The organism is Rufibacter soli (genome assembly GCF_054781795.1).
On record NZ_BAAGTS010000002.1, the window covers coordinates 1,611,945 to 1,775,200 of the forward strand.

Annotated in this window: 136 protein-coding genes and 1 riboswitch (1 of these 137 only partly in view); of the genes, 68 read left to right on the forward strand and 68 right to left on the reverse strand. The window is 50.2% G+C overall.

The window, feature by feature from the left end:
• The 5 genes from smc to pckA form a co-directional block, all read right to left on the reverse strand.
• Positions 1 to 1,350, reverse strand: the start of a protein-coding gene (gene smc, locus ACYVJQ_RS08630) for a chromosome segregation protein SMC (RefSeq protein WP_460892670.1). 2,211 nt of this gene lie to the left of the window's left edge; the window shows 1,350 of its 3,561 coding nt (coding positions 1–1,350); its start codon is at positions 1,348 to 1,350; the stop codon falls past the left edge of the window.
• 191 nt (positions 1,351 to 1,541) lie between these two features.
• Entirely contained in the window at positions 1,542 to 2,216 is a 675-nt protein-coding gene (locus tag ACYVJQ_RS08635; RefSeq protein ID WP_460892671.1) for a hypothetical protein, read from the reverse strand.
• A 20-nt stretch (positions 2,217 to 2,236) separates the two neighbouring features.
• Entirely contained in the window at positions 2,237 to 2,842 is a 606-nt protein-coding gene (locus ACYVJQ_RS08640) for a DUF4159 domain-containing protein (RefSeq protein WP_460893590.1), read from the reverse strand.
• Positions 2,843 to 2,929: 87 nt separating this feature from the next.
• The gene (locus ACYVJQ_RS08645; RefSeq protein ID WP_460892672.1) at positions 2,930 to 3,643 is read right to left on the reverse strand and encodes a 16S rRNA (uracil(1498)-N(3))-methyltransferase; all 714 of its coding nucleotides are present in this window, start codon (positions 3,641 to 3,643) and stop codon (positions 2,930 to 2,932) included.
• A gap of 125 nt (positions 3,644 to 3,768) precedes the next feature.
• Complete coding sequence (pckA, locus tag ACYVJQ_RS08650; RefSeq protein ID WP_460892673.1) at positions 3,769 to 5,382, reverse strand: phosphoenolpyruvate carboxykinase (ATP); 1,614 nt, start codon at positions 5,380 to 5,382, stop codon at positions 3,769 to 3,771.
• A gap of 254 nt (positions 5,383 to 5,636) precedes the next feature.
• Between pckA and ACYVJQ_RS08655 the strand changes: the two genes are divergently transcribed.
• The 3 genes from ACYVJQ_RS08655 to ACYVJQ_RS08665 all read left to right on the forward strand — a co-directional run bounded on the left by ACYVJQ_RS08655 (position 5,637) and on the right by ACYVJQ_RS08665 (position 8,781).
• On the forward strand, positions 5,637 to 7,046 hold the full coding sequence (locus tag ACYVJQ_RS08655; protein ID WP_460892674.1) for a peptide MFS transporter: 1,410 nt from the start codon (positions 5,637 to 5,639) through the stop codon (positions 7,044 to 7,046).
• Between the two features lie 179 nt (positions 7,047 to 7,225).
• Positions 7,226 to 8,062 carry a glycoside hydrolase family 25 protein gene (locus tag ACYVJQ_RS08660; protein ID WP_460892675.1) on the forward strand — a complete coding sequence of 279 codons (837 nt, stop codon included), beginning with the start codon at positions 7,226 to 7,228 and terminating at the stop codon, positions 8,060 to 8,062.
• Between the two features lie 119 nt (positions 8,063 to 8,181).
• On the forward strand, positions 8,182 to 8,781 hold the full coding sequence (locus tag ACYVJQ_RS08665) for a hypothetical protein (protein WP_460892676.1): 600 nt from the start codon (positions 8,182 to 8,184) through the stop codon (positions 8,779 to 8,781).
• 115 nt (positions 8,782 to 8,896) lie between these two features.
• On the opposite strand, the gene groL is transcribed toward ACYVJQ_RS08665, so the two are convergent.
• The 10 genes from groL to ACYVJQ_RS08715 all read right to left on the reverse strand — a co-directional run bounded on the left by groL (position 8,897) and on the right by ACYVJQ_RS08715 (position 20,558).
• Positions 8,897 to 10,540, reverse strand: coding sequence for a chaperonin GroEL (gene groL / locus ACYVJQ_RS08670; protein ID WP_460892677.1), 1,644 nt, complete (start codon positions 10,538 to 10,540; stop codon positions 8,897 to 8,899).
• Positions 10,541 to 10,581: 41 nt separating this feature from the next.
• Positions 10,582 to 10,872 carry a co-chaperone GroES gene (groES, locus tag ACYVJQ_RS08675; RefSeq protein WP_460892678.1) on the reverse strand — a complete coding sequence of 97 codons (291 nt, stop codon included), beginning with the start codon at positions 10,870 to 10,872 and terminating at the stop codon, positions 10,582 to 10,584.
• Between the two features lie 324 nt (positions 10,873 to 11,196).
• A complete protein-coding gene (gene secG / locus ACYVJQ_RS08680; RefSeq protein ID WP_460892679.1) occupies positions 11,197 to 11,574 on the reverse strand; it encodes a preprotein translocase subunit SecG in 378 nt (125 codons plus the stop codon).
• Between the two features lies 1 nt (position 11,575).
• Positions 11,576 to 13,216, reverse strand: coding sequence for a hypothetical protein (locus ACYVJQ_RS08685; protein WP_460892680.1), 1,641 nt, complete (start codon positions 13,214 to 13,216; stop codon positions 11,576 to 11,578).
• Positions 13,217 to 13,331: 115 nt separating this feature from the next.
• Positions 13,332 to 13,871: an LptE family protein gene (locus ACYVJQ_RS08690; protein WP_460892681.1), complete on the reverse strand. Its 540-nt coding sequence runs from the start codon at positions 13,869 to 13,871 to the stop codon at positions 13,332 to 13,334.
• The gene (locus tag ACYVJQ_RS08695; RefSeq protein ID WP_460892682.1) at positions 13,858 to 15,132 is read right to left on the reverse strand and encodes a sigma-54 interaction domain-containing protein; all 1,275 of its coding nucleotides are present in this window, start codon (positions 15,130 to 15,132) and stop codon (positions 13,858 to 13,860) included. Before ACYVJQ_RS08695 ends, ACYVJQ_RS08690 begins: the two co-directional genes overlap by 14 nt.
• Positions 15,133 to 15,212: 80 nt before the next feature.
• Positions 15,213 to 16,646, reverse strand: a complete 1,434-nt coding sequence (miaB, locus tag ACYVJQ_RS08700) for a tRNA (N6-isopentenyl adenosine(37)-C2)-methylthiotransferase MiaB (protein ID WP_460892683.1) — start codon at positions 16,644 to 16,646, stop codon at positions 15,213 to 15,215.
• 388 nt (positions 16,647 to 17,034) lie between these two features.
• Complete coding sequence (gene pabB, locus ACYVJQ_RS08705; protein WP_460892684.1) at positions 17,035 to 18,351, reverse strand: aminodeoxychorismate synthase component I; 1,317 nt, start codon at positions 18,349 to 18,351, stop codon at positions 17,035 to 17,037.
• Positions 18,352 to 18,719: 368 nt separating this feature from the next.
• The gene (locus tag ACYVJQ_RS08710; RefSeq protein ID WP_460892685.1) at positions 18,720 to 19,454 is read right to left on the reverse strand and encodes a zinc ribbon domain-containing protein; all 735 of its coding nucleotides are present in this window, start codon (positions 19,452 to 19,454) and stop codon (positions 18,720 to 18,722) included.
• A gap of 6 nt (positions 19,455 to 19,460) precedes the next feature.
• Positions 19,461 to 20,558 (reverse strand): Nif3-like dinuclear metal center hexameric protein, encoded by a 1,098-nt coding sequence (locus ACYVJQ_RS08715; RefSeq protein WP_460892686.1) that lies wholly within the window; start codon positions 20,556 to 20,558, stop codon positions 19,461 to 19,463.
• A gap of 60 nt (positions 20,559 to 20,618) precedes the next feature.
• Between ACYVJQ_RS08715 and lpxK the strand changes: the two genes are divergently transcribed.
• The 3 genes from lpxK to ACYVJQ_RS08730 all read left to right on the forward strand — a co-directional run bounded on the left by lpxK (position 20,619) and on the right by ACYVJQ_RS08730 (position 24,544).
• Entirely contained in the window at positions 20,619 to 21,689 is a 1,071-nt protein-coding gene (gene lpxK / locus ACYVJQ_RS08720; RefSeq protein WP_460892687.1) for a tetraacyldisaccharide 4'-kinase, read from the forward strand.
• A gap of 8 nt (positions 21,690 to 21,697) precedes the next feature.
• On the forward strand, positions 21,698 to 23,647 hold the full coding sequence (locus tag ACYVJQ_RS08725; protein ID WP_460892688.1) for a putative porin: 1,950 nt from the start codon (positions 21,698 to 21,700) through the stop codon (positions 23,645 to 23,647).
• A 303-nt stretch (positions 23,648 to 23,950) separates the two neighbouring features.
• Entirely contained in the window at positions 23,951 to 24,544 is a 594-nt protein-coding gene (locus tag ACYVJQ_RS08730) for a MiaE family protein (RefSeq protein WP_460892689.1), read from the forward strand.
• A 186-nt stretch (positions 24,545 to 24,730) separates the two neighbouring features.
• Here ACYVJQ_RS08730 and ACYVJQ_RS08735 read toward each other — a convergent pair whose 3' ends face one another.
• Positions 24,731 to 25,999, reverse strand: coding sequence for an asparagine synthetase B (locus ACYVJQ_RS08735; protein ID WP_460892690.1), 1,269 nt, complete (start codon positions 25,997 to 25,999; stop codon positions 24,731 to 24,733).
• 133 nt (positions 26,000 to 26,132) lie between these two features.
• Between ACYVJQ_RS08735 and ACYVJQ_RS08740 the strand changes: the two genes are divergently transcribed.
• Together ACYVJQ_RS08740 and ACYVJQ_RS08745 are read left to right on the forward strand one after the other, a co-directional pair.
• The gene (locus ACYVJQ_RS08740; RefSeq protein WP_460892691.1) at positions 26,133 to 27,368 is read left to right on the forward strand and encodes an ABC transporter permease; all 1,236 of its coding nucleotides are present in this window, start codon (positions 26,133 to 26,135) and stop codon (positions 27,366 to 27,368) included.
• 93 nt (positions 27,369 to 27,461) lie between these two features.
• Positions 27,462 to 27,532, forward strand: a riboswitch (Fluoride riboswitch).
• A 47-nt stretch (positions 27,533 to 27,579) separates the two neighbouring features.
• On the forward strand, positions 27,580 to 28,896 hold the full coding sequence (locus ACYVJQ_RS08745) for a voltage-gated chloride channel family protein (RefSeq protein ID WP_460892692.1): 1,317 nt from the start codon (positions 27,580 to 27,582) through the stop codon (positions 28,894 to 28,896).
• A 72-nt stretch (positions 28,897 to 28,968) separates the two neighbouring features.
• Here the strand turns inward: ACYVJQ_RS08745 and ACYVJQ_RS08750 are convergent, their stop codons facing one another.
• The 3 genes from ACYVJQ_RS08750 to ACYVJQ_RS08760 form a co-directional block, all read right to left on the reverse strand.
• Positions 28,969 to 29,607, reverse strand: coding sequence for an OmpH/Skp family outer membrane protein (locus tag ACYVJQ_RS08750; protein ID WP_460892693.1), 639 nt, complete (start codon positions 29,605 to 29,607; stop codon positions 28,969 to 28,971).
• Positions 29,608 to 29,738: 131 nt separating this feature from the next.
• On the reverse strand, positions 29,739 to 32,183 hold the full coding sequence (locus ACYVJQ_RS08755) for an outer membrane beta-barrel protein (protein WP_460892694.1): 2,445 nt from the start codon (positions 32,181 to 32,183) through the stop codon (positions 29,739 to 29,741).
• A gap of 474 nt (positions 32,184 to 32,657) precedes the next feature.
• The gene (locus ACYVJQ_RS08760) at positions 32,658 to 35,096 is read right to left on the reverse strand and encodes a TonB-dependent receptor domain-containing protein (protein ID WP_460892695.1); all 2,439 of its coding nucleotides are present in this window, start codon (positions 35,094 to 35,096) and stop codon (positions 32,658 to 32,660) included.
• Positions 35,097 to 35,688: 592 nt separating this feature from the next.
• Between ACYVJQ_RS08760 and ACYVJQ_RS08765 the strand changes: the two genes are divergently transcribed.
• Positions 35,689 to 36,753 carry a bile acid:sodium symporter family protein gene (locus tag ACYVJQ_RS08765; RefSeq protein WP_460892696.1) on the forward strand — a complete coding sequence of 355 codons (1,065 nt, stop codon included), beginning with the start codon at positions 35,689 to 35,691 and terminating at the stop codon, positions 36,751 to 36,753.
• A gap of 126 nt (positions 36,754 to 36,879) precedes the next feature.
• On the opposite strand, the gene mtaB is transcribed toward ACYVJQ_RS08765, so the two are convergent.
• Positions 36,880 to 38,199, reverse strand: coding sequence for a tRNA (N(6)-L-threonylcarbamoyladenosine(37)-C(2))-methylthiotransferase MtaB (gene mtaB, locus ACYVJQ_RS08770; RefSeq protein WP_460892697.1), 1,320 nt, complete (start codon positions 38,197 to 38,199; stop codon positions 36,880 to 36,882).
• Between the two features lie 273 nt (positions 38,200 to 38,472).
• Positions 38,473 to 40,167 carry an LTA synthase family protein gene (locus ACYVJQ_RS08775; protein ID WP_460892698.1) on the reverse strand — a complete coding sequence of 565 codons (1,695 nt, stop codon included), beginning with the start codon at positions 40,165 to 40,167 and terminating at the stop codon, positions 38,473 to 38,475.
• 399 nt (positions 40,168 to 40,566) lie between these two features.
• On the opposite strand from ACYVJQ_RS08775, the gene ACYVJQ_RS08780 reads away from it, so the two are divergent.
• Complete coding sequence (locus ACYVJQ_RS08780; RefSeq protein WP_460892699.1) at positions 40,567 to 42,759, forward strand: glutamine synthetase III family protein; 2,193 nt, start codon at positions 40,567 to 40,569, stop codon at positions 42,757 to 42,759.
• Positions 42,760 to 42,894: 135 nt separating this feature from the next.
• Here ACYVJQ_RS08780 and ACYVJQ_RS08785 read toward each other — a convergent pair whose 3' ends face one another.
• Positions 42,895 to 43,386 (reverse strand): hypothetical protein, encoded by a 492-nt coding sequence (locus ACYVJQ_RS08785; protein WP_460892700.1) that lies wholly within the window; start codon positions 43,384 to 43,386, stop codon positions 42,895 to 42,897.
• 124 nt (positions 43,387 to 43,510) lie between these two features.
• Here ACYVJQ_RS08785 and ACYVJQ_RS08790 point away from each other — a divergent pair, with 124 nt between their 5' ends.
• Positions 43,511 to 43,882, forward strand: a complete 372-nt coding sequence (locus ACYVJQ_RS08790) for a hypothetical protein (RefSeq protein ID WP_460892701.1) — start codon at positions 43,511 to 43,513, stop codon at positions 43,880 to 43,882.
• Positions 43,883 to 43,968: 86 nt separating this feature from the next.
• Here the strand turns inward: ACYVJQ_RS08790 and ACYVJQ_RS08795 are convergent, their stop codons facing one another.
• A complete protein-coding gene (locus tag ACYVJQ_RS08795; protein ID WP_460892702.1) occupies positions 43,969 to 44,448 on the reverse strand; it encodes a hypothetical protein in 480 nt (159 codons plus the stop codon).
• Positions 44,449 to 44,750: 302 nt separating this feature from the next.
• On the opposite strand from ACYVJQ_RS08795, the gene ispG reads away from it, so the two are divergent.
• The 4 genes from ispG (at position 44,751) to ACYVJQ_RS08815 (ending at position 48,270) form a co-directional block, all read left to right on the forward strand.
• On the forward strand, positions 44,751 to 46,742 hold the full coding sequence (ispG, locus tag ACYVJQ_RS08800) for a (E)-4-hydroxy-3-methylbut-2-enyl-diphosphate synthase (protein ID WP_460892703.1): 1,992 nt from the start codon (positions 44,751 to 44,753) through the stop codon (positions 46,740 to 46,742).
• Positions 46,743 to 46,829: 87 nt separating this feature from the next.
• On the forward strand, positions 46,830 to 47,000 hold the full coding sequence (locus ACYVJQ_RS08805; protein WP_460892704.1) for a DUF6728 family protein: 171 nt from the start codon (positions 46,830 to 46,832) through the stop codon (positions 46,998 to 47,000).
• 75 nt (positions 47,001 to 47,075) lie between these two features.
• Positions 47,076 to 47,429: an MmcQ/YjbR family DNA-binding protein gene (locus ACYVJQ_RS08810; RefSeq protein ID WP_460892705.1), complete on the forward strand. Its 354-nt coding sequence runs from the start codon at positions 47,076 to 47,078 to the stop codon at positions 47,427 to 47,429.
• Between the two features lie 166 nt (positions 47,430 to 47,595).
• Complete coding sequence (locus ACYVJQ_RS08815) at positions 47,596 to 48,270, forward strand: energy transducer TonB (RefSeq protein ID WP_460892706.1); 675 nt, start codon at positions 47,596 to 47,598, stop codon at positions 48,268 to 48,270.
• Between the two features lie 198 nt (positions 48,271 to 48,468).
• Here ACYVJQ_RS08815 and ACYVJQ_RS08820 read toward each other — a convergent pair whose 3' ends face one another.
• From ACYVJQ_RS08820 to ACYVJQ_RS08835, 4 genes are all read right to left on the reverse strand, one after another.
• Positions 48,469 to 48,759, reverse strand: a complete 291-nt coding sequence (locus ACYVJQ_RS08820; RefSeq protein WP_460892707.1) for a hypothetical protein — start codon at positions 48,757 to 48,759, stop codon at positions 48,469 to 48,471.
• Positions 48,760 to 48,899: 140 nt separating this feature from the next.
• Complete coding sequence (leuS, locus tag ACYVJQ_RS08825) at positions 48,900 to 51,671, reverse strand: leucine--tRNA ligase (RefSeq protein WP_460892708.1); 2,772 nt, start codon at positions 51,669 to 51,671, stop codon at positions 48,900 to 48,902.
• A gap of 689 nt (positions 51,672 to 52,360) precedes the next feature.
• Positions 52,361 to 52,975 carry a spheroidene monooxygenase gene (locus tag ACYVJQ_RS08830; RefSeq protein WP_460892709.1) on the reverse strand — a complete coding sequence of 205 codons (615 nt, stop codon included), beginning with the start codon at positions 52,973 to 52,975 and terminating at the stop codon, positions 52,361 to 52,363.
• A gap of 222 nt (positions 52,976 to 53,197) precedes the next feature.
• Positions 53,198 to 53,701 carry a pyridoxamine 5'-phosphate oxidase family protein gene (locus ACYVJQ_RS08835; protein ID WP_460892710.1) on the reverse strand — a complete coding sequence of 168 codons (504 nt, stop codon included), beginning with the start codon at positions 53,699 to 53,701 and terminating at the stop codon, positions 53,198 to 53,200.
• Between the two features lie 120 nt (positions 53,702 to 53,821).
• Between ACYVJQ_RS08835 and ACYVJQ_RS08840 the strand changes: the two genes are divergently transcribed.
• Positions 53,822 to 54,412, forward strand: a complete 591-nt coding sequence (locus ACYVJQ_RS08840) for an acyl carrier protein phosphodiesterase (protein ID WP_460892711.1) — start codon at positions 53,822 to 53,824, stop codon at positions 54,410 to 54,412.
• Positions 54,413 to 54,678: 266 nt separating this feature from the next.
• On the opposite strand, the gene ACYVJQ_RS08845 is transcribed toward ACYVJQ_RS08840, so the two are convergent.
• From ACYVJQ_RS08845 to ACYVJQ_RS08865, 5 genes are all read right to left on the reverse strand, one after another.
• On the reverse strand, positions 54,679 to 55,191 hold the full coding sequence (locus ACYVJQ_RS08845; protein ID WP_460892712.1) for an FKBP-type peptidyl-prolyl cis-trans isomerase: 513 nt from the start codon (positions 55,189 to 55,191) through the stop codon (positions 54,679 to 54,681).
• 146 nt (positions 55,192 to 55,337) lie between these two features.
• Complete coding sequence (locus ACYVJQ_RS08850; protein ID WP_460892713.1) at positions 55,338 to 57,302, reverse strand: AAA domain-containing protein; 1,965 nt, start codon at positions 57,300 to 57,302, stop codon at positions 55,338 to 55,340.
• A 155-nt stretch (positions 57,303 to 57,457) separates the two neighbouring features.
• Positions 57,458 to 57,823, reverse strand: a complete 366-nt coding sequence (locus ACYVJQ_RS08855) for a hypothetical protein (protein ID WP_460892714.1) — start codon at positions 57,821 to 57,823, stop codon at positions 57,458 to 57,460.
• Positions 57,820 to 58,629 (reverse strand): hypothetical protein, encoded by an 810-nt coding sequence (locus tag ACYVJQ_RS08860; RefSeq protein WP_460892715.1) that lies wholly within the window; start codon positions 58,627 to 58,629, stop codon positions 57,820 to 57,822. Before ACYVJQ_RS08860 ends, ACYVJQ_RS08855 begins: the two co-directional genes overlap by 4 nt.
• Positions 58,630 to 58,921: 292 nt before the next feature.
• Complete coding sequence (locus ACYVJQ_RS08865) at positions 58,922 to 59,812, reverse strand: 3-hydroxyacyl-CoA dehydrogenase family protein (protein ID WP_460892716.1); 891 nt, start codon at positions 59,810 to 59,812, stop codon at positions 58,922 to 58,924.
• Between the two features lie 241 nt (positions 59,813 to 60,053).
• On the opposite strand from ACYVJQ_RS08865, the gene ACYVJQ_RS08870 reads away from it, so the two are divergent.
• Together ACYVJQ_RS08870 and ACYVJQ_RS08875 are read left to right on the forward strand one after the other, a co-directional pair.
• Positions 60,054 to 60,206 carry a lmo0937 family membrane protein gene (locus tag ACYVJQ_RS08870; RefSeq protein WP_156180455.1) on the forward strand — a complete coding sequence of 51 codons (153 nt, stop codon included), beginning with the start codon at positions 60,054 to 60,056 and terminating at the stop codon, positions 60,204 to 60,206.
• 50 nt (positions 60,207 to 60,256) lie between these two features.
• Positions 60,257 to 60,406, forward strand: a complete 150-nt coding sequence (locus tag ACYVJQ_RS08875) for a lmo0937 family membrane protein (protein WP_460892717.1) — start codon at positions 60,257 to 60,259, stop codon at positions 60,404 to 60,406.
• Between the two features lie 101 nt (positions 60,407 to 60,507).
• Here the strand turns inward: ACYVJQ_RS08875 and ACYVJQ_RS08880 are convergent, their stop codons facing one another.
• A complete protein-coding gene (locus tag ACYVJQ_RS08880) occupies positions 60,508 to 62,136 on the reverse strand; it encodes an ABC-F family ATP-binding cassette domain-containing protein (RefSeq protein ID WP_460892718.1) in 1,629 nt (542 codons plus the stop codon).
• Positions 62,137 to 62,451: 315 nt separating this feature from the next.
• On the opposite strand from ACYVJQ_RS08880, the gene ACYVJQ_RS08885 reads away from it, so the two are divergent.
• Positions 62,452 to 62,916 carry a DUF4199 domain-containing protein gene (locus tag ACYVJQ_RS08885; protein ID WP_460892719.1) on the forward strand — a complete coding sequence of 155 codons (465 nt, stop codon included), beginning with the start codon at positions 62,452 to 62,454 and terminating at the stop codon, positions 62,914 to 62,916.
• Between the two features lie 492 nt (positions 62,917 to 63,408).
• Entirely contained in the window at positions 63,409 to 64,128 is a 720-nt protein-coding gene (locus tag ACYVJQ_RS08890; protein ID WP_460892720.1) for a hypothetical protein, read from the forward strand.
• A gap of 64 nt (positions 64,129 to 64,192) precedes the next feature.
• Here ACYVJQ_RS08890 and ACYVJQ_RS08895 read toward each other — a convergent pair whose 3' ends face one another.
• Positions 64,193 to 64,597 carry a hypothetical protein gene (locus tag ACYVJQ_RS08895; protein ID WP_460892721.1) on the reverse strand — a complete coding sequence of 135 codons (405 nt, stop codon included), beginning with the start codon at positions 64,595 to 64,597 and terminating at the stop codon, positions 64,193 to 64,195.
• A gap of 150 nt (positions 64,598 to 64,747) precedes the next feature.
• Between ACYVJQ_RS08895 and ACYVJQ_RS08900 the strand changes: the two genes are divergently transcribed.
• Positions 64,748 to 65,551 (forward strand): murein L,D-transpeptidase catalytic domain family protein, encoded by an 804-nt coding sequence (locus ACYVJQ_RS08900; RefSeq protein ID WP_460892722.1) that lies wholly within the window; start codon positions 64,748 to 64,750, stop codon positions 65,549 to 65,551.
• Between the two features lie 76 nt (positions 65,552 to 65,627).
• Here the strand turns inward: ACYVJQ_RS08900 and ACYVJQ_RS08905 are convergent, their stop codons facing one another.
• Complete coding sequence (locus tag ACYVJQ_RS08905; protein ID WP_048920319.1) at positions 65,628 to 65,834, reverse strand: hypothetical protein; 207 nt, start codon at positions 65,832 to 65,834, stop codon at positions 65,628 to 65,630.
• Between the two features lie 227 nt (positions 65,835 to 66,061).
• Here ACYVJQ_RS08905 and ACYVJQ_RS08910 point away from each other — a divergent pair, with 227 nt between their 5' ends.
• Both ACYVJQ_RS08910 and ACYVJQ_RS08915 read left to right on the forward strand, forming a co-directional pair.
• On the forward strand, positions 66,062 to 66,871 hold the full coding sequence (locus ACYVJQ_RS08910; protein ID WP_460892723.1) for a M48 family metalloprotease: 810 nt from the start codon (positions 66,062 to 66,064) through the stop codon (positions 66,869 to 66,871).
• A 68-nt stretch (positions 66,872 to 66,939) separates the two neighbouring features.
• Positions 66,940 to 67,827: a diacylglycerol/lipid kinase family protein gene (locus tag ACYVJQ_RS08915; protein ID WP_460892724.1), complete on the forward strand. Its 888-nt coding sequence runs from the start codon at positions 66,940 to 66,942 to the stop codon at positions 67,825 to 67,827.
• Here ACYVJQ_RS08915 and ACYVJQ_RS08920 read toward each other — a convergent pair.
• A complete protein-coding gene (locus ACYVJQ_RS08920; protein ID WP_460892725.1) occupies positions 67,787 to 69,028 on the reverse strand; it encodes a metallophosphoesterase in 1,242 nt (413 codons plus the stop codon). The genes ACYVJQ_RS08915 and ACYVJQ_RS08920 overlap by 41 nt on opposite strands.
• 50 nt (positions 69,029 to 69,078) lie before the next feature.
• A complete protein-coding gene (locus tag ACYVJQ_RS08925) occupies positions 69,079 to 69,714 on the reverse strand; it encodes an LON peptidase substrate-binding domain-containing protein (protein ID WP_460892726.1) in 636 nt (211 codons plus the stop codon).
• 117 nt (positions 69,715 to 69,831) lie between these two features.
• Here ACYVJQ_RS08925 and mtgA point away from each other — a divergent pair, with 117 nt between their 5' ends.
• The 3 genes from mtgA to ACYVJQ_RS08940 all read left to right on the forward strand — a co-directional run bounded on the left by mtgA (position 69,832) and on the right by ACYVJQ_RS08940 (position 71,608).
• Positions 69,832 to 70,563, forward strand: coding sequence for a monofunctional biosynthetic peptidoglycan transglycosylase (gene mtgA, locus ACYVJQ_RS08930; RefSeq protein WP_460892727.1), 732 nt, complete (start codon positions 69,832 to 69,834; stop codon positions 70,561 to 70,563).
• Between the two features lie 5 nt (positions 70,564 to 70,568).
• Positions 70,569 to 71,018 (forward strand): YybH family protein, encoded by a 450-nt coding sequence (locus tag ACYVJQ_RS08935; protein WP_460892728.1) that lies wholly within the window; start codon positions 70,569 to 70,571, stop codon positions 71,016 to 71,018.
• A gap of 98 nt (positions 71,019 to 71,116) precedes the next feature.
• Positions 71,117 to 71,608 carry an SRPBCC family protein gene (locus tag ACYVJQ_RS08940; RefSeq protein WP_460892729.1) on the forward strand — a complete coding sequence of 164 codons (492 nt, stop codon included), beginning with the start codon at positions 71,117 to 71,119 and terminating at the stop codon, positions 71,606 to 71,608.
• Positions 71,609 to 71,833: 225 nt separating this feature from the next.
• Here ACYVJQ_RS08940 and ACYVJQ_RS08945 read toward each other — a convergent pair whose 3' ends face one another.
• Both ACYVJQ_RS08945 and ACYVJQ_RS08950 read right to left on the reverse strand, forming a co-directional pair.
• Positions 71,834 to 73,030: an App1 family protein gene (locus tag ACYVJQ_RS08945; protein ID WP_460892730.1), complete on the reverse strand. Its 1,197-nt coding sequence runs from the start codon at positions 73,028 to 73,030 to the stop codon at positions 71,834 to 71,836.
• A gap of 57 nt (positions 73,031 to 73,087) precedes the next feature.
• Positions 73,088 to 73,951, reverse strand: coding sequence for a M48 family metalloprotease (locus ACYVJQ_RS08950; protein WP_460892731.1), 864 nt, complete (start codon positions 73,949 to 73,951; stop codon positions 73,088 to 73,090).
• Between the two features lie 191 nt (positions 73,952 to 74,142).
• Between ACYVJQ_RS08950 and ACYVJQ_RS08955 the strand changes: the two genes are divergently transcribed.
• Positions 74,143 to 75,210 carry a DNA topoisomerase IB gene (locus ACYVJQ_RS08955; protein WP_460892732.1) on the forward strand — a complete coding sequence of 356 codons (1,068 nt, stop codon included), beginning with the start codon at positions 74,143 to 74,145 and terminating at the stop codon, positions 75,208 to 75,210.
• Positions 75,211 to 75,267: 57 nt separating this feature from the next.
• Positions 75,268 to 75,783, forward strand: coding sequence for a GNAT family N-acetyltransferase (locus ACYVJQ_RS08960; RefSeq protein ID WP_460892733.1), 516 nt, complete (start codon positions 75,268 to 75,270; stop codon positions 75,781 to 75,783).
• Positions 75,784 to 76,141: 358 nt separating this feature from the next.
• Here ACYVJQ_RS08960 and ACYVJQ_RS08965 read toward each other — a convergent pair whose 3' ends face one another.
• Positions 76,142 to 77,734: a hypothetical protein gene (locus tag ACYVJQ_RS08965; protein WP_460892734.1), complete on the reverse strand. Its 1,593-nt coding sequence runs from the start codon at positions 77,732 to 77,734 to the stop codon at positions 76,142 to 76,144.
• A gap of 148 nt (positions 77,735 to 77,882) precedes the next feature.
• Here ACYVJQ_RS08965 and ACYVJQ_RS08970 point away from each other — a divergent pair, with 148 nt between their 5' ends.
• On the forward strand, positions 77,883 to 79,472 hold the full coding sequence (locus ACYVJQ_RS08970) for a hypothetical protein (RefSeq protein ID WP_460892735.1): 1,590 nt from the start codon (positions 77,883 to 77,885) through the stop codon (positions 79,470 to 79,472).
• Between the two features lie 54 nt (positions 79,473 to 79,526).
• On the opposite strand, the gene ACYVJQ_RS08975 is transcribed toward ACYVJQ_RS08970, so the two are convergent.
• The 3 genes from ACYVJQ_RS08975 to ACYVJQ_RS08985 form a co-directional block, all read right to left on the reverse strand.
• On the reverse strand, positions 79,527 to 80,933 hold the full coding sequence (locus tag ACYVJQ_RS08975; RefSeq protein WP_460892736.1) for an exonuclease domain-containing protein: 1,407 nt from the start codon (positions 80,931 to 80,933) through the stop codon (positions 79,527 to 79,529).
• Positions 80,934 to 81,282: 349 nt separating this feature from the next.
• The gene (locus tag ACYVJQ_RS08980) at positions 81,283 to 81,750 is read right to left on the reverse strand and encodes a ferritin-like domain-containing protein (RefSeq protein WP_460892737.1); all 468 of its coding nucleotides are present in this window, start codon (positions 81,748 to 81,750) and stop codon (positions 81,283 to 81,285) included.
• 168 nt (positions 81,751 to 81,918) lie between these two features.
• Entirely contained in the window at positions 81,919 to 83,013 is a 1,095-nt protein-coding gene (locus tag ACYVJQ_RS08985; RefSeq protein WP_460892738.1) for an AI-2E family transporter, read from the reverse strand.
• Positions 83,014 to 83,325: 312 nt separating this feature from the next.
• Here ACYVJQ_RS08985 and ACYVJQ_RS08990 point away from each other — a divergent pair, with 312 nt between their 5' ends.
• The 16 genes from ACYVJQ_RS08990 to ACYVJQ_RS09065 all read left to right on the forward strand — a co-directional run bounded on the left by ACYVJQ_RS08990 (position 83,326) and on the right by ACYVJQ_RS09065 (position 107,480).
• The gene (locus tag ACYVJQ_RS08990; RefSeq protein WP_460892739.1) at positions 83,326 to 85,197 is read left to right on the forward strand and encodes a DNA topoisomerase IV subunit B; all 1,872 of its coding nucleotides are present in this window, start codon (positions 83,326 to 83,328) and stop codon (positions 85,195 to 85,197) included.
• Positions 85,190 to 87,937 (forward strand): DNA gyrase/topoisomerase IV subunit A, encoded by a 2,748-nt coding sequence (locus ACYVJQ_RS08995; RefSeq protein ID WP_460892740.1) that lies wholly within the window; start codon positions 85,190 to 85,192, stop codon positions 87,935 to 87,937. Before ACYVJQ_RS08990 ends, ACYVJQ_RS08995 begins: the two co-directional genes overlap by 8 nt.
• Before the next feature lie 65 nt (positions 87,938 to 88,002).
• Positions 88,003 to 88,791: a hypothetical protein gene (locus ACYVJQ_RS09000; RefSeq protein WP_460892741.1), complete on the forward strand. Its 789-nt coding sequence runs from the start codon at positions 88,003 to 88,005 to the stop codon at positions 88,789 to 88,791.
• A gap of 406 nt (positions 88,792 to 89,197) precedes the next feature.
• The gene (locus ACYVJQ_RS09005; protein ID WP_460892742.1) at positions 89,198 to 91,666 is read left to right on the forward strand and encodes a DUF5686 family protein; all 2,469 of its coding nucleotides are present in this window, start codon (positions 89,198 to 89,200) and stop codon (positions 91,664 to 91,666) included.
• A gap of 180 nt (positions 91,667 to 91,846) precedes the next feature.
• Positions 91,847 to 92,839, forward strand: coding sequence for a tetratricopeptide repeat protein (locus ACYVJQ_RS09010; protein ID WP_460892743.1), 993 nt, complete (start codon positions 91,847 to 91,849; stop codon positions 92,837 to 92,839).
• A gap of 49 nt (positions 92,840 to 92,888) precedes the next feature.
• The gene (thrS, locus tag ACYVJQ_RS09015) at positions 92,889 to 94,826 is read left to right on the forward strand and encodes a threonine--tRNA ligase (RefSeq protein WP_460892744.1); all 1,938 of its coding nucleotides are present in this window, start codon (positions 92,889 to 92,891) and stop codon (positions 94,824 to 94,826) included.
• 112 nt (positions 94,827 to 94,938) lie between these two features.
• The gene (gene infC, locus ACYVJQ_RS09020; RefSeq protein ID WP_225840869.1) at positions 94,939 to 95,469 is read left to right on the forward strand and encodes a translation initiation factor IF-3; all 531 of its coding nucleotides are present in this window, start codon (positions 94,939 to 94,941) and stop codon (positions 95,467 to 95,469) included.
• A gap of 23 nt (positions 95,470 to 95,492) precedes the next feature.
• Complete coding sequence (rpmI, locus tag ACYVJQ_RS09025; protein WP_048920338.1) at positions 95,493 to 95,687, forward strand: 50S ribosomal protein L35; 195 nt, start codon at positions 95,493 to 95,495, stop codon at positions 95,685 to 95,687.
• A gap of 82 nt (positions 95,688 to 95,769) precedes the next feature.
• Entirely contained in the window at positions 95,770 to 96,114 is a 345-nt protein-coding gene (gene rplT / locus ACYVJQ_RS09030; RefSeq protein WP_460892745.1) for a 50S ribosomal protein L20, read from the forward strand.
• 235 nt (positions 96,115 to 96,349) lie between these two features.
• Complete coding sequence (locus ACYVJQ_RS09035) at positions 96,350 to 97,177, forward strand: DUF5602 domain-containing protein (RefSeq protein WP_460892746.1); 828 nt, start codon at positions 96,350 to 96,352, stop codon at positions 97,175 to 97,177.
• Between the two features lie 229 nt (positions 97,178 to 97,406).
• The gene (locus ACYVJQ_RS09040) at positions 97,407 to 97,790 is read left to right on the forward strand and encodes a rhodanese-like domain-containing protein (protein WP_460892747.1); all 384 of its coding nucleotides are present in this window, start codon (positions 97,407 to 97,409) and stop codon (positions 97,788 to 97,790) included.
• A gap of 187 nt (positions 97,791 to 97,977) precedes the next feature.
• Positions 97,978 to 98,745 carry an SOS response-associated peptidase gene (locus ACYVJQ_RS09045; protein ID WP_460892748.1) on the forward strand — a complete coding sequence of 256 codons (768 nt, stop codon included), beginning with the start codon at positions 97,978 to 97,980 and terminating at the stop codon, positions 98,743 to 98,745.
• 332 nt (positions 98,746 to 99,077) lie between these two features.
• On the forward strand, positions 99,078 to 100,229 hold the full coding sequence (dinB, locus tag ACYVJQ_RS09050; protein WP_460892749.1) for a DNA polymerase IV: 1,152 nt from the start codon (positions 99,078 to 99,080) through the stop codon (positions 100,227 to 100,229).
• Positions 100,230 to 101,150: 921 nt separating this feature from the next.
• The gene (locus ACYVJQ_RS09055; RefSeq protein WP_460892750.1) at positions 101,151 to 104,096 is read left to right on the forward strand and encodes a DNA polymerase III subunit alpha; all 2,946 of its coding nucleotides are present in this window, start codon (positions 101,151 to 101,153) and stop codon (positions 104,094 to 104,096) included.
• 652 nt (positions 104,097 to 104,748) lie between these two features.
• Positions 104,749 to 106,155 (forward strand): S8 family peptidase, encoded by a 1,407-nt coding sequence (locus ACYVJQ_RS09060; protein ID WP_460892751.1) that lies wholly within the window; start codon positions 104,749 to 104,751, stop codon positions 106,153 to 106,155.
• A gap of 224 nt (positions 106,156 to 106,379) precedes the next feature.
• Entirely contained in the window at positions 106,380 to 107,480 is a 1,101-nt protein-coding gene (locus tag ACYVJQ_RS09065; protein ID WP_460892752.1) for a PAS domain-containing sensor histidine kinase, read from the forward strand.
• A gap of 14 nt (positions 107,481 to 107,494) precedes the next feature.
• On the opposite strand, the gene ACYVJQ_RS09070 is transcribed toward ACYVJQ_RS09065, so the two are convergent.
• Positions 107,495 to 107,782, reverse strand: coding sequence for a hypothetical protein (locus tag ACYVJQ_RS09070; RefSeq protein WP_460892753.1), 288 nt, complete (start codon positions 107,780 to 107,782; stop codon positions 107,495 to 107,497).
• Between the two features lie 414 nt (positions 107,783 to 108,196).
• On the opposite strand from ACYVJQ_RS09070, the gene ACYVJQ_RS09075 reads away from it, so the two are divergent.
• Positions 108,197 to 108,352 (forward strand): hypothetical protein, encoded by a 156-nt coding sequence (locus tag ACYVJQ_RS09075; protein WP_460892754.1) that lies wholly within the window; start codon positions 108,197 to 108,199, stop codon positions 108,350 to 108,352.
• A 135-nt stretch (positions 108,353 to 108,487) separates the two neighbouring features.
• Here the strand turns inward: ACYVJQ_RS09075 and mnmE are convergent, their stop codons facing one another.
• The 9 genes from mnmE to ACYVJQ_RS09120 form a co-directional block, all read right to left on the reverse strand.
• Complete coding sequence (mnmE, locus tag ACYVJQ_RS09080; RefSeq protein ID WP_460892755.1) at positions 108,488 to 109,867, reverse strand: tRNA uridine-5-carboxymethylaminomethyl(34) synthesis GTPase MnmE; 1,380 nt, start codon at positions 109,865 to 109,867, stop codon at positions 108,488 to 108,490.
• 37 nt (positions 109,868 to 109,904) lie between these two features.
• On the reverse strand, positions 109,905 to 110,402 hold the full coding sequence (locus ACYVJQ_RS09085; protein ID WP_460892756.1) for a thioredoxin family protein: 498 nt from the start codon (positions 110,400 to 110,402) through the stop codon (positions 109,905 to 109,907).
• A gap of 721 nt (positions 110,403 to 111,123) precedes the next feature.
• The gene (locus tag ACYVJQ_RS09090) at positions 111,124 to 112,011 is read right to left on the reverse strand and encodes a metal ABC transporter permease (RefSeq protein ID WP_460892757.1); all 888 of its coding nucleotides are present in this window, start codon (positions 112,009 to 112,011) and stop codon (positions 111,124 to 111,126) included.
• A complete protein-coding gene (locus tag ACYVJQ_RS09095) occupies positions 112,008 to 113,300 on the reverse strand; it encodes a metal ABC transporter permease (RefSeq protein WP_460892758.1) in 1,293 nt (430 codons plus the stop codon). Before ACYVJQ_RS09095 ends, ACYVJQ_RS09090 begins: the two co-directional genes overlap by 4 nt.
• Entirely contained in the window at positions 113,297 to 114,100 is an 804-nt protein-coding gene (locus ACYVJQ_RS09100; RefSeq protein WP_460892759.1) for a metal ABC transporter ATP-binding protein, read from the reverse strand. Before ACYVJQ_RS09100 ends, ACYVJQ_RS09095 begins: the two co-directional genes overlap by 4 nt.
• A gap of 285 nt (positions 114,101 to 114,385) precedes the next feature.
• Complete coding sequence (locus tag ACYVJQ_RS09105) at positions 114,386 to 115,330, reverse strand: metal ABC transporter solute-binding protein, Zn/Mn family (protein ID WP_460892760.1); 945 nt, start codon at positions 115,328 to 115,330, stop codon at positions 114,386 to 114,388.
• Between the two features lie 22 nt (positions 115,331 to 115,352).
• Positions 115,353 to 116,012, reverse strand: a complete 660-nt coding sequence (locus ACYVJQ_RS09110) for a metal-dependent transcriptional regulator (RefSeq protein ID WP_460892761.1) — start codon at positions 116,010 to 116,012, stop codon at positions 115,353 to 115,355.
• A gap of 4 nt (positions 116,013 to 116,016) precedes the next feature.
• On the reverse strand, positions 116,017 to 117,027 hold the full coding sequence (locus tag ACYVJQ_RS09115) for a 3-oxoacyl-ACP synthase III family protein (protein WP_460892762.1): 1,011 nt from the start codon (positions 117,025 to 117,027) through the stop codon (positions 116,017 to 116,019).
• A gap of 66 nt (positions 117,028 to 117,093) precedes the next feature.
• Positions 117,094 to 118,239: a glycosyltransferase family protein gene (locus ACYVJQ_RS09120; protein WP_460892763.1), complete on the reverse strand. Its 1,146-nt coding sequence runs from the start codon at positions 118,237 to 118,239 to the stop codon at positions 117,094 to 117,096.
• Positions 118,240 to 118,285: 46 nt separating this feature from the next.
• On the opposite strand from ACYVJQ_RS09120, the gene ACYVJQ_RS09125 reads away from it, so the two are divergent.
• Positions 118,286 to 119,104 carry a 2,3,4,5-tetrahydropyridine-2,6-dicarboxylate N-succinyltransferase gene (locus tag ACYVJQ_RS09125; RefSeq protein ID WP_460892764.1) on the forward strand — a complete coding sequence of 273 codons (819 nt, stop codon included), beginning with the start codon at positions 118,286 to 118,288 and terminating at the stop codon, positions 119,102 to 119,104.
• An 87-nt stretch (positions 119,105 to 119,191) separates the two neighbouring features.
• Here ACYVJQ_RS09125 and ACYVJQ_RS09130 read toward each other — a convergent pair whose 3' ends face one another.
• Positions 119,192 to 120,982, reverse strand: coding sequence for a DUF885 domain-containing protein (locus ACYVJQ_RS09130; protein WP_460892765.1), 1,791 nt, complete (start codon positions 120,980 to 120,982; stop codon positions 119,192 to 119,194).
• Between the two features lie 1,211 nt (positions 120,983 to 122,193).
• Here ACYVJQ_RS09130 and ACYVJQ_RS09135 point away from each other — a divergent pair.
• The 4 genes from ACYVJQ_RS09135 (at position 122,194) to ACYVJQ_RS09150 (ending at position 126,574) form a co-directional block, all read left to right on the forward strand.
• Entirely contained in the window at positions 122,194 to 122,988 is a 795-nt protein-coding gene (locus ACYVJQ_RS09135) for a thymidylate synthase (protein ID WP_460892766.1), read from the forward strand.
• Between the two features lie 26 nt (positions 122,989 to 123,014).
• The gene (locus ACYVJQ_RS09140; protein WP_460892767.1) at positions 123,015 to 124,274 is read left to right on the forward strand and encodes an AAA family ATPase; all 1,260 of its coding nucleotides are present in this window, start codon (positions 123,015 to 123,017) and stop codon (positions 124,272 to 124,274) included.
• A 293-nt stretch (positions 124,275 to 124,567) separates the two neighbouring features.
• Positions 124,568 to 125,350: a Type 1 glutamine amidotransferase-like domain-containing protein gene (locus ACYVJQ_RS09145; protein ID WP_460892768.1), complete on the forward strand. Its 783-nt coding sequence runs from the start codon at positions 124,568 to 124,570 to the stop codon at positions 125,348 to 125,350.
• 87 nt (positions 125,351 to 125,437) lie between these two features.
• Positions 125,438 to 126,574, forward strand: a complete 1,137-nt coding sequence (locus ACYVJQ_RS09150; protein ID WP_460892769.1) for an MFS transporter — start codon at positions 125,438 to 125,440, stop codon at positions 126,572 to 126,574.
• Positions 126,575 to 126,858: 284 nt separating this feature from the next.
• Here the strand turns inward: ACYVJQ_RS09150 and ACYVJQ_RS09155 are convergent, their stop codons facing one another.
• Positions 126,859 to 128,598, reverse strand: a complete 1,740-nt coding sequence (locus ACYVJQ_RS09155) for an ABC transporter ATP-binding protein (protein WP_460892770.1) — start codon at positions 128,596 to 128,598, stop codon at positions 126,859 to 126,861.
• A gap of 187 nt (positions 128,599 to 128,785) precedes the next feature.
• Here ACYVJQ_RS09155 and proB point away from each other — a divergent pair, with 187 nt between their 5' ends.
• From proB to pncA, 4 genes are all read left to right on the forward strand, one after another.
• Positions 128,786 to 129,877: a glutamate 5-kinase gene (gene proB, locus ACYVJQ_RS09160; RefSeq protein ID WP_460892771.1), complete on the forward strand. Its 1,092-nt coding sequence runs from the start codon at positions 128,786 to 128,788 to the stop codon at positions 129,875 to 129,877.
• 93 nt (positions 129,878 to 129,970) lie between these two features.
• Positions 129,971 to 131,218 (forward strand): glutamate-5-semialdehyde dehydrogenase, encoded by a 1,248-nt coding sequence (locus ACYVJQ_RS09165; RefSeq protein WP_460892772.1) that lies wholly within the window; start codon positions 129,971 to 129,973, stop codon positions 131,216 to 131,218.
• 109 nt (positions 131,219 to 131,327) lie between these two features.
• Positions 131,328 to 131,942: a peptidoglycan recognition protein family protein gene (locus tag ACYVJQ_RS09170; protein WP_460892773.1), complete on the forward strand. Its 615-nt coding sequence runs from the start codon at positions 131,328 to 131,330 to the stop codon at positions 131,940 to 131,942.
• A gap of 67 nt (positions 131,943 to 132,009) precedes the next feature.
• A complete protein-coding gene (pncA, locus tag ACYVJQ_RS09175; RefSeq protein ID WP_460892774.1) occupies positions 132,010 to 132,618 on the forward strand; it encodes a bifunctional nicotinamidase/pyrazinamidase in 609 nt (202 codons plus the stop codon).
• Between the two features lie 285 nt (positions 132,619 to 132,903).
• Here pncA and ACYVJQ_RS09180 read toward each other — a convergent pair whose 3' ends face one another.
• Positions 132,904 to 134,379 carry a nicotinate phosphoribosyltransferase gene (locus tag ACYVJQ_RS09180; protein WP_460892775.1) on the reverse strand — a complete coding sequence of 492 codons (1,476 nt, stop codon included), beginning with the start codon at positions 134,377 to 134,379 and terminating at the stop codon, positions 132,904 to 132,906.
• A 429-nt stretch (positions 134,380 to 134,808) separates the two neighbouring features.
• Between ACYVJQ_RS09180 and ACYVJQ_RS09185 the strand changes: the two genes are divergently transcribed.
• From ACYVJQ_RS09185 to ACYVJQ_RS09205, 5 genes are all read left to right on the forward strand, one after another.
• Positions 134,809 to 135,144 carry a hypothetical protein gene (locus ACYVJQ_RS09185; protein WP_460892776.1) on the forward strand — a complete coding sequence of 112 codons (336 nt, stop codon included), beginning with the start codon at positions 134,809 to 134,811 and terminating at the stop codon, positions 135,142 to 135,144.
• A 199-nt stretch (positions 135,145 to 135,343) separates the two neighbouring features.
• Positions 135,344 to 135,706, forward strand: a complete 363-nt coding sequence (locus tag ACYVJQ_RS09190; RefSeq protein ID WP_460892777.1) for a cupin domain-containing protein — start codon at positions 135,344 to 135,346, stop codon at positions 135,704 to 135,706.
• A 26-nt stretch (positions 135,707 to 135,732) separates the two neighbouring features.
• Positions 135,733 to 136,638 carry a LysR family transcriptional regulator gene (locus tag ACYVJQ_RS09195; RefSeq protein WP_460892778.1) on the forward strand — a complete coding sequence of 302 codons (906 nt, stop codon included), beginning with the start codon at positions 135,733 to 135,735 and terminating at the stop codon, positions 136,636 to 136,638.
• Between the two features lie 68 nt (positions 136,639 to 136,706).
• Positions 136,707 to 137,906 (forward strand): threonine synthase, encoded by a 1,200-nt coding sequence (locus tag ACYVJQ_RS09200; protein WP_460892779.1) that lies wholly within the window; start codon positions 136,707 to 136,709, stop codon positions 137,904 to 137,906.
• Between the two features lie 217 nt (positions 137,907 to 138,123).
• Complete coding sequence (locus ACYVJQ_RS09205; protein ID WP_460892780.1) at positions 138,124 to 139,335, forward strand: dipeptidase; 1,212 nt, start codon at positions 138,124 to 138,126, stop codon at positions 139,333 to 139,335.
• Positions 139,336 to 139,408: 73 nt separating this feature from the next.
• Here ACYVJQ_RS09205 and ACYVJQ_RS09210 read toward each other — a convergent pair whose 3' ends face one another.
• The 3 genes from ACYVJQ_RS09210 to ACYVJQ_RS09220 form a co-directional block, all read right to left on the reverse strand.
• Positions 139,409 to 140,227, reverse strand: coding sequence for an aminotransferase class IV (locus ACYVJQ_RS09210; protein WP_460892781.1), 819 nt, complete (start codon positions 140,225 to 140,227; stop codon positions 139,409 to 139,411).
• Positions 140,228 to 140,281: 54 nt separating this feature from the next.
• Complete coding sequence (dprA, locus tag ACYVJQ_RS09215) at positions 140,282 to 141,427, reverse strand: DNA-processing protein DprA (protein ID WP_460892782.1); 1,146 nt, start codon at positions 141,425 to 141,427, stop codon at positions 140,282 to 140,284.
• Between the two features lie 249 nt (positions 141,428 to 141,676).
• Entirely contained in the window at positions 141,677 to 142,015 is a 339-nt protein-coding gene (locus ACYVJQ_RS09220; RefSeq protein WP_048920378.1) for a MerR family transcriptional regulator, read from the reverse strand.
• A gap of 274 nt (positions 142,016 to 142,289) precedes the next feature.
• On the opposite strand from ACYVJQ_RS09220, the gene alaS reads away from it, so the two are divergent.
• From alaS to ACYVJQ_RS09235, 3 genes are all read left to right on the forward strand, one after another.
• Positions 142,290 to 144,968, forward strand: coding sequence for an alanine--tRNA ligase (gene alaS, locus ACYVJQ_RS09225; protein ID WP_460892783.1), 2,679 nt, complete (start codon positions 142,290 to 142,292; stop codon positions 144,966 to 144,968).
• Positions 144,969 to 145,231: 263 nt separating this feature from the next.
• Complete coding sequence (gene gatB, locus ACYVJQ_RS09230; RefSeq protein ID WP_460892784.1) at positions 145,232 to 146,686, forward strand: Asp-tRNA(Asn)/Glu-tRNA(Gln) amidotransferase subunit GatB; 1,455 nt, start codon at positions 145,232 to 145,234, stop codon at positions 146,684 to 146,686.
• Positions 146,687 to 146,704: 18 nt separating this feature from the next.
• A complete protein-coding gene (locus ACYVJQ_RS09235) occupies positions 146,705 to 147,829 on the forward strand; it encodes a redoxin domain-containing protein (RefSeq protein ID WP_460892785.1) in 1,125 nt (374 codons plus the stop codon).
• 353 nt (positions 147,830 to 148,182) lie between these two features.
• Here the strand turns inward: ACYVJQ_RS09235 and ACYVJQ_RS09240 are convergent, their stop codons facing one another.
• The 3 genes from ACYVJQ_RS09240 to ACYVJQ_RS09250 form a co-directional block, all read right to left on the reverse strand.
• The gene (locus tag ACYVJQ_RS09240) at positions 148,183 to 148,800 is read right to left on the reverse strand and encodes a hypothetical protein (RefSeq protein WP_460892786.1); all 618 of its coding nucleotides are present in this window, start codon (positions 148,798 to 148,800) and stop codon (positions 148,183 to 148,185) included.
• A 37-nt stretch (positions 148,801 to 148,837) separates the two neighbouring features.
• Positions 148,838 to 149,359 (reverse strand): acyl-CoA thioesterase, encoded by a 522-nt coding sequence (locus ACYVJQ_RS09245; protein ID WP_460892787.1) that lies wholly within the window; start codon positions 149,357 to 149,359, stop codon positions 148,838 to 148,840.
• Between the two features lie 87 nt (positions 149,360 to 149,446).
• Complete coding sequence (locus ACYVJQ_RS09250; RefSeq protein ID WP_460892788.1) at positions 149,447 to 150,097, reverse strand: protein-L-isoaspartate(D-aspartate) O-methyltransferase; 651 nt, start codon at positions 150,095 to 150,097, stop codon at positions 149,447 to 149,449.
• A gap of 174 nt (positions 150,098 to 150,271) precedes the next feature.
• Here ACYVJQ_RS09250 and ACYVJQ_RS09255 point away from each other — a divergent pair, with 174 nt between their 5' ends.
• Positions 150,272 to 151,678: a sugar transferase gene (locus tag ACYVJQ_RS09255; protein WP_460892789.1), complete on the forward strand. Its 1,407-nt coding sequence runs from the start codon at positions 150,272 to 150,274 to the stop codon at positions 151,676 to 151,678.
• Positions 151,679 to 151,771: 93 nt separating this feature from the next.
• The gene (locus tag ACYVJQ_RS09260; RefSeq protein WP_460892790.1) at positions 151,772 to 152,359 is read left to right on the forward strand and encodes a riboflavin synthase; all 588 of its coding nucleotides are present in this window, start codon (positions 151,772 to 151,774) and stop codon (positions 152,357 to 152,359) included.
• Positions 152,360 to 152,428: 69 nt separating this feature from the next.
• Here the strand turns inward: ACYVJQ_RS09260 and ACYVJQ_RS09265 are convergent, their stop codons facing one another.
• Positions 152,429 to 153,001 carry a phosphatase PAP2 family protein gene (locus tag ACYVJQ_RS09265; protein WP_460892791.1) on the reverse strand — a complete coding sequence of 191 codons (573 nt, stop codon included), beginning with the start codon at positions 152,999 to 153,001 and terminating at the stop codon, positions 152,429 to 152,431.
• 6 nt (positions 153,002 to 153,007) lie between these two features.
• Positions 153,008 to 153,901 carry an oxygen-dependent coproporphyrinogen oxidase gene (gene hemF / locus ACYVJQ_RS09270; protein WP_460892792.1) on the reverse strand — a complete coding sequence of 298 codons (894 nt, stop codon included), beginning with the start codon at positions 153,899 to 153,901 and terminating at the stop codon, positions 153,008 to 153,010.
• Between the two features lie 128 nt (positions 153,902 to 154,029).
• On the opposite strand from hemF, the gene ACYVJQ_RS09275 reads away from it, so the two are divergent.
• On the forward strand, positions 154,030 to 156,111 hold the full coding sequence (locus tag ACYVJQ_RS09275) for an alpha-ketoacid dehydrogenase subunit alpha/beta (RefSeq protein WP_460892793.1): 2,082 nt from the start codon (positions 154,030 to 154,032) through the stop codon (positions 156,109 to 156,111).
• 423 nt (positions 156,112 to 156,534) lie between these two features.
• Here ACYVJQ_RS09275 and tamL read toward each other — a convergent pair whose 3' ends face one another.
• Positions 156,535 to 158,949, reverse strand: coding sequence for a translocation and assembly module lipoprotein TamL (gene tamL, locus ACYVJQ_RS09280; protein WP_460892794.1), 2,415 nt, complete (start codon positions 158,947 to 158,949; stop codon positions 156,535 to 156,537).
• Positions 158,950 to 159,001: 52 nt separating this feature from the next.
• Here tamL and ACYVJQ_RS09285 point away from each other — a divergent pair, with 52 nt between their 5' ends.
• Positions 159,002 to 159,748, forward strand: coding sequence for a TrmH family RNA methyltransferase (locus tag ACYVJQ_RS09285; protein WP_460892795.1), 747 nt, complete (start codon positions 159,002 to 159,004; stop codon positions 159,746 to 159,748).
• A gap of 193 nt (positions 159,749 to 159,941) precedes the next feature.
• Here the strand turns inward: ACYVJQ_RS09285 and ACYVJQ_RS09290 are convergent, their stop codons facing one another.
• Genes ACYVJQ_RS09290 through ACYVJQ_RS09300 form a run of 3 tightly spaced genes read right to left on the reverse strand, consistent with a single transcriptional unit; the run spans position 159,942 to position 162,519 of the window.
• The gene (locus ACYVJQ_RS09290; protein WP_460892796.1) at positions 159,942 to 161,084 is read right to left on the reverse strand and encodes an outer membrane beta-barrel protein; all 1,143 of its coding nucleotides are present in this window, start codon (positions 161,082 to 161,084) and stop codon (positions 159,942 to 159,944) included.
• A 13-nt stretch (positions 161,085 to 161,097) separates the two neighbouring features.
• Positions 161,098 to 161,967 (reverse strand): hypothetical protein, encoded by an 870-nt coding sequence (locus tag ACYVJQ_RS09295; protein ID WP_460892797.1) that lies wholly within the window; start codon positions 161,965 to 161,967, stop codon positions 161,098 to 161,100.
• Positions 161,968 to 161,979: 12 nt separating this feature from the next.
• Positions 161,980 to 162,519: an RNA polymerase sigma factor gene (locus ACYVJQ_RS09300; protein WP_460892798.1), complete on the reverse strand. Its 540-nt coding sequence runs from the start codon at positions 162,517 to 162,519 to the stop codon at positions 161,980 to 161,982.
• 324 nt (positions 162,520 to 162,843) lie between these two features.
• Between ACYVJQ_RS09300 and ACYVJQ_RS09305 the strand changes: the two genes are divergently transcribed.
• Entirely contained in the window at positions 162,844 to 163,230 is a 387-nt protein-coding gene (locus ACYVJQ_RS09305; RefSeq protein WP_460892799.1) for a rhodanese-like domain-containing protein, read from the forward strand.
• Positions 163,231 to 163,256: the final 26 nt, after the last annotated feature.

The following is a 163,256-nucleotide window of genomic DNA, read 5'->3' on the forward strand; positions in this document are numbered from 1 at the left end:
GTTGGCCTGAGCATCTTCCAGCAAGCTCTGGGTCTCGGCTAGCGCCGATTCATACTGCTGGGCGATCTCGTTCTCGTGGCCTTCCATCTGCTGCAAACGCTCCAGTTCCTGGCGGTGGCCCTGGATCTGCATCTGGGTGATCTCAATGCTTTTGTTGAGCGTGAAAGCCTCGTTCTGGATCTGGCGCTGGGCCAATGATTTTTCCTGGAGCTCGCGCTGCAAATCAGCCTTCTGGCTGCTTACGTGCTCCATCTCCTTTTTGGTCATGCCCAGCTGCTCCTCAGAGATAAGCAGCTCTTCCTGCACCTGTTCCAGGTCGTTCTGCAGCTGGCCCAGGCTGTTCTCTGTTTGGGTGATGTTGCTGGTGTCCTGGTTGATCTGCATGCCCAGGGTTTTCACCCGTTCCTGCAAGTAGAGGTTGCGCTCGTTCTTGATCTTGATTTCGTTTTCCAGCTGGCGCAGTTGGCTGGTGTGCTCGTGCACCTCGTTTTGGGTGTTTTGCAGCTGCAGTTGGGTACGGTCTAAGAGGGTTTTTTGCTCCTGCAGAGTGTCTTCTAGAATGGTGAGTTCCTCTGAGTAGCCGCCTTTGCGCTGGGTTTCTTTCTGCAGCTCGTTCTCCAGGCGCTCCAGGGCCTCCTGGTGGTGGCCTATGTTGCGGCGGGCGTATTCCAGGCTCAGCTTCTTGTAATCGTCCTTGAGGGAAATATACCTCTCGGCGGTGCGTGCCTGGCGCTCCAGGCTTTTCAGGTTCTTTCCAATCTCAAACAGCACGTCCTCCACGCGCTCCAGGTCGGCATCGGTCTCTTCCAGTTTCTTGAGCGTCTGCTTCTTGCGGACTTTGAATTTGGAGATACCGGCGGCTTCCTCAAACAGGTTCCGGCGGGAGTTGTCTTTGTCCGTGAGGATATCATCCACCATCTTGAGCTCAATGATGGCGTAAGAGTCTGACCCGATTCCGGTGTCCAGAAAGAGGTCATTGATGTCTTTGAGGCGGCAGGTGACGTTATTGAGCAGGTACTCGCTCTCGCCGCTGCGGTAGTAGCGGCGGGTGATGGTCACCTGCGAATACTCGGTGGGCAGGATGCCTTTGTTGTTGTTGAAGGTAAGCGAGACTTCGGCCAGCTGCTGGGGCTTGCGGTTCTTGGTGCCGTTGAAAATCACGCTCTCCATCTTGTCTGAGCGCAGGTTCCTGGTCTTTTGCTCGCCCAGTACCCACCTGATGGCGTCTACGATGTTGGACTTGCCGCAGCCGTTAGGCCCCACAATGCCGGTGATGCCACTGTCAAAGTTAATGGTGACCTTATCGCCGAAGCTCTTAAAGCCTTTGATCTCTAATCTTGCTAATTCCATGCGCTGTTGCCAAAACCCTATGGGTCCTAACCTCAAAAATACAAAAAAAGTGCGGGGAGTTTAGAAAACAGGACCTTACATTTTATGCGTGAGGCACATAAAGAATCCCGTTTTGGGCCTGTTTTATGAAAAACAGGCCCAAAACGGGAAATAGCCTTTCAGAAAGGTTAAGATTTTTGAAAGTACAGAAGTTAGATAAAAACGCCAGGCAACACTTCCAAGGTATTAGGCATGAGCAACTCCTGCAAGCTTTTAAGTTGTGGACCGGCTACGGTTTTCCATTCCTGTTTTAAATTTTTGTCTGATATGCTGCCCCATTCATGCAAGGCTTTTTTGGTGGAGAAGTTGATGTCCCAGCAGTTCACCTGGTCCCGAGAGATACTGTTAATAGTAGCGCCAATTAATTTGAACTCGTTTTGCTGGTACCTGAATTTATATGCCGCATTGCTTCTGAGGTAGTCAAAGGACACCTCTAGCACCCGGTTCTTGATGCTGATCTGGCCAAAGGGCTCGGGGTCCATCCCGCCTTCGCCGTACCGCAGAATAAAGGTATTGTGTTGGGCGGCTTTCTCATAAAGGCCCGTTTGCGGGTTTTTGAACAGGATTAGGAGTACACGCGGGCTGCCCAGGTTCTCGCTGCCATCCGGCCTGCTTTCCTGAATGGTGTCTTGCAGTTCCACTACCAAGGCCAGGTCGGGTACCTTGTCGCCGTTCAGGTCTCCCTGGGCACTGGTTTTCAGCCGCCAGTTGGGAAGGAGGAAGCTCTGGGTGCTTTTGCCGGAGGAAGGGAAAACGGGAGGGGTGAAGGTTTGCGCCCAACCAAGGGTCCCGGGAAGCAGAAGCACGAGCAAGAGGGGGAGTTTCATGGGAAGCAGGGAAGAGTAGTTTAGAAGTTTGTCAAGGCGTAAGCTACCAAATTAGCGCCCATCCGCAAGGCGGCCTGGTGTTTCTCCGGCGGGTCATTGTGCACCGATTGGTCTTCCCACCCGTTGCCCAGGTCACATTCATAGGAATAGAAACATACCAGCCGGCCTTGATAGATGATCCCGAAGCCCTGGGCCGGTTTGTTGTCGTGCTCATGGATCTTGGGCAGGCCGCGGGGGAAGTTGAATTTCTGGTGGTATACCGGGTGGTTGAACGGCAACTCAATGAAGTCCAGCTCGGGGAAGACCTTTTTCATCTCGCGCCGCGCGAACTTGTCTAGCCCGTAGTTATCATCTATGTGCAGGAAACCGCCGCCAGAGAGGTATTTGCGCAGGTTCTGGGCCTCGGCGGGGGTGAAGATCACGTTGCCGTGGCCCGTCATGTGCACAAAGGGGTAGTCAAAGATCTCGGGGCTACCCGGTTCCACGCTTTCTTCTTGGGGCGCGATGTTGGCCTTCAGTTCTCGGTTGCAGAAAGAGATGAGGTTGGGCAAGGAGGTCTTGTTGGCGTACCAGTCACCGCCGCCACCGTATTTGAGGCGCGCAATCCTGAAGCTGGGCCGTTGCATCCAGGCCGTGGCCGTAGCTAGTAAAAAAAGTAATCCCCAAAGGAAAAGCCGTTTATGCATTGTTTTTCAGAAAAGAGGCCTAAAACGTTAAACTTCTAAAACCACATGAATGGTATGGCAAGCAGCAAGTGCGGCGGTTTCGGTGCGTAGCCGGCTCTGGCCCAGGGTAACAGGTTTATACCCTGCCTGCAATGCCTGCGCCACTTCCTCCGGACTGAAGTCGCCTTCAGGGCCAATCAGGATAGTGTACGTATCATTACCGGAAATACTCTTGGCCAACGAATGCCGTTCCTGCCCCTCCACTAGGTGGGCAATGAACTTCTGACCTTCTTGTGGCTGGGCCAGGAAATCCGCGTAGCGGGTCAAAGGACGCAAGGTGGGCAACTGGGCTTTCATGGACTGCTTCATGGCGCTCACGGCAATCTTTTCTATGCGGTCCATATTCACGGCTTTGCGCTCTGAGCGGGCGCATTGCAGAAAGGTGACCTCGTCAATGCCCATCTCCACGGCTTTCTCCAAAAACCACTCTATGCGGTCCATGTTCTTGGTGGGGGCCACCGCCACGTGGATTTTGTAGGGCCGCTGGAAAGGGTCTTGGGTATGCTTTAAAATGCTGAGCCTGGTCTTTTTAGGGTTGGCGTCTGCAATCTGTGCTTCATACCAGCCGCCCCGCCCGTCAATAAGCGTCACGGCATCACCGGCGCCTAACCTAAGCACCCGGGCGCAGTGCTTTGATTCTTCCTCAGACAAGGTGTAGGAGGTGCTGGCGGGGGCAAGGTCTGAGGTGAAGAAAAGGTGCATGCGGTTTCTGTTTTGAGCCTGTTTTCCCAAAAATAAGCTAAAAACGCTCAGCGCCATGTACTCCATAAAAAAAGCCTTCCATAAAATAGAAGGCTTTAATAAGGTTGAAGGAAATAATTAAAGTCTTACACTGCTACAACTGCCTCAGGCGCACCGGCCAGGATCTCTTGGTTGGCGTAGTCTGAGTACTTGCTGAAGTTTCTGATGAAGGCAACAGCCAATTCATTGGCTTTATGGTCATAGGCGTCTTTGTTGGACCAGGTGTTACGCGGGTTCAGGATTTCTGAAGGTACGTTAGGGCAGGAATCTGGCATCTCAACGCCAAATACCGGGTGCTTGTGGAATGGCATGTCTTGCAGCTCTCCGTTAAGGGCGGCGGTGATCATAGCCCGGGTGTAGCTCAATTTCATGCGGGAGCCCACGCCGTACACGCCTCCGGTCCAGCCGGTGTTCACTAGCCACACATTCACGTTGTTCTCGGTCATTTTCTTGCCCAGCATCTCAGCGTACGTAGTTGGGTGCAACGGAAGGAAGGCTGCCCCAAAACAGGCCGAGAAGGTGGTCTGCGGTTCTACAATCCCTACCTCCGTGCCCGCCACCTTGGCGGTATAGCCGGAGATGAAGTGGTACATGGCCTGGCTTTTGTTCAGGCGGGAGATAGGAGGCAGTACCCCAAAGGCATCGGCGGTCAGGAAGAAAATATTCTGTGGATTTCCGGCCCTGGACGGCTCAATGGCGTTGTCTATGTGGTTGATAGGGTAGGCCGTGCGGGTGTTCTCCGTTACGGTTTTGTTTGTAAAGTCTACGGTGCGGGAGCCCGGAATGAAACGCGAGTTCTCTACAATGGCCCCAAAACGGATGGCGTCATAGATTTGCGGTTCTTTCTCACGGGTAAGGTCAATGATCTTAGCGTAACAGCCTCCTTCAAAGTTGAAGATGCCGTCTTTATCCCAGCCATGCTCATCGTCACCAATAAGGCCGCGGTGCGGATCTGCTGACAAGGTGGTTTTACCTGTACCTGAAAGCCCGAAGAAAATAGCGGTATCACCGTCCTTGCCCACGTTAGCGGAGCAGTGCATAGACAAGACGTTGCGCTTGTGCGGCAACAGGTAATTCAGCACAGAGAAAATGCCTTTCTTCATCTCGCCGGCATACCCGGTGCCACCCAATAAGATGAGTTTACGGGAGAAGTTGATGATAGCAAAGTTGGCCTGACGGGTACCGTCTACGGCGGGGTCTGCCTGAAACTCTGGGATGTTGAGGATGGTGAAATCAGGCACGTGCTGCTCAAGTTCCTCTTCAGAAAGCCGCAGGAACATATTATGGCAGAACAGGTTATGCCAGGCCTGGGTGTTGATGATACGTAGGTTCAGGCGATATTCTGGGTGCGCGCCAGCGTAGGCGTCACGTACGTACAGCTTGCTGCCAGCCAGGTGGGCGACCATTTTCTGGTATAGCGCTTCAAATTTGGCAGGATCAAAGGCAATGTTTACATCCCCCCACCACACTGAGTTCTCGGTCTCGGCATCTTTTACCACAAAACGGTCTTTGGGAGAGCGGCCGGTAAAAGTACCGGTGTCACACATAAGCGCCCCGGTGTCGGTAAGAAAGCCTTCTCCATTCTTCAAGGCTTCTTCCACCAATTCAGCCGGAGTAAGGTTCCAGAGAATTTCCCGGGCTTGTGAAATACCTAAGCTACTTAAATTCATGGTGCTAGAATGCTTGCCAAATTCTTTCATAAAGGAAGCTTTAATTTTTAAAATTTCAAAATGGACTACCGTTTCATAATCCCGATTTTCAAAATTATAAAAAAGGCCAAATAATTACTATAGCTAACGGTTGTTTGTTTTACAAAGGGCCAGAAAACACGCCAAGCTTTATTTAAAAGGCACCATATTTGAATAAATGCATATAAGATGATACATTTACTTTCATGTATTCTTTGTAAAACAGAGCCAAACAAACAATTTTTACGAAAAACCTTTAAGTACACATGCAAGACGCAACAATCAAGAAAGGGCATCCTCCGGGGTTATACCTTTTGTTTTTCACCGAGATGTGGGAGCGGTTCAGCTACTACGGAATGCGTGGACTTCTTATTCTTTATTTGACCAAAGCGGCAGTAGCGGGCGGACTAGGCATTGCCGAGTCTACCGGTAACCTAATCTACGGCTACTTTACCGGCTTTGTTTATTTCACCCCCATCATTGGGGGCTGGTTGGCAGAAAGATATATAGGCCAACGGCGCTCTATCTTAATAGGCGGGGTGTTAATGGCCTTGGGCCAGTTCTCCCTTTTCTCTACCCCAGACATGACTAATATGGGCGCCATCATGGGTATTCCTATGATGACCGCCGTAGGCCTTCTTTTGATCATCATCGGGAATGGTTTCTTCAAGCCCAATATTTCTGCCATAGTAGGCAAGTTGTATGAGCAGGGAGACCACCGTCGTGACGCCGCCTTCACCATCTTCTATATGGGTATTAACCTGGGTGCCTTTGCGGCCCCATTGGTGTGCGGTATTCTGGCCGAAGACATTTTCGCTACCAAAACGGTGGTAGACGGTATTACCGTGGTAAGTGAATACGGTTTCCGTTATGGCTTCCTGGCGGCTGGTATTGGTATGGTGATCGGGCAGATTGCCTTTAACCTGCTGGCCCCTAAATACCTGGGTTCTGTGGGTGTGGAGCCAGACGGAAAGGTTGACAAGAACAATCCTGTGGTGAAAGCACCTTTGACCAAAGAGGAAACCGATAGAATGGCGGTGATCTTTATTATTACGCTGTTTGTGGTGTTCTTCTGGGCTGGCTTTGAGCAAGCAGGTTCTTCGCTTTCCTTGTACACCGACAAGTACATTGACCGCGAGGTTTTCGGGTTCCTGATTCCAACGGCTTGGTTCCAGTCTGTGAACCCACTCTTTATTGTGGCCTTTGCCCCAATCACCGCCAATTTGTGGTTAACCCTTAGCAAAAGAGGTAAAGATTTGAGTATTCCCGTGAAAATGGGCTTGGGTATGATTCTGTTGGGTCTGGGCTTCCTTTTCATGGTGGGCGCGGTATTGCAAAGAGGTGGTAACATTGAAGATGAAACCATCAAGGCTAGCATTTTCTGGTTAATTGCCACCTACTTCTTCCATACCATTGGCGAACTCTGCCTGTCACCCATAGGCTTGTCTATGGTGTCACGCTTGTCTCCATTGGCCTATACTTCCATGCTGATGGGCGTATGGTTCCTGGCACCTTTCGTGGCGCAGATCGCTGGTGGCTACATTGCCGCATACGTTGAAATCTTAGGGCCTCTGCAGGTGTTTGGACTCATTGCCGGATTTGTGATTGCTGCTGGTTTGTTGCTGGTGGCCATTGCCAAGAAACTGTTGCACATGATGCACGGACGGGGCGCATAATCCTTTGTTCTTTTGAATCTTAAAACCCCACCGGCCAATGCCGGTGGGGTTTTCTTTTTTAGGGCTGGCTAGCGGGTGCTCCGTTTGCCAAAAAGATTTGGTATTTTTGGAGAGAGGAAAGGGGGAGCAGTTGAATTGCAGGTCCTTTTCCTGCGTTATAATTTCTCTCTTGATCAGCAGTGGCAACCAGCACCCCAAAGCGACCCCGCAAACCCAGTACCCGTAAGAAGCCTGCCCCGCAGGCCGGCACCTGGTGGAAACCCCTTTCGCTGGGAATTCTGGGTTTTATTCTGCTGTGTCTGGCCATTGAATACTACAAAGAGGGTGGCCGGCTGGCATTCTTCCGGCACAAGGTAGAGGAAGTTACCCATTCAAATTCCCTCACGGCGTTCCGGCCAGACGGGTATGAAGTAATAGGTCTTGACATCTCGCATCATAACCGGCAAATAGACTGGAAACAGGTAAAAGCCCAGAAAATAGCCTTCTCCTTTATTAAGGCCACCGAAGGCATCACCCACCAGGACCGGTATTTTGCCCGCCACTGGAAACAAGCCAAAAAGCATGAGGTGCTGAGAGGGGCTTACCATTTCTTCCTTCCGGCCAGAGACGCTGAAAAGCAGGCCCGTAACTTCCTGGACCGGGTAAAGCTGGAGGCCGGCGATCTGCCCCCGGTACTGGACGTAGAGGTCACCAACCACCAGCCGGATGAGGAGATGAGGGCGGGGGTACAATTGTGGCTGGATATGGTAGAAGAGGAGTATGACATTAAACCCATCATCTACACCAACTACGCTTTCTATGAAAAGCACCTGGCCGGCCATTTTGATGATTACCCCCTCTGGATAGCCCACTACACCCCAGAAAACAACCATGTGCTGGCCAACCATAACTGGGTCTTCTGGCAGCACACAGAGAACGGCAAACTGAAAGGTGTAAAGGGCAACCTGGACCTGAACGTGTTCAAAGGCACCATGGAAGATTTATACAATATGTGCTATGAACCTGATTCTTTGTAGCCTATCTTTGTGCCTCATTCTAAGCTAGATAAGTGAAAAGCCTCCTGCCGTCCCTTGGTAGGCATCTAAAATAATTCTATTCTTTAAAATATATTCTATACTAAAACTCTACTAAACCCATGAATTTTTTTGCGCGAAAGCAATCTCTGTTGCTTTCATTGGCCTTGTTGGCTCTATCCTGTACGGGGGTAGAGGAAGAGGAAGTTGTTGCCCCAAAAGAAGCTGCCGTAGAAGAAGGCACTACCTATTCCATCAACGCTGGAGGCCATGAAACCTCCAATCCTATCAAATTCCTAAACACGAACACCCTAAAATTTGAAGTCAGGTTTGACTCTACCGCGGTGTATGCCACCAAAGACCCGGGCAACCAGGCAGACATCAACAAACTGTACGGCATGGCCGACTGCGGCACCCTGCACCATGAGAATAGTGCCCGCTTTGGGTGGCGCTGGTTCAACAACCAACTGGAACTGCACGCCTACTCCTATAAAGGCGGGAAGAACACCTCTACCTTTATCACGGTCCTTGACCTAAAGAAAACCTATACCTGTGAACTTACCCTGGCAGATGGAAAATACCTGTACAAGGTGGGAGACAAAACGGTAGAGCATGAGCGCGGGTGTACCGGCGAAGGAAAAGGCTACCAGTTGTATCCCTACTTCGGGGGAGATGAGACCGCGCCGCATGATATCAAAATAAACATCAAGGCCCTGAAGTAAAACCTGTTTTAAGGCCGTTTTTCTAAAAACAACCCTAAAACAGAAAAGGCTATTAAAACAGAAAGCCCCGGCCAATTGGCCGGGGCTTTCTTATGTGTTAGGTATAGGAGGCAGATTACATCATGCCACCCATGCCGCCCATTCCGCCTGGCATTCCGCCACCGGCTGCAGCTCCACCTTCTTCCGGCTCATCAGCGATCACACACTCTGTAGTCAGCAACAAGGCTGCTACTGAAGCGGCGTTCTCAAGCGCAAGACGCGTTACTTTGGTTGGGTCAATGATACCAGCGGCAAACATGTTCTCAAACTTGTCGTCGCGGGCGTTGTAACCGTAGTCAGCTTTACCAGCACGTACTTCGTTCACAATCACAGATCCTTCGCCTCCGGCGTTGGCTACAATGGTTCTTAGTGGAGACTCCAACGCGGTGCGGATAATCTGCACGCCGGTTTTCTCGTCTTCATTACGGGTATCTACATCGTTAAGGGCATCAATAGCACGGATAAGGGCTACACCGCCACCAGCTACAATACCTTCTTCAACCGCCGCGCGAGTAGCGTGCAAGGCATCATCTACGCGGTCTTTCTTCTCTTTCATTTCCACTTCAGTAGAAGCACCAATGTAAAGAATGGCAACCCCGCCAGACAATTTAGCCAGACGCTCTTGCAGTTTCTCCTTGTCATAGTCAGAGGTAGTTTTCTCAACCTGTGCTTTGATCTCGTTCACACGGGCAGTGATACCTTCTTTGGTACCGCGTCCGTTCACAATAGTGGTATTGTCTTTGTCAATGATCACGCGCTCTGCCTGGCCTAAGTAGTCCAGAGTGGCGTTGTCTAACTTGTAGCCACGCTCTTCAGAGATAACGGTACCACCGGTCAGGATAGCAATGTCTTCCAACATGGCTTTTCTGCGGTCTCCAAAGCCTGGGGCTTTCACGGCAGCAATTTTCAAAGAACCACGCAATTTGTTAACTACCAGGGTAGCAAGGGCTTCGCCGTCTACGTCTTCAGAGATAATTACCAATGGCTTACCAGACTGAACCACTTGCTCCAATACCGGAAGCAGTTCCTTCATGGTAGACACTTTCTTGTCGTAGATCAGGATGTAAGGGTTGTCAAACTCGGCTTCCATCTTCTCTGGGTTGGTCACGAAGTAAGGAGACAGGTAACCGCGGTCAAACTGCATACCTTCTACGGTTTTCACCTCGGTCTCAGTTCCTTTGGCTTCCTCTACCGTGATCACACCGTCTTTCCCAACTTTGTCCATGGCATCGGCGATCATTTGGCCAATTTCCACGTCATTGTTGGCAGAGATAGTACCCACCTGGGCAATTTCAGAAGAGTTTTCAATCTTCTTGGATTGGGCCTTCAGGTTTTCTACTACTTTGTGAACAGCTTTGTCAATACCGCGCTTCAGGTCCATTGGGTTGGCACCGGCGGCTACGTTTTTAGAACCGGCAGTGTAGATAGCCTGGGCCAGAACAGTGGCAGTTGTAGTACCGTCACCAGCCATATCGGCGGTTTTGGAGGCTACTTCTTTCACCAACTGGGCGCCCATGTTTTCTACGGCGTCTTTCAGTTCAATTTCTTTGGCTACCGTTACACCGTCTTTGGTGATGCTTGGCGCGCCGAATTTCTTGTCAATGATTACGTTGCGGCCTTTAGGGCCCAAGGTTACTTTCACGGCGTTGGCCAGGGTATCTACGCCTTTTTTAATCTTATTGCGGGCTTCGATGTCGAAAGTGATGTTTTTTGATGCCATAGTTTCTTATGATAGATTATGGTTGATGATTAGATTTAAGATTAAAGAGTAGCCAGGATGTCAGACTCGCGCATGATCAGGTAATCCTCGCCCTCCAGGGAGATCTCAGTACCGGCGTATTTGCCGTACAATACCTGGTCGCCCACTTTCAATTGTGATTTAACTAAAACACCTTGGTCGGAGATTTTGCCTTCTCCTACAGCTACTACTTCGCCGCGCTGTGGTTTTTCTTTGGCAGTGTCAGGGATGATGATACCAGATTTGGTTTTTTCTTCAGCCGCAGCAGGTAACACAATTACTCTGTCTGCCAATGGTTTTAGATCTAAGGCCATAGGGTTGTTATAAGATTAGATTAAGTTAACGATAATTGTCTTTGGCCATTACGGCCTTTAAGACGGTTAGGCAACTAGCGATTCTTATGCCAATTGCAGAAGTCTGCCATCTTGCCGCATTTTGGCCGCTTTCACGCTGACATTCCTGCCCGCCGAACTGACAGACAGGGGAGTGCAAGGTAAAATTTGTCAGCCTTTGGCGGGCTTTCTTTAATTTTAGGCCTGTTTTTCCAAAAAGAGGCCCGAAACGGAAAGGCAAAAAAAAGTCCGAACCGGTGAAGGTTCGGACTGCTATAAAGGGTATGCTTAGAACTGCTTTTCTTATTAGTTAGCGGAGTCTGCCGGAGCCGGGGCTGGCGTGGTGGCTGCGCCTTCCTGCTGCGGAATGGCGGCTGGGGCTGCTGTAGGAGCAGGGGCGATAGGCGCTCCCTGGCCGGCACGTTGCTCGTTTACGCTGCGGTTGTCATCACCGGCACCTAAGTTCAAAGTATGCGAGGCTAAAGAAAGTACAATGATCCCGATGGCGAAACCCCAGGTGAGTTTCTCTAAAAGGTCGCCGGTGCGTTTCACACCCATCAGCTGGCTGGTACCGCCGCCGCCAAACTGGCTTGACAACCCGCCGCCTTTGGAGTTCTGGGAAAGAACCACCAATATCAACAGCACGCAAAGGAAAAGGATAACGCTGATCAGAGCAATGTACATACTAAAGTTCGTTTCTTAATTTTTCTATCTGTTCGGCAAAGTAACTCTTTTTTTCTGGAAACTTTACTATTAATTGTTCATAAATTTTGACGGCCTTTTTGGCTTTTCCTTGCTTTATGAAGATGAGAGCCAGATTTTCTGACACCAGGTTCTTCTTGGGTTTGGAGCTTCTGGCCGACAGGTCTTCCTGCGGTTCATGGGGCAGCTGGGCATTGGCCATGTTCTTGCGCTTTGGCGCCGACTTCAGGAATTGGTTGATGATCTGCAGTTGCTTGTCCAGCTTGGCGGCCGGGGTTTCCTCTGGCTCAGGGGCCGGCACATGGTGGCTCTTCACATGCTCCAGAATAAGCTCTGGCTGGAAATAGAAGGGCGTGAGGGACGTAAGCTCATCTTTGAGCTGAATGCTTTCACCTAAGCGGCTGGAGCCCATCCAATAGGCCAGGTTGTTCTGGGTGAAAATAGACAGATAGGGGTCCTGCTCCGTTTCGGGCTCTTGTGCCGCGGGCTCTACAGCGTTCACTTTAAGGGTAGGAAACTCATACCCAGAAGTGTCATACACCGTGTAAAGCTCCGCTATCTCCAGGTACGCCGACAGGTTATCATCTGGCGCAGCGGCGGCGGCAGGGAGCTGGTTGGCTTGGGGCGTAAGTTCAGGTAACTCCTGTAAAGAGGCTATCTCAGAGGTAGATGTGATCTCAGAGATGATCTCCTCATGCGTAAGGTTCACGCTAGGAATAGGAGCCGATAGGCTGGCAAGCCCATTGATTTGAATCAGCTCAAACAACTCATCCAGGTTGAAGTCATCTTCTTCCTCAAAAGTTGGAACGTCTTCTGAAATGGCTGCTTTGTCTTCGTCTTGCTCAAATTGGAAGTCTTCGTCCTCAAAGGCCTGATTACTGTTTTCAGCCTCTTTTTCAAAAAACGGCTCTAGAACGGCACCTTCCAGTTCTTGCGGTTCCTGGGAATCTTCCGAAGTTTCCGCCAAGGCACCAGGAAGTATTTCTGCCTCCGGCTCAAACTCAGAAGCAATCACTTCTTCCTCCTCCAACTCATTGTCAGTGGGGAGTAAAGCAGGGGTTAGGTCTTCTGATTCTGGGACGATGGCCTCAAAGGCATCAACGGATTCCTCCTCCAGGAAAGTAGTAGGTTCTTCAAGGACGTTGGTGGTTTCTTCCTCTGTTTCTGGTTCTGCCGGGGAAGAAATCTCCTCCTGCGTTTCAAGTTCAGCTAGGTCATTGTCTGGGATCACCGCTAGTTCCGGCTCGTGCAGGGCCGGCTCTTCGATAATCACACCCTCTTCTGTGTAAACGTAGTTTTCGGGCTCGTTTTCGAAAAACGGCTCTGAAACGGCAGCAGGTTCCTGAATTTCCTCTTCGGCTGGTTCTGGATAGTAGGCTTCCTGAACCGGCGGGGCGGCGTAAATCAGTTGCTTTAAAAGCTGGCGGTTAGAGGCGTGGGCGGCGGCCCGACGCAGTTTTTGGGTAGAGAGCATGCTGCCCCGGTCATGGGCGGCCTTCGCCAACAGAACATGTGCGGTCTGGCAATACGGAAACGATACCACCAGTTTCTCCAGGTCGTCTACTTCCTGGTCCTGGATAGGTGCCACTTGCCGTACAATATTTAAAAATGCCGCTTTGTTCATGAAATTAGGACTTGCCTGGCCACAGAATGGCCAGGTCAAATTACTGGATTATGTTGAAATACCGGATAGTACTTCCGCAATTAAAATTTGGGTGGTTTTGCTGGTGCAAAGATAGCTACCAATTTGCTACCGTTTTGGTAAAAACGCTGTAGATAATGCGTTCTGTGATCTGCTGAATCTGGGACCGGCTTATGAGGTTGATATCCAGCGTGGGCGGAAAGTCATAAAACCCAGAGAAGCTTTGGTCAAAGTTGTTGGCTGGGTTCTTGGTGTCTGTGTAATTGATCTGCACCACAATGGTTAACCGGTTTGCGCCCGCCTGGTCCAGACCTACGTTGCCACCGGTTGGCAAATCGCTGCGCTGAATAGCTGCCGGACTGAAAGAATAGCTTAGAATCTGGCCTTCAATCTGCAGATCCCCGGCTTGCGGCAAGATGCGCAGGTTAGTGTTCCGTTGGAAGTAATCCTTGAAGTCTTCGGTGACAAACTGCTGTAAGTTAGAAGGTCCCTGGCCAGAGGCGTTGCTGAAATTGGTAATGGAAATGGTTTTCACGTCTGGCGAAAGGTTCACCCCTGAAAAAGAGTAACACCCGCTCAACAGAAACGTGAGGAGCACCAGCGGCAAGAGGCAGGAGAAGGATTTATAAGTCTTCAAGGTCGTACTGTTTTAATTTGCGGTAAAGCGTGCGTTCTGAGATGCCCAGGTCTTTGGCGGCGTATTTGCGTTTATTCCCGTGCTTCTTCAACGCTTTCAGAATCATTTCCTTTTCCTTGTGCTCCAGAGAAAGGCTTTCTTCTTCGGTTTCATGCGAGATATCCTCTACTTTCTCCTCATAAGGCTCATCGTCCTCGTCTACAGACAGCATGTAGCCGTCGCGGCGCTCTGGGGTGGGGCGGTACACGGGTGGCTCATAGGGGCGTACCTCCTCAAACAAGTGGCTGTTGGCCTTCAAAAGTTCCGCGTCTCCCTGCTGGTGCGACAATAAATCAAAGACCACCTGCTTAAGGTCGTTCATGTCTTTGCGCATGTCAAACAACACCTTGTACAGTAGGTCGCGCTCAGAAATGCCATTGGCCCCGTCTGTGCCGGCCTGCGGATGGAAGATGGCCGGTAATTGGTTTATCTGCTCCTGCGGGAGGTATTTGCGTAATGTAGGGCCATTAATCTCGCGCTCATACTCCAGCACCGAAATCTGCTCCACAATGTTCTTCAATTGCCGGATGTTGCCCGGGAACCGGTATCTAAGCAGTTCCTGCACCGCATCTGGCAGCAGCGTGACCGGCTTCACGTGGTACCGCTCAGCAAAATCACTTGCAAATTTTCGGAACAGCAGGTGCGTGTCCTCGCCGCGCTCCCGCAAAGGAGGCACGCTGATAGGCACCGTGTTGAGGCGGTAATACAAATCCTCTCTAAACTGGCCGCGCTCCACGGCCTGAAGTAGGTTCACATTGGTAGCGGCTACTACGCGTACATCGGTTTTGAGTACTTTGGAAGAGCCAACTTTGATAAACTCACCGTTTTCCAGCACGCGCAACAGGCGAGCCTGGGTACCCAAAGGCATTTCCCCAATCTCATCCAGGAAAATAGTACCGCCGTTGGTGACCTCAAAATATCCTTTGCGGGCCTCCTGGGCACCGGTAAAGGAGCCCTTCTCATGCCCGAACAATTCTGAGTCAATGGTGCCTTCAGGAATGGCGCCGCAGTTGATGGCTATGAACTGGCCATGCTTGCGGGGGCTCAACTGGTGAATGATCTTGGAAAAAGATTCTTTCCCGCTTCCGCTTTCGCCGGAAATGAGCACGGTCATATCAGTAGGAGCCACCTGCACCGCCACCTGAATGGCGTAATTGAGCAAAGGCGAATTCCCGATGATGCCAAACCGCTGCTTCACCGACTGTATCTCTATTTCACGCATTTTTTAATGTGCTAATGATGGAATGTGCTCATGTGCTAATTGTAGAAGAATAGCACATTAATTAATTAGTAATTAGCACATTAAAGAATCGGTTCGCCAAACAAGGTGCCTACAGAGCAGTTGGTGATCAGGACGTTCACGTAATCGCCTTTCTGGTAGTCCATTTTAGGGATGATAACCATTCTGTTTTTATCATCGCGGCCGCTGAGCATATCTTTGGAGCGCTTAGAGAAGCCTTCCAGCAATACCCGCTGAACGGTGCCCACCACTTTTTCATTCCGGATAAGGGAATAATGGCGTTGCTTGTCAATTACCTCCTGCAGACGGCGCTTCTTCACTTCCAGGGGAATATCATCTTCCAGCTTGCGGGCTGCCAGGGTGCCGGGGCGCTCTGAATAGAAGAACATATACGCGTAGTCATACTGCACGTAGTCAATAAGCGTGAGGGTGTCCTGGTGCTCTTCCTCGGTTTCGGTGCAGAACCCTGAAATCATATCAGTAGAAATGGCACATTCCTCACCTAGGATTCTTCTGATGGCATCTACGCGGTCTATGTACCAGGTGCGGTCATAGGTGCGGTTCATCAAATCCAGAATACGGGAGTTACCGCTCTGGGCGGGCAGGTGAATGTATTTGCAGATGTTGTCGTACTTTTTCATGGTAAGCAGTACTTCATCTGTGATGTCTTTGGGGTGCGAGGTGGAGAACCGCACCCGCAGGTCTGGGGAGATAAGGGCTACCTGCTCCAGCAATTGCGCGAAGTTCACTTTCTCAGAGCCGTCTTCTGAGGCCCATTTATAGGAGTCTACGTTCTGGCCCAGTAGGGTCACTTCTTTATAACCTTGTTTCACCAGTTCCTGCGCCTCATGCACAATGGAATGGGCATCACGGCTGCGCTCCCGGCCCCGGGTGAACGGTACCACGCAGAAAGAGCACATATTGTCACAGCCTCGCATGATAGAAACAAAGGCGCTCACGCCGTTGCTGTTCAGTCTGATCGGGTTAATGTCAGCGTAGGTTTCCTCGCGGGACAGCAGTACGTTTACCGCCTTTTGGCCTCCTTCCACTTCGCTAATAAGGGAGGGAAGATCGCGGTATGCGTCTGGGCCTACCACCAGGTCCACCATTTTCTCTTCTTCCAGCAGGTTCTTTTTGAGGCGCTCAGCCATGCAGCCCAATACGCCCACAATCAGGCCTGGGCGCTTTTTCTTCATGTGCTGCAGCTGGAGCAAGCGATGGCGAACGGTAGTTTCCGCTTTTTCCCGGATAGAGCAGGTATTCAGCAATACCAGGTCAGCGTTTTTGACGTCTGAGGTAGTATCAAAACCGGCTTCAAATAAGATAGAGGAGACTATTTCACTGTCTGAAAAGTTCATCTGACAGCCGTAGCTTTCAATATATAGCTTGCGCTGACGACCGGTATTTGTGTCTACGGTTACTTTGGTATCACACGCGGCGGCTTCTTCGGGCGTGCGGTTATCTATGAAATCTAAATCCAGAATGGGTGCGTGCATATCATCTCATCAAAGAGGCAAAGATACGGCATTTTAAGAGATTATGACAGAATGGCAGATGATTTTTAACGAAGAAGCGCCTGTCTCTTGAGGGACAGGCGCTTGGGGTGTAGTAACAATTTGGTTAAGGCTTTTAGGTGCTGCAAATGTACAGTAGTACCATAGATCTTGCGTGATTTTCCATTTCTGGAAGATTTGCTTACTACCGTTCTCCTTTTGCTTAGCTGAAAAAAAAGAAGTTCATTAGCAAGAAGCCAATTTCTCGTGCTTTTGCTGCATTTTATTTCCACCTAAGGTTCCTGAATCTGGATGGTCGAGGAGAATACCAGCCATAGCGGCTCGGTTATTTATTATTAGGCTTCCCTAAACAGGTTCAAACGGAAGGGAGTTAAAGCTTAAATGAAGATTTTTCTAAGACCTGCGTGATGGCGGCGGCTTTTAAAAGGCATTCCTGGTATTCTTGTTCCGGGTCTGAGTCATAGGTGATGGCGCTGCCTACCTCAAAGGAGAGATACCCGGTTTGGGCATTGTATTGCAGGCTTCGGATCACCACGTTAAAGTCAAAGTCGCCGTTGGGCAGGAAATAGCCTAATGAACCGGAGTAAAGGCCCCTTTTGGTTTTTTCATACTGCTCAATCAGTTCAAGGGCGCTTATTTTAGGAGCGCCCGTCATACTACCCATCGGGAAGGCCGCTTTGATGGCTTCCACGCTACTTACTCCTTCTGGCAATTCCCCAGTTACCGTAGAGATCATCTGCCAGACAAACTTAAACGGGTACAGCCCGAAAAACTCTTCCACCTGCACCGTTCCGGTAGCGGCCACTCGGTTGAGGTCATTGCGCACCAAGTCTACGATCATCATGTTTTCGGCGCGTTCTTTTTCGCTGGCAGCCAGTGTAGCCTTTTGCTGTTGGTCCTGGGCAGGGGTGGTGGCACGCTTGATGGTGCCTTTTATGGGTTGGGAAATCAGCTTTTGGTTCTCCTTTTTCAGAAAACGTTCAGGGCTGGCACACATCAGGTACCGGTCATTTAATTTAAGAAAACCTGCAAAGGGAGTTGGAGAGGCCTGGTTTAGTTGCCAAAACAGGGGAACCGGGGAAAGGGTAGCATGCTCAGAAAAGAATTCCTGACAATAATTGACCTCGTACACGTCGCCCTCCAGAATGTGCTGGCGTAGGTTCTCCACGGTTTTGAGGTACTCTTCCTTAGGAACCCTGGCTTCCGTTTTGACGCTGTTTTCAGAAAAACAAGCTGTAAACGGTGTAGCCGAAATCTCACTAGCAATGGTGGCAGGATCTGCGAGGAAGGAAAATATGGTGACGGAATCTTCTTCCCAAACTAACCAAGTCTCTGGCCTGAAAAAATAGAGATCAGGAAAGCCTACGTGGTCAGGGTGCAGGCTGTGCAAATTTTCCAGGCCGTTCTTTAGGTCATAGGTAAAAAAGCCCAGGAGGGGAGCAGGCGATTTAACTGCTAAAAGCGCTTCCAGTTCCTGCCAGGTGGTGGCCACCTCCTGGCCTAATTCTGCCTGGCTTTTCCTCCGGAGGCCCAGCATGTTCAGGAAAGGCCCGTGCCGGTAGGGAATGTTGTTAGGTTCATAAAACGCCACAGCCTCATGATCGGCCGCAGCCCATGCTAACGCCTGCCGTTTCCATTGTTGCCAAGAAACCGGTAGCTCAGAATAAGGCAAGGTAAGCTGCTGCATAGAGTGGTTGTATTCTGGAGGCAAAGATAGTCAGTAAACTGAACGGACGCGGTTTTCAAGTGGGTTTCCGTTTTGAGCCCGTTTTTTGAAAAACAGCCCTAAAACAAAAAGGGAAGCACTCTATAATGCAGGTGGTCTTTTTACCAGGGCCTTTCTGAAAATAAGAGGTGTATATTTTCTCCATTGGGTTGGTGGCTTGTTTTTCGTTTTAAGCCTGTTTTTGTAAAAACAAGCTTAGAACGAGGAATAACAAACTAGCACCTGAGTGGTCCCTAGTTTTAATTGAAAGGTCCCTGCCTAAGGAAAAGGGTATAAAAAAAGGATGGCAATTGCCATCCTTTCCCAAATATAAAAACTGTCAGTCTGTTTTACGCGATTACCTTCAGCTCCACATCAGCCAGGATACGGCCGCAGTGTTCGCAAACGGTGATTTTCTTTTTAGAGGCGATGTCTGATTGGCGCTGTGGGGGAACGGTATTGAAACATCCGCCGCAGGCGTCACGCTTCACGGTTACCACGGCCAGTCCGTTGCGCACATTTTTACGGATACGGTTGTAAGCAAACAAAAGTCGCTCTTCAATATGAGATATGGCTTCCTGCTTCTGCTCATTAAGCTTGCGCTCATCCTCTTCGCTTTCGCTCACCATTACCTGCAATTCGCTGTTTTTGGTGTTAAGGTCTTTCTGGCGCTCTTCCAGGCGGTTTTTAGTGTCCTGAATGTCAGCAATCTTCTGCTCAATCTGGAAATTAGCCTCCCGGATTTTTTTCTCGTTGATCTGGATTTCCAGTTTCTGGAGCTCTACCTCTTTGGTGATGGCGTCAAACTCGCGGTTGTTGCGAACGTTCTCCTGCTGCTCCTCATATTTCTTGATCAGCTTCTCAGCGTCTTTGATGCCTTGCTTGCGGTTGGCAATAGACTGCTGCAGTTCAGCGATCTCCTCATCAAATTTGCTTACGCGTACTTGGTAGCCGGCAATCTCATCTTCCAGGTCACGAACCTCTTCGGGTAGGTCGCCTCTAACTTGTAGAATTTGGTCTAATTGAGAATCTAAGCTCTGAAGTCTTAGAAGTGCGTCTAACTTACTTGCTACAGTACTTTCCATGGATATTTAGCTGTGTCTAACGGGATTTGTATTGGTGTATGACAAATCGACTGCAAAATTAGAAAAAGTTTTTGTAAGTATATCATAAAAAAGCTCCTTCGTGTAAACTTCGCTTTCATAATGTCCAACATCTACCAGCGCCATTTGGGCATTGGCTTCAAAAAACTCGTGGTATTTCAGATCGGCGGTGAGGAAGACATCGGCGCCGGCCGCTTTGGCCTGCCTGATCAGGAAACTCCCCGCGCCGCCGCACACGGCCACCCGCTTAATTTGCTTCTGGGGCCAGGCGGTATGCCTGAAAGTATTGATCTTCAGGCGCTCCTTTAAATGGTGCACGAAGGCATCTGTATGCAGCGGCTCCTCCAGATCGCCTACCATGCCGGCACCCACCTCCTGGTTTTCGTTTTTCAAGGACACCAGGTAATGGGCCACTTCCTCATAGGGGTGCGCCTGCAGCAGGGCCCGCATGATCTGGGTTTGTTTAAAGGCCGGAAATACCACCTCAATTCTGTTTTCTATGGTTTCCTCGGTCTTGCCGGGTTCGCCAATGTGCGGGTTAGCCTGCTGGGAAGGGGTAAACCGCCCGGTACCTGTAATCCGGAAGCTGCAATCTGAATAATCGCCTATCTGTCCGGCGCCGGCTTTGTGCAGCGCTGCCAGCACTTTTTCAGTGTCTTCCAGGGGCACATAGGTCTCCAGCTTGGTGAGGGTCTCGGTTTTTGGCGCTAGAATGCTGGTGTTGGTGATACCCAGTTTCTCGCAGAGTTTGGCGTTGACCCCGTTGTGCACGTGGTCAAGGTTGGTATGGCAGGCGAAGATGGCTATTCTGTGTTCCAGGGCCTTGAGCAGAATGCGCTCCACGGGCGTTTTGCCGGTAAGGCTTTTCAAAGGCTTGAAGATGACCGGGTGGTGGGCCACAATCAGGTTACAGCCGCGGTCTATGGCTTCCAGTACCACTTCCAGGGTGCAGTCCAGGGTCACAAGCACGCGGGTGATAGTGGCTTCGGGGTCCCCAATCTGGAGGAGAGCATTGTCATAGGATTCCTGGTAGGCAGGGGGGGCATACCGCTCCAGCGCCTGTACTACCTCTTTTATCTTTGTCATTTGGTAGGTTTGAAGCCTTAACGCGCAAAGAAAGTTAAAATTCGGTTACTTTTGCAGCCCATGGCCTCCGTCTTGTCCTTTATTTCGTATCTGTTGCTGCCCTTTGCCATGCTGTACGGGGCGGTGGTACGTCTGCGCAATCTTTTATACGACGGAGAATTCTTCAAGGTCTACCGGGCCCCAATTCCTGTGGTTTGCGTAGGCAATCTTAGCGTGGGCGGAACCGGTAAAACGCCCCAGGTGGAATACCTGGCCCGTCTGTTGCAACCCCGGCGCATTGCCATCTTATCACGCGGCTACAAGCGGGCTACTAAAGGTTTTGTATTGGCAGATGCACGGGCAACGGCCGCCTCCATAGGCGATGAACCTTTCCAGTATACCCAAAACTTGCCCGGTGTAACTGTGGCGGTCTGCGAGAAAAGGGCAGAGGGCATTCAACGGCTGCTTCAATTGTACCCAGATCTGGACGTGATCCTGCTGGATGACGCCTTTCAGCACCGGGCCGTGAAAGCTTCTTTCTATTTACTGCTCACTGATTATAACCTACTCTTCACCCAGGACCATTTGCTGCCTATGGGACGGTTGCGCGAGCCTCGCCAAGGCGCCCGCCGGGCCCATGCGGTGGTGGTCACTAAATGCCCGGAGGTAATCCCTCCAGAAGAGGCTGTTTCTATCCGAAGCCAAATCCAAGGATACACCTTGCCTGGTACCCCGGTATTCTTCTCTAAAATAGTGTATGCCCCAGCCGTACCGTTAAGCTCTAAACTTACGTTAGGGAAAGCATTACTTCTGGTAACCGGAATTGCCAACGCACGGCCTTTAGTGAAGCACCTGCAGGAAAGTGGCCATACTATTTTACACCATTTTGAGTGGGCAGACCATGCCGAAGTTACCCCGGCCCGCGTAGGAGAGGTTATTACCTTTTGGCAGCAACTGCAAGACCGGGAAGTGAGTATTCTTATGACGCAGAAAGACGCCGTGAAATGGCAACAGCCAAGCCTGGAACCGCTCTGGCGGCAAGCGCCTGTTTTCTATATGCCGGTAGGAAATGCCTTTGCCCCGCAGGAGCCTTCATTTGATGACGTCATCAGGCAGGGGTTGGCCCAATGGGGATCAGATATTAATTCTTAATTTTGGACGTGAATTACAAAAAGCTCCTTTCTGCGGTTGTTGTTTTCTTGCTGGGTACCTCGCTGCTTACCCAGGCCCAGGTGTTGAACGACTCCACCAAATCCATTTATGGGTCTGCCACTACCATGGTGTTGTATGAGCGAGATATCTTTAAAGGCAACCTCACGCCCAGCCGTATTGACACCTCCCTCACCAATCTGCACAGTCTTCGGCATTGGTACTATGATTCTACCCTGCAGCAGAACCTGGGGAACGTAGGTACCGCCTCCCAGCCGCTCTTCTGGCAAATGCCCACCATCCTGGGGAATCGCCTGGGCCGAAATGCGTTTGATGTCTACGCCGTTAATCCCAAGACCATTGAATACTATGATACCAAATCACCCCACACGTTTTTGAACTACTTGCAAGGGTCGTTGGGCGAGTCTATCTTCCGGACCAAACACACGCGTAACGTCAAACCAAATTGGAACGTGGGGGTGGGCTATGAGCGGGTAGGCAGTGAACGGCAGATTGGCTCCATTGGCAACCGTTTGGACGGATTGGTGAGCCATTACGGCTTGCAGGCGTTTACCCATTATTTCAGTAAGAATGAGCGGTACCGGTTAATGGCCAATTACAGCCAGACCAGCCATGAGCAGATAGAACTGGGGGGCGTTAGCCCAGAGGCCGGCGATACCCGCGACAGCCTTTTTAGCTACAAGTCTGAGGCCGTGAGGCTAAATAAGGCGGCCTCTGAGGAAAAGCGATACAATTTCCATGCTACCCAATGGTATAAGCTGCTGGGCCCCGGCCTGCAACTGTACCATACCCTGGACGTGAACACGCAGCATAATGAATTCTCAGATGAGGCCTTGCCCTATACTACCTCTAAAGATTCTAAGCCAATTCTAATATTCTATCCCAGAACTCTGCTTGACACGGCACAAACCAAGGACGAGTCCTACTTCCGGCAGATAGAAAACACGTTTGGGGTGATGGGCAGCGGAAAGCTTTTCGTGTACCGGGCCTATGCCAAGCGCCGCGATGGAATTTATGAGCTATCGGCCAGAGGGGCCCGTCAAGAAGAAGTGGCCGGAGGAGGCACCAACCGGGTTAATTACCAGAACCATGTAAACCGCACCATTGCCGACAACTTTATTGGCGGTGAGGCCCAGTTCAGGCTGAAGAATGACATCTACGTTACCACAGATGCTGAATTCCAATTAGGCGGCGGGGATTACCGGCTAAATGCCCAGGCCCGCCTCAAGTACCTGACCGTACGCCAAACCAGAACCTCTTATTCGCCCACCTTGCTGCAGCGCGTGTACATCAGTAACCATTTTGAGTGGTTCAACTCTTTTGAGAACACTCAAGCTACTCAGTCTGCCGCTACCCTGGAGGCTGGGATAGGGAACCATTATTTTGTGGGCCAACTGCAATACACCAACCTGCAGAATTACGTGTATTACCAAGACTCGGTAGGCTCGAAGGAAAACTTCGCCACGCCTGCTCAAACCAATGATGGCATTAACCTAATACAGGCCAGTGCCCGCTACAAATTCAATATCAAGGCTTTTGTGCTTGACAACACCGTCTATTATAACAGGGTGAGCGGTCCAGACGTGATCAGGATGCCAGAGTGGTACGTGAACAGCAAGGCGTATTTGCAGGGACCTATGTTCAAGAAGGCCATTAACGTGCAGGCGGGGGTAGAAATGAACTGGCATTCTACTTATCTAGCCGATGGCTATATGCCGGTAACGCAACAGTTCCATCTTCAGAACGCCTTCCCGGTAAGCCAATATCCTACCTTAGATGTGTTCCTGAACACTGATATTAAAACCATCAACATTTTCCTGAAAGCCAGCCACCTGAACACGGTTACTAAAAGTTGGGAGCCGGGATATTTTGCAACTCCTTATTATCCGGCTAACCCCTTCAGCTTTATCTTCGGGCTGCGCTGGAACTTCTATGATTAGAAGGGCATTAGGAGATTTGAAAATGTGAAGATGTGGAAATGGTAATTCTGTGCCTTTGTTGGTGTTCTCACCAACAAGAAGAAAGCACTTTCAACTGCCACAAAAGGCATTTGGTTAACAGGTAACCTGGTTTGGACCTGATTTCATAAAAATGGCTCTAAAACGCTGAATTTAGAAAATACCGGCTTTTTCAGTTTGTTGGTGAGAACACTAACAAAGGCGACGTTCTTACAAACTCATTACTATTTTCAAATCTCCAAATGTCCATATCTCCTCATTTCCCAATCTTCAAATTCTTTACCCGTGGCTAAATCAATTCTTAAACTGCAACTGCCCACAGACCCGCGGTGGGTGAACATAGTGGAAATGAATATTGAGGATATTCTGGTGGACCACGCTTATTGTGAGCAGAAGGCGGCCACCTCCGGCATCTCCCTGATTGTGAAGTACCCAGACAAAACTAAGCTGGTAGAGGAAATGACCGCCCTGGTAGCCGAGGAATGGGGCCACTTTGAGCGCGTCATGGACGAGCTCAAGAAGCTGGGCTTCGGGTTAGGGCGTAACCGGCCCGATGAGTACGTGGTGAAGCTTAGTCAGCACATCAGAAAGGGGAACCTTCGGGAGCGGCAACTCATGGACCACCTGCTAGTGAACGCCCTCATTGAAGCCCGTAGCTGCGAGCGTTTCAAACTGCTTTGGCAAAACCTGGAGGACGAAGGTCTCAAGAAGTTCTACTATGAACTGATGGTCTCAGAGGCTGCTCATTATGTGAGCTTCGTGAAGTTGGCCAAGGAGTACATGCCCAAAGAAGTGGTTGATGCCCGCTTAAATGAACTCTTAGAGATTGAAGCCGATATCATTGCCAACCTGGAACACCGGCCGGACAGGGTGCATTAAAAGAATTGTTGATTGTTAATTGCTGATTGTAAAAAATATCAGATATAAAAGTGCAGAAATAGGTTTGGGTCTGTTTTGAGCCTGTTTTCTTGAAAACAGGCTCAAAACGGTTTTTGGTATTAGATATCCCTAAACTTCCTCGGAAAAAAAACAATTAGCAATTAACAATTAACAATTAACAAGCAATTAGGTCTTCTGCTTTTTCTTCTTAGCCGCCGGGAAGAGAATGTTGTTGAGGATTAACCGGTAGCCGGGGGAGTTAGGGTACAGCGATAAATCCGTAGGCTCCTCTTCCACAAAGTGTTGGTAGTCCTCGGGGTCATGGCCCCCATAGAAGGTCCAGGTGCCTTTGCCGTAGGTGCCGTGTATGTACCGGGCTTCGTCAATGGCTTTGTTCTCGCCCATAATCACCACGTCAGACTTAATTAGCCTCTTCTTGAACCCGGTGGTCAGACCCATAAAGCCCTTGATGGTTTTCTCGTGGTTTTGGGTGAGCATAGTAGGGATGGGGTCCCATTTAGCCGAGTAGGTGAAGAGCTGGAAATAGTCATTGTTCTCCCGCAGGCCCCGCTCCATTTGGGAGTTGTCAATGTTAGAAAACTCGGGGTGGTAGGGGTCTCTAATTAGCGTAAAGTCTTTGAAGGCGAAGGTGTTGTCAAAGTTGAGTTTAGATTGCGCTTGAGGGTCTGAAGGGTCGCCGTCAAACATGCTTTCGGTGATGTCCAGGCCAATGGCGGCCAGGGCAATGTCATAGGTGTCAGTGGCAGAGCACATGGCAAACATGAACCCGCCGCCCGCGCAGAAGTCCCGAATGCGCTGTACTACGGCGCTCTTTAGCTGCGGAACTTTTGAGAACCCGAATCGCTTGGCAATGGCCTCTGACTCGCGTTTCTGTTCTAGGTACCAGGGCGCGTTCCGGAAGGCGCTGTAGAACTTGCCCTGCTGGCCGGTAAAGTCTTCATGGTGCAGGTGCAGCCAATCAAATTTAGGCAGTTTGTCCTCCAGAATATCATCGTCATAAATGAGATCATAGGGAATCTCGGCGTAGGTTAAGACTAGCGTCACAGCATCATCCCAGGGTTGTTTGGACTTGGGGGAGTAGACCGCAATTTTGGGGGCCTTTTCCAGTTTCATCACATCCATGTTAGACTCAGGCGCAGCAATCTGGGTCAGGATCTGGTTATACTGCGCATCAGAAATGGCCTGGAAACTGATACCCCGCACCACCAACTCTTTCTCCAGTTCGGGAGCTTGTTTAAAGGCGAAGGCACCGCCCTGGTAATTGAGGAGCCAATCAACCTCCACCTGGCGCTGCAAGGCCCAATAGGCAATGCCGTAGGCTTTGAGGTGGTTTTTCTGGCTTTGGTCCATGGGCAGCAGCAGGTAAGATGCCCAGCCGGGGGTAGTCACCAACAAGCCCAACAGCACTAAAAAAATCCGGCACAAAGACTTCATCTATAAGTGGTTTTAATCAAATTTAGGAAAATCGGGCAATATTCAGGAAAACAAGTACTTTTATAAGAGTAAGAAATCCCTTGTATTTACGACAGATAAAGAGTTCCGGTGCGGTCCAGGATTCTGATAAGCCATGAATTACTTAGAAAACATAAAAGAAGGTTTTCGCTCCATCAAGAGCAATCTATTGAGAACCGTGCTCACGGCCTTAATTATCTCCATAGGCATTATGTCTCTGGTAGGTATTCTAACGGCTATTGAAGGAATCAAGTATTCGGTGTCCAATACCTTCTCTACCCTGGGGGCCAATTCCTTTGATATTGAGAAAAAATGGGACGGCCGGGGCAGCCGCGGTGGCCGCCAGAATAAAATGTACCCCGATATTACCGAATTCCAAGCCAAGCAATACAAAGAACTGATGCAGGATAAGGCCCGGGTAAGCATTTCTGCGCAGGTGAGCGGCAGTGTGGCCGTAAAAGCAGGCAATATCAAAACCAACCCCACCAACTCTGTGGTAGGCGGCGATGAGAATTTCCTGGTCAATGAAAACTATGACTTAGACCTGGGTCGGCCCTTTTCCAGCCTGGAATACGAGACAGGGGCCCCGGTGGCCATTATTGGTGATGAGATAGCCGAAAAACTGTTCCCCAAGCAAAGCCCCGAAGGGAAAAGTATTATCATGCTGGGCCGAAGGTTTAAAGTAGTAGGTAAGATAAAAAGCCAGGGCGGCGGCATGGGCGGCGGCGGAAGTAACCGTCTTATCATTATCCCACTGGAAGCCGCTACTCAGATTCCTACCCCCACACCGCTTACCTTTAACATCAAGTCTGCTATTCTAGGCGAAACCAGTTTAGCCTACGCCATGGAAGAGGCCACCGGCATTATGCGCAAAGTGCGCCAGGACCGCCTGGGGCAGGAGGCTTCCTTTGAGATTACCCGCAGCGACTCTGTGGAGCAAACCCTAAACAAGATTACCGGCTACCTGAAAACCGGCGGCTTTCTGGTAGGATTCATCACCTTGCTGGGCGCGTCTATTGGCCTCATGAACATTATGATGGTGAGCGTGACGGAGCGTACCCGTGAGATTGGAATTAGAAAAGCCTTGGGCGCCACCATCAAACAAATCAGGCAGCAGTTTTTGATTGAGGCTATTGTGATCTGTGTGCTGGGCGGCATAGTGGGTATTTTGCTGGGTGTTCTTATGGGCAACGGCATTGCTATCTTAATTGGGCAGGGCGAATTCTTTGTGCCTTGGCTTTGGATGGCGGTAGGGATGGCTATCTGTGTTACCGTGGGGTTGTTCTCTGGTTATTACCCGGCCTACAAAGCCTCTAAGCTAGACCCTATTGAATCTTTGCGCTACGAATAGATTTTCGTGCTTTTCTGTTTTAAGGCCGTTTTTCTGAAAACAGGCCCAAAACGATCCTCCATTCACTTGTGAAAATGCAGGTGACCCGCTACTTTTGGATCTGGTGATGGGGTGCCACCAATTCAACCGCCTCTTTTGCAAAGGCTGATGACTCCTACATGGGTGCCGGAGGTTCCGGTGCCTAGGTTGATCATGGAATCAAATCAGGGGTATGCCTAATTTTAAGTCTTTCTTTCGCGGGTCTCTTCTTCGGGCCAAAGCCTATCCGCACCTCTTCCTAAATTTTACTTTTTTAGCCGGATGGGTCTTTCTAGCCTCTTTGGTAGGAGTGCTGGCCGGTAGCGCGTCTGCCTTGTTTCTGGTGTTGCTGGACCTAGCTACTACGTACCGGGAGGAAAACCTGTGGGTGATGGCTTTACTGCCCGTGGGTGGCTTGATCATTGGCTGGGCTTATCACCAATGGGGCCGAGAAGTAGAAGGAGGCAATAACCTGTTGTTAGAGGCAATCCATACCCCGGCCAGAAAAAGAATCCCCTTCCTGATGGCGCCCTTGGTGTTGCTTGCTACAGTCCTCACGCATTTAGTGGGCGGTTCAGCGGGGCGTGAGGGAACCGCCGTACAGATGGGCGGCGCCTTAGCCGACCAATTAACACCTCTCTTCCGGTTAAAGCCCCGCGACCGTAAACTTCTCCTGATCTGCGGCGTGAGTGCCGGCTTTGCCTCAGTGTTTGGCACGCCGCTGGCTGGGGCCGTTTTCGGTCTGGAGGTGTTTTTGCTGGGGCAGTTACGGTACAATGCCTTGCTGCCCAGTTTCCTGGCGGCCGTGGTGGCAGATGCCGTGACCACCGCCTGGGGCGTAGGCCATACTGCTTACCCGGTGGTGGAAGTCCCAGCGCTATCCATTACTACGTTTGCCGCTGCCCTGGCCGCCGGAATCGCTTTTGCCTTGGCTGCCCGCCTATTCTCCCATGCTTCTCACCTGGTAGGTTCTTTTTTCAAGAAATATGTTGGGTACTCGCCTTTGCGGCCGGTGGTGGGTGGCGCCTTACTGGCAGTGATCATTTACCTTTTAGGTACCACCAAATACATAGGCTTAGGCATTCCAACCATTGTAGAGTCTTTCCAGAACCCGTTGCCCCGGTATGATTTCCTGCTCAAGCTAGCCCTCACCGCTCTTACATTAGGCTGCGGGTTTAAGGGGGGCGAGGTAACGCCCTTGTTTTTCATTGGGGCCACGCTGGGCAATGCTTTGTTTCCCTGGGTGCCGCTGCCCTTAGAAGTATTGGCGGCCATGGGGTTTGTGGCGGTCTTTGCGGGGGCGGCCAACACGCCCTTGGCTTGCACCCTAATGGCTATGGAACTATTTGGCGCCGAAGTAGGAATTTATGCTGGCCTGGCCTGCGTGGTAGCCTACTTGTTTTCCGGGCATACCGGTATTTATGGTGGGCAGGTGGTTGGCAGCAGCAAGCACCCGTTTTATGCCCGTGAAACGGGCGTGTCTCTGGCAGATATCCGGAAAAAGCTGTAGTAAATAGGCTTATAACAGAAGAAGCCCGGCAACTTGCCGGGCTTCTTCTGTTATAAGATAAAAAAGGAAAGCCTATTTCTTCTTAGTGGCTTTGTATTCCTCGTTCAAACCTTTCAAGGCCTCAGTGGTGATGTCCAGGGAGGCATCTCCGTAAAGGATGGCGCTGTTGCCACGGCTATAAGTCAAGACCATTTTATAACCTTTCTCCTTGCTGATTTTCTTCAGGTAGTCCGCTACTTTGTCGTAGATTTTCTTCATCTCATCGTTCTCGTCTTTAGCCAGTTGAGAACCTGAGGACTGTTGCTGGGCGGCAATCTGCTGCTCTTTCTGGGCCAGGCGTTGCTCTGTAGAAGCGCGTTGCTCCTGGGTCATGCCGGCACCGGTTTGTCTGTATTGCTCCACTTCCTTCTGGAAGCTGCTGGCTTTGGTCCGTAGATCGGTTTCCATTCTTTTGCCTTTGGCTTCTAATCTGGCGCGCACGTCTTTGAAATACTGGTAGTTACTCAAAAGCGTGTCTGAGTTGATATACACAATTTCAGGGGCGGCGGCCACAGCTACCGGAGCTTCGTCTGCCTCTTCAGCGGTGCTGTCTGCGGCCGAAGTGGTGGCGGTAGTAGCCGTTTTAGTGGTAGTAGAAGCCTGGTCGTTTTTACAGGCGGCAAAAGAAGCGGACACCAGGGCCAGCAAAAGGAGATTTTTAGATAGGTTCACAGTCAATCGTTAAATAAATAATGAAGAATCTGAGGCAGGGAAGGTGGTCTTCTCTGCCTCAGATGTACCAATAGGGCTTCAATTTAAGAAAATAATTTGGAAGCCATGGACCAGTAAGGGCTCAGGCGAAATTAATTCCCGCCGGCCCGGTTTAGTTCGTCCAGGCTGTTGCTGCGTTTCTTCACTTCAAATTTCTCTCCTTTGTTAAAGCGGTACCGCAGGTTCACCCGCACGCCGCGGCCAAAGTTATACATGTCAATCACGTTCTGGTTACCGTTCACCGCCGAGGTGCCCTGCATTTTGTTGGACCGGAAGAGGTCGGTCACGGCCAGGTTGGCTTCCAGTTTGTCTTTCAGGAAAGAGCGTTTTACCGCCACATCCACCCAACCGGCGGCCTTGGTGGTATAGACGTTGAAGACGCCTTTGCTCCGGTAGGTACCGTTTACTTCCAATTTAAAGTTTTTGGGCAGCATGATGTTGTTATTGATCTGGGCAGACAACATAGTCTGGGCGTTCTGGATTCTGCTTCCATCTAACACTAGAGTGGTATAGCTTTGGCGGGCCACCGTCACGTTATTGTTCATGTTCCATTTAGAGGTGATGGTTACTGGTACCACGGCAGTGGCGTTGATTACTTCGCTCTCCACGTTGCTCTGTTTAAAGATCATCTTGTTTTCCTCCGGGAAGAAGCTAGGTACCTCAGAGATATCATCTTTGGTGTAGGCATAGCCTAAAATCAGGTTGTAGTTCTTCTTGAAAGTCTGGGTTACCTGGAAGGATTGGGTGTATTCCGGTTTCAGGTAAGGGTTGCCTTCCGCATAAGTATTGGCGTCAATGTAAAACCGGAAAGGGTTGAGGTTGCTGTAGCGCGGACGGTAGATGCGGCGGCTGTAGTTGTAGCCCACGGTGTAGTTATCATAGATTTTCTGCTGCACAAACACGCTGGGGAACCAATCTAAGTAGGAGCGGGGCGTCACTTTCTGGTTGGGGATGGAGTTTCCTTTGGAGTCTGTGTACTCGGCTCTCAGGCCGGCCTGCAAGGTGAATTTTGGGCTAAGGCTAGCGCTGAAATTGGAATAGGCGGCATAAATATTCTCCTCATAAATGAAATGGTCCGCGGCGCGTTTGGTATCCCGTACTTTCAGGCCGTTCTCAAAGCTGTAAAAGTCTATCTGGTTGTCAGACTCCACGTAGCTGGCTTTGGCGCCCAATTCCAATTTTCCTTTAATGGACGGGAAGGGCCGCATGTAATCTACTTTGGCGGCATAGATCTGGTAAGAGGTAGGGTTTTCGTTCTCAAAATACTCTTGCTCAGGGGCTTTTCCAGTAGAAAACGTCCTGTCGTTCAGGAAGTCGCTATAATTGTCTTCGGTGATTCTGGCTACATCCACGTCTCCGGAAAGGGTGGTGCCCAAGGTGTCTAGTTTGCCGGCATAATGCGCGTTAAACGTCACGTTGCTGAATTTACCTTTGTTATGGGTACCGGTTTGGTTGTGGATGGCGCCGGTTTCTCTGGGGTCAAGTAAGGTAGATTTGGTATTCACGCCGGAGTTGTTGCGGGATTGATTCAGGCTGACGGTGGCGCCCACACTGTGGTTTTTTTTCAGATCATAATCGGTCCCGAAGCGGGCGGAAGGAGAGAAGGACTCGCCTTCTTCTTTGCCGGACTGGGTCAAGGTAGCGTTCTGGCCTTCGCGGGTGAAGGTACGGTCCATGCTGAAGGTTCTTTTTCTGGGACGCTGGGCCATATCAATGCTTCCAAAGGAGTTCCACTTGCCTTGTTTCAGGTTCAGGTTCACGCCGGCGTTGGCCCCGCTTTTAGAGTTGTAGGAATAACCGCCGTAAACGCTACCGTTCAGGCCGGTCAAGGTGTTTTTCTTTAGGTTGATGTTGATGATACCGGCGGTGCCTTCGGCGTCAAACTTAGCCGATGGGTTGGCGATGATCTCCAAATTCTTGAGGTTGTCGGCGGGCATACCTTGCAGCATGGTTTGTAGTTGTTTGCCGTCCAGGTAGGTGAGTTTTCCGTCTACCATCACTTTCACGCCTTGTTTGCCGTTGAGCTGGATATTTCCGTCCTGGTCTACCCACACGCCCGGCGATTTAGCCAGCACGTCATAGGCGGTATTTCCGGCGGCCATGGCCGTGCCTTCCACGCTTACCACCATTTTATCAGCTTGCACGTCTACGCAGGGGCGCAGGTTATGCACGGTTACTTCCTTTAAAACCTTGGAATCCTGTTTCAGGGCTACTTTTCCAAAATCACGCGAAAACGAGGCGGCGGGCACCTCAAAGGCGGGCAGGTCCTGGTTGGCATAGCTCATAGCGGAGATACGCAGGAAATATTTGCCGGAGGAAGGGGCTTTCAAGGAGAACTTGCCCTCCAGGTCAATGGCGGTGCCGGTAAGCAGGGTGGCATCTGAGGCTTTCATAAGCGCCACGGTGCCGTAGCTCATCGGCTGGCCTTTTTCATCTACTACCAAGCCAGTAAGGGAACCGGGAGTTTGGGCTAAGGCGGCCTGGGTCAGGAATGCCAGGGCGGCCAGCAATAACAGGAAGTTGTACAGATTTTTCATTGTAGTAAGTTGTATGGTTGTGTAATGGTTATAGTACTATGTAATGCAAGGTACACCCTCAAAAAAAAAGCCTTAGCTTCTAAAGAGAGGAGGGGCTAGCGGATAAAATGCTTTTCCTGGGCCAACAGCCTTCTTTTTGGTAGTCAGGGCCACATAGGCAAACACCACTACCATGAAGGAGCCTACCAAGCATAAAACTTGGATAATTAGTTGAAGGAGGGTTGTGTTTTCCATATCGGTACTGGTTTGGTGAGTGATTAACCTCTAATGATGGAACAAATATATTAGAAGGTACTATGTAAAGCAAGGTACTGTTGCATTTTAACTAAAATATTTTTTCAGAGCGGGTAGGAGGTGGACAAGCAAGGCATTTTAAGTTGGTTTAATGGTTTCAGACTTTAATAATAAAGAACCTTCTGATTCCTGATTTGGGCCTGTTTTCCGTAAACTAGGCCCAAAACAGGAATCAGAAAATTAATTACCGCCGGCCCGGTTCATTTCTTCCAGGCTGGTGTTGCGGCGTTTCATTTCAAAGGATTCGCCTTTGTTGAACCGGTACCTGAAATTGATCTTCACGCTCTGGGCCCCGAAATACTGGTCAAAGGCATTGATGTTTTCCCCCAGGTTCGCCGAGCCCACCACTTTTCTGGTCCTGAAGATATCGGTCACCGAAAGCGAGGTTTCCAGTTGATCTTTCAGGAAGGAGCGCTTTATACCGGCATCCAACCACCAGTTCTTCTCTATTATATATAAGCCATAGGCCTGCGGACCCTGGAACCCAGCGTTCAGCTCCAGCTTGATTTTCTTAGGCAGTTGAAGGTTGTGGTTGGAGTTTAGGCTGTAGGAAAACTGTTTGTTCACTTGCCGTTCACCATTCAGGAAAATGGAGAACTTCTGGTAGCCGACGTTAACGGTATTGTTGATATCCCATTTGTTGGAAATTTTCACCGGGGCCACCAAGGTGCTGAAGTAGCTGTAAAAGTCATCGACGTTTCTGGGCCCGAAGACGGTGGTGTTGTCCTCATTTTTCTGCACTGGTATCTCGCCAATAAAATCGGTGGTTTTGGAATATCCCAGCGTTAAGATGTAGGCGCTCTTCCAGGTTTGGGTTACCTGGAAGGAGTTGGCGTACATAGGCCGCAGGTAAGGGTTTCCCTGGGCCCAGGTAAGGGGATCAAGGTAGAAGATGAACGGGTTAAGCGAGCCGTAATTAGGGCGGTTGACCCGGCGGCTGTAGTTATAGGTCAACTGGTAATTGTCGCTTACCTTCTGTTGCACAAAAACGCTTGGGAAGAAATCAAGGTAATCTCTGGGCGTAGTTTTATCTAAGGTCACCGAATAGCCTTTGGAGTGGGTCTGCTCAGCCCGAAGCCCCGCCTGCACGCTCCAATTGGTGCCCAGGTTCAGGCTGTAATTAAGGTACCCGGCGTAAATGTTTTCTTTATAGATAAAGTGGTTACTGCGGGCGGGGTCATTGATTTGGCGGTTGCCTTCCAGGGAAAAGAACTGCAGCTCATTGTCTGATTTCACATAACTGGCCTTGAGTCCGGTTTCCAGTTTGCTTTTGTTCAGGAACTTCTTGGTGAAATCGGCCTTGGCCGCATAAATAAAGTATTGGGTGGGGTTATTGCTACCCAGGAATTCATCTCTGGTGGCTTGGTTGCTGTTGGGATAGGCGTAGGAGTTAGTGAACCTGGCCTGGTCCTCGTCTTTTATGCGGACATAATCCAGGTCGGTGGAGAAGGTGCTGCCCAGCGTGTCTAGCTTATAGGTATAATGGCCGTTAAGCGTAGCATTGAGGTATTTGCCGTCTATGGTGTTTTGGGCCCTGATGTTTTGATCTTCCGCCGGAACCGGCGTGTACAGGCGCGTATTGGTGCTGAAAATGTTATCCCAGTCTTGCGCGTTGATCTTCACCGTGGCCCCCAGGCTGTGTTTTTCATTGAGGTCATAGTCGGTGCCCAGGCGCAGGGAAGGGGTGGCCCTGATGCCTACCTCGCGGCCCGATTGGGCGAAGCGGGTGCTGCCTTCCTGAGTATTGAAAAGCCGGTCCATGGTGTTGGTGCGCAGATTGATCCAACGGCCCATGTCCAGGTTGGCGGAGGAGTTCCACTGGCCGGATTTGTAATTGAGGTTGGCACCTCCAGAATACCCGTGCTCCCCGTTGTATTGGTACCCCGAATACACGCTGCCGTTCATGCCTGCCTGGGTGTTTTTCTTAAGGTTGATATTGATGATACCGGCGTTGCCTTCGGCGTCATATTTGGCCGAGGGGTTGTTGATGATCTCCAGGTCTTTCAGGTTTTCGGCGGGCATGCTCTGCAGCATGGTTTGCAGTTGCTTGCCAGAGAGGTAGGAAAGCTTGCCGTCTATCATCACCTTCACGCCGGCCTTGCCGTTGAGCTGGATGTTGCCGTCCTGGTCTACCCACACCCCCGGCGATTTAGCCAACACTTCCATTGCCGTACTCCCGGCCGCCATGGCCGTTCCTTCCACGCTCACCACCATTTTGTCTGGGTGATTTACAATGGTGGGGCGCATAGATTCTACCGTAACTTCCTGTAACTGCGTGGCGTCTGTTTTTAAGGTGATGGTGCCGAAATCTTTGGAGAACCCAGCCCCTGAAACGGTGAAATTGGGCGTTGTGAACTCCGCGTAGCCCATGGCACTGATCTTCAGGCGATAACTACCAGGAGCAGGAGCAGGCATTTTAAAGCTACCGTTCACTTCTACGCCTGCGCCGTTGGCAATGGCGCCATCTGCAGCTTTTAACAAGGTGACGGTGCCATAGCTAAGAGGTTCTCCTTTTTCATCTTTGATAATACCGGTAAGCGCGTTGGTTGACTGGGCTTGGGAAAGAAGCGTAGAGAGGCAGAGGAGCGTACTTAAAAGAAAAGGAAGAAGTTTTTTCATAGGTAGGGGTAAGCTGTAAGGGTGATAAGGATTGGGTTCAGGTACTCTCAAACTTCGCGACGTTCTTACCCCATAGATGACGGCCGGATTAAGATGGTTGCTTGGGGGTTTGTTAAATTTTTAAGTTTTGGTTGGCTTCCTGCTTTGCGATGCGGAAAAAGGAGCCTTGGTGCAGGGGAAGTCAATTAGTTTGCCAAAGACATGAACGTATTGTAAGGTATTGATAAACAATTTGTTAGTAAAGGTAATAGCAAAGCAAATTGTTCTGAAACCGGACATTCATTGTTCGGTTTCAGAACAATTTTAAAATCATGCGATTACTACAGGGAGGAAATGGGAGTGGTCTATAAATTCAGGTAGAGACCTTGGAGTTCCCATCTACTTTCAAGGTGGCATAGTCGTTTTGGGCCTGTTTTTCAGAAAACAGGCCCAAAATAGAAAAGGAAGAAATTTAGGCGCTTAGTTTTCGGGGAGTCTTCTTTTCGGAGAGGCTTAATTCCGGATTTTCCAGGAGGAAATTTTGGTGGCGGGTAACAAAGCTTCCATCTTTGTCCGTAGGCAGGGATTGCGAAATTAGAACCCTGTCTCCTTTATGCCCATAGACCAACCGCTTACTAATCCACCTAAAAGCCCCCGCCAAAGCCTGCCAGGTTTCCTAAAGAAATTAGGTCTGGACGGTTTCTTATTGGCCTTATTGGCTATCATTTTGCTGGCCTATCTGTACCCAGCGTTCGGGGAGGAAGATGGACCATTGCCGTTGGCGGACATTGCCAGCTATGGGGTAGGGCTTATCTTCTTTTTCTATGGTCTGCGCTTGAGCCCGGAAAAACTAAAGGCGGGACTGAGCAGTTGGCGGCTGCACCTGGTGGTGCAACTCAGCACCTTTCTCTTGTTCCCGCTTCTGGTATGGGCCGCGAAGGCCATTTTAGGAACCCCCGACCAAGAATTACTTTGGCTGGGGGCATTGTACCTGGCAGCTTTGCCTTCTACAGTTTCTTCCTCGGTGGTCATGGTCTCTATTGCGGGAGGTAATATTCCGGCAGCTATCTTCAATGCCAGTATCTCCAGCCTTGTGGGCGTTTTCATGACACCCCTCTGGATGACCGTTTTCATGGAAACCAGCGCCGCCCATGACATGGACCTGGGAACGGTCATTGGCAAATTGATGGTGCAGGTACTATTACCGGTCACCATGGGTATTCTTCTGCACAAGCGGTTTGGTGCCTTCGCTGAAAAGCACAAAGCCCGGCTGCGGTTGCTGGACCAAGCCATTATCCTGCTGATTGTCTACACCTCTTTCTGTGAGTCTTTCGCCCGCGAAATGTTTAAAGACTATAGCTGGGGAAGTCTGTTAGTTCTAGGGATTTCCATGGTGGCCTTGTTCTTCTTGGTGCTGAGCCTGATCCATTTGGTGAGCACTTTCCTGCATTTTAACCGAGAGGACCGCATCACGGCCGTTTTCTGCGGTTCCAAAAAGTCTTTGGTGCATGGCACAGTTATGTCTAAAGTACTTTTCCCTGACGCCAACCTGGTGGGAATTGTGCTGTTGCCCCTGATGCTGTACCACGCCCTGCAATTGATTTCAGCGAGTATCCTGGCCCAGAAGATGGCTAGAAGCCAGACAGCGCTTTTGGCTGTAGAGCCCCAAGAAGAGTAAGAGTGCTTTTTTAGAAAGTAAGCTAGCTATTCTATTCGCTAGGACCTAAAGAGAAAAGCCCAACCAAAACGTTTGCGTTCAGGTTGGGCTTTTCCTGTAGAGTATACTACTAAAATCTATATAGGATTAATGGGCTAAAAGTTCATGGTAAGTTTCTTCGGCTTCCATTAAGCCGGCAGGGGTGATATTGGTCAGGCGCACATGCTTCTGCTCGTTCACCAGTACCGGGTCATATTTGGCCACCACGCGCACGTAGTTCTCAGTGAAGCCTTCCATCTGGCCATCGGTGATATCGGCTTCAAACAAAACCTTTCCTTCATAGCCAATCTGGCTTTCATAGAAGGCGCGCTTTTTCTTCTCAGAGAGTATGCGCAGCATGTCTGCCCGTCGGTTACGGTCTTTCTGCGGTACTACGCCCGGCAAGTCTACGGCCATGGTGTTGGCCCGCTCAGAGTACGGGAACACGTGCAGGTAGCTTACATTCAGGTTATTCAGGAAATTATAAGTCTCCAGGAAATCTTCTTCGGTCTCGCCCGGGAATCCCACAATCACATCTACCCCGATGCAGGCGTGGGGCATGGCGGCTTTAATCCAGTCCACACGCTGCGCATACAACTCACGCAGGTAACGGCGGCGCATGAGCTTTAATATCTTATTGCTGCCAGATTGCAAGGGCACGTGAAAGTGCGGCATAAAGCGTTGAGAGGCAGCCACGAACTGGATAATCTCTTCACTTAAAAGATTAGGCTCAATGGAAGAAATCCTAAACCGGCTTACATTCTCCACCTTGTCCAGTTCCTGTACCAGCTGGAAGAAATTTTCCTTGCGTTCGCCTTCCTGCAAGCCAAAGTCGCCGGTGTTTACGCCGGTAAGCACGATCTCCTTCACGCCCGAATTGCCAATGCTGATGGCCTCGGCCACTACTTTCTCAATGGTGTTACTTCGGCTCTTGCCGCGGGCCTGGGGAATGGTGCAGAAGGTGCAGGAATAGTCACAGCCGTCTTGTACTTTCAAAAACGTGCGGGTACGGTCCCCGAAAGAGTAGGCATTCACGAAGGTGTTGGCCTCAGAAACGGGGCTGGCATACACCTGCGGGGCTTCCTTCTTCTCAAAGGTCTCCAGAATGTCTACCAACTGGAATTTCTCGGCAGCACCCAAGACGGCGTCTACGCCAGGGATTTCAGAAATTTCCTTCGGCTTTAGCTGGGCATAGCAACCCACCACGGTAATAAAGGCGTTAGGCGAATGCTTCAGCGCTTCCTTTACCACCTTGCGGCATTTCTTATCTGCATTGTCGGTGACAGAGCAGGTATTGATGACGTAAATATCTGGGGCATCTGTGAACTCCACTTTCTCAAAACCACGCTCTGTGAAGATTCTACCCAGGGTTGAGGTCTCAGAGAAATTGAGTTTACAGCCTAATGTATAAAATGCTACCTTTTTCATAATCAAGGCACAAAGGTACGGAGAAACGGGAAATAGTTGTTAGCGGTCAGTTGTTTGTTGTCAGTTGCCTGTAAATACGTGCGTTTTAAGGTTGTTTTCAGGAAAACGCCTTCAAAACGCAAACTGAATCCATTCTTTAATACGTTTGAACAAACAAACCATCAATTCCAATTCCCCAATGTAAAGCCTGTTACAACTAGTCTGCCTTGCCATTATTTGCTTCTGGAGTTTTAAGGCCATTTTTATCAAAACAGCCTAAAACTGGCAACTAGCTTACTTTTTCAGGAAATCCCCGAAACTGATTTGCATATAGGCCTTTCCCTGCTCCACTTGTTTTTGGGTAACGGCCGGGTCTTTGTGGATGGGACGTTTGGCCACATTGTCAAAAGTGACTACGCCCTGATCGCTTACCATTCCAAATCCGTCATTGAAAACATAAAACGCAAAGTTGGTAGCCTTAGGGTCAAGTAGGTTTTTACTCCAGGCGAACTGGTAGGAGGGCAGACCCATTTGTTGAAGGAGGGTGGGCACCAGATCGGTTTGGGAGCCAATGTTGGTGATCACGGTGTCCTGCACCGCCAGGGCGCCGCCGGCTAGCAGCAACGGAATCCGGAACTTGCTGGGGGCGTCGTTCTGGTCCCGGCCCGGAAAGGGGTGGCCGTGGTCCGCCACCAATACCACCAGCGTGTTTTTCCACCAGGGCTGCTTTTCGGCGGCCGCTATGAATTTGCCCAGGGCCCAGTCTGTATAATAAAAGGAGTTCTGGAACTGGGTCACCTCATCGGTTCCCGGGAACTTGGCCGGAATGGGAATATCATAAGGCTCGTGGCTGCTAAGGGTAAAAATGGTGGTGAGGAAGGGCTGCTTGGGATTTTGGTGATCGGCTAGGACTTTGTCAAACAGGATATGGTCATGCACACCCCATTTGGAATTGTAATACTCGCTGGGGAAGTCGTTTTTCTCCAATAGCCGGTCATATTGGCCATTGATAAGGTAAGACTTAATGTTGGCAAAGGCCAGTTCACCTCCATAGTAATAGCTGGTCTGGTAGCCTTGTTTCTTCAGTTCAGCCGCCAATTGAGGCAGACGCTCCGTTTTCTTGGGGGTTTTGATAATAGAGGTAGTTGTCTGCACCGGATAGCCGCTGAGTAAAGCCACCATGCCTTTTTCGCTTCGGTCACCGGAGGCATAGATATTCTGGAAAAGCACTCCTTTCTTAGCCAGGGCATCAAAATTTGGGGTCACCCCTGGAGTTCCCCCCAAACTGCCTACCAACTTGGCCGTGTAACTCTCCAGAATGATGAACAGAATATTGGGTCTTTTCACTCTTAATAAAGAAGGCACCGAGTCGCTTTTGGGTTGGTATAGTTCCTGGACCAGCGCCTGGGCCTGCGCATCTGGCAGGAAGAGATAAGGGTTTTTGGTGTTGTGGTTCTTCTTGAGCACCGAATGCATCACATTCCAGGGTACATTCACCCCGGCGTGGTTAGCGAAAATCTTGTGCGAAAAGTAAACGTCACTCTGGTTCAACGGAATCTGCTGCCAACCTCCTCTGATTGGTAAAACCAAAAGCGCCAGCAAAAACAGGCTTAAGAGCAGCTCCGCGGTAAGGTGCTTGCGTTTTATCTTCTCGGCTGGTTTCCATTTGCTTTTGATTAACCGAAAACCCAGTACCCCGGCGGCCAGCAAAGCCAGAAACAGTAAAGCCAACAACCATACGGGAGCCGAGGCCGTGGAAGCCAGCATCTCTGCCGGGGTGTTTAGGTATTGAAGTGGGGTGGAGTCCAATCTGAAGCCCCAGGCAGAATATAATTCCAGATCTCCGGTGACCAGTAAAGCGATGATCACCAGCAAAACATAGGTGTAGCCAGAAATAACCTTTAAAAAGAAGGGCTTCCGGAAGGCCGTCTCATTCAGGAACAACAGAAAAGGGAGGACACTTAGGTAGGCGGCAAACGAAAGGTCCATGCGTAGGCCATACCAGAAAACCTGAATAATCTCTTCAAAGGTTAAACTAGCCGCCTTTTCATGCTGGTATAGTAGAAAAAATGCCCGGCACAGGATAAAAAACAGCGTCCAGAACAGAAAGTAGCTGCAAGATCTTATAAGTATTCTTTTCACGGGGCAAATATACCGCAAAAGCCAAATCACCTACAAAAAGCGTGGTTTCTTGAAAGACCCTTAAAAAAGAGGGGGTTTTACAGGATAACAAGTGTTAGGTTTGAAAAATACCCTTTAAATTGAATGGGTATTTTAAGATATTGCCATAATATTTTGAAAAATGCCCTAAAAAAATGGGGTGGTGTTCTTGCATGTGGTAATTCTTGTAGTACATTTGGGCACTGATTATTTAAATCCTGAAAATTAATGGCCATTCTTCGTTTTAAGGCATTAGAGTTGGTAAGCCAACGGTCGCCAGTAGAGGTGAAGCAACCCTCAGACAAAATCTCTGATTATTACGGCAAAAACGTATTTGGCCTGGAAGCCATGCGGGCCACCCTAGCCGGAGACTATTTCAAGCGTTTACAATTTGCAGTTAAGAACGGGACTAAAGTGGACCGTAGCCTGGCAGACGCGGTGGCTGGAGCCATGAAAACCTGGGCCCTAAGCCTGGGAGCTACCCATTACACCCACTGGTTTCAGCCGTTAACCGGCGAAACAGCAGAAAAGCACGATTCTTTCTTTGACCTGAGCTCAGATGGCCGCGCCATTGAAAGCTTCAAAGGCAGCGCCCTGGTGCAGCAAGAGCCAGATGCCTCTTCTTTTCCTAACGGCGGCATCCGGAACACCTTTGAGGCCCGTGGCTATACCGCCTGGGACCCTACTTCTCCAGCCTTTATCATTGAGAACGCCGGCGCTAAGACTCTGTGCGTGCCTACCATTTTCGTTTCCTATACCGGCGAGGCCCTTGATTACAAAGCCCCGCTGTTGAAAAGCCTGGACCTGTTAGAGAAAGCCGCGCTAGACGTGTGCCAGTATTTTGACAAGGATGTGACCAAGGTAACTACCACCCTGGGCATTGAGCAGGAGTATTTCCTGGTAGACCGCGCCCTATATGACGCCCGCCCAGACCTGGTGATGACCGGCAGAACTGTCTTCGGTCATGAGCCGGCCAAAGGCCAGCAGTTGGAAGACCATTACTTTGGTGCTATACCGTCCAGAGTACATGCCTTCATGATTGACTTTGAGGCCGAGTCGCATAAGCTGGGTATTCCTTTGCGTACCCGCCACAATGAGGTGGCCCCAAACCAGTTTGAGTGCGCTCCTACCTTTGAGGATGCCAACCTGGCCATTGACCATAACCAGCTGTTAATGGACGTGTTAGACCGCGTAGCAGAGAAGCATCACTTTAAGGTGCTCTTGCACGAGAAACCTTTCAAAGGCGTGAACGGCAGCGGTAAGCACAACAACTGGGCCTTGAGCACAGATACCGGCGTGAACCTTCTTGCCCCGGGCCGCCGGCCAAAAGAGAACCTTCAGTTCCTTACCTTCTTTATTACCACCGTGAAAGCGGTGCATCGCTACGCCGATCTGCTGCGCGCCAGTATTGCCTCTGCGAGCAATGATCACCGCCTGGGTGCCAACGAGGCGCCACCAGCCATCATGTCTGTGTTTGTGGGCAAGAAACTGACCGAGGTGCTGGATGAGTTGGAGCGTACCGCCAAACTTCCCTTGGACAAAGGCGACAACGTATACCTGAAACTGGGCATTGACAAGATCCCTGAGATCCTGTTGGACAACACAGACCGCAACCGTACCTCGCCGTTCGCCTTCACGGGCAACAAGTTTGAGTTCCGGGCGGTAGGTTCCTCTGCGAACAGCTCTAATTCCATGACCACGCTTAACACTATTGTGGCTGATCAACTCATTGATTTCAGAAACAGCGTGGAAGAGATGATGGCCAAGGGCAAGAAAAAAGAAGTAGCCATTATTGATGTATTGCGCGACTACGTGATCTCCTCTAAGGTGATCCGATTTGAAGGCAACGGTTATTCCAAAGAGTGGGAAGACGAAGCAGAGCGACGCGGCCTTAGCAACATCCGCAAGACCCCGCAAGCCCTGGACAAATTGGTAGACCAAACCGCTACCGAGGTGTTTACCAAGCACAACATTTTCAGTACCCGTGAACTGCATGCCCGGCATGACATCCTGCTGGAAGATTACATCAAAAGGGTGCAGATTGAAGCCCGCGTAATGGGTGACCTGGCCATGAACCATATCATTCCTACGGCGGTGGCTTACCAAACCAAATTGGTGGAAAACATCAAAGGCCTGCGCGAGATTGGTTTGGAAGACGATGAGTTCACCAAAACCACCCTTGATACCATCAAGAATATCTCCCGCCACCTAGCTATCATCAAAACCAATGTTGATGCCATGGTGAGCAAGCGTAAAGTGGCCAACAAACTGGAAGAAACCCGGGAGAAGGCCATCATGTACACAGATGAGGTGCTTACCTTCTTTGATGTGATCCGGCGCAGTGTAGACAAGTTGGAGCTGATTGTAGATGATGAGCAGTGGCCACTGGTGAAATACCGGGAAATGATGTTCAGACATTAATCCTTGCCACTTACCTTATAAAGAGAAGCCCCTGCCATGGCAGGGGCTTCTCTTTTATACAGTTTTCTGTTTTAAGCCTGTTTTTTGGAAAAGTGCCTTAAAACAGAAGCTTACTTTTTAAGAAGAACACTTTATTTAAAGAAACAAAGGCGATTCATTGGCTGGGTCCACCTTTTTGGGGTAAAGTTTCTTGCCGGCGTCTTTGATTTTGGTTTTAATATCCTCGGTAGTAGGAATTCGCTCCCGCCATTCCTGTTCCTGCCACCAGGCTTGTATCTTAGGGTTCTCCCTTGCCAGGTTATAAACTCTTTTCAGGACGAACGGTAGGAGTAAGGAAACAACTGAAGAGGCCATGGCGCCCCTAATGCCCAGGTGCAGCATTAGTTTCACCAGAAGCATCCCTTTAAGACGGTCTAAAAGTAACTGGGTTCCTTTCTCCTTCACCTGGCCCTTGAGTACCTGCACCGCCTGTTGGGCATTGCCGCTTTCCATTTCTTTCTGTAGCCAAAGCTCTACCGTCTCACGGGCAATCTTCACTGCCTGGGGTATCTGCGTGACCGTTAAACCCGCCTTGTGCAGCAAATTGGCCGCGTAAACGTGACTTCGTTGGAGAAAGGGAAGGGGCATGCCTAAAGAATGGATGGTTTCTATGGGCTACGTAATTGCAGGTTATTAGTTAAGACGATGATGCTAGAACTTCCGGGTTTATTAGGCGTAACGGAAAGGCAACGAACAGGTAACGGAGATTTTTATGCAGTTTGACTTTCCAGCTTTTAAGAAACGGTTTGAGCATGAGCAATTGATGCACGGCAATGTGGCGCTTCTGGTCCAGAATGAGATTAGGAGGGCAGAGGGGGTGAAAGCTGGGCTGTCAGAAGAAAATTCCCATGCCAGCCCCTTTGTGTCTGAAGCCATTAACCGTATTGACACCTACGTTTTCCAGTTGCAAGAACTGGCCCGGCAGGTTAATCCCCAGGAGTTAGACCTGGACCAGCAGACGAACCTGAAAGACCATAAGGTGCGGGACCGTATCGCTGACCGCCTGGACAGATTAAAGGAGCAAGGAGAAGCCAATGCCTCTACTGAAGATCCTATGCTAAGAAAGGGTCCTGAGGAAGAGTAATAGGTTGTTTTGACTTTGCGAAGCGCAAGCAGGAATAACTGTTTTAAGCCTGTTTTTTCGAAAAACAGGCTTAAAACAGCCCATGATCAGGCAAACGCGTTGTTTTCTGAGGATTTACCATGCCAAGAGGAGCCCATGTTCCTGAACCTGGTTTTGAGGAATTCCCGGGAGGGCAGGTGTTTCCGAAGGTCCATGTTCTCCCACCACATTTTAAACTGCGGATTTTTCTGCATGAGTTCTACCATCCTTTTGAGGATGAAGGGCAGAAGCACGGTGGCAGTTTGGGAGGCGAGGTCATAGTCCAGTTGCAGGCGCACAATGTACTTGGCCACTACCAGATCCTTCAATTCATCAAACAGCAATTGAGAATCCTTTTCCAGGCAATCGCCTTTTACCATCTGGAAAATAAGCGGCAGGTTGCCCTGCTCCATTTCCTGGTGCAGCCAATTCTCGGCGGTTTCGCGGGTGAGTTGAATAGTGGCGGCAATGGGTAATTGGCTCAATCCTGCTTTCCGGAGCAAAGCAGCTGCCTGACGTTGGCTTTGGGATAAAAACAGTATTGACATAGCAGTTATGGTTAGTACAGGTAGTACGCGGCCCACCTGACCGGTGTTGTATGGTTTGGTTAAAAAGAGTTGGCCAAAGAGGCTGTTTGGCCTGATTTTAGAATCCTGGACTTTCAAATCAGTGCCAGGCCAGCTACATCCTTCTTCTCTTTTGCAAAGCCATGATGCGCCCATCCTTCGTGATTTACTTCCTCTGCCTGACCAAGGCAGCAGGACTGGGAAAAAGGTAGTACTTTTGCGTCTACTGGCCTGAACAATCTGGAAGGACCTGTGGTTATTTAAGAATGGAAAGAACAATTCCCATGAACCTTGAAACTTGCTCCCTGGGTGGTCTGTATTGCCCCAGCTTAACTGATTATACGCGAAGGGTTACCCGTGAGGTCCGTATTGGAGACCTGGCCATGGGCGGTGACAATCCTATACGGGTCCAGTCCATGACCACCGTAGACACCATGGATACCCTGGGTTCAGTGGAGCAGGTGATTAGAATGGTAGAGGCCGGGTGCGAGTACGTGCGCATTACCGCCCCCAGCGTGAAAGAGGCCGAGAACCTGGGTGTGATCAAACAAGAACTCCGCGCCCGAGGCTACACCGTGCCCCTCATCGCTGATATCCATTTCACTCCTAACGCTGCTGAACTAGCTGCTCGTCTGGTGGAGAAAGTGCGCGTGAACCCGGGTAACTACGCTGATAAGAAGAAATTCCAGACCATAGATTACACAGACGCCACTTACCAGGCCGAGCTGGACCGCATACGCGAGCGCTTTACTCCACTTGTGAACATCTGCAAGGAGTACGGCACCGCTATGCGCATTGGCACCAACCACGGTTCTTTGTCTGACCGCATCCTGAGCCGCTACGGAGATACGCCGCTGGGTATGGTGGAGAGTGCGCTTGAGTTCCTGCGCATTTGCGAAGACCTGAACTACTATGACGTAGTGCTTTCTATGAAGGCCAGCAATACCCAGGTCATGGTCCAGGCCTATCGCCTCCTGGTGCAGAAGCTGGAGGAAGAAGGATTGCAACCGTATCCTTTACATTTGGGCGTGACCGAAGCCGGCGAAGGTGAGGACGGACGCGTGAAATCTGCCGTGGGCATAGGCACTCTGCTGGAAGACGGCCTGGGTGATACCGTGCGGGTTTCCCTCACCGAGGCCCCCGAGCTGGAGGCCCCCGTGGCCAAAATGCTTATTGACCGGTACGCCACCCGCGCCGGCCATACGCCCATCAAGCCCATCTGCCAGCTTCCATACAACCCTTTCCAGTACCACCGTCGCGAAGCCCGTGAGGTGTTGAACCTTGGCGGGCATAACGTGCCCCGCGTGGTAGCCGACCTGAGCCGCCTGGAGGAAATCACCTTTGAAGACCTTCGGCCGATAGGCCACATCTATTCGCCGTCTTTGGACAAGTTCCACATGAGCGACCAGGGCGCGGATTATGTGTATACCGGCAGCACGCCCATTCTCTTTATGCTACCCAACGGCCTGAAGGAAATCTTGGACTACACCGCCTGGCTGGAAGCAGAGCACCGCGAGGACCGCTTCCCGCTCTATACCGCCGCGCAGTTTGAGACCGCCAATACCTGGCATGCGCAGCTCAATTTTGTGCAGGTGTCTCTGGGCCAGCTGACCACGGATTTTATTGAGACCCTGCACAACCGCCCGGACGTGGTGTTGATTTTGGAAACTGAAAACGAGGCCGCCATGCCCGAGCAGCGCAAGGCGTTCATTCGGCTTATGAACCAGCACCAACCCGTGCCGGTCATCATCAAGCGTTCCTATGAAGACCTCACCGATGAGCAGGTGCAGCTCTACGCCGCTACCGACGTGGGCGGGCTTTTGATTGACGGCCTGGGAGACGGGGTCATGCTCAGCACCCAGGACCTGAGTTACCGCTCCCAAGAGGAGTGGGGCTATACCCTGGACGGGCTGAACAAACTGGGCTTCGGGATATTGCAGGCCGCCCGCACGCGCATGAGCAAAACCGAGTACATCAGTTGCCCCAGCTGCGGCCGCACCCTGTTTGACCTGCAAGAGACCACCGCCATGATCAGAAAGCGCACCGATCACCTCAAAGGCGTGAAGATTGGCATCATGGGCTGCATTGTGAACGGCCCCGGTGAGATGGCCGACGCCGATTACGGTTACGTGGGCGTGGGCAAAGGCAAGATAGCCCTGTACCGCGGCCAACAGGTGATCAAGAAATCGGTGCCCGAGGAACGCGCCGTGGATGAACTGATAGAATTGATCAGGGAAGACGGCAACTGGCTGGAGCCGGTAGGGGTGCAGGAGTAAAGATTATTTTGTACCTTCCTTAAATCATTCCTGTCCGCCAGGTGTTTTCAAAGCAAAAGACGCATATTTCACGCAAGATATCATTCTATGAAAGGCTTATTTGATTTCTCAGAAGTGGCCATGTACTTCTTCCGGAAGAAAGACCCTAACCGCAAAACCAACTTCAACCTGCGCACCATGCACACCATAAACAAGGTGTCTATGCTCATGTTCCTGGTAGGTTTTATTTACCTGGTCTACAAATGGATAACGAATTAACCAGACGTTCTTTAGATCTAAAAGAGCCACCAGTCCTTCTTGGGCTGGTGGCTCTTTTTCTTTACCTTGGGTGCTATGAACATTGAAGAATTCAGAGAGTACTGCCTGGCCAAGCCGCACGTAGCGGAAACCCTACCCTTTGACCAGGATACGTTGGTTTACAAGGTGGCGGGCAAAATGTTCGCCCTTTGCAGCATGTCTGACTACGCGGCCGGCCTGGCCCTGAAATGTGACCCCGAGTGGGCGATGGAGCTCAGGGAGCAATACCCGGCCATTCAGCCTGGCTATCACATGAACAAGAAGCACTGGAACACGGTGCTGCCCGAGGCATTTCTGCCCCCTGGGCTATTGACTCAGTTAATTGATCATTCCTATGATTTGGTAGTTAAGGGCCTGCCTAAAAAGGTAAGGGAGGAGTTGGGTTTATAAGTGATTAACATCTTTAGCCTTTTTACAGAAATATGCCAAAAGGAACTACAGGTACTAATGGCTTTAACTTGGGGGTAATTTTTTAAATTAATAAAGTATGGAAAGTGCGTCAAGTTGGTATCATTCAGAAAAGTCCTTTTTCTAGCCATCTAAAAGCCATTCCAACATGAAAAGTAAGCCAACTATTACCTTAGCTTTTGCCTGCCCTCAGGATTGGAATAGTATGAGTGATTGCGCTGGCGGTAGATTTTGCCCAACCTGCCAGAAAACAGTATTTGACTTAACCCAAAAAAATGAATTTGAGATCAGGCAGCTTCAAAAGCAGCAAGGACAGATATGTGGTCTCTTTTATACAAATAATGTGGTGGTAAGTGCCTCCTCATTTAATTGTGATTATTGGCTTAGGAGGGTAATGGCTAGTGTTTTCTTAGGCTTAGGTCTTACAACTTTATCTGGACCAGTCCAGGCGCAGAGCAATCCTAAAAAAACAGAAATGGAGGAAAGACTGTCCTCTAACTTTACCCTAGGCGTGGTAATGGAAGTGATGCCAGAATACAAATATGGTGGTCAGAAAGGGCTTCAAAAATTCTTACAGCAAAATATTCGCAATCCCGAAAAAATTGATGGAAGGCTTGTCGTGTCATTTGTAATAGATACAACAGGAAAGCCTGCAGATATCCAAATACTTAAAGGCCTGTCTAAAAATGCCGATCAAGAGGCAAAACGGGTAGTTAACTTGTTGGAGTTTAAGCCCGGGATGCAGGCAGGTAGGAAAGTGCCTGTACAATATACTTTGCCTATCCAATTTGGAGAAATCACTCCTTTTAAGGAAAAGCTTTAATTACATTTATAAAAAAGGAAGGCTGCTAATTTTAGCGCCTGTCTTTTTCGTGGCCGTTGTTGGTGTACTCACCAACAACCTCTCTCAAGCTGAAAGCCGTAAAAGCCTTTTAAGGTAAAGCCCCGAGAAAGGATATCTCGCCCGATAAAGGCCAACTAATCCCTGGCTAGGGTTTAAATAAAATCTACCCTTGTTTGGTCAATTACTGACAAAGCCCCTGTGCTTACGGGATTCCTTTCTCTTAGCTGAATACAGCCCGGTAAGCAAAAGGCCCAGGCCGATGGTTGTTAAGGCCGTGGTGAAGCCCGCCTCATAGTTGTAGTGCCACTCCACCCGCCAGTTTTTCTTGGAATCCAGGTTGTGGTACATCTCCTTTGATATTTCCTCCTTGGTGGTTAGGTGGACATATCGGTTAAGGTTAAAGAAATAGCCAGCGCCCACGGCCACCAGCAAGGCAATACCCAGGATGATATTATATCTATTTCTCATAGAATAAAGATAAGAATATTCTGGCGCGGGAGAAAGGTAATAGGGTAAGAACCAGCAAAATAAAGAGGCCGGGCTTTTGGGCCCGGCCTCCTGCATAAAAGCTGTTTTGGGCCTGTTTTCCAGAAAACAGGCCCAAAACGCTATACTACCACGTTCACGATTTTACCGGGTACCACAATCACCTTTTTCACGGGTTTGCCTTCCAGCAATTTCTGAACCTGCTCAGAGGCCAGCACCTCTTTCTCAACTTCTTCTTTAGAGGCCTTCAAATCAAAGGTAAGCTTGGTTTTCACCTTACCGTTCACCGAGATAGGGTAGTCAAAAGTACTCTCGGTGAGGAACTCCTCCTTCCATTGGGGGAAGGCGGCATAGGTAATGCTTTCCTTATGGCCAAGACGGCTCCAGAGTTCCTCGGCTATGTGCGGGGCATACGGGGCCAGGGTAATGGTCAAGGGCTCCAGGATAGCACGTTTCTTCGTTTTCAAGGCGCTCAACTCGTTCACGCAGATCATGAACTGGCTCACACTGGTCCCGAAGGAGAAACGCTCAATGTCTTCCTCCACTTTCTTGATGGTTTTGTGCAGGGCCTTCAACTCTGCCGGGGTGGGTGCCTCCTCGGTCACGGCCCAGTTGCCTTGCTCATCTGAGAACAGCTTCCAGAAGCGGCGTAGGAACTTGTAGACGCCGTCCATGCCATTGGTGTTCCAGGGCTTGAACTGCTCCAAGGGCCCCAGGAACATCTCGTACATGCGCAGGGTATCGGCGCCGTATTCCTCCACCAATACATCGGGGTTCACCACGTTGTGCTTGGATTTGGACATCTTCTCCACTTCCACGCCCACCACGTATTTGCCGTCTTCCAACAGGAAGTTTGCCTCCGCGAAGTCTGGGCGCCAGGCCTTGAACTTCTCCAGGTCCAGCACGTCATTCTCCACAATGTTCACGTCTACGTGCAACGCCGTTACGTCATGGTCATTTTTGAGCCCATGGGACACAAACGTGTTGGTGTCTTTGATGCGGTACACAAAGTTAGACCGGCCCTGGATCATGCCTTGGTTGATGAGCTTTTTGAATGGCTCCTCCTGGTTCACCAGACCCAGGTCAAAGAGGAACTTGTTCCAGAAGCGGGAGTAGAGCAAGTGGCCCGTAGCGTGCTCTGAGCCACCAATATATAAGTCTACGTTCTGCCAGTAATCAATGGCTTCTCTACTGGCAAAGGCGTCTTCATTCTTAGGGTCCATGTAGCGGTACCAGTACCAGCTGGAGCCGGCCCAACCGGGCATGGTGCTCAGCTCATACTCAAACTCGCCACGGTATTTCCAGCCTTGCGCGCGGCCCAACGGCGGCTCGCCGGTCTCGGTGGGCAGGTACGCGTCAACCTCCGGCAGCACCAGCGGCAACTCGCTTTCCTCCAGCAACGCCGGGATGTCGTCTTTGTAGAATACCGGCACGGGCTCGCCCCAGTAGCGCTGCCGCCCGAACACGGCGTCGCGCATGCGGTAATTGATGCGGGCCTTGCCCACGCCCAGTTCCTCTGCGCGTTTGATGCCGGCCTTGATGGCGTCTTTCACCTCCAGCCCGTTCAGGAAATCAGAGTTGATGATTTTTCCCTCTTTAGCGGAGAAGGCTTCCTTGCTCAGGTCTCCGCCGGCCACTACTTCCGGGATAGGCAGGTTGAATTTCTTGGCGAAGGCGTAGTCGCGGGTGTCGTGGCCCGGTACGGCCATCACGGCCCCGGTACCGTAGCCGGCCAGCACGTAATCGGCAATCCAGACCGGGATTCTCTCCCCGGAAATGGGGTTAATAGCGTAGGCGCCAGTGAAGGTACCCGTCACACTTTTCACGTCAGACATGCGGTCGCGCTCCGAGCGATTCTTGGCCCAGGCCACGTATTCCTCTACTTCCTTGCGTTGCCCGGAAGAAGTAATCTCAGCCACAATCTCATGCTCTGGCGCCAACACCACAAAGCTGGCCCCGAAAATGGTGTCAATGCGGGTGGTGAAGACGGTGATGTGCTTGTGCTCGTGGCCCTCCAGTTGGAAGCGAAGTTCCGCGCCCACCGATTTCCCGATCCAGTTGCGCTGCATCTCCTTTACCGGCTCGGGCCAGTCAATGGTCTCCAGGCCCTGGAGCAGTCTTTCGGCGTACGCCGTGATGCGCATCATCCATTGCTTCATGAGCTTTCGCTCCACGGGATAGCCGCCGCGCTCCGAAACGCCTTCCTTTACCTCGTCGTTGGCCAGCACTGTCCCCAATTGCGGGCACCAGTTCACCACCGCTTCAGACAGGAAAGTCAATCTATATTTTAGCAACAGGTCCTGCTGCTCTTTTTCGTTCAGGCGGGCCCAGGCATCGGCGGTCACGTGCGGGGTGTCCTCGTCGCAGGCGGCATTCACCTTGGTGTTGCCGCGCATTGCAAATTCAGCAACCAAGCTTTCAATAGGCTCTGCTTTGTCCGTGTCATTGTTGTACCAGCTGTTGAAGAGCTGCATGAAGATCCACTGGGTCCATTTGTAGTAGTCTGGGTCTGAGGTGCGCACCTCGCGGTCCCAGTCAAAGGAAAAGCCCAGGTTGTTGAGCTGCTCAATGTAGCGCTCAATGTTCTGCTTGGTGGTAATAGCAGGGTGCTGCCCTGTCTGGATGGCGTACTGCTCGGCGGGCAAGCCGAAGGAGTCGAAGCCCATGGGGTGTAGCACGTTAAACCCTTTCAGGCGCTTATACCGGCTCACGATGTCTGAGGCGATGTATCCGAGCGGATGGCCTACGTGCAGACCCGCCCCCGACGGGTAGGGGAACATATCCAGGGAGTAGAACTTGGGTTTGCTGTGGTCTATCTCGGTCTTGAAGGTTTTGTTCTCGCTCCAGAAGCGCTGCCACTTCTGCTCAATGGATCGGTAGTCGTACTCAGACATGGTGTGGTATGGTTGTAGGCGATAACCGCCCGGTTAGTACAGTGGTTTTGTTGCCGGTAGGGCTAGTTGCAAAAGTAAGGAATTTCTCTTTAGGCTTTTTAACGTTGTGGTAAAGGGGGAAAGAGAGTTAAATAAGAGAGGTGGAACTTGCTTTGGTGCACGCGTTTCCGCCTGCTGCTGGCGTGGTGTCCTCTGTCGCCTAAAGTCCTTATGCTTTGAAGTTTCATTTGTTCCCTCCGAGCGCTCACGGCCGCGGGGCCCCGTCTTTCCCCCTCGCACTGCCCTTGCGGCCGGGTTGCAGTTTTCTCTTAGTTTAGCCCCTGCAGGGCCACAAGCGAGGCGCTCGAAGTAAAGACTGGAATTGAGGGAATGCGTGGTGAAAGGGGAGGGTGCTTTAGGCACGTTTTTCCAAAAACAGGCCCAAACCGCAATAACCCTTTACTACGCGCAAACTCCCCCCTTTGAGGGGGGCGAAGGGTGGTGTTTACACCAATAGGTCTTCCCTGGTTCAAGTTTCCAACTTGGACCCACCATTCGGGAAGTTTCCAACTTCCCTGAGGTCCTGGCCTCACTCCGCGCATATCGTCCCCCTTTGAAGGGGGTAGGGGGATGACGCACTTTTGCGGATCAAACCCATTTCCAGCCCGTTTCCCGCAAAACAGGGCCAAACCAGAATCTCCGAACTACACTTAACGTAACCCCGCCAAAGGATCCACGCCATTCCAGGTGCCTTCACTATAAAGTGGTAAAAATCGGGCGAACATTTCTTCAGAATACCAGCCTTGGGAACGGGTGCGTTTGATGACTTCGCGATGGGAAGCTTGGCGGTAGGCATAGGCTTTCATGCTGGCCTCATCCTGCCATAGGCTGAAGGTGGCCTGCCGAACAAGGGGAGCTTCGCCTAACCCGATGGAAGCCAGGAGGCCTTCGGCGTGGTCCAGGCCGGCGCTGGCAGCGGGTACGTTTTTCCAGAAATCATAGGCTTTGGTGAGCCGAATGGAGGCGCGGGTAAGCACGGCTATGGGGCCGGTAGTAGGAGCAGCGTTGGTTTCTGTGGTGAAGGGGTTTTGCCCGCTCCATAGTCCGTGGGCTTGCAGAGGTTGTAGATGAAGGGTGTATTGTTCAAAGGTGTGCTGCCGGTATTCGTCCAGCAGGGGGTGGCTTTGGAAGAAAGCCTGGGCAGCTTCTGGGCTTTCCCAAGTGGCCATGAGGCCGTAGCGGTGCCAGTTGGGTTTCAGGCTGAAGCCTCGGCCCTGGCCGCTGCCCAGGAGCTTGAAGAATTTGAGGCCGTCTACTTTCTGCAAAGGTCTAACCGATGTGCCCATTTGTGCCAGGCCCCACCTAACGTGGCCAGGTTTTATGCCGAATAAAGAGAGGGTGGTATGCGCCGGGGCGACAGGTGTTTGGTACTTCACTGAAAGAAGGGTGTTTTAGCAGTGTTTTCTTAAAAGTAGCCAAAAAACGGAATGGGTGAAAATGGCTGCTTTGGCAAAAAAAGAGGGAGCCTAAACTCCCTCTTTCTGTTTTTACAAGTTGATCTTTTTATTGTCACCGGGGTGGGCTGGCTCGCCGGTAAGGGCCGCCTTCACCATGCCGTACAAATGCACCACCGCGCTGTTGGGCGAATCCCAGTACTCGGCCTGGTCAATGCTTACTTTCAGGATACCGATGTTGGGATCTTCCTTGCCTTCCGGGAACCAGGCTTTCATGGCGGGGTTCCAAAGCTCATCTATTTTTTGCTGATCGCGGTACACTTTTGCGCGGCCAGATACTGACACATACAGGTTATCACTTGGTTTGGAATAGCTTAAGTTCACGTGGCTATCATTTTGGATCTCATCGGTTTTATGGGACTGGTAGCCAGTAAAGAACCAGATAATTCCGTCCTGATCTACCTGCATGTGGCGCATGGGGCGCGACCGGATAGTGCCATCCGGCTCCACGGTGCTGAGCATAGCGGTGTCAATGTCCTTGATTTTTTCTATAAAGGCGTTCAAATCGCCGGAGGTATTTTTCTGATTGTTTTCCATAGTTTTTAATGTGGTATTTGCCTTGAAAAAGATACGGGCAGGGTGGGGGAAAGTTCCTTTTCTGCCGTATACCTACCTCCTTAACCAGATTGCGTACATTTGGTTTTAAGTTTCTGCCCCATGAATTACTTAGCCCATTTATTTCTGTCTGGCAACGACGCTGACCTTCGGCTGGGGAATTTTATAGCAGATAGCGTACGGGGTGCCCAAATTCTGCTTTACCCCGAACGGGTGCAGCAAGGGATCAAACTTCATCGTCTTATTGATGCGTTCACTGATGTGCACCCGGTAGTGACAGAAACCAAAACCCGGCTTCGGCCTACCTTCAGAAAGTACGCCGGCGTGGTGGCAGATGTGTATTATGACCATTTTCTGGCCAGAGGTTTCTCTTCGTTCAGTGCCCAACCTTTGGAGGCTTTTGCCGCCCATTCTTACGCGCAAATCCAAAGTTACCCAGGGCTCCTACCGGAGCGGGTTCACCATTTCTTTCCGTACATGGTCAAGCATAATTGGCTGGTTTCCTACGCCCAGGTAGAAGGAATATCAAGGGCCCTCAAAGGTTTGAGTACCCGCACCACTTTTGACTCTGGCATGGAACACGCCGGACAGGAGCTTTTGCTACATTATGATTTCTACCAAGCGGAGTTTGACCGGTTCTTCCCGGAATTACAGGCCTATGTGGAAGAGCAAATTCTGTTAATTAAGAATTAGGAATCCGATTTTGATAGGGAAGTGTAAAGGGAATTCTTGGCTTGTTCTCCTTCCTTAAAAGGCTATAACGTGGGATAAGTTAAGCAGGCATTTAAATTCTGCATTAACTATAATGCTGTTTTAAGCCTGTTTTTGTAAAAATAGGCCTAAAACAGAGAAGCCATTCCCAAAGAGGAATGGCTTCTCTGTTTAATTTTATAAAAAGTTAAGAATTAGAAAGTAGGTCTGGTCATTACCAATCCTAATTCTTAATTCTCAATTCCTAATTAATGGTGGTGTCCGCCTTCGCCGTGGACGTGACCATGGGCAATTTCTTCTTGGGTAGCTTCGCGCACGCTAACAATCTTGCCTTCAAAGTGCATGTCCATACCGGCTAGTGGGTGGTTGAAGTCCATTAAAACGTGGTCTGGCTCAACGCCTACAATGCGGCCCTGCATGTGGTTGCCTTCGTTGTCAGACATAGGAATGTAATTGCCTACCTGCACCATTTCCTCGTCAATTTTGCCGTCTACCTCAAACACGTTTTTAGGTACCGGTACAATGGCAGACTCATCTAAATCGCCGTAACCGTCTTCTGCAGAAACGGTGAATTTAAAGGCTTCGCCTGCTGATTTGCCTTCCAGTTCTTCTTCAAATTTTTCAGGGAGGCCGCTCACACCAAACAAAAAGACCATTGGGTTTTCTTCGTCAGCGGTCTCTACCAGGGTTGCTTCGCCTTCTTCGTCGGTAACGCGTAGCTCGTAGGTGAGCGACACTACTTTGTTCTCTTCGATTTTCATTTGGTGTGTGTTTATGTGGTTGATAGGATGTAAAGGTAGTTATTCAAAAATAAGATTTATGTTCTCCGCTAAAAGTCTTCACTTTTTAAAGGCGTTACCTTAGCAAAAACCATGTTGCTTCTAACGCAGGAGCCTTGGCAAAAGATTTATTCAGGGTCCGTGGAGATGAGCTCCCAGGCGCTGCGGTAAGCGCCAATGCGCTCTGCGTACGCCAGGAATTCCTGGTAAAAGGGGTGAGAGCCCAACGTGGCACTATCGCCTACAATTACCATCTTTTTCTTGGCCCGGGTCATGGCTACATTCATGCGTCTGATATCCGCTAAAAAGCCAATCTCGCCTTCGGGGTTGCTGCGCACCATGCTTATGTAAATGATGTCCCGTTCCTGCCCCTGGAAAGAATCTACCGTTCCCACTGACAGTTGCCGGCGCGTTAGCAATTGCGAAAGTTTTGGCTGATGCTCTACCTGGTCTTTCAGATAATTGATCTGGGCGCGGTACGGCGAGATAATGCCAATGCGCAACGGGGCGGCGTCTTCCCCGGCAGGGTCAGAGCCCGGTTCATAGGGCATAAGCAGGTTCACCAGGTGTTTTAGCAGAATATCGGCTTCTTCTGGGTTGGCGGTGCTGCTGCCTTCGCCTATGGTCTGGTCATTGAAGCCACAGCCGGCGGTGTCAATGAACTCCACAATCAGCCCCGGGTCAAAAGCCGGATGGATGTCTTGCAACGTATGCGATTCTACACTTTCATGGGCTATTAAATTACTGCCGTAGAACTGGCTGTTAGAAAAGCCCATGATGTGCTGGTGCATGCGGTACTGGGTATTGAGCATGACGGCCACCTCGGGCTGACGCTCAATGCATTTCTCAAACAAGGTGCGGGCCAGTCCGCCGCGCTCCGCTGCCAAAGATTTGACCGTAGGCGGTAATTGGTGATGGTCGCCGGCCAGCACTACGCGGTTAGCGCGGGTAATAGGAATCCAGCAGGCGGGCTCCAGGGCCTGGGCGGCCTCATCTATAAAGACGGTGTCATATTGCAGGTGCCGGATCATGCGGTTAGCCGAGCCTACCAGCGTACAGGTGATGACCTGCACGTGATCCAGAAGGTCATCGGTGATATACTGCTCAATGTCATCTGCCTGCTCCAGCATGCGCTTGCTTTCTTCTTTCATGCGGCGGCGCTGCTCACGTTCTTCGTGGCCAAAGCTGCGCTTGAACTGAAAGGCCATAGAACGATATTCCTCCGCAGACTTGCGCAGTTTCTTCAATTGACGATAGTCGCGGTGGTGCATGACCTGTGAATCCAGAGTATGCTCCAGCAGCACCTCAGAAACCCTGGATGGATTGCCTATTCTGATTACGTTCACGCCCTGCTCGGCCAGTTTCTCGGTTAGTAGATCCACGGCGGTATTGCTGGGCGCGGTCACCAACAGGCGGCGCTCACCGGCTTCCAGGGTTTGGAGAATGGCCTGCACCAGCGTGGTGGTTTTGCCGGTGCCCGGAGGCCCGTGAATGATGGCCACGTCTTTGGCCTGCATGATGTTGGCTACCGCCGCATTTTGCGAGTCATTAAGAAAAGGAACAGGAGTGTATGGCTTTTCGCGGCGGAAGATGGCCGGTTCAGCGCCTAAGATGATATCGCGGAGCTGGGCCAGGCGGGTTTTCTCAGCTTCCATCACTTTCATGAGCGCTATTTCCATCTCACGGTAGCTGACCTCGTCAAAGGTAAGTTCTACGCCCATCTTGTAGCCTTCCTCTACCCAGTCCGGCAGGTCTTCTTTGGAGGTGGCCAGACGCAGCTTGTTGCGCTTCACCTCCAAGACTACGCCGTTGAGCGTGCCGCCATCGCCGTTGGTAAACAAGGCCGCCGAAGAACCTGCCTGGAACATGTGCAATTGATCCCGGCCCGAGAGGCGCTCCAGTTCTACCACTACCTTGTTCCCAAAACCTACTTCCTGCTTGCTTATGTTTACGGGATACCAGCAAATGCCAAGGCGCTTGCGCTCTGTGATGGTAGTCTGGGCATTTTTCAGTTGGTACTGTTTGCGGTCTTCATCCTGCTCCAGCTTGAGCAAGGCCCGCACATCTAATAACTCATTTAAAATTTCGTCCATTGTATAAAGGGCTTGCCGGCAAGGCCAGAAAAGCCAGTGACCGCAGGTGCGGCGCTTAGATTTCTAAATTCTTTCTTCTTCTCCTGCCTATCACGTAGCGCTGAAATTTAAGTTTTGCCTTTGGCCAGTGAAGTGCGCTTTAATTAAATAAGTGGCTACGTAAAAAAGGAGTGTCGGCAAGCCCCGCACCTGTAGACAGTGGTGCCGGCATAAAAGAGTTTCCGCCACCAAGGAAGGTCTAGGCTGTGGTTTAATTCTAAGGAACCACACGTGGGGCAGGTGAGAGGCTGGCTGGCGTTTTGGGCCTGGTTTTCTAAAAACGCCTCTAAAACAGGTTTTGCCGGCAACAAGGCCTCTTCCGGAAGCAGCAATTGGAAATATTTCCCTTCGCCGTAAGGCAGGGTGGGTGGGCCACAAGATTTAACCAACGCCAGGATTTCTATTTCTTGCAGGGCCTGATAAAGGTCTGCGGCTTCTGCGTAGCTAAGGTAGGTAGCCACCGGCACCAACCCTTGCGTCATGCCTTGGCGTGTTTCTTCTGGCTGGTTTTACCCATCTGGCCTCTTAACCGAACAATGTACCCCACCAATAACAAGCTGAACATGGCAAAAAAGGCCGCAATGGCATCATGCTCAAACTTAGCGTCTTTGGCAGTTTGCACCTGTTCTTCCAGGTCCTTGATCACCCGGTCTTTGCGTTTGGTAAGGTTGCGGGCGTTGTTCAACGAAGTCTTGAGGTCGTAAATATTATCGGTAACTACCCGTTTATCGCCTTGCACCTGGTTGTTGAGCTTTTTGGTTTCGGCCTCCAGTTGAGCGGCACGCTGGGCCACACTGCGGCGGGTCTCCAGGTTGGCCTGCTCTACGGCATGAATTATCTGTTCGTCTTTCTGCAATACTTCTTTCAGGGCTTCAATCACGGCGCGCATGTCTTCCTTAGAGGCTTTGCCCCAGAAATTGCTGCCCTGGGTTTTAAGGTAATCATATTTCAAAACCAGTTGTTCCCGCTCGGTGATGAGTCGCTCAACCTTAGACTCTGGGCGCACGGCCGGTGCCGCAGGTTTGGCTTCTGGGGTAGAAGGGGTGGCGGCTTTCTTGGGTTGAGCGGCCGTGGCTGCCTCAGTGGCAGAGGCAGTGGCTGGTTTAGCTGGCGTTTGTTTATTGATAAGGGCATTCACTTTCTCCCCAAGCTTGGTGGAGGCTGGTTTTGGGGAAGCCGTAGCCGGAGATTTAGTTTGGGCTGCCGGAGGAGTTGCCAGGGTCTGGCTGTGGGCTGCCAAGGATAAAAACAAGTTTGCGGCAAATAATCCGGTAAAAAGCGCCTTCATATATAATAGGGTAAAGGGTAACAGGGTAACTGACTAGGCTAGGAAAGCCTCCTCAGTTAAGGGATATAAAAATACGGCAAAAAGCGCAGAAGCCCATCACCAAATTTTTAGGGAGCTGTAGTTTTCCTGACGTGACGCGCCTGGCGTATAGGGATGACTTCTTCTTCACTTGGTTACAATGTATAAAAAATCATCGCCTGCCTTGGGAGTGGCTTAAAAATAGAAATCCCTGTTTTGGGGCTTACTTTTAGAAAACAGCCTCAAAACAGGGAAAGAGTCAAGTTAGTAGCCTCTAGCTTTTCTTGAAGGTGTCTGCCACTACCAGATCTTTGGTGCCATGGGAGTAATTATAGAAACCTTGACCAGATTTTTTACCCAATTGGCCTGCCTGCACCATGTTTACCAAAAGAGGGCAGGGAGCGTATTTGGGGTGTCCAAACCCGTCATGCAGAACCCGCATAATAGAAAGGCACACATCTAGGCCAATGAAATCTGCCAGTTGCAAAGGACCCATAAGGTGAGCCATACCCAGTTTCATGATGGTGTCAATTTCCTCTACGCCGGCCACCCCTTCATACAAGGAGTAAATGGCCTCATTGATCATAGGCATAAGAATACGGTTGGCCACAAAACCTGGGTAGTCATTGGCTTCGGCCGGGGTTTTACCCAGTTTTTTTGAAAGCTCCAGAATCTGGGTAGTGACTTCATTGCTGGTTGAATAGCCCCTGATCACCTCTACCAGTTTCATGACCGGTACGGGGTTCATGAAGTGCATGCCAATCACCTTGTCTGGGCGTTTAGTGGCGGCCGCAATCTTGGTAATGGAGATGGATGAGGTATTGCTGGCTAAGATGCACGTAGGTGAGGTGAATTGGTCCAGCTTCCGGAACAGGTCCAGCTTTATCTCTACGTTTTCAGTGGCGGCTTCAATAACCAGGTCTGCCTCACGCACACCCTCCTGCAAATCGGTGAAGGTGGAGATGCGGTCCGTGGTTTGGGTTTTCTGCTCTTCAGATAAGGACCCCTTGGCCACCATGCGGTCCAGGTTAGATGAGATGGTGGTAATAGCCTTGGTCAATGACTCTTGGGAAATGTCAAACAGTGAAACGTTAAAGCCATGTTGGGCAAACACGTGGGCAATGCCATTACCCATGGTGCCGGAACCAATGACAGATATATTCATAGAATAAGCGTTAGTTAGTGTGCGTGAAGATACAAAGCTAAATCATTTCCTAAGGCCTCCAAAAGAAGCCTGGCGGGTTATTTTTAGTTTTAACCTGCAAAGAAAGAGGTACTTATAATTTTTTTATATGTCTATATAAATCTTTCGAAATATTCTTGCGTACAAGCAGAAAAATCGTTATTGAAGATTTTCTTTAGCGGTCTTAAAACAAAAAACTAAAACCTAAACACAACTTAAAACTATGGGAAATTTATTGTATATCATCGCGGTAGTGCTGGTAATTATCTGGCTGATCGGGTTCTTAGGATTCGGTGATCAAGTAGGTGGTGTGATCCACATCTTGTTGGTTATTGCGGTTATCGCCGTGATCTTACGTTTAATACGTAGGGCATAACGCCATTCAATTGTTTTTTCACCTCTGCTAACGCAGGTTAAAATAATACTATGGGAAATTTACTGTATATCATCGCAGTAGTGCTGGTAATTATTTGGCTCATTGGGTTCTTAGGATTCGGTGATCAGGTGGGTGGCATCATCCACATACTATTGGTTATTGCCATAGTAATGGTCCTGCTAAGATTGATAAGAGGGTAAAACTTTGCTTTTACTAAAACAAAAAGGGCGCCGCACATTATGTGTGGCGCCCTTTTCGTTTTGAGCCTGTTTTTGGAAAAACAGGCTCAAAACAGGTTTAGCTATACCAGGCTGTTTACTCCGTACATCTGGGCTCGAAGCGCCTTGATGTCATCATTGGTGAGGTACTCATCATAAGACATGCGCTTGTCAATAATGCCTTTGGGCGTGAGCTCAATAATGCGGTTGGCAATGGTGTCTACAAACTGTAAGTCATGGGAGCTGAACAGCAAGGACCCCTGGAATTCTTTAAGGCCGTTGTTCAAAGCCGTGATGGACTCCAGGTCCAAGTGGTTGGTAGGCTCATCCAGCACCAGCATGTTACCGCTCTGCAACATCATGCGGGAGAGCATACACCGTACTTTTTCTCCCCCGGAAAGAACACTGGCCTTTTTCAGGGATTCCTCACCCGAGAAAAGCATACGACCCAGGAAGCCCCGGATAAAGCTTTCATCTTTCTCCACTGAGAATTGGCGCAACCAATCTACCAGGCTTAGGTCTGTCTGGAAGAACTCTCCATTGTCTTTAGGGAAGTAGGCGGTACTGATGGTGGTTCCCCATTTGAACTCGCCTTTGTCAGGGGCCATTTCTCCCATTATGATTTTGAAGAAGGAAGTGGCTGCCAGGTCATTGCGGCTAATAACCGCAATCTTGTCCTTCTTGTCAACGGTAAAGGTGACGTTCTTGAACAGCGGGCCTTCTTCGCCTTCTTTAGAAAGGTTGTCTATCTGGAGCAACTGGTTACCCGCCTCGCGTTCCTGTTTGAATTGAATGTAAGGGTAGCGGCGGCTGGAAGGCTTGATATCCTCCAGGGTAAGTTTCTCTAATAATTTAGCCCGGGAAGTGGCCTGCTTTGATTTAGAGGCATTCGCGCTGAAACGGGCAATAAAGGCCTGCAGTTCCTTGCGCTTGTCTTCGGTTTTGCGGTTGGCGTCTGTGCGCTGCTTGGAGGCCAATTGGCTGGACTCATACCAGAAGGAGTAGTTACCCGCGTACAGCTGGATCTTGCCGTAGTCAATGTCTGCCACGTGCGTACACACGGCATCCAGGAAGTGGCGGTCGTGGCTTACCACAATCACTGTATTCTGGAAGTTGTCCAGGAAGTTCTCCAACCACATGATAGACTCAGCGTCCAGGTGGTTGGTAGGCTCATCCAGCAATAGAATGTCTGGGTTACCAAATAAGGCCTGTGCCAAGAGAACACGTATCTTCTCATTACCTCCCAGGTCTTTCATGAGGGTGTAATGGAGATCGGGGGAGATACCCAAACCGCTTAGTAATTCACCGGCCTCGTATTCGGCGTTCCAGCCTTCCATGTCAGCGAACTCAGCTTCCAGTTCAGAGGCGCGCATGCCGTCTTCCTCAGAGAAATCCTCCTTGGCGTAGATGGCATCCTTTTCATTCATGATATCATAAAGGCGTTTGTGGCCCATGATCACGGTTTGCAGCACCGGGTATTCATCATACTCATAGTGATCCTGCTTTAGCACCGCCAGGCGCATTTTGGCCGGAATGTCTACCGTGCCGGTATTGGGGTCTATCTCCCCTGATAAAATCTTAAGGAAAGTTGACTTACCCGCGCCGTTTGCGCCAATAAGGCCATAACAGTTGCCGGGTGAGAACTTGATGGTGACGTCTTCAAAAAGGGTGCGTTTGCCGTAGCCAAGACTTACGTTACTGGTACTGATCATGCTATGCTCTGTGGTGATTTAGTAGGGTTTCTGCCGGCGAAGTTACCAAAAGAACTTCAAAAAGACCTTGCCTCAGGTTCTTTTCGTCTATTTAGCGGCCTGCGCCTTATTAGCAGACAATCATAACCTTAAATCAGTTCAGCGCGGGCGCTTAGAGAGTTACCGCTAAAACATTTGGACCAGGCATTGGTAAAAAAACGGGATTAGCACAACAAGAGGTCTGTGAATTAAGTATATGATTAACCATATCTACTATGAATTCGGGGTCACGGTCTGACCACCTAAGAAACGGACCTTAATAAAATAAAACGACACATGGAACAACAAAGGACAACGGTACAGAAAACCGGTACCTATTATGGAATAATGACAGGGGTGGCAGCCATCATCTATATTGTGTTGGTGAAACTCCTTGGGCTTATAGAAAATGTATCCTTGCACTTTTTGGTGGGCATTGTCTTAGTGATTGGGGTCATTATGGCCATCAAAAGCCATAAAAGCCGCAAACATGGGAGAATAGACTACCTAGAGGGAATTGGCGTAGGCTTTTTTGTGGGATTGGTCTCCGCGGTTGTGTATACCCTCTTCCAGGTGTTAATGGATTCTGTATTCCATTTAGCCTTTTCCTATCCTTACAGGGCAGATGAATCTTACGGTGACCAGCAGGCCATCTGGATCTTAGGCATCACCTGGATCCTGATGGGTATTATCTTGGGCACCTTTATTGGGTTTATAGGAATGCAGTTCTTTAAAAGACCAGACCATAAATTATCTTCCTAAACCCACTTGGCACCTTATCTTAATGAAGCCTGGCTCTCCTAAGCCAGGCTTTTTTTATAGCCTCAATTTTTGACTTTATAGAAATACCAAGTTGCAATATCTATGTATTGCCCAAGGCCGTATATAATAGAGTAGAACTTTGTTAATTACTATATCTGCCCTTGCGGCAGTAAGAAATATATTTCCGGTAGGGCTGGGGGAGGAGATTGTCTTCCGTTGAAGGTGCCCAGGTAAAGCTTTATGAAAGGACCGTTTTAACTACGAATAGTGAGAATTGAGAGGGAGAAAAGAGGCTTTATGCATTAATTAGAATATAGGATTTTTCTATATAATAATTTTTTTTGCCGTTCAATTTGAAATAGAAAAATAATACAATTAGTAAATGTTAAAATTCCTATAACATTGAAATAAATAAGCCGTTAAAGGAGATATAAAACATTTAGCAATTTGAATATATCTGTACTAAAGCGTCAAACTTTAAGCGTCAAAAAAATGAAAAAATTTATCCTATCTGCCTTATTTCTGGGTGCCATGTTCACGGCCCAAGCCCAAACCAATTTAACAGGAACTGCTGCCACTGTTCGTACGGTACTCTCCATGAGCGCAACAGAAATGAGCCGCCAAATGTATAATGACCTTCAGTTGAATGAAGGCCAGTACGTTAAAATCAAAGCGTTGAACCAAGCCCGTCTGGACAAATTCAATGAGATTGAGAAAATGTATGCCAATGACGCGCAAATGCGTGATGCCAAGATCAAAGAGGTAAATGCCCAACTAGATCAGGAATTTGCAGCTATTCTTACCCCTAAGCAGTTCACTTCCTACCTTGAATTTGATGGCCGTCCAGTAGAAACTCCTTCTACTACAGACAGTTCTTCTACCTCAGGGTCTATGAACATGAACTCTAACTCCAATATGAACTCTACTGGAACCTCTACGGCAACAGAAGCGGAGATGAAAATCAAGGATGACAAAGTGAAAATGGAGAGCGAAGACAGCAAGGTGAAGATTGAGGATAACAAAATCAAAGCTGAGTCTACTCACGGAGAGATGAAGATGAAGAATGGTACTGAGAAACTGAAAACAGAGTCTGTGAAGTACAAATCATCTCCCTCTGAAACCAAAATCATCACTCCAGAAGGTAAAAGCAAAGTAGAGCACGACAAAGCCAAAACTAAGACTGCTACCAGTAAAAAGAAAGTTAAAAACTAAGGTTTGACGCTTGCTTAGAGAGCCGTTCCCCATCAATGAGGAATGGCTTTCTTTTTTTCTGGCCTTACTCTTCCAGCAGGTTGGCCTCACGCACGTTGCCCAGGGCGTCTAGCCGTACGGTGAGGGCTACTTTTTTAGGGGCCGCCTGTGCTTGGCATTTAGGGCCGGGGGCTATGAAATAGATGTAGATTTTCTGGCTACGCTCCATTAACTCTTCCAGGTCTGGTTTACCCAACAACTGCCTGATCTTGTATTCCTTCAACCCTACAAGGTCTAATCTCATGTCCTCTACCTGTTTTTGTTGCTTGAGCCGCTGGCCCTGGCAACCATTAAGGTCCTTCTTCCAGGTATCAGAGTCAAAATTGAAGTCTTCGCTGGGGGAGGAACAGGCACTTAGGAAGAGAAGGGAGAAGCAACTTACCAATAAGAACTTCGTTTTTTGTATTTTAGAGGCAGATGGGTTATTCATTGGTACGTACGTTTAAATTGCAAGGTAAAAGCCTGGTTCTGAGCATGACGTGCCTCCAAGGAAACGCCAAATCTAAAGGAATTAAGCCTTTTGGGAACAAAAATAGACACAAATGGGGTTACTATTGCGGCACTTGTAAAGAAATAAGATATGAATAGAATAATTTCCATTTTCTCCGTCATTGCAGTCTTATCCTTTGTTCTTCCTGCAAACAGCGCTTCCTCTACAGAGTCTTTTTCTACTTCTTCTACAAGAATAGTAGAGGTGAAGGCAGTGCCTGGTAAAACTCCTTTCGCAGACTTTCTGGACAACTTATATGACGAGGCAGACCTGAAGAAAGCGGGAATGGATTTTGAAGTGTTCAAAAGAGCTGCCACCGGGTATTATAACCTAAAGGAGCAAAACAAACTGAACAAGTCTAAAAGCATCTTAACTATTGTTGACTTTGGAAAGCACAGCCGCGAGAAACGCCTTTGGATTGTAGACCTGGCCAAAAAGAAGCTTCTTTACAATAGCCTGGTGGCCCACGGCCGTGGCTCTGGAAATGAGAAAGCCGTCAACTTCTCTAACGTAGAGAACTCTCACATGAGTAGCTTGGGCTTTTACCTGACAGAGAATACCTACATTGGCAAACATGGCCTGTCATTAAAATTGCAAGGTTTGGACAAAGGGTTTAACTCCAACGCCAAAGAGCGGGCGGTGGTAGTGCATGGCGCAGACTACGTGAGTGAAGCTTTTGTAAAGCAGCATGGCAGATTAGGCCGTAGCCACGGTTGCCCCGCCTTACCTAAAGAGATTACCTCAGAAGTGGTTCAATTAATTAAAGGAGGCACTGTTTTATACATTGATGCCCCGGTGGCAAACTATACCTCTGCTTACCTGAATGCAGACACCGCCATCAAACGTTTTGAAAATGAGATTCTAGCCAAGCAAGGCGAGTTGCTGAGCAAGTAAATAATTAACTACCATAAAGTAGCAGAGGCCACCCATACGGGTGGCCTCTGCTACTTTATGGTAGTTGGTTTGGCTATCAAGCAGTGTCTTTGGTGGCTTTTACCAGGCTAATGCCAGTGAAAAGAAAAATCAGTCCTACTACAAACGGCACTGCCGCCGAGAACTGATTCACAGAAACCCCTCCAACAGAATCTCCACCAGCTAAGAAAGCATAAGCTCCCCAAATGACGCCTACAATCCCTAGAATTGTAAGAATAGCGCCGAAAGTTCTTTTAAGGTTCATTTCAGTTTTACATTAGGTTGCGCGCAAAATTGCGCTATAGCCCTCTTACGTATGTCCAATCAAAAATGATATAGAGAATTATCTATGTCAAAGAGAATTTCTCCTGTCTTTGCCCGTCTTTGGGTGCAACTAAGTATGTGTAACACCGTTCTCTAAACGTATTTCTACTTAGTGGCCAACCTGGGCACTAGGAGAAGACCAAAGAGTGAACTTAAAAAAAGACAAAAATGAGAGGTTCCATGCGTTTTGTGGTAGGGTTGCTGATTGCGGCCTTTTCATTAGTAACTTACTGGTGCAACCGAGAACATAACCCCGTCACTGGTGAAGACCAGCACATCAATATGAGTGCTGAGCAAGAGATTGCGCTGGGCTTGCAGGCCGCGCCTGAAATGGCGCAGCAATACGGAGGGCTGCATGCAGACCAGCAGGCCGCCGCCAAAGTAAAAGAGATTGGCCAGCGTATTGTGCAGAGTACCAAAGCCCGGGAGACTCCTTATCAATTTGACTTTCACCTTCTAGCGGATGAAAATACCATCAATGCCTTTGCCTTGCCGGGTGGTCAGATTTTTATTACTGCCGGCCTGCTGCGCCGCTTAAAAACAGAAGGGCAGGTAGCCGGTGTGTTGGGCCATGAGATAGGGCACGTGGTGGCCCGGCATTCTGCCGAGCAGATTGCCAAAGCCAAATTAACCCAAGGGTTATCCGGGGCGGCGGCCGTGGCCACCTATGACCCGCAGAACCCTTCCTCTGCCAGTGCCGCCGCGGCGGCGGCCATGATTGGTAAACTGATGAACCTGAAATACGGGCGTGATGATGAACTGGAGTCTGACCGCCTGGCTGTGACCTTTACGGCAGAGGCAGGGTATGATCCCCGCGCCATGTTGGGCGTCATGGAGGTATTATCTGAGGGCGGGGGCGGAGGAAGCGGTCCTGAATTCTTTCAGACGCACCCCAATCCTGCCAACCGGATGACGGAAATTGAGCAGGCTATCAATAAGGTTTTCCCTAATGGCGTACCTGCCGGCCTTGTCCAATAATCCTGGTTTAGGCCTGTTTTTAAAAAAACGGCCTTGAAACGGAAATACCTATTAGCCTATTGCAGCCTATGAACAAGATGTTGTTTGTCATTAACCCCATTTCCGGCGATCTTGACAAAGAAGAGTTAACGGAAGACGTACGGGCGTTTTGTATACGAAACCAGATAGAGGCAGATTTTTATAAAACCACCGGTGAAGAAGATGAGCGCCACCTAAGGGAGAAGATTGGCTCTTTCCAGCCGGACGTGGTTACGGCCATTGGTGGTGACGGGACCGTTAGTCTGGCCGCAAAGGCTATCATCCATTCCTCAACAGCCTTGGGGATTATCCCGCAGGGGTCTGGGAACGGCTTGTCCAAAGATTTGGGAATTCCACAGGATTTTGACGAGGCCCTGCATGTGCTGATTGATCATCAGATCACCGCTATTGATACCTTAGACGTGAACGGGCAACTTTCCATTCACCTGTGTGATATGGGGTTCAATGCCCTGGTGGTGGAACGTTTTGGGGAAGGGGACTCCAGAGGACCCGGGGCTTACGCCTGGATAGCCATGCAGGAATTTATGGGATACGTTCCGCAGAAGTACACTATCATAACCGACGGCAAAACAGTTTTTGACGGCGAGGCCTTCATGATTGCGGTAACCAACGCCAAGGCCTTTGGTAGTAATGCCACTATTAACCCTTCGGGCATCATCAACGACGGTGAATTTGAAATTTTTATTCTGGAGCCTTTTCCCAAAGCTTCCAGCCTGGGTATTTTATACCAGATGTACACAGACAGCATTGACAACTCTGTTTACACCCATAGGTTTAGTTGCCGCGAAGCTGAGGTGGTCAATCATTCAAAGGAACTTACCCAAATTGATGGTGAGCCGGTTTCTTTGCCTGAAAGGATCATGTTCAAGGTGATGCCTAAAAGCCTTCGGGTGTTGCTGCCTGCAGCGGAGGAGTAACAACGGGCTCTGGGGTGTAAATGCACTTCTGGAACATAAGAAAGGGCGGCTCATTAACAGTTACCGCAGGTTCCAGCACCCGTAACCAGACGCTGCCATCTCGGTAGTGGTCTAATACCATAAATCCCTTGCTTTCATGGGAGAAAGAGGCTTTACCGCCTTTGGCTACAAAATTGGTTTTGCTGCCAGACCCACTCACGGCGTAATGATTACCCTGCACTTTAAAATACTGTAGGTTGTGGTCATGGCCCGCCACATAGAATATAGGATGATGCCGGTGCAATACCTTTAACAGCCGCTTCCTGAACTTCTTGAACGGCGGAAAGGCCATGTCCTCATGCACGCCTATGTATTTGCGGTACATCCGGAAAAGGCTTCCCATGATAGGCAGCGGCACATAAGCCTTCTTGTGGACAAAAGTGAGGGGGAACAGCTGCTGTTTTACGGTAAACCTACCTCCGTGTAAGGCGTTGCTATACATGGGGTGGTGACCAGCCAATAAAATAAACTTGTCTTTATTGGCTTCCAATACCGCCTCCAGCGCCTGAAAAAATTCCTTAGGTTGGGCATAAACCGTCCCGTTGGCAGCATCCAGAGGTTTGTAGCCCGCCTGAACCCACCATTGGGTATTGATCACCACTATGACAAGACGCTCGTTTACCTCAACCGTTACCGGTCCCAGGCTACCGGCCGGGGGAAGGTAGGCAGTCGGGTCTTTTAGCTGTTCTGTGATAATTTTCTCCTGCCTGAGCACATAGTCATAGCCGTCTTTGCGGCCTTTGTTCCAATCATGGTTTCCACTGAGGTAGATAACTTTTCCAGGGAAGGTCTTGAGCAGGTCTAGCTGGTGCTGGAGCTTCTGCAGGGCGGCGGCGCGCTTAAAGGAACCTTCCGGCGGAACCCCAGTGGGGTAGATGTTGTCTCCCAAAAAAATGATGGTACTGTCTTTCCCTGCTTCCTGCATCCAGAAGGAAATGGTGTTCATAACGCCGTCTTCCCCTACAGGTCCTGCCTTGCCTATGTCGCCCACCAGGGCCACAGAATGGATTCTTTCTTCAATGGGCGGAGGGGTATTGGTGCGCCAGCCAATGTCTGCCAGGGCGTAAAAAGGTTTTTTGCGGTATTTCCTTTCTTTCAGGTAAGAATACAACAGCCAAATGGCCAGGGCAAGAAGAAGGAATAAGACTATTTGGTAAAGCATTGCGCGCGGTAGGTGCCTGTTAGGTCTCTTTGCTAATACTTGGTTACCGCTTAAAAGTTGGGAGGGGGTAGGTGCTTGAAGTGCCCGTTCTGCTTCACCCGCTCTTTTAGTTTCTCGGTTTCCAGCACCACGGGTAAGATGCGGGTTAAATGATCCAGTATAAGCTCTTGGCGCTCACTCTCCTTAAAGCATTGCAGTAAGGTATATTCCTGCTCGGTGGTAAAGCCCAGGTGGTGGGCCACATCATAAGATTGAAAGTTCTCCGGTAAGTTGAGCATAAGGTTCTGAACCCCCAGGGCGCCATACAATTGTTTTAGAAGGCCTATTATCTTTTGGCGCTGCACGGGGTCATCATCCTGCACGGTTTCAACGGGCTCTACCAACCCGCCAGAGTAGAGTTTGCCGGGAACGTGGCGTTGGAACTCCTTTATTTTAAAAATTTTAAGGCCCTTGGTTTTGATATCCATTTCGCCGCCCAGGTATTTTTTCTCCACACTCAAAATCTTGATCTCGGTGCCGTAATCACCAATGCCCTTGTCCAGGTACACCGGTATCCCGAAGGTAGTGTCCTGCTCTTGGCATTCTTTGATCATTTCACGGTAACGGGGCTCAAAGATGTGCAAATTCAGTTTCTCTCCCGGAAAAACAACAATGTTCAACGGAAATAGCGGTAAAAATCTGCTCATGGGTGGTATAAATCAAATGCCTGATACTAATTTAAGAAGGCTTTCCAGAAGCTACCACTATTTCTTTATTTTTGTGAGGCAGTAAGTTGGATGTGAAGACTGCCCGAAGGTTACAATATGGCAAAACAGCAAATCTCCATGCCCTTTACCTGGGCTGCCGCCCGATGGCTATTTTTAAAGCTGGCGGTGGTGCTATTCCTGGTTTCGGTGCTTTGGGTGTTAACCTACCGGTGGGTGGACCCGCCAGTCACGTTGCACATGCTGTCCAAGCGGTCTGAGCCTTCCCCTAAAACCCAGAAAATAAGCCAGATTGAGTACCAGTTTGTTGAGCTGGAGGATATGTCCAGCCAACTCCCTCTGGCCGTGATTGCCGCCGAGGACCAATTGTTCCTGACCCATGACGGATTTGATTTTAAGGCCATTAAGCAGGCCTTCCAGCGGAACATGTCCAGCAAGAAAACCGTGGGCGGAAGTACCATCAGTCAGCAGGTGGCCAAGAACGTATTTCTGTGGCACGGCCGAAGCTACCTGAGAAAAGCTGTGGAAATGTACTTTACTTTTATGATTGAAGTGCTATGGGGCAAGGAACGCATCATGGAGGTGTACCTGAACATTGCCGAAATGGGCGACCATGTCTTTGGGGTGCACGCGGCCAGTAAAAAGTATTTTGGTACCGTCCCTGAAAAGGTGGGCCGGCAGCAGGCGGCTTTGTTGGCAGCGGTATTGCCTAACCCTATCAAATATTCGGTGGCCAAACCTACCGGTTACGTATTGCGGCGGCGCCGAAACATTGTGCGCAACATGAAGCGGTTGGGCGGGACAGAACTGATTAAAACCTGGTATAACTAATTCTTATGCAAAAGCGCCACTTACTATCTTTTATCCTTTGCCTGGTTTGGGTTAGTCTGCTGAACAGCTGCGTCTCCTCCAAAGGCGGCTCTGAGGCAAGGCCTGACATAGCCCAGATTATGGAGTCGCAGAGCCAGGCCTGGAACCGCGGAGACCTGGAAGGGTTTATGGCACCCTACTGGCACTCAGATTCGTTGGTGTTTGTGGGGCACAGCGGCCCTACTTTTGGGTGGGAGAAAACCTTGCAAAACTATAAACGCAGCTATCCTACCCAGGAGGCCATGGGCAAGCTAACTTTTACGCTTCTGCACACTTCTTCTATTAGCAAAGAGGCATTACTAGTGGTGGGTAAATGGCACCTCAGCCGCCGGATAGGTGATCTACAAGGCCACTTTTCGCTTGTTTTCAGAAAAATAGGCGGGAAATGGTTGATAGTAGCCGATCACTCAAGCTAGCGGAAGGGGATAGGGACGAACTCCGGAAGGTTAAAAGTTCTGCGGAGCCTTTGTTCCTCTCCATCCCTAAACTCCACTAAAACCCAAGCATTGGCCAGATGAAAAGAACCATAAGACTAAAGATCATCTTGCCCTATTCCCCTGAGAAAGTCTGGCAGGCCTTGACTGATGCCCACCTTCTGGGAAGCTGGTTTATGCCCAATAATATCAAGCCAGTACTGCATCATTCATTTACTTTTAAGATGGCTCCCCAGAAAGGGTGGGACGGGGTTACCCATTGTGAGATTTCAGCTATTGAGCCCTTAAAGCACCTTGCCTATAGTTATAGAGGGGAAGCTACCGGAGAAAAGACCTTGGCCTGCGCCGGAATTCATTCAGACACGGCTGACAAACTCTCTAAGGGCATTTTTGCCAAGTTAGACACCCAACTTCAATTTACCTTAGAACCTACCTGTGCAGGAACCATCCTCTCCTTGGAGCATTCTGGCTACCAAGGCCTTAAACTGGTCCTAGTTAGCCTGGTGATGCAAATGGGTTGGAAAAAACAACTTCGGAAGAAACTACCCAAAGTCCTGGAGCAAATGGGATAGGATTGCAAGCCAATCTGCTTTAAGACATAATTTCCTCAATTAAGTAAATTGGATCATGGGCGGTTTGAGCTTATTATCGGCCAATTACCTTCCAGGGGTTTTGATATTCTAACCTGTCATTCCTAGTGGCTCCTTCCTAAAAGAGAACGACTTCCGTTTTGGGCCTGTTTTCTAAAAAACAGGCCCAAAACGGAAGTCGTTCTCTTTTAGACAGTAATAATCTTTTTACCCTAGTCCCTTGGTGTCTTTACTTATTGGCGCGGGCGCCTGTTGGGTAGAGGTACCAGGAGCATCGCTTTGGTCAATGGCTTTTTGGTCTTCCACTTTCTCTACTTCCGCCTGGAAGATAAGACCGGTGGAGGCAGCGTGTTTGGCGGCAGCGGCGGTGTCTTTTACCAGCAGCATCTCTACCGTGCCTTTCAGTTCCTCAGTGATGGAGGTAACCATGGAGGCGCGGTCTTCCAGGTTCACGTCTCTGATATACACGCAGATTATACGACCCGGGAACTGCTTGATCACCTCCCGGTAAATGGGAGCGTCTTCCTGGCCGCTGTCACCAATAAGCACAAAATTCAGGTGCGGATAGGTAAGCAGGATGTTCTGTATTTCTTTGAACTTGTGGCCCATATGGTCTGCCCCGAAGAACTTGTTCTGCAACAGGCCAAAATCACGAAGCAACAACGGCCCCGCCGGAATATCATTGATATCCAGGAAATCATGGAGCAGGTCATACATATTCCAGGGGCTGCTGCTCACGTAAAAGAACGGGTTGTTGCGTTTGCCGTTGCGGCCCAGTTGCAGTGACCGGTAAAAGGCAGACACCCCCGCAAAGGGCAACCGCGTGCGGGCGTTGTTCATGAACGTGTGCTGCGACATCTGAATGATATCCGTAGCCGAGGTAAGCACGATGGTATCATCAATATCAGAAATAACGCCATACTCTGCGTCCGGTGGAGGGACCAGCACATGGGCTTCGGTTTTAATGCCGGGCTCAAAAGAAGAGATATTTGCCTTCTTCAATTCAATTTCCACCTCATGCCAGATATCATCCAGCACCAGCGGAGTAGGCGGCTCCAGGTTCAGGGTGAAATAGCCCTCGCTGTCTGTCATCACCTCATGCTCTTTGCCCTGGAAGCAGACCGAGACCAGCGCATCACGCACCTCATCGCTTTCAAAGCGCCGGTACATGTTAAGGAGGTTCTTGGCCAGGTTGTCATTTTCCTGGGCGCCGGTAATGCCCTTGTTGGTCAGTACGCGGCCCTTCACGTAGAGGCGGTTCACCGTGCCGTAGCTGCGGTAAGGAACTATATACAAAGGCTTGTAGAGCCCTAAGCGGTTCCTTAGCCGCTGCATGAGCAGGTCAAAGGAATCATCATGTTTATCAATAAATTCTCCCAGGCTTTTTTTCCAGTCTATTGCCATGCCAAGTCTTTAGTTTTGATTTCGCTTACGCAAATACGGTTTGCAAGGTAAAGGCGGTTACAGGCCCAGGTTTCTTTTGAAAGCCTGGTATTGCGTATTATCCGCTGAAGAGGTTTTACAGCCTTGCTTTTGCGCCGTGGCCTTGATGTCTTGAATACGGTTTCCGGGCGAGGGGTGGGTAGAGATAAATTCTGGGGGCGTACCCTGGTTTTCAAGGGTCTGCATTTTCTGGAAGAAGCCAGCCGCCCCGTCACAGGCGTAATAGTTAGTGGCGCCCAGGTACTCCACCGAGAACTCATCTGACTCCCGTTCATAATCTCGGCTGAATTTGAGGCCGGCCAGTTGCCCCGCTATCTGCCCAGCAATTTGCTCCATCTGGCCGGCGTTATCGCCTAGTACCAGCCTGGAAATAAAGGCAATGCCGTACTGTTTCTGAAGCTGTTTCATGGTGTGGCGCTGGTCTGCGTGGGCAATCTCATGGCCCAGCACACCCGCCAGTTCATCCTCGGTGTCCAGGTTTTTGATAAGGCCAGTAAAAACGTAAATGTGACCGCCCGGTGTGGCGAAGGCGTTCAGGTTCTCGGGATCATAGATGATTTTCACATCCCAGGCAAATTCATCGCGGTAACCTACTTTACCGGTGGAAATAATGCGGTTTACTATTTTATCCAGGTGCGCATAGGCGGCCCGTACCTTGGGGTCTGAGGAGGTGCGTTCCAGTAATTGGCCCTTGGCCCGGAAGGTAGAATCCATTTCCTGGGAAACCTGATGGCCTAGCTTTATGTCTTCGTCTACGGAAAATAAAATCTGGTTTCCGTTCTTGTCTCCTGAGCAGCTGCCCAGAAAAACGGCAGTGAGCAGCAGAAAAAACAACGAGAAAATTCTTGGTAAGGGAAAGGAAGAAAAGCGGTTTGGTTTCATTTTAAAATGGTTGCTATAGATGCCCCTTATACGGGTGAAGTCAACAAAATGTACAGGATGGCACAGCCTGCCGCAAGGTCTGTAACAAAGAACCAGGTTTTAAGCACGTTTTTGGCAAAACAGGCCCAAAACGGTATAAACTTTTCTCTTTAGGATAGGTTAAAGGAGAAGTTCTTTTCCTACTTATTCCCATGGCACAAAAAATAACTCCCCACACGGTGTATGCAGACGTAACAGCTTCGGCGCAACAGGCCGGGCTCCAGTATGTACCAGACGTCAAACCAGGCATTACCCGTCAGCAAAAAGGAAAAAAGGTGGAGTACGTCACGGCCAAAGGCGACCCCGTGACAGATGAGAAAACCCTGGACCGTATTCAGAAACTGGTCATTCCGCCGGCCTGGACTGAGGTCTGGATCTCGCCTTCGGCCAACGGCCATCTACAGGCCACGGGCCGCGATGACAAGGGCCGCAAACAATACTTGTACCACCCGCAATGGCAGCAGGCCCGAAGCCTGAACAAGTTCGGGCGCATGCTCATGTTTGGGCGCGCCCTGCCTCACATTAGAAAACAGGTAGAGAAAGACTTGCGGCTTAAGAAGCTGGAAAAGCGGAAGATACTGGCCATAGTGGTAGAGTTACTGGATCATTCCTTTATCAGGATCGGGAATAAGTCTTACGCCAAAGCCAACCAGTCTTACGGGCTCACTACGCTACGTGACCGGCACGTGAAAATTGAGGGCGGACAGCTTAGATTGGAGTTTGTGGGCAAGAAAGGGGTGAAGCATGAAATCAGTATCAAAGACCGGCGGCTGGCGCGCCTGGTAAAACAGTGTCAGGATATACCCGGTTATGATTTGTTCCAATACTATGATGAGAACGGCCAACGCCAGCCCATTGAGTCTGGTGACGTGAATGACTACCTGCGCAGCCTGAGCGCCGAAGAGTTCACGGCCAAGGACTTCAGGACCTGGGGCGGTACCGTGTTAATGGTAGAATGCCTGGAACAGATTCTGGAGGAAAACCCAGACATTGAGAAAGAGAAGTCTGTGAAAGAGGCGGCCAAGCGGGTGGCCCAGGAGTTGGGTAACACGCCCACCGTTTGCAGTAAATACTACATTCACCCTGAGGTGGTAAACCTGTTCAAGCAGGATAAGCTCATTGAGTACCTGAGAAAGCATGACGCCAAAAAACGCAAAGAGAATCCTTACCTCTCCCGTACCGAGGAGTTTGTGCTTAAAATGCTGAAAGCTCTTCAATAACCGCTTTGGGAGGCAGGCTGGAAACTTTTATCTTGGGAACCCAAACCTTTCGCAGTGATGATTCAGCTAAAAACACCTCGGCTCCTGATCCAGCCCCTTACGCGCAAGCAGCAGATATTGTACCTGGCCAATAACGGCTCCCTGGAAAAAGAACTGGGCCTGAATTATACCCCCAAGAAAATAAACGAAGACTTGGCAGACTCGCTGGAGAATTTTTTCCTCCCGCTTATCACCAAACACCCTGGGCACCATTTGTTTTACACTCTATGGGCCATGGTGCTGAAGGAGGAGCAAACCCTGGTAGGGGACCTCTGTTTCAAAGGTCCGCCAGATGAAACCGGAAAAGTGGAGATCGGTTACGGGACCTATGATGCGTACCAAAAACAGGGACTCATGACGGAAGGGGTGGCGGGCCTGGTGCACTGGTGCCAGAATCAACCCCACATCAAAACCCTCACTGCTGAAACCGAAGCTGGCAATGAAGCCTCTGAAAAAGTCCTGCACCGCAATCATTTCACCCTGGACTGCCAAACCTGTGACAATTCCTGGTGGATACGGAAAGTGAGTGAGTGAGTGAGTGAGTGAGTGAGTGAGTGAGTGAGTTGCGTTTTAGGCGTGTTTTTTGAAAACCGGGCTCAAAACGTGTTTGCAAATTTGCGGAAGCAAGCCCTAAATTCAGGCGTAAACTGCTCCAAATACGTTACCTTAACCTAGATGTTAGAGGCTGTTTGTTCAACTTAAGAAGGCCTGGAGAAGGTAGGGCAATCTAGTTTCTTGAGGATTATTTGCTGAGATCACTCCTGAGGGAAAAAAGAGCAGATAAGGCAAAGGCCATTCCTTGTAACCAAAGCCGAAGAATTATTGCCAATCCTTTTCCAGCGTTTATTACAATTGATTTTCCTTGTCCGTAAATGGATTGCTGAGTTATGCGCTACAAACCCTCGCGGTCAAAGGCATGCACTTTAACGCTGCTTTTTTTCCTTAGGCGGGTCTCTTTGCTTTTCTCTACTTCAATGCCCTGTTTGGTGTCATAAACGCGGGTTTTTCTGCTCAGGCCCTGCACAGCGGAGGCATCTTTTACCTCGTCTTCACCCATGCCACCATAGATATTGACCTTTATCCCTTGGTTGGCTTTACCAGAGATCAGGAACTCATCTTCCTCTCCCAAGCCATATAAAAAGATTGATTTGGTCTCTGCTTTTTTAAAGACCCGGTCATACACTAATAAGGGCTTTACTTTTTCATCACCAGGCACCTGAAGCACCATGACGCGGGTATCGCCGTCAGGCTGTCGTTCTACCACAAATTTTTCCTTTTCATCTGTGCCAGCTACCAATACATTTTTGGCCAGGATGAGATACATTTCCTGGGCAATGGCCGGCAATTGGTTTCTTCTGGAGGCCAGTTTGGTTTTTATTTCTTCCCCGGTCAATTGGTAGACCGACTGGGGCAATTGAGAAACAGAAGCGGTTAGTAAGCTATCGGTGAGTTGGCGCTGTAATTGGCGGGCTATTTGTTGCCACTGTTCCTGGGTTACTTCATTGAGGCAGCGGTCATCAATAAACTGCGCATTTTTGAGGTAGCCTCTAGGTGATGAAACCCGGGCGTGAAACGTTTTCATCTTGCTTACCGGGGCCCATCGGCGGCTGAAAAGCCAAGGCAACAGACCGTCATCGAATTTGAAGAAAGCCTGGTCGCGGTCTTTGGGGACTGGACTGTAGGTAGTGACTGCACTGGTATCATAGACTGCCCACTGCCACTGGCCCTCATGACGGTCCCAGTCGCCAATAAAGACGTCAAACAAACGGGCTTTGGCAAAGGATAGTTGGTCTGGCAGATGAGAGTGGCGGGTAAACCTGTTTTTAAGGAATTCTTCTGAATCAATGAGGTTCTTGGCTTTGCCAAAATTGCGGGTGATCGCTTCCTTGCCTTCAAATTTCTCTTCCAGCAGAAAAACCCTGTCCTGAAAATCTGGGGTGTTTTCCTTTAGGCCTTTCACGTCTTTGGGAATATACACAAACCGGGGATGGCTATGCGGGATCTTGGCCCCCGCGGCCAGACCAGATACTACCGCCGCTCCGTAAGGGTGCACCGCAGAGGTTTGGTCGCGCAGCACATTGGTAAGAAAGGTTTTGCGCAAGCCTTTGGGTAAAATGTCTTTCGGGTCTTTGTCTACTGAGCGCAAGGCGTAAAACTTGCCTTCTTCGCTTTCCAGGGTGAGGCTGGTGGTCTGGAAACCGCCGCCCCTTTTTTCGGGGCTCAAGCCGCCATGCATTTTATCCATATCCAGCAGGGGCAAGGTGACCAGCGTAGCCCAAACGTCGCGGTAGTGCTTGCCCCAGAAAAGGTGATGGAGAAAGCCTTTCTGGTAATGTTTGCCCGCCACTACGATAGCTGAATCCCAGACGGCTTTCCGGCTTTGCTCAATGGGGCCCGCCAAGGCAGTCTCCTGAAAAAAGTCTTTGCGGGCACACCCTGCTGAAAAGACCAAAAGGAAGAAAGAAAAGGTTAGTAGTTTATACATGCTTCATGAGTCACTTACTGCCATACCTTAAGCGCAGAAGAAAGGTTGTGCCTCTCTCCGTAGAGGCCCTTTTTTATATGGGATGAACAAAAAGCCGAAGACAAGGTTTTAGAACATCATTCCCCCTATATAGGTATAAGTACTTTGTATGCCAAATTCCCGTATTCTACTGAAAAGAAACCTCCGCCAGAGGATCTGTTTTCTGCTGGTTCCTTTTTTTTTGCTGTTTTGCCCACTGCAGGTATTTCCTCAAACCACCAATTCTACCATCACGGTTGCCGCAGGCCCTCATTACCTCAAAAGCCCGTTTCACAGGTTCTGGTTCGGGTCTCATTACCGCAAGGTCTGGGCACAGCCCGTGCAGGTGCCGTATTTCAGTTTAAGTGAGTTTAGGGGCGGGGTAACGCCAACCCGGCAGGGCGGAAGTTTCCAGACCAAGAACCTTAGGCTGGTTGATGGGCAGAAAAGGGAATACGTATTACGTTCCATTGACAAAGACCCGTCTGTAGCCCTTCCCAAGTTCTTCCGGAAAACGTTTGTGGCCAACCTCATGCGCGACCAGACCAGCGTGATTCACCCGTACGGGGCCTTCATCGTGCCGGTCCTGGCCGAGGCTGCCGGAGTGTACCATACCAACCCACAGTTGGTGTACCTGGGGCAAGACAAAGCCCTTGGCGAATATGAAAATGAGTTTGCCAATACCTTGATGCTGCTGGAAGAACGGCCAGACGGCAACTGGGAACACCTGGAAAGTTTTGGAAAGCCAAAAGAGGTGGTCAGTTCCCGTAAGGCCTTTGAGAAGTTTGTGGCAGACCCCAGCCACCAGGTAGACAGCAAAAGATACCTTACCTCCAGGTTGTTTGACATGTGGCTTAGCGATTGGAGCCGCCGCGAGGACCAATGGCGCTGGGGCGTAACCAAGAAAAACGGGGAAACCCTCTATTCACCTATTCCCCGGGATAGGGACCATGCCTTCTTTAAATTTGATGATGGCGTGCTTACTTTTCTGGTAAGCCTTTTCAAACCCAATTACCAGACCTTTGATAAGTCTATTTCTGCCGGCAATGTAAAAGGCCTGATTAAAAGCTCCAAAGAAATGGATACCTATCTACTAGCCTACCTCACTCAGGAAGATTTTAAAATGGCTGCCCAGGAGTTACAGCAAAACCTTAATGACGCCGTCATTGACAAGGCGCTGGCGCAGTGGCCGGCTTCCATCCAAGATTTGTCTGCCCAGGAGTTTGCCAAATTGTTAAAGGCCCGCCGCCAGGACCTGCCCCAGGCCGCCGAGGCTTTTTACCAATTGCTAAACCAAAAAGTAGTGCTGGCGGGCAGCAATGAGAAAGACCGTTTTGAGCTACAGTTTCACCCAGACGGGAAGGTGTTGGTCAAGCAATGGGCGGAAGAAAAAGGGGAGGCCCGGAAACTGCTGCACCAGAAGATGTTCTCGCCCGCAGAGACTAAAAGCATTTCCATTTATGGCCTTGGCAAGGCAGATGAACTGGTCCTATCTGGCGCCGGCCCTAATATGATGGACCTGCACTGGTATGGCGGCGAAGGCACAGATGCACTAATTGTGAAAAAGGACTGGAAGGTTACAGGCAAAAAGCTAAAACTCCTGGACGAGGAAGACGGCAATGACTACGCCAAAAGCAAGAACATCAATATCAATGAATACCGGCCCCGAGCAAACGAGTTTGACGCCGAAGGCTGGCTACTGCGGTACCGCCTGCATTAAAGTATCTTTCCGTTTTAGGCCTGTTTTTAAGAAAACGGCCTTAAAACAGAAAGTCTATTCCCTGGAAAAATCAATGATCTTGTCACCGTGCTTGGTGCGCATGTAGGCCCTGATGATTTGCTGGGTGTCTTTGTTGTCATTGTAGTGCTTGATCACGTCTTTGAAGTCATCCAGAGAAGAAGCGCTGAAGGTTTCATCAATGTAACCAAAGCCCAGGTAGTGCCCGTTCTCCACGCACACCACAGATTTTTCATCCGCGGAGCGGCCCTTGCCCACAATCACAAAGCTGTCATAGTCATACTTGAAGGCGTCTATAGATTCCATCACGCGCTTGTTGTATTCCTCTGGCGCCTCCTTGCCAATGCAGGCGCCTTTGCACTGGTGCACCTGGTAATCAAAACACGGCCCCGGCGATTTATATAAATCACACAGTTTCTGGCATAGGTTGTACTTAGCCACCCGGTTAAACAGAAAATTCTTGGCCTGAAACTGATTGGACATGGTAAGGAGGGGCGGTACTTCAGTCTTGGCTTTCTGGAAGGTCAGGCGTAGGTACCCGTCCTGGTCATAATAGGAAAAAATGCCGCTATGGTAGACACTTCGGCGCTGGGCGCGGTTGTAGAAGGGCTTGCGTTTCTTGATCTCATCAGACTCAAACAGCAAGGCCACCAGTTCACTGCCCGTGCGCACGTAGGTGATATTGGAAATGCGGTTCTTGAACTCTATGGATTTGCGGCTCTTGAAGTCAATGTTGAAGTGCTGAATAATCCGCTTGCGGATGCTCTTGCTCTTGCCCACGTAAATGATCTCGCCGTGCTCGTCATGGAAGTAATACACCCCCGCCTCTAAGGGCAAGGCATCTACCATTTCACGCGAAATATTGGGCGGTAGGAGTGAGGTCTTGATGTCTTTGGTGAAGGAGGGTTTCTCCAGCAACTTGTCGTCCTGGTCGGCGTCTACCTTGTTCTGGTCAATCTTGAGCAGCCGGTCAAAAAGAACGGCTGTGGCTTCGGCATCGCCAATGGCGCGGTGGCGCATCTGCAGGGGAATGTCAATGCTCTTGCAGAGCTTGCCCAGGCTATAAGAGGGTAGACCCGGCATAAGCTTACGGCTCAGGCGCACCGTACAAAGCGTTTTGCGCTGAAAGGTAAAGCCCAGATCCGCGAATTCTTTTTTGATGAAAGAGTAGTCAAAGCGCACATTGTGGGCCACAAACACATTGCCTTCGGTGATCTGCACAATCTGCTTGGCCACCTCATGGAACTTGGGTGCGTCCCGTACCATCTCATCTGTGATGCCGGTGAGCTGCGAAATGAAAAAAGGAATGGGGCGGCCAGGGTTCACCAAGCTGTGAAACTGGTCCACTACCTGGTTGCCATCATGAATGAAAATGGCTATTTCTGTGATGCGGTCTTCAGACGGCTGCCCGCCGGTGGTTTCAATATCTACAATAGCGTACACGCGCTTCTCTTAAGGTTGATAGCGGCACAACCGCCTTGTTCATAACCCATTTTCAGGGGATATCGTTTCATTTTTGCTTCTGGTAATCTGTGGCGGTATTTGCCTGAGTTTCCGTGGCTGTAACCCTCCCAAAGTCATTTCTGTTTCGGGGCTGTTTTCCCAAAAACAGGCCCAAAACAGAAGGGTTGGTAAGAGGTGGTGATCTTCCATAGTCTTACCTAGCCCCAGGATGGAAAGATACAGGATAGGTGCATAAAAAAAGCAGCCTCTGGGGCTGCCTTTTCTATTGTTTGAATCTCCAGGGGAGAGGGAACTCTGGTCTTAGATCAACTACCCTTATCCCTTGAAATTAAAGCGCTTGTTTCAAAGAGGAGATTGTCTGCTTGGCAGCCTGAATCTCCATCTGCTGTTTCTGTACAATGTTTTTCACATCCAGCGGAAGCGGCTCGTTCAAAGCGCTGTTGTAGGCTTTGAGGGCGGCCTCATCGCCGGTTTCGCACTCGCCCAGAATGGCTTTGCTGTCATTGGCGCCCACGGCCGCTTTCAGATTAATCCAGCCACGGTGTACGGCACCTGCGGCTTCCATGGCTACGCCTTCAATGGTGGTGGTAGAGGAGGTGGAACCGCCTAATTGCTGGGCCTTGCTTTCCAGTTCACTTGCGAATACCGCGCGTTGCTGGGCCAGTCTTTCCAGTTCAGATTTTACCCGCATATCGGTGACGGCACCGGCTGCGGTTTCATAGCCTTTCTGCCCGTCGCGGGCGGTTTCTACCAGGTCATTGATGGTATCTATTACTTTGCTGTTCATGTTATCCATAGTCTTAAAAATGTAGTGGTTAGGTGGTGTTAATTTCCTGGTTGCCAGGTAGAATAGAAGAGGTTTCTATCTGCCTGGCCCTCCCACATATACTAGCGGCTATGGGTATTTGTTACGGCGTTTCGGGCGTGTTTTTTGGAAAAGGGGCTTATACCAGACCGGGTACTGTTATTTATTTCGCCTTTTCAGTTTCTTGAGCAACTGGTTTTCCTTGGGCCCCTGGTTAATGTCATTCAGAAGAAACCCAAAGGGCTGCAACGGGCCATAAGCGTCAAAAATCACCTTTAAAATGGCGATCACCGGAATAGACAGAATCATGCCCGGCGCTCCCCAGATCTCTCCGCCCACAATTAGGGCCAGAATGGCGGCAAATGGGTTAATGCTTACCTTTGAGCCCACCACATAGGGGGTAATGAAATTGCCTTCCAGAAACTGCACAAACGCGAAAATAAGGATCACAATGAGCATCTTGGCCGGCGATCCGGTGTCTACTAGCACAAACAGGGCGGGCAGCAGCGCGCCCAGCATAATGCCTATGTAGGGGATGATGGTCAGGATGGCGGCAAACACCCCAAAGAATATGGCATACTCTACGCCCATGATCAAAAGCCCCATGGAGTTCAGCAGCGCTACCACCAGAATCACAATGAACAACCCAGAAAGGTACCCCTGCACCACCCGCTGGATGTTGTCTACGGTTTCCATGAGCGGACCCCGGCGGTCTTTGGTAATGAACTGGAACATGAATTGCCGTAGGTGGTCGCGGTAAAACAGCATACAGAAAACGTAGATAGGCACCAGCGAAATGACCGTGAGCGCGCCGGTGGTAAGGGAGATGGTGCTCCCTAGAAAAGCCGTGCCGGTTTGCGTCACGTTACCCAGCGCCTTTTGCAAGAATTCACCTTTGTTGGTGGGCTGTATGCCAAACCGCTCCAGCAGAAACGCCTGGAACTTAGCCAGCAGGGCACTTAGTTTGGTGTTGATGTCTGACAATTCTGAAGAAAAGCTTCCAATCTGCGCTGAAAGAAACCAAATGACCAGCGTGAGTACCGCTATCACCAGCACCAGTGAAAGGACAATGGCCAGGGAGCGGGGCATGCGTCTTTCCAGGGATTTGTTGATGGGCAGCAGCAGCAAGGCAAACAACGTGGCAAAGCAAAGCGGAATCAACACCGCACTGAAAAGTTGCAGAAAGTGAAGCAACAGAAAGAGGCAAAGAAGAATGACCGTGTATTTGAGATAAGCGGGTAATTTTATTTCCATAGAGCGATTCCAGAAATGGGAGTTTGGTATTAATGCTAAAAATATTAGCTATATTCTGTTTAAAAGTGGTTTTATTTGTAAATTGGCTAAAAAAATAAGCAAAATACCTTTTGTTGAATGAACTGCCAACCCCCGCATTTGGTTACATATTTAATAAAACGTAGCCTTTGCAAACCTGACCTCAAGCGTATTATTTTGTGGCTCTGCCCTAAGGGTTTGTCCATAAAAAAAGGCCTTTCCTCCTAGCTGATGGCAAAGTACACGCAAATTTTCTTTTATTTTACCTAATTCTACTAAACCCTAAAGTTCCCTATGGCTGAACTGACTAATGTAACTTACAACGAGGACAGTATCCGCTCCCTTGACTGGCGCGAACACATCCGGCTGCGTCCGGGTATGTACATCGGCAAGTTGGGTGACGGCTCCTCTCCCGATGATGGGATTTACATTCTGGTGAAAGAGGTGATTGACAACTCCATTGATGAGCACATGATGGGGTTTGGGCGCACCATTGAAATCAAGATATCTGACCACAAAGTAGTGGTGCGTGACTACGGCCGCGGTATTCCGCTGGGCAAGGTGATTGACTGCGTGAGCAAGATCAACACCGGTGGTAAATATGACAGCCGCGCCTTCCAGAAATCGGTAGGTCTGAACGGGGTGGGTACCAAGGCAGTGAACGCCTTGTCTTCACACTTCAGAATCCAGAGCGTGCGGGAGGGCCAGACCAAGGTTGCCGAGTTTGAGCGCGGCGAGTTGGTGAAAGACGAGGCGCTACAGGAAACTACCCAGCGCAACGGTACCACCACCGTGTTTGTGCCCGATGATACCATTTTCAAGAACTACCACTTTATTCCGGAGTTCCTGGAAAACCAGATCTGGAACTACGTGTACCTCAACGCGGGACTTACTATCCATTTCAACGGGCAGAAATACTATTCTGAGAATGGCCTGAAAGACCTGTTGAGCCGCAAGATCGCTGAGGAGTCCATGCGCTACCCTATCATCCACCTCAAAGGGGATGATATTGAGTTTGCGATCACCCACGGCAACGACTACGGCGAGGAGTACTATTCCTTCGTGAACGGCCAGTACACGACCCAGGGCGGTACGCACCTGGCGGCTTTTAGAGAAGCAGTAGTGAAGACCGTGCGCGAGTTCTACAAGAAAGACTATGACGCCACAGATATCCGGGGCTCTATTGTAGGCGCTATTGCCATACGCGTGCAGGAACCGGTGTTTGAAAGCCAAACCAAAACCAAGCTGGGTTCCATCAACGTGGCCCATGAGGGACCTACGGTGCGCAACTTCGTGAATGATTACGTGAAGGAGCACCTGGACAATTACCTGCACAAGAACCCAACGGTGGCAGATGCGCTGCGCCGGCGTATTGAGCAGAGTGAGCGGGAGCGCAAGGACATGGCCGGTATTAAAAAACTAGCCAACCAGCGCGCCAAGAAAGCCAACCTGCACAACAAGAAACTGCGCGACTGCCGCTTCCACTTCGGGGAAAGCAAGGAACTGGAGAAGGAGACTCTCACCACCCTGTTCATCACCGAGGGGGACTCGGCCTCTGGATCTATCACCAAATCACGCAACGTGGAGCTGGAAGCGGTGTTCTCTCTGAGAGGAAAGCCGTTGAACTGCTTCGGGCTGAAGAAAAAGGTGGTGTACGAGAACGAGGAGTTCAACCTACTGCAGCACGCCCTCAACATTGAGGAAGGCCTGGAAGGCCTTCGCTATAACCGCGTGGTAGTCGCCACCGATGCCGACGTGGACGGCATGCACATTAGACTGCTCTTAATGACCTTCTTCCTGCAGTTTTTCCCAGACCTGGTAAAGAACGGACACCTCTACATTCTGGAGACTCCGCTCTTCAGGGTGCGCAACAAGAAGGAGACCATCTACTGCTACAATGAGCAGGAGAAGCAGAACGCCATCCGCAAGATCGGCAAGGCCGCAGAAATTACCCGCTTTAAAGGGTTGGGAGAGATCTCGCCGGAGGAGTTCGGGAAATTTATTGGAGACAACATCCGTCTGGAGCCAGTAATCATGGGCAAGACGGAGCAGAACATCCAGAAAATGCTGTCCTACTTTATGGGCAAGAACACCCCAGAGCGGCAGCAGTTTATTATTGAGAATCTCAAGATTGAGAAAGATATAGTGGAGGAGGTATATGCTTAACGAAGAATTGGAAAACGAAAACAATTTAGAGCTGGACAGCGAACTGACCGGCGGGGAGGTCATTCATGACATTACCTCGGTCTCTGGTTTGTATGAGAACTGGTTTCTGGATTATGCCTCTTACGTAATTCTGGAGCGGGCCGTGCCTGCCCTGGAAGACGGTTTCAAACCAGTGCAGCGCCGCATCATGCACGCCATGAAAGAAATGGACGATGGCCGTTTCAACAAAGTGGCAAACGTGATTGGCCAGACCATGCAGTACCACCCACACGGTGACGCCTCTATTGGCGACGCCATCGTAAACCTGGGCCAGAAGGACCTGCTCATTGAAACCCAGGGAAACTGGGGAGACGTGCGTACCGGGGACAGTGCCGCCGCCCCGCGTTACATTGAGGCCCGCCTCACCAAGTTTGCCTTAGACGTAGTCTTTAATGGCCAGACCACTGAGTGGCAGCTGAGCTATGACGGCCGTAAAAACGAGCCGGTAACCTTACCGGTGAAATTCCCGCTCTTGCTTGCGCAGGGCGTGGAAGGGATTGCCGTAGGCTTATCTACCAAGATAATGCCCCACAACTTCCGGGAACTGATCAAGGGTTCTATTGACGTGCTCAAAGGCCGTAAAACCACCTTGTTGCCCGACTTCCCTACCGGCGGTTTGGCTGACTTTACTAACTACAACGGTGGGGGCAGAGGCGGTAAAATACGCCTGCGCGCTACCATTGAAAAGGTAGATAAATCTTTGCTGGTGATACGGGATGTGCCTTATGGTACCACCACCACCGCTTTGATGGACTCTATTGTCAAGGCCAGCGAGAACAACAAGATCAAGATCAAGAAGGTAGTAGACAACACCGCAGCAGAGGTGGAGGTACAGGTGCATATTCCGCCCGGGATTTCGCCTGACCTGACCATTGACGCGCTGTATGCCTTCACTGACTGTGAGATCTCCATCTCGCCTAACACCTGCGTGATCATTGAAGACAAGCCCCGGTTCCTCAACGTAGATGAGCTGTTGCGCATGTCTACCGTGAAAACCGTGCGCCTGCTGGAGCGGGAGCTGGAAATCAGGATGGGCGAACTGGAAGACAAGTGGCACCAGAGCTCCCTGGAGAAAATCTTCATTGAGAACCGTATCTACCGTGACATTGAGGAGTGCGAGACTTGGGAAGCCGTGTTGGAGGCCATTGACCTGGGCTTGAACCCTTTCAAACCTTTGCTGCGCCGCGAGGTAACGCAGGAGGATATTATCCGACTCACGGAGATCAAGATCAAGCGAATCTCTAAGTTTGATGCCTTCAAGGCAGATGAGTTCATCAAGAAGCTGGAAGCCGAAATGGCCGAGGTGGCCGATAACCTGGCTAACCTGACCCGTTACGCCATTAGCTATTTTGAGGGCTTGCTGGCCAAGTATGGCAAAGGCAAGGAGCGTCGCACCCAGATCAGGACCTTTGATGTGGTCTCTGCCCAGAAGGTGGCGGTGGCCAACCAGAAACTGTACGTGAACCGCAAAGACGGCTTTGTGGGCTATGGCCTCAAGAAAGATGAGTTTGTGTGTGACTGTTCAGATATGGATGACATCATTGCCATCCGGAAGGACGGTAAGTTCATGGTGACCAAGATCAGTGACAAAACCTTTATGGGCAAAGACATTCTGTACGTCGGCGTGTACAACAAGAATGACGAGCACATGGTCTACAACATGATCTACACTGATGGCAAAACCGGAATCGCGTTTGCCAAGCGCTTTGCCGTGACTTCCATCACCCGGGACAAGGAGTATGATCTTACCAAAGGCGAGAAGAACTCCAAGGTGGTATACTTGACGGCAAACCCTAACTCTGAGTCTGAGTTGGTGAGCATCACGTTGCAACCAGTGGCTGCCGCCCGCGTGAAGCAGTTTGATTTTGACTTTGCCGAGCTGTTGATCAAGGGCAAGGGCTCGCAGGGGAATATAGTTACCAAGCATCCCATTAAGAAGGTAGTACAGAAGGCGCTAGGCGAATCTACCCGCGGCGGACGTGAGATTTATTATGATGAAGTGATTGGTCGCCTGAACACTGAGAGCCGCGGTCGTTATCTGGGTTCTTTCAACACAGATGACACCATTCTAGTATTGCACAAGGATGGTTCATATGAACTGACCAGCTTTGACCTGACCAACCATTATGACGTGGCCAACATTGAAGCCATCCATAAATTTAGTCCGGAGCTGGTAGTGTCTGCGGTGTACACAGAAGGGGAGACCAAGGTAACCTACGTGAAGCGCTTCCAGGTGGAGACTACCACGGTAGGCAAACGGTTTACTTTCATCAGTGAGACAAAAGGTTCTAAGCTGCTGGCAGCATCGGTGTCAAAAGAGCCTAAAGCCGAAATTAAATTCCAACGTGATAAAAAATCTGACAAAGAAACAGAGATTTTATTGCTGAGTGAATTTATAGATGTGAAAGGTTGGCGTGCAATGGGTAATAAGCTGAACTACTTTAAAATCTTTGGCGTGACTCTGCAGGACGAAGAAAAAGAAATGGCGCCTAAGGTTAAAAGTAGTACAAAACCTATAAAAACTGTAAAGATAGAAACTAAAGTAGCCCAAATTGTAAGTCCTTCATATTCAACAGGTGATGAAATTTTGCTGGATTTAGAAAGCGTAAAACCTGAATTGAATGTGGCCGTAGAAAGTGAACAAATCGGGGAACTACCTGCGGCACCCAAAAAGGAGAAAAGGCAACTGAACCTCTTCTAGGATTTTTGGATCCGTTTCCGTAGATTACCCATGCGTTGTACTAAAGTTACATCATAGAAGGGTATATGCGGAGCAGATTTAGACTCGTACTTTTACTAATAACCATAGTAAGCTTTCCAGGCCTGGCCTCCGCTACCGGAGGATTAGGCCTGGAAAAGCTGTTATGGGAAGCCAACCAATTATTCCTGGAGCATAAAGACACGGAGGCGCTGGAGAAATACGAACTGCTTTTGGCAGGTAACCCTGAGCAACAGGAAGCCTTAACCAAAGCCAGTATTGTATGTGGCCGAATAGGCAACCGTTTTCCAGATGACTCCCACAAAAGCCTTTATTTTCAAAAAGCCTTTTCTTTTGCCAGCACTGCCTGGAGCAAAGACAGTGTAGAAGCAGAGAATAATTATGTGATGGCCTTGGCTCTCAACAACCTTAGCCAAACGGTCTCTTTGAAAGAGCGAATGCTGCACCTGTGCCAAACCAAACGGTACCTAGACAAAGCTCTTTCCGCTGACTCAATGCATGCCGGGGCTTGGCACTTACTGGGCCGGTGGGCGTATAAAGCGGCCAATCTTTCCTTCGCTGAAAAATCCATGATCAAACTTATAGCCCAGGAAGCGCCTGCAGAGGTTACCAATCAATTAGCCATTGATGCCATATCAAAAGCGATTGCCATTGATCCCAATAACCTGGTTTATTACTATGACCTGGCCCGGGTGCAACGGGAGGCTAACCAGAAAAGTGAGTGCGTAAACACCCTGCAACGGGCTATTGACCAAAAATTGGTAACCACCGAGGATCTGGAGCTGAGCCGGAGATGCCGAGTACTTCTTAAAGAGGTATTACGCATCAGAACCTAGCAATAGAAAAGATTTTCCTACAACAAGAAAGGCGCCTAGAGACAGGCGCCTTTCTTGTTGTTGTAGGGAGTTGGGCCATCAGGCAACCAAGAGGCAATTAGGTTTTAAAAGGGCTTGGTACCGTCTGCAAGGTTTCACCACTTCAACTTAAAATCAGCAACCTCCTTTAGCAGGCTATCCAATTCTGGTTTGGCCCCGTTTTACGAAAAACGGCTTTATAACGGAAATCGCCTTGAAGAGCAAAAGGGTTTGAGAATACGTACAGCCATCACATGGTTCAAGTCCAATTCCTGCCGTCATTGGTTAGGAGGAAAGGATGCTGCTGGTGAGTCTTTTTCAAATAAATAGCAAAGATGGAATATAAAACTTAACATATTTTTTATATTAGTGATCCAGAAAACCACGGGTGAGACAACTACCATTCTATATCATCTTCTTGCTAACCGGAATCCTGGCGCAGGCGCAGACGGGTCCGTTGGTAGGGAAAGTGGTGGACGCTGATAGCCAGAAACCCCTGGATTATGTAACGGTGCACCTCCACAAAGCCAAAGCACCGGTTTTCACCAATGAGGCCGGAAACTTCACCATCAGGAAGTACACCATAGCAGACAGCGTCACCTTCGCCTTGATGGGGTACCACCCGCTCAAAAAAGCCGTTTCTGATCTGCTGAAGAATCAAACGGTATTGCTAAGCCGGCAGAGTTACGCCATCCAGGAAATTGTGGTAAGGCCCAAAGAAAACCCAGCCTTCCGCATCATTAGGGCGGCGGCTAAAAACAAGCACCTGTACTTGCCAGAAAACCAATCGGCTATCCAGTTCAAGACTTATACCTTAATGAAAGGAAGTATTCTGGAAAGTGACGCGGCAGATAAGAAGAAACACTTCTCTAAACGGTATGCCCCTTTCCTGGATAGCCTCACCCTGAATCAGACGGCAAACCGCACGGCTTCATTACCTATATTCCAGTCAGAAACGGTCAAGGAGTATTTCTATAACCGGGACCCGCGCCAATCCAAAGAAATTCTAGTGGCAAGCAAGGTTATTGGGGTGGGTATTGAGAAGGAAAGCCAGATTGCACAGTTGTTGAACGCCCAGGCAGAGCATTTCTCCCTTAACCAGAATTGGATGCGCATGTTTGACAAAGACTTTGTGAGTCCTATTGCCAACCAATGGGCCAGTTACTATGACTATGAATTGCAAGACAGCGTGGAAACGGCGGGCAGGAAGGTGTATAAGATCGGCGTCTCGCCCAAACGGGCCCAGGACCTGGCGTTCCAGGGAGTTATCTGGGTGGCAGATGGCTCATTTGCGTTGCGCCGCGTTGATTTAAGGCTTACTAAGGGAGTAGCCCTTAATTATGTGACGGGCTTGCACCTTGTGCAGGCCTGGGACGAACAGAATCCTTCCTTGCTGCCTATTTCCAGTAAGCGAAGGTTTCAATTGGCGGGGTTTCCGGGTTCAGATGTACGGTTGTTCGTAGAATCTGAGACCACGTACTCAGAGGTGCTGCAGGGCCAACCCAAACCCCCGGCCTTTTATGACATGACCCATCAGGTAAGTGATTCGGCCATGCTTCATTCTCCAGAGTTCTGGCAGCGCGAACGGCCCGAGGAATTCACCGCGGCAGAGGAGAAACGGGTAGAAGCCATTGCCAGCATCAAGAAATTACCGGAAATTAAGAGTGCCGTAAAATTGATCAGGGTGGTAGTGGAAGGCCACATTCCACTGAATGAAAAGTTTGAGTGGGGCCCGGTTTTTGGGGCCTATGTGTTTAACAAGGTAGAGGGGCATCGGTTTCAGTTTGGCGGCCGCACAACGGCAGAGTTCCACCCTAATTGGATCATGAATGGCTACCTGGCTTATGGCACGTATGATAAAGCCGTGAAAAGCCTTCTCAACCTGCGGTACGTGGCAGACCGGCAGCAATGGACAGAGTGGGGGGTAAGTTACCTCAATGACGTAGGCCCAGCCGGAATGGACCTGAACAACAGTCAGGTAAGCAGCCTTTTCTTTTCCACCTTTAGGTGGGGAAAAATGAATTTCCCGTACCGGCAGGAGCAGGTACAGATGTGGGGTGAACGGGAGTGGTTCCAGGGGTTCAGGCAACGGGTAACTTTCAGGAATATCAGGTTCCACCCGGTTTTTGATGCCAGCACCTTGGGCACCGAAGCCCAAAGTGCCACCTATGGCGGGTTTACCACAACAGACGTGACCCTGAACCTGCGTTATTCCCCGGACCGTAAAATGCTCATCCGACACCATGAGAAGATTGCTATTTCTAACTCCAATGCCCCGGTTATTGGATTGGAGGTGTCGGCGGGCCTGAGTGGCCTTATGAATTCAGACCTGTCTTACCAGAACATTTCCTTATCTGTGGAGCAGCGGGTGCGTGCGGGTATCTTTGGGTATGGCCGGTATTACCTGAAAGGGGGCAAGACCTTTACCAAGGTGCCGTTGCCGTTGTTACAAGTGCCTCTGGGTAATGAGACGCCGTTCTTTATTCTGCAGGGGTATAACCTCATGCCTTACTTTGCCTTCGCCACAGATGAGTATGTGTCTTTGCGGTATGACCATCATTTTGAAGGGGCTTTCTCATTGACCAATCGGTTGCCGCTACTCAAGAAGTCAAAGCTTATTTTGGTGGCTGGCGGGGCTGCCCTATATGGGCGGTTAACAGACAAAAACAAACCTACGGCAACGGCAGAAAATTCCGGCAACTTTAGCGGGCTTGGCCGTGACCCCTATGTAGAGGTGAATGTGGGGTTCAAGAATATCTACCAGATGTTTAGAGCTGATTTGGTGCACCGTGTTACCTATAAAAGTTTAGAGAGTCCACTATGGGGCCTGCGCCTGTCGGTTTCTGTGAACCCCTAGCGTTTTAAGCCTGTTTTTAGAAAAACAGGCTTAAAACAGCCCGTAACTTAACCGGAAATGGTACCTTCGCCTTATCAATTTCTTTTGGCTCTTTTCCTGCGCATGCGTTATTCTGTCTGGCTTTTCTTTCTTGGAGCCTTTCTTTTTTCGGGTTGTTCCCAGAAATCTAAGGAGGAGCACATGTTTTCTCCCGGCAAGGTAGACAGCAGTGTTCCCACGCAGATTAAGGAAATTACAAAGGCCTTGGAGCAACGCAGTGCCCACCCAGAGTGGTACGTGAAGCGGGCCAAACTCTACCTGGCCATAGACAAACCCCAGCAAGCCTTCAAAGACCTTACTTCCGCCACCGCCCTTGACCCAGGCATAGGGGAGGCCTATTTCTGGAAAGCCAGGATTCTGGCCGGCCGGAAAGAGTACCAACAGGCCATGAAGATGATGATGCAGTCCCAGGAGTTCAATTTTTACTCTCCAGAGTCTGAGGCCATCTTAACCGAAACCTACGTGGGCCTTAAATTATATGACCGGGCATTGAGCCATGGCAGTAAGGCCATTAAGCTAAGCCCTGGCGAGGCCAAATACTACGTGTTGCTGGCCAAGGCGCAGGCGGGAACCGGAGACACAGCCCGGGCGTTGTATAATCTAAACCGAGCCTTAGTGCGGGATTCCGTGTCTTTGCCGGCCTTCAGGGAACTGAGTGCTATTTATACTGCCAGAGGCCTGTATGACCTGGCCATTCCTATGGTACAGAAGGGCGTGAAGCGGCAGCCTCAGGACGGGTTTTGGTGGCAGCAGTTGGGCCAATATTACCTGAACCGTAACCTCACAGACACCGCGGTGGCCTGCTTTGACCGCGCGGTGACTTTGCAACCAGAGCAGGCCGAAGGGTACGCCGGCCTGGGGGAGGCCTGGTATAAGAAAAGGCAATACAGCACCGCGCTTCCGCAGTTGCTAAGGGCCCAGGAACTGGGTCTGCCTTTGACTGAGCATAACCGCTGGATTCTGGCTTCCTGCCTGGAATGGACGGGCCAGAAAGAGGCTGCCCGCCCGCATTATGTTTTTTTAACCAGAAAATATCCGCAGAACCCGCGGTATAGTGTAGCTTTGCAGCGCATCACCCGGCCTGTGGAGCGGCGCATCATCATAGATACCTTGAGCGCCAAATCTGTTTTTTAGCTATTTTGCGAAAAACAGGCCCAAAACGAAGAAGATTATTACTTGCCATATGATTAACATCACCTTACCAGACGGTTCGGTCCGTGAGTACCAGGAGGGCGTAACCGGCATAGAGATTGCCGCCTCCATTAGTGAAGGCCTGGCGCGTAACGTGCTGGCCGTAAAAGTGAATGGCCAGGTGTGGGACCTCACGCGCCCTATCACCGAGAACGCCTCTATCCAGTTACTCACCTGGAACGATGACGAAGGCAAGGCCACGTACTGGCACTCGTCGGCCCACTTGATGGCCGAGGCGCTGGAAGCTTTGTACCCTGGTGTGAAGCTAGGCATCGGCCCCGCCATTGAGAACGGCTTCTATTATGACATTGACCTGGCTGACGATAAAACGCTTTCCAGCGAAGACTTCCCGGCTATTGAGCAGAAGATGCTGGAGCTGGCCCGCCAGAAAAGCGAGTTCATCCGCCGCGCGGTAAGCAAGGAAGAGGCCATTGCCTATTTCACTGAGAAGAACGATCCTTACAAGCTGGACCTGCTCAAAGACCTGCAGGACGGCACTATTACGTTTTATACCCAGGGCAATTTCACAGACCTTTGCCGCGGGCCGCACATTCCTAACACTGGGTTTATCAAAGCCGCTAAGCTCATGAACGTGGCCGGTGCCTACTGGCGCGGCGATGAGAAGAGCAAGCAGTTGACCCGTGTGTATGCTATTACGTTCCCTAAGCAAAAGGACTTAACCGAGTACCTAGAGCGTCTGGAAGAGGCCAAACGCCGCGACCACCGCAAGCTGGGCAAGGAAATGGAGCTGTTCGCTTTCTCTGAGAAAGTGGGCCAGGGCTTGCCGTTGTGGCTGCCTAAAGGTACCCTGTTGCGTGAGCGCCTGGAGCAGTTTATGCGCAAGGCGCAGATGAAAGCCGGCTACCAGCCGGTGGTGACCCCGCACATCGGGTCCAAGGAATTGTATGTGACCTCGGGCCACTATGAGAAATACGGCGCGGACTCGTTCCAGCCTATCCGGACGCCCAACGAGGGCGAGGAGTTCTTTTTGAAGCCCATGAACTGCCCGCACCACTGCGAGATATACAAGACCCGCCCGCGGTCTTACAAAGAGCTTCCGGTGCGTCTGGCTGAGTTTGGCACTGTGTACCGCTATGAGCAAAGTGGCGAGTTGCACGGCCTGACCCGCGTGCGTGGCTTTACCCAGGATGATGCCCACATCTTCTGCCGCCCAGATCAGGTGAAGGAAGAGTTCACCAAAGTAATTGACCTGGTATTGTACGTATTCAAGGCCCTTGGCTTTGAGGATTACACTGCCCAGATCTCCCTGCGTGACCCTGAGAATAAGGCCAAATACATTGGCTCTGACGAACTGTGGGAGAAAGCCGAGAGCGCCATTATTGAGGCCGCTCAGGAGAAAGGCCTGCCTACGGTAACCGAACTAGGTGAAGCTGCGTTCTATGGACCTAAGCTGGACTTCATGGTACGTGACGCTTTGGGCCGTAAGTGGCAGCTGGGAACCATTCAGGTAGACTACAACCTGCCTGAGCGGTTTGAGCTGGAGTACATTGGAGCAGACAATGAGAAGCACCGTCCCGTAATGATTCACCGGGCGCCGTTTGGTTCTCTGGAACGCTTTGTGGCCGTCTTGATTGAGCACTGCGGCGGTAACTTCCCGCTGTGGCTGAGCCCAGACCAGGTGGCCATTCTGCCTATCTCTGAGAAATACCATGACTACGCCCACAAGGTGAATGAAATGTTAGCCGAGCAGGACATCAGGGGATATATTGATTCTCGTGACGAGAAGATTGGCCGTAAGATCAGAGACGCCGAGGTAAGCAAAGTGCCTTACATGATCATTGTAGGGGAAAAAGAGCAGGAAAACGGCATTGTATCGGTGCGTAAACATGGCTTAGGTGACATGGGCAGCATGCCGATTGATGCCTTTGTAAGCAACTTCAAAGCCGTGCTGGCCGAGCTGCTTAGTTAAAAAATATAGAAGATTTCTTTTATATAAAAGGGAAAAACGCGATATTCGCACCCTGATTGTGAAATATTAAATTTTAGGAGGTACAACTATTTCTACTAACAACAGACGCTACGTGCCACGTGGCAAGGTCGAAGAACCTTATCGTATCAATCAGCGCATCACCGGCGTCCGTGACGTACGGGTAGTGGGGGAGAACGTGGAGCCAGGTGTATACAGCATAGACCAAGCCCGCCGTCTTGCCACCGAGCAGAACCTGGACCTGGTGGAGATTTCACCAAAAGCAGATCCGCCGGTTTGCCGTATCATTGACTATTCAAAGTTCAAGTACGAGCAAAAGAAGAAGCAGCGGGAGATGAAGGCCAAAACCACCAAGGTGGTGATGAAAGAAATCAGATTCGGTCCTAATACTGATGACCACGATTTCGAGTTTAAGCTGAAGCACGCCCGTCAGTTTCTGGCTGAAGGCGCAAAAGTGAAGGCCTATGTACACTTTGTAGGACGTACCATTGTCTTTAAAGAGCGCGGCGAGTTACTTTTGCTTAAATTTGCCCAAGCCCTGGAAGACGTAGCCAAAGTAGAGCAGTTGCCAAAGCTGGAAGGGAAACGGATGTTCCTGTTCCTGGGACCAAAAGTGAAAAAATAACAGTACACTTTATATACACCCAAATGCCAAAGATGAAAAGCAAATCAGGGGCTAAGAAGCGATTCACCCTGACAGGTACTGGCAAAGTAAAGCGTAAACACGCTTACAAAAGCCACATCCTGACCAAGAAGACCACCAAGCAGAAGAGAAATCTGACTCACATTGGTTTAGTTAGCGAAGCTGACCAGGCGAACGTGAAAAGAATGCTTGCGTCTTAACCCAATCAATTTAATTATTGTTTCAACGAGAACTGGTAACTAAGAATTAAACCGAAATCACCAGCCTCAAAAAATTTCAGAAATGCCTAGATCGGTAAACGTTGTGGCGGCCCGCCACAAAAGAAAAAGAATAATGAAAATGGCCAAAGGTTACTTTGGTCGTAGAAAAAACGTTTGGACAGTAGCCAAAAACGCGGTTGAAAAAGGTTTGCTTTATGCATATCGCGATAGAAAAGCGAAAAAGAGAGATTTCAGAGCTCTTTGGATCCAGCGTATCAACGCCGCAGCCCGTATGAACGGTCTGTCTTACTCCCAGTTGATGGGCGGTTTGAAAAAAGCCAACATCAACCTGAACCGTAAGGTTTTGGCTGACTTAGCTTTGAACCATCCAGAAGCTTTCACAGGAATTGTTGAGAAAGTGAAATAAGCTTTCCTGCTCATACCAATAGAAAAGCCCGGCAATTTGCCGGGCTTTTTTTATGCCCTAAATTTTGTGATGGCCAAGGCCAATAACAGAAAGCAATCCTTGAAGGTTGCAGCAATTAGCCAAGAGATGAAATGTTAAAGTTCAAAATAATATTGGAAATGTTATTTAAATAGGTAAATTTTATTCCTTTAAATCACCATCCCCCATTTATTCATTCTTAAAAGCTGTTACACTTATGGAAAAAATTGCACGCTATCCAAAGTTCATGGCCAAGTTACTGATGGGGAGTTTGATCCTTTTCTCGGCCGCATGTAGTGAGCAGGAAGTGGTGGAGCCAACTGGCGCCGTTACCTCCCAAGACCTGTTCAGCAAGCACAAGGAGAAGACCTTCTATGGACCGGCCACGCCCATGGGGCAGGGAGTGGCCCGGGCCTGGCTGTCCGTTAATGAAGAGGGAGAGCCTACGGCTATTGGGGTGAACATTTCTGCCAGGGCGGTAGATAACCTGGGCATGGAGCCCAAGATGTTTACGCTCAGGTTACCTAAGCAGGCAGACGCTACGCTCTATGAGTTTGTGAGTCTTGACTGGAACCCTGAGGGGCACCCACCTATGGGCATTTATACTCTTCCGCACTTTGACCTGCATTTCTACATGATTCCAGAAGATGAAGTGATGGCTATCCCAGGCATGGACCCGGGCATGCCTGGAAGCTTCAATTTTGACACTGCCGTTCCGGCCCAGTATGTTCCCTGGCATTATGTGATGGATCCCGGCATTGTTCCGGCCATGGGCGTGCACTGGGGAGATCTGAATGAGCCACAATACAATGGCCAGACCTTTACCAGAACCATGATTTTGGGGTCTTACCAGGGCAAATTCATTTTCCATGAACCCATGTTTACCTTGGCGTACCTGCAAACCAAGCCTAACGTGGAAATTCCTATCCCGCAGCCGTCCGCTTATCAGCAGCCTGGTTACTATCCTCTCAGCTATTCCTTTATGTATAGTTCTACGCCTAAGGAATACACCATTGCCTTGACAAACCTTACCTGGAGACAATAAAGATGTATATAGTTAACCGAAGGCGGCTGGAAGGATACTTCTGGCCGCCTTCGGTTTTAAGGGTTGCCGCCTGGTTTTCTAACGTGGGCTTCCCTCTATGGAAATTAATGGGATTACTGGCCATTTTACTTTTCCAGGTGTAATCCAGCTTAGCGGCCAATTTTCCCTTTACTCCTGGAATACAATAGCAAATGGTAAACGATGATTCAAATTTTAACAAGCCAAAATCATGGAGCAGAAAACAGCCACTGATCTGGTGAAAGAAGCCAAACAGGAAATTGAGAACCTCACCCCTGAACAGGTAAGCAAAGAAGTAGCACAGGGCAATGCCACGTTGATTGACATTAGGGAAAGCGAGGAACTGGCGCAGAATGGGAAAATCTCTGGTTCTGTACATGTGCCCCGGGGTATGCTTGAGTTTCACGCTGATCCTGCGCAGCCTTACTACAAACCAGTATTTGACAAAAATAAGAGACTGATCCTGCACTGTGCCTCCGGCGGACGGTCGGCGCTGGCAACGGCCACTTTGAAGAAGATGGGCTTCCAGAACGTGGCCCACTTGGACGGGGGCTTTAAGGCCTGGCAAGAAGCTGGTAAGCCTGTGGTGCACTAAAAGAAGGTGGGGTGTTTTAAGCTGGCTACTTTGGTGCTCTGCGCAAACCAAGTGCCGGCTAGTATGCACCCAGTCATCTTCCGGAAGCCTTGGTGTGTTTTAGAGGTGTTTTTCGGAAAACACCTCTAAAACACACCAAGGCTTTCACTTTTCGTATACCTTTAGCAGAACTTTACCGTGAACGCAGATGTGTGGCCGCTATTCCTTCAGTAAAAAGAAAGTACCCCATGAACACCGGTTTGCCGCCAAATTGGAAGGACTTGCCTTTGAACCCAATTTTGATGCGCGGCCCTCGCAGAAGCTACCGGTCATCATCCCAAATGCCGCCAGGGCCATGCTGGCTACCTGGGCCTCCCCAGAAAAAGAACCAGACGGAAAGCCCACGCTTCCGTTTAACGTGCGGCAGGAAAACCTACTCTACATTCCGCGGTTCAAGGCGCTGCTGCCAGACCACCGGTGCATTATTCCCATAGACGGTTTCTTTGAGTGGAAAGAACTGGACGACGAAATAGAGGAGACTTCTGCCGATGCGCCGGCACCCGCTAACCTGGGGCTGGACCTGTTCGGGAACCCTATCCGTAGCAAAGAGGAGAAGAGCCGGGCCAAAAAAGCAAAGCCCCACAAACAGAAATACCGCTTCACCCTTAAAAATGAGGAGCCTTTCGGGTTGGCCGGTCTGTGGCGCGAAAGCCTCATGCCTGATACTGGGGAGCTGGCACCGTATTTCTCTATCATCACTACCCAGGCCAATGCCGCCGTAGAGCCTTACCATGATCGCATGCCCGTGATCCTTACCCCGCAAGCCGAGGAAATCTGGCTGAATGACCGCCTGGAAGAAAAACAATGGTACCATGTGCTTAAGCCATATGACGCCCGGCAAATAACGGTGATGGCCATTGATGACTATGAAAGCATCCTCGGCAATTACGTCGCCCCGGTTCTCAACTCCAAATAGCGTTTCGGGCCTATTTTTCAAAAAACAGGCCCGAAACGGCTTTCAATCTCTTTCTGGTTCCAGCAAATTCAAAAACAGGTCAAAAAGGCTTTTGTCCCGTAGCCGACTAGTGTAGTTTGCTGGTTAGAGACCTCGCCTCCTGCGGTTTTAGCCTTCTTTGCTTCCTTAAGTCTGCCTATTTCCTTAGTACTATAAGGTTGTATTGCTAAATATGTTAGTAAATATGTGAATAAATAGTTCTCATATATTTAGCTTTTCTATATCTATCTTCCGTATTTGCTAACATTATTAGCTTTTTAAAGGCTCTTGGTTTTAGCTTTTCCCGGAAGAATATGTTGGTAACAGACAATCGCACCATTGCCCATTTGGATTTGGACACGTTTTTTGTGTCAGTAGAGCGTTTACGCAACACCCAGCTCCAGCACAAACCCATTATCATTGGCGGCCTCTCAGACCGAGGGGTAGTGGCCAGTTGTAGTTATGAGACCCGCTTCTTTGGCGTGCATGCCGGCATGCCCATGAAAATGGCGCGGCAACTCTGCGCCGAGGCCATTGTCCTGCGCGGCGACATGGAGGCTTATAGCAAGTATTCTAAAGATGTGACCCAGGTCATCGCCGACAAGGCCCCGCTCTATGAAAAGGCGTCTATAGATGAGCACTACCTGGACGTGAGCGGCATGGACAAGTTTGTGGGCACCTGGAAATGGACGAACGAGCTTCGCAGCACTATCATAAAAGAAACAGGTCTGCCTATTTCCTTCGGGTTGTCAGTGAACAAGACGGTGTCTAAGATTGCCACCGGGCAGGCCAAGCCCAACGGGGCGCTACAGGTATGCCCCCAGGAGGTGAAGACATTTCTGGCGCCGCTCTCTATTAAGAAAATTCCGGGGGTTGGGCAGAAGAACTATCAGCTCCTGCGCAACATGGGTATTCCTACCATTGAGGTGCTCACCATGGTGCCCGTAGAGATGATGCAGAAGGTACTGGGCAAGGAGGGGGTGCACATCTGGGAGAAAGCCAATGGTATTGACCGTGCCCCCGTGGTGCCGTACAGTGAGCAAAAGTCCATTAGCACAGAGAAAACCTTCGGCACAGACACAACAGACCTGGTCTTTCTTAACAGTCTGCTGGTTTCCATGACCGAGGGGTTGGCCTATGACCTCAGGCAACAGGGCAAACTGGCGGGCTGTATCACAGTCAAGATCCGGTACGCCAACTTTGACACCCTTACCCAGCAAATCTCCATCCCTTATAACGCCTCAGACCACATTCTCATCAGAAAAGCCAAAGAGCTGTTCCAGAAACTCTACAACCGCCGGCTGCTCATCCGGTTGCTGGGCGTGCGGCTGAGCCAACTGGTACAGGGCTTCCAGCAGATAGATCTTTTTGAGGAAACCACAGAACTGGCCAGCCTCTACCAAGCCATGGACCGGATCAGGCTCCGCTACGGCGGCGAGGCGGTAAAGCGGGCTGTGGGCACATAATGTGCTACCTGTTAGATGTGCTGATGTGTTAGTGGGATGTGGAGATTTGAGGATGAGGAGATTTGAAGATTTGGGAATAGGGAATAGGCGTTTTAAGCTCGTTTTCTATAAGACAGCCCCAAAACGAAAAACAGGTTTCTTCTTTCTGGAGGGAGAGAGAAGGGCGAGAGATCGGTATTGGCACAGACGCTCGCAGGTCCTCCGGACGCTACGAGGTCTTTAGAGCAGGCGATCATTTGTGTGGCTACTTTTTCCATTCACAACTTTCACTATTTTCTACCGGCTTCCTGCTTTCCCTGCTTTTCGGGAATTCTACTCTCGCAACTACCTGCTACGGAGTTCTACTCCGTCGGGAGCCACCGGGCAAAAGAAGGGGAGTAGAACTCCCCGGCCGCTTACTTCCGGAGTAGAACTCCGAAAGAGCGAATGGAGCAAAGGTCATCACTTAGTTCTTACTCAGAAAGTTGCCCGCTCTTGCCTGGATCTATCTTTAAACCAGTACCCATTTTGTCATCCTGAAAGAACCTTGTGCGCGAGTTAGAAAGGCAGATGTTAACTGCATAAAGCGCGTTTTAAGCCTATTTTCTGCAAAACAGCCCCAAAACGATAGCAGCAGAATCTTGGAAGGGGAGTAGCATCCATTTTAGAAATGAGGCCTACCCAACTGAACCTACTTTCCAGCATCCACTCCCTCAAGAAGAAGAAACTGCGCGAATGCATTTCGAGGGTGTTTTTCCAAAAACGGGCTAAAACCAGCGGCTTTAGTAAAGTCATCTGGTCTGCCTGCCAGCTCCTATTTAAAGAACCAGTGCTGCCAAAAAGCTAGTGTCATGGATATGCGCGAGTAGGCTTGTTCTTATTTGTAAAACTATGTTAAATAGCAATCGCGCTACTTGATACGCGCAACCTGATACTAATTAAATGTTAGCCTTCGTCCACTCATATTATAGTCTGCGTTACGGGACGCTGTCGCCGGAGGAACTGGTGGCCGAGGCCCGGGCAAATGGGTATAGTGCCTTAGCATTGACGGATATTAATAGCACTTCGGGGGTATTTCCGTTTGTGCAGGCGTGTGTAGCGCAGGGTATTGAACCGGTGGTGGGCATTGAGTTTAGGGTGGGGAGCAAATGGGTGTACACGGGCATCGCCAAAAACCAGGAGGGCTTTAGAGAGCTGAATGAGTTTTTGAGTGGTTATCTGCTGGCGCACCAGACGCTGCCCCTGGTGCCGCCGGCGTTTGAGCAAGCCTACATCATCTTTCCGTTTGTCAGGGGTCAGGAACTCCAGCGCCCGCTGCATGACAATGAATACGTGGGCGTGCGGCCTTCCCAGATAAACCAACTCCTGTTCTCAGACCTCCGCAAGCAAGGCGTACGGCTGGTTCTTTACCCGCTCTTTACCTGCAAGAACCAGGAAGGAGTGGCCCTACACCGGCACCTGCGCGCCATTGACCACAATATTTTGCTTAGCCAACTGGACCTGGGCCACGGCTTGGCCGAAGAGTCTTGTTTTCAGGAAGTAGATAGTATCAGGCGGAAAGGCGATTCCTTCCCAGAGCTGCTCAAGCACAACCAGGAACTAGCGCGCGAGGCAAGGTTTTCTTTTGACTTTGCCAAACGACGCAACAAACTCTACTTCACTACCTCCGCTCAGGAAGACATTGTGCTCCTGAGAAAACTGGCCCTGGATGGAGCCGGGCGACGCTACGGCGCCAGCAACAAGGTCGCCAAGCAGCGGGTAGAGCATGAGTTAGACATCATTGAGAAACTACAGTTTGGCGCCTACTTTCTCATCACCGAAGATGTCATCAGTTACGCCAGGAAACGCAACTTCTACCACATTGGGCGGGGCAGCGGGGCCAACAGCGTGGTGGCCTATTGCCTGGGTATCACTGATGTAGACCCCATTGAGCTGGACCTTTACTTTGAGCGCTTCCTCAACCCCAAACGCACCTCGCCACCCGATTTTGACATTGACTTCAGCTGGGACGAGCGAGACGAGGTCCTAGATTATATTTTCAAGCGCTACGGGCGGGAGCACACGGCTTTGATGGGAGCCATGGTCACGTTTCAGCAGAGCTCCATTCTGCGCGAACTGGGTAAAGTCTACGGCCTGCCCAAAACCGAGCTAGACGCGTTGGTGGAACAGCCACAGGCTCCCGGCAACGCTAACCACCTCACCAAAGAGATTTTCCGGTACGGCCAACTGCTCCAGGATTTTCCCAATGTGCGCTCCATCCATGCGGGCGGCGTACTCATCTCTGAAGACTCTATCTACAACTACACTGCCCTGGATAGGCCGCCCAAAGGCCTGCCCACCGTGCAGTGGGACATGTACGTAGCCGAGAGCATCGGTTTTGAGAAGTTGGACATCTTGAGCCAGCGCGGCATTGGGCATATTAAAGAATGCGTGCAGTTGGTGCAGCAGAACCGGGGCATAAAAGTAGATGCGCATGAAGTAGCAAAGTTTAAGCAGGATGAGCGCGTAAAGGAGCAGCTCAAGTCCGGCGACACCATCGGTTGCTTTTACATTGAGAGTCCGGCCATGCGGGGGCTGCTTACCAAACTGCACTGCGACAATTACCTGTCTCTGGTGGCGGCCAGCTCTATTATAAGGCCGGGCGTGGCCAAGAGCGGCATGATGAAAGCCTACATTGAGCGATTCCACCACCCAGATAAGATACAGCACCTGCACCCCGTCATGGCCGAACAACTGGGGGAAACCTATGGCGTGATGGTCTACCAGGAGGACGTGCTCAAGGTCTGCCACCACTTTGCGGGGCTGGACCTAGCAGACGCTGATGTCCTGCGCCGTGGCATGAGCGGTAAATATCGGTCTAAGGCCGAGTTCCAGAAGTTGGTAGACAAGTTCTTTGACAACTGCAGGGCCAAAGGTTATCCAGAGGCCATTACCAAGGAAGTCTGGCGGCAGGTAGAGTCCTTTGCGGGTTACTCGTTCTCCAAGGCGCACTCGGCGTCCTTTGCCGTAGAGAGTTACCAGAGCCTGTTCCTGAAGACCCATTACCCCCTGGAGTTCATGGTGGCGGTAATCAACAACTTCGGGGGCTTTTACCGCACGTGGGTGTATGTGCAGCAAACCCAGAAAGCGGGTGGCACATTGCACCTGCCTTGCGTAAACCAGAGCAGCTACTATACATCGCTCTCTGGCACTAACGTGTACTTGGGGTTAGTGCACGTGCAGAACCTGGAGCAGAAAGTGGCTTTTAAGATTGTGGCGGAAAGGGAAGAGAATGGGCCTTACACGGGGCTGGAGGAATTTATACACCGCACCCAGACCTCCTTGGAACAGTTGTTGGTCCTGACCCGCATCCAGGCGCTTCGGTTCACTCAAAAAGACAAGAAGTCCCTGCTTTGGGAGGCGCATCTACACCTTGGCCACCAACCCAAGCAGACCGCTAGTGAGTTACTCTTCCAGCTGCCCGTAAAAACCTTCACCTTGCCCACCCTCACGCACACCCTGGTAGAAGACGCCTATGATGAGATGGAGCTATTGGGGTTTCCGGTCACCTGCACCTATTTTGACTTACTGCAAACCGCTGAGCGCGGCGACGTGCCGGCCAAAGACCTGCCCGCCTTTGTGGGGCAGAAGGTGCGTCTGATAGGCGTGCTGGTGGCCACCAAGTACGTGCGCACCATACGGGGCGAGGCCATGCAGTTTGGTACGTTCCTGGATGCTGCCGGCGATTTCTTTGACACGGTGCATTTTCCGCAGAGCTTAAAGGCCTGGCCGTTCAAAGGCAATGGCGTGTACCTGCTCTTAGGCAAAGTAGTGGAGGAGTTCGGATTCCCTAGCCTGGAGATAGAGAAAATGGCCAAACTCCCTTTTCAGAAAGACCCACGGTATTAGCTGCAAATGTTCTCTCTTGCATAGCCATAAAAAGACACCTATTGGAAAAAGGCAAGGCAAAGGCTTCTCTTTATAATATAGACAATAAATAGTAATGAGGCTTTCTTTACAATTTCTGTCAGCTACTAAAGGCCTTAAAGTAAATGTAGAATGCTCTGCAAAGCCAACACATAAGGTAGGCCAGATAGCAGAAAGAGTGTTCGTGCCCGCCCATCTGTTTTAAGCACGTTTTTAAGAAAACGTGCTTAAAACACTAATCAACAATTAGTTATGAGTGGATTTGTGGTTTTCCTGGTTGATTTCCTCGCTTGCCAAAGAGTGTCTGCTGCAGAATGAGAGCTTTAAGTATTCCTTTAACCTAAAGCCAGCAAACCACAAAAATGGCTTCACCATAAGGGGAATTGGAAGAACAAATACCAAGTTATAGGTATATATAGATAAAAAACTATTGTTACAACTCTATAAGATTTGGGGCTGATTTTTATAAGTGAACCTATACAGAGTTTCTAAATACAGGGTTACTATTTGAATACTTTCAATTTTTGCTTGCATTTGAGATGTTACTTTTTCGGCTACTCTTTCCTTTAAATTCATATTTATATTTCGTCAATTAGATCAACATTAATCACTAACCTAACCACACCACACTAACATGAAGAAAAAGTATCTTACAGTAGGTAAGTCTGCCATGGCAGCTGCCGCACTATCCGTTGCCTTTTTAACAGGCTGCCAGACTGATCAATTAATGGAAACCGAAGAGGTATCTGCCGCGCAACAGGCGCAGGATGCCAAATCTGCCGGTCTGGAGATGGAGCCTAACGAAGTGCTCGTTAAGTTCAAGGCTGGCGTGTCTGATAATGTGAAATCAGCGGTATTGGCCCGCATTAGCGGACGCGTAAAGGAAAAGATCCTTACCAAAGCCATGCAAAGAATGGGCGACAATGAGGGCCTAACGCTAGTCCATACCCCCATGGTAGCGTTAGAGGCAATTGGCAAGATGAAAGGTGAGAGTAACATTGAGTACGTTGAGCCAAACTACATCTACCAGCACCAGGCTGCGTCAACAGATACGTACTTCACCAACGGTAACCTTTGGGGCATGTACGGTGATGCTTCCTCGCCGGCCAACCAGTATGGTAGCCAGGCCGCCGAAGCCTGGGCTGCCGGTAATACCGGTTCTGCCTCTGTGGTAGTAGGGATTATAGATGAGGGTATTCAAGTAACCCACCCTGAACTCCAGGGACAGGTTTGGGTGAACCCTTATGACAAAGTAGATGGTATTGACAATGACGGCAACGGGTACATTGATGATGTAAACGGCTGGGATTTTGACGGGAACAACAGCCAGGTGTATGACGGCGGATCCAGCGGCGGAACAGATGACCACGGTACACACGTGGCCGGAACCATTGGAGCTAAAAACAACGGTACAGGCGTAGTAGGAGTGAACTGGAACGTGACCATGATCTCTTGTAAGTTCCTGGGCCGCAGAGGTGGTAATACCGCCAACGCAGTTAAAGCCGTAGATTACCTCACTGACCTGAAAAACCGTCATGGAATGAACATCGTTGCCTCTAACAACTCTTGGGGTGGCGGTGGCTTCTCCCAAGCCTTGTATGATGCAGTAGAGCGCGCTAACGCTAAGGAAATCCTATTCGTTGCCGCCGCCGGTAACGGTGGTTCTGATGGAGTAGGTGATAACAATGATGCCGTAGCCAGCTACCCATCTAACATGACCAACGCCAACATCATTGCCGTGGCTGCTATCACTAACACCGGAGCCAGATCTTCCTTCTCTAACTACGGTGCCACAACTGTAGACATTGGAGCCCCAGGTTCTGGTATCTGGTCTTCTACTGCCTTCAATACCTTGTCTTCTTACAACGGTACGTCTATGGCAACTCCGCACGTAACCGGTGGCGTGGCGCTGTATGCAGCCTCCCACCCAGGTGCAACCGCTGCTGCCATCAAAAACGCCATCTTGAGCAGCGCAGTGCCAACTGCTTCTCTGTCTGGTAAGTGCGTAACTGGCGGCCGTTTGAACGTAAGCGGGTTCTAAGCACTAAATAAGATAGGTCAAAAGCCGCCCTGATTTTTCAGGGCGGCTTTTTTTTTAGGCCCATGGTTTTTCCAGAGGTTCACACAAAAGTCGTATTGGAAGAAAGCATTGGGGCAGAGACAGGATGGTTAGGGGTAAGAACCTGCCGCTAAACTTTTAAGCATAAAAACCGGTACAATTGACCAACGCCTCACCACAAGCGCCTTACTATCTCAAACACACCCATGAACACTGACCCAGACTTTTACCAAAGTTTGATTGAGCAAACAGCACAGGCATTTTTTGCCTATGACTTAGGTACGCATCAGTTTACTTTCCAGAGTGCTGCTTTTAGAAAGGCCTTCGCCCTGCACCAGATCAAAACCCACCCTGAGGTCTTGCTACATACAGTTCACCCGGAAGACCAGGGGTACGTGCAGGAAAGGCTCAAAGAGCTACTGCATCGGGGGGAGTCCAAAGCCCTGGAGTTCAGGATCCAGTTTCCAGACCAGGAAGAACAGTGGGTATGCCTCCACCCAGCTGTACTGGCGCAAGAGGGCGGCCGTAAATTGATTGCGGGCCACGCAGAAGACATTACCGCACAGCGGCTCTACAATGATCACCTCAAAAAATTCTCTAACAAGAAAAATTCCTTCCTTAATATCCTGGCCCATGACCTTGCTGGCCCATTGGGCATCATTCACAGCCTTTCGGCGCAATTAGCCAAGGATTTATATGCCACGGCAACCCAAGACTCCCTAGAAATGATCCACATTATAGAGCGAAGCAGCAAACAAGGCGCGCACCTGCTGCGGGAGTTCATGGACCAGGAGTTTCTGGAGTCTTCCAAAATAGAGGTGGTGACCAGAAGGGTGAACATGGTAGAAAAACTGAGGGAGGCCATGGAGGAGTATGAGGGGGCAAAAGGTGAGCTTCTTGGGAAAAAGGTGGATTTCTTTTCCTCCAGCGAGAAAATTTTTCTGGAACTGGACGACCTCAAGTTTTTGCAGGTGTTGACCAACCTTATTTCTAATGCGCTAAAATTCACCCCAGACGGAGGACGGATTTCTGTAAGCGTAGAAGATGAGGGCCATAGCGTGCTGGTGAAGGTAGCAGACACCGGCATAGGTATTCCTGAAAAGTTCAAAGCCACCCTGTTTGACAAGTTTACCGAAGCCCGTCGGCCCGGCTTGAAGGGAGAACAGTCGGTTGGGTTGGGCATGTCTATTGTGAAAACCATAGTGGAATGGCATAAAGGAGTAGTTTGGTTTGAGAGCGAGGAAAACAAAGGCACTACCTTCTTTATCAGGTTGCCCAAAAATGAAGTAAAACCCGCAAAAGAGTAACAGCTTAGTAGCTTCTACAGGGAAAATATACTGCCGGTGCCAAGAAAAAGGTAACAAGCCACTGCTAACCTACGGGCCCTGGAAAGGCCGGCAAACGTAAGGTAAAGAAGCGGCGGGTTGTATAACGGACTGATCTTTACCAACCCTTCTTCGGCCAGGTTCTTGGCTAAATTTAGCACATCTACCAAGGGAAGTTGGAGTTCACAGGCAATATCCAGGGAGAGCGTTGGATGGTCTTCTGGCTCACGGTAGCCTCCTACCTTAGCCAATAAAGCCGATAGAATAGAATCACATTTCTCCATTGTCCACTTGTCAACGCTACACACTGGGCATTTAAAACCAATGTACGGGCCTTCTCTTATGTTATCTCGCAAAAGGTTGAAGATAACGCAGTTGCCGCGCTATTTATGTAATAAACCGAAGGTGTGTAAAATTTATACGGTAGTGAAAACAAGCCTGTAAGGTAACTTATATGCTTTTCCATTGGAGGGTAGGCTTCACTCGGGTACCGTGCAAAGGTTCGTTGAGGTTATTCCTTTAACTCAATCCATCCTTATTCCGTGAACTACCGGTTGTCATTAAGTAATTCTAGGAGGCAAAGATGGGGGGCACTGAGGGGATGAAAGAAGAGGGTGAATTTTGTAGGTTAGGCCAACTTATTATGAGGAAGGAATTGTATCTTAACTCCTTGTTGAATACTGTAAAAAGGTAAAACTATGGGGACCAGATCAGAAGACCAGCAAAAGAAGCAGCGCCAAAAAGAATTCAAGGAAAGGAAAGAAAACGAAGCGCGCCTAAAGGCTGCCGCGAAGGTTGCGAAAAGCAATATTTCAAAAGAGGACGATGTGATGGACCAGAAAACAGCCGACTAATAGGGAGGTAGGAAATGGATGGGAGTCCTGTAGTATCAAATTTTGCCCCACTTTTGAATGAGATTATCTAATCACTAAAAAGCCGATAAGGAATTTCCCTTAGCGGCTTTTTTTTAGTGATTAGAAAGTTAACGCCTACTTTCCGATGCAGAATTTGGTAAAGATATTATCAAGCAAATCATCCGTGGTGATCTCACCAGTAATCTCTCCCAGGTAAAATAACGCCCTTCTAATATCTGCGGCCAACCAGTCACCGGTTAGGCCATTGTCCAGGCCCTGGAGGACTTCCTGCAAGGCATCATCAGTCTTCTTAAGTCCCTGAAAGTGACGGAGGTTGGTCACGATGGTGCGATCTCCGGTGATTGCCTCATTCGCATGTACCTGGTCCAACAGCGTTTGTTTTAATTCCTCTAAACCGGTTTTAGTGCTGGCCGAGAGCAGCACCAGGTTGCCAAGGGTAGAAAATTGAGTCAATTGTTCAGGCGTAGCCAAGTCTTTTTTGTTGCCCAGGAACAAGACTGGAATATTTCCTACCTGCAGGCCAGCGATTTCGGCTTCCAGTTCTGCGGGAGTGGAGGTGGTGACGTCAAACAGGTACAGCACTAAGGCCGCCTTCTTCAGTTGTTCTTTGGTACGGGCGACGCCAATGGCTTCCACGGTGTCCTGAGTATCACGCAAACCGGCGGTGTCAATGAACCGGAAGCGCAGGCCGCAAATCATGGCTTCGTCTTCAATCACGTCACGGGTGGTACCGGGTATGTCAGAGACAATGGCTTTTTCTTCGTTGAGCAAGGCATTGAGCAGGGTAGATTTACCGGCATTTGGCTTACCCGCAATGACCGTGGGGACGCCATTCTTGAGCACATTGCCCATCTCAAATGACTGCAAAAGGTCTGAAATAAGCTTTTGTAGCTGCGAAATAAGTTTACGCAACGCGCTGCGGTCGGCAAACTCTACGTCTTCCTCACTGAAATCCAACTCCAGTTCAATCATGGAGGCGAAGTGGATGAGTTGGGCCCGGAGCGCTTTTATTTCAGCGGAAAAACCACCGCGCATCTGGTTCATGGCTACCTGGTGGGTGAGCGCCGAGTCAGAGGCAATAAGGTCGGCGACAGCTTCGGCTTGGGCCAGGTCAAACTGCCCGTTCAGGAAAGCGCGTTTGGTGAATTCACCGGGTTCGGCCAGCCGGGCGCCTTTGCGCAGAAAAAGCTTTAGGAGCTGCTCCGTAATATATGGGGAGCCGTGGCACGACACTTCCACCACGTCTTCTTTGGTGTAGGAGGCTGGCGCCTTGAACAAAGACACCACCACCTCATCTAAGATCTTTTCTTCGTCCCTGATGGTGCCAAAATGTAAAGTATGGGACGGTTGCTTTTGCAGGTTCTTGCCTTTGAAAACCCCCTGCACCATAGAAATGGCCTCGGGGCCCGATAAACGGATAATGGCAATGGCGCCGTGCCCAGCCGCGGTGGCCAGCGCAATAATGGTATCTTTAGCGAGGAGTGAAGGTATCAAAACTGTAAATTCCTGGTACGCAAAAGCCGTTTAGGGCCTATTTTTCCGAAAGATACGCCAAAGCGCGCAGAAAGTCTTTGGGTGGTATAAAGCCAGGTACCCGCTCCATTACCTGTTGCTTCTCATTCAAGAAGACGGTGGAAGGGTAGCTCATCTCGCCATTAAGCAAGGAAAGCGCCAGTTCATGGGCCCTATATTCAGGCATATAACGGTACGTTTTGCCATTAATAGCCACAGGGTCCCGCAGCTCGGCATTCAGTTTCACCACGTAATAGTCCTTGTTCAATCTGGCTACCACTTCCGGGTGCTGGTACACTTGCTTGTCCATACGTTTGCAATAGCCGCACCAATCAGTATACACGTCTATCAAAATCTTCTTAGGGTGACTCTTCGCTTTCTCCAATGCCTGAGGCAAGGTGAGCCACTGCAATTTCTCAGTAGATGACTCAGTAGCGGGTTTGGGTTTTGATGCTTCAGTTGAAGAAAGAGAGTTTGGGAAAAGAAATAAGCAACTGAGGAATAGAAGGAAATGCATTTTGGGGTAAGAAATAATACTTGAGTATGCAAAGGTACTGATTATCAAGGAAAAGGATGATGTTTAAGGAGGTGAAGTCTTGTGTAATATTCCAATGGATGGCGATTTCTACAAGGAGGATAGTATTTACAGAAGCTAAAATATTTTTTCAACTGGTGTAAACACCCTCCTGCGCCCACCCTCAAGGGGGAGTCAGCGTTTAGTATGCGGTATTACGTTTTGAGCATGATTTTCGAAAAACATGCCTAAAACGCCAACAGCCCAAAACGCATTTCCCCGAAAATCCATCACGCATTCCCTCAATTCCAGTCTTTACTTCGAGCGCCTCGCTTGTGGCCTTGTAATAGCTTCGCTAAGAGAAAAAATACAACTCGGCCGCAAGGGCAGTGCGAGGGGGAAAGACGGGGCCTCGCGGCCGTGAGCGCTCGGAGGGAAACCATGAAACTATAAAGCATAAGGGCTTAAGGCGAAGGCAGAAACTACGCCAGCAGCAGGGGGGTATTCGTGCAAAAGGATTTGCAATTGAGGGGCAACCTAAGTCGTTGGTGAGAACACCAACAACGGCGAAAAAGACCATGCCAGCAGCAGGCGGGAATGCGTGCACAAGATTAAATTGGAATGTAGTCTTTTTCTTTGGCCCCTAGGAACACCAACGGCGGGACAGGAATTTATAGGGAAACTTTTAGAAACCGATTGAAGGGGAAGAAGAAAAAATTTCCCATTACCCTTCTACTACCACCCCAACCTTTCTCCTTCTTGAAACCAACCCATGGCTGGGCGAAAATACAAAGGCCAGTAAAAACTCCAGCCCTATAATAACAGAGATAGCCCCTGCCACGGACCCATTCAGGTAAAGCGCCAGATAAAACCCAAGCGCGGAAGCCACCACACCTAACCCTGCCGATATAAACAACATGCGCTTTAGGTCATCGGTTAAGAGGTAGGCCGTGGCAGGCGGACCTACCAGAAAGGCAACCACTAGAATAGCGCCCACAGATTCAAAGGCCGCCACCGTAGTCAAGGAGACGGCGCCCATGAGCAGGTAATACCACACCATGGTGGATATGCCAATGGCCACTGCAAAGGCGGGGTCAAAGGAGGTGAGGTAAAGTTGGCGGTAAAAAACGGTGACGAAGGCCAGGATCACCAGTAGCACGCCGCCCATCATCCAGACAGTGCGGGGTCCCAGATTCAGCCCGGTCTCGGTGAGCCAGATGTCCAGAGGCACGTAGGCAATCTCGCCGTAGAGCACGCAGTCCTGGTCCAGGTCTACCTTGCCGGCATACACAGAGATCAGGATTATGCCCAGCGCGAAAAGCCAGGTGAAGGTTACCCCAATAGAGGCATCGGCTTGCACGCGGGCTTTTTTGTGCAGAAATTCAATGAGGAAGGTACAGGCCACGCCCAGAGTAGCGGCGCCTAGCAACATTGTCCAGACTTCACGGGTGCCGCTGAACAGGAAGGCGAGCACTATACCCGGCAACACGGCATGCGAGATGGCGTCGCCCACCATGGCCATGCGACGCAGGATCAGGAAACAGCCCAGCAGGCTGCAACAAATGGCTACCAGAGAGCCGGTAAGGATAATCCAGAAGGCGTCCAGGTTCATGAGCTTTGCGGAATGGAGGTTTGGTGCGGATCGGCGGTGGGATAGTCCAATAATTCTTCCAGCCGTTTTTCCAGTTCAGGAGTGAGCACATGTTCAATGGACTCGGCGTCTTCATGCACGTGATCTGAGGCCACATGCAGGTACTGCGTGAGGTACAGTTCCCAGAGGCGGTGCAGGCGGACTACTCGTTGGGCTTCTTTTTTTCCGGCTTCGGTTAACGCCCAGCCTTGGGCACTTTTCTGCACCAGATCCTGGGCAGTAAGGGTTTTGAGGCCGTCCTGCATTTTGGCCAGGGGCAACTGCCGCCGGTCCCTGATCTGCTGGTTGGAATAGCTGTGTTGGTAGTTTCCAGTGTTTTCTCCCAAGAGGAAAAGCGTCTTTAGGATATTCTCGCGCATCATCTGGCGGCGTACCCGGCGCTGAAGTAGGTACCTGGCCAGCAGTCCTTTTTTAGGGGCCATGACAAAGGAAAAAATCGCCAGGAAGGAAAGGAGCATCACAATCCAGGGACCGGTGGGCATGGCGGGGGCAGTGAAAGAGACAAAAGCACCGGCAGCCCCGCAGAAAGCACTCATGGTGGCGGCAATTACCACCATAATGCCCAGGCGGTCGGTCCAGAAGCGGGCGGCAGCGGCCGGAGTAATAAGCATAGCCGACATCAGCACCACGCCCACCGACTGGATGCCCACTACCACCGCCAATACGGTAAGCGTAGTGAGGAGAAGTTCCAGTCTGCGCACGGGCAAGCCAATGGTGCGGGCATAGGCCAGGTCAAACGAGATAAGCTTGAATTCTTTGTAAAGGAGAATAACGCTCAAAAGAAGCAGCACGGCCACCGCCCCAAAGGTGTACAGGTCCCGGCCCACCAGCGCGGCGGCACTGCCGAAGAGAAACTTGTCCAGGCCGCTTTGGTTCTCGTTGCCCGAATGCTGGATGGAGGTAAGGAACAGTACCCCAATCCCGAAGAAAACCGACAGCACCAGGCCAATGGCGGTATCTTCCTTGATTCGGCTTTTGGTGGTGATCACGTCAATAACCACCAGCGAGAGCCAGCCCGTAATAAAAGAACCGATCAAGAGCACAATGGGGTTTTTCTGGCCGGTGAGCATGAAGGCCAAGCAGACGCCGGGCAGTACGGCATGGGCCACGGCATCGCCTACCAGAGCCCGTTTCCGGAGCACAGTAAAGCAGCCTACCACCGCCGAACTGGCCGCCAGCAGGATGGAGCCAAACGTCACGAATCGCACGTTGGCGTCTTGCATGCTCAGGAATTCCCAGAGGGTGTTCATTTGCGGACCGGTTTGGTTTCTCTAATGGGAAAATTCTTTTTGTGTAGCAGCTCGCTCACGCGGCTGAGCTCTGTGAGGCGGCCCCCGTAGGTTTTCTCCAATAGGTCAGGGGTGAGGGTTGTGTTGGTAGGGCCCGAAGCGATCAGGCGCATGTTGAGGAGAATCACCCAATCAAAGTAATCTTGGGCACTTTGCAAGTCATGGTGCACCACCACCACGGTTTTGCCGTCTTCGCGCATTTGGCGCAATAATTCAATAATGGCGGTCTCAGTGGCGATGTCTACGCCGGCAAAAGGTTCATCCATGAGGTAGAGGTCAGCGTCCTGGGCCAGGGCCCGGGAAAGGAACACGCGCTGCTGCTGCCCACCGGACAGCTGGGAGATTTGCCGATTAGCGAAATCCTGCATGCCCACTTTCTCCAGCGCCTCCATGGCTTGTTGGCGTTGCTTGGCACCGGGCCTTTTAAAAAGACCCAATTGCCCGTAGGTCCCCATCATGGCTACGTCCAGGGCCGAGGCCGGGAAATCCCAGTCCACCGACTCACGCTGCGGTACGTAACTCACGCGTTTGCGTACCTCGTCCAGGCTTTGCCCGAACAATTGTACAAACCCACTGTTGAGGGGCAAAAGGCCCATGATGGCTTTGATAAGCGTAGATTTACCGGCCCCGTTAGGCCCAATAATGCCCACCAAGGCCTGCGAAGGCAGGGTCAGGTCCACATCCCACAGCACCGGCTTACGCTGGTAACTCACCGTGAGGTCATGCACCTCCAGCACCGGATCATTCACGTGTTGTATCATAGTTTTAAGACACAAGTATCAAATAGCAAGACTCCAAAGGGTAAAAGGAACCAGAGTATGCATGTCTTCTCAATCAATTCATTCAAAGCGTTTTAGGCCTGTTTTTAGAAAAACGGCTTTAAAACGATAATCCTTCTCATCATCCTTCCACCAGGACGAAGTCTGGAGCCATTCGCTGACCAACTTTAATCACTTAGGCCATCGTCCTTCAACATCTTCTCATCTCCACATTTTCAAAATTCCACATCAAAAAAAAGCACCAGAGCACATGAAAGAATCAGCATATTACTTCAGCGATTTGGAAATTTTCTGCACGTTGGCCCGCACCATGCCAATGTAGGTGCCGGCGGGGCCATCAGGGGCGCCCAAAGCATCAGAATATAGCGTGCCGCCTAGCTTCACGTCGTGCCCTTTCTGGCGGCAACCTTCCAGCACTGCCTGAATGGCTTTCTGCGACACGGAGCTTTCCACGAAAATGGCCTTCACTTTCCGGTCCACTATAAAGTTTACCAGCGAGGAGACGTCCTGCAGACCAAACTCAGACACCGTGGATATGCCCTGAAGACCTTTCACCTGAATGCCGTACGCCTGCCCGAAATAGCCGAAGGCGTCATGGGCCGTAATCAAAATGCGCTGTTGAGCAGGAATAGAGGCAATTTCTGCTTTGGTCCATTGGTGCAGGCTGTCCAGCTGGGCTAGGTACCGTTGGGTATTATTTTGGTAAGCGGAAGCGTTGGCCGGGTCAAACTGCTGCAGTTTCTGGGAGAGGTGCTGGGTGACCAGGCGCCAGAGCTGCACGTCAAACCAGATATGCGGGTCGTGGCTGTCCAGGAACTGGGGCGTGCGGCGCAGGCGGTTCTCAGGAATTCCTTCGGCCGCGGCCCAGACTGTTTCCTGGCGGGAAAGCTTGTCTAATACTTCGCCCATCTTGCCTTCCAGGTGCAGGCCGTTGTAGATGATCACGTCGGCGTCGCGCAGGGTCTGTAGATCGCCTAGGGCGGCCTTGTAGAGGTGCGGGTCCACGCCGGCTCCCATCAAGGCGTCTACCACGGCGGCGTCACCTACAATGTTGGCTACGGCGTCACGCAGGATACTGGTAGTGGTGACAATATATTTCTTGCCCTGCTGCCGAGCCTTGGCACCGTTGGTTTCCTTTAAAGTACAGCCAGCCAGGCCCAGGAGAAGGGCCAGAGGCAACAACAGCAATATGCGTTTTAAGGCTATTTTCATAAAATCAGGGCCGAAACGCAACTCATGGGTAGATGACGAAAATCTTCTCCAGCACTTCTGAAGACAGGATGACGGACTTTGATTTATCTATGCTTATCTCCAGGGAGTTATCATAGGCAATCTTATCCATTACTTGTAGGTGGGTACCAATCTGGATGCCCACCCGGTTAAGGTACTGCAGGAAGGCCGGTTGGGCATCTTTCACCCGGGAGACAATCCCTTTTTGGTCAATCTGCAGTTCAGCCAAAGGCCGTTGCTCTACCTCGCGCAGTTGGCCATCCTCAGAGGGGATGGGGTCGCCGTGGGGGTCAATGCGCGGGTGCCCCAGAAAGGCATCCAGGCGCTGAATCAGGAGCTCTGATTTCACGTGCTCCATTTGCTCTGCCACCTCGTGCACCTCGTCCCAGGTGAAGTGGAGCTTCTGAACCAGAAACACCTCCCAAAGGCGGTGTTTCCGGATTATTTTCAGAGCAACGCGCTGGCCTTCCTCGGTAAGCTGAACGCCATGGTATTTCACGTAATGCACCAGGTCTTTAGTACTCAGTTTCCGCAACATGTCACTCACTGAGGCCGGCTTGGTGGCCAGCGCCTCAGAAAGCCCCGTGGTACTGACCGCGCTTTTTCCGCCACCAGACAGTTTGTAGATGGCTTTTATGTAGTTTTCTTCCGCGGTACTATGCATAAGGTTACCAGCGAATTAAGGCAGAAGCCCAGGTAAACCCACTCCCGAAGGCCGCCAGACAAACCAGATCCCCTTCTTTCACTCTACCTTCCTCAAAGGCCTCAGACAAGGCAATAGGGACAGAGGCGGCAGTGGTGTTTCCGTATTTCTGGATGTTGCTGAACACCTTGCTGTCCGGTAACTTCATTTTCTGCTGGATGAACTGCGTGATGCGCAGGTTGGCCTGGTGCGGTACCACCAGGTCTAAATCCTCGGCGGTAAGGTTATTGGCGTTCAGGGCTTCGTTGATGACCTCCGGGAAGCGGGTTACGGCATGCTTGAACACGGTGCTGCCGTTCATGTACGGGAAAATGCTGCCGTCATCAATCATCTCATGGGTAAGCCGTTCCTTGAGGTTGCTGGAAGGGTTAATGGCGGCCAATTCCTCGGCAAACTCGCCCTGCGCGTGCAGGTGGGTAGATAAAATACCGCTATCTAAGCTGTTAGAAGGCGTCAAGACTGCCGCCCCGGCACCATCGCCAAAAATCACCGATACCGACCGGCCCCGGTCATTGAACTCCAGTCCCGAGGAATGGATCTCAGAACCTACCACCAGCACGTTGTTGTACATGCCGGTTTTAATAAATTGGTCGGCCAGGGAAAGGGCGTAGATAAAACCAGAGCACTGGTTACGCACGTCAAAGGCCGGAATATCTGAAATGCCCAGTTCACGCTGCAAAAGCACGCCCGAGCCAGGGAAGAAATAATCTGGGCTAAGGGTGGCAAACACGATCATGTCCAGGTCTTTGGCTTCCAGGCCCGCTTTCTCTAAGGCTTTGCGGGCGGCATTGGCGGCCATGTTGGCGGTGGTGTCTTTGCCAGGCTCAAAATAGCGACGTTCATGAATACCGGTGCGCTCCACAATCCAGGCGTCTGAGGTGTCCATCAGCTTCTCCAGATCTGCGTTCTTCACTACCCGTTCAGGTACATAGTGGCCCGTGCCAGCAATACGTGAGTTTCTTAATTCTTTTGCCATAGTTGCTCAAATATACGTGTGTAAATTTAAAAGTTTAGGTTAGTCTAAATTATTTTTTGTGGGCAGCTAAAAATTTAGCAAAGTTTTTACCACCTGTTGTACCTTGGTTTCCTCCTCTTGCCAGTTCACCCAGCCTGGAATGCCGTTAGGGTAATACGTTTGGGTTAGAATTTTTTCTACGGTGGCCGCGGATAATTCCTGAGAAAAATCATGGGCTATGCCAGCTCCGGCTATTGTCATCAATTCCTGCCAGAGCGGGTTAGGGCTAGTAATCACTGGTAACCCGTTGCCCAGGTATTCAAATAACTTGGTTGGGATGCAGCGGGCGGTGCTGGGGTGAGGATGATACGGCAATAGACCCAAATGGTGCTCTTGCTCCTTGGCCAGGATCTGGTCATGAGGCACCAGGGTGGACCCGCCCATTAAGGTCACAAAGGGCAAAGGCGCAATCACCTCCTTTAATTCTTGGAGAAAATGTTGGTCGGCGCAATAGCCAATGATAGTGAGTTGCGCGTCAGGCACCCAGGCTCTTAGTTGACGTGTGAACTCCACAGCCTCCAGTACCCCGTACAGCCGGGAGATGGTACCCGAGTACAACAATCGCAGGGGAGAGGCTGCCATGAGCGTAACCGGAAGGACCCGAGCCGATGCAGTAGAAAGGGTAGAAGAAGGCAGGAATTTATTCTGGACCACTGTATATCGCTTACCCAGGAAAGGCAGTTCTTTGGCATAGGAAGTTTCAGCCAGAAAGAAATGGTCTACCCCTTGGGCAAACAGCTTTTCATAGCCTTGCACCATCTGGCCGGCCAATTTTCCCACCCTGCCTGGGTACACGCCCTGGGTGGTCAGGTTCAGGAAATAATTTTCTTGCACGTCATAGATAAGTCGGCAGGAGTGGAGCTTGCAATACACCCAGGCCAGGGGCAACAATTCATGCGTGCCAATGATCAACAGGTCAGGTTTTACTTTTTGCAGCAGTTTCCAGAAGCGGGCCTGGGCGGTGATTCGGCCCGCCGAAAGTCTTTTAAAATCAAAAATGGGATGGAAGGAAACGGACTCGGCCTCTTGCTTGCCGGGCAAGGGAGCGGCATAGCCGGCCATATGCACCTCCAGCTCAGGGAGTTTGGCCAGACTCTGCCCAATTTTTTTGTACAGGCGCGCATCGGTGACCGGCTTCAGAAAAGAGGCCAGCAGAATTCGTTTTCGAATCATCGTGACAATTTAATAATTTTGGCCTCTTATTCTTCTCTTTGAAAAAATGAACGAACTACAAGCAAACATAGAGCGCGCCTGGGAAGACCGGTCGTTATTGAGCCAGGTCCCTACCCAGGAGGCCATCAGATACGTGGTACAGCTGTTAGACAAGGGCGAGATTCGCGTAGCTGAACCTACCGACGGGGACAAATGGAAAGTAAACGAGTGGGTGAAGAAAGCGGTGCTTATGTACTTTCCCATTCAGCAGATGGAGACCATTGAGGCCGGCCCATTTGAGTTCCATGATAAGATTCCCTTGAAGAGGGGTTTTGCGGACCTAGGCGTGCGGGTAGTACCCCATGCGCTGGCCCGTTACGGCTCCTTTATTGCCAGAGGCGCTATCTTAATGCCTTCTTATACTAACATTGGTGCCTACGTAGACGAGGGAACCATGGTAGACACCTGGGCCACCGTAGGGTCCTGTGCCCAGGTAGGCAAGCATGTGCACCTGAGCGGTGGCGTGGGCCTTGGCGGTGTGCTGGAACCAGTACAAGCGGCTCCGGTGATTGTAGAAGACGGGGCCTTTATTGGCTCGCGCAGTATTTTGGTGGAAGGCTGCCACATTGGCAAAGAGGCCGTGATTGGCGCCAACGTGTGCATTACCGGTTCCTCTAAGATCATTGACGTAACCGGACCAGAGCCCGTAGAATACAAAGGCTACGTGCCGCCGCGCTCCGTGGTGATACCTGGTTCCTATACCAAGAAATTCCCGGCCGGCGATTTCCAGGTGCCTTGCGCCCTGATCATTGGCAAACGGAAAGAAAGCACTGACTTAAAGACTTCTTTGAACGATGCGCTGCGCGAAAACGCGGTGGCCGTTTAAGAGCCGTTTTTCTAAAAACAGGCTTAAAACAGAAACGCCCGGTCTTATGGCCGGGCGTTTCTGTTTTAAATAAGTTGATCTTGTGGGTTATTTTTTCTGGCTCGCGGCCCAGCTATCCATTTTCTTCTCTACTATGCTCAAGGGCATGCAGCCGTCCAGCAGGAACTCATCATGGAAAGCAGCCAGCTTAAACTGGTCACCCAGCTCTTTCTCATACTTCTGGCGCAGCTCCCGTATTTTCAGTTGCCCTACCTTATAAGAAAGCGCCTGACCCGGGATGGCCATGTACCGCTCAATCTCGGCAACGGCTCCCTCTTCAGTTATGGCTTCGTTTTCCATCATGTACTTGATAGCTTGCTCACGGGTCATGCCTTTGGTGTGCATACCCACGTCTACTACCAGTCTAATGGCGCGGTGAATCTCATCACCCAAGGCACCCATGTACTGGTAAGGATCTGTGTAGAGGCCCAGCTCCTTGCCCAGGCTTTCGGTGTAGAGCGCCCAGCCTTCGCCGTAGGCACCGTACCAACTGAAACGGCGGAACTTAGGCAGCTTCTCATTTTCCTGTTGCAACGAAATCTGGTAATGGTGACCTGGAATGGCCTCATGCAAAAACAGAGACTCCATGCCCGAGGTGGTGTTGAACTTAGTGGCGTCTAAGATAGGCACGTAGAAAATGCCGGGCCGTGACCCGTCCGGGGAGCCCTGGTTGTACTTAGCAGAGGCAGAGGCAGCTCTGAAGGCTTCAGTCTGTCTTATTTCAAAAGGCGTTTTAGGCGTGCGCCCGAACATCTTCTTCAAATTCGGCTCAATCTTGCTTTGGATGGCCCTGAATGCGCCCAATACCTCTTCAGGGGTTTTGTAGGGCATGAACTTCTTGTCGGTGCGCAGGTAGTGGAAGAACTCATCCAGAGTGCCTTTGAAGCCTACCTGTTCTTTCACGCGCATCATTTCCTCGCGTATGCGCTTTACTTCCTGCTGGCCGGTTTGGTAAATCTCCTCCGGAGTTTTGTCAGTGGTGGTCCAGAATTTTACATAATAAGCGTAGAGGTCTTTCCCGCCGGGGATGTCCTGAATACCGGTAGTGGTGCGGGCCTTGGGCAGGTATTCCTGTTTCAGGAAGGTGGCCAGTTTCTGGTAGGTAGGCACCAGTTCCTTCGTAATGGCTTGTTGGTAAGCCTTGGTGAGGCGGTCACGGTCGGCGGCGGGAACCCCCTCCGGGAAGTTTTTGATGGGGCCGTAAAACAGGCTTTTGGAGGCGTCAGTCACCACCATGCTCTGCATCTGCGGAATCATTTTCTCTACCAGCGGCTTGGGCAGCACCACGCCGGCGGCCATCCCTTTCCGGAAGTTGGCAATGGCGCTGTCGCCCCACACGGTGAAGCCTTTCACGCGGCCCAGCCAGTTGTCATAGTCTTGGGTGGTTTTGAAGGGCTGGTTGCCGGTACCGGCGCCCAACTGGCCCATGGTCAACGGCAAGCCCCAGAACTGCTGGAACGGGATCATCCAGGTGTTTTGCTTAAGGCCTTCCAGGCGGGTGTTCATCTCATATTCAAAGATGTCATAGCTGGTCTGGTCGTTGGCGTTGAGTTCGGCGCGGTCAAATTCATGCAGCTTGTTCAGGTACTGGCTGTAAACCTGCTTCAGGCTGTCTCTAAAAGCCTGGGTGTTGTCATTGGGCAACAGGTGGTTGTAGCGGTTGTCGCCCTGGGCGGTGGCCTCCAGCGGAAATAGCTTGGAGTTCTGTTCCCAGTACTGCTCAAAAAGAGAGTTAAGGGATTTGTTTTCTTGGGCAGTTGAGGCCATAGTATTGTCGGTTTTTTTCTGGCAGGCCCAAAGGCTACAGACCAGCAGCGCCGAAAGCGCAAGTTTTCTCATATAGTTTGTCAGGTTGGTGTTTGGAGGTTCAATATAAGGATTCAGTTGTACTTTTTTGGTGGGAAGTTTTAAGAAGAAAAGGGAAGGGCCAAAGGCGTTTTTCTTTCTTTATTTCTTTCTTTCTTTCGTGGCAATCCGTTCTTCGCCTTGTTGGGGTTGCTAGAGACCGACAAACAAAACTGCCTCTTAATTCTTCCCCTTGTTGGTGTTCGTGGGGGCCGACAATTTAAATAGCCTCTCCTTTGTCAACTCCCTTTGTATACAATCTATTTCGGGGAACCCATTCCGGTTAAGCCTAGGATTGACTGTTTGTCTATGGCTTTATAGACTGTGTTGTTCCATCTTTTCTCTCCGAGCGCTCACGGCCGCGAGGCCCCGCCTTCCGCCCTCGCGCTGTACCCTCTCGCCTGGCCCCGCAGGGCCTGCCGCTATTCGCGGCACCGGGTCGAGTGCTAGGCGCTCAGCCGAAAGGCTGGAAACAGGAAAATTAGTGGGTTTTAGGGAGAAGAGCTATAAAGGCGGTATTCCCTCTCCCTGGAGGGAGAGGGTCAGGGTGAGGGGGCAGCAGTGGTTCTATCGCCAAGGCTTCCCAAAGTAGAAACCGCTTTTAAAAAAGGGAATTGTTGCCTAGCTAGGGCCATTGTATCTGGCAACCTCTTCCCCCTCATCCTAACCTTATCCCTAAGGGAGATGGGACTGCTACTTTACGTTCTAGGCACGTTTTCTAGAAAACAGGTTCAAAACGCTATACTACGTCACAAAACCTTGTCCCACATATTCACCGCAGACTCCCCCCTTGAGGGGGGCGAAGGGGGGTGTTTACATAGGAGAAGCCATTTCCCCTGGTTCAAGTTTCCAACTTGGACCAACTATTCGGGAAGTTTTCAACTTCCCTTAGGCCTTGGCCTCATAACACGCATTTCGTCCCCCTTTGAAGGGGGTAGGGGGATGACCCGCTTCTGCTTATCAATCCCAAGAAACAAACACCTTCCGCCTGATCCCTTTTTCTTACTTCTTCCTTTCTAAGCCCGTTTTTTGAAAAGAAGGCCTAAACCAGCGCACTTTCTGGCGGCCCTTCCTCCGCCGAACCCACCTGTACAAACAAAAACTGCCTGCACCCTATAACCTCACCTATTCTTTTTCCCTATCTTCAAGCCTCTGTTTTGAAGACAGAACTCTTAACTCATAACCCTCAACTCTTAACTTATAGCATGCAAGCTTACCTGGACCTCATGCGTCATATTCTGGACAATGGCGTGAAGAAAGAAGACCGTACCGGCACCGGTACCCTCAGTGTGTTTGGCTACCAGATGCGGTTCAATTTGCAGGAAGGCTTCCCGTTGGTGACCACCAAGAAAGTACACCTCAAGTCTATCATCTATGAACTGCTATGGTTCCTGCGTGGCGAAACCAACGTGAAGTGGCTGCAGGAGCGGGGCGTGACCATCTGGAACGAGTGGGCCGATGAAAACGGCGACCTGGGGCCGGTGTACGGTTCGCAATGGCGGTCCTGGCCCACGCCCGACGGCGGACACATTGACCAGATTGCCCAGGTCATCAACCAAATCAAGAATAACCCAGATTCAAGACGCCTGATTGTAAGTGCCTGGAACGTGGCCGAAGTCAATAACATGAAGTTGCCGCCCTGCCATGCCTTCTTCCAGTTCTACGTGGCCAACGGCAAACTTTCCTGCCAGCTCTACCAACGCTCCGCGGATGTTTTCTTAGGCGTGCCCTTCAACATCGCCTCTTATGCCTTGCTCACCATGATGGTGGCCCAAGTCTGCGACCTGGAACCCGGCGAATTCATCTGGACCGGCGGCGACACGCACCTCTACACCAACCACCTGGAGCAAACCAACATCCAGCTTTCCCGCGAGCCCCGACCGCTGCCTAAGATGAAACTTAACCCTAATGTGAAAGACATCTTCGGGTTTAGTTTTGAGGATTTCACGCTGGAGGAGTATGAACCCTGGCCAGGGATTAAGGCGCCAGTGGCGGTTTAAAAGTATATATCGAATAAAAAAAAATAATGAAAATTAATCCATTTAAGCCTAATTCGCCGTCAAACCCTGGAATGTTTGTAGGTAGATTTGATGAAATTGAAAAAATCGAATCAGCTTTAATTCAAACTAGAGCCAACCAATCTCAAAGTTTTCTTCTATTAGGAGAAAGAGGTATTGGGAAAACATCCTTAATGAATTTGGTAAAGTTTTTTGCAGAAGGTGATATAGAGGTTAGAGATACCAAGTTAAATTTTTTAGTAATTGAAATAGATATAACTAAAGATACCTCTCAATTAGCCTTGATTAGAAAAATTCAGTTGGCTCTTAAAAGAAAATTAGCTAAGACTGAGAAAGCTAAGAAAATATTCAATGATATTTGGAATTTTATTAGTTCAATTGAAGCTGCAGGTGTAAAGTTTAACAAAGAAAAAGAAACTAACAATGAAATATTGTTTGAAGAATTTTCCTATTCCTTAGCCGACACAATAAATAGAATTACAAGTTCAGAAGATAAAAATCAATTAGATGCAAGTTATGATGGACTTTTAATAATAATTGATGAAGCAGATAATTCCTCTCCTACATTAGAATTAGGCTCCTTTGTTAAGTTGCTTACTGAAAGGCTTCAGAAGGAGGGTACAGAAAAAATTATGTTTGGAATAGCAGGGCTACCTAAAACCAGGGATATTTTAATTGAAAGTCATCCATCATCTATTAGAATTTTTGAGGAATTATATCTTGATAGATTAAAGAAAGATGAGATTAAATTGGTATTTACTATAATGCTAAAAAAATCCAAAGAATTAAATGGGTATGATACAGTTTTAGAATCAAATGCTGAAGAATTGCTTATTAATTTTACAGAAGGATTTCCTCATTTTGTCCATCAATATGGATTTTGTTCATTTGAAGAATCAAATGGAAAGGTTATTACTGAAAACAATGTATTAGATGGTGCTTTTGGGAAAAATGGTGCAATAGAAACTATTGGTAGTAGGTATTACAAAGATGATTTTTATAACAAAATAAAAACTGAAAGTTACAGGCAGGTTTTGCTTATTATGGCCAATCAAATGGACTCTTGGGTAACCAAGTCATATTTAAAAGAAAATTTTAATGGTTCTGATACGATTCTTAATAACGCTATTACAGCTTTAATATCTAGAAATATAATTATACCGAAGCCTGGGGAACGTGGTACTTATAGATTACAGGACAAAGGATTTGCGTGGTGGATAATAATGAATCAAAAAAAGGAGGACGGTGCATCTGTAAACATTGGTTAATTATATTTTAATTTAAAGGATAGTTTTATTGCTATCCTTTTTGCTAAAATTTCCAGCATCCTTCCTTTTTTTGCTAGGTATATTGTGCAGATATATATATATATATATATCTGCACTTTAAATTAGGGTCGTGATTCTGTTCTCACTTTTTAGTACCGTTGGGTCTTAATTCAGGATCATTAGCAGGTTAAAAATTAGATAAAACAGTTCCCTATCTCAAACCCTTCGGATCTATTGAAAAATAGTTAATATTTATAGATTCCTAACAAAAAGCCAGTACCCGTTCCACCACTATGAAAAGAAGAGAGTTCCTCCTTAATACCACCATAGCCACCGTGGGCGTGGCTGCTTTGGGACCAGGAAATCTATTGGCCCAAAAACCAACCGCCACCAGAAAGATTTTCCTGACGGGCGGCGGGTATGATCCCACCACTATTAAGTACCTCATAGAACTTACCGGCAAAGCAAACCCAAAGGTGTGTTTCCTGCCCACGCCCGTGGGTGACAGCGAGGCCTATATCCAGAAGTGGTTTGCTGTAGCTAAGACCTTACCATTGCAGCCCTTTGTCCAGAAAGTATTTATTGGCACAGAAGACCAGAAGGTGTCATTTGAGGAAACTCTGTTGAGCATGGATGCCATCTTGGTGACGGGCGGGAATACGTTAAACGCCATTACCCTTTGGAAAGCCCACGGCCTTGATGTGGTTTTGAGAAAAGCCTGGGAGAAAGGCATTCTGTTAACTGGCCCTAGCGCGGGTGCTATCTGCTGGTTTGAGGAAGGGCTATCAGATTCCAGACTCATGAACTTGTCAGTGGTGAAGGGATTGGGCTTTTTGAAAGGCAGTAATTGTCCGCATTACCACACCGAAAAAAGCAGAAGGCCTTTGTACCTTAAATGGGTAGAAGAAGGAAAGATACGCCCCGGGTACGCCTGTGATGAAACGGCGGGTCTGTACTTTGAAAACACTATCCTAAAACGAGTGGTATCGCAATCGCCAACAGATAAAGCCTACTACATCAGCCTGAAAAACGGGAAAGCCGTAGAAACTCCTTTGGCCACCGAAGTCATAAGCTAACCATTAACCACGGCACCACCTTGAGTTTTCGCCTATTTGAATTTAAAGTCAATACCTACTATTAAACACGTTCTACCCACCATTGTTTTGGCCCAATTTGCCTGCACCTCGCTTTGGTTTGCAGGCAATGCAGTGCTGCCTAACCTTATTCCGCAGTTTCATCTGGAAGCCAGTTCTTTGCCGCATCTAACCTCGGCGGTACAGTTGGGGTTTATTCTGGGTACGTTGGTGTTTGCGGTGTTCACCATTTCAGATCGGTTCTCGCCATCAAAGGTGTTTTTGGTGTGCGCCTTGGCGGGGGCAGTTTGCAATGCCAGCCTGCTAGCGGCCAGTGGGCTTTCTACGCTCTTGCTGTCCAGGTTTTTGACGGGCTTCTGTCTGGCAGGCATTTACCCGGTGGGCATGAAAATAGCGGCAGATTACCACCAGAAGGGACTTGGAGAAGCGCTGGGGTTTCTGGTAGGGGCGCTGGTGCTGGGCACGGCGTTTCCGCATTTGCTTAAAAGCCTCACGCAGGGCATAGATTGGCGGTATGTGATTTGGGGCACCTCGGGTTTGGCTGCGTTGGGCGGCGTGAGTTTAGTGGTGTTGGTCCCAGACGGTCCTTATAGAACCAAAAGCACCCAGCCCAACTTTACCGCCTTCTTCCAGATCTTTAGGCAAAAAGAGTTCAGGGCGGCGGCGTTTGGGTATTTCGGGCACATGTGGGAATTGTACACCCTCTGGGCCTTTGTACCCGTTATGCTGGCCTTGTACGCCAAGGCGCATCCAGAAGTATCGCTGAACCAACCGTTGTGGTCCTTTATCATTATTGGCGTAGGGGCAGTGGCCTGCGTGGCGGGTGGTTATTTGTCGGTTAGGATTGGGAGCGCCCGAACGGCCATTGCCGCCCTGGCTGTTTCAATGGTTTGCTGTCTGCTGTCGCTGTGGTTGTTCACGCTGCCATTGGTGCTGTTTCTGGGTTTGCTCTTAGTTTGGGGGTTAGCCGCACCCATGGATTCCCCGCAATTTTCTACGCTTGTGGCCCAAAATGCCCCGTCCCAAACCAAAGGAACCGCCCTCACCATTGTCAACTCCCTTGGCTTTGCCATCACCATTGTAAGCATCCAGTTTCTAAGAAGCCTCCAACAAACCGTAGCCCCACAATACTGGTTTTTGTTCCTGGCCATCGGGCCGATGCTGGGCTTGCTGGCCATGCGGCGGTTGGTGAAGCATAATCCCTAATGCTTCTAGGGCAATAAAGAGGAAAATTTTGTTTTAAGCACGTTTTCCGGAAAACAGGCTTCAAACGGCCTTCGGGTAGAAAGTTGGAAATTTGAAGTAGGAAAAGTAGGGCGAAAAATATGTTTAGCTCCCGTTTATCTAGCTGGACCACAAGATCCTTTCAGGATGACAAAAGAGAGGGACAGCAGTTCAATCCTTTTACCTTTCAATCCCATTAACACCCTTTCACTCATTCGCTCACTCATTCGCTCACTCAATCACTCACTCAATCACTCAATCACTCATTACCTTTCTCCAATCTGCTGGCGCCACATGGCGTAATAGAGGCCTTTCAGCGCTACCAACTGGTCATGGGTGCCGGTTTCTACAATCTTTCCTTTCTCCAATACATAAATGCGGTTGGCGTGCAGTATAGTGGAGAGGCGGTGGGCAATGAGCAGGGTAATGCGTTCCCCAGACAGGGAAACTTCTTTGACAGTGTCTGTGATCTCGTCTTCGGTGAGAGAATCCAGTGCCGAGGTGGCTTCATCAAAGATGAGCAGCCTGGGGTTGCGGATCAGGGCGCGGGCAATGGAAATCCGCTGGCGTTCCCCACCAGAAAGTTTCATGCCGCCTTCGCCAATGGTAGTGTCCAGGCCCTTTTCTGAGCGGTTCACAATGCCCATCGCCGATGCTTTCTGCAGCGCCCCTACCATCTCGGCATCAGTGGCATCGGGTTTCACAAATAGCAGGTTCTGCCGGAGCGTACCGCTGAACAGTTGCGTTTCTTGGGTTACAAAGCCAAACTGGCGGCGCACTGGGTTAAACCTAATGTCTTTGGTAGAAATGCCGTTGTAATAGATTTGGCCTTCCACAGGTTTGTACAGGCCCACCAGCAATTTCACCAACGTAGATTTGCCAGAACCCGAAGGGCCTACAAAGGCAATGGTATCACCGGCCTTCGCCTCCAGGGAAATATGGTCAATGGCGTTGGTAGCAGAGTCCTGGTGCCGGAAAACCACGTCCTTAAACCTAAGGTGCTGAATGGGGCCGGTGTCTATAGGGTCCTCGGGATTGGTCTCAATGGGTTTGCGCAGAAGGGCGTCATAGGTTTGCAGCGAGGCATCTGCCTCGCGGTAGAGCACCATAATGTTGCCCAGGTCCTGCAAGGGTGTAAAGATCTGGGCAGTGATGAACTGCATGGCAATAAGCTCCCCGGGGTCCAGCACCTTCCTGAAAATAAGCCACAGCAGCATAAACAGAATAGATTGCTTCAATAGGCTCAGCGCCGAACCCTGCAGGAAACTTAGCGTGCGTACCTGCCGCACTTTCACCATTTCCAAAGCGAAGATCTCCTGGGTATGGTCCCGCAGCCGTCTTATCTCTTGAAACGTGAGGCCCAGGCTTTTCACCAGTTCAATATTGCGGAGAGACTCAGTGATCACCCCAGACATTTTATTGGTTTCGCGGTTAATGCTGCGCTGCAGCGTCTTAATCTTGTTGCTCAATAAACCCGTAAGGCCGCCCAGCACCAGAATGCCAATCAAGAACACGGGCACCAGGGCCCAATGTTTGGTCACGGCATACCACACCAGAAACCCAATGCCCACCAAAGAAGAGAACAGGATATTGATAAAGGAATTGATAAACCGCTCGGTATCGGTGCGCACTTTCTGCAGAATGGAAAGCGTTTCGCCGCTGCGCTGGTTCATGAATTCCTGATAAGACAACCGAAGGGTTTGCCGAATGCCGTCGTTGAAGATCTGCATGCCAAACTTCTGCACTACCAGGCGCACCACAAATTCTTGCAAGGCCTTGGCCAACCTGGACACCAGCGCCACCGCCACGGCAATGCCCAATAACCCCAGCACCCCAGAGATTAATTCCTCCTCGGTTTTGGTGTCTTGTTTCAAGGCATACTCATCAATAATTTTCCCGAAGATGATCGGGTCTACCAGGTTCAGTAACTGGGCCGCCGCCGCCAGCAACAAAGACAAAAAGATCAAGCCCCGGAAAGGCTTTAGGTACGTCCAGAGAATTTTCATGCGAAAGAATAGGCCAATGAAAAGGGGGGAGGCCCAGGAGGTATACGAAAAGCAGCGCAAGCGTTCTGTGATATGTGCAAGAATAGGTTTGTGTTGTTGACAGGAAAATGCTTAAAAGATTAAAAAAGTGTAGGTAAAGTGTGGTTTATGATGTAAAATTATCTTTCAAAGTATTCTATGATTGATAATGTCGCTTTCGTATAGAAGAATAATTGTAAAGATTGGGTCTAATGTGCTGGCCCAGGAAAACGGCATGCCAGATGTAGACCGTATGCGGCATTTGGTTGAGCAGGTGGCCACGCTTAAAAAGCAGGGCAAAGAAGTAATTGTGGTATCCTCGGGGGCGGTGGCCTCTGGCCGAAGCCTTATTTCCATTCCGGACAAGACCGATGCCGTCAGTAGCCGCCAGCTTTTAGCCGCGGTGGGGCAGGTGAAACTCATTCATACCTATTCAGATTTGTTCCAGCAACACGGACTGCTCTGCGCCCAGGTATTGGTGACTAAAGGAGACTTCCGGGACCGGGGCCATTACCTCAACATGCAGAACTGCTTTAGGGTGCTGTTGCAGAATAACGTCATTCCTATTGTCAACGAGAACGATGTCATCTCCGTGACCGAACTCATGTTCACCGACAATGACGAACTAGCGGGCCTCATTGCCTCTATGCTGGACGCCGATGCCCTCATCATTCTCAGCAACGTGCCCGGCATCTACAACGGCGACCCCGCCAATCCCCAATCAGAAATCATTAGAGAGATTGACGTTACCTTTTCTGGTTTCAGCTCTTTTGTGTCGGCGCAGCGGTCGCAGTTTGGCCGGGGCGGCATGATCACCAAGTGCCACATGGCCCAGAAGGTGGCGCAGTTGGGCATAGTGGTGCATATTGCCAGCGGCAAAACCCCCAACGTGCTGCTCCAACTGCTGGATGGAGAATTGGTAAACACCCGGTTTAACCCCACCAAAGCCACCTCGGGCAAAAAGAAGTGGGTGGCGCATTCGGGTATGTACGCCAAGGGCGAGGTGCAGGTCAACAATGGGGCCAAGGCGGCCCTGGCAGACACGGCCAAGGCCATCAGCCTGCTGCCGGTGGGCGTGCTCCGGGTCTCCGGCGACTTCAAGAAAGGTGACATTGTGAAGCTTCTGGATGAGCAGGAAAAACCCTTCGGGGTGGGCATTGCCCAATACGGAGCAGACAAGGCGCAGGAACGCCTGGGCCAGAAAAATCACCAACCGCTGGTGCACTATGATTACCTTTTCCTTAACCCAGACTTGCCCTAAGCCAGGCTGTTTTAAGGGTGTTTTTGCAAAAACAGGCTTAAAATAGGTAATCCCCTTCTTGCTCTAGCAGCAGTCATTTAAAGTAGTACAACCATGCCGTATGATTCCATTTTTGCTGGCACCAAAAATGCCAGCCGTTCCCTGGGCCAATTATCTCCTGAGAAAGTCAACCGGGTCTTACGGTCCGTGGCCTGTGAAATCCTGTCCCAGGCGGCTTTCCTGCTGGCAGAAAACCAGAAAGACCTGGCCCGCATGGAGCAAACCCATCCCAATTATGACCGGTTGCAACTCACCCCAGAACGCCTGAAAAGCATTTCCCAGGACCTGGAAAACGTTGCCAGTCTACCTTCGCCCTTAGGTGAGGTGCTCCTGAACAAAGAGCAACCCAATGGCCTTCACATCTCAAAAGTGCGGGTGCCGCTGGGCGTGGTAGGGGTCATTTATGAGGCCCGGCCCAACGTTACCTTTGATGTGTTTGCCCTGTGCTTTAAAACCGGAAACGCCTGCCTGCTGAAAGGCGGCTCAGATGCTGAGTTCTCTAACCTGGCCATAGTTTCCTTGTTGCACCAGGTGCTGGACTTACATGGCCTTGACCCCCAGGTAGTGCAGCTATTGCCGGTGGAACGAGACGCCACCCAGGCCCTGCTTCAGGCAGTAGACTACATTGACGTATTAATCCCCAGGGGAAGCCAATCCTTGATCAATTTTGTGCGGCAGAATGCGCGGGTACCCGTCATTGAAACCGGGGCGGGCATTGTGCACACCTATTTTGATGAGACCGCCGATCTGGCCAAGGGCCGGGAGATCATCCATAACGCCAAAACCCGCCGGGTAAGCGTCTGCAATGCCCTGGACTGCCTACTGGTACACCAATCCCGTCTGGCCCAATTACCGGCGTTGCTGGCCCCATTAGCCACAGACCAGGTAGAGCTATTCGCAGATGCACCTGCCTTAGAGGCATTGCAGGGTTATTACCCATCAGAACTGCTGTACCAGGCCACCGACGGGCATTTCGGGACGGAATTCCTGTCTTTGAAACTTGCCCTCAAAACCGTGGAAGACCTGCCGGAGGCTCTGGCGCACATTGCCCGGTACAGCTCCCGCCACAGCGAAGCCATTATCAGTGAAGACCCGGCCCACATAGAAACCTTCTTGAATACCGTAGATGCCGCTGCCGTGTACGCCAATGCCTCTACCGCCTTCACCGACGGCGCCCAGTTTGGGCTTGGGGCCGAGATTGGCATCAGTACCCAGAAACTGCATGCCCGCGGACCCATGGGTCTGGAGGAACTGACCAGCTACAAATGGGTGGTAAAAGGCCAGGGCCAGGTGCGGGCCTAACCTGAAAATGCGTTTTAAGGGTGTTTTTGCGAAAACAGGCCCAAAACAGAAATGGAATGCTCAGAACAATTTCCTTTCTTCGTGTCGTTCACCTACCGCTACGTTCTGTATGTCTTGCATCCGCTTATTTTTTATCGCGTTGGCCTTTGGCTATTTGGTTTCCAGTTGCCAGTCGGCTAAAACGGTTTCTCTGGGCAAGGAAGTGCCTCTTGTTACCAAGGCTCAATGGAAATCTGCCACGCCGGTGCTGGAGATGAAAACCCATGTGCCACGCCTGATCACGGTGCACCATACAGCCACCGCGCAGAATCCGCAGCGCACCCTGGAGCAAAAGTTACAGACCCTGCAGAAATTTTCCATGGAACGCAGTGCCTTAGCCGATGGCCGCATAAAAGAACCCTGGGCCGATATTCCCTATCATTTCTACATCTCTGTAGATGGCCGCATAGGCGAGGGACGGGAACTGCAGTACGTAGGCGACTCCAACACACCCTATGACCCCACCGGGCATGCCCTTATTGTGCTGGAAGGAAACTTCAACAAAGAGCAGGTCACGCCTGCCCAATACCAGAGCCTGCTTTTGCTCACCAAGGCCATTGCGCGTAAATGGAAAATCCCCGCCGACCGGATTTCGGGGCATAAAGACAATGCTGACACCGCCTGCCCCGGCGATGCCCTTTACGCCCTTCTGCCGCAACTAAGAAAGGACGTGGCGGGTAAGTAAACTGCAGTGAGTGGTATACGATCCTGCTTATTTCAAACAGGTTAACACCTGCCCCTAAGAAAATATTATGAAAGCCCTTCTTTTAATAGATATCCAAAACGATTTCATTCCCGGTGGAGCCTTGGCCGTGCCGGGTGGCGATGCCGTAATTCCGCTTGTAAACCAATTGCAGGAAAAGATGGACCTGGTAGTAGCCACCCAAGACTGGCACCCGGCGCACCATAAAAGTTTCGCCTCGCAGCACCCGGGTAAAAACGTGTTTGAGACCATTGACCTGAACGGACTAAACCAAGTGCTCTGGCCCGACCACTGCGTTCAAGGTACTCCTGGAGCCGAATTCTCCCCGCTACTGAACATGAACCGGGTGGAGGCCATCTTCCGGAAGGGCACTGATCCCGAGATTGATTCCTATAGTGGCTTCTTTGACAACGGCCACCGCAAATCTACTGCCTTGGCAGAATACCTGCGTGGGAAAGGCGTAAAAGAAGTATACCTGGTCGGCCTAGCCGCGGACTATTGCGTGTATTTTACCGCCCTTGATGCCCTGAAAGAAGGATTTGCTACCTATTTTATAGAAGAAGCCACCAGACCTATCTCTGAGGAAGGATTTGAAAAAGCCAAGGCTGAGCTAAACAGAAAAGGCGGTCAATTCCTTTCTGTTAGCTCTTTGCTCTAATTCTATTTCAGGAGGTTTTAAAGTATTAGATGTAGAGAGAATTAAAGAGAGTGCCTGCTGTTTTAGAGCCGTTTTTAGATAAACAGCCTTAAAACAGCAGGCACTCTCTTTAGGGTCAAGCTAGGTATTTAGGATGCCTACCAAAGCAAAGGCTGGCTATGATCGCAAAAATTTTTTAGGTAAATCTCCTGCAAAACATGAAGCCTAGGTTTAGGCTAAACTTTCGCCAATTAGCCTTAATGATACAGTTTGTCACTTCGCTCTATCTGTCCTTAATCACCTTACTCAGCTTTGCTTTTCAGTTTGGCGTAATTGCAGAATAAGGGCCATTTTCTTGGCGTGTAATTGTTCTTCTAACCCTACCTTGTAAGTGTGCGGGTTAAGCAGGCGGCGGTTGGTTTCGTGTAGATGGTGTACCTGGCTTTTGGTGCGCTCCTGAATTTGGGGCAATGTGGGCGACGTATACACGCATTTACCTTCTTTGAAAATAGGCACTAATAGATCCTCCTGCTGGCAGTCTTGTGGGAAGGTTTTCTGCTGGGTGGGGTCATTAGGGTGAACCATGGTGGGGGCCTCAGTGGGAGAGAGGGTTTCAGAGTATATCATGTCACCCACCATGGTGTTGTTCTTGTAAAAGCGCCGCACCTGCAAGATGCCGGGGGTGGAAATTTTAATCAGTTGCTCTGAGAGTTTTACTTTGTATTCCCATTCGCCGCCGGGTTGCCGCAGGGCCGCCAGTTTGTAGACCCCACCTAAAGCAGGTTGGTCATAAGCAGTAACCAGTTTGGTACCAATGCCCCAGGTGTCTATTTTGGCTCCTTGAATTTTCAAACTCTGGATAAGGTTTTCGTCCAGGTCATTGCTGGCCACAATAGAAACATGGGGGAAGCCTGCCTCGTCCAACAGTTTCCGGCCTTCTATGCTCAAGTAAGCCAGGTCACCAGAGTCCAGCCGTATGCCCTTCAGCTCCTTGCCTTGTTCGCGCATTTTCTGGCCCACGGTAATGGCTTTCTTGATACCCTCCAGGGTGTTGTAGGTGTCTACCAGAAAGACAGAATCATGCGGAAAAACCTCGGCGTAGGCTTCAAAGGCTTCCTCTTCCGCGGGGAAAGACATAACCCAACTATGGGCATGGGTACCTTTTACGGGTATCTGGAACAAATGCCCGGCCAATAGGTTAGAGGTGCCGCCAATGCCGCCAATAAAGGCCGCTCGCGCCGCCGAAAGTCCGCCGTCTGGTCCTTGGGCCCGGCGCAATCCAAACTCCATGACCTGGTCTCCCTGGGCGGCATCCACAATGCGCGCCGCTTTGGTAGCAATAAGGGTCTGGAAATTAAGGATGGTGAGCAGGGGAGTTTCTAGCAGTTGGCACTGCAGAATGGGACCCTTTATGCGCAGCAAAGGCTCATTGGGGAACACCACAGTGCCTTCCGGAATGGCCGCCACCTCACAGGTGAACGAAAGGTTTTCTAAGTAGGAAAGGAAGGATTCTTCAAAGAGGTTTTGGCCCTGGCTTCCCTTTAAACTACCTAAATAACGTAAATCCTCCTTAGAAAAATGAAAATTCTGCAGAAGGTCTATCACATCTTCCAGACCTGCACAAACAGAATAGCCGCCTTCAAACGGGTTGCTTCTAAAATACATGTGAAAGACCGCTTCCTGTTCGGCTAAACCCTTTTTCCAGTAGCCCTGGGCCATGGTAAGCTGGTACATATCGGTGAGCAAAGCCAATGAAAAGTTGAAGCGCAGGGTGATGGACATGGTCAAGTAGTTTTTCCCAAAACGTACGAAATAATTTTTACTTGATCTGGTTTCTAACGGAAGATTTTAAGGGATTTTCAGGAGAAGAAGGAAAAAAACCTGCCAAGAAAAATTCAAATAAAGCTACCTCCCAGCGAAACTGGCCCAAAAAAAAGCTGGGGTAAAATCATCTTTTGCGCCCGTCAAAGCTGGGCCTACATCACGATCTAGGATGTTTTATATCATTTTTTTAAAATAGAAAACCGGTATGGCAAATTAAAAATATCCTAAAAAATAGCCGATAGGGTTATATTAAAATTTAAGTTTTTGAAAAATATATAGAAATATATGTAACTTTAGGAACCTTCACTCGTAAATCATAAAAGGAAATGAATTACAGGAAGCATATAAGATAGTGCATTGCAATAGGGAATTTAAACTTTAGAAATCATGAAAAAAGACCATTTATCCACCCTGATTGCCATTGGTTTTTTCGTTGGCACTTTTGTGATAGCGTTCACCACCAATGACAGTGATGTTGCCGCTATGCGGGTTCTTGTTTATCTGGGCATTGGCTGTATTGCCGCCATGCTAACCATTTTCTGGGATAAACTGGTAGGTACCCAAAAAGCCCACCTGGAATCTGACCACAAAATCAACACTATCTTGTATGACGCAGAGAAGTTCTCTGAAGAATATGGTGACGTTTATGTACTCACCGATAAACTTAAAAAACAACGTAAGGCCAAACACAGCAACCTGGTAGCCCATAAGCACGGTTCATAGTTTTTTTTTACGAATCTATTAGGGTTGTCTGCGTTAACTGCGAATAGACTAAAGCCTATATAATTTAAAAAGCCTTCCTTTCCATAGGGAGGCTTTTTCTTTTTGTGTCACTACCGCTTCAGTTGCCTAAAAATTTGCTGGGCTAACTGGATTTGCCGGGCGGCCTGCTATCTTCACTTTCCATTTTACATTAGGCCTTATGCAAAAAGTAAACCTTAAACAAAAGCTGGACCTTTTCCAGGACTACTGGCACCCTAGAATTGTGGGTGAATTAAATGGCCAGCATGTGAAACTGGCCAAGCTGAAAGGAGAATTTGTCTGGCACCACCATGACCAGGAAGATGAGTTATTCCTGGTTCTGGCAGGGAGCCTCAAGATAGAGTTCAGAGACCAAACCATTGAACTACAGGAAGGCGAGTTTTTGGTGGTACCCCGGGGCGTGGAGCATCGGCCAGTGGCCGAAGAGGAGGTAAGCGTATTGTTGTTTGAGCCTGCCAGCACCGTGAACACCGGCAACCGCCTGGACAGTGACCGCACCCGCGCCTCCCTGGATCATTTGTAGATTTCTGCACCTTTACTTCCATCTTTGTGATATCGCATAAACACATTGTTTTTTATGAAGTGGCCCGGCAGCTGAGTTTCACCAAGGCCAGCCAGATTCTGTTTATCAGCCAATCTGCCATTAGCAAACAGGTAAAGGCGCTGGAAGAGCATTACAAGATCGGTCTATTTGAACGGCACGGCAATACGGTAAGCCTTACCCCTGCAGGCCAGCTGTTGTTTGAAAAGCTGGAGGCCGTGCACCAGATCCAGAACGACCTGCACCAGGAACTTCCTCTGCTCAGCGAAAGCTTCTCGCCCCAGATCTCTTTGGTATTAGGAGCCAGTACCACTATTTCGCTTTATATTCTGCCACCGGTATTATCGGCTTACCTTACCCAGCACCCGCAGGTACAGCTAAGCCTAAGGAACCGCAACAGCCAGAATATCTTAAAGGCCCTGCTGGACCATGACATTGACCTGGGCATTATTGAGGGGATAAACAAGGTAAGCCAAGTCACTTATACGCCCTTCCTCACAGATGAGGTAATAGCGGTCTGTTCCCCCCGCAACCCCCTTAAAAAACACGAACTGGAAGTAAAAGACCTGTATCAAATCCCCCTGGCCCTGCGGGAGGCAGGCTCTGGTACGCTGGCGGTTTTAGAGGAAGCCCTGGGTCAGAAAGGAGTGAAGCTGTCGCAATTGCCGGTGCGGGTAAGACTGGGGGGAACCGAGGCCCTGAAAAACTTTGTGCGGGTAGATACCTGCCTGGCTTTTCTGCCCCGGCAGGCCGTGGTGAAGGAACTGGCCTCTGGTGAATTGGTGGAGGTACCCGTAAAAGACCTTAAAGTGTTCCGCACGTTCAATTTCATTCAGCGCAAAGGCACAGAAAACAATGCCCCCTATAAAAATTTCATCCAGTTTATGAAAAGACAGTATTCCCTTTTGGAATAGTCTATACCAAAACGCTATTTGATTTGGGCATAGCCTTTCTTCTACTTGCCGTAGTAACAGCTATGCAAATGACCACAGTAGCCACCAGCCTTAGTACCATTAGCCGTCTTTCTTGCTCAAAGTGCGGCCAGCCTTATCCATATTCCCTCTTGCAGCGCGTTTCAGCGTGCTGCGCCATGCCTCTTTTAGCCGAGTATGACTTGCCGGAAGGCTTTTCCAAAGAAACCTTGAAAGGAAGAGAGGCCACCATGTGGCGGTACCAGGAAATGTTGCCGGTGTTAGATGACCGGTTTAAGGTTTCTTTAGGCGAGGGTTTCACACCTATGCTGGAGTTGAAGAACCTGGCCGAGAAATACGGGTTTGAGGACCTGATGCTGAAAGATGAAGGCCAGAACCCAACCGGCTCTTTCAAGGCCCGGGGCCTGAGCATGGCTATTTCCAAAGCCTTGGAACTAGGGGTGGAGGGCTGTATCATTCCTACCGCCGGAAATGCCGGGGTAGCCATGGCGGCCTACTGCGCCAAAGCCAAAATGTCGGCGGTGGTGGTGATGCCCCGCCATACGCCCAAGGCGTTTAAGGAGGAATGTTATTGGTACGGCGCCGAGGTGCATTTGCTGGACGGCCTGATTAATGACTGCGCCGCCCAGGTGCGCAAATTAAACGAAAACGGCCACTTGCTGGATGTTTCCACGCTCAAGGAACCTTACCGGCTGGAAGGTAAAAAGACCATGGGTTATGAGATTGCTGAACAACTGCAATGGCAGCTCCCAGATGTGATTTTGTACCCCGCAGGCGGCGGCACCGGCCTTATTGGCATCTGGAAAGCTTTTAAAGAAATGATTGCCCTGGGTTGGCTGGACAAAGACGTGCGGTTACCGCGTATGGTAGCCGTACAGGCCCAAAACTGTAAACCACTGGTAGATACCTTTGGGGGTGTGCAGGAAAACTCCCAGAACTACAATGGTTCGCCTACTATTGCCAACGGTTTGGCGGTGCCCAGACCCTTAGGCGAGCCTTTGATGCTACAGGTACTGAAAGAATCTGGCGGTACCGCTATAGCCATTACTGAAGAAGAAATGCTGGAAGGGTTGCGGGAATTAGGCCAAGGGGAAGGGCTTTTTGTGGCCCCTGAAGGAGCCGCCGTCTGGATGGCCGCCCGTAAACTCTTGCATAGCGGCTGGCTGCAAGGCCAGGAAAAGGTTCTGCTGCTTAATACCGGCTCCGCGCAAAAATACCTGGAAAATATAGAAGGAAGATACCTGGGGTAATCCTGAGTCTTACGCTTCCGATTTTAAATCCTTTTTCCGGGAAGGTGATACCCACGGGGCAGGATTCTGTTTTAAGCCTGTTTTTGAGAAACAGGCTTAAAACAGAATCCTGCCTTTCTTCATGCCTTCTTCAAAGGTTAAGCATCAAACCCGTTTCCTTACCCTTTGCAAAGCGCTGTTTTTTCTGTAAACTGAATCCGGATAATATTATTGAATCATGGGCGCAGCCAAAAAAGCAGTTTCTTTCACCTTTTCGCTTCTGGCAGGAGGGTTTCTTTTCTCTTGTTCCAGCTCTTACCAAACCATCCATCAGAACGCCATTCTGGTTGACACGCACAATGATGTTTTGTCTCAGGTAATCTTTGAAGGTTATTCCGTGGAAACTGATTTGACCGGGAAAGCCCAAACCGACCTAGCCCGCCTGAAAAAAGGAGGCATGGATGTGCAGTTCTTCGCGGTTTTCTGTGATGAGACCTATGGTAAGGGCCGCGCCTTTGCGTTTGCCAACCAACAGATAGATAGCCTGGAAGCCTTGGTCCGCCGCAACCCAAATCAATTACAACTGGTGGCCACACCGGCTCAAATGCGCGCTGCCGTAAAGGCCGGTAAAATAGCCTCTGTTATTGGCGTGGAAGGAGGGCACATGATAGAAGACAACCTGGATTATCTCCAAACGCTGTATAACCGCGGCACTCGCTACCTTACCCTCACCTGGAACAACAGCACCTCCTGGGCTTCCTCGGCCGCCGATGAAACCAAAGGCTCCGGTTTCAACGGCAAAAAAGGACTCAACGAATTTGGGAAACAGGTAGTGCGCCGCATGAATGAGCTTGGCATGCTGGTAGATTTATCGCATGTGGGCGAGCAAACCTTCTGGGACGTGATGCAGACCACTACCAAACCCGTATTGGTCTCCCATAGCTGCGCCGCCGCCCTTTGCCCGCATTCCCGCAACCTGAAGGATGATCAACTCAAAGCCCTGGCCAAAAATGGTGGCGTCCTCCACCTTAATTTCTTCTCTGAGTTTCTGGACAGCGGTTATACCCAACGCGTGAAGGATTTCACTACCCGCCACCAGGCCGACATTAAAGCCCTGGAAGCACAAGGGGTTTCTGGTTCTCAGCTTCGGGCTGCTCTGTACCGGCAGTTCCCTGAAGAAACTAAAACCCTGAATCCGCCTATGTCCGTTTTACTGGACCATATTGACCACGTGGTAAAGGTGGCCGGCATTGACCATGTAGGCCTGGGCTCTGATTTTGACGGAATCTCCTCTTCGCCCATTGGCCTGGAAGACGTAAGTACCTACCCCATGATCACCAAGGCCTTATTGGAGCGAGGCTATAATAAGAAAGACGTTGAGAAAATACTAGGCGGTAACTTCATAAGGGTTTGGGAAGCCAACGCCTCGGCCCAGGTGGCAACTAAATAATGGTTTTCCGTTTCGGGCCTGTTTTTCTAAAAACAGGCCCGAAACGGAATTTACAAATCATAGATTCACTTTCTCAGGACAGGAGCTCTGCCTGCAAACGCTCCAAAATGGATAGGTCCATGGCAAGTTCCTCGCCTTCCATTAAGCCAATGGGTCTAAGCCCGGTCACATTTCCAGTAAAGACCACTTCCGCGTTCTTCAGTTCAGCGGCAAGATAAAAGCCTTCCCGTACTTGCCAGTTGTTTTTAATAGCCCACCTGATGACATTGCGGCGCATAACGCCATTTAAACAGCCCGTCAATAACGACGGCGTGTAAATGATCTGATTTTTTACCCAGAACAGGTTGGCATAGGTTCCCTCGGCTAAATGGCCTTGAGTATCTAATAACAATAGGTCATCCAGGGATCGGTCTTGTTTTTCCAGGCTGGCCAAGACGTAAACCGGAGCGTTTATGCCTTTGAACCCAGAAAAGGGAGAGGCCACGGTAGCAATGTTTTGACAAATGCCCACTTTCAAGGGAGTTAAGGCAGGCTGAACAAAAGACTGCGTAGTGACCAGCCAATCTACATGGTTAGTTTGGGGCGTATAAAGCCCCTGGCCCGAACGCCAAACCTTTAGCTTCACCCGAACCATTGACCCGCACTCGTTTCTATTACCCAATTCAAAAACCTGCTCCAGGAAATCTTCTGTAAGGAATTCTTCTGGAAACTCTAACCGCAATACATTGCAGGCTTCCTGCATACGGGCTAGGTGATCTGCCCAAAACCTTGGCTTCCCGTTTGCAAAAATGATAGTCTCAAAGAAACCATCACTGTATTGAAAGGCCCTATTAGAAACGGGCAAGGAAAGCTCTTCTTCTGGAATTATTTTACCGTTGTAAAGCAGGAACACCTTTGGCTAATTTGGGATTAAAAATTAGGAATGAAAAGCAGGGATAAGATATCGCTAGACGAGGCTATACAGTTTGCCGGGTAGGCCTTTCACCAGCCCACTCATTTCCAGCGTGAACAAAACCGAAGAAAGCTGCCCCATAGAAAACTGGGTATGACGGCCCAGCACGTCAATATGCGTAGGCCCAGCCTGCTGCAGCACCCGTAACACCTGTTGTTCTTCCACCGGAAAGCGGGACAGATCCAATGTGGGAACAGGTTTTGGAAGCGCGGCAGGAGCCAAGGCCTTGTCCCAGTTGAGTAGCTCTTCCAGGTCCTTGGCTTTGGTATAGGGCACGGCCTTCAGGCTTTTAATTAACTGGTTGCAGCCTTTCGAGGTTTCTGAAGTAATGGGACCGGGCACAGCCATTACTTCCCGGTCATAGCTATGGGCGATGTCCGCGGAGATAAGCGAGCCACCTTTGCTGGTGGACTCTATGACAATGGTGCAATCGGCCATGCCGGCAATGATGCGGTTGCGGGAGGGGAACCGGGGCGCGTCTGGCTTTGTGCCGAAGGGGAATTCGGAGAGCAGGCCACCCTGCTGCACCATTCTTTCCGCGTCCCGGGTATGCACGAACGGGTAAATAGTCTCCAGGCTGTTGGCCATGACGCCAATGGTTGGGAGGCCTTCTTTCAAAGCGGCCTTATGCGCAATAATATCAATGCCATACGCCAGTCCGCTTACCACCAAGGCGTTATGCTTAACTAAATCTTGTACCAGTTGCTCGGTAACTACCCGGCCATACTCGGTGCTTTTGCGGGTGCCTACAATGCTGATCACCTTTTGGGCATTGAGGTCGGCGGTGCCTTTGTAGTAGAGCAGGAGCGGGGCATCAGGTAAATCCCGTAACCGGTCTGGGTAGGCGGGGTTGGTGAAATACAACAACTGCACTTCCTCTTTTTCCGCTCTTAAAATGACTTCCTCGGCTTGCCGCAGGGCCGCGGCTTTGTGAGCCATGATACTGCGCACCAGTACGTCACCAATGCGCGGAATCTTAGCTAACCGATCTTTAGGCGCAGAGAAAACAGCCTCCGGAGAACCCAGGTAATTTACCAGCGTGCGGGCCGTTCCTCCACCCACCTGCGGAATAAGCGGCAAAGCCACCTGGAAGAGCAAATCTTTAGAGTCTTGAGTCTTGAGTCGCGAGTCCTGAGTCATGGGAAAAGAGAGTTCTGAGTTCTGAGTCAGAGTTCTAAATTGTACTAAATCCCTGAGTTGGGCGGTTTTAAGGTACGCCAAGTAACCAGCTAGAGTTAACGAAAACCGTTTTAAGGCAGTTTTTATAAAAACTGCCTTAAAACGGTTTTAAAGAAGATCTATAGCAAGTTAAATTTCATTTTGAAAATGCCTTTCCTACCCCAAGACTCAGAACTCAAGACTCAGAACTCTGGACTGGCCCGCCAGGGCCTAGGGCAGTTGTGACTTGATGCTGATGAGAAACTCCTTTACTTTCTCCAGGCTCTGAACCATCTCAAACTTTTCGCGGGCCTGTACGCCGCGGGTTTTTAGCATTTCGCGGGCGCCTTGAATGGTGTAGCCACGTTCCTTTACCAGGTGGTACACAAAGCGCAGGTTCTCAATGTCTTTGGGGGAGAAGAGGCGGTTGCCTTTCTTGTTCTTCTTGGGCTTGAGAATGTCAAATTCGGTCTCCCAAAACCTGATTAGGCTGGGGGCTACCTCAAACATGGCGGCCACTTCGCCAATGCTGTAATACTGTTTCTCTATGTCGCGTTCTTTGTAAGGCACTGGTGGTTTGTTTCTGAGTCTTGAGTTTGGAGTCCTGCGTCTGGTTTGCCTCTTTGAATCGACTCTAGACCCAAGAGGCAGCACGCAGAACTCTTTTCCGTTTTTGGCTTCCTTTCTGTAAAACAGGCGCAAAACGCCGGTTCCACTGCGGCATATTGCTAAAAAAGCTTACTTTTGCAAATGGCGCATTGTGTTCTGAAAAGGCAAAAATTCGTTTTTTCTTTCGCATTTACAACACTTTGCGGCTCCTATTACAAAGCTATTATTTAAATACATGACCTCGGCTCAGATACGTCAGCAGTTCCTAGATTTCTTCGCCTCCAAAGGCCACCAGATTGTTCCGTCGGCGCCCATAGTGGTGAAAGACGACCCTACGCTCATGTTTATCAACTCGGGCATGGCCCCGTTCAAGGACTATTTCCTGGGGAACAAGCCGGCGCCGTACGCGCGCGTGGCAGATACCCAGAAATGCCTGCGCGTGTCTGGCAAGCACAATGACCTGGAGGAAGTAGGCTATGACACCTACCACCACACCATGTTTGAGATGCTGGGGAACTGGTCTTTTGGCGATTATTTCAAGCAGGACGCGCTTAGGTGGTCCTGGGAATTACTTACCGAGGTATATAAGCTTCCCAAAGACAGGCTTTACGTGTCGGTTTTCCAGGGCGATGCCTCTGAGAACCTGCCCATGGACCAGGAGGCGTTTGATATCTGGAAGACCATGATTGCCGAAGACCGCATCTTGATGGGTAATAAGAAAGACAACTTCTGGGAAATGGGCGATACCGGCCCTTGCGGTCCCTGCTCCGAGATTCACGTGGACTTGCGTTCAGACGAAGAGCGTGCCCAGGTAGACGGAAAGACCCTGGTGAACAATGACCACCCGCAGGTGGTGGAGATCTGGAACAACGTGTTCATGGAGTTCAACCGCCTGGCCGATGGCTCTTTGGTGAAACTGCCTGCGCAGCACGTAGATACGGGCATGGGCTTCGAGCGTTTATGCATGGCCATCCAAGGCAAGCAGTCTAACTATGACACGGACGTTTTCCAGCCCATGATCCAGTTCATTGCCCGGGAAGCCGGCGTGACTTATGGCGACAACGAGAAAGTAGACATTGCCATTCGGGTGATCGCCGACCACATTCGGGCGATTTCCTTTACCATTGCCGATGGGCAATTACCGAGCAATAACAAGGCCGGTTACGTGATCAGAAGAATCCTGCGCCGCGCGGTGCGGTACTCATTCACGTACCTCAATTTCAAAAAACCGTTCCTGAATACCATCGTGCCGGTGCTGGCAGACCAGTTGGCCAACGTGTTCCCAGAACTGAAAGCGCAGCAGGCCTTTGTGCAGCGCGTAATTGAGGAAGAGGAGAACGCTTTCCTGCGTACGCTGGAGAATGGCCTGAAACGGTTAGATACCATTTTCGAAGGGAAAAACTTACTTCGAAATTACTCTATAGAAAGTGGAGATCCAGATCTTAAGGAAGAAAGAAAACCAGAATATCTGACGATTCCAGGAAAAACCGCTTTTGAGCTATATGACACCTTCGGGTTCCCGCTAGACTTAACGGCCCTGATTGCCAAAGAGCACGGATTTACCATAGATGAGGCTGGCTTCACCGCTGAGATGGAGCAGCAGAAAAACCGCTCCCGCAACGCCGCCCAAACCGAGCAGGGCGACTGGGTGGTGCTACAACCAGACACGGAAACCGAGTGGGTGGCCTATGACGCTGAAGAGGTGGAAGCCCGCGTGGTGCGTTACCGCGAAGTGACCGCTAAAAACAAAAAGGAATACCACGTGGTGCTGGACCGCTCGCCCTTCTACGCCGAAAGCGGCGGACAGGTGGGCGACACCGGCGTGCTGGAATCAGCCTCCGGGAAAGTGAAGGTGATTAACACAGTCAAAGAAAATGATCTGATCGTGCACATTACCACCGAGCTGCCCAAAGACTTGGAGGCCCCGGTAATTGCCAAAGTAGAAAGCAAGCGCCGCGCGCTCATCAAGAAAAACCACTCGGCCACGCACTTACTGCATGCCGCCTTAAAGCAGGTGCTGGGTGACCACGTGAATCAGAAAGGCTCGTTGGTCAGTGACAAGCTGCTCCGGTTTGACTTCTCGCACTTCACCAAGGTCACCGAGGAGCAATTGCGCGAGGTGGAGCAGATCGTAAACGAGCGCATTCGGGAGTCTATTGAGAAAGACGAGCGCCGCAACGTGCCCATTGAAGAAGCCAAGCAACTGGGCGCCACTGCCCTATTTGGCGAGAAATACGGCGATTTTGTGCGGGTGATTACCTTTAACCGTGATTACTCCATTGAACTCTGCGGTGGTATTCACGTGCAGAACACGGGGAACATCGGGTTCTTCAAAATCGTGAGCGAAAGCTCGGTGGCTGCCGGGGTACGCCGTATTGAGGCCGTGACCGCCGATGTGGCCGAGCAGTTCGTGGATGAGCAGATCACGCAGTTTGAGGAAGTGAAGCAGGTATTGGGCGTGCAGAAGGAATTCGGCAAGGCCATTGAGAAACTGCAGGATGAGAACGCCGCTTTGCGCAAGCAACTGGAAGCCTTTGAACTGAAGCAGGTAACGGCCCAAAAGGAAAAACTGGCGGCTGAAGTACGCTCCGTGAACGGCGTCAATTTCCTGGCCGCCCGCGTGGACGTGAGCAACGCAGATTACCTCAAGAAACTGGCCTTCGACCTACGCAGCGTGGTCAATAACCTAGTGCTGGTATTAGGCGCTAATGTAGACGGAAAACCTCAACTGGCCGTTATGCTCTCAGATGAGGTGGTGTCCGGCAAAGGCCTGAACGCCGTGCAGATGATCAAGGAACTGGCCAAAGAGATCAAAGGCGGGGGCGGCGGGCAACCGTTCTACGCCACGGCAGGCGGGAAGGAAGTTTCTGGCTTAGACGCTGCCCTGGCCAAGGCCGAGAGCCTGCTCCCATAAGGTAGTTTCCGTTTCGGGCCTGTTTTTCTAAAAACAGGCCCGAAACGGAAACGCAACCGGCGCGAGTCTTTAGACCGTACTTCGGTCTGTCCCCTGACAGGCCGAACCAACGACTTCAAATTGACCAAAGCTTTGTCCTGTCAGGGGACAGGCCAAGAAAGTATAAGATTGGAAACAATGCCGTTTTAAGGCTGTTTTCCTGAAAATAGACCCAAAACAGAAATCGTGTTACGTGTTTGCGTGATACGTGCTACTAGAAAAACATGAACGAAGACATCCGTTCCCAGTACCAGGCCATTATAGGCCTGGAGGTACACGCGCAGTTATTGACCGAGAGCAAGGCGTATTCTTCTGACTCCACGGAGTACGGTATGCTGCCTAATACCAACCTGAGCGTGATCACGCTAGGCCACCCTGGCACCTTGCCGCGCGTGAACAAGAAAGTGGTGGAGATGGCCATGAAAATGGGCGTAGCCACTAACTCTGAGATCAGACGTGAGAACCTGTACGCCCGCAAGAACTACTTCTACCCAGACCTTCCCAAGGGCTACCAGATCACGCAGGACAAGACGCCTATCTGCACCCAAGGCTACATGGACATCAAGACCAGCCAGGGGGAGAAGCGCATTGGTATCACCCGCATCCACATGGAAGAGGACGCCGGAAAATCCATGCACTTGGCCGGCGAGACGGAGACCCTGGTGGACTTGAACCGCGCCGGTACACCCCTGATTGAGATCGTGTCGGAGCCCGATATCCGGGACTCTGAGGAAGCCTATGCTTACCTGACCCAGATCAAGAAACTGGTGCAGTACCTGGAGATCTGTGACGGTAACATGGAGGAAGGCTCCCTGCGCTGTGACGCCAACGTATCGGTGATGAAGAAAGGCGCCAGCAAGTGGGGCACCAAGGTGGAGGTGAAGAACATGAACTCCTTTAGGAACGTGCAGCGCGCCATTGAGCACGAGATTGACCGCCAGATTGCCATTCTGGAGAATGGGGGAGTTGTTGATTCTGAGACCCGGAACTTTGACGCCAACACCGGCACCACTACCGGGATGCGCTCCAAAGAAACCATGAATGACTACCGGTACTTCCCGGAGCCGGATCTTCCGCCGGTAATTATCTCAGAAGAGTGGCTGGCCTCCGTGAAGGAAAGCATGCCCGCGCTTCCGCAGGAATTGCATACCCGCTTCACGCAGGAATACGGACTGTCTGACTATGACGCCAACGTGTTGGTAGACAGCAAAGACATAGCCCTTTACTTTGATGCCCTATGCCAGCACACCCAGAACTACAAGGCCGCGGCCAACTGGATGAGCGGTCCGGTGAAAAGCTACCTGAATGAGCTGACCCTGCACATGGGTGCGTTCCCGCTTTCCCCGGAGCAAATAGCCGGCCTTATTGCCTTGGTAGACAGCAACAAAGTGAGCCACACGGTAGCGGCCAAGCAGATTTTCCCGTATCTGTTGGAAAACCCCGGCAAAACCGCCCAGCAGGTAGCCTCTGAGCAGAACCTGGTGCAGGAGTCGGACGAAGGCGCGTTGCAGGCTATCATTGACAGCGTTTTGGCGGCCAACCCTGGTAAGGTAGCCGAGTACAAGGCTGGGAAAGCGTCCTTGCTGGGCATGTTCATGGGCGACCTCATGAAGCAGACCAAAGGCAAAGCCGATCCTAAAATCGCGAATAAGTTATTGAAAGAGAGCCTTGATAGATAGGTTCACCTCTAGAAGAATATGAAGAAACAAATCATCTTTGCGGCGGCCGCCCTGACGGTGTTAGGTGCCTGCCAGAAGAAAGGCGTCACCACCACAGATACGGATAAAACCTACCGCATTTCGGGTAAGATCAATAACATGACCACCGGCAAAGTCTACCTGGACGAGCTGGGCGAGCAGGCGTTCGTGCCCAAAGACACGGCCAGCATCAACAAAGACGGCACCTTTGTCATGGAGGGAACCGTAACGGAACCTGCCATCTACAAGCTGGCCTTTGATAACCAGGAAGGCATTATGCTGGTAGTGGACAACCAGGCCATTGAGATCACGGCAGACTCGGGCAAGGTGGCGCAAAGCTACACCGTGAAAGGGTCTAAGGATTCTGAGCTGGTAAAGGAGTTGAATAACATCATGCAAGGCATGCAGTCTAGCTCTATGGCCCTGAATGACCGGTTCCAGCAAGCCTCGGCCTCGGGTAACCAGGAAGAGATGAAAAAGCTGCAGGATGAATTCCTGGCTAATCAGCGTTTATACCAAGATAAGCTGAAGGCTTTTGTAAAGGCCAATCCCAAATCTGTGGTATCTGTGTATACCGCGGGCAACATCCTGAACCTGGACGAGCAATTCCCGTTCGTGGACAGCATGGCTACCGCCTTCAAGACCACGCTTCCGGCCTCTAAATACACCAAATCGCTGGAGGCTCGCCTTTCGCAGATGCGGGCTACCGCCCTGGGCAGCGTGGCCCCGGATATTAAGCTTCCCTCGCCCGATGGGACAGAGGTGGCTTTGTCCAGCCTGAAAGGGAAATACGTCTTGATTGATTTCTGGGCGAGCTGGTGCGGGCCTTGCCGCCAGGAAAACCCCAACGTGGTGCGCATGTACAACAAGTACAAAGACAAAGGCTTTGAGATCTTCGGGGTGAGCCTGGACCAGGACAAAGGCAAATGGGTGAAGGCCATTGCCAATGACAAACTCACCTGGCCCCACGTATCTGACCTGAAAGGGTGGGAGAGCAGCGCAGCCACGCTTTACGGCATCACCGCCATCCCGCAGACCGTGTTACTGGACAAAGAAGGCAAGATCATCGCCAAGAACCTGCGCGGCGCAGCCCTGGAAGAGAAACTGGCCTCTTTGCTGAAATAAGGAGAAAGACTAGAAAAGACGTTTTAAGCCTGTTTTCCTGAAAACAGGCTTAAAACAGAAAAGGAAAGGCCCCGGATGAAGTTTCATCCGGGGCCTTTCCTTTTTAGCTACTGTTCCAAATTTGTTTATCCTCCTGGAAGGATCTTGTGGGCAAATAGAAGTAGCGGGTAATATATGACATTACCATTCGCTACCGAGATCCTTTCAGGATGACATAGAGAGTAGATCGATTAATATTGAATATGCATGCCTTGGCAACTAGAACCATACCCCATGGAAACCAAAAAAATGGCAGCAAAGAACAACTCAACTAAGAACTCTAATCTTATTTTGCTTCCGATCAATTGAAAACCCTACTGCAGAAATATTTTCTGCAGCACGTCCCAGAGCTTTTTCTTCAGTTCTACGCTCTCCTCAATATCCGCTAGGGAGTCTACCAGTACGAAACGGGACTCGCCGGAGCGGTACATGCGGTAGAATTCCATTTTGTCCAGGTTGGCGACCGGAAGGCCCTGGCCGAACAGAATGATGTGCTGGGCCTGCTGGCGGGCGGCAATCTGCTTCACGTCATGCACCAGAGCAGTAGAAAGTTTCCCGAATTGCACCTGTTTGGTGCTTAAGCCCACCGCTGCCATTACCTTCTGCAGGAACAAATGTTGTGGTAGCTGTCCAAACACTTCTGCTGGCACGTCAAATAATAAGTAGGTTCCTTTCACCGCTTCCCCTAACCATTGGATAGGCTCCTCTTGCTGGGGCTGGGGCATAACCGAAGCTTTTTCCTCCACAGGTTCCACCTTTGCTTCTTCCTCCACTACAACAGCGGGCGCTACTGGTTTAGGCAAAGTGGGCGTCACCATAGCCGCCGCCGACAAGGAAATGGCTTCCTGGCTGGCGGGTTCTGGAATAAAATAAAGCGTATCCTGCCCGTAAAGTTCCTGCAGGAAAGGGAGGTCTGGATGTGAGGCGTCCATGCTGTTTATAGCCTGTTTTTAGAAAAAAGAAGGGAAATCAGTCTTTGATGTCAAACAGAGATTTCAATTCGGTGGCGTCATTGGGTTTCATGCGGCCCGCCAGGATAAGACGTAGTTGGCGACGGCGTAGGGCTCCCGCGTATTTCTCTATTTCCTCCTCAGTTTCCGGCACGGCTTCGGGAACTGTCACGGCTTTTCCTTCGGCATCCAAGGCTACAAAGGTGAAATAGGCTTCATTTGATTTTACCTTGGTACCGGAAGGGATGTCTTCGGCCCATACCGTGATGTGCACTTCCATGGAGGTACTGAAAGCCCGGGTCACCTGCGCTTCCAGGGTAATCACGTTCCCTAGTTTAATGCTTTCCCTAAAAGAGACGTTGTCAACGGAGGCGGTCACCACAATGCGGTTGGAGTGCTTTTGGGCGGCAATGGCCGAGACAATGTCCATCCAGTGCATCATGCGGCCCCCCATCAGGTTGTGCAGGGTGTTGGTATCATTGGGCAGGACCAGCTCGGTCATGCGTACGTAAGAGTCTTTGACGTTTTTCTGCTTGCGCATAAAGAAAAGGGTAATTTCTGAATGCAAAGATACAGGCAAATACCAAAGGCTCCCGGTTTTTTACAGTGGTAGAACGCCTCTAGGGTCCTATTTCCAGCCCTGGTTTCCTAAAAGGGGCACAAACTTAAAATTATCAAACTCTTCTTTGGTGAACTCCTCCTGGCCTACCCGGGTAACCCGAAGCATTTTCTGGACCGCCGTATCACCCACCGGAATCACCAGCATGCCGCCAATGGTTAGTTGTTTTAAAAGGGTTTTGGGGATAATAGGGGCGCCAGCCGTCACCAGAATCTTATCGAAGGGGGCGTGGTCCGGTAACCCTTCAGACCCATCGCCCAGGAATATCTGTGGGTGCAGGTCCATTAACTGGAACTGCCGTTGGGCTTTCTGGTATAAGGGTTGGTTGTATTCAATGGTATAGACAGTGGGCGTGAGTTGAAGTAAGATACTGCATTGGTAGCCAGAGCCGGTGCCTATCTCCAGCACCTTATCGGTGGGCTTCACATCCAGAAGTTCGGTCTGGTAGGCCACGGTATAGGGTTGGGAAATGGTTTGCCCCTCACCAATAGGGAAGGCTTTGTCTTGGTAGGCCTGTTCCACAAACGCTTTTTCAAAGAAAAAATGGCGGGGCACCTGCTCCAGTGCCTTCAGCACCTTAGGCGACCTGATTCCTTTTTCCTGTACCATGCGCACCAGGCTTTTACGCATGCCTTTGTGTTTGTAACTGTCTATGAACATAAGAGTAGGTTCTTGCTATCTGGTACGTTTTTGCCAGCCAAGAGGCGAATTAACGCAGGATTTCCTGAATAAGCCAACCTTCCTTTCTGCTAATAAATTTTAAGAAAGGTTTGAATTTAGAATGTAGCTTTGTGGCAGAATGGCTACACTTGAAGGCCGTTTATGAGAAACTCCATGCGTTTAAACCGTACTCTACATACTTATAAGCTTGTTTTAGGAGATTTTGTAGCTGCCTTCCTGGCATGGTCTGTTTTTTACCTTTCCAACAACGCCTCTCTGGTGGTTCCCGGCAATGGGGAAGGCCTTCAGTTTTTGGGCACCTCCTTTCTGGTGGCCTCTTTTTGGGTGATCTTGTATGCCTTGCTGGGCCGGTACCGGAATATTTACCGGTTATCCAGGTTCAAGGAAATCTTACTGCTAGGCGGAATTTCTTTAAGCGGTGGGATAGTCATCTTCCTGGCTTTCCTGCTGGAAGACCCGGTTATCCCAGATTACTCGGTGTACTATGAGCCGGTGGGGTTTTATTTCCTGCTGCATTTTCTCTTTTCGGTTGTTTTTAAGATGGTTACGCTGCACCACCTCAAGAAACTGGTGCTAGACGGAAAAATCTTTTTCAATACCATTGTGGTGGGTTCCAGTGGCAATGCCCGGGAAGTGTATGATGAACTCACCACCCATAACCGGCACCTGGGGTTGAAGATTGTAGGCTTCATGCAAAGCCAACCTTCCCAGCCCCATTCTTTCCAGGAGCAGATTCCCTCTCTGGGGTCCTTCCATAAATTGCCTACCGTAATCAAAAGCCACCAGGTAGAAGAGGTGGTGATAGCCATTGAGCCCTCTGAACACAAGCTTATTGAATTGATCCTGAGCTATTTGGAAGGTGAATCGGTAAGGATAAGTATTCTGCCGGATGTGTACCAGATCCTGCTGGGTTCTGTAAAGGTGGCTCACCTCTTTGGAACGCCCCTTATAGAGGTAAAGCGGGACCTTCTGCCGGTCTGGCAACAGATCCTGAAGCGGGTCATAGATTTAACCGCCGCGGTGGTGGTGCTAATCTTCCTTTCGCCATTGTACCTCACCCTGGCCATTCTGGTTAAGCTCTCTTCGCCGGGTCCAGTTTTCTTCTCACAGGAAAGAGTAGGCTGGCAAGGCAAACCCTTCCGTATCTATAAGTTCAGGAGCATGTGCGTGGACGCCGAAAAAGCGGGACCGTCCCTATCCTCAGATGAAGACCCCCGGGTCACGAAGTTGGGCCGGTTTATGCGCAAAGTGCGCCTGGATGAACTTCCGCAATTCTACAATGTGCTCATTGGAGACATGAGCCTGGTAGGCCCACGGCCAGAACGCCAGCACTTTATTGACCTGATCACGCAGCGCGCCCCCCATTACAAACACCTGCACCGCGTTCGGCCCGGAATCACCTCACTGGGCCAGGTAAAGTTTGGTTACGCTCAGAACGTAGAGGAAATGGTGAAACGCCTCAAGTATGACATCCTCTACATTGAAAACATGTCCCTGGCCATGGATTTCAGGGTGATGCTCTATACCATCAAAATCATTGTTCAGGGTAGAGGGAAGTAATGTGCTAATGCGGTAATGTGCTAATTATTTAACCTGCACAGATCTTTGAAAAATAACACATCAAAACATTAAACCATTAGCAAATTAAACACCATGTTCACCGGAATCATAGAAGCACAGGCCGAGGTTTTGGACGTAAGGGAGGACCAGGCGAATTGTCATTTCACATTGCGTTGCCCTTTTACCCATGAGTTGAAAATTGACCAGAGCGTGGCTCATAACGGGGTTTGCCTCACGGTGGTGGCCCTGGAAGGGGAGACCTATACGGTAACCGCCATTGCCGAAACGCTGTCCCGCACCAACCTAGGACAGCTTGTCCCTGGAGATACCGTGAACCTGGAACGGTGCCTATTGGCCAATAGCCGCTATGACGGGCACATTGTGCAGGGCCACGTGGACCAGGTGGGCATCTGTGAATCTGTCACGGACCAGGACGGCAGCTGGCTCTTTAAGTTCAGGTACCAGCCGCAAGCAGCAGGGCACATGACGGTAGAGAAGGGCTCCATCTGCGTGAACGGCATTAGTCTGACGGTAGTGGAATCTGGCCCTGATTTTTTCAGTGTCGCCATTATCCCGTACACCTATGAGTTCACAAACCTGCACGCGGTAAAACCCGGCAGCAGCGTGAACCTGGAGTTTGACATTATTGGAAAATACGTGGCCCGGTTGCTGCAAAAATAAACCCCTGTTTTAAGCCCGTTTTTAAAAAAACAGGCTTAAAACAGGGGTAACTCCTAGCATACTATTTCGCTATTTCTGCCAGAAGGAAAAACGCCTGTGAATCTGGCGGTCGGCAAACAAGGCTAAATGGGCGGCGCCAATCCCAATTAAGGCTCCCGCCAGGATATCACCCGGGTAATGCACGCCCAGGTACACCCGGCTGTAGGAAATGGCCACGGCCCAGACCAGTAGAACCCCTTTCAGGTGCCACTGCCGGTGGGGCAGCAACATATACACAAAAATAGCCACGGCAAACGCATTGGCGGCGTGGGAAGAGACAAACCCGAACTTTCCGCCGCAGCCGTCTATAGCATTCACGGTAGTACTTAGTAAATTATCGTGGCAGGGCCGGAGGCGGGCCACATACGGCTTTAGAATGCCGGAAGAAATATAATCAGCCAGGCCCACCGCCGCTCCCAGGCAAAGGATCATGAGCCAGCCCCTGCGCTTGTAAAAGTACACCAGCAAAACAATCAGGACCACATAAAAAGGGACCCAGACAAATTTATTGGAGATGGTCACCATCACCACATCCCAAAAGGAGGAATGGTAACTGTTGAGCTCCAGAAACAAGGCATGGTCAAAGGCTTTTAACTTTTCCATGGCCGGTTACAGGTTCACCCAATCAATTCCTTTTTTAAACGCCTCACAGGCCTGGGCCTCATCAGAACCGGGTGCGGGATTGTGGCTATATTCCCAGCTGGCCAGCGGCGGTAAACTCATTAGGATAGACTCGGTGCGGCCCTTGGTCTCCAGCCCGAACTTGGTGCCCCGGTCATTCACCAGGTTAAATTCCACGTAACGGCCTCTTCTGATCAATTGCCAATCTTTCTGGGCGGGGGTATATTCCAGGTGCTTGTTCTGGTTGACGATGGCCGTGTAGGTAGGGGCAAAAGTATCGGCTACGGCCTTTACAAATTCGAACCGGTCTTCCAGGGAAATCTCTGGGGTAGCCGTAAGGCGGTCAAAAAAGATGCCGCCCACGCCGCGGGTTTCCTCGCGGTGCGGAATATAGAAATAGTCATCGGCCCAGTTTTTGAATTCTGGGTAATAAGACGGCTGGAAGCGGTCACAGGTGGCTTCTAATTGCCGATGAAAGAACTTTACCTGTTCCTGGTTCACGTAAATGGGCGTGAGGTCAATGCCGCCGCCAAACCAGGCCTCTCCGTTACCCGCCTCAAAGTAGCGCACATTCATGTGGGTGATGGGCACCAGGGGGCTTTCTGGATGCATGACCACAGACACGCCGGTGGCAAAGAAATGGGGATCTGGTAAATGCAGGGCCTGCGCGGCGGGCTTGGGTAAAATCCCTTCCACCGCCGAGAAGTTGACGCCGCCTTTCTCAAACACCGCTCCGTTTTGAATTACACGGGCCGCGCCGCCGCCGCCGCCGGGCCGTTCCCAGTGGTCTTCCTGGAACTGGGCCACACCGTCGCAGGACTCTAGATCCTGACAAAGTCGCTCCTGAAATGACTTAAACCAGCGTTGTATCGTATCTTTCATAATGCAAAGGGAGGATGTTTTAAGGCCGTTTTTGCAAAAATAGGCTATAAATGGGAGAGAGCCGCAAATTCCTTATTTTGCTTTCTGGCAGATTCGCCGTAATTTAGAAAACAAACAAATGTTAGCTTATGAACCAGACAATGGTTGCCTCCGCTCCCAAAGTTGCTCTTGATATACAGCTGAAAGCTTACCGCCTGATGCTCACGGCCAAAACTCTGGCTGACACTTACGAAGAAAACAAAGCCATTTGCAGTAAATACGTTCACAGCACATCGCGCGGGCATGAAGCCATCCAATTGGCCACGGCTTTTCACCTTACCGCCCAAGATTTTCTTTCTGTCTATTACCGTGATGAATCAATTCTGCTGGGTCTGGGCTTAACGCCTTATGAGTTGTTGCTGCAGCTCATGGCCAAGCGGGATGATCCTTTCAGTGGGGGCCGTACCTATTACGGGCACCCATCCTTAAGGCGCGAAGGCTTTCCTGTCATTCCGCACCAAAGTTCAGCTACGGGCATGCAGGCCATTCCGGCCACCGGCATGGCTCACGCGCTTGCTTACCTTGAATCTCAGGAGTTGATGGCCGCGAGCGAGGGCCGGGTGGTGATCTGCTCTTTAGGCGATGGCTCTGTGACTGAGGGTGAGGTAGCCGAAGCATTCCAAATGGCCGTCCTGAAGAAGTTACCCATCATTTACTTGGTCCAGGACAATGACTGGGGCATCTCCGCCAAAGGCTCTGAAATGCGGGCCATGGACGCCTATGAATACGCGGCCGGGTTTAAGGGCCTGGAACGTATTCGGGTAAACGGGGCTGATTTTAACGACTCTTACCAAGGCATGCAGGAAGCCTTCAGGGTAGCAAGGGAAGAAAGGCGCCCGGTCTTGGTCCATGCCAAATGCCCGCTTTTAGGGCACCACACCTCCGGCGTACGCCGTGAATGGTACCGCGGCGATAACCTAAACGAGCACTCTATTCTGGACCCAATCCCCAACCTGGAAGCCCAACTGCAGGAACAAGGGATTTCAACAGAAGAGTTATCGGCGATAGCTGATGAGGTAAAAACGGAGGTGCAGGAGCAGTATGAAAGAGTTCTGGCCGCTGAAAACCCTGACCCTGCCACCTTTCACCTGCACGAGTTCGCACCTACTACTATCACTGAGGAAAAAGGCAATCGCGCACCCCAAGGGGCAGAAAAAACCACCATGGTAGACGCTGCCCTCCACGCCGTGGATGATATTTTAAAGCAATACCCTGAGGCCTTGTTTTATGGTCAGGATGTAGGAGGAGAGTTAGGCGGTGTATTTAGGGAAGCAGCCTTGCTGGCCAAAAAATACGGCGATAACAGGGTCTTTAACACCCCTATTCAGGAGGCCTACATTGTGGGGTCTACCGCGGGCATGTCGGCGGTAGGGGCTAAGCCTATTGTAGAGATCCAGTTCGCGGATTATATCTGGCCGGGCATTAACCAATTGGTGGAAGAGCTGTCTAAAAGCTGTTACTTGAGCATGGGCAAGTTCCCGGTGCAGGCGTTAATCAGGGTTCCAATTGGGGCCTACGGCGGCGGCGGACCCTACCACTCCGGCAGCATAGAATCTACCTTGCTTAACATACGAGGCATTAAAGTGGTGTATCCCAGCAACGCCGCCGATATGAAAGGGTTAATGAAAGCCGCCTTCCTGGACCCTAACCCGGTGGTCATGCTGGAGCACAAAGGCCTGTACTGGTCAAAATTACCCGGCACCGAAGACGCCAAAACCACGGAACCTGATACTGATTACATTTTGCCGCTGGGCAAAGCCAACGTGGTGCAGGAAGCCAGTACAGAACAAATGAGGTTGGGCAACAGCTTAACAGTTATTACCTATGGCATGGGCGTGTACTGGGCCAAGGCGGCCAGCAAATTTATGCCAGGCTCCGTAGAAATTGTAGACCTTAGAACGCTTAACCCGCTAGATTACGAGACGGTGGAGGCTTCAGTGAAACGTCATGGTAAAGTACTGGTGCTCACGGAGGAACCACTCATGAACTCCTTCGCGGAATCTCTGGCGGGCCGCATTGGCAAGACCTGCTTTACCCACCTGGATGCCCCGGTCTTCACCCTGGGCGCCGAGAACCTGCCGGCCGTGCCGCTTAATGTGGAACTGGAGAAAATGATGTTGCCTAACGCCGATAAAGTATTGGCCACCTTGAAGGAATTGCTGCAATACTAGTAGTTATCTCTTAATAGTTAGGATCCCGTTCTAGGGGTGTTTTGCTAAAAACGCCTTTAAAACGGGATCCTGATTTTATATAGTGACCTAATGAATTTGCCAACCTGGCTGTTAGTAGTAAAAAGCTGCTCAAGTTGCAGACGGGGAGATAATGAAGAGTGTTAACATCTTTTGATGCGCGCAATCTGGGCTACCTAAAATTGGCTTTTAGGTGCGAAGACCTTGATTAAGATTTTATGCAATGCATGGTCTCCTGTGTAAACACCCCTCTTCGCTCCCCTCAAGGGGAGAGCCTGCTGTGAATGAGCGGCATTGAGTTGGAGAACAAGTCTGCTTTTTAAGCCTCCTTTTGGGAAAACGTGCCCAAAACAAATGAGCTTTTTGTTAGCTGACAGCTACCAACTCAAAACCATCAACCAAAAACTAGAACGGATACCCAATACCCAGGTTAAAAGTCGTAAGCGTGTTGGTGCCAAAGATGCGGTCTGACCGGAATTTGTTTAAGACAAACCGATTTCCTTCCGGCAGGGCGGGGTCATAGACCTTGGTGGCAATATCAAACCTGAGAATGGCAAAGGTGAAGTCAAACCGGACTCCAAAGCCGGTGCCTACCGCCAACTCTTTGTAAAAACGGTTGAAGGCAAACTGTGCGCCTGGCTGCGTGATGAAGGTGCTTCCTTCGGTGAAGGAAGTACGCTCTTTGAAAAGCCAGATATTGCCTGCATCCAGGAAAAGAGCCCCGTTTACGTTGGTATTGCCAAACCGGAACATTCTGAAGCGCATCTCAGAATTTAACTCAATCAGGATTTCACCAGGTTGCTCAAATTGGCTGGAGACTTCTTTGGTTTCGGGGTCAATAAAGGCGCTGGAGCCAGGGCCCAGACGTCTGGGCAACCAGGCCCGCACGCTAGAGGAACCTCCCGCAAAAAAGTACTTGTCATAGGGGAGAGCTCGAGAGCTTCCCAGTGGTTTGGCAATTCCGCCGTTGGCGCGATATACAAAAATCAGGTTGTTTGCCAGAGGCTTGTACCGACGGTAATCCAGATTGACCTTCCCGAATTTGTAGTTGCTCAAGCTTGGGAAAAGCTCGGCCACGTACTGCCCCAGAAACCCGCCCGTCTCCACAAAAATGCGCATGAGTTTGGCGTCATTGGTCTGGTTGTAATTGGCGGTATTGAAGAGGCTGGTGAAGTTGATGCTGGAGACGAAGGCATTGTTAAAGCTTTGCCGCAAGGGGTTGCCCTGCTGTTCATACAGCGTGAGCAGGTCATTGAACTCCATAGAGATGCGGGGGGTGCTGATGATATTGATATCCATGGGCGACAAGCTGAACTGGTGGATGTTCAGGCGTTGCCAGATGTAGTCAAAAGAGAAATCAAGGTTAGTGCGGGTGTATTCATTACGGTCTACGTAAGCATAACCCGTGCTGAACCTGGTGCGCGGGTTAAATCGCACCAACAGATCGTTGGTCCTGAAGGGTACCAGAATTTGCGGGAAGGTCACGCCCATGTCAGCGCCAATCTCGGTCCGCCGACCCACGGTAGCCACGTTACGCTGCAGCTGGCCTTCGATCCCGGCCCGCACACCCACGTCAAAAATCTCGGCCCCGCCAAAGATATTCCTAATCCTGAACCTGATACTGGCATATGGGCCCGGCACCTTCTCTGTGAACGTACCCCCAATCTCAGTAGTCTCCTGGAAACGGGGCAACAGGGCGGTGTTGATCTGGGCATTCAATAAGCCTTTGTGGGGATCAAGGGTGAGGCTGTCCTCAACTTTGGTAAAGCCAATGGTGGTGTATTTGAATACGTCCAGGTTGCTGATAATGCGCTGGTTGTTCAGGGCCCTGGAAGCTGAATAGGTCTGCCCCGGCCGGATGATCACTTTACGGAGCAGGATACGAGGCTTCACCTGGTGCTCATAGGCCAGGAAATTAACTTTATTCAGAGTTACCGTATCTCTTTGCCGACCAAAGCGGTTAATGCCCGCGTCTGAGGTAAAGAACACCTTGTTAATGGTATAAATTTTATGAAACGAGGTATCCGTGGGGTTAGATACAAGAGTGCTTAAGCGTACCGTATAGGCTTCATAGCTGGTGTCGGCCTCAAACGTGACGTACTGCTGCCGGAAATCAAAGAAGCCGTTGTTCTTCAAAAGCAGCTCAATGCGGTCGCGTTCCTGGGCCAGCAGCGCCTCATCATAGTTCTTGCCCTGGTGAATATGGCTTTCGCCCTGTGACTCGGTTAAAAGCCCTAAAATAGTGGTGTCTGGTACCTGGTAGGTGTGGTTGGTTAAGATGTAAGGTTTGTCTTCCTGCACCAGGAGGGTAGCAAAAACTTTTTTGTCTTTCACCTCGGTTTGGGAAGACACCTGGCTTTTGAAGAAACCTTTGGAGGTGAGGTAGATCTTAATCTGGTCTTCGGTCTCTACCAGTTTAAGGGAATCAAAGATGGCGGGCGGCTCACCCACGGTGCGCATTAACCAGTTTCCGTTTTCTTTTTTGTTTTGCAGCTTGCTCAGCTTTTTCTCTTTTTTCTCTATTAGGTCATCCACCTTCAGAGAGTCGCCGCCGGCCTTCTGTATCTTGCGGTTAAAGTCCTGGGTTTCCTGGTCAATGTTACGCTGTATGCGCTCTGGGTTATACAGGTTTTTGCCTAAGTAGTAGAGGTTCAGGTACAACGGAAACCCCAAGACCCGCCGGTTGGGCTTTTGCTGGTAAAGCTGGGTGATGGCTGAGGCATTGTTCTGTTTGACGCCTTCTAGTTTTATGCGCCAGAGAAGGCGTTCATTGGGCGCTAGATGCCGGGTAGGGGAACAGCCCCCCAACAGGCACAGCATTGTGAATACCGCGCCGAATACGTAACATCGTAGCTTCAAACGTAGGAAAGGTATGATCTCAAAAGGGCTCTTGAAGTACATTAGGTCACTGCAAATAAAGAAATATCGGGTGCTTCACCAAGCTTTCACGGTGGAAGGTGAAAAGAGTGTGGCAGAATTACTGCAATCTGACGTTGAACTGGAGACGCTGCTGGCTACCGATAAATTTCTACAGAAGCATACCCATCTTCTCAGGAAAGGTTTTCCGGTGCAGACCGTCACCGAAGATGACCTGGCCAAGGCAGGTTTCATGGAAAGCAACAACGCCGCCCTGGCCATAGCCAAAATGCGCCCTAGCCCTGAATTTAACTGGTCAGAAAACCCCTTTGTGCTGGCCCTGGATGAGGTCCGCGACCCCGGCAACCTAGGCACTATCATTAGAATAGCCGATTGGTACGGCCTATCCACGCTGGTGCTCTCCAAGACCAGCGCTGATTTCTACAACCAGAAAGTGATCGCCGCCACCATGGGTTCCTTTCTCAGGATTACGCCCCATTACGTTGATTTGAGCCTGTTTTTAGAAAAACGGCCTCAAAACGTACCTGTTTACGGCGCCGCCCTGGAAGGAGACAACGTCCATCAACTTTCCTTAAAGCCACAAGGCGTTCTGGTCATGGGTAGCGAATCTCACGGTATTGGCCCTGAAGTCATGCAACTGGTTACCCAACCTCTACACATTCCGGGCAGGGGGAAAGCCGAGTCTTTGAATGTAGGAACGGCCACCGCTATTCTGTTAGATAATTTTTTCAGAAACGCTTAAGGGACACTGGACACTAAACTTAAGAGGCCGTGAGTAAAATAAAGGAGGAGATTCCGTTTTAAGCCTGTTTTTTAGAAAACAGCCCTGAAACGAAAAGTAAATTACTAGAAGACAATAACAGAAGAGGGAGCTAAAGGCTCCCTCTTCTGTTATTGAAAATCTTATGTTTTGTGTCTTAAATCTTGCGTCCTTCTTAGAATTTCATAACCCTGAAACCTACCGCTACGGCGTTGGCTTTGGGACCTTCGTTCTTTTCAAACAGCTCGTTCAGGTTATATTTCACAAACATCTCCAGGCTCCGGATGCCTATGAAACCGGTGAGGCCGTACTGTACGTCTTGGAGGTTGAAATCATCTTTCTCCTTGTCTTTTTTAGTGTCCCCGTCCAAAGAGTATTTGATTTTGGTGTGGCTGCCCAGGGTGTAACCCGCAAATCCGCCAGCGCCAATCTTGAAGTTGGTTTTACCCTTGTCGTTTTTAAAGTGCAGGCCCAGCTCCAGGGGAATGTTAAAGGTGGTAGTGGCCAGTTTGCTTTTATCTAAGGAAAGCGGGTCTGCTTTCACGAAATCGGCACGGCCATCTTTGTTCACCAGCATAAGGTTGTCCTGGAACATGTAGTTGTGGAAGTCAAGGGTGAAGCCGGTGATCAGGCGTAAAGGGCTTTCTTGACCACCCAGGCGGTAGTGCCACTTGCTGTTCAGGCTTACATACCGTGAGCCCAGGGGTTTCAGGTCTACCTCTTTTATCTCTGACGAAGGGTGCATGCTTTGGTTAGCCCACTGAGAAATACCCAGGTCTAACTGCATGTCATGCTCCACGCGAGGGTTGCGGTTTTTCTTCTTATGGTCATCGTCATCATCAGTCTTGGTAGTATCAGATTGGCCCACGTTCACCTTCACCGAGGTTTTATCGGCTGCATCGTCGTTGTCAATGTCAATCTTGATGTCGCTCAGGATCCTGATCTTCTTGTTTCCTTCTTTGATCACTTCTTCTTTCCCGTTTTGGGTCACGGTGATTTTCACGTCATTGGCGGTATTGGCCTGGCTACGGTCAATGGTCACTACCATGGGCTTGTCTCCGGCTTGTTTGCCGGCTTGTTCAATTTTAGCGGCATGTTTCTCCAGCACGGTAATCAAAGAGTCTATGCTTTGTGATTTCAGCTCTTTCAGTTGGGAAAGGTCTTTTACTACCACCAATACCCGGGCGTTGTTTTTGAGTTTTACCAGCAGGGTGTCCTGGGCGGAAGGGGCGGTGAAACCGGTGGTTTCGGCGCGAGAAGGCAAGGCGATTGCAGCAGCCATCATGATGGCCGAAAGCAGGGTGTACAAACGTTTCATGGGAATTGGATTTTTACAGTTCTATAGTCTTTGAGATTCTTTTGTTCCCTATGCGGGTTTCTAAGGCAAAAGTGTGTTTTGGAATCCCTAATTCTTCGCGGCTTATCTTTTCACCGTCTTTTAGGTTCTTCACTTGTTTAAAGATGTTTTTCATTACGCGGCCAGCCGATGGCTTCTCCTCCTCGTCAGGAGTGTCAGTTATTGTAGTAGATGCAAGGGCTGTAGAAGTGGTTGCCTGGGAGTTGTCTAATTTTACAATTATTTCCAGGGGCTCTGGTTCTACCGCCTCGGCGGCGGCGGGCGCATTTTTAGCCGGCGTGGTGCTGGCCATCATAGAAGGACCTTCTACCAGGGCATTCTGCCGGGGCTTGGCTACCGGACCTTTCTTCAGTAACTCAGCCTGTTCTTTCTTTCCCGTTTTGGCTTCTGCTGCCTGGTTTTTGCTTGCGCTAGCCACCATTTGCTGGGGTTGGGCGGAGGTCTGGGTCTCTGTTTCCTGACGGAGGTTTTCCACCCCATTTACCGGCTTCTGAGTGAGAGGCTCTAAAGTAGAGGTCTCATCCTTAGGCTTAGCGGCAGGTGTTTGAACGGTAGCCACCGTTTCGGTTGCCTGTTGCAGGTTCAGGTTGTCACGATTTAGCCAGAGGCCCACGGTCAAAAGCAAGGTAACGGCCGCAGCCACCGCTGAATAATACCACATCATGATGGGCTTGCGTTCCTCTTTCTCTTCAGCGGAAGGCGGCACCAGAAACGGATTTGGCGTGGCTTCTTCGCCGGTCTGTTGCATGCGGGCCTGTAGCCTTGCCCAGGTATCATTGCTGGGGGCAACCGGGTTGTTTTTGAGTTTATCCCGGAATAATTTATCTAAGTCTTCTGCGCTCATGTCTTTGTCTGGTTAGATGGCAATCATTACTCCCTGTTTGGCCAGCAGTCGTTGTAGCATGGCCCGGGCTTTACTTAACTGCGATTTGGAGGTGCCTTCGCTTATGTCCAGCATGTCGGCTATTTCTTTGTGCGAGTAGCCCTCTATGGCATATAGGTTGAACACTGCTCTGTACCCGGCCGGCAACTCCTGCAAAAGGGCCATCATCTCTTCGGCGGTCATCTCGCTGTCTGCCGAGGCGTCTTCTGAGGCCAGGTAATTGTGTTCCTTTTCAATGGCTAGGTGCAGGGGTTCTTTCTTCCGGAGGTATTGCAGCGCCTCGTTTACCATTATGCGACGCACCCAGCCCTCAAAACTTCCTTTCTGCTCAAACCGGGCCACGTGCTGGAACACCTTCATAAACCCGTTGATCAGGACTTCCTCGGCATCCATCTCGCTCTTAAGGTAGCGCAGGCAGACCCCCATCATGGGGCCGGCGTAGCGCTCATATAAGAGTCGCTGGGCTTTGGCATCGCCTTGCTGCAGTGCGGTTACCAGTTCAATCTCATCCACGGGTTGTAAAAGTTTAAGCTATACTATTTGCCTGTTTGTAAGGATAGATGCACCTACCCGAATTTGGGTTGCCCGAGGTACCAAAAAAATTTAAGAAAAGATAGAAAGCGCTAGAAGTAATTACGAAAATTCTTCTCAAGCGCACTTATTTGGCCGTTTTTTAAGATAGTGCGGCAATTAATAAAAAGAGGGGAGACTTTGGCCCAGCCCAAAGGGAATGTTCTACGGAGATTTTTTTTGCAGTTGCCGTGCCAAAAGGTGAACTAGCAACACAGAACCAGAAAGCTGGAATGCCTGTTACACGAACATCATAACCCTACACCCATGAGATATCTTATTCTACTGCTGGCTTTAGTGCTTACTAGCCCTTTAATGGCCCAGGAAAAACCAGCCAACCAGGTACCGGCCGCTACCTATAAAGCCCTGCCCAAAAAAGAGAAAGGCGAACTGATAGACGTGCGTACCCCTGAGGAATTTCAGGCCGGACACCTTAAGAAAGCCAAGAACTCAGATTTGCGGGGTGGCCAGTTCCAGAAGGATTTCAGTGCCTGGGACAAAGACAAAACCTACTACCTGTACTGCGCCTCCGGAAACCGAAGCGGCCAGGCCTTAAAGTTAATGCAAGAGGCAGGTTTCACCCAAGTCTATAACCTAGGAGCCTACAAAGACTTAAAATCAGCGGGCCTCAAAACAAAAGAACCGAAGAAGTAAAAGAAAGTAATTAAAAGCAGAGGGCG

Bases quoted from the DNA above. Each gene is read 5' to 3' on its own strand.
- ispG (WP_460892703.1), top strand. From the start codon at position 44,751: ATGAACCTTGAAACTTGCTCCCTGGGTGGTCTGTATTGCCCCAGCTTA.
- ACYVJQ_RS08865 (WP_460892716.1), bottom strand. From the start codon at position 59,812: ATGAATATATCTGTCATTGGTTCCGGCACCATGGGTAATGGCATTGCC.
- ACYVJQ_RS08980 (WP_460892737.1), bottom strand. From the start codon at position 81,750: ATGGATAACATGAACAGCAAAGTAATAGATACCATCAATGACCTGGTA.
- ACYVJQ_RS09205 (WP_460892780.1), top strand. From the start codon at position 138,124: ATGGGCGCAGCCAAAAAAGCAGTTTCTTTCACCTTTTCGCTTCTGGCA.
- ACYVJQ_RS08755 (WP_460892694.1), bottom strand. From the start codon at position 32,183: ATGAAAAATCTGTACAACTTCCTGTTATTGCTGGCCGCCCTGGCATTC.
- ACYVJQ_RS08995 (WP_460892740.1), top strand. From the start codon at position 85,190: ATGCTTAACGAAGAATTGGAAAACGAAAACAATTTAGAGCTGGACAGC.
- alaS (WP_460892783.1), top strand. From the start codon at position 142,290: ATGACCTCGGCTCAGATACGTCAGCAGTTCCTAGATTTCTTCGCCTCC.
- ACYVJQ_RS09085 (WP_460892756.1), bottom strand. From the start codon at position 110,402: ATGCATTTCCTTCTATTCCTCAGTTGCTTATTTCTTTTCCCAAACTCT.
- ACYVJQ_RS08885 (WP_460892719.1), top strand. From the start codon at position 62,452: ATGGAACAACAAAGGACAACGGTACAGAAAACCGGTACCTATTATGGA.
- ACYVJQ_RS08875 (WP_460892717.1), top strand. From the start codon at position 60,257: ATGGGAAATTTACTGTATATCATCGCAGTAGTGCTGGTAATTATTTGG.
- ACYVJQ_RS09235 (WP_460892785.1), top strand. From the start codon at position 146,705: ATGAAGAAACAAATCATCTTTGCGGCGGCCGCCCTGACGGTGTTAGGT.
- mtaB (WP_460892697.1), bottom strand. From the start codon at position 38,199: ATGAAAAAGGTAGCATTTTATACATTAGGCTGTAAACTCAATTTCTCT.
- ACYVJQ_RS09190 (WP_460892777.1), top strand. From the start codon at position 135,344: ATGCAAAAAGTAAACCTTAAACAAAAGCTGGACCTTTTCCAGGACTAC.
- hemF (WP_460892792.1), bottom strand. From the start codon at position 153,901: ATGAAAGATACGATACAACGCTGGTTTAAGTCATTTCAGGAGCGACTT.
- ACYVJQ_RS09095 (WP_460892758.1), bottom strand. From the start codon at position 113,300: ATGAACACCCTCTGGGAATTCCTGAGCATGCAAGACGCCAACGTGCGA.
- ACYVJQ_RS08790 (WP_460892701.1), top strand. From the start codon at position 43,511: ATGCAGTTTGACTTTCCAGCTTTTAAGAAACGGTTTGAGCATGAGCAA.
- ACYVJQ_RS08870 (WP_156180455.1), top strand. From the start codon at position 60,054: ATGGGAAATTTATTGTATATCATCGCGGTAGTGCTGGTAATTATCTGG.
- ACYVJQ_RS09200 (WP_460892779.1), top strand. From the start codon at position 136,707: ATGACCACAGTAGCCACCAGCCTTAGTACCATTAGCCGTCTTTCTTGC.
- ACYVJQ_RS08765 (WP_460892696.1), top strand. From the start codon at position 35,689: ATGCCCATAGACCAACCGCTTACTAATCCACCTAAAAGCCCCCGCCAA.
- ACYVJQ_RS09295 (WP_460892797.1), bottom strand. From the start codon at position 161,967: ATGAGCGCAGAAGACTTAGATAAATTATTCCGGGATAAACTCAAAAAC.
- ACYVJQ_RS08910 (WP_460892723.1), top strand. From the start codon at position 66,062: ATGAGAGGTTCCATGCGTTTTGTGGTAGGGTTGCTGATTGCGGCCTTT.
- dinB (WP_460892749.1), top strand. From the start codon at position 99,078: ATGTTGGTAACAGACAATCGCACCATTGCCCATTTGGATTTGGACACG.
- ACYVJQ_RS08820 (WP_460892707.1), bottom strand. From the start codon at position 48,759: ATGAGAAATAGATATAATATCATCCTGGGTATTGCCTTGCTGGTGGCC.
- ACYVJQ_RS09125 (WP_460892764.1), top strand. From the start codon at position 118,286: ATGAACGAACTACAAGCAAACATAGAGCGCGCCTGGGAAGACCGGTCG.
- ACYVJQ_RS08960 (WP_460892733.1), top strand. From the start codon at position 75,268: ATGATTCAGCTAAAAACACCTCGGCTCCTGATCCAGCCCCTTACGCGC.
- ACYVJQ_RS09180 (WP_460892775.1), bottom strand. From the start codon at position 134,379: ATGTCCATCACCCTGCGCTTCAACTTTTCATTGGCTTTGCTCACCGAT.
- ACYVJQ_RS08685 (WP_460892680.1), bottom strand. From the start codon at position 13,216: ATGAACAAAGCGGCATTTTTAAATATTGTACGGCAAGTGGCACCTATC.
- ACYVJQ_RS08840 (WP_460892711.1), top strand. From the start codon at position 53,822: ATGAATTACTTAGCCCATTTATTTCTGTCTGGCAACGACGCTGACCTT.
- ACYVJQ_RS08795 (WP_460892702.1), bottom strand. From the start codon at position 44,448: ATGTCAATACTGTTTTTATCCCAAAGCCAACGTCAGGCAGCTGCTTTG.
- ACYVJQ_RS08920 (WP_460892725.1), bottom strand. From the start codon at position 69,028: ATGCTTTACCAAATAGTCTTATTCCTTCTTCTTGCCCTGGCCATTTGG.
- ACYVJQ_RS09070 (WP_460892753.1), bottom strand. From the start codon at position 107,782: ATGGAGAAATGTGATTCTATTCTATCGGCTTTATTGGCTAAGGTAGGA.
- ACYVJQ_RS08915 (WP_460892724.1), top strand. From the start codon at position 66,940: ATGAACAAGATGTTGTTTGTCATTAACCCCATTTCCGGCGATCTTGAC.
- ACYVJQ_RS09170 (WP_460892773.1), top strand. From the start codon at position 131,328: ATGTCTTGCATCCGCTTATTTTTTATCGCGTTGGCCTTTGGCTATTTG.
- ACYVJQ_RS08835 (WP_460892710.1), bottom strand. From the start codon at position 53,701: ATGGAAAACAATCAGAAAAATACCTCCGGCGATTTGAACGCCTTTATA.
- ACYVJQ_RS09040 (WP_460892747.1), top strand. From the start codon at position 97,407: ATGGAGCAGAAAACAGCCACTGATCTGGTGAAAGAAGCCAAACAGGAA.
- ACYVJQ_RS09055 (WP_460892750.1), top strand. From the start codon at position 101,151: ATGTTAGCCTTCGTCCACTCATATTATAGTCTGCGTTACGGGACGCTG.
- ACYVJQ_RS08645 (WP_460892672.1), bottom strand. From the start codon at position 3,643: ATGCACCTTTTCTTCACCTCAGACCTTGCCCCCGCCAGCACCTCCTAC.
- ACYVJQ_RS09285 (WP_460892795.1), top strand. From the start codon at position 159,002: ATGATCTCAAAAGGGCTCTTGAAGTACATTAGGTCACTGCAAATAAAG.
- ACYVJQ_RS08845 (WP_460892712.1), bottom strand. From the start codon at position 55,191: ATGAAAATCGAAGAGAACAAAGTAGTGTCGCTCACCTACGAGCTACGC.
- ACYVJQ_RS09090 (WP_460892757.1), bottom strand. From the start codon at position 112,011: ATGAACCTGGACGCCTTCTGGATTATCCTTACCGGCTCTCTGGTAGCC.
- groL (WP_460892677.1), bottom strand. From the start codon at position 10,540: ATGGCATCAAAAAACATCACTTTCGACATCGAAGCCCGCAATAAGATT.
- ACYVJQ_RS08970 (WP_460892735.1), top strand. From the start codon at position 77,883: ATGCCAAATTCCCGTATTCTACTGAAAAGAAACCTCCGCCAGAGGATC.
- ACYVJQ_RS08710 (WP_460892685.1), bottom strand. From the start codon at position 19,454: ATGGAAAGTACTGTAGCAAGTAAGTTAGACGCACTTCTAAGACTTCAG.
- ACYVJQ_RS09155 (WP_460892770.1), bottom strand. From the start codon at position 128,598: ATGAAAATTCTCTGGACGTACCTAAAGCCTTTCCGGGGCTTGATCTTT.
- ACYVJQ_RS08900 (WP_460892722.1), top strand. From the start codon at position 64,748: ATGAATAGAATAATTTCCATTTTCTCCGTCATTGCAGTCTTATCCTTT.
- ACYVJQ_RS09110 (WP_460892761.1), bottom strand. From the start codon at position 116,012: ATGCATAGTACCGCGGAAGAAAACTACATAAAAGCCATCTACAAACTG.
- ACYVJQ_RS08735 (WP_460892690.1), bottom strand. From the start codon at position 25,999: ATGAAGTCTTTGTGCCGGATTTTTTTAGTGCTGTTGGGCTTGTTGGTG.
- ACYVJQ_RS08895 (WP_460892721.1), bottom strand. From the start codon at position 64,597: ATGAATAACCCATCTGCCTCTAAAATACAAAAAACGAAGTTCTTATTG.
- ACYVJQ_RS08850 (WP_460892713.1), bottom strand. From the start codon at position 57,302: ATGGACGAAATTTTAAATGAGTTATTAGATGTGCGGGCCTTGCTCAAG.
- thrS (WP_460892744.1), top strand. From the start codon at position 92,889: ATGATTAACATCACCTTACCAGACGGTTCGGTCCGTGAGTACCAGGAG.
- ACYVJQ_RS09255 (WP_460892789.1), top strand. From the start codon at position 150,272: ATGCGTTTAAACCGTACTCTACATACTTATAAGCTTGTTTTAGGAGAT.
- ACYVJQ_RS08935 (WP_460892728.1), top strand. From the start codon at position 70,569: ATGCAAAAGCGCCACTTACTATCTTTTATCCTTTGCCTGGTTTGGGTT.
- pncA (WP_460892774.1), top strand. From the start codon at position 132,010: ATGAAAGCCCTTCTTTTAATAGATATCCAAAACGATTTCATTCCCGGT.
- ACYVJQ_RS09105 (WP_460892760.1), bottom strand. From the start codon at position 115,330: ATGAAAATAGCCTTAAAACGCATATTGCTGTTGTTGCCTCTGGCCCTT.
- ACYVJQ_RS08785 (WP_460892700.1), bottom strand. From the start codon at position 43,386: ATGCCCCTTCCCTTTCTCCAACGAAGTCACGTTTACGCGGCCAATTTG.
- ACYVJQ_RS09115 (WP_460892762.1), bottom strand. From the start codon at position 117,027: ATGGCAAAAGAATTAAGAAACTCACGTATTGCTGGCACGGGCCACTAT.
- ACYVJQ_RS09260 (WP_460892790.1), top strand. From the start codon at position 151,772: ATGTTCACCGGAATCATAGAAGCACAGGCCGAGGTTTTGGACGTAAGG.
- groES (WP_460892678.1), bottom strand. From the start codon at position 10,872: ATGGCCTTAGATCTAAAACCATTGGCAGACAGAGTAATTGTGTTACCT.
- ACYVJQ_RS09165 (WP_460892772.1), top strand. From the start codon at position 129,971: ATGCCGTATGATTCCATTTTTGCTGGCACCAAAAATGCCAGCCGTTCC.
- ACYVJQ_RS09140 (WP_460892767.1), top strand. From the start codon at position 123,015: ATGAAAATTAATCCATTTAAGCCTAATTCGCCGTCAAACCCTGGAATG.
- dprA (WP_460892782.1), bottom strand. From the start codon at position 141,427: ATGACTCAGGACTCGCGACTCAAGACTCAAGACTCTAAAGATTTGCTC.
- ACYVJQ_RS08950 (WP_460892731.1), bottom strand. From the start codon at position 73,951: ATGAAACCAAACCGCTTTTCTTCCTTTCCCTTACCAAGAATTTTCTCG.
- ACYVJQ_RS08855 (WP_460892714.1), bottom strand. From the start codon at position 57,823: ATGACGCAAGGGTTGGTGCCGGTGGCTACCTACCTTAGCTACGCAGAA.
- ACYVJQ_RS08945 (WP_460892730.1), bottom strand. From the start codon at position 73,030: ATGGCAATAGACTGGAAAAAAAGCCTGGGAGAATTTATTGATAAACAT.
- ACYVJQ_RS08695 (WP_460892682.1), bottom strand. From the start codon at position 15,132: ATGCGTGAAATAGAGATACAGTCGGTGAAGCAGCGGTTTGGCATCATC.
- lpxK (WP_460892687.1), top strand. From the start codon at position 20,619: ATGGCCTCCGTCTTGTCCTTTATTTCGTATCTGTTGCTGCCCTTTGCC.
- ACYVJQ_RS08905 (WP_048920319.1), bottom strand. From the start codon at position 65,834: ATGAACCTTAAAAGAACTTTCGGCGCTATTCTTACAATTCTAGGGATT.
- ACYVJQ_RS08805 (WP_460892704.1), top strand. From the start codon at position 46,830: ATGAAAGGCTTATTTGATTTCTCAGAAGTGGCCATGTACTTCTTCCGG.
- ACYVJQ_RS09000 (WP_460892741.1), top strand. From the start codon at position 88,003: ATGCGGAGCAGATTTAGACTCGTACTTTTACTAATAACCATAGTAAGC.
- pckA (WP_460892673.1), bottom strand. From the start codon at position 5,382: ATGAAAGAATTTGGCAAGCATTCTAGCACCATGAATTTAAGTAGCTTA.
- ACYVJQ_RS08635 (WP_460892671.1), bottom strand. From the start codon at position 2,216: ATGAAACTCCCCCTCTTGCTCGTGCTTCTGCTTCCCGGGACCCTTGGT.
- ACYVJQ_RS09045 (WP_460892748.1), top strand. From the start codon at position 97,978: ATGTGTGGCCGCTATTCCTTCAGTAAAAAGAAAGTACCCCATGAACAC.
- ACYVJQ_RS08940 (WP_460892729.1), top strand. From the start codon at position 71,117: ATGAAAAGAACCATAAGACTAAAGATCATCTTGCCCTATTCCCCTGAG.
- mtgA (WP_460892727.1), top strand. From the start codon at position 69,832: ATGGCAAAACAGCAAATCTCCATGCCCTTTACCTGGGCTGCCGCCCGA.
- ACYVJQ_RS08640 (WP_460893590.1), bottom strand. From the start codon at position 2,842: ATGCAACGGCCCAGCTTCAGGATTGCGCGCCTCAAATACGGTGGCGGC.
- ACYVJQ_RS09060 (WP_460892751.1), top strand. From the start codon at position 104,749: ATGAAGAAAAAGTATCTTACAGTAGGTAAGTCTGCCATGGCAGCTGCC.
- ACYVJQ_RS08925 (WP_460892726.1), bottom strand. From the start codon at position 69,714: ATGAGCAGATTTTTACCGCTATTTCCGTTGAACATTGTTGTTTTTCCG.
- ACYVJQ_RS09240 (WP_460892786.1), bottom strand. From the start codon at position 148,800: ATGGACGCCTCACATCCAGACCTCCCTTTCCTGCAGGAACTTTACGGG.
- ACYVJQ_RS08740 (WP_460892691.1), top strand. From the start codon at position 26,133: ATGAATTACTTAGAAAACATAAAAGAAGGTTTTCGCTCCATCAAGAGC.
- ACYVJQ_RS09290 (WP_460892796.1), bottom strand. From the start codon at position 161,084: ATGAAACGTTTGTACACCCTGCTTTCGGCCATCATGATGGCTGCTGCA.
- ACYVJQ_RS09100 (WP_460892759.1), bottom strand. From the start codon at position 114,100: ATGATACAACACGTGAATGATCCGGTGCTGGAGGTGCATGACCTCACG.
- ACYVJQ_RS09185 (WP_460892776.1), top strand. From the start codon at position 134,809: ATGAAAAAAGACCATTTATCCACCCTGATTGCCATTGGTTTTTTCGTT.
- ACYVJQ_RS08815 (WP_460892706.1), top strand. From the start codon at position 47,596: ATGAAAAGTAAGCCAACTATTACCTTAGCTTTTGCCTGCCCTCAGGAT.
- leuS (WP_460892708.1), bottom strand. From the start codon at position 51,671: ATGTCTGAGTACGACTACCGATCCATTGAGCAGAAGTGGCAGCGCTTC.
- ACYVJQ_RS08745 (WP_460892692.1), top strand. From the start codon at position 27,580: ATGCCTAATTTTAAGTCTTTCTTTCGCGGGTCTCTTCTTCGGGCCAAA.
- ACYVJQ_RS09075 (WP_460892754.1), top strand. From the start codon at position 108,197: ATGGGGACCAGATCAGAAGACCAGCAAAAGAAGCAGCGCCAAAAAGAA.
- ACYVJQ_RS08810 (WP_460892705.1), top strand. From the start codon at position 47,076: ATGAACATTGAAGAATTCAGAGAGTACTGCCTGGCCAAGCCGCACGTA.
- ACYVJQ_RS08990 (WP_460892739.1), top strand. From the start codon at position 83,326: ATGGCTGAACTGACTAATGTAACTTACAACGAGGACAGTATCCGCTCC.
- ACYVJQ_RS08985 (WP_460892738.1), bottom strand. From the start codon at position 83,013: ATGGAAATAAAATTACCCGCTTATCTCAAATACACGGTCATTCTTCTT.
- ACYVJQ_RS09035 (WP_460892746.1), top strand. From the start codon at position 96,350: ATGGAAAAAATTGCACGCTATCCAAAGTTCATGGCCAAGTTACTGATG.
- secG (WP_460892679.1), bottom strand. From the start codon at position 11,574: ATGTACATTGCTCTGATCAGCGTTATCCTTTTCCTTTGCGTGCTGTTG.
- rplT (WP_460892745.1), top strand. From the start codon at position 95,770: ATGCCTAGATCGGTAAACGTTGTGGCGGCCCGCCACAAAAGAAAAAGA.
- ACYVJQ_RS08715 (WP_460892686.1), bottom strand. From the start codon at position 20,558: ATGACAAAGATAAAAGAGGTAGTACAGGCGCTGGAGCGGTATGCCCCC.
- ACYVJQ_RS08890 (WP_460892720.1), top strand. From the start codon at position 63,409: ATGAAAAAATTTATCCTATCTGCCTTATTTCTGGGTGCCATGTTCACG.
- ACYVJQ_RS09130 (WP_460892765.1), bottom strand. From the start codon at position 120,982: ATGAGAAAACTTGCGCTTTCGGCGCTGCTGGTCTGTAGCCTTTGGGCC.
- ACYVJQ_RS09010 (WP_460892743.1), top strand. From the start codon at position 91,847: ATGTTTTCTCCCGGCAAGGTAGACAGCAGTGTTCCCACGCAGATTAAG.
- ACYVJQ_RS09250 (WP_460892788.1), bottom strand. From the start codon at position 150,097: ATGTTCATAGACAGTTACAAACACAAAGGCATGCGTAAAAGCCTGGTG.
- ACYVJQ_RS08965 (WP_460892734.1), bottom strand. From the start codon at position 77,734: ATGTATAAACTACTAACCTTTTCTTTCTTCCTTTTGGTCTTTTCAGCA.
- ACYVJQ_RS09265 (WP_460892791.1), bottom strand. From the start codon at position 153,001: ATGGAAAAGTTAAAAGCCTTTGACCATGCCTTGTTTCTGGAGCTCAAC.
- ACYVJQ_RS08780 (WP_460892699.1), top strand. From the start codon at position 40,567: ATGGCCATTCTTCGTTTTAAGGCATTAGAGTTGGTAAGCCAACGGTCG.
- proB (WP_460892771.1), top strand. From the start codon at position 128,786: ATGTCGCTTTCGTATAGAAGAATAATTGTAAAGATTGGGTCTAATGTG.
- ACYVJQ_RS09245 (WP_460892787.1), bottom strand. From the start codon at position 149,359: ATGCGCAAGCAGAAAAACGTCAAAGACTCTTACGTACGCATGACCGAG.
- pabB (WP_460892684.1), bottom strand. From the start codon at position 18,351: ATGCAGCAGCTTACCTTGCCTTATTCTGAGCTACCGGTTTCTTGGCAA.
- ACYVJQ_RS08760 (WP_460892695.1), bottom strand. From the start codon at position 35,096: ATGAAAAAACTTCTTCCTTTTCTTTTAAGTACGCTCCTCTGCCTCTCT.
- ACYVJQ_RS08860 (WP_460892715.1), bottom strand. From the start codon at position 58,629: ATGAAGGCGCTTTTTACCGGATTATTTGCCGCAAACTTGTTTTTATCC.
- ACYVJQ_RS09145 (WP_460892768.1), top strand. From the start codon at position 124,568: ATGAAAAGAAGAGAGTTCCTCCTTAATACCACCATAGCCACCGTGGGC.
- ACYVJQ_RS09135 (WP_460892766.1), top strand. From the start codon at position 122,194: ATGCAAGCTTACCTGGACCTCATGCGTCATATTCTGGACAATGGCGTG.
- ACYVJQ_RS09275 (WP_460892793.1), top strand. From the start codon at position 154,030: ATGAACCAGACAATGGTTGCCTCCGCTCCCAAAGTTGCTCTTGATATA.
- ACYVJQ_RS08955 (WP_460892732.1), top strand. From the start codon at position 74,143: ATGGCACAAAAAATAACTCCCCACACGGTGTATGCAGACGTAACAGCT.
- gatB (WP_460892784.1), top strand. From the start codon at position 145,232: ATGAACGAAGACATCCGTTCCCAGTACCAGGCCATTATAGGCCTGGAG.
- ACYVJQ_RS08880 (WP_460892718.1), bottom strand. From the start codon at position 62,136: ATGATCAGTACCAGTAACGTAAGTCTTGGCTACGGCAAACGCACCCTT.
- ACYVJQ_RS09305 (WP_460892799.1), top strand. From the start codon at position 162,844: ATGAGATATCTTATTCTACTGCTGGCTTTAGTGCTTACTAGCCCTTTA.
- ACYVJQ_RS08655 (WP_460892674.1), top strand. From the start codon at position 5,637: ATGCAAGACGCAACAATCAAGAAAGGGCATCCTCCGGGGTTATACCTT.
- tamL (WP_460892794.1), bottom strand. From the start codon at position 158,949: ATGCTGTGCCTGTTGGGGGGCTGTTCCCCTACCCGGCATCTAGCGCCC.
- ACYVJQ_RS09120 (WP_460892763.1), bottom strand. From the start codon at position 118,239: ATGATTCGAAAACGAATTCTGCTGGCCTCTTTTCTGAAGCCGGTCACC.
- rpmI (WP_048920338.1), top strand. From the start codon at position 95,493: ATGCCAAAGATGAAAAGCAAATCAGGGGCTAAGAAGCGATTCACCCTG.
- ACYVJQ_RS08665 (WP_460892676.1), top strand. From the start codon at position 8,182: ATGAATTTTTTTGCGCGAAAGCAATCTCTGTTGCTTTCATTGGCCTTG.
- ACYVJQ_RS08775 (WP_460892698.1), bottom strand. From the start codon at position 40,167: ATGGACCTTTCGTTTGCCGCCTACCTAAGTGTCCTCCCTTTTCTGTTG.
- ACYVJQ_RS09065 (WP_460892752.1), top strand. From the start codon at position 106,380: ATGAACACTGACCCAGACTTTTACCAAAGTTTGATTGAGCAAACAGCA.
- miaB (WP_460892683.1), bottom strand. From the start codon at position 16,646: ATGCACGCACCCATTCTGGATTTAGATTTCATAGATAACCGCACGCCC.